The organism is Brevibacterium sp. W7.2, assembly GCF_018137945.1.
Classification (GTDB): domain Bacteria; phylum Actinomycetota; class Actinomycetes; order Actinomycetales; family Brevibacteriaceae; genus Brevibacterium; species Brevibacterium sanguinis.
The window spans coordinates 1-230,686 of the sequence record NZ_CP073089.1 but is presented as its reverse complement, the minus strand read 5'-3'; the positions used below and the strand labels follow the sequence as shown (position 1 = coordinate 230,686).

Genomic DNA, 230,686 nt, shown 5'->3' with positions numbered 1-230,686 from the left:
TGAGAACGTACTTCCGTGCCGCCGGTGCCGATCCCGGGGAGGCGGCACTGGCGGCGGCGTGCACCGAGTTCGGGCTGCCGCCCGAGGCGCTGCGCGGACGCCTCAGCGACCTCGACGCGGGAGCGCGCGCAAAACTCGTCCTCGCCCTCGCCTGGGCGACGGGCGCGAAGTGGCTGACCTTCATCGATCCCTTCGCGGGAGTGCCCGGCCACATCCGCACCGGCCTGCGGGCCCGGCTCGCCGACCTCGCGGCCGCCCAGGGCCGCGGCATCGTCTTCTCCTCCGACACACTCACGGACTTCATCATCGCCGAGGCGGGGGTCGCCGACATCGAGAAGGGCGAACTCGTCGCGTTCGGCTCGCTCGCCTCCGTCGTCAGCGAACCGCGCGGCTCCCTGCCCGCCGAGCTCACCGGGGTCAACATCTGGTCCGGCCTGGCGCGCAAGGGCTGGCTGTCGATCGGCCACTCCGCGGTCCGCGCCCGGACCGAGCTCGACGGGAAGGTCTTCGTCACCCTCCCCTGGCGCAGCGCCCTCGTCTCGCTCGACGAGCACGACCCGGCGTTCACCTCGGCGGCGGTCTTCGAGGCCATCGTCGTGGGACTGCGCGACCGCGGCACCGCGATCCAGGCGAAGCTCTCACCCGTCGACACGGAGATGGGGCTCGCCCTCGACGTCGACCTCGCCGATCTCGCTCGCCTCGGCGGTGGCGGTGCTGATTCGGGCGGTGCCGGCGATTCCGGTGACGGCAGCGGATCTGACTCCGGTGCCGGCTTCGGGATCCTCCATCCGGGCCTCGGGGAGACGCTCGCGCAGCTGCGCGCCGCGGTCAGGGTCGGCACGCACGTCTTCGTCGAGGTCGACACCTCGGCGCTGCGGGCCTATTCCGTGGAGTGACGCGCGCTCGCGGACCCGGGCCGGGGTGAGCCCGCGCACCGGGGTCGTTCCTGCCGTGATCGCGAGCCGCGCTGAACCGCGGTCGAATAGCTCGCGCATCGGTGCCGTTCCTGCCGTGATCGTGACCCGCGCTGAACCGCTGAACCGGGCCGCCGCCTCGGCGATCTGGGTGGGATGGGCCGGGGACAGCGACAGGCCGACTGTCCACTAAACTGGATTCGACGCCGTTGCGGTCACCGGTCGGTCTCCGACACGGTCCGCCCCCATCCCCCAAGCCGACGAGGAGAGGCCATGCGCACACCGCGGACACTCCTCATCTCGGCGCTCGTCGTCATCGTCCTCACAGTCGCCTCGGTGCCGCTGCTCAATCTCGCGTTCTACACGCCCGCGCGCACCGTTGAGGCGTACATGCGCGCGATCGAGCAGGGCAACGCCGAACGCGCCTTCTCCTACCTCTCCTCTCCCACTCCGGAGTCGACGCTCGCGCTCAACGGCGACGTCCTCGCCGCGGCCCCCGACCTGCCCCGTGAGGCGAGTGCGGAGACGATCTCGACCGACGGCGACCGGGCGACGGTCAAGCTCAGCTACGTGCTGTCCTCGCAGACGCGGTCGGTCGACCTCACCCTCGTCAAGCTGCCGGCTGCCGCGGGCCTCTTCGATCGGTGGGCGATCGAGCAGGAGGCGTGGCCCACACTCGACCTCGATGTCTCGGGCTCATCGACGGCGACTGTCAACGGCTACAGCGTCTCCGCCGGCACCGTGCCCGTGCTCTTCCCGGCCACCTACCTCGTCGGCTTCGACGCGACGTACCTGACGTCGAAGTCGGAGCGCGCCGAGGTGACCGCACCCGGCGACACCGCGCAGGTCTCCCTCTCCCCGCAGCCGACCGCGAAGCTCGAGGAGTCCGTGGCACAGCAGGTCAGCGACTATCTCGCCGGCTGCGTGAAGGCGACGACGCTCATGCCCACGGGCTGCGTGTTCGGCTATGAGACGGACAACGAGATCCTCGGCGACGTCACGTGGTCGATCGTGCGCGAGCCGAAGGTCAGTCTGACGGCCTCCGGGGGCGACCTCGAACTCACTCCGGCGACAGCCGAGGTGCGGATCCAGGGCCGCTACCGCGACATCGTCACCGCATCCGAGTACGACCTCGACGAGACCCTGTCCTTCGTCTTCGGCGGCTCCGTCGTCGTCCGGGCCTCGCAGGTCCGCGTCGAACCGCGCCGCCTCGGCGAAGTCTCGATCATGTGAGATTGGCGCGTCTGACCGGCTCGTCGGCGCATCCAGGCGCGTGTGTGGTCACTGAACCGAGTGAATCGCGACGAACGACGCGAGAATCCTCGGCTCTGTGACCGCGTCAGGCTCCGCGGAGGTCGAGGTCGAGGACGGCCGGAGCCGCCTCGCTCAGCTCGATGGGGATGCCCCAGTCCTGCTGGTAGAGGTGGCAGGCGGCGTGAAGCGGGATCTCCCCGCCGGGTTCGCCGTCGCACGCGGCCGCTCGCGCGGTGACGTGGAGGACGCCCGAGGTGAACTCAGGATCGATGACGATGTCGCGGCTCAGCCCCTCCGCTCCCCCGCCGCCGGAGACGATGAGCTCGGGCGGCGTCGACGACACCTGGAGGTACGTCGGGTCGCCCCAGCGGTCGTCGAGCTTCTGACCAGCAGGGACAGTGAAGCTCACGCTGATCGCCACAGGACCGGAGGCGAGTTCGGTCGAGGGCCGCTTGCTCGTCTGCGCTCCCTCATCGACGCGCTGTGCGTCCTTGGGCAGGGTGACGCGGGTGAGCGTGTGGTTCGCCGATTCGACGACGAGGAGTTCGGCGTCGCCGGCAGCGGCGTCGCCGGTGATGGCCGAGTCCGCCTCGGCATCGCCGGCACGCCCGCCGGTCGCCGGGACGACGAGGATGTCCGAGGGCTCCCGCAGCCCGCGGGCGAGCGTCGTCACCTCGTTCGTCGCGAAGTCGTAGCGGCGGATCGCGCCGTTGTACGTATCGGCGATCGCGAGCGACCCGTCGGGCAGGGTGCGCACGCCCAGCGGATGCTGCAGCCGCGCCTCGGGGGCGGGACCGTCGCGGAACCCGAAGTCGAAGAGACCGACGCCGACGATCGTGCTCGCCTCGCCGGTGGCCGGGTCGAGGCGGCGGATCGCCGAGGTCTCCGAGTCGGCGACGATGACGTCGCCGTCGGGGTGGAGGTCGAGGCCCGAGGACTGCGCGAACCAGGCGGTCTCGGCGTCGCCGTCGACGAGACCCTCGTTCATCGTGCCCGAGAGCAGGCGGATGCGGCCGCTGACCGGGTCGAACGCCCAGATCGTGTGGTTGCCGGCCATCGCCACGACCACCTCGGCGGTGGAGGGGACGAAGAGGACGTCCCACGGCGAGGACAGCTTGACGTCGAGCGCGGATCCGTCGTAGCGCCCGAGCGCCCCGTGCGTGCCGCGGACGTTGTCGATCGCGCCGACCATGTGCTGCTCGCCGGTGCCGGCGATCGTCGTCACGGTGCCGGCCTCGAGGTCGATGCCGCGCAGGACGTGGTTGACGGTGTCGGCGACGACGAGCTGGTAGCCGACCTGGGCGGCGATGTCGTCGGGGAGGACGGTGATGCCGCCGGGCTCGCTGAATTCGGCGGTCGCGAGGTCGCCGTCGCTGAGACCGCGGTCTCCCGTGCCGATGCGGCGGACGATGGTGTGGCCGTCGGGGGCGTATTCGACGAGGCTGTGGTGGCCGGAGTCGGCGACGAGGAGGTTGCCCGACGGCAGGACCGTGACCTTGCCCGGGTAGAAGAGCTCGGTCTCCGGTGCCGGCGGGGGGACGTACGGGCCGTCGCCGGAGTGGAGGGTGCCCTTCGCGGAGTGCTCGGCGATGAGGCCCTCGATGATCTCGCCGAGGCCGGCGGCGTGCCCTTCCCCGGAGAGGGTGGCGACGAGGTAGCCCTCGGGGTCGATGACGGCGAGCGTCGGCCACGCGCGGGCCGTGTAGGCCTGCCACGTGATGAGGTCGGGGTCGTCGAGGACGAGGTGTTCGACCTGGTAGCGCTCGACGGCCTGGTCGACAGCCTCAACGGTGCGCTCGAACTCGAACTTCGGCGAGTGGACGCCGATGATGACGAGCTCGCCCTTGTACTTCTCCTCGAGCGGGCGCAGCTCGTCGAGGACGTGGAGGCAGTTGATGCAGCAGAACGTCCAGAAGTCGAGGAGGACGACCTTGCCGCGCAGGTCGGCGAGGCTGAGGTCCTTGTCACCGGAGTTCATCCAGCGGCGGCCGAGGAGTTCGGGAGCGCGCACCTTGGGTTCGCGCGGGCGGGACGGGGCGGTGGCCTCGGCGGTGGCGTCGTCCGCGGCGGTGGCCGCGGAGCTCTGCGGGCTGGAGTTCATGCGTCCATGGTCTCAGATCCCTCGCCGAGGCGGCAGGGCGGCTGTCATCGTGGGACACAGTGACCGCCGGGACGGGCCGGCGCGTGGTCGACTGCCGGCGCGTGGTCGACTGCCGGCGCGGGCGGGCAGTTCACACGGTGGGCCAGCCTAGGCGGTCGGGCGGGCGCCGAAGACGCTCGAGCCGATGCGGACCATCGTTGCGCCCTCGGCGATCGCGAGTTCGAAGTCGTTGCTCATGCCCATCGACAGTTCGGTCGCAGTCTCCGGCAGGGCACCGGAGTCGATGAGGCGAGCGCTGAGTTCGCGGAGGTCTGAGTAGCTCGGGCGGATCTCCTCCGGCGTCTGACCCGGCAGTCCGATCGTCATGAGACCACGCAGGCGCAGGCGCTGCAGCCCGCGCACGGCAGTCACCAGCGCCTCGGCGTCCTCCGGCGCGACACCCGACTTCGAATCCTCACGGGAGGTGTTGACCTGGACGAAGACATCGACCGTCCCCTCGATGACGCCGAGGCGGTTGTCGATCTTCGTCGCAAGATCGAGGGAGTCGATCGACTGGATGCACTGCGCATGCCGGAGGGTGTGGTTGACCTTGTTCTTCTGCAGCGGACCGATGAGGTGGGACTCATGGGGCAGGTCGGCGAGGTCGTCGGCCTTCGCGACGAGCTCCTGAACCTTGTTCTCCCCGATGAGACCGAAACCGTGTTCGAGCGCGACCCGGATCTTCTCCGCCGGCTGGGTCTTGGTCGCGAGCAGGATCCGCACGGCGTCGGCGTCGCGCCCGGAGGCCTGCGCGGCGGCTGCGGTGCGCTCGGCCACCTCGTCGAGGCGGGCGCGGATGTCGGCGGATTCGTCTGCGGTCAGGGTGTCGGTCGAACTCATGCTCCCAGTCTCGCACGAGCGCAGCCGAGCCGCGGCCGTCCAGTCTGTCGGCGGCAGTGCACACGTGGGCTGGTGCGTGTGGACCACCTCAGGCAGCGCGCTGGTCGCTCAGGGCTTCGTCGGCAGGCCGGGGGCCGCGGGGTCGATGTTCTTGATGATCGCCGTTGTGTCGAGCCCCTCGAGGCCTTCGTCGACGAGCTTCTGCAGCTGGGCGTAGACGAGGGAGGCCGCCGGGAGGTCGACGCCCTGGGACTCGGCGCCGGCGAGCGCGAGACCGACGTCCTTGTGCATGAGCGCGGTCGCAAAGCCGGGCTTGAAGTCGTTGTTCGACGCCGCGGTCTCCGTGACGCCCGGCACCGGATACCACGTGCGCAGCGGCCACGAATCGCCCGAGGAGACCTTCGCGATGTCGTAGAACGCCTTCGGGTCGAGGCCGAAGCGCTGCGCGAGGACGGCGCCTTCGACGACGCCCTCGAGGCTGATGGCGAGCATCATGTTGTTGACGATCTTCGCCGCCTGACCTGCGGCTTCACCGCCGGCGTGGAAGATGTTGCCGGCCATCGGCTCGATGAAGGGCCGCGCCGTCTCGACATCGGCGTCGTCGCCGCCGAGCATGAACGTCAGGGTTCCGGCCTGGGCGCCGGTGACCCCACCGGAGACGGGACCGTCGATGAAGCGGAAGCCCGCCTCGGCGGCGTCCTTGTGCAGCTCACGCGCGGAATCGAAGTCGATCGTCGAGGAGTCGACGAGGAGGGTGCTCGTGTCCGCATTCGCGAGCACTCCGTCGTCGCCGAGGTAGACGGCGCGGGCATGCTCGCCCTTCGGCAGCATCGTGAAGACGATGTCGGCACCGGCGACCGCCTCGGCGATGGATCCCACCGGGGTGACCCCGTCGGCCGCGGCCGCGGTCACGGCGTCCGGCACCACATCGAAGCCCTTGACCGTGTGTCCGGCCTTGACCAGGTTCGCCGTCATCGGTCGACCCATGTTCCCCAGGCCGATCCATCCAATCGTCGACATCGCATGCCTCCTCGCATCAACTGTTCATGTGTTCCCCTTCACATTACGCCAGCAGACGGTGCGGGGATCAGCCCGGGAAGGCACCTCTTCCGCACCCGCAATGTGCGCGCACGCAGATAGAATGAAGAGACTATGGCCGCTCACGCACCCACCGGTTCCGGCAGGCAGATCTCACCGGAGGATCTGCTCACCCTGCTCGCCGTCGCGCGGTTGGGGAAGTTCACGGCGGCCGCGCACAGTCTCGGACTCAACCACACGACCGTGTCCCGGCGGATCGCCGCTCTCGAGAAGGCGTACGGCCAGCGCGTCCTCGTCGCCTCGCCCGACGGCTGGGAGCTGAGCACCGCGGGCCGGCAGCTGCTGCCGATCGCCGAGGACATCGAGGCAGCGCTCGGCCGCATCGACGCCCACGAGACCGCCGCGCTGTCGGGGACCATCCGCCTCGCCTGCCCGCAGGCGTTCGCCCTCGAGTTCGCGGTCCCGGCGCTGACATCCCTGCAGCTGCGCCACCCCGGTCTGCAGATCGAGCTCATCACCGCCACACAGCGCGCCCGGCAGTACCGGTCGGGCGTCGACATCGAAGTCGTCGTCGGCCGGCCGGACGCCCCGCGCAGCGCCGCCAAGCGGATCCGCGACTACCGTCTCCAGCTCTACGCCTCGCAGGAGTATCTGCGCACGCATCCGCAGCCGCGCACGCTCGACGACCTCGCCGACCACCGCATCGTCTACTACATCGAGAACTCCCTGCAGGTCGACGACCTCGACGAGGCGGCCGCGGAGCTGCCCGCGGGCAAGGGGTTCTTCCGCTCCACCTCGGTGCAGGCGCACGTGCTCGCCACCGCCGGAGGGGTCGGCATCGGGATCCTCCCGGACTTCACGGCGCGCGGGAACAGCCGACTCGTCCAGGTGCTCCCCGAGCTCTTCTCCAAACGCGTGTCCTATTGGGCGTCGGTGCGCCATGAGGCGCTGCGCAGCGCTGGCGTGCGCGCGGTCCTCGAAGTGCTCTGAACCGCAGTGCTCCTCAGGCGGCGGTCCATCCGCCGTCGACGCTGTGGGCGGCTCCGGTGACGACGCCGGCCGCATCACTGGCGAGGAAGAGGGCGAGAGCGGCGATGTCCTCGGGCTCGGCGAGCCTCGGGACCGCCGCGTGGCCGAGGAACACCTTCTCGAGCACCTCGTCCTCGCTGATCCCGTTCGTCCGCGCCTGCTCGGCGATCTGCCCCTTGACCAGCGGCGTGAGGACGTAGCCGGGGTTGATCGCATTGCACGTCACGCCGTGCGGACCGGCTTCGAGCGCCGTCGTCTTCGTCAGCCCCATGAGCCCGTGCTTGGCGGCGACGTATGCGGACTTGTTCGCCGAGGCGCGCAGCCCGTGGACGGACGAGAGGTTGATGACCCGTCCCCACCCGCGTGCGTACATCGCCGGCAGTGCCGCCTTCGTCAGCACGAACGGCGCCTCGAGCATGAGGGTCATGATGAGCCGCCACTCCTCGAGCGGGAACTCGGTGATCGGGTGGATGCGCTGGATGCCGGCGTTGTTGACGAGGATGTCGACGTCGATGTCGATCCCCTCGAGCGCCGAGGTGTCGGCGAGGTTGACCACCCAGGCCTGCCCGCCGATGGACTCGGCGACGGCGCCGGCTGCATCGGCATCGACGTCGGCGACGGTGACCGCCGCTCCGGCGGCGGCGAACGCCTCGCACATCGCCTTGCCGAGACCGGAGGCCCCGCCCGTGACGAGCGCGCGCTTGCCGGTGAGATCAACAGTCATTCCTCATCCTCTTTCCTCAATCGGGGGTTGCTCGCCGCTGCGCCTCCCGGCCCCGCACGGAGCCGTGCCCGGCCGTGGTCGTCGCCCCGCCTCGGCGAGGGGAGGACGACCGACGTCCTGCCCGCTCAGCCGGCGACGACTCCGCGGCGGACCTTGTCGGCGTGGTCGAGCGAGTGGAGGTCGATGCCCTTCGTCTCGCGCGTGAAGATCAGCGCGACGAGCGAGATGAGCGCCGCCACCGCGAGGTAGATCGCGATCGGGACCGAGGAGTGGAACTCGTCGAGGAGCGCGGTCGCGATGATCGGCGCGAAGGAGCCCGCGACGATCGCCGTGACCTGGTACCCGGTCGAGACGCCGGAGTTGCGCATCCGGGTCGGGAACATCTCGGCCATGATCGCCGGCTGGCCGGCGTACATGAACCCGTGGAAGATGAGGCCCAGCAGCAGGGCGAGGAAGATGAGCCCGGGGTTGCCGGTGTCGTACATCGGGAAGGCGAAGAAGCCCCACGACGCGGTGAGGATGATGCCGATCGCGTACGGCGGTTTGCGGCCGATCCGGTCGCCGAGGGCCCCGATCATCGGCACGAGCAGCGCGTGGATCGCATGCGCGCCGAGGAGGAGGCCGAGGATCTCGCTCGCCTCGATCTGAGCGACGACCGCGAGGTAGGTGATCGAGAAGGTGACGACGAGGTAGTAGTGGATGTTCTCCACCAGCCGCAGACCCATCGCGGTGAAGACCTCACGCGGGTAGCGCTTGAAGACGGCCTTGACGCCGTAGTCGACGCCCTCCTCGATCTCCTCGGCCTGGATCTTCTCGAAGATCGGGGCGTCGGAGACCCGGGTGCGGATGTAGTAGCCGATGAGGACGATGACCGCCGAGAGCCAGAACGCGATGCGCCAGCCCCACGAGAGGAAGGCCTCTTCGCTCAGCGTCGCGGTGAGGACGAAGAGGACGCCGGTGGCGAGCAGGTTGCCCAGCGGCACGCCCGACTGCGGCCATGACGACCAGAAGCCGCGCTCCTTGTCCGGGGAGTGCTCGGCGACGAGGAGCACCGCACCGCCCCATTCGCCGCCGACCGCGAAGCCCTGGACGATGCGCAGCAGGACGAGGAGGATCGGCGCGAGGTAGCCGATCTGCCCGAACGTCGGCAGGCAGCCCATGAGGAACGTCGCGGCGCCGACGAGGATGATCGAGAGCTGCAGGAGCTTCTTGCGTCCGAACTTGTCACCGTAGTGGCCGAAGACGATGCCGCCGATGGGACGGGCGATGAAGCCGACGGCGTAGGTCGCGAAGCCGAGCAGGATCGGCGTGAGCGGGTTGTCCGACGGCGGGAACAGGATGTGGTTGAACACCAGCGTCGCCGCTGACCCGTAGAGGAAGAACTCGTACCATTCGACGACCGTGCCGGCCATCGACGCGGCGACGACCTTGCGCAGCTGCGCGCGCACCGACTTCCTCTCCGTGGGGCTCTGTGCACTCATGACTCTCCTCGATTTCTCCGATCCGCGCCGCGACTCTGCGGGCTGATCGTGCTGACCTGTCACCGTGTCCGGTGCCGCGGCCGTGGCGAGGGTCTCGGCGATGAGAGCTCTCACGGGCCTGCGCGCACCGTCCTCACCGTGATCCGGTGAGGGCGGTTCCCTCTCAGTGTGCGCCACTTCACAGGCGATTGGGATGCGCAGAGGCGCGAAAACGAGAATTTCCTGTGCATATTCGTGCACAGCGGGTGTGCGTCGCGTGCAGATGAACGCGCCCTCGCCGAGGCGGTCGGACGTCCCGTGCGACAGCGGAGTCAGGGTGGCGCGGGGCCAGCCGCGGCGCCGGAGTGCCGACGCGCTCTGAGGTCCCGTCCGTCAGCGGAGGCGCACCGCCGGCGAGGTCATCCGGTCACGAGGACCGGTGCCCCGGCAGGGTCAGCTGCGGCGCTGTTCGGCGCGGGAGTCGCTCTCGGCGATCGTCGCGAGCATGTCGTTGTACGCGCGCAGCTCGGCGTCGTTCGTCCGGGCCTCGCGGCGGTCGACCCGCTTGGCTTCGCGATCCGAGGACTTCGACCACTGGAAGGCGACCATGATCGCGAGGAACAGGGTCGGCAGCTCGCCGATTCCCCACGCGATCGCGCCGCCGCGCTGCTGGTCCTCGATCGCGGTGTATCCCCAGTCGGTGCCCATGTTGCCGAACCAATTGCCCTCGATGAGGACTTCGGAGCTGAGCAGGGAGATGCCGAAGAACGCGTGGAAGGCCATCGTGATGAGCAGCGTGAGCAGCCGCAGCGGGTACGGGAACCGCTTGACCCCGGGGTCGACGCCGATGAGCGACTGCGCGAAGAGATAGCCGGCGCCGAGGAAGTGGAAGATCATCAGCTCGTGCCCGAGGTGGTACTCGAGCGCGTAGCGCATGAGACCCGCGTAGTAGAAGACGACGAGGGAGCCGGCGAAGTTGACGCTCGCGACGACGGGGTTCGCGAGGAACCGCAGGAACGGCGTGTGGACGAGCCAGAGCACCCATTCGCGGATGCCGCGGGAGCCGTCGGTGCGCGGGGTCGTCGCCCGCATGAGCATGGTGATCGGCGCACCGAGGACCATGGGGATCGGCACGACCATGACGAGCAGCATGTGCTGGATCATGTGCGCGGAGAACTGGACCTCGCCGTAGACGACGGGGCCGCCGGAGGTGACGTAGATGAGGAGCACCATGCCGACGAGCCAGCAGACGAGGCGCGCGATCGACCAGGAATCACCTCGGCGCTTGAGATGGATGAACCCGGCGACGTACGCGATGCCCAGGCCCACGGCGATGACGAGCCACAGCGGGTCGACCGACCATTCGGTGAAGTAGCGGGAGAACGTCGGCTGCGGCGGCAGCGGCTCTCCGGAGAGGATCTCCGAGGGTGTGGGGTTGCCGACCGGCTCCTGGGGCACGGGCGGCTGCGACCGGGCCAGCGCGGCGGCCAGGCCCATGGTCGCGCCGAAGATGACGAACTCGGCGATGATGAGGCGCCAGAACTCCACCGTCACCGAGGCGACGGTGCCGAGGCGGGCGATGACGTAGCGGCGGTGCCAGAAGCCGATGAGGCCGAGGAGGACCGTGCCGATGACCTTGCCGATGATGACCTGCCCGTAGGGGGTCATGAGGTCCCCGACGGACTGGACGCGCAGGAGCGAGTTGACGACGCCGGAGAACGCGACGAGGACGAACGCGAAGAGCGCGAACGACGAGTACCGGCTGATGATCGTGCTCAGGTGCGGTGACGTCGCGAGGCGACCGCCGAGGAGGGCGACGACGAGGAGGCCGCCGAGCCAGATCGTGACGCCGAGGAGGTGGAGGCCGATGCTGTTGACGGCCTGGGTGTGGCCCGAGGCCTGCGCGGAGTGGCCCATGAGCGCCATGGGGATCATCACGCCGATGGAGATGAGCCCGGCGAACGCGATGCCCAGGTAGGACCGGGAGCCGAAGCACAGCGTCGAGGCGATGGCGATGAGGACGACGATGAGCGTCCACAGCTGACCGAAGGCGATCTGCGTGACGAAGACGCCGAGCTGGTTGGAGAAGTCGATGTAGGCCTGGGCGCCGACGGTGTCCATGAAGGTGAAGATGAGGACGGCGACCGCGGAGACGGTCCACGCCACCGAGGCGACCTCGGCGATCTTCAGGGACTTCTCCCAGAGCGCGTCGAGCGGCGGCTGGTCGGCCTCACCGGCCTTCTTCCCGCCCTTGTGCCGTGTGCGACCCTGCGTGCGCGGGAGGATGAGGAGGGCGAAGAGGAGGGACCCGATGGTCACCGACATCGCGACGTTGAAGAGGGACTTGGCCGCGGGGAGTCCGAAGCGGACGACACGGCCGGGGTCGTTGAGCAGCGTCGCCTCGGCGGCGCCGGTGTAGAGCATTGCGAGGAATGCGACGATGAGGCCGACGACCACGACGATGGGCACGGCAGCCCGCGTTGTGAAACCGACGAGCGGTGCAATGATCTTGGAGGTCACTGGTGCCTGCCCGCCGCTGAATCCATAGCCTCAAGGATATCGTCCCGGGGTTCGCCCCTGCCAATTCGCACCCGCCGAGGTGGCGCAGATCTCCCTGGGAATCCGCGCTCAGCGGCACCCGGCGTGCACGGACACGGTGCCCCGCCTCGGCGAGGGATGCCTCAGCCCGGACAGCAGAAGACCCGGACCGATGATCGATCCGGGTCTTCGTGCGCGTGAAGCGCGAAGGTCACTTCGGGGCGCCGGCGGCAGCCTTGAGCTTCGAACCAGCGGACAGCTTGACGGAGTAGCCGGCCTTGATCTGGATCTCTTCACCGGTCTGCGGGTTGCGGCCCTTGCGAGCGGCACGCTCGGTGCGCTCGACGGAGAGCCAGCCCGGGATGGTGAGCTTCTCGCCCTTGTCGACGACGTCGGAGAAGACATCGAAGACTCCGTCGAGAACATCCGAGACCTGCTTCTGGGTCAGGCCGGACTTCTCGGCAACTTCTGCAACGAGCTCACTGCGGTTCTTAGCCATAAAAGTGTCCTCCTTAGGACAAGTCGGTCGGTTACCGGTCCGTTTTTCCGATAACGAACTTCCTCGAGATTACCAGCTGGACTTCGTGATGCCCGGCAACTCGCCGTCGTGTGCCATTTCGCGGAAGCGGACACGGGAGAGTCCGAACTTGCGCAGGTAGCCGCGGGGGCGGCCGTCAACCTGGTCACGATTGCGCACGCGCACTGGCGAGGCATCGCGAGGAAGCTTCTGCAGGCCGAGGCGTGCTTCTTCACGCTGCTCGTCGGTGCTGTCGGGGTGGGTGAGCTGACGCTTGAGGGCCGCGCGGCGCTCTGCGTAGCGTTCGACGATGACGCGACGCTGCTTGTCGCGGGCGATCTTGGACTTCTTGGCCATGTGCGCTCAGCGCTCCTCTCGGAAATCGACGTGCTTGCGGACGACGGGATCGTACTTCTTGAGCACGATGCGGTCCGGGTTGTTGCGGCGGTTCTTGCGGGTCACGTAGGTGTACCCGGTGCCGGCGGTCGACTTGAGCTTGATGATCGGACGAACGTCTTGTGCCTTCGCCATCAGAGCTTCACTCCCTTGGCAATGAGTTCGGCGACCACGGAGTCGATGCCGCGCACGTCGATGACCTTGATGCCCTTGGCGGACACGTTGAGGGTGACGTTGCGACGCAGCGACGGAACGTAGTAGCGCTTCGTCTGAATGTTCGGGTTGAAGCGGCGCTTGGTGCGGCGCTTCGAGTGGGACACATTGTGTCCGAAACCGGGAACGGCCCCGGTGACTTGGCAGGTTGCTGCCATGACTCTCCTCCAGTTCACAAGTTACCGACTCTCGAAACAAGCCCGAGCTGAACCGGTCGACGGTCCTTAACTCGCTTGCGCCGATGTCGGAAGACATCAACAAATTCTCGCGATGCTGCTGTGCTCACGCGGGCCCGGGCAGGGACGTCGAGGGACGTTCCGGTGGGTCCGAGTCGCAAGCACGCGGCGTTCGCAATGGAAATTGTGTACGCCGAAACAGGCTTGCCCGTTCGGGCGAGATGTCTCACCAGCGCTGAAGCCGTAGCCTGTGAGAGATGGCCGAAGCTGGAGTGCAGCGGTGGGTGAGCACCATGTCGGTCATAGCAGATCCGTCGAGGACGGGCCCGTTACGACACAACAGACATCTAGTTTAGAGACGATCCGGCCTTCAGAGCAAATTCACACGCTCCCCGGATTCGCGGGGCTCGCGCCGAGGCGGCGGGCAGATCGGATCAACGACCGTTGCCGCATGGTGGCGACCGCTGCGCACCCACGTCGCCCGAGTTCGCGCGGATCCCGCGCTCCCTGCCGTGGTCGCATGGGTGTTCGCCGTCGTCAGGGGGCCGCCGACGGGCGTCTCGGCGCCGTTCTCAGGGTCCGACCGCCTCGGCGAGGAAGGGCATGCCAGAGCGCCGCGACCGTGTTGAAGGTCCACCGAACTCGTGCCAAGGTAAGAAGATGATTGCCACCACATCTGGCACTCTGGAGGACAGATGAGCGACGTTCCACCGAGGCCGCGCATCCGTCCCGCGACCAGTGATGACTGGGATTCGTCCGATCGATCCGGCCGGAGCCCGCAGCCCGGGTCGCAGGGAGCGGATGCCCACTCAGCCGATGCCGAGTTCGACGGTTCGACCTACTACGAATACATCGAACGTCACACCGGCGACCTTCCCCTATCGCGAACCCGTTCGGCCAACGTCTTCGCCCCCGCGGGCAGCTCGCCGTTCCAGGACCATGTCAATGCCGCCGGCAGCGGTACCCGTGCTCGTTCAGCCGGCCATGCCGCCGGCTATGCCCGGCACTCGGGTGCGCCCTCTCAGGGGGCCGGTGTCGGCTCTGACTCGGGCGGGGCAGGGACATTCGGGCCTGGCGTTTCCGGGGCGGGCGGTTCGAGTGCTGCCGGTTCTGGGGCGTCCGGTTCGGGTGCGGCCGGATACGGGCCTGGTGGTTATGGTCCTGGAGGCTACGGTCCCGGGGGTTATAGTTCCGGGGGTTACGGCCCGGGGGGTCCGAATTCGGGCATCGGCCAGGCCGTCTCCGACTCCGGCCCGCGCAAGGGATCGGTTACGAAGGTCGTCATCGTCATCGCCGCGATCCTCGCGGTTCTCGCGCTCCTCGGCTATTTCGGAGCGCGCTGGCTCGCCCCCGAATCCGGCACAGTGCCCGTCGACGTCGGCGGAGAGGAATCGGCCTCGGCAGCGCCGACGCCCTCGGACGAACTCGTCCAGCCCACCGGGACGCCGGAGGAGGAGCTCGACGGCTTCGTGAAGTCGGGCACCGAGGCGGCCGCGGGCCTCGAAGGCCAGTGGGTCACCCAGGTGAGCGCGAAGAAGGTCGGGCTCGAGGCCGACGGCAAGACGTGGTCGGCGCAGGACATCCTCGACGAGTTCAAAGCGAACCAGGTGAAGTATCCCGGGTCGATCCTCATCTACAGCGGCGACTGGAGTGCCTACAAGTCCGGCGACTACTGGGTGACGGTCGTCGACACCGGCTACAGCGATGCGAAGCCGGCGCTCGACAAGTGCCGTTCGTGGGGTCTCGACCGCGACCACTGCCTCGCCAAGCGACTCGTCAAGGACGGCGAGTACTCCGAGGACAACAGCGCCTACCTCGACAGCTGACACCACGGCACGTCTCGTGCACAGCGGCACGGACAACCCGCAGCGGCGCGCCCTCCGCGGAGCGTCACGGCCCGGGGAGAGGGCCACGTCCTTCGTGGAACGGCACGCCCTACGCGGAGCATCACAGACTACCCGCAGCAAGACGTCCTACGCTGCGCGGCAATGACAACCCGTGGCTTCGCACGCCCTCCGCTGAGCGGCAAACACAACCCGTGGCTTCGCTCGCCCTCCGCTGAGCGGCAAACACTACCCGTGGCTTCGCGCGCACTACGCTGAGCTCCGCAACCGTCGCGTCCACGAGGGGTCTGTGGAGCTCAGGGTAGTGGTCGGCAGAGTCCGCCTCCCCCAGGTGCCAGAATCATCAGCCCCCGGCATTCAGCGACGCACCTGCCGCGAAGCCGGCAACCCGGAACGGCTCGCCCTCCGCTGAGCGGCAAACACAACCCGTGGCTTCGCACGCCCTCCGCTGAGCTCCACATCCGTCGCGTCCACGAGGTGTCTGTGGAGCTGAGGGTAGTGGTCGGCGGAGGCCGCCTCCACCAGGCGAGCGAAGCCGCCCATCACCTCGCGCGCGGGGTGATAGGCGGCTCCAGCATCGCCCTCAGGCCAGGAGGACGCTCGGATCCTCAAGGCCGCGGCCGACGTCGGCGAGGAACTTCGAGATGATCTCGCCGTCGACGACACGGTGGTCGGCGCTCACGGACAGAGTCGTGATCTCACGCGGCACGATCTCGTCGTCGACGACCCACGGCTTCTTCCGCACCTGCCCAAAGGCGAGGATCGCGGCTTCGCCGGGGTTGATGATCGGCGTTCCGGCATCGACGCCGAAGACGCCGACGTTCGTGATGGTGATCGTACCTCCTGCCTGGTCAGCAGGCGGAGTCTTGCCCGAGCGAGCCAGGGCCGTGAGCTCCTGCATCTCCTGCGCCAGCTGCGTGAGGCCCATCGTGTGCGCGTTCTTGATGTTCGGCACGATGAGTCCGCGCGGCGTGGCCGCAGCGATCCCGAGGTTGACGTACTTCTTGACGACGATGTCATCGCCGTCGAGTGTCGAGTTGATCCGCGGGTTCCGCGCAACCGCCCAGGCCACCGCCTTCGCGACGATGAGCAGCGGAGACACCCGCACATCCTCCCCGAGGACCTTCGACGCCTTGAGACGACGGACGAACGCCATCGTCTCGGTGACGTCGACGTCGAGGAACTCGGTGACGTGCGGCATCGTGAACGCCGAGTCGACCATCGCCTTGGCCATCATCTTCACAACGCCCTTGAACGGGATCCGCTCCTCGAGGGCGTCCGCGTCGACACTCGCCGAGGCGGTCGGCCCAGCCGCGGTCGCCCCAGTCGCAGCAGGTGCCGCGGTGCCGTCGGCCGCAGCCTGCACATCGGCGCGCGTGACCTCACCGCGGGATCCGGTCGGCGTCACCGATGCGAGGTCGATGCCGAGGTCCTTCGCGAGCTTGCGCACCGGCGGCTTGGCCAGCGGCTTGCCCGCCGAGGCGGTCTCGGCCGACGCAGCCGCACCATCGGACGCGGCCGGCCCGGCTTCAGGCTGCGCGGGCGCAGGCGCGGCGGGAGCGGAAGACTGTGCCGTGCCCGAGGTCTCCGCGGCACTCGACTGCGACGGGGCGACCGACCCGCCCTTGCGCGGACGGCGCTTCGATGAGGCGGCCTTGGCGCCGTACCCGACGAGGGTGGCACCGCCTTCGTCGTCGCTGGTTACAGCACCGTCAGAGTCCGGGGCGGTCGCCTCGGCGTGCGGTGCGCTCATCGTCTCCGCGCCCGCGCCGGCGTCTTCGGCACCTCCGAAGCGGATGATCGGGGTCCCGACCTCGACGGTCTGCCCCTCCTCGACGAGGAGGGCGCCGACGGTCCCGGCCTGCGGGCTCGGGAGTTCGACGAGGGACTTCGCGGTCTCGATCTCGACGAGGATCTGGTTGACCGTCACCTCGTCGCCGGGTGCCACCTTCCAGGACACGATGTCCGCCTCGGTGAGGCCTTCGCCGACGTCGGGAAGAGGGAATTCGAACGCCATTCTTGCTTCCTTTCGTCAGTAGGACAGGGCCCGGTCGACACCGTCGAAGATGCGATCGAGATCGGGCAGGTAGTGCTCTTCCATCCGCGAGCCGGGGTACGGCGTGTGGTAGCCGCCGACGCGGATGACCGGGGCTTCGAGGTTGAAGAAGCAGCGCTCGGAGATGCGGGCGGCGATCTCCGACCCGAGGCCGAGGAACGTCGGCGCCTCGTGGGCGACGACGAGTCGGCCTGTCTTCTGGACGGACTTCTCGATCGTCGTGAAGTCGATCGGGTTGAGGCTGCGGAGGTCGATGAGCTCGACGCTCTTGCCCTCCTCGGCGGCGGCCGCGACGACATCGGCCGCGGTGGGCACGAGCGGCCCGTAGGCCACGAGGGTGACGTCGGTGCCCTCGGACACGACGCGGGCGTCGTGCATGCCGAGGTCCTTCGCCGAGGTGTCGACGTCCCCGCGCTGCCAGTACCGGCGCTTGGGTTCGAAGAACATCACCGGGTCGTCGCTGCGGATCGCCTCCTGGATCATCCAGTACGCGTCGTTGGCGTTCGACGGGCTGATGAGCTTGAGTCCCGCATGGTGGGCGAAGACGGTCTCGGGGCTCTCCGAGTGGTGCTCGGGAGAGCCGATGCCGCCGCCGTAGGGCACGCGGATGACCATCGGGATGCGCTCGCTGCCCAGGGTGCGGTTGTAGAGCTTGGCGACCTGGGTGACGATCTGGTCGTAGGCGGGGAAGATGAACGCGTCGAACTGGATCTCGACGACGGGCCGGTAGCCGCGGATCGCCATGCCGATCGAGGTGCCGACGATGCCGGATTCGGCGAGCGGCGCATCGATGACGCGCTGCGGCCCGAAGTCCTTCTGCAGGCCCTCGGTGACGCGGAAGACACCGCCGAGCTTGCCGATGTCCTCACCAATGAGGACGACCTTCGGGTCGTCCTCCATGGCCTTGCGCAGACCGGCTGTGATCGCCTTGGAAAGCGGAAGTTTCTCCATCAGGCCTCACCTGCATCGGCGAATGAGGACTGGTACGCGAGGTACTCCGCACGTTCCTCATCGACGAGGGGGTGAGGTTCGGAGGTGACGTGAGCGAACATCTCGACACCGTCGGGGTCTTCCATGGTCATGCAGTTGTGGCGGATGCGCGCAGCGAGCGTGTCCGCCTCGGCGTCGACCTCGGCGAAGAACGACTCATCGGTGTCCGAGTGCTTCTCGAGGTAGGCGCGCAGACGGGTGATCGGGTCGCGGTCGGCCCAGATCTCCTCTTCGGCGCGGTCGCGGTACTTCGTCGGGTCGTCGGCGGTGGTGTGCGCACCGCGACGGTACGTGTAGGCCTCGATGAGCATCGGGCCGTTGCCGGAGCGCACCGAGTCGAGGCTCGCGCGGGCCACGGCGTACATCGCGATGATGTCGTTGCCGTCGACGCGGATGCCGGGCACGCCGAATCCCTCGCCGCGCTTGTAGAGCGGGGCCGGGGTCTGAACGTTCGTCGGCTCGGAGATCGCCCACTGGTTGTTCTGGCAGAAGAAGAGCACGGGGGCGTGGAAGGCGCCGGCGAAGGTCAGCGCCTCCGAGACGTCGCCCTGCGAGGTCGCACCGTCGCCGAAGCAGGCGATGGCGACCGTGTCGCCTTCGAGGTCACCGGTGCCGACGTCGCCGTCCATCGACACGCCCATGGCGTAGCCGGCGGCGTGGAGGGTCTGCGAGCCGATGACGATCGTGTACGTGTGGAAGCGGTGCTCCTGCGGGTCCCAGCCACCGTGGTTCTGGCCGCGGAAGATGCCGAGCAGCGTTTCGGGTTCGACGCCGCGGGTGTACGCGAGGCCGTGCTCACGGTAGGTGGGGAAGACGAAGTCCTGGGGGCGGGCGGCGCGGCCCATGCCGATCTGGGCGGCCTCCTGGCCGAACATCGGGGCCCACAGTCCCAGCTGACCCTGGCGCTGCAGGGCTGCGCCCTCCGCGTCGACGCGGCGGACGAGGACCATGTCCCGGTAGAACCCGCGCAGATCCTCATCGGTGAGCTCTGCGGCGAAGGCGTCGTACTCGCCCGAGGCAACGCGGTTGCCGTCCTCGGTGAGCATCTGAATCATGCGAGGCTCCGCTGACTGACTGTGGGCAGTCCCGGATCCCACTGAAATGTTCGAGGTCATTTCAGCTCTCCTTATTCTCAAGGTCCATACAGCACCGGAGGTGACCGGTGGCGGACAGTGTGCTGCGGGCAACGCCTCTGGTGGAAGGAATCGCCCTCGCGTGATCTGATTCACAGGTACCCCTACGATACAGAATCCGGGGTGCCCGTGCCACCGCCAGGGTGCTGTCGGCACCGCTGCGAACCGGTGGTCCGCATCGACGTCGAAATGCATCGGTCGTGGTCAGCCTACGGATGGCACCGATGGCCTGGCGGGCGTCGCCAAAGGCCGGAGGCGGAATTGTCGATCCTCGCCGAGGTGGTTGGGAGTCCGACCACCGCACGTGAAAGAGTCGCATGTCGAAGGGTTGCCTGTCAGACGGTGTCGGCAATCCCGTGCCACTCACCTCCGCTTCCGCTTGCCCTGGTAGTCCCTCGTCTCCGTGATGTCTCCGGAGAAGAACCCGGCGTTGCGGGTGGTGAAGCGCCGCAGAGCCGGGTGTCCGGCGCCGACCATGAGGGCCAGGGAGGCCGAGTACGCCGCGGAGGAATGCGCGGCGCCGGCCGAGGAGAACATCTCGTCGAGTTCGGCGTCGGACTTGTCGGCGAGGTTCGGGGCCTTCCGCAGCTCGTCGGGGTCGTAGTCGACGGTGATCGTCGTCCAGCGGTCCCGGGCGGGGTCTTCGTTCCCGTCGAGGTCGGGCACGAGGTCCTGTTCGTGTTCGATGGCGAGCACGTCGACGCTCTCATCGATGGCGAAGTCGGAGATCGGGGCGCCGACGGTGACGAGTGCCGTGACGTTGACATCGGCGAGGAATGCCGGATCCGCGGCGAGGGAGCCGGCGGTGATGCCGCCCTGGGAGTAGCCGACGAGCATGACCTCGGCGTCGCTGCCGATCCCGGCGTCGGCGATCGCCTGCCGGACCATTTCGCGCATCACGGTGTCGTTGCCGGCCATGCCCTCGACGTTCGTCGTCAGATCGGTCGTGTTCTCCCCCGGCTCCGGCGACCAGTCGGTGGTGGCCGGCACGTAGACGATGTAGCGGGTCGTGCCGTCGGGTGACCTCACCTCCTCGATGCGCACCTGTCCCGAGTCGACGCCGCGGTGCTGCGCGGCCTCCCTGCTGTAGAGCTCGGCGACATCGGCCGGCGGCTGCGCATGGGCGGGGGTGAGACCCTCCGCCTTCCACACCTCGACCTCGGAGGGGGTGAGGAGGCCGACGAGGTTCGCCGCGGCGAGCACCCAAGCGGTCATCGATCCGGAGTCGTGGGGCCACAGGGTGGTGTCGCTGTCGACGGCGAGCAGCTGCGGCGGCAGACCGAGGAAGCCGACGACCATGCCGGGCAGGACGTGTTCGATGACGGCGCCCGTGGCGTCCGAGTTCTCGAACACGAGGCGGGTGAGATCCTCCTTGAGCCGATCCGTCGTCTGCGCGAGGTCGATCCCGAACTGCTGCTCGACGAGGTCGTCGGCACCGACCGCGTCGAGGACCGTGGCCGCGGCGTAGACGGGGATCCCGACGACGAGCGCCGCAGGGATGACGACGGGCAGGCTGATGGCGATGACGCGGCCGGTGACGTAGCCGAGTCCGTCGAGGAGGCCGCCGAAGACCTCGCTCACCCCCTTCTCCGCCTCCCGGTAGGCGAGCGCGGCCGTCCGGATCGCGAGCGTCGTGGCCTCGAGTTCGAGGAGGACGACGGTGAGCTGCTGGTGGTAGACGATCCGTGCGCGGTCGAGGTTGAGGGCGGTCAGCGGCGAGGGCACCTGGGTGAGCAGGGTGGCGAGGTCGAAGTCGGCGACAGCACCGGCGGCATTGAGATCGCCGATGCGCCGGACGATCCGTTCGAGGTCGGTGCCGCTGAGCTCGGCCCGGTCATCGATCGTCATCCGCCCGCCGCCGCGGGTGCGCGTCGCGATCATCGGGCCGCCTCCTCGGTGCGGCAGAGCTCGGCGAGGGTGGCCGCGATGAGCATCCGCACCGCCTCGGCGCCGACGTCCTCCATCTCCGCCACGGTCACCCCGGCCGTGCCGCGCTCGAGGAGCGGACGGTGCCACGAGTCGCCCTGCCGGTGGAGGAACTCCATCCCGGACCGGTTCCGCACCCCGGCATACGTGAGGGTGAGGACGCAGTCACCGGTGATGAGGTCGGTGAGCTCCTCACCGACGACGGCGAGATCGGTGATGTCGAGGCGGCGGAGGAACTCGAACCCGGCGAAGTCGGAGAAGTCCGTGCCGCGCAGGGCGAGCATCGCCAGGGCGGTGTCGGCGCAGACGGCGATCTCGAGGGTGAGGGCGGCGTCAGCGCCGCCGACGACGATGCCGAGCCGGAACCGCGTGAGGTTGAGTTCGCTCGCGAAGCCGGCGAGCCAGGCGGAGAGGACGTCGAGGTCGCGGGGTCGGACGACGTCGGTAGGATGTTCGCGCAGGCCGGCCGCGGTCGGGGTGACGACCATTCCCGCCGAGGCGGTCGCCCGGGATCCGGTGGTGCCGGCACGGTCACCGGTGGGCAGCAGCTGCTTCGGCCACAGACAGCGCAGGCGGTGGGGCAGCCGGCGGATCCGCTCGAGATCGACGGTGATCCACCGGGTGCCGAGCACGCTGTCCTTGGCCGCCGCCCGGTCGTGGTTGAGCACGTGCCGGGATGCGAGCAGCCGCTTGGCGGCGCGGTGTTCCTCGGCATCCCCGTCTGCGGCGTGCCCGTGGCCTGCTTCCGTCACGATCATCCCCTCCCTCTCACAATTGGATCCGTCCGCCGACGGAGACGACCTGCAGATGGAGGTCGTAGGCTTCGGCGAGATCGTCGGCCCGGTCGGCGAGACCCGCGATCGCCTCGGCGCACGAACCGAGCCGGTCGACGAGCATCCGGCCGGCGGGCGAATCCCACCCGTCGATCTGCCGGGCCGCGGTCGCGAGCGAGCGCAGCTCGTTGGCCCGCTGCCGCCACCCGTCGCGGCTGGCCGCGAGTTCGTCGGTGATCATCGCTCCTTCCCCTTCCCCTGTACGAGCCGTGTCCCCGTTGGTCGCGCGAGGCCAGTGCGAGCCGCGCTCCTGTCAGCGGCGCGATCACCATGCCCGTCCCCTGCACGAGAAGACCTGCACGAGCCCAGCGCCCGAACCTGTGCCGGCACCCTAGGAGACCGGAGCGCTCGTGCTGAAGACCCCGCGCCGCCCCTGTGGACAGCGACTGAGCGTCCACAGGCCCCACGCACGCGAGTCCCCGCGCCGTCCACAGGCGCCGACCCGTGAGTGAGCGGTTCCGTGCCCGTGAGCGGACGGCTCCGGGCCCGTGAGAAAATGAGGTCATGCCGACCGTTTCACTCGCTGAAGTCTCGCCCGCCATCGCCCTCGGACCGCTCGACGGCCGTTACCGCAAAGACACCGCTGACCTCGTCGATCACCTCTCCGAGGCCGCCCTCAACCGCAACCGCATCCGGGTCGAGGTCGAATGGTTCATCCACCTCACGCAGAACTCCGTGATTCCCGGCGTGCGCACCCTCACCGAGGCGGAGGTCACGGCCCTGCGGAAGTGGGCCGAGGGGTTCGATGCGGACACGATCGCCACACTGGCCGCCCATGAGGCGGTCACCGTGCACGACGTCAAGGCCGTCGAATACACAATCAAGGACGCGCTAGTGGAGATCGGCGCCGAGGACCTGAGCGAACTCGTCCACTTCTGCTGCACCTCGGAGGACATCAACAACCTCTCGTGGGCGCTCGGCATCAAGGGCGCCACCGAGGAGGTCTGGCTCCCCCGCGCCCGTGCCCTCATCGACACCCTCGCCGAGACCGCCGAGAGCCTCGCCGAGGTCCCGATGCTCGCCCATACGCACGGCCAGCCGGCCACCCCGACGACGATGGGCAAGGAGCTCGCCGTCTTCGTCCACCGCCTGCGCCGCCAGTACGAGCGGATCGCCGCGACGGACTTCCTCGGCAAGATCAACGGCGCCACCGGCACGTACTCCGCCCACCTGGCCGCGGTGCCCGGTGCGGACTGGCCGCAGATCGCCCGCACCTTCGTCGAGGGCAGCCTCGACCTCACGTTCAACCCGCTGACCACGCAGATCGAGTCGCACGACTGGGACGCCGAGCTCTTCGCCGACGTCTCCCGGTTCAACCGGATCGCGCACAACCTCGCGACCGACATGTGGACGTACATCTCGATGAACTACTTCAAGCAGATCCCCGTCGCCGGCGCCACCGGCTCGTCGACGATGCCGCACAAGGTCAACCCGATCCGCTTCGAGAACGCCGAGGCGAATCTCGAGCTCTCCTCGGCACTGCTCGATTCGCTCGCCGCGACCCTCGTCACCTCGCGGATGCAGCGTGACCTCACGGATTCGACCTCGCAGCGCAACATCGGCGTCGCGTACGGCCATTCGGTGCTCGCACTGAACAACCTCGTCAAGGGCCTCGGTCAGCTCGCGATCAACGAAGACGCCCTGGCCGCAGACCTCGATGCGAACTGGGAGGTGCTCGGCGAGGCGATCCAGTCGGTGATGCGCGCCGCCGGCCTCCAGGGCGTGCCCGGCATGGAGAACCCGTACGAGAAGCTCAAGGAGCTCACCCGCGGCAAGCGCATCCACCAGGCCGATCTCCAGGAGTTCGTCGCCGGTCTCGGTCTGCCCGCAGAGGAGACGGCCCGTCTCACCGCGCTCACCCCGGCGACCTATGTCGGGCAGGCTGCTCAGCTCGCCCGCGACGAGGTGGCCGCGTGGAAGGCGACGTCGCCCGCCGTCTGAGGGTTCAGCGCACGTCGCCCCTCACTGAGGAACCGGCAGAAGCGCACATCACCGGCCATAACGGAACCGGCACGAACGCACATCGCCCGCCACGACGGAACCGGTCGTGGCGGGCGATGATGACTGCACTGTCGTCGACGGCGGCTACAGCCACCTCGGCGCCGGCGTGATCTCTCCCGTCGATGCCGTCACTCCGGTGTCACCGCGGCCCGATGCCCAGCGGACGAGGTCCGGCAGTTCCCCGCTGACGATCGCCGGGTCCTCGGACTCGATGTCGCCGAGGCGGTCGTCCCACCCGTCGACCGCGACGACGAGGCCCACATCGGTGCCGCGGGCCCGCCAGGTGCCCGTGATGTCGCGCAGCAGGCGGGCGAGCACGGGTTCGGGGACGTCGGAGAAGCGGGCGCCGTTGGCGAGGTCGATGGCATGGAGCCAGACCTCCCGGGTGCGCATCCACACGGTCTCCCGGGCCGGGACCTCCCGTCCCTGCGCGGTGCGCACCGTCGCCTCCCACGCCGCATCCGGGCTGTCGCGCCATTCGACGTCGAGGCTGATGGCGGCGTGGTCGTTGAGGTGGCGCAGTGCGCGCACGGGCAGGGTCGCGCCGAAGTCGATCTCGGCATCGCGGGCGGCGGGCGAGTCGTACATCGGGGTCTCGACGCCCGTGTTCGCCCACTGGACGAGGCGGGTCAGGGCACGGGCGTTGTACCCGACGTGGGCGAGGAGGTGGCGCCGCGACCAGCCGGGCAGGAGGCTCGGCTCGTCGAAGTCGGCGTCGGAGAGCTCGGTGACCTTCCGGGCGAAGAACGCCGTGCCGCGGCGGACGGTGAGCAGCTCGTCCCGGAGTTCGGGATCAGTCGTGAGATCGTGTCTGGCGACCATGGCTCTTCAGCCTGCGTCGGCCGTGCTGCCTGCGGTGGCGAGACGGGATTCGCCGGCGACGCCCGGGGCATCCGCGTCGACGATCCGGTTGGCGATCTGGCCGATCCCGTCGATCGACACGGCCACCTCGTCGCCGACGGACAGGTAGACCTGCGGGTCACGGGCCCGCCCGACCCCGCCGGGAGTGCCGGTGAGGATGATGTCGCCGGGTTCGAGCGTGATCATCGTCGAGATGTAGGAGACGAGGTGAGCCGGGGAGAACACGAGGTCGCCGATCGCGTGCTCCTGCATGACCTCGCCGTTGACGGTGGTCGTGAGCACCGCCTCGGCGGGGTCGAAGTCGTCAGCGGTGGTCAGCACCGGACCGAGCGGGGTCGAGTCCTCCCACATCTTGCCCTGCAGCCATTCCTTCGTCCGGAACTGCCAGCCGCGCATCGAGATGTCGTTGGCGATCGTGTAGCCGGCGATCGCCGCGGCCGCCGCGGTCTCGTCGACGCGGCGGACCTGCTTGCCGATGACGACGACGAGCTCGCCCTCCCAGTCGAGTTCGGGGTCCTCCGGGGCGAACGGCACATCGGCGTAGGGCCCGGTCAGCGTCTCGGCGAACTTCGCGAACAGCGTCGGGTACGCGGGCAGGTCGCGCCCCATCTCAAGGATGTGGCTGCGGTAGTTGAGCCCCACGCAGATGATCTTGCCCGGGCGCGTGATGAGCTGGAGCACCTCGGCCTCGGCTTCGGGCACGGTCGCGGCGGGGTTCGCGAGCGCCTCGGCGACGGTGGCCTCCCAGTTCTCGGTGGCGAGCAGATCGCCGACGTCGGTGAAGCCGTCGATGACGAGGTAGTCATCGCCGCTGAGCACGGCGGCGGCAGAGGCGGGGTCGGTTCCGCGGGCGGTGGATCCGGTGGCGATGGTGGCAAGTCTCACTGGTGTTCTCCTTCGACGTGGGTGCGAGCGAAATTCAGGGTTTCGATGATGGGGCGGTCGTTGAACGCGAAGAGGTCGAGGCCGGTGTCGGCCTCCACGCTCACGGCCGACCACGAGGGAAGGACGACGAGGTCGCCCTTCTCCACCGCGAACGTCCGATCGTCGACGAGGATGCGTCCCCGTCCTTCGAAGACCTGGACGACTTCGGAGCCGACGCGCCTGGTCACCGGGGTCTTCGTGCCTTCGCGGAGGCGGTGGAATTCGGCGCGGATCGTCGGCATGACGTCCCCGCCGGTCGTCGGGTTGACGTAGCGGATCGCCGCATGGCCCTGGCCGACGGTCGCGGGGAAGCCCTCGTCCTCGAGTCGCAGCTGTTCGGTGAGCGCGCGATCCGTGTGCTCCCAGCGGTAGGCGCCGATCGGCGAGCTCACGGTGTTCGCCAGTCCCGAGAGCGGCCGCAGTCCCGGATGGCCCCACAGCCGCTCGGATCGGGAGATGTCCGGGGTCGATTCGTCGGTGACCCGGTCGATGCCGAACTCGAAGAACGACGTGTCGGCGTAGTGGACGAAGGGAATGTCGAGGCCGTCGATCCACGCCATCGGCTGATCGGTCTCGTTGTGGTGGCCGTGGAAGTTCCAGCCCGGGGTGAGCAGGAAGTCACCGCGCGACATCCGCACGGGATCGCCGTTGACGACCGTCCACACGCCCTCCCCTTCGACGACGAAGCGGAACGCGTTCTGCGAGTGCCGGTGCTCAGGGGCGACCTCATGCCCGCCGAGGTACTGGATCGCCGCCCACAGCGTCGGCGTCGCGAACGGTGCCCCGCCGAGGCCGGGGTTGGCCAGCGCGATCGCGCGGCGCTCCCCTCCGCGGCCGACGGGCACGAGGTCGCCGGCGCGTTCGGCCAGCGGCAGCAGCGTCTTCCACTGCCAGAGGTGCGGCACCGCCGCCGAGGCGGGGGTCGGCGGCATGAGCTCGTCGAGCTGCGTCCACAGCGGGATCATGTTCTCCGCGGCCATCGTCTGGTACATCGCGTCGAGTTCCGCGGCTTCCTCCGCGGTGGGATCGGGGTTCGTCATCGTCGGTGCAGGGCGCGTCATCGGGACCTCCTCGGCCACAGTGCTGATTCTGCGCCGAGGCTATCGATCGTCAGGGGCCGGACGGGAGCAAATTCCGCTGGACGGAATCTGCCGGGAGCGCCGAGGCGGTGGCGACGTGACGCGGGCGTGCCGACGTCACGGCGGCAGGACTTCAGGTCGATCTGGTCCGGTTTTCGGCGCTCAAATCTGACCATTTCGTCCTGGAGTTGATGGGCCTTTCCTGGAACTCTGGAACTCATGCGGCGACGGAGAGACGGCAGGGCGATCACGGCGCGAGCGCGAGGATGCAGGTGCGATCGCGGATTTCGGTCGCGCGACGGACGCCGATTTCCCCCGCGAGGGGGATGTGGACCCATCGGCGTCCTTCCTAGACTCGAAGAGACACCAGGGCCGAAGGAACTGCCGGGCAGAGCGCCACGGGCTCGGCGGAGCTGCGGCTTTCGAGGAACGAGTGGAAGGATTTCCCGATGAGCAAGAAGGGTCACACTGATCAGAGGTCGACAGCCGTCTGGTATTTCGTCGGCGCGACCTTCCTGTTCGTGCTGCCGAACCAGCTGTTCACCGATTCCGACGGATGGGTTCGCACGGTCTTCATCGTCTTCGGAATCGTCGCGATGGCAGCCGGGTTCGCACAGATGCGACGCGAGTTCGCTGGTCGCCGGCGAGCCGCTCGGAGCGGCGACGGCACATCCCGCCCTGCCGCTTAGTCTGGGGCCGACCCTCGCTCTGTCCGGCGCGGAATGCGCTCGCGACCGATGATCGCCACGCGCAACCGCGCGCGAGAGAAGCCGGCGAAACCGGAGAGGGCCCGACCGGAACGCGCCCGCGACCCCGAAGGGAGTCCGGTCTCGCCTCGATCACCGCGGCGAGACCGAGCGCGCGGGTCAGTCGTTCTCTGCTGTGCCCCCCGACTCCGGGGTGTCGATCTCCGCCGCGATGCGGGCAAGATCGGCGCAGGCGCGGCGCACGAGGTCGATCGAGGACTCCGAGATCAGCTGCTTCGTCCGCACCGCGGGCGCGCTGAGCGCCACCGCGCTCTGCGGCGGCAGACCTCCGGCACGGGGCACGGCGATCCCGAGGGCGCTGATGTCGGCCTCGGTCTGGCGGAGGTTGAGGGCATAGCCGACGCGGCGCACGTCCGTCATCTCCGCGAGCAGCTTGACGAGATCATGGGCGGCGAGCCGTTCGGCCGGGGTCCGTCCCCCGGCGTAGAGCGAGCGGATCGATGCATCGTCGAGGGCGGCGAGCAGAGCCTTGCCACCCGAGGTCAGCCGTGCCGGCAGCACGGTCCCGGTCCGCTCCCCCACGCGCAGACGCTGCCGGGATTCGACCGTCGTGAGGAACTCGACGCTCACCCCGCGGCGACGCAGCAGAGAGACGGTCTCCCCGGTGTCAGCACTCAGCTGCGCGAGGACGTCGAGGACGGGACCGGGCACGGATTGGGTGCCCTGCGAATCGGCGACGCCGAGCGCCGGTCCCGCCCGGTACTGGCGGGCGGCGCCTCGAGTGACGAACCCGCGGTAGAGCAGGGTCGAGAGCAGCCGGTGCGCACTCGAGGGCGCGACCCCGAGGTAGTCGGCGACATCGGCGACCCGCACGCCCTCCTGCGGATGACGGCGCAGCAGATCGATGAGCAGCAGAGCGTTGTCGACGGATTCGATGGCATGGTCAGGGCGTTTGACGATGCTGAAGTGCTGCGGCATAGCCCAACCGTAACCGACTCACAGATTCCGCAGAGCAGAATTGTCTCGTGATCGGATTCACACGCTCCTTACGGTGTCACCCATGACCGAGACCACGCTCAAGGCCCCGGTGCGCAGTGAAGCGCACCGCTGGGCAGCTGTCATCATCTGCTGGCTTCTCATCGTCATGGACGGGTACGACCTCATCGTCTACGGCGCCGTGCAGAACTCACTCATCGAAACCACCGATTGGGGGCTGACGCCGGGGTCGGCCGGCACCCTCGGATCGCTGGCGTTCCTCGGCATGATGATCGGCGCCGTCGTCGCCGGTCGTCTCGCCGATGCCCTGGGCAGGCGACAGACGATCCTCGTGTGCGTCATCGTCTTCGCCGTCGCGACCGTGCTGTGCGCCGTCGCCCCGAACCCCGGCGTCTTCGGGGCGCTGCGCCTCATCGCCGGGCTCGGGCTCGGCGGACTCGTGCCGTCGGCCAATGCGCTCACCGCTGAGCTCGTCCCGCCGCGCTGGCGCGGCTCGATGGCGACCCTCATGATGTCGGGAGTGCCGATCGGCGGTGCGATCGCGGCACTGACCGGACTCGCTCTCATCCCGGCCTTCGGATGGCGGTCGATGTTCTGGATCACCATCGTGTCCTTCGTCCTGCTCGCCGTCGCATGGAAGGTGCTGCCGGAGACCTCGACCGTGCGCACGCCGGTGGCGGACCGGGGATCTGCCGGCCGGGAGAAGGCCGGGTTCAGCACCCTGCTCGGTCCGCATTGGCTGACCTTCTCCATCCTCTTCGCCCTCACCACCCTCTTCACGCTCTTCGCGTGGTACGGCCTCGGCACGCAGCTGCCGAAGATCATGCGCGATTCCGGGGCCGACCTCGGTCCGGCCCTCGCCTTCACCCTCGCCCTCAACCTCGGTGCCGTCGTCGGATCCGTGCTCACCGCATGGGCCGGGGACCGGTTCGGCATCCTGCCGACGGCGACCGTCGCCGCGGGTGTCGCCGGGGTCGCGCTCGTCTCCCTGATGAGCGGAACGACGGCGACGGCGGCGATCTACATCGCGCTCGTCCTCGCCGGCATCGGCACCCACGGCACGCAGTCGCTCATCATCGGGGCGATCGCGTCACACTACCCGGAGAATCTGCGCGGCACGGCCCTGGGCTGGGCGCTCGGCGTCGGTCGCATCGGAGCGGTGCTCGCCCCGCAGGTCTCGGGCATCCTCCTCGGGATGCAGGGGGTCGCACCGTCGATGAACTTCCTCCTCTTCGGCGGGTCGGCCCTGGCCTCGGCACTCGTCCTCGGCCTGCTCACGGTGCTCAGCCGCCGGCAGCGGAACCGCGCTCCCGAGGAGGGTGCGCCGGCCACGGCCGCCGCGCAGTGACTCGCCGGCCGCAGGTCGAGGCCCAGGCCCGATTACCGGGGCGCCTCACCTCGGCGGCGAGGCCCCTGACGCCACCTCGACCGGTCCTATGCCGGGACGAGGTGGCGGTCGGCGTCGACCTCGGCGAGCGTCTTGTTCCCCATGCTGCGGGCCAGCAGCAGCGCCGGGACACCGGCGACGATGACGACGACCGTCGCGTAGATCGCCGGGGCCAGCGTGATGCCGGTCGAGCTCATCAGCGCGGTCGCGATGAGCGGGGAGAGCCCGCCGAAGAGCACGGTGGCGACGTTGTAGCCGATCGCCATGCCGGAGAAGCGGCTGGTCCCGGTGAACTGCTCGGGGATCATCGCCGCGGCCACCGCGCTCCAGCCGGCGGCGGGAATCGCGAGGAACGCCGCGCCGCCGATCGCGATGGCCGCCGAGTCGTTGCTCAGCAGCACATAGGCGGGAATCGTCGTGAAGACGAAGACGACCATGAGCCCGGCCAGCGCGATCTTGCGTCCGAACCTGTCGGAGGCGACGCCGAAGAACGGGGTGACGACGATCGCGACGACCGCGGCGACGGTGCCGAGCGCCAGCGATCCCGAGTTCGGCACCTGCGCCACCTCTTCGATGTAGGTGGGGACGTAGGTGATGTTGAGGAAGTAGCTCACCGAGCCGATCGAGGAGATGAGGAACGCGACGAGGATCGCGCGCGGCTGTTCGACGAGCGCGGTGATGAGCGGTGACCGCTGGAGGGCGACGTCCTTCTTCTCCGCCTGCTGGAGGCGCTTGAAGGTGTCCGTCTCGACCATCATCCGGCGCAGCGGCACCATGAGTGCGGCGAGCACCGCGCCGAGGACGAAGAGCACGCGCCAGCCCCACGTCTCCATCGCCTCGGTGGACAGGGTGTTGGCCAGCAGCGCCCCGGATCCGACGGCCAGCAGCGCACCGACCTCGCTGTTCGCCGCCGCCCAGGACGCGGCGACGCCGCGCTTGCCGGGCTTGGCCGATTCCATGAGGAAGACCATGATGCCGGTGTACTCGGCGCCGACGGAGAAGCCGGAGAGGCAGCGGAAGAAGACGAGGCCCACGCCCGCCCAGATGCCGATCGTGTTGTAGTCGGGCATGACGGCGATGCCGAGCATCGAGACGGCCATGAGGACGGCGGAGACGACGAGTGCCTGCTTCCGCCCGACGCGGTCGCCGAGGTGGCCGAAGACCATCGCGCCGAGGGGTCGGAAGAGGAAGCCGGCGGCGCCGACGCCGAGGGTGAGCAGCAGCGAATCGGCCTGCCCGCCGAAGAACTCCGTCGTCAGCGTCGTCGCGACGTAGAAGAAGATCGAGAAGTCGTACCATTCGACGACGGTGCCGAAGGCGGCGACGAGCATCGACCGTCGGCGTCCGCGCTCCTTCTCGGGAGTGCCGGACTCCTGTCCGGTGCCGGGGCGTGACTCAGATTCGAACTCGGACATCGCTGATTCCGTTCGCTCATGGGAAAGGTGCACTCAGGGTGGTTGCTCGCCGGCAAGTTTCCCTTACAGGTGATCCGCGCTTGAGACTATCAGCTGACCCGGACACAGGGGAGGCTTCCGCGCATTTTTTCACTGTCGTCCATGGTCAGCGGCCCAGCACCGAGGCGGTTCTCCTTGTCCGAGAGCGCCTGCAGCACAGTCGCCGGACAGTCCGGCGGTGCCCCTGCCGAGCGAGCGCGCGGTCGTCGCGGTGCCCGCCGACTCACCGGATCGCGTCGACGGCGGCGGCTGCGGCGCGGGCGATGAGACGGTCGTCCGCCTCGGCGTCCTTCTCATCCTTCGACGACAGGACGGAGATGACGATCGGCCCGCCGTCGCCCGGCCAGACGATGCCGAGGTCATTCCGGGACCCGTAGGACCCGGTGCCGGATTTGTCTCCGACGGTCCAGTCCTCGGGCAGGTCGGCGCGGATGAGGGTGTCCCCGGTCTGGGTCGCCTTCATCCAGTCGGTCAGGGTCGTCGCCTCGTCGTCGCTGAGCACTCCCCCGAAGACGTATTCGCGGAGATTGTCCGCCGAGGCGCGTGGGGTCGTCGTGTCGCGCGGATCCCCGGGCTTCGCTTCGTTGAGCCCGGGTTCGGTGCGGGAGACCGTGGTCCCGGTGTCGCCGAGGTCGTCGAGGCGGGAATCCAAGGATGCCGGTCCCCCGAGCTCGGCGAAGATGAGGTTCGCCGCGCCGTTGTCGCTCTGCGTCATCGCGGCCTCGCAGAGCTCGGCGAGCGTCATCGTGCCCCCGACTTTCGTCTCGGTCACCGGCGAATGGCTGACGATGTCGTCGCGTGAGATCGCCACGTCCTTCGACAGGCCGTCCGTCCCCACCTCGTCGAGCAGCGCCGCCGAGGCCATCGCCTTGATCGTCGACGCGTACGCGAACCTCTCATCGCCGCGCCAGGCGACCTCCCGGCCCGTGTCGAGATCGACGGCGTAGACGCCGACCCGGGCATCGAAGTCGTCTTCGAGCTGCGTGAAGGCGGAGTCCGCAGCGTCGTCTCCCGGAGACGTGGTCGCAGTCGATTCGCCCCCTGCGGTCGGTGCCGCTGCCGCCGTCGTGGAGCCGGCCGACGCCTCGTCGGACGCCGAGGTGGTCCCGGATCCGGTGCACCCGGTGAGCAGCGCGAGTCCTGCCGCGCAGGCAACCGCAGCCATCGAGCGACGCCGGACCGGAGGCCGGGGGCGCTCGCGGAGTTCGCGTGGGCTCCATGGTCGCTGCTCCCTGCGGCCGTCTGCCGCGGTCGGCAGCGGCGTGTGTGCGTGAGACATCTCTCTCCTTGTCCTCTGTGGTGCGCCGTCCTCTGTGGTGCGCCGTCTTCTGTGGTGCGGTCTTCTGTGGTGCGCCGTGAGCGCGTCGGGTGTCCTGGAGGCAGTTCTGGTGCGCCTGCGGCGATCCAGAGCGATGGGCTGCCCCGGGTCACGTCCTCATGAGTTGAGCTCCGTGAAGAAGCGGTCGGCGACGGGCACAGCCGCCTCGGCGCCGAATCCGCCGTCCTCGACGAGCACGGCGACCGCCACGTCGCCCTGGAATCCGGCGAACCACGAATGGGTGCGCGGCGGCACGTCGGTGCCGTACTCCGCGGTGCCGGTCTTGCCGTACACGGGCCCGCCGGGGACGTCAGCGAGCGCCGAGGCGGTGCCGCCGGTCACGGTCTGACGCATCATCGCCTTCACCTCGGCGAGTGCCTTCAGGTCAGGGGCGGGGACATCGCCGTCCCTGCGGTCGGGCAGGACGAGGAGGGGTTGGACGGTGCCGCCGGCGGCCACGCTCGCGGCCATCGTCGCCACCGCCAGCGGGGTGGCGAGCACCTTGCCCTGCCCGATCATCGCCGCCGCGTGCTCGACGGTGTCGTCGACCTCGGGAACCGAGGCCATGTACGAGTCCGTGCCGATGTCGACCTCGCCCATGCCCAGCGCCAGCGCTGTCTCGCTCAGCGCCGCCGGGGTGACGTCGGGCGCGGAGTCGACGAAGGCGGTGTTGCACGACTGGGCGAAGCTCTCGGTGAAGTCGACGTCGCCGAGGACGTGGTCTTCGGCGTTCTTGAAGCGCTTGCCCTCGACCGTCGTCGTCTTCGGGCAGCTGAGCGTCGCGTCCGGGGCGATGCCGGTGCCGACCATCGCCGAGGCGGAGACGACCTTGAAGACCGACCCCGGCGGGTACTGTCCGGTCAGCGCCCGATCCCAGGCCGCACCCTTCGGATCGGCGTTGGCGACCGCGAGCACGGAGCCGTCGCTCGGGCGCATCGCGACGATCGCGGTGGGCTTCGTCCCCGTCTTCGCGGCCTCGTCAGCGGCCGTCTGCACGGCGACGTCGATCGTCGTCTCGACATCCGCACCGTCGGTGCCGGCGACCTCATGCACCGGCGCCGAGGTGGTCCCCGCACCGGCGTCGGATGCCTGGCCCGGGGCGGGGCGTGTCAGCACCGTGAGCCCGGGGGTGGGCCGCAGCGTCCGGTCGTAGAGGAGCTGGATGCCGCTCGTGCCGACGTAGGACTCGGGCGTCAGCACTTCGGGTTCGGCGGCGACCTCATCGGGGCCGGCCAGGGTGGTGCTGCCGAGGGTCGCTGCGGCGAAGTCCTTCGTCCGCGACAGCGGCTGCATGCGGGTCCGGAACACCGTGCCCGGCAGGTCGAAGATCGCGCCCTTGACGAGTTCGTAGTCATCCCGACGCAGAGTGATGACGGGGACGAAGGCGTCAGGGTCGGCCGCCTTCACGCGGTCGGCGAGCTCGTCGGGATCGACGTCGAGGGACCTCTTGAGCTGGTCGAGCGTCGCTGTCTCATCGTCGAGTCTGCTCGGCTGGAGTCCGACATCGACGACCTCCCCGTCGGAGACGAGGACCTCGTCGCCCTGCCCGAGGATGCGACCCCGAGTCCCCGGCGTCCGCGTCACTGCGAGGACCTGGCCTGCCTGCAGGTCGGGGTGGACGACGCTCTCGGCGAAGTCGGCAGTCCAGGTCGCACCGCTGCGGCGCAACGGCACCTCGGTGGTGTACGACCAGGGACCATCGGAGCTCCCTGTCGGCACGGCCCACTCCCAGCGCAGCGTCGCCGTCGCCGAGCTCACCCCGCCGTCGACGGAGTCCACGGCGACACGACGGGTGGGCACCGCCTCGGCGAGGTCAGCGACGATCGCGTCGAAGCTCTGCTGCGCATCCGCGGTCGACCAGACCGGGGACTCGAGACTGCCGGAGGTGAGATCGGCGGCGATCTCCTCGGCCGCGCTCGAGGGGAGGACGGGCAGGGTGCGCAGCGCGAGCAGGCCGATGCCGATGAGGACGAGCACGACGGCGGCGCCGATGATCCGACGAGAACGGGTCTTCATGGTGCTATCGTCGGCAGGAGCATCTTCGCATGTCCAATATCACATGGAGTTCGAACTATGCACTTTCTGATATACGTCCAGGTGGAATCGGGTCGATGAACCTCCTCAAGAGCCTCGAAATGTTCCGCGCCGTCGCCGAACATGAGAGCTTCACGCGGGCCGCCGACGAGCTCTCGCTCGCGCAGCCGCCGATCTCCCGCGGTGTCGCCGAGCTCGAGAAGCACCTCGGCGTCCGCCTCTTCGATCGCAGTTCACGGCGGATCCGGCTCACCGCCGCCGGCCGCGCGGTGCTGCCCGACGTCCTCGAGATCCTCCGCCGCATCGACGGGCTCGCCGAGACCGCCGGCCGTCGCGATCGGGGGCTCGTCATCGGGGTGAGCGGGCAGCTCGACCCCGCCGTCCTCATCGCCGCCACCCGCGAGCTGCGCCTTGCCGGCGCTCCCCCGCGCTTCACGCCGGCGGAGGCCGCGGACCTCGATGACCTCATCGGCGCCGGGGAGATCGACGCGGGCCTCGACGTGCGCGGACTCGGGGCACCGGCGACGACGTCACGGCGGCGTCAGGTCAGCGACCTCGTCGTCGACCTCGTCGCCGCCTCGCCGAGGTTCGCCCCGCACTCCGAACCCTCGAGCATCAGCGCCGCGGACCTGCGGGGCATGCCGCCGGGCATGGGCTTCGGCCGGCATGCAGAGCGGGAGTCGGTGACCCTCCTGCCCGAGGACGCCGGGCTCCTCCACGACTCCGGGCTGCTCACCCCGCTCGTCGCCCGCGGCATCCACCTCGGGCAGCTGCGGGTCGCCGACTCCGAGTTCGACGCGGTCACCCACGTCTTCGCCCATGAGTCGGTGCTCCTGTGCACGCCGCAGACGGCCCGCACCCACAGCCTTCCCCACCGGAGTCTCCGGGATGTCGAACTCGCCCGCCGCGTCGAGGTCGTCGGGTCGGAGAGCTGCGATCTCGCCGGACTCATGGAGTCCGCCCCTGCGCTGAGAGCGGCGATCGCGGAGATCCTCGGGGCCCGTCCCCACCGTACGCACGCGGTGGTCCCCGACGGGGACGGCCGCTACGCCGATGAGAGGCTGTTCCGACCGTGAGCGCGACGACCGTCATCGACGAGATCAACGGAGTGTGGACCGGCCTCGGTGCGCAGGGCTTCCTCTTTGCGGAGCACCTCGGCACGCACCGGTCGCTGGGCATCCGGGAATCGGCGCGGATTCCGCTCGCCTCGGTGGGCAAGGTCGCCGTCATCGCCGGTCTCCTCGACGCGGCCGCCGACGGCGCCGTCGACCTCACGCAGCGCCTCCTCGTCGATCCGGCGCACTCGACCCCGGGCGGGACGGGGATCGCGGGACTCCTCGACCCCGTCGAGATGAGCGTCCGCGACCTCGCCGCGATGGCCCTGTCGGTGAGCGACAACGCCGCCGCGGACACGCTCTTCGACCTCGTCGGACCCGACCGGATCATGACCGTGCTCCACCGCGGCGGGATCCGGTCGTTCGAAGTGACCTCACCGATGTCCCACCTCTACGACGTCCTCGCCGAGGTGGCCGCCGGCGATGAGGCGCAGGCCCTGGCCGTCGCGGCCGCCGACGCCCGCTCCGGGCGGGTTCCGCAGCTGCCCGATTCGGCATTCAACACCGGCACCGTGCGCGCCACCGCGAAGCTCTTCGAACTCATCCACACCGGGCGGCTGCTCGGACCCGAGGGGTCGGCGACGCTGCGGCGCCTGCTGCAGAAGCAGATCTTCCGCCATCGCATCGCCGCCGGCTTCCCGATGGATGCCGTCCAGTACTACGGGAAGACGGGCACGTTCCTCAACTTCCGGCACGAGGCCGGGGTCGTCGTCGACAGCGACGGCTCCGCCTACAGCATCGCCGTGTTCACCCGGTCATCGATCGCGACGTTCTCCCAACCGGAGCTCGATGCGTCGATCGGCTACTGCGCGCGGCTCGCGATCGAGCACCTGCGCACCCTGGGGTGAGCCCGCCGCCCAGACGCACGGGCCGCGGACGTCCCGGTTCACTCCTGTTCGACGACGGTGTATTCGAGGACGGGGCGCCCGGCGGAGCCGTAGCGGGGACGGCGCTCGAGCATGCCCGCATCGGCCATCGCCTCGAGGTAGCGACGCGCGGTGACCCGGGAGACGCCGAGGCTCGTGGCCACCTCGGCGGCGGACTGCCCCGGCTTGTCCGTGAGCACTCCCCTGACCTCCCCCTGCACCCCGTCGGGAACCCCCTTCGGGGTCGCGGTCACGGTGTGCGTGCGCAGGGCCGCGATCGCGGTGTCGACCTCGTTCTGCGTCACCTCGCCGTCGGGACAGTCCGCGCCGAGGCGGAAGCGATACGAGGAGTACGCGTCGAGCTTCGACTTGAAGACGGGGAACGTGAAGGGCTTGATGATGTACTGCGCGACCCCGTAGGACAGCGCCTCCTGGACGATCTGCATGTCGCGGGCGGCGGTGACCGCGATGATGTCGACGTCGACGCGCTGCCCGCGGATCGCCCGGCAGACCTGGAGGCCGTGACCGTCGGGGAGGTTCATGTCGAGGAGGACGAGATCGATGCCGTCGGGGTCGAGGCCGAGGATCTTGCCGGTCAGCGCCGCCATCGCCTGCGTCGCGTTCTTCGCGACCCCGGCGACGTGGTAGCCGTCGATGCGCTCGATGTACTTCGCGTGAGCGCGGGCCGCCACGGCCTCGTCCTCGACGACGAGCACACCGATGCTCGAATCAGGCTGAGAACTCTCTGACATGCCGCCAGTCTAGACCGCTGTCCGACGGGCGCTGCGGGGAATGTGTTCCAGGCTCGGCACATCCGCGACGACGGCCGTCGTCGCCCGACGGCGCCGGTCGGCAAGCCTCCCTGTGGCCCGCTCCGGCGCTACTGTTCGGTAGTCCGAGTCCGCTGTGCGGCGGCCATGTCGTCGGGCAGCCAGACGGTGAGCACGGCCCCGCTGAACTCGTCTCCGTCCTCGCCGCGGCCCTGGACGTCGATGGCCCCGCCGAGGCGGCGGACGGCCTGGACGACGAGCGAGAGTCCGACTCCCCTGGTGCCCGTCTGCTGGCGGCCGCGCCCGCTGTCGGTCGTCACCCCGTCGTGCTTCGTCGACCAGCCCCGCTCGAAGATCGCGTCGAGGTCCTCCTCGGCGATGCCGGGTCCGTCGTCGCTGACCTCGATCGTGAACCCGCTCGCACCGCCCGCGCCGCTGAGGTGGACGTGGACGCGCTTGTTCTCCGGCAGCACGTCCTGCCTGCTCAGGGCGTCGAAGGCATTGTCGATGAGGTTGCCGAGGATCGTCGCGAGGTCCCGGTCATCCCCGCCGAGGCTGCCGGTGAGTCCGACCGTGTCGACCGTCATGTCGATGCCGACCTCGCCGGCCTGGGCGATCTTCGAGAGCAGGAGCGCCGAGAGGACGGGATGGTCGAAGCTCATCTGCCCGTCGCCGGTGACCCGGCTGAGGTCGTCGAGGTCCTTCGCGGCGAAGTCGATCGCCTCGTCGACATGACCGGTCTCGAGGAGGGAGATGACCATGTGCAGGCGGTTCGCGTACTCGTGGGTCTGCGCGCGCAGCGAATCGGAGAACGAGCGCACCGAGACGAGCTCACCGGTGAGCTCGGCGAGCTCGGTGTGATCGCGCATCGTCACGACCCACGTGTCGCTGCCCTCATCGGTCGGCTGCTGGTTGACGATGAGCACCCGATCGTCGGTGTAGTGGAACTCGTTGCGGGCCCAGCGGCCCGACGCCAGGAGGTCGATGAGCGCCTCGGGCAGCTCGAGGTCCGACAGCGGGATGCCGCCCTCGGGTGTCGTCGATTCGACGGCGTCGGGAGTGGTCGTGGTGGACTTCGAGCTCGCCGAGGCGGTGGTGGGTGTGGCGCTCGCCGAGGCGGTCGCGGAGGCCCCGGTCACCTCGGTGTCCGCAGTCACCTCGGTGTCCCGCTTCGCCCGGGAATCCGCAGGGGTTCCGTCGGTCGCGGTAGTTCCTGTTCCCGAGGTCGTTGCGGAGTCCGCGGTCGTTCCGGTCTGCCCACGAGTCTCGTCGGATCCCACGCCTGCCGCGTCACCGGGACCCGCGCCCGCATCCTCGGCGGACCCCGTACCATCCGCCGCCGACCCCGCACCCTGCCGCTTCGTGCCGACGCTCGGGAGGCCGAGGAGTTGGCGCGCCTCGGCGTTGATGAGGACGATCCCGAGCGACCGGTCGATGAGCAGCAGACCCTCGGAGACCGCTTTGAGCACGGAGGAGTAGAACTCGATGATGCCCCGCAGCTCGTTGGCGCCGTAGTCGCCGGTGACTCGGCGCAGACCGCGCGAGGTCACCCACGAGGCGCCGATGCCGAGCAGCAGAGTCGCGATCGCGATGCCGATGAGCCATTTGCTCTGGGCGAGGAAGCCGGCCCGGACGGCGTCGGCGGAGTTGCCGACGATGACGGCGCCGACGACGGTGTTCGGTCCCACCTCGTCGATGCCCAGATGCTTCGCGAAGACCGGGGTGACGACGTACATCGTGCCGCCGCCCTCCCCGCCGTCGTCGAGGAACCGGACGACGGAGCGCCCGCTGAGGATGCGGGTGGGGCCGATCGACGCGGCGAGCTGGTCGATCGAGTCATCGGGGATGTCACCCGAGGATGCGGTGACGATGTTGCGCTCCATCGCGACCCGGCGATCGGCGGACCCGAGCGAGGGCGGGGTGCGCAGGTAGTCGATCGGCACGACCGCTGCGGTGTCGAACTGATACTCGTTGACGACGTTGTCGAGCATCGAGCGCACGTCGGCGCGGGAGGACGGCGCGAGGAGGTCATCGCTGAGGTCGGTGTTTCCGGCGTCGACGATGCCGAGGGACAGCGAGATGCTGTCCGCGGCCGAGCGGAGGAGATCCTGCTGCCGGGCGGTGTTGATCTGCGAGAGCTGGAGGTAGAGCAGGCTCGTCGTCAGGACCATGATGCCGACGAGCATGACCGAGTTCGCGAACATGATCCGCCCGGCGACCCCGTAGCGCACCCGGCGGCTGAGCCGCACGACGGGACGCACGAGCGCGCGCGAGAGCGTCGGACGCGTCGTCTCGTCGGCCGGGGTCGTCATGGCCCCATTGTGTCACCCGGCCGTGCTGGGATCGCGTCACCCGGCCTGTCCGGCCCGGGCTGTCCGGTCCGGTCGGATCCGTCAGAGGGCGAGGCTGATCGGACCGGCGGGCACGGCCGAGCACACGAGCACCTCGTCCGCGGCGACCTGGGCAGCCGGTTCGATCGGGTAGGCGACGGAACCGGCGGCGAGCCGCACCGAGCAGGTGCCGCACGATCCGCCCCGGCACGAACTCGCCGCCTGCATGCCGCGCGCCTCGAGCGCCTCGAGGAGGGTGCCCTGGGTCGGCTCCCAGAGGAAGCTCGTCCCCGAATCGGCAAGCGTCACCTCGGCGGGAGGCCATTCGGCGATCGCCTCGGTCATCCCGGACCGCGGGGACGCGAAGGTCTCCTGGTGGACGCCGGGCACCCCGGCTTCATCGGCCGCGGCGAGGACGGCGCGCGTGAAGTCCGCGGGTCCGCACACCATGACGTTGTCGCAGCCGGTCAGCAGCGCGACGAGCTCGGCGTGGTCGGGCCGGCCGGCCACCGCAGTGTCCCGATGCTGCGCCTCGACGGGGAGACCGGTGCCGTGGGCGCGGTCGAGGAGCCGATTCCACAGGCACGCCGTGCGCTGGTCCCGGTCGACGTGGAGGAGCCTGAGCCGCTCGGCTGCGGGCAGAGCGCTGCCGCCGCCGGCGCCACCGGCCCCGACGGCGACCGGCTGACGGGTCGCCTCGCGCAGCAGTCCGAGGCTCGGGGTGATCCCGATGCCTGCGGTGATGAGCGCCGTCGTGCCGCCGAAGACGCGATCTGCCGTCATCGTGCCGTGCGGTCCTGACGCGAGCACCCGTTCCCCGGCCGGCAGGCTCGCAACGGCGCGGGACCCCTTGCCCTGCGTGCGCACGGCGATCGAGACGATGTCATCGGTGACGTCGGTGATCGTATAGGTCCGCCAGAACGGCGCCCCGAGTTCGAGGTGGACGCGCAGATTGGTCCCCGGTTCGTCGAACTCGCGGATCCAGCCGAGTTCGTCGCGCAGGGAGATCTCCACGGTGTCGTGGCAGATCTGCCGGGAGTCGAGCACCGTCATGAAGCGCGGGGTCCGCGCCGTGGGCACATGCTCCCGGGGCGCCTCGCCCTCGATGACGATCTCATCGCCGGCGGTGATCACCCCGGACTCGAGGATGCGCCCATAGACGCCGCAGTGGACGTGGCCGCACGCGGAGGCCAGCAGGCGCGGAACGTTGACGTCAACCTCGGTGGTCACCGGGTTGACGGTCGTCGCCGGGCAGCGTTCGATGGCCTGGCTGATCGCCAGCCGCACCCCGCCGAGGCGGACGATCCGGCCGATGAGACCGAACTCGGCGAACGGCGCGAGCCCGTCGAGGAGGACGTTGCCGCGGAACCGCAGCGGGTCGAGGTCGTCGCCGGCGCCGAGTGCCGCCCGTCCCTCGTCGGTGGCGCCGATGGCTGCGACCGTGGCGGGGTTGATGAGCGAGATCCCGGACTCGCGGGAGTCGAACATGCCCTGTCCGGCGACGACGAGACTGCGCGGAAAACTGCCCTGTGGGGGTATGCGGGCGCCGAGGAACTCCGCCGCCGCGGCCCGGCTCTCGAGGTCGTCGACGCGGAAGGTCGTCGCCTCCCCGTCCGGCGCGGTCAGGGTGAGTGCGGGGACCGCCTCGGCGGGTGCACTGGCCACCTGCCATCTCTGCAGGTCAGGGTCGTTTTTCAGGACCGTGAAGGCGGAGTATCGCTGCCACTGGTCGGCGGGGACGTCGAGGCTTCCGTTCGTGAAGGCGGCGACCCGGTCGCCGAGGATGCCGCGGTTCGCATCGACGACCGCCTCGGCGATCTCCTCTGCCGGGAACCCCTTGACGGGGAAGCGGAACAGTCTGACAGCACGCATGCCTCGATTCTAGGAGCACCGGGGCGACGCGGGCGGGGTGATGAGACGAATCGCACAGAGACCGCCTCGGCGGGGGTTGCGCGATACCCTATGGGGGTATAAAGTCAGGTCATGACTGAGCAACATGGATACACCCCGCAGAAAGACGCTCTGGAACGCCGGATGAAGCGGATCGAAGGACAGGTCCGCGGGATCGCGAAGATGATCGATGAGGACAAGTACTGCATCGACATCCTCACCCAGGTCTCGGCAGCCACAGCCGCACTGCACGCGGTCTCCATCAACCTCCTCGAAGAGCATATCGCTCACTGCGTCGTCGACGCCTCCGCCGCCGGCGAGGACGAAGCGCGCAAGAAGATCGAGGAGGCTTCAGCCGCCATCGCCCGACTCATCAAGAGCTGAGCGCCCCTCCAGGGCTCCGTCCCCCTTCCTCTCGGGACGGTCATCCCGCCGAGGCGGCGCTGACCTGATGAGGCACGGCGTCGATCGCCGGTCGACCGGCCGGCGAGACGTGCGAAGAAAGCAGGAGACATGACCACCACCACGATCACCGTCAGCGGAATGACCTGCGGCCACTGCGTCGCCTCTGTCACTGAGGAGATCGGCGCGCTGACCGGCGTGACCGACGTCGCCGTCGACCTCAACGCCGGCGGGGACTCCCCCGTGACGATCACCTCGACCACCGACCTGGACGACGCGGACATCCGCGCCGCGGTCGACGAAGCGGGCTACGAGGTCAAGTGATGTCGCGCGAGGTTGATCTCGACATCACGGGAATGACCTGCGCATCGTGCTCGGCCCGGATCGAGAAGAGGCTCTCGCGCCTCGACGGGGTGACCGCTGAGGTCAATCTGCCGCTCAACACCGCCCACGTCGTCATCGACTCCGACCTCACCGACGGCGACGTCACCGCCGCCGTCGAGAAGGCCGGGTACGGGGCGAGCGTGCGGAAGGCCGCCTCGGCGGGTCCCGAGATCGTCGACTACGACCCCCGCCACCTCCGGCCGCGGTTCATCGGCTCCCTCATCCTCGCGGTGCCGATCATCGCCGTCTCGATGGTGATGAGCTGGCACTTCCCGGGCTGGCAGTGGGTCGTCGGGCTCCTCGCCCTCCCGGTCGTCACATGGGGTGCGTGGCCGTTCCATTCCGCGGCGTTCAAGGCCGCCCGGGGCGGGTCGACGACGATGGACACCCTCGTCAGCGTCGGCATCATCGTCGCCAGCGGGTACTCGTACGCGACGCTGCTGCGGGCGGTCGTCGACGGGCACGGCTGGGCGATTCCCGGGACCTACCATGTGTGGTTCGAGGCGGCCGCGGCGATCACCGTGTTCCTCCTCATCGGCAAGCTCACCGAGGATCGCGCGAAGAACCGGGCGACCGCCGCCCTGCGCAAGCTGCTCGACCTCGGAGCGAAGTCGGCGACCGTGCTGCGCTCGGTCGATCCCGGTTCTCCCGGCGCCGAGGCGGGGGCAGGCGAGGGCTCATCCGTTTCCGGTCCGGGGTCTCCTCATTCGGGTGACCTGTCCGGTCATTCAGGTGACCTGTCCGGTTCCGGCGAGCGCGTCGAAGTGCAGGTGCCCATCGCGGAGCTGCGCGTCGGTGACGTCTTCCGCGTCCGTCCGGGCGAGAAGATCGCCACCGACGGGGTCATCGTCGCCGGTCACTCGGCCGTCGACGAGGCGATGCTCACCGGTGAATCCGCCCCCGTCGAGGTCGGGGTCGGCGACACCGTCACCGGTGCGACGATCAACACCTCAGGGGTGCTCGAGGTCCGCGCCGAACGCGTCGGCGCGGAGACGACGCTGGCGGCGATGGCCGATCTCGTCAGCCGCGCACAGCTGGGCAAACCGGCCGTGCAGCGCCTCGCCGATCGCATCTCGGCGGTGTTCGTGCCGATCGTCTTCGTCATCAGCGTGCTGACGTTCCTCGCGTGGGGTCTCATCAGCGGCGACTGGGCGATGGGCCTGCATGCGGCGCTCACGGTGCTCATCATCGCGTGTCCCTGTGCGCTCGGGCTGGCGACCCCGACGGCCCTCGCCGTGTCCTCGGGCCGCGGTTCGCAGCTGGGGATCCTCGTCTCGGGCCCCGAGGCGCTCGAGTCGACGCGGTCGATCGACACCGTCGTGCTCGACAAGACCGGCACCCTGACGACGGGCGTGATGACGCTCATCGGCTCGCAGCTGTCCGACGCGGACTTCGCCGTGCTCGCCCGCCTCGAAGAGCAGAGCGAGCACCCGGTGGCCCGCGCGATCGTCGAGGCGTCACGGGCGGAGCGTGTCACTGCCGGGGCGGCGACCGCCTCGGCGAGGGTCGAGGACTTCGCCGCGATCCCCGGCGGAGGGCTCGAGGCGAGGATCGACGGACGCGAGGTCATCGCCGGTCGGCCCGATCTGCTCGGCGAACGCGGGATCACGGTCGACGTCGCCCCCGACGCCGTTCCGGCGGGCGCGACGATCGTCGCACTCGCCGTCGACGGGGACTTCCGCGGGCTGACGTTCGTCGCCGACGAGGTGAGGGACGGGGCCGCCTCGGCGATCTCCGAACTCCATCGCCTCGGTCTGCGCACGGTGCTGCTGACCGGGGACAATGCCTCAGCCGCCGAGGCGGTCGCCGGCAAACTCGGGATCACCGAGGTCTTCGCCGACGTCCGTCCCGAGGGCAAGATCGCCGTCGTCGACGAACTCCAGGCGGACGGGCGCTCGGTCGCGATGGTCGGCGACGGCATCAACGATGCCGCGGCCCTGGCCGGCGCCGACCTCGGCATCGCGATGGGCTCGGGCACGGACGCGGCGATGGCCGCCTCGGACATCACGATGGTGCGGTCGGATCCGCGGCAGATCCCGCAGGCGATCCGCCTGTCGCGGCGGACGCTCGGCCTCATCAAGGGCAACCTGTTCTGGGCCTTCGCCTACAACACGGCGGCGATCCCGATCGCCGCGGCCGGACTGCTCAGCCCGATGATCGCCGGTGCCGCGATGGCGTTCTCCTCGGTGTTCGTCATCCTCAACAGCCTCCGGCTCCTGCGGTTCCGGTAGAGGGGTCCTCCGGCGGGGCGGGCCCCAAGGTTCTGCGCCGCTTCCCTGGTGATTTCAGCTCCGAAATCACCCTGGGGGCGGCGCACAATCGCCTTCACCCTTCCGCAGACCTGAGAGCCGGGCCCAGACCGGGCACTTCTAGGCCCCTTCCGCAGACCTGAGAGCCGGGCCCAGACCGGGCACTTCTAGGCCCCTTCCGGCCCCTCGCTGGTCCCCTGCGGCCCGGCATCCGGCTGCGACGGCACCCCTCCAGGCTCCCCGGACTCGCCGGACCTCCCGGACTCTCCCACCTCCCCGGACTCGCCGGACCTCCCGGACTCTCCCTCCTCCCGGGAACCCTCCCGCGCTGCGCGCGCGAGGTCCTCGGCCGGCCAGAAGAGGCGTCTCGCCCGGTCGGAGTGCGCGAGCTTGCGCAGACTGTCGATGAAGACCGAGCCGAGCACCGTCCCGAGAACGGACTTCTCGACGATCGTCGCGGGGTCGTCAGTGGGGGCGAGGCTGGCAACGTCGGCGTCGGCGATGCGCTCGGCCGCCTCGGCGTAGACATCGAGATGGCCGAGCAGATCCTCATGCCCCGTGTCGATCATCGTCTCCACTGCGGTGATGAGCGGGCCGAGCGCCGGCTCATCGGCTGCGAGATTCCAGTCGCGGTCGGCGATGAGGGCATCGATGAGGGCGGCGGCCTGCTCGCGGGCACTCGGCGTCCCACCGCCGGGATCGGGGTCGCCGGGGCGGGAGTTGACCCCGATGATCGCCTGACCGAGCGCGACGGGCACCTGCGGCTGGGGTGAATCGAGCTCGGCGAGCACCGCCCGCGCCGACGCGATCGACATGCCGCCGATCGTCACCATCGCGCGCACGAGCCGCACCCGGTGGACATGGTCGCTGCCGTACCCCCCGGGATCCTCGGCAGTGACGGTCGCCCGCGGCACGAGGCCCTCGCGGATGTAGTACTTGATCCGCGGGATCGGCACCCCGGTCTGCTCGCTGAGCTGAGAAATCCGCATCGCCCTCCCCATCAGTTCCGTCGGCGAACACTCTTGCACGCCCACTACGGATAGTCTACTATCTGTTTATGGATAGCGGACTATCTGACAATGACGTCGGACGACCCCGGGAGAACGGCGCGACCCCCGCGTCGACGGGCCGCCTCGGCGAGACCACCCTGCGTCCGGCGACGATCGTCTCCGGACTCTCCCGACTCCATCGCCCCCTCATCGCTGCCGCGGTCTTCGCCGCCCTCATCGCCGTCATCGCCATCGTCGGGTACTTCACCGACGACCGCACCCTCGTCGGCGCGCCGATCTGGCACAAGGCCGCGAAGTTCGGCATCTCGATCGCGATCTACACCGTGACGATCGCCTGGATGCTCCAGTTCCTGCCCCGCCGCAGCCGCATCGGCCGGGTGCTCGGAACGATCATCGCGATCGGGATCTCGGTCGAGCTCGCCTTCATCGTCGTGCAGATCATCCGCGGGCAGATGAGCCATTTCAACGTGCGCACACCCCTCGACGCGGGCCTGTACTACGGCATGGGCGGGCTCATCACCGTGGTGTGGCTGGCGAATCTCGTCCTCGGCTTCGTGCTCGCGTTCCGCCGACTGCCCGACCGGGGCATCGCCGCCGGCATCCGCTGGGGCACCGCGATCGGCCTCATCGGCATGGCGATCGCGTTCCTGATGACCGTCGGCGAGCTCAACGTCGTCGACATGGACGCCGCCGAGGCGCAGGGTCTGGCCGGCGCCCACAGCGTCGGGGCCGTCGACGGCGGACCGATGATGCCGATCACCGGCTGGAACACCGAGGCGGGCGACATCCGCGTCCCCCATTTCCTCGGGATCCACGCGCTCCAGATCATCCCGTTCGCCGCCCTCGGACTCGTCCTCCTCGGGCGTCGGTGGCCGCGGCTGCGGCCGGCATCGGTGCGGGTCGGCCTCGTGCGGATCGTCGCGCTGTTCTACCTCGGCGTCGTCGCCCTGGCCACCGTGCAGGCGCTGCGCGGACAGTCCGTCGCCCAGACTGATGGCCCGATGTTCGCGGCCCTCAGCGGCCTGGCCGTCCTCGCCGGTGTCGGTGCCCTTGCCGTCATCCTGCGCCGAGGCGGCTCCCGAGTCGAGCGTGTGAGCTGAGGTGAGGGCGGCGGTCGGGTGGGAACACGAGGCGGTTCGACGATCCTCGTGCCCGCCCGGAAGCTCTACTTCCCGGAAGTCCCTACTTGAGGACGGGGTAGGACTGGTCGTCGTTCTGCGTGTCGTTGCGCATCACCCAGTTGAGCACCGCGGACAGAGCGCTGACGAGGACGAATGCGATCCCGGCGTAGATGAAGGCATAACCGAACGCATCGGAGTCCTGCCACGCACGGGTGACGATGATCGAGAGGATGAGAACGGCGACGCCGCAGACCAGCCCCACTTTGAGCGCATCCTTGTAGGACACGGTGCTGGAGGACTTCTTCGCGGAGTTCGACGTTGCCATACCACCAGGGTACCGACTCGGGCTGAGAGGCGACAGCCGAGCGACCCTCGACCCGACTGCCGAACGGCCCTGAACGCGACAGCCGAGTGACTATGAACCCGATACCCGGCAACCACCGCACCCACCAGCCTCCCGCCCCCGAATCCGGCTCCCGACTATCTCCAGAAACCGACACCCGCACAGACCCCGGAACCCGGACCAAGTGGACGAGTGCGGGGGAACACGCGAAAATGACAGCGTGCCCATCCCCACACCAGTGCGCAGGTCTGCGCACGCGTCGCGCGCTGCCGTCACGGCAGGCGTCCTGACCAGAGGCGGTCTCAGGACGCTGGTCGCGTGTGCCTGCGCTCTTGCGCTGCTCGTCGCGCTCGCGGCCTGCGGGCCGGACAGGGGGCTGCGCGTCGAGCCCGCGGGAAGCACCTCGCCGACGCTCTTCGACGAGTCGAACGAGGACTCCGGGCCCGCGGACAAGCCGTATTCGCTTGCCGACATCCGCACCCTCGTCGAGGACAGCTCGGGGGTCGCGGTGACCGGTCGGGCGTCGGAGACCGCGAAGGTCGTCGCCGACTGCCAGGAGTGCATGAAGTTCGGCACCCCGTTCCTCAGCGGCGACCGGAAGTTCCAGGTCGTCACGGTGCTCAACCCGCAGCAGATGAGCGAGGTCATCGCCGGGGTCGTCGTCAGCGAGTTCGAGGGCGAACCGCGCCTCGAGCTCATCGCCACGGGCAATCAGCTCACGCTCAGTCCCGGCAGGAACGGCACCCTCGTGGTCCAGGAGGCGATGTACGCCGACGGTGATGAGGACTGCTGCCCGTCGGGCTGGTCGGTGCAGGTATTCCGCCTGCATGACGGTAGGTTTGAACCGGGACAACGCTTCACGCGTCTAAATGGAGAGTCGTAATGCATATTGTGCTGGTCGAGGATGACGAGGTCATCCGCGAGACAACCCAGATCGGACTCGAGCAGTTCGATTACACGGTGTCGGCGTTCGCCGACGGCCGTGAGGGCTATGAGTTCGTCGCCGCCCACGGTGCCGACGTCCTCCTCCTCGACCTCATGCTCCCGACGATGAACGGCGCGTCGATCTGCCGGGCGATCCGCGAGCGCTCCTCCATCCCGATCATCATCATCTCCGCCCGCTCGGATGCGATCGACATCGTCCAGGCCCTCGAGGCCGGCGCCGACGACTACCTCACCAAGCCCTTCGACATGCAGGTGCTCAACGCCCGCATCCGCGCCGTCGTCCGCCGTTTCATCACCGCCGGCACCGACCGCCTCGGCCACTCCCCCACCACCGAGGCGATCGACGAACACGAAACCGTCATCGGCCCCGGCGGCGTCATCACCGGCGACGGGATCCCCGAAGTCCTCGGGCCGAGCCCCGGCATGGACACCCGGGAGCGGATCAAGTCCCGTCTCGCGGCCGATGACACCTACCTCGGCGCCGGAGGGAAGTTCACGTCGTCACCGGGCCCCGACACGCACGACGTGGCGATCCCCCCGCGTCCCGCGTCCTCACCGCAGACGACCGCCGAGGCGGCCCCGGAGTCCGGTGAGCTCGGACCGTTCCGCACCCGGCTGGGATCCCTCGTCCTCGACACCGGACGGCTCACCGTCGAAGTCGACGGTGAGGAGGTCCACCTCACCCCGACCGAGCTGCGCGTCCTCCTGCTGCTCACCGAGCAGCCCGAGCACGTGTACTCGCGGGAGAAGATCGCGTTCACGGTGTGGGGCTACGAGTGGGCCGGCGACTCCCGGGTCGTCGACGTCCACATCCAGCGCCTGCGCAAGAAGATCGGGGCGAACATGATCGAGACGGTCCGCGGCTTCGGGTACCGTTTCGCGGGCTGAGCCATGTCGCTGCGCTGGAAGATCTCCCTCCTCATCGTCGCGTCCGTGATCATCGCGGTGCTCTCGTGCAGCATCATCCTGCGCCAGTCCGCGGCCCGGGCCGAGGACGACCGGATGCGCTCGACCGTGACCGACCAGCTGACGAACGCGGTCAACATCTTCTCCGAGACCGGGGTGCTCACGCTCAACGCCCGCATCGACGATCCGCAGCTGCCCGCCGATGCCCGCGCGCAGGCGCTCAGGGGCCAGTCGGTGACGATCCGCTCGGAGGTCGACGGGGAGGAGATCGTGTGGGCGGCGGCCCCGATCGAGGTCGGCACGTACACCGAGGTGATCTCCGTGCGCGCGTCGACAGCCGACAGCCAGGAGCTCATCGGCCGCATCGACCAGGCACTGCTCGTCGGCATGATCGGCTCCGCCCTCGTCGTCGGCGGTGTCGGTTCGCTCGTCGCCGGCCGCATCTCCCGCCGGCTCACCCTCGGCGCGCAGGCGGCACGGAAGATCGCCGCCGGGGACACGTCGATCCGGATCGCCGACGTCGTCGACGAATCGGATCAGGAGGTGTGGGCGTTCGCCTCGGCGGTCGACACCGCGGTGACGCGGCTGAGCGAGCGCATCGACTCCGAACAGCGCTTCACCGCTGACCTCGCACACGAGATGCGCACCCCGCTCACCGGGCTCGTCAACGCCGCGAGCCTGCTCACCGAGGATTCGCGCCCGGCCGAGCTCGTCAAGGATCGGGTGCAGCGGATGCAGGTCCTCGTCGAGGACCTCCTCGAGGTCTCCCGGCTCGACGCGGGACGCGCGAACCCGCAGTTCACCCGCATAGACATCGACCAGGCGATCCGCTCGCTGCTCGGCACGATGTCGGCCTCGGGAGCACTCGCCGGGCATGAGATCGACGCGCAGTACGACGCCCGAGGCGCCCTCCTCGTCACCGACGTCCGCCGGTTCGAGCGCATCATCTCCAACCTGCTCGTCAACGCGATCAAACACGGAGCCGACCCGATCCGTCTGACCACGAGCCCCGAGCACATCGTCGTCACCGACTCCGGCTCCGGCTACCCGGCCGACATCGTCGAGACGGGCCCGACCCGGTTCGTCTCCGCCGGCGGCGGCGGCATGGGCCTCGGACTCGTCATCGCGCAGGGGCAGGCGCGGCTGCTCGGGATCCGGCTGGTCTTCAGCAACGACCCCGACACCGGGGGTGCCCGCACCGAGGTGATCTTCCCCGATGCCGTAGCGCAGGCGATCGCCCTGCGTCAGCAGCTCGGAGTGGAGTAGGGATCCCCCACCGAGGCGGCCGCTGATGGCAGTGGGATGCCCGGACCGGATCGGTCACGGTTTCGTTCGCGGATATGACACGGTGTTATGTAACCGTTACACTCCTGTAACAGTGAGTTTTCCAGCCGTCGGGACCTCTCGACGGCTGAACTATGGGTACGACACAGGTGACTTGGAGCATGATGACGGGTGAGCTGACGGCAGCGGGAACGGTCCGGCGGAGAGACCTCCGCAACCGGCAGTCGACCCCCCAGACCCCGCCCACAGCACCCCTCCCCTCCACTCACTCCACCCCCTCTCACCTCACCCAACACTCGACTCTCTCACCCCGCCGCGCCGCGATGGCCGCGGAGGCGCGCACTGCGTCAGGGTCGCCTCGGCGCGAGGCGATGGCCAAGGAGGCCGGCCACGGAACGGTCGGTGCCGGGTACTCCGGGCACCGCGGTTCCGACGGTGCGCTGCTGCGGTCGGTGCGCCGGAAGCGCGCGACGACGGTCACGGCCCTGTCGGGTCTGTCCGTGACCGGTGCCGCGGTTGCCGCCGTGATGTTCGCCACCGCGGGCGGCGGCAGCGAGGTCAAGGTCGAGGCGACCGCCGAGGCCGGCCCCAAGCAGGTGAGCGCCGAATCCGTCGACGCCGCGATTCCGGCCTCCGACGACACGACGAGCGTCGAGATCGGCGCGCCGAGCGCGAAGCAGGACGGCGCACAGGCCGCGAGCCGCGCGATCGAGAAGAGCGCACTGCCCGGCTGCTCGGCCGATCAGAAGTACAGCGCGGGAGCGAGCAACGGCGAGCTGCCCGAAGAGTGGCTCTGCGACCTCGGCAAGGGCGGGCACCGACTGCGCGCCGATGCCGCGGTGTCATTCGCTGAGATGAACGCCGCGTACAAGAAGGAGACGGGCAAGGAGATCCCGATCACCGACTCCTACCGCGACCTCGCCGGTCAGATCTCCGTGGCCGGCCGCAAGCCCGGCCTCTCCGCCCGCCCGGGCACGTCGATGCACGGCTGGGGCATCGCCCTCGACCTCGGCGGCGGCACCGAATCGAAGACCGGTCCGTGGGACTGGCTGGTCAAGAACGCCGGGAAGTACGGCTGGGAGAACCCGGACTGGGCCAAGTCGTCGAAGTACGAGCCCTGGCATTGGGAGTACGTCCCCGCCCGCGACAGCATCAAGGGCTGACGCGGCACCAAGGACTGACGCGGCTCGATGAGCTGAGTGAGCGAATCGGCGTCAAGGTCCGACGCAGCATCAGGAACTGAGTCGGCCGGCAGCCTTCTGCGCTGCCAGGATCGCTGGGGTCGGAGAGATCCCCGCCCGCAGATCCGGAGTCGCCTCCAACCGGCTGCGCAGCTCCGTGAACCGGATCTTCCCCGCCCACGCGTCACCTGCGACATCGTCGTCGGGGTCCTCGGGCCAGTCATCGGAGATCCGCAGCGACCATTCGTTCATCGGCATCTCGAGCAGCATCGTGGCAGCCAGCTCCTTCTTCGTCGAGGGCCGCACCTCCGCCGTTCGACCGGGGATGAGCCGATCGGTCAGCAGCCTGAGCACCTCCTCCTTCCTCGCCTCCGGCACCTCCGCGAACTGTCCGAGGATGAGTGCGCTGCGGTAGAGCATCGAGGACTCGAAGGCGCTGCGTGCGACGACCACGCCGTCGACCTTCGTCACCGCGACCGCGCACGGCTCGGCGGTGAGCTGACGCATCCACCGTGACCCCGTCGAACCGTGGATGACGATGCCATCGTCGACGCGGGCGATCAGCGTGCCGAAGGTGAACGGTCTGCCGTCGCGGATGACGGACACGTGGGCGATCGCCGTGTCATCGAGGAGAGCGCAGAGGTCGGCGAACTCCGTGCTCATCATCTCGGGTGAACGCTGGGGAATGAGGTGGCTCATGGAGACTCCGGTGTCAGTGGTCACGGGTCGCGCGGCGGGCCCGCGAGACGTGCCCCGAAGGTATCACCGCACGCGGCCTCGACCGCGACGAATCCCGTCGCCGAGGCGGTTCCCCCGGGTGCCGATGCCATGGTCCGATCCGGTGCCACGGACACGGTCCCCGCGAGTTCCCGAGGTGGATCCGGCTCGAGATCGGGCGATTCTTCGAGTCGGATCCACCTCGGGAACGGCCCTGGCACGGAGATCGCCCCAGCCACGCCCGCCGCTCACCGAGCCCGCCGCTCACCGAGCCCGCCGCTCACCGAGCCCGAAGCTCACCAGGCCCGGACCTCACCGTCGTCGCAGGGCGCGGGCATAGCGCCGTCGGTAGAAGACCTGCGCGATCCGCACGAGGGGCTCGCCGAGGCGCCAGATTCCCATTCCGGCCCGTGAGGCCGAGCGGAGGACGAGGAAGACCCGGTCGTCGGGGAGACGGACGAGGAGGAACGACTCCTCGCCGGTGATCGGGTGGCCGGGCTGCGTGCCGTAGGTGAAGCCGCGGACGTCCTCCGCCTCGATGACGGCGAGCACCTGCGAGGGCTCCGGCAGACGGAACGGACCCAGACGCACCCGGATCGTCGGCTCCTGTCCCACCGCCACCCGGATGCCTGCGGGATCGATGTCGAAGCCGCTGCGGGTCTTCACCTCCCAATGGAGCAGCTCCTCGGCGCAGCGCTCAAACGTGGCCCGCCCGTGACCGACGAACGATGCGGCCTCATAGGTGCGGTGGTCTGCGGGACGGTCGAGCCACCTCGGCGAGTGCGGTCGGGTCAGCAGTGCGGAGTCGTCCATGCTCGGCGAAGTCATCTCCCCAACCTATCGAAGGGGTGTGCGGAGCGGCGTTCGGCAGTAGAGTGCGAGGGGACGGCCGTCGACGATCGAATGTCCGATAAGGGACTCGATGGCGGCCGTCGGCCTGACCACGCCATCGGATCGAAGGGGAACCCACATGCGCACACTCACCGGCATCGACGAGGTCGAGGCGGCCGTCGGCACGGAACTCGGGACGTCGGAGTGGCTGACCGTCGACCAGGACATGATCACCGCGTTCGCCGACGCCACCGACGACCACCAGTGGATCCACCTCGATGAGGAGCGCGCGGCCGCCGGGCCGTTCGGCGCGACGATCGCCCACGGCTTCTACACGCTCTCCCTCCTGCCGAAGTTCTCCTCCGAGATCTTCGCGATCGAGGGAGTGTCGATGAAGATCAACTACGGGCTCAACAAGGTCCGCTTCCCGCAGCCGGTCCTCGTCGACTCCCGACTGCGCGACACCGCTACCCTCACCGAGGTGACGCGCAGTCCGAAGGGCACGCAGCTGGTCATCAGGCACGTCATCGAGATCGAGGGCCAGGAGAGGCCGGCCTGCATCGCGGAGATGGTCAGCCTCCTCGTCGAGTGAGGCGACGCGTTCAGTCATGTGACTCGTTCAGCAAGGCAGCACGTCGAGTCCTGTGACGCGCCAAGCGCGGCGCGGGGTGCTCAGCTGGGACGGTACTCGTCGAGCATCTGGGCGACGCGGATGTAGCCGAGATGCGAGTAGGCCTGGGGGTGGTTGCCCAGGTGCATCTCGGCGACGGGATCGTACTCCTCGGGCAGCAGCCCGGTGGGCCCGAGCAGATTGTCGAGCTGCCGGAAGAGATCCCACGCATCGTCGATGCGACCGACCTTGATGAACGCCTCGATGAGCCACGTCGTGCAGATGTGGAACCCGCCCTCGAGACCGGGCAGGCCGTCATCGTAGCGGTAGCGGAAGACCGTGGGCCCGACGCGCAGCTCCCGTTCGATGGCGTCGACGGTCGCGATGAACCGCGGGTCATCGGCCTCGAGCAGACCGCTCAGACCCACGAACAGACCTGCCGCGTCGAGATCCGGCTCCCCGTAGGCGACGGTGAAGGCACCGACCTCCTCGTTGAAGCCATGGGTGAGGATGTCGCTCTTGATCTCCTCGCGCAGCTGACGCCACGCCCCCGGCAGCTGCTTGTCGAAGCGCTCGGCGATGCGCAGGGCGCGGTCGACGGTGACCCAGCACATCACCCGCGTGTAGACGTTGTGCTTGGGCGCACGCCGGGCCTCCCAGATGCCGTGATCGGCTTCGAACCAGCGTCGGCTCACCGCTTCGACCATCTGGGTCGTCAGGGTCCAGTAGGCGTCGGGCAGCTCGCCGAGGCGCTCGGTGAGTTCGTCGAGGAGCTCGGTGACCGGCCCGAAGACGTCGAGCTGCACCTGGTGCTCAGCGGCGTTGCCGACCCGCACCGGGCGCGACCCGGCGTATCCGGGCAGATGCGCGAGCACCGCCTCGGTGGTCAGTGCCGAACCGTCGACGGCGTAGAGCGGGTGGAGCTGTTCGGGGGCGACCGTGTGGGAGAGGATCCCGGTCAGCCACGAGAGGAACCCTTCCGCCTCGGCGGTCGATCCGAGGGCGAGCAGCGCCCGCGCCGTCATCGACCCGTCGCGCAGCCACGTGTAGCGGTAGTCCCAGTTGCGGACGCCGCCGATGCCCTCGGGCAGGGAGGTCGTCGGGGCGGCGAGGATGCCGCCGGTGGGCTCGTGGCAGAGTGCGCGCAGGGTGATCGCCGACCGGATGACCTCCTCGCGGTGATGGCCGGGGATGGCGAGCGTGCTCGCCCAGTTGCGCCAGAAGTTGAGCGCCCGATCTCGGACATGGCCCTCTCCGCCCTCGGCGATGAACCGGGCGTCGCCGGTGCCCGACCCGCACGCGAGGACGAGGACGACCTGGCCGCCGGGGAAGTCCGAGGGCACGACGACCGCCTCGGCGGTCTGGGACTGTCCCGACTCGACGATCTCGAAATCGACGCCGGGGGCGAAGAGCCGGATCGGCTCCGAGGTGCCGAGCACGCGCACCCCGTCACGGATCGGCGCGAGCCTGGTCGGCACGGTGGCGTAGTCGAGTCGCGGGGCGAAGCGGATCCGCGCGGGCGCGTCGCCGGTGAGGACGCGGACGACGATCGTGTCGTCGCTCGCGCCGTCGACGGGCGCGAGGTAGTCGATGCAGCTGAGCCCCGGCCACCGGGTCTCGAGCAGCGTCGAATGCGTGAGGTAGCGCTGGGTGAGCGGGTCGACGCCGGATTCGGCGCCCACGGCGAAGTAGCCGGCGGCCGCGGACCCGAGGATCTCGGAGAACATCGACGAGGAATGCGGCAGCGGGTGGGGCATCCAGCAGATGCTGCCGCCCGGGTCGACGAGGGCCGTCGACTGCCCGTTGCCGAGCATGCTGTGACGCTGGATCGGGATCGCCTCGCGCCCGAACAGCCACGACTTGCGCAGCTCGTAGATCGCGGCGAGGACGACGGAGACGACGTCGGGCGAATCGATGCGGAACTCCGCGTGGGTCTCCGTCCCGTCGTCGCCGACCTTGAGACCGAGGTCGAAGTCGCCGAGGATCTCGAGGGCGAGCTCGTCGGAGCGGTCATCGCCGATGAAGACGACGACCTCGGCACCCGTCTCCGCGCGCAGATTCGCCAGGGCCTCGGCCTTCGACGAGGGCACGACGGAGAGGTCGACGACCTGCTTGCCCCGGGTCGGGAAGATCTCGTGCTTCTCCACGAGCGCGGCGATGCCGTCCTCGACCTTCTGCCGGGCATCGTCGTCGAGGCCGCGCAGGTGGACTGCCGCACCTGCCGTCTTGTGCTCGATCACCTCGGCGGGCAGGGTGTCGACGAGGTCGCGGCGGAAGGCCGCGAGTGCCGTCCGCTGCCGCGGTTCGAGCGCCCGGTGCACCTCGCTGTCGGTCTCGCCGCCGTGGGAGCCGAAGAGGTGGACCTCGCGCGGCAGCCGTGACATCGCCGCGAGATCGCGGAGGCTGCGCCCGGAGATGACGCCCGCCGAGGTGGACGGCAGCAGGGCGAGGGCGCGGAGCGAGTCGACCGAGCTCTCGAGCGGGTACGCCTCGGCGGGATTGGCGACGATCGGCGCGATCGTGCCGTCGTAGTCGGTGGCGATGAGCAGCGACGGTGACCGTGAGACCTGGAAGAGGCGCCGGAACAGCTCATCGGGCAGGGCGCGACTGGCTTCGGCGAGATCGCCGAGGAGGCCCGACGACGACACGGACGCCGAGATCGGAGTCAGGGGGGACACATGGCCGTAGTCGTTCTCGACAGTGCTCATCTCACCTCAGGCTTCGGGTCGGAGGTCGGGTGTCGGTCGGTGGTGCGGATTATTCGGCTGCGGTGTCGTGCGCGTCGTCGGCGGCATCCGCGCTGCGGGCTGCCTGTCTGCCCTTGCTGATGCGCGAGTACCCGCCGATGATGAAGATCACCCCTGCGATGAGCGAAGCGGCTCCCGTGAAGCCGATGATCGCCAGTGCCTGGAAGTCGGTGCCGAACATGAGGATGATGCCGAGCAGGATGTGGACTGCGGCGGAGATGAGGAAGTCCGAGGCCATCGGGTGGTGGACGAGCTTGCGGTAGTTCCACAGTTCGATGAGCCCGTGGAGGACGGCCCAGATGCTCAGGGCGGCGCGCACCTCGGCGGGCTGGTCGGCCATGAAGAGGAAGACGATCGCCGGGATCGTGATGATCGCCTGACCGAAGATCGCGGTGCGCACCGACAGCGGCGAGCGCAGGGCCTGGTAGACGAGGGCGAGCGCGAGCAGCGCGAGGTAGCCGATGCTGAGCAGATCGACGATGTCGACGCCGAGGGACAGCTGCATCGGATTGGCCGCATCCCGCGGCCAGAACACGGTGGCGAAGCCGAAGAGGACACCGAGGATGCCGCGGACGATCATCGGCGCGCCCATCGTCCTGGCCTCGGCGAGCAGCTCCGAGGCGGGGGCGACGGGTTCGGTGCGGGATTCTTCAGTACTCATCACCCGTCCAGTTTAGGTCTCCGACCCCACCGAGTCCCAGCGGCTGAATATTCTGCTCTTTACGTAATTACGTAATTCGCGTATTCTCAAGCTATGAGCACCTCGTCATCCGATTCCGCGCACCTCTCGGCGACAGGGAGCACCGCCCTCGAGGCTCGTCTCGGGGCCCTCGAAGCGCGGGTGGCCGAGCTCGAAAGCACACAGGAGCTCGAAGGCTCCCGGGCGGGGGAACCGGCCACGGCGAGCAACGGTGAGCAGGCGAACGACGGTGAGCGCCCACGATCCGGGGATCGCCCGAGCACTCGTGACCAGGCACGTTCCGGGGATCGCCCGAGCACTCGTGACCAGGCACGTTCCGGGGAGCGCCCGAGCAACGGTGAGCAGGCGAGCACGCGCAGCACCGCGGCGCCCCGCTTCTCTGCGGGCGGACCGGACGACGACACGTTCTGGGTCCTCAACGGACTCGTCGACCGCCTCGGCGAGGACGCCGGCGTCACCTACGCCGGTCACGTCACGCCGCCGGGCACCGATTCCCCGGTCGCATGGCAGATGGGGCTGACCGCGGCAGCCTTCGACGAGATCGATTTCGCACAGGCCGCACCGGCACTGTCGGCGTTCAGTCATCCCGTCCGGCTCGCGCTCCTCCAGGCGATCTACACGGGCACGACGACCGTCGCCGAACTCAGCGCCGACGACCGCTTCGGCACCACCGGCCAGGTCTATCACCACCTCAAGGCGCTGGCCTCCGCCGGCTGGCTCGAGAACTTCCCGCGCGGTCACTGGCGAGTGCCCGCACAGAAGGTCATCCCGCTCCTCACCCTCATCCTCATCGGAACCCAATGACCCCACCGGCGGCGATCATCGCGCCGCCCACATCCTGACGTGCCCTCGGCACCACGACCAGCCGTCTCATCGACCGATCGTCGATCCGGCCAATCGCCGGACCGACCACCCACACCACCGACCACCCACACCACCGACCACCCGACCCACCGGATCAGCACTGCACCGGCCAGGCACCCACTCGACCCGTCTCATCACCTCCGCATCGCATCACTTCAATCACTCGATATCAGGAGTTGCCATGACTGTGACATCCGCCACTGACACGGACACCCGGCGGTCGCCTCGGCGCAGGGAAATCGCCATCACCGCGGCCGCTCTCACGGCGATCGTCGCCGTCCTCCTCACCCCTCTCCCCCGCGGATTCCAGGGTGAGGTCACCGGCGACGAAGCGCTCATGGCGGCCACCGCTACCGCGCTCGGCAGCGGGCACTGGCAGCACGTCGCCGTCGCGAAGGTCGACGGGGACACGGTGACGACGGCGGGAACAGGTGCCGACGCGACCACGGAGTTCGAGATCGGCTCTCTGACGAAGACCTTCACCGCCGCCCTCTTCGCCGATGCGATCGACCGGGGTGAGGTGACCGCGGAGACCCGCCTCGGCGAGATCTGGCCCCAGCTCGAGGGACACGTCGCCGAGGTGACGCTGTCCTCACTCGCGATGCACCGTTCCGGACTGCCGCGGGTCGAGCCGGCGCCGAGCGTCGGTGATGCGGTCGCGTCGGTCTTCGCGACCTACCTCCACCGGGATCCGTACCGCGGCAGCGTCGACGACCTCATCCGCACCCTCGGCGACACCGACGTCAGCGATACGACCCCGGAGTACTCGAACTTCGGGTTCGCGGTCCTCGGGCAATCGCTCGCGAAGGTGACCGGCCTGAGCTACCCCGAACTCGTGGAGCAGCGGATCACGCAGCCGCTGGGGATGACGCGGACCTTCGTGCCCACCTCGGCGACAAGACTCTCGCACGGATACACGGCGTCGGGACTGCCGGCGGCCCCGTGGACCCTCGGCGCGTCCGCTCCGGCGGGGGCGATCCGGTCGACCGCGGGCGACATGGCGATCTGGCTGCGCGCCACGATGGAGGGCACCGCGCCGGGAGCCGCCGCAGCACTGCCGCGGGCCGATTTCGACGCGGCCGACCGCATCGGCTTCGCGTGGATGACGACGACAGGGCGCACCCCGGCCGTCACCTGGCACAACGGCGGCACCGGCGGGTACAGCTCGTTCCTCGGCTTCACTGCGGACGCAGGCACGGGGATCGTCGTCCTCGCCGACTCCGCGATCTCCGTCGACGGCGCCATCGACCTCATCTCCACTGAGTCGGACTCGGCTGCGCCCACGCCCACCGGGACTGCTTCGGCCGGGTCCCACTTCACGGAGTCCGCCGAGGCGGGGGCCGCCTCGGCGCGCTCCGTCCCCGACCCCACCGCCCCTGTCACGGCACCCCGTTCCGCCCGGACCGAAGGAGAACGCTCATGAGCGCAGCCCTCGTCTCAACGATCGTCACGACCCTCGTCCTCGCGTACGCCGCGTGGACCGCGCTGGCCGCCGCCCGACGAGCGCAGTCGCGCCGTCAGCTGCTCGCGGGCCTTCTCCCGGCCGTCGCGTTCGTCCTGCTCACCCGTCTCATCGGGGCGTTCGGGGGATGGACGGACGCCGCCCTCTGGGTGTGGCTGGCCGCGATGGTCGCCTGCGTCTGGGCGGCGTTCCGCGCCGCCTCGGTGTGGCCGGACCTGCCGTGGAGCGCTGCCGATCCGAAGGTCGCACGCGGTGAGATGCCGCGCCTCATCATCGGAGCGGCGTTCGCCGCCGCCATCGCCGGAGCACTCGTCCTCCCGGGCCTGTTCCTGGGGTGAATGCCATCGGTCGCGACGCTGGGCACCGCCAGCCGACGGCCGCCGTTGAGAGCACGACGGCCGCCGTTCAGAGCACCGCCAACCGCCGTTCAGAGAACTCGAGAGAAGACACGCAAGAGAACACCTCAAGGAGAATGCATCATGGTCAATCGACAGCTCCCGCGTCCGAACGCATCATCGTGGACGACCGCCGTCATCGCAGCGATCCTCGGCGGGATCGTGGGATTCCTGCTCTTCGATCCGCTCTTCGCGGTCCCGTTCGCCGTCATGGGCTTCCTCGTCGGCATCGGAGGCGCCTACAGCGTCCAGTCGGCGAAGAAGCCCGACGACCGCCCCGACTCCCCCAGCGACTGAGGACGGCCGCGCCACCGCTCAGCGACGGCGCCGCGGCCGCAGTTGCTGCGCCGAAAGGTTCATCCGCTCGGCTGAGAAGGTGAGCCGCTGCGCCGTGCGGACGAGCTATTGCGCCGTGCGGTTCGGCTACTGCGCCGAGAGGTTGAGGGTCCCGCCGGAGTCGGTGACCTGGTAGGTCGCCAGCGCTTCGGTCGCCGGACCGGAGAGCACTTCGCCGCTCGTCGCCGAGTAGCGCGAGGAGTGGCACGGGCAGACGATCTCGGTCTCGGTCACGGTGCGGACCTGGCATCCCTGATGGGTGCACACGGAGGAGAAGGCATGGAACTCCCCCTCCTTCGGCTGGGTGACGACGTAGGCCTCGTCGACGACGATGCCCGACCCGACGGGCACGTCGCTCGCCGGCACGGTCGCATCCGGCGGCGCAGAGGCCGAGGATCCCGAACCGGATTCCGAATCGTCGGGGCTGCACGCCGAGGTGAGTCCGACGACCGCGGCTGTGCCGACAGCTCCCGCGGAGGTGATCATCGTGCGTCTGTTCGGTTCCATGCAGCTCTCCTCAGCTCGCCGGTGGGTCTCCCCATCCAGCCTATCGCGGCCCCCGCGCCGGCCCTGAACGCTCGCGTCAGGGTCGTCCACTAGGCTGGGCGCATGACCGCCCCAGCCACCACCTCCGCCCTCGACGTCCTCCACGATGTCTTCGGGTACGAGGACTTCCGCTGCCAGCAGGCGGCGATCGTCGACCAGCTCATCGCCGGCGGTGATGCCGTCGTGCTCATGCCCACCGGCGGCGGCAAATCGCTGTGCTATCAGATCCCGGCGCTTGTGCGCGAGGGCACCGGGATCGTCATCTCCCCGCTCATCGCCCTCATGGCCGATCAGGTCGCAGCGCTCGACAACCTCGGCGTGCGGGCCGCCTACCTCAACTCCACCCTCGACATCGACGAAGCGCAGGACGTCGAGCGCCGCCTCCTCGACGGGGAGCTCGACCTCCTCTACCTCGCCCCCGAACGCCTCGTCCTCCCACGGACGATGCAGCTGCTCGAGAGGGCGGACATCTCCCTCTTCGCGATCGACGAAGCGCACTGCGTCTCCCAGTGGGGTCACGACTTCCGCAGCGACTACCTCGGCCTCGGGGTGCTCGCCGACCGCTTCCCCGCAGTCCCCCGCATCGCGCTCACGGCGACGGCAACCCCGGCCACGCACGCCGAGCTCACCGAACGGCTGCAGCTGCGCGACGCCGAGCACTTCGTCGCGAGCTTCGACCGCCCCAACATCACGTACCGCATCGAGCCGAAGGCCTCGGCCCGCTCCCAGCTCATCAGCTTCATCACCACCGAACACCCCGGCGACTCCGGGATCGTCTACTGCCTGTCCCGGCGCGGGGTCGAACAGCTCGCCGAGGCGCTCGTGGCCCGCGGAATCCCCGCCCTCCCGTACCACGCGGGCCTGCCCGCCGAGGTGCGCGCCGAGCACCAGGCCCGCTTCCTCCGCGAGGACGGCCTCGTCATGGTCGCGACGATCGCCTTCGGCATGGGCATCGACAAACCCGACGTCCGCTTCGTCGCCCACCTCGACCTGCCCCGCAGCGTCGAAGGCTACTACCAGGAGACCGGACGAGCCGGACGCGACGGCCTGCCCGCGGATGCGTGGATGGTCTACGGCCTCGGCGACGTCGTCTCCCAGCGCCGCCTCATCGAATCCGGGGAGGGCGACCAGGCCCACAAGCGCCGGGTGATGGCCCACCTCGACTCGATGCTCGCGCTGTGCGAGACCGTCGACTGCCGCCGCGTCCAGCTGCTGCGCTACTTCGACGAGGAGTCCGGTCCGTGCGGCAACTGCGACACGTGCCTGACGCCGCCGGCGACGTGGGACGCGACCGTGGCCGTGCAGAAGCTGCTCTCGACGGTCATCCGCCTCGACCGCGAACGCGGCCAGCGCTTCGGCTCCGGCCAGGTCATCGACGTCCTCCGCGGCAGCGCCAACGACCGCTCGCGGGCCTCTGACCATGAGAGCCTCAGCGTGTGGGGCGTCGGCGCCGACCTGTCCGAGGGCGAATGGAAGGCCGTGATCCGACAGAGCCTGGCCCGCGGACTCCTCGAGTCCCACGGCGACTACGGCGTGCTCGTCCTCGGGCCCGCCGCCGACGCGGTGCTGCGGGGGCAGACCGGGGTGTCGATGCGCGTCGATCCGGTGAAGAAGTCCGGTGCCTCGCGCTCAGGATCGAAGCGCCGAGGCGGTCCCGAGGTCGCGCTCGACCCCGCCGACTCCGCCCTGTTCGAGGCCCTGCGGTCCTGGCGCGCGGGACAGGCGAAGGAGCAGAGCGTGCCCGCCTACGTCATCTTCCCCGACGCGACGATCTACGGCATCGTCGAGGCCAAACCGACATCTTTTGAGAGCCTCGGCCAGGTCAGCGGTGTCGGACTGAAGAAGCTCGAACGCTACGGCGACGCGGTGCTCGAGGTCCTCGGGGCTCACAGAGGCTGATCGGCCGTCGCCTCCGTCTGCGCGAACGCCTCCGGTCCCGCCTCGGCGGCAGCCGGGTCCATCCACATGAATTCGAGGATGTTCCCGTCCGGATCGGTCATGCTGATGCCGTACATGAACCCGTGATCCGTCGGTGGGCGGTTCTCTCCGCCACCTGCTTCGAGGATCGCGGTGCGCATCGCATCGACATCGGCCCGGGAGTCCCGGGAGAGCGCGGTCATCACCTGCGCCACGGAGTGCGGATCGGCGATCGGCTTGTCGGTGAAGGTCTGCAGATACTCCTTGGTGAGGATCATGAAGAAGATCGCGTCGTCCCACTTCACGCACGCGGCGTTGTCGTCGGAGAACTCGGGGACGATCTGCGTGCCGAGCGCCGAGTAGAAGGCCTTCGCCCGTTCGAGGTCGAGGGTGGGCAGGTTGACGAAGATCTGGGACATGACTGCTCCTTCGCAGTGGGGTGATCGCGTGGGTGCGGTGCCGCACCTCATCCTCACCGGTCGCCGACGCCGAGTCAACGGTCACGGCTGCATGCGCCCGCCTCGGCGGGTGCGGGTTGCCCGACCTCACCTCGGCGGGCGAGCTCACCCGCGGTGATGGCCGAAGACGAGGCTCGTCTGCGTGTGCGCGATCGTCGTGTCCGAGAGATGCTCCTCGATGAACGTGTGGAGACCGCGGGGGTGGCTCGCGGCGATGTGGACGAGGAGGTCGCGCTCGCCGGAGACCTGGAAGACCTCGAGGGTCTCGGGCACGTCGAGCAGACGGGCGATGACCGAGGCGATCGCGGCGCGTCCGACCGGTGTCATCCGCACGGAGACCATTCCGAAGACCGTGAGACCGAGCGCCTCCCAGTCGATGTCGGCGTGGAAGCCCCTGATGACCCCGCGCCGGCGCAGAGCGCTCACCCGGCCCGAGCACGTCGAGGGCGCGAGTCCCACCCGCTCGGCGAGCACCTTGTTCGAGATCCGGGCATCGGCGCTGAGCTCGCGGAGGATCGCGAGGTCGGTCGCGGCCAGGGGTGCACCGGGTTCGGCACGGTGATCGGCGATGAGACTCGAATGATTCACCGTTCTCCTTGAGGTTTTCCGTCGATCGTTCACTTCCGCATCGATCTTCTCGCATCTTTGGCACGATGGGAAGGCGACCCGACGAGTCACCGTCGTCGCCGCCCGACTGTGACGGACCTGCGAAGGAAGGACCCTCGATGACCGAGATCGACCGCGCCGCCTGCGAACGCCGCGACGCCGCTGACCCACTGCGCGGCTTCCGCGACGACTTCATCATCGACGAGGGCACGATCTACCTCGACGGCAATTCGCTGGGCGCACGTCCGCGCGGCGCTGCCGAGCGGGCGCAGGAGGTCATCGCCGAGGAATGGGGCACCGGCCTCATCCGCTCGTGGAACACCGCGGGCTGGTTCGAGATGCCGGCCGCACTCGGCGAGAAGGTCTCCGGCCTCGTCGGCGGCGGTGCCGGCAGCACGGTCGTCACGGACACGACGTCGATCAATCTCTTCAAGGCCGCCTCGGCGGCGCTGCGCATCCAGCGCGAGGACGCCCCCGACCGCCGGATCATCCTCACCCAGCGGGAGAACTTCCCCTCCGACATCTACATGCTCCAGGGCCTCGCCGAGCAGCTCGACGACGGGTACGAAGTGCGCCTCGTCGACGACGCCGAGGTGACCGCGGGCTTCCCCCAGTCGATGAGCGACGAGGTGGCCCTCGTCGTCCTCACCCACGTCAACTACCGCACCGGCCGGCTATTCGACATGCGGTCGACGACCGAGGCGATCCATGCCGGCGGCGCCCTGGCGATCTGGGATCTGTGCCATTCGGCCGGCGCCCTGCCCATCGACCTCGCCGGCGACGGCGCCGACATGGCCGTCGGATGCACGTACAAGTTCCTCAACGGCGGCCCCGGGTCCCCGGCCTTCATCTGGGTGTCCGAGGACCTGCAGAACCGGTTCGCCCAGCCGCTGTCGGGGTGGTGGAGTCACGCGAAGCCGTTCGAGATGAGCCCGGACTACGCCCCCGCCGACGGGATCCGCCGTTTCCTCACCGGCACGCAGGGCATCGTGTCGATGTCCGTCGCCGAGGTGGGGCTCGACGTGGCCGCGCGCGCGGACATGAGCGCGGTGCGGGCGAAGTCGCTCGAACTCAGCGACCTCTTCATCGACCTCGTCGAGCAGCGCTTGGCCGCGCACTCGGTCGAGATCGTCACCCCGCGCGACCATGCGCACCGCGGTTCGCAGGTCTCGATCGCCCACGAGGAGGGATTCGCGATCATGAGCGCGCTCATCGACCGCGGCATCATCGGCGACTACCGAGAGCCCTCGATCCTCCGCTTCGGCCTCACCCCGCTCTACCTCGGCTTCACCGACGTGTGGGACACCGTCGAAGCGCTGCGCGACATCCTCGACAACCGCCTGTGGGACACCCCCGAGTATCAGGTTCGCGGCGCGGTCACCTGAGGCCGCGAGCGACGGATCTCAGCAACCCTCAGGGCACTCGGCAATACAGTGCTCGGCCGCTCTGCGCTCGACAACACATCGCTCGGCCGCTCTGCGCCGAGTCCCTCAGCATCCGGAGTGCTGGACCACCTCGGCGTAGACGCCGAAGAAGGGCTCGCCCACACGGTTCGTCGCCCTCGTCGCGGCAAGCGTCCGCAGCAGACGGCCGGTGCGCTCCCCGGTCATCGGATCGAAATCGATGACCGCACAGCGCGGCACCGGTCCCTCGATCCGCACCCGCAGCCCGTCGACCGCCCCGCGCACGGTCATCACCCTCCCCAGCCACGTCTCCTCGACGAACGGCTCGTCGGTCTCGACGAGAAGCGTCGCCCGGAAGCGGTGGAAGAGATCAGCCACTGCGGTATCACCGATCGTCCGAGCCCGTTCACCGTCGGCCACCGCAGCATGCCCGGCTGTCCCGGTGCCGTTCTCCTCCGCACTGTCGGCCACTTCGGCGATTGAGGCTGTGGCGACGATTGTCAGCGGCTGTCCGAAGACGATCGCTCCGCGCGGGGCCTGAGCCAGGTGCACCGCCTGTCCGAGGTGGTCGGAGAGCAGCTCGCTGTGGGCGCCGGTCGTCAGACAGAGTTCGACGGAGCGTCCCCAGTAATCGCAGGTCAGCGTCTCACCGGAGAGTTGAGGCGCTTCGGCGACCGTGGTGCCGTCGGGCAGCGTCACCGAAAGCTGAGAACCCTGCAGGCGTGCGACGACGGAGAGCAGCGACGGATGCTGCACGGTCCGCAGAACCCGCCCGCGGACGGCATCGATGAGGCAGAAGCGACGATCGCCGAGCGGACCGTGCGCATCGAACTCGGCGTCCGGTTGGACGCTGTGCCGAGTTCCCTTGATCGGAGTGAACGCGACAGCGCGGGTCTCGATCACCTCGGCGCTCTCCTCTCTGCCCTATCGCTCCAGTCGGACTGCACCGCCCGATCATGCCAGTCGGACGCGGCCGACTCCACCAGCCGGACAGGCCGACCGTGGGGACAACCCGGCATTCCATCTCGCGAGCGCCCGCGTCCCACACTAGGGGATCGTTCACGTCGCGGAACCACCCCCACTAGGCTGGTCCACGGACGCACATCTGCGCACACAGCGCACCTGACCAAGGAGTCTGCTCATGCCGAAGATCACGATCGGCCTCGGAATCGTCCTCATCGTCCTCGGAGTCATCGCGTGGTTCGCCACCGCCATGGCCAGCGTGACCGCGCTCATCCCCGCGTTCCTCGGTCTCGTCATCGCGATCTGCGGTGTCATCGGCATCCGCCGCCCGAAGATCGGGATCCACATCGCGCTCGTCGTCGCCCTCCTCGGCGTCATCGGCACGTTCATGAACGTCCTGCAGCTCGGCGCCCTCTTCGCCGGCACCGCCGAGCGCCCGGCCGCCGTCATCGTCAGCACGATCACGTTCGTCCTCCTCATCATCTACATCATCCTCGGCATCCGCTCGTTCATCGCGGCCCGCCGCAGTCCCTCCGCCAACCTCGGCTGAGTTCGGGAACCGCCCTTGACCGGCGAGCCGAACTGGCAGATCATCGAAGGGATCGAGGAGGATCACATGATTGCTGACTCAGCATCCACCCCCGCTCCCGCCCGCCCCGCGGACCGGCCGGACTCCGCTCTGATCGTCATCGACGTGCAGAACGGCGTGATGGCCGAATCGTGGAAGGCCCCCGAGGTGATCGACACGATCTCGGGTCTCGTGGACCGGGCGCGCGATGCCGGCACCGAGGTGGTGTGGGTCCGGCACAGCTCGGACGAAATGCCGGTCGACTCCCCGCAGTGGCAGATCGTCGACGCGCTCGCTCCCGCCGACGGTGAGGCGATCGTCGAGAAGACCCACGGCAACACCTTCGAGGAGACCGACTTCGAGGACGTGTTGGCCAGCCGCGACATCGGCCACCTCGTCGTCACCGGCGCACAGTCGGATGCGTGCGTGCGCTCGACGATCCACGGCGGGTTCTCGCGCGGCTACGACGTCACCCTCGTCTCCGACGCGCACACCACCGAGGACCTCACCGCATGGGGCGCGCCAGAGCCGGAGATGGTCGTCTCCCACACGAACCTCTACTGGGGATTCGAATCGGGACCCGGTCGCACCGCCGCGGTGAAGGAATCCGCCGACATCGACTTCGGCACCCGGTGACACGGCGCGACCCCGCCTGACCGGCGGTCGGCGAGGGAGTAGACCGTCGTCTGCCTCTGCCTCTGCCTCTGCCTCTGCCTCTGCCATGATGGGACCATGAGCGAAGACAAGCGCAGCATCGAACTGACCCGCATCGCCCCCAACCACTACCGCGCCACTGCCCCGAACGGCGCGAGCATCGAATTCGGTCGCGGTGACGGGCTCATGACCCCCGTCGAACTGCTGCTGGCGGCGGTGGCCGGATGCTCATCGATCGACGTCGACACCGTGACGAGCCGTCACACCGACGCTGAACGGTTCGACGTCCGGGCGAGCGCCGACAAGATCGTCGAGGACGGCGCCAACCGGCTCGAGAACGTCCACCTCGACTTCGACCTCGCGTTCCCCGATGATGAGGCGGGCCGCCGTGCGGATGCGCAGATCGAGAAGCTCGTCGGACTCTCCCACGACAAGTACTGCACGGTCTCGCGCACTGTCGAGCACGCGACTCCCGTGAGCTACAGCGTCCGCCGCGACTGACCTGCGCGGGGGCGCTCACCCGCCTCAGCTTGCGAGGAGGCGCTTCTTCTCGACCTCGATGTCGAAGTCGGCCGGCGGCCACTGCGGGTCGATGCGCTCGAGGGCATCGAGGATGAGGCGCTGCACGGCCAGGCGGGCGTACCACTTGCGGTTGGCGGGAACGACGTGCCAGGGCGCGACCTCGGTCGAGGTGCGGTCGAAGACATCCTGGTAGGCCTGCATGTACTCGGGCCAGAGGAGTCGTTCGTCGACGTCGCCGGTGTTGTACTTCCAGTACTTGTCGGGCCGGTCGAGGCGCTCGAGGAGGCGGTCGCGCTGCTCGTCGGGTGAGATGTGGAGCATGACCTTGATGACGATGACGCCCGCCGCGGCGAGTTCGGCCTCGAAGTCGTTGATCGCCTGGTAGCGGCGCTCGATCTCCTCGGCATCGGCGAGCTCACGGACCTTGCCGATGAGCACGTCCTCATAGTGCGAGCGGTCGAAGACGCCGATCATCCCCGGCCCCGGCACATGCGGACGGATGCGCCAGAGGAAGTCGTGCTCGAGCTCCTCGTCGGTGGGCTTCTTGAACGCCGCGAGCTCGACGCCCTGCGGGTCGACGGACCCGACGACGTGACGGACGATCCCGCCCTTGCCCGCCGTGTCCATCGCCTGGAGCACGAGGAGCACGGCAGGGCCCGTCTCCGCGTCGTGATGGGCGGCGAACAGGCGTTCCTGCAGGTCATCGAGCTGCGCTGCGGTCGCCGCGAGCTCCTTCTGACCGGTCTTCTTGTCGCCTTCGTAGCCGGGGGTCGCCTCCGGATCGACATCGGCGAGGCGGAAGCCCTCGTCGACGCGCAGAAGGGGCTGGGGATCTTCGGTCCAATGGCTGCTCATGCGATCATCTTCGCAGGTGGGCAACCGGCCGTCCACAATCCTCGGACGCCGTGACCCGCAAGTCACGGACCCAGTGACCCGCAAGTCACGGACCCAGTGACCCGCAAGTCACGGTCCCGGCGACCTGCCGTCCCCGGACCCACAGACTCACGTATCCCCGGCCCCGGCGACCCGACGACCCCTGGGCGAGACCGCATCCCATCGCCTACCCTGGAATCACCGCAGCGGGAGGGGCGCCCCATGGAAGACGAACTGCTCATCGTCGAAGAGCTCATGCTCCTGCTCCTGGCCGATGACGGCAGCGCGATCGCCGGCTCGAAGGTCCTCCACTGCGTCCTGCCCGGCGCCGTCCTCGCCGAACTCGCGCTCACCGGCCGCCTCGAGGTCCATTCGCATCGCCGGGTCGGCGGCACCCTCATCCATGCGAAGCGCACGACCCCCGACCCGCAGATCGATCCGATCCTCGCCGAGGCGCTGCGGGCGATGGGCACGCGCGAGCACTCCGCGTACGGCCTCATCTCGGGTCTCGACCTCGACGTCCGCCAGCCCGTGCTCGACCGCTTGGCCGCGAAGGGCATCATCCTCCGCGAGACGAAGAAGGTCCTCGGCGTGCTCCCGACGACCCGGTGGCCGACGCTCGATGTGCGCGCCGAGGCGGCCCTCCGCGACCGTGTCACCGCCGTCCTCGACGACGGCCGGGCTCCGGATGCGCGCACCGCTGCGATCATCGCGCTCATCTCCGCGGCTCAGGTCTACGTCCAGCTCCAGCCGCGGATGCCGTGGAACGCCGAGGTGGCGACCCGACTCAAGGAGATCGAACGCGGACAGGTCAGCGCCGCCGAGGCGACACCGGAATCCCAGGAGATCATCGAGGAGATCGCCAGGGCCGTGCTCGCCATGACGTCGTCGGCCTCCTCGGCGCCGATCCTCTGACCGCATCAGCGACCGAGTCCGGGACGACCGGCCCAACGACCGCGCAGGTCACCGGCACAGCCCCCGTCCGCAGCGTGTCCACCGCGACCGCGGGCTCAGTCGGGGCGGCGGAACACCGCGGGCAGGCGCTTGCGCCGCGACTGCCCGTCCCTGGCGCGCAGCGACCACTGGCGCATCGGCTGCGGCACCCGCCACTGCAGTCTCCACGCGAGCATCCTGAACCCGAAGGCGAACGCCGCGATGAGCACCGAGGTGACGCCGCCGAGGAGACCGAGCCGATCGGCGAGGATCGTCAGCCCCGAACCGAAGAGGGCGGGAATGAGGTAGAGGTCGGTGCCGCGGAAGATCGCGGGATCCTCGTTCGCGACGACATCGCGCAGGAGTCCGCCACCGCACGCGGTCAGCGCGCCCATGAGGAGCGCGACGGGCGCCTGGGCGCCGGCTTCGAGCGCGATCGCCGTGCCCGTGAGGCTGAAGAGCCCCATGCCGAGCGCGTCGAAGACGATGATCCAGATCCGGGCGCGCAGCGTGCGCTGCCCGATGAGGTAGATGAGCAGGGTCGCGAGCAGCGGCGGGGCGAGGTAGATCGGGTGGGCGAGCGCATTGGGCACGCGGTCGAGGAGGATGTCGCGGATCATGCCGCCGCCGATTCCCGCGAGCAGACCGAGGACGAGGCCGCCGGTGATGTCGTAGCCGCGGCGTGCCGCGAGCAGCACACCGGAGATTGCGAAGACGAATGTGCCGAGGAGGTCGAGCACCAGCAGCACGGTCTCCGTGAATGACATGACCTCTCCTCTGCTCTCCCAATCACTGTCGCCCCCACTGTAATGCGGGCCGGGCGCTCCGCATTCCGCCACCGACGCACTCGGCCTGCGTGAGCCCCCGCCGCGGTGGCGTCAGACCACGTCCCGCCTGCGCACTACCGTGTGCCGCTAGGGTGAGTGCATGTCCGAACCCACTGTCGTCCTCATCCACGGCGCGTTCGCGAACTCGCTGACGTTCGCCCCGCTCCAGGCCGAACTCGCCGCCCACGGGGTCCGCTCGGCCGCGCTCGACCTGCCGGGCCACGGCTTCTCCGCCGTCATCCCCGACGGGTATCAGCCCCCGCAGGATCTTGGGGCGCTGGCCACTGCCCCGAGTGCGATGGCCGGGGTGAGCCTGGCCGACACCGTCGCCCATCTCGCCGAGGCGATCGGCCGCCTCCGCGACACCGGACCCGTCATCGCCCTCGCCCACAGCCGAGGCGGAATCGCCCTGACCGCCCTGGGCAATGCGCACCCCGAGCTGCTCGACCACCTCGTCTACACCTCGGCGTGGGCCCCGGTCGACCTCGAGGCCGCCGCCTACAACGCCGAACCGGAGATGGCCGACGTCGATGCCGGCGTCCTCGCGTCCCTCCTCGTCGGCGATCCGGGGCAGCTCGGTGCCCTGCGCTGCAACTTCCGCGGCGCCACCGGCGAACAGCTCGCCTCGCTCAAGGCCCTCTTCTGCGCCGACGCCACGGCCGACGAGTTCCTCACCTTCGTCGGCACGTTCCAGCCCGACGAGAACCTCGACGCCGGCGGCCCGGACGACCGCGCCCAGGCGGACACCTGGGGCACGATTCCGCGGACGTTCATCCGCCTCGGCGAGGATCGATCGATTCCCCTGCCGATGCAGGACCGCCTCATCCGGGAGGGCGATGCCCTCACCCCGGACAATCCCTACCGGGTGATCACGCTCGACTCCTCGCATCTGCGGTGGCTCATCCGTCCCGCCGAGGCGGCCGAGGCCATCGCCGGCATCGTCGCCGAGGTGCGCGCCCGGTAGCACGCGACCGTGCGCCCCCGCTCATCGCGGAGGCGCACGGTCGATGCGCTCATCTGTCCCGGCTGCGGTGCCTCAGCTGAGCTGGAAGTTGTCGGGGTTCTTGTAGTCCTCGATCTCGACGACCGGGGTGCCCATCCCCTTGAGGAGCTTCGAGATGGGACAGCGGGCGTGGGCGCGGGCGGCGTACTTCTCCGCATCCGCGTCGGAGACTCCCTCGACGGAGATGAAGGCGCGGGGCACGAAGTAGAAGCCGCCGGACTTCTCCTTGTGGAGGTCGACCTCGCAGCGCACCCGTGACAGGGCGTCGACCTCGTTGACGGCGAGGACGACCTTGAGGGTCTCGCCGAGGCAGGTGCTCCACGCCATCGCGAGGAACTGCTCGGGGTTGCTGCCGAGCTCCGTGTGCGAGGTCGGGGCGGTGGCGAGAGTCGGACCGTCTTCGACGCGCACTTCTCCCGACGTGCCGCCGAGGTTCTCCACCCGAGCGGTGTAGATCGGTGCGTTGGGGCCTTTGGGTTCGTCGTCCGAGTCGGCGGGGCGCGCCTGCGGCTCGGCGTATCCGGGATTCTCAGTCATCAATCCATGCTACGACAGCAGGGAGACGCCCGGCTGAACGTTTCGCGAATTGCGGACGCGCGGCCGGACCATCTGCCGGTCCCTCCGCTCCGAATCCCCCACATGAGACTCCGTCTGCGCTCCATCCTCGTCGGCGTCGCCGCGACGCTCCTCCTCTTCGGCCTCGCCGACCTCGTCGCCCGGCTCATCGGACCGACCTCGGCGCCGCTGCTCGTCCTCGGGCAGGCGATCATCCCGCTCACCCCGACGAGCGTCATCAAACCCGTCATCGCGCTCTTCGGCGCCAATGACAAGATCGTCCTCGTCGCCACCGTCGCGCTCGGTGCCCTCATCCTCGGCGCCCTCATCGGCTGGCTCGGCGGGACGCGACCACGGGTGGCGCTGGCCGCGTTCATCGTCGCCGGCCTCGTGCCCGCCGGTGCCGTCCTCACCCGGACGGGTTCGACGCTCATCGACGTCGTTCCCACCCTCGTCGGGCTGGCCGCCGGGGTCGTGGTGCTGTGGGTCGGCCTGCGCTGGGCCGCACAGGCCACGGCAGCACAGGCGCAGGCATCGACCACTGCCGCGCGCACCCCGCTGCTCACCCGGGACTCCCCCGCCGACCGCGCACAGCGGGCCGGTTCACGGCGGCGCTTCCTCGCGCTCACCGGGATCGCGGCGGCCGTCGGCGCCGTCGGGGTGGCGACGGGCCAATCGATTGTCGCCCTGACCAGGGAGGCGGCCGCCTCGGCGGCGAACCTCGTCCTCCCCCGCGCCGCCCGGACGGCGGGACCGATCCCCGCGGGGGCGAGCCTCGACGTCGAGGGCATCCGCCCGTTCGTCACCGCGCAGAAGGACTTCTACCGCATCGACACCGTCCTCGCCCCACCGACGATCGACCCGCAGGACTGGTCGCTGACGATCCGCGGGATGGTCGACCAAGAGGTGACGATCACGATGGACGAGCTCCTCGCGCTGCCCCTGCAGGAGCAGCACACGACGCTGACGTGCGTCTCGAACCCCGTCGGCGGGGACCTCGTCGGCAATGCCACGTGGTTGGGCTACCCCGTCCGGGAGCTGCTGCGCCGTGCGGGGCCGAGCCCGGACGCCGACATGGTGCTCTCCCACTCCCATGACGGCTTCACCGCGTCGACGCCGCTCGAGGCGATGCTCGATGACCGGGACGCGCTGCTCGCCGTCGGAATGAACGGCGAGCCGCTCACCCCCGTGCACGGCTTCCCGGCCCGACTCGTCGTCGCCGGTCTCTACGGCTTCGTGTCGGCGACGAAGTGGGTGACCGAACTCGAGGTCACCCGATTCGACGAGAAGGAGGCGTACTGGACGCAGCGCGGATGGGACGCGAAGGCGCCGATCCTCGTCGCCTCCCGCATCGATGTGCCCCGTCCCCTGGCGAAACTCCCCGCCGGGACCATCACCGTCGGCGGCAGCGCCTGGGCGCAGACCCGCGGCATCGACCGCGTCGAGGTGCGCCTCGACAACGGCGACTGGACGGAGGCCGAACTCGGCGCCGAGGCGACCGTCGACACATGGCGGCAGTGGCGGGCCGAGTTCGACGACGTCCGGTCGGGCCTCCACAGCGTCACGGTGCGCGCCGTCGACAAGGACGGCACCGTCCAGACCGCTGAGCGCCGCGAAGCCATCCCGAACTCCGCGACCGGTCACCACCGCATCCAGTTCACCGTCGAGTGAGCCGGCCGTGCCCGGGATTCGCCCGAACGCGCAGCCCCGCCCCACACCCGCATTCCTCCCCCGTCACCTCGGTGTTCTCTGCCTCCGGCTGCGGGATCCGGCGAAGAAGATCCGGAAAAGAGGAGAAAAACCCGTCCGATCACCCATCCGGAACCTCGGTCGCTGCGAACCCCCAGTAACACAGCAGGACACACCAGGCTGTGTCGACCAGAGCACGACCGTGAAAACGGAGAAACAAGGAGTAGAACGATGAAAACACTGCGCACTCGCACTGCCACCCTCCTCTCGGCCGGTGCAATCGGCATCCTCGCACTGTCGGGCTGCGGAAGCTCCGGCGGCGACACGGAGTCGGGCGGCTCGGAGACCCAGTCGAGCGAATCCTCCGAGAGCTCCGCTCCGGCATCGGATTCGTCGGCCATGGCCGGTGAAGAGCTCGTCGGACCCGGCTGCGCGGCCTACGCCGAGCAGAACCCCGATGGTGCCGGCTCGGTCGAGGGCATGGCCCAGGACCCGGTGGCCACGGCTGCCTCGAACAACCCGATGCTCTCGACCCTGACCTCGGCCGTCTCGGGTGAGCTCAACCCCGATGTCAACCTCGTTGACACTCTCAACGGTGACGAGTTCACGGTGATCGCACCGACGAACGAGGCCTTCGAGAAGATCCCGAAGGAGGACCTCGACGCGGTGGCGGGCAACGCCGATGAGCTGACGAAGGTGCTCACCTACCACGTCATCCCCGGCCAGCTCTCACCGGACGAGGTTGCCGGTGACCAGGAGACCGTCGAGGGCTCGACCGTGACGATCGAAGGCAGCGGCGACGACCTCACGTTCGGCGACGCGAAGCTCGTGTGCGGCGGCGTGAAGACCGCGAACGCGACGGTCTACATGGTCGACAGCGTGCTCATGCCCCCGAAGTGATCGGGGACCGCTGAGGCGGTGTGCTGCCAGGGGCCTGGCTCGAGTGGTCTCGGGCCGGTCCCTGGCAGCATGCTTTCTCGGCAGCACGCGATCCCGGCACTCCCCTCGACGCCCCGCCCCGCTGGCTCAGTCACCGTCGTCCCCGCACAACCCGACCTGAGGTGAGCACCACCTCGGCGAGGATGACATGATGTAATCATGACTTCCCATGATCCCGGGGCATCGCCGCCCGGTCGGACGATGCGGGCAGACGGTGAGGCGCACGCGCAGACGGACCCCTGTGGGCAGCTGCTCATCCAGGTGGCCGCCGGTGACCGTCGCGCCTTCGAAGAGCTCTTCGCCACGCAGTCGACCATCCTCATGGCGGTGATCGTGCGGATCGTGATGAGCCGATCGCTCGCCGAGGAGGTGCTCCAGGAGTGCTTCGCCGAAGTGTGGGCGAGGGCCGGCAGCTTCGATCCGCAGCGCGGCAGCGGGCGGGCATGGCTCGTGACGATGGCACGGCGACGCGGCATCGACTGCGTCCGCAGCGTCCAGTCCTCCCGTGACCGGGATGTCGCCGACGGACTGCGGTCGGCGGCCGAGGTCGGGGAACAGGTCGAGCAGACCGTCATCGACAGGGCGGAGTCCGACCGCACCGTCGCCGCCCTCAAGCTCCTGCCCGACGATCAGGCGAGACCGATCGTCATGGCCTTCTATCAGGGAATGACCCATGCGCAGATCTCCGAGACTCTCAAGGTCCCGTTGGGCACGATCAAATCGAGAATCCGAGACGGCATGAGGAAGATGCGCGAAGAATTGGAGGCGAGCCGATGAGCGCCGATCGTGACTACCTGGCCGTCGGCTTGGCGCTGGGCGGACTGAGCGACGATGAGCTCGTCGAGGCGCAGGCGCTGGCCGACACCGACCCCGAGTTCCAGGCCGAAGTCGCCGCCTACGGTGAGACCGCCGCCTTCATGGCCGCCTCCGACGCTCCGGCAGCCGTGAGCGAGGAGACGAAGAACGCGATCCTCTCCCTGCCCGACCACCTCTCCCAGGAGAGTCTCCCCCAGGGGAGTGCGGCGCCGGACACCGCCGCCCCGGCGGGTCCGGACAGCGACTCAGCCGGAACCGATGCCCCGTCCCGTGACGAGCGGATCCTCGCCGAGGCGGGAGACCGTACCGCTGACACCGGGCCCACCGAGGCAGCTGACCGAACCGCGGCCGCTGACTCCGATTCCTCCCCCAGCACTCGGGCCGGCGGCGCGGCGTCTCGTGCCGAGGAGCCCATCGATCTCGCCGCACGACGGCGGAAGCGGAGCTGGCTGCCCTGGGCGGCCGCAGCGGCCGCTCTCATCGTCGTCTGCGGATTCGGCATCAGCGCCTGGCAGATGCAGCAGCGGCAGAACGAACTCGAGGCGACCCTGGCGGAGACGCAGCAGCGACTCGATGAGACGGCGCGGCTCATGGACGCCCCGGACCTGAGGACGACGACGGCCGATCTCGCCGCGGGCGGTTCGGTCACCGTCGTGTCCTCCGAGACCGAACAGCTCATCCATGTGACCTCGCGCGATGTCACCCCGGCCGAAGGCACATCCCTGCAGATGTGGGTGATCGGCGACGACGGGCCGAAGAGCGTGGGCCTCATGGTCGGCGACGCCGAGAACATCGACGGCAGCGACTTCGCCGCCGGCAATCTCTTCGGCATCACCGTCGAACCCGAAGGCGGCTCCCCGCAGCCGACGACCGATCCCGTCGTCGCCGTCGAGCTCTGAGGGCTGAGGCCGCGGTCGCCCCCAGACAAGATCGTGGTTCAGCTCGCCGTCAGTCGTTCGAGGTCGACCGCGCCCTGCGGGACTTCGCGGAAGGAGCCGCGGACCAGCGCCGCCAGAGCGGTCGCATACGTCGACCGCAGCCGTCCCTCGCTGCGACCGGCGACGATCCTCGCCACGGCGCTGCGCGCGAGCAGCAGAGCCGCCTCGGCGATCGCCGAGGTCCCACCGGCGATGACCGGCGCGAGACCCCACACCTCGGCCACCGACGCATAGACCGCGTGGAGCCGGGCCGCATCCTCGGTGTCGATGCGGTCGAGCAGCTCCTGGATCTCGGGCGTCGGCGCGTCGAGTGCCACCGCCTGGAACCGGACGAAGGCTCGCCACCGATCCGAGCTCAGCAGCAGATCGAGCTCTTCCTCCGCGGCGCGCGCGATGAAGCGCGCGGCGCTGTCGACTCGTGACGCGGTCCCCGTGGGTGCTTCACCGAGCACTTCGCGAGCAAGGGCGAGCGCCCGCTGCTCATCGAGCGTCGCCATCGCATGACCGGCGACGCACTGCTCGAGCGCGAACGTTCCGAAGGCCGATCTGCCCGGCCAGATGCGATAGGCGGAGGCGCGCGAGACGCCGGCGGATTCGAGGATGCGCTCCATCGGAATCTCGGGCCACACCGCGATGCCGTGATGGGCGACGTAGTCGACGATCGCCTCGGCGACCAGTGTGCGAGTCTCCTCGACCGATCGGTGAGCGCGCGGCATGCGATCCTCCTTGACATGAGACATAGTGTCTCTTTAATCTAGCATCACGCGATTGATACATAATGTCTCAATCATGTCTCCCGACCTCGGAGGTCATCATGACTCGGACCCGCACCGTCGCGCTCATCGGTGGATTCGCCAGCGCAGCGGCGATCGCTGCGACGATCGTCTCGGCCGGACAGATCCGCCCCGCACTGCTCAGCTCCTACCAGTACCCCACGTCATCCGGGGTCAGCCTCGAGGAGGCGTCGTCGCTGACACTGACCTACCTCTTCGCGATCGCCGGCACCGGACTGCTCGTCGCACTCGCCTTCCTCGCCGTGCGCCCTCTCGAGCGGTCGCGCTTCGGCTGGTGGTCGGCCGCCGTGCTGACGACCCTCGGGTTCGCTGTCGCCGCCTACAACGTCACCCAGATCGAGATCCCGCCGGCAGTGCGCATCGCGTTCTTCCTCCCACCGCTCGCCGGGGCCGTATGGCTCGTCGTCTCTCGCCGCGACTCACGGGAGTGAGCACTGCCCCTCCCCCGTGCGGCGGAGGCGAATCAGCTCTCCGAGGGATGTCCCCGGCGACCTCCCTCTGATTAAGCTGGAGGAATGGCAGAGCCGATCACCGCCGCGGAGAGGCGACCGCGAGCCCGGGACTGGTACCTCGTGGCCGCACTCGGCATCGGCTCGGCCGTCTTCGCCGCCCTCTACAACGCCGGCGGTTTCTGGCCGTTCAAGGTTCCGCTGTGGGCGTCCTGCCTGGCCTCCCTCATCGTGCCGCTGCCCCTGGTCTTCCGGCGCACGCATCCGAGCCTCGTCGCGTGGGTGGTCTCCGCCCTCTACATCGCCGCCCAGTTCCTGGGGATGATGGAGCCGGGCGTCTCGCAGATCACCCTCTTCCTCGCCGTCTATTCGATCGGGGCCTGGCAGAGCAACCGCCAGGCCGCGTTCATGTCGCGGCTCCTGCTCTGCATCGCGATCTTCGCCTCGCTCATCGGCGCTGCCGTCGTTCAGCTCTCCGGCCTCGGTGAGCTCACCGTCCTGCAGTACGCGGCGAACTCCGGCATCACGTTCCTCATCAACCTCCTCTTCTTCGGCGGGGCATGGATGTTCGGCGACCGCGCCTGGACCCAGCGGCACCTCGTCGGCGAACTCCGCGCCGCCAACGACGAGGTGCGCCGGCAGGAGCAGCAGCTCGCCGACCAGGCGCTCGACCTCGAACGCGTCCGCATCGCCCGCGAACTCCACGACGGCGTCGCCCATCACATCGCGGGAGTCGGCATCCACGCCGCGGCCGCCCGGCGCAGCCTGGAGAGGAACCCCGACCGCGCTCGGGAGTCGCTGCAGACCATCGAGGCGTCGACCCGGGAGACCGTCGACGAGCTCCGCACCCTCGTCTACACCCTGCGCGACACGAGCTCCGCGACCGCTGCGGCGAACCGGACGAGCGGCACCCCCGGACTCGACGACCTGCCCGACCTCTATGCCGACGCGCGCCGCAGCGGGCAGCACCTCGACGTCGCGACGTACGGGACACCGCATCCGCTCACCGCCATCACCGAGCTCTCGGTCTACCGGGTGATCCAGGAATCCCTGACGAACTCCAAGCGCTACGCGGGCCCCGGCGCCGAGGTGGTGGTGCGTCTCCGCTACGGCCCGAGCGACCTCGAGGTCGAGGTCAGCGACACCTCCCCGACCGGCGAGCGCGCCAATCCGTCACTCGGCACGGGGCAGTCACCCGGGCAGTCGCATGGCACCGGACGGTCCGATGGCACCGGCCGGTCGCAGGGCACAGGGCTCGGCATCGTCGGGATGCGCGAGCGGATGAGCGCCCTCGGCGGCACCCTCGACGCGGGCCCGAAGTCACGCGGCGGTTGGCTCGTCCGCGCCCGCATCCCCTACACGCGCCCGGATTCGCCCGCGACAGCGGCGACGGCACCCGAGACCTCTCCATCGACCGCGGCGACCGCGTCATCGACTGCGACGCCAGAGACTTCTCCCTCACCGATGGCAGACCAAATGCCTGCGGCCGAGACCACGGACCGCGCCGCCTCGGCGCACGCCTCCCCGGAATCCACCGCACCGTCAGGGACACCCGCACCTCCGAGCGCAAAGGCACGGCACGCATGATCAGAGTCCTCCTCGTCGACGACCAGTCGATGGTCCGCACCGGCTTCCGCACGATCCTCGAATCCGAGGACGGGATCGCCGTCGTCGGCGAAGCCCAGAACGGGCAGATCGCAATCGACCGCGCCATCGAGCTCACACCCGACGTCATCTGCATGGACGTCCAGATGCCGGTGATGGACGGCCTCGCCGCCACTGCGGAGATCGTCCGGCGCGACACCGGCAGCGCCGTCCTCATGCTCACGACCTTCGATCGCGACGACTTCCTCTTCGAAGCGCTCGCCGCAGGAGCCGGCGGCTTCCTCCTCAAGACCGCCGAAGCCGAACAGCTCATCGACGCTGTCAAGGCCCTGGCCAGCGGGGACGGCCTGCTCTCCCCCGAGGTCACGCGCCGCGTCATCGAACGCTCGGTGAGCTCCCCGGCCGCATCCGCGCAGCCCTCGCCCGCGCTCGATCTCCTCACCGAGCGCGAACAGGAGGTCCTCCGCCTCCTCGCCACGGGCCTGAGCAATGCCGAGATCGCCGGTCAGCTCCACCTCGGCGAGGCCACGGTGAAGACGCACGTGTCGAACCTGCTCGCCAAACTCGGCATCCGCGACCGCACGCACGCTGTCATCTGGGCGTATGAGAACGGTGTCGTCCGCGTCGGGGAGTCCGCGCCGACGACGTGACCACCTCGGCGCCTCATCCCTCGCGGCGCCACCTCCGACGGGGCACCTCACCCCACGGACGGAGCAGGGCGCTGCTGTCCACAGCGCCGCTGCCTCCACGTCCATTGGGGATGGATCACGAGCACTGCTCATGAGGGGTGAGCGGATGGTATGCCACCGCTCGTTACGTAGCGTAACGGAATGATAAAGAACCGGCAACCCCACCCCTCTCCTCTGCTACAGTCAGAGCGAATTCTGCGACCGCACGACCGATGTGAAGGATGATCGACATCAGCACCAATCGATTCTCCGGTCGGCCACGCGACGATTCGATCGACCTCAGCATCCTCGATGCCGCGGCGCAGATCATCATCGAAGAGGGCTACGGCTCCGCGACCATCGCAGCGATCGTCGCCGCCGCCGGGACGAGCAAACCCGCGTTCTATCGCCGCTTCGCCAGCGTCGCCGACCTCATCCCCGCGCTCGTCGATCGGCGGCACCCACTCGACACCCCGGAGCCCACCGGCACTCTCGCCGGCGACCTCCGCGCCTTCCAATCCCAGCAGGCGGCGATCTTCAACGATCCGTTCGTCCGCGCGGCGATGCCCGCGTGGCTCGCCCACATGCACGACGGCCCCGCCGAGGCGGCCGATGCCTTCGTCAAGGGCTTCCTCCCGCAGCGGATGGCGGTGCTCACCGAGATCCTCGACCGTGCAGCCGCGCGCGACGCGATCGTCGTCGACGCCGTCGACCTCGACGCCCTCATGGAGACCTTCGTCGGCGCGTTCCTCATGCGCTCGCTCATCCCCCACTCCCCGCCGTTGGACGACGTCGACATCGACCGCTCCGTCAACCTCGCCTGCCTCCTCATCGAGCAGGCCCAACCCGAACCGCCTGAGCCGCGGGACTGACCGGTTCGCCGCACCGCAGGGCGACCGCTCCCCCGGCAGCAGGAGGCGGATCTCGCCCGTTCGGCTGAGCCGCGGGAACCGTGTCCCCGCATAGCGTGGAGACATGATCACGCTAGAGAACATCGCACGCAGCTTCGGCGACAAGAAGGTCCTCCACGACCTCTCGTTCACCATCGGCGACGGCCGGATGACCGGTTTCGTCGGTGCGAACGGCTCGGGCAAGACGACGACGATGCGGATCCTCCTCGGCGTCCTCGCCGCCGATGCCGGTCGCATCACCGTCGACGGCCGGCCGATCACCGCCGCCGACCGCAGCACCATCGGATACATGCCCGAGGAGCGCGGGCTCTACCCGAAGATGCCGATCATCGATCAGCTCGTCTACCTCGCCCGCTTCCACGGCCTCAGCCGGCATTCGGCGAAGCGCCGCGGCCTCGAACTCCTCGAGCGGCTCGAGCTGGGCGGCAAGCCGACGGACACGCTCGAATCCGTCAGCCTCGGCAACCAGCAGAAGGTGCAGATCGCCGCAGCCCTCATCCACCGCCCCCGCGCGCTCGTCCTCGACGAGCCGTTCTCCGGTCTCGACCCGATCGCCGTCGAACGCACCCTCGACGTGCTCACCGACTTCGCCGACACCGGTGCTCCCGTCCTCTTCTCGAGTCATCAGCTCGACCTCGTCGAACGCCTCGTCGACGATCTCGTCATCATCAACCAGGGCCGCCTCGTCGCGACCGGCACCGCCGACGAGCTGCGCCGTCAGCGCAGCCGCCCGGAGTGGATCCTCGAGGCCGATGCGGATCTCGCATGGGTCCGGGACCTTCCCGACGTCGCCGTCGCCGAGTTCGACGGTACGTGGGTGCGGTTCTCCGCCCCTGACGGGGATGCCGCCGAGGCGGTCCTCCGGCAGGCGATGACCCTGTCGTCCGTGCGCGCGTTCGCCCCCCATTCCGTTCCCCTCAACCGTCTCTTCCAGGAGGTCACGCAGGCATGAGCGCACACCAGCCCATTCCCGGAACCCATCTCTCGACACCGGTGACGACGACCCGGGCGAGCTTCACCACGGCGATCGGTCTCGTCATCGAACGCGAGATCATGGTCCGGCTGAGGTCGAAGGCCTTCGTCGTCTCCACTCTGCTCGGCGTCATCCTCTTCGGCGCGGTCGTCGCCGTCTCCGGGTCGCTGCCCTCACTGTTCGCCTCGACGGACAAGGTGGCGGTCACCTCGGCGGATTCCGTGGCCGGCATCGACGGCATCGAACCGGTCGTCGTCGGCAGCACCGAGGAGGCCGAGGAGCTCGTGCGCAGCGAAGAGGTCACCGCGGCCGTCGTCGACTCCGCCGACTCGCCGACCGGGACGACGATCATCGCCCTGCGGGCGGCGCCCGAGTCGCTGAGCGGCGCGCTCAGCCTCACCCCGACCGTCGACATCCTCGACCCGAATGCCCCGGATCCGGCGCTCACGCGCTTCATCGGGCTCGGCCTCGGGCTGATCTTCCTCTCCTCGGCGATGACGTTCGGGATGACGATCGCCTCATCGGTCGTCGAGGAGAAGCAGTCGCGGATCGTCGAGATCCTGCTCGCCTCCACCTCGGCGCGGGCGATCATGTTCGGCAAGGTCATCGCGTGCTCGGTGCTCGCGTTCGCGCAGGTCGCGCTCACCGCGGTCGCGGTGCTCGTCGGCGCCGCGATCAGCGGCAACGACCTCGTCCTCGGTCGTCTCGCCGACCCGATCGCGTGGTTCATCCCCCTCTTCGTCGTCGGCTTCGTCATGATCGCCGCGCTCTACGCGGCTGCCGCGTCGATGGTCTCCCGGTCGGAGGACCTCGGGTCGACGAGCACGCCGATCATGATGCTCATCCTCCTGCCCTACATGGGCGTCGTCCTCTTCTCCGACAACGAGGCGATCATGGCGGTGCTCAGCTACATTCCGTTCTCCGCGGCCGTCGCGGTTCCGATGCGGGTGTTCATGGGCACGACCGCCTGGTGGGAGCCGCTCGTGTCCCTGGCGATCCTCGTGGTCACGACGCTGCTCGCCCTGCTGCTGGCCACCCGGATCTTCGAGCAGTCGATCCTGAGGTCGGGCCCGAAGGTGTCGTGGAAGCAGGCGCTCGGCCGGTCGTGAGCACGTCGCCGGTCGTCCGCATGGTGGTCATGTGACAGGGCAATTCACGCGCCCTTCATCCCGGATCAATCCAGTCTGCGAGTTCCCTGAGTAGGTTGGAATGGCAGATCCGCGCAATCGCGCACCACGATCCGAAAGGACAACCATGGCCAGGAGAACTCTGCGTCTCGCAGCAGCAACCGGCGCGCTCAGCCTCGCACTCTTCGGCGTCGCCGCCCCCGCCGCGGCGGCCGGCATCGACGAACCCGGCGGTGCCCGCCAGCTCGACGGCGACATGACCGACTCGATCCGGAAATCGATCGAGGACGCCGGGGCGAAGAACGTCATCCTCCTCATCGGAGACGGCATGGGCGATTCGGAGATCACCGTCGCCCGCAACTACGCCGAGGGCGCGAACGGCCGCTTTTCCGGCATCGACGAACTGCCGCTGACCGGCAGCTACACGACGTACGCGGTCGACCAGGAGACCGGCAAGCCCAACTACGTCACCGACTCCGCGGCGAGCGCCACCGGCTGGGCCTCGGGCGTGAAGACGTACAACGGCGCGCTCGGCATCGACCGCAACGGCACCCCGGAGAAGACCCTCGTCGAGATCGCCCGGGCGAACGGCCTGAAGACCGGAAACGTCTCGACCTCTGAGATCCAGGATGCGACTCCGGCCGCGCAGGCCTCGCACATCTCCGCCCGCGGCTGCTACGGCCCCGAGGAGACGAGCCAGGACTGCTCCGAGGCCGCCCTCGAGAACGGCGGGCTCGGGTCGATCAGCGAGCAGATCCTCGACACACGCGCCGATGTCACCCTCGGCGGCGGCTCGGCCTCCTTCGAGCAGACCGCGAAGGCCGGCGACTGGGAGGGCAAGACCCTGCGCCAGCAGGCCGAGGAGCGCGGCTACCAGCTCGTCGACGACGCGTCCTCACTCGATTCGGTGACCGAGGCGAACCAGGACGCCCCCGTCCTCGGCCTCTTCTCCGAGGGCAATTTCCCCGTCCGCTGGGAAGGCCCGCTGGCCACCCGCACCGGCGGCAGCGAACCGGCCGCGCAGTGCACCGACAACCCCGAGCGCACCTCCGCCGTGCCCAGCCTCGAGGCGCTGACGACGAAGGCCGTCGACCTCCTCGACAACGACAAGGGCTTCTTCCTCCAGGTCGAGGGCGCGAGCATCGACAAGCAGAACCACGCGGCGAACCCGTGCGGTCAGATCGGTGAGACCGTCGACCTCAACGAGGCCGTCACCGCGGCCCTCGACTTCGCGAAGCAGGACGGTGAGACGCTCGTCATCACGACCGCCGACCACGCTCACACGAGCCAGATCGTCGAGACGGGATCGACGACGCCGGGCCTGAGCCGCACGCTGGAGACGAAGGACGGCAGCCCGATGACCGTCGCGTACGGCACCGCCGAAGAGGGCAACTCGCAGAGCCACACCGGCTCGCAGGTGCGCATCGCCGCCTACGGCCCCGGAGCCGCGAACGTCGTCGGACTCACCGACCAGACGGACACGCACTTCACGATCCTCGACGGGCTCGGCCTCGACCCCGACGCCGAGGTGCCCGGCGACCCGGGTGACGACCCCGCCGGTTCCGATGACTCGAGCGGCACCTCCGAGGGATCCGCGGACGCCGGTGGGGACGAGTCGAACGGCTCGGCCGATGCCGGCGGTGCGGATGCCGGCGGCGATGAGTCGAACGGGAACTCCGATGAGAACGGCGCCGGTGGCGCCGGTGGTGGCAACAGCGGCTCGGGCGGCGGTGAGGGCAACGGCTCCTCCGGCGGCGACCAGGGCCCCGGACTCGCCGGCAAGGGCGGAGGCACCCTCCCGCGCACCGGTGTCGAGATCGGCGCGGCGATCTTCTTCGGCGTCGCGGCGATCATCGGCGGCACCGCCCTCGTCCGCTACGCCCAGCGCCGCAAGCTCATCAACATCTGAGCAGCGGGCCGCGCTGACGCGAGCAGCACTGACGCCAAGTCCGGCGTGAGCCGATTCGGCTCACGCCTCTCCGAACGGCACGGTCATCGACCAGCGGCACGGGTTCCCCACCGTGCCGAGGGTCGACGACCGTGCCGTTCGCGTTTCCGCCCTGCGGCACCGTCTGTGCGCACCTTGACCCGGGGGTGGCGGCGTGGTTCGGTAGACGACATGACCGACCCTGCGCTCACCGTCCGCACCGCACGGCTGCGCCTGCGCACCTACCGGCCCTCCGACGCCGAGGCGCTGCTGCCGATCTACGCGCGCGAGGACGTCTCGCGGTTCCTTCTCTGCGACCCCTGGACCGCCGAGGTGGCGCGGACCGAGATCGGCAAGCGGATCCCCCGTACGGGGCTGGGCGGGGAGGCGAAGGCACTCGCCCTCGTCATCGAGACCGACGACGATCATGAGGACTTCGCGGGTTCGACCGTCATCGGCGACATCGCGATCTGGCTCGACTCCGCGGACGAGACGAAGGCGGAGGTCGGCTGGGTGCTCAACCCCGCCGCCGGTGGCCACGGCTTCGCCTCCGAGGCGGCGCTCGCCGTGCTCAACCATGCCTTCGACGACGCGCAGCTGCGCCGGGTCGTCGCGCAGATGGATGCCCGGAACACCGCCTCGGCGAAGCTGGCCGAGCGCATCGGCATGACACGCGAAGCCCACCTGCGCAGCGACTGGTGGTCGAAGGGCGAATGGACGGACACTCTCGTCTTCGGGATGCTCGCCTCCGACCGCAAGCGGGCCTGAGCGCACAGCCGCGGAGTCAGCGCCTCCTGAGCACACACCTGCGGAGTTGCGCGCAGTTACGGGGTCCGCCGGCGCAGCGTGAGCGAGCCGACGACGATCGCACCGACGATCCAGCAGCCGATGAAGAGGATCCGCAGCCACACCCAGTCGGCGTCCTCGGATCCCGTGGCGACGGCGGTGAGCGCGTCGATCGCGTGCGACAGCGGCAGCCAGTCGCCGATGGTCTCGAGCACCTCCGGCAGCCGGTCCCGGGCGAGGAAGATCCCGCCGAGGAGGATCTGCGGGAAGACGAGCACGGGCATGAACTGAACGACCTGGAACTCGGTGCGCGCGAAGGCGCTGGCGAGCAGGCCGAGCGCGGTGCCGAGGAGGGCATCGGCGATCGCGACGACGAAGAGCAGGACCATCGACCCCTCGATCTCGAGTCCGCACACCCAGATCGCGTAGGTCCCGGCGATCGCCGTCTGCACGATGGCGAGCAGACCGAACGCGAGCGTGTAGCCGAGGATGAAGTCGCCCTTGCCGAGCGGCATCGACAGCAGCCGCTCCAGCGTGCCGCTGCGGCGCTCGCGCAGGGTGGAGATGCTCGTGACGAGGAACATGACGATGAACGGGAAGAGCGCGAGCATCGCCGGGCCGATGTCGGCGAAGACCTCGGTCTCGTCGAAGATCCACGCGACGAGGCCGATGAGGAGGCTCGGCACGACGAGGAGGAGCGCGATCGTGCGCGGGTCGTGGCCGATCTGGAGGAGGACGCGACCGGCGGTGGCGAACGTGCGCCGGGCCGTCATCGCGTGCCTCCGTCCGGACCTGCGCCGAGGAGGCGGTGGCCTCCCGTGCGATCGCGTTCGATGATCGTGAGGAAGGCGTCCTCGGCGGTCTCGGCTCCCGTCGCGGCGAGGAGCTCGGGTGGGGTGGTGTCGGCGATGATGCGGCCGTCGCGCATGAGGAGGAGCCGATCGCACCGGGTCGCCTCGTCCATGACGTGGCTCGAGACGAGGATCGTCGCCCCGTCGTCGACGAGCCGGCGGAAGATGTCCCAGAGGTCGGCGCGGAGGACGGGGTCGAGGCCGACGGTCGGTTCGTCGAGGATGAGGAGGTCGGGGGTGCCGAGCATCGCCGCGGCAAGGGAGACGCGGTTGGCCTGCCCGCCCGAGAGCGTGCGCGCCAGCTGACGCGTCTGCCCGGTCAGGCCCGTGCGCTCGATGACGCGGGCGGCATCCGCGGCCGGGGCGCCGACGATCCGCGCGAAGTAGCGGAGGTTCTGCTCGACGGTGAGATCGTCGTAGATGCTCGCCTGCTGGGTCATGTAGCCCACCCGATGCCGCAGCGCCCGCGTCCCGGCGGGCCGACCGAGCACGGTTACGGTGCCGCCGCGGGTGATCTGCATGCCGACGATCGCGCGCATGAGGGTCGTCTTTCCGCTGCCGCTGGGCCCGAGCAGTCCGACGATCGCGCCCGACGGCACGTCGAGATCGAGCCGGTCGAGGACCGTCGTGCGTCCGCGCCGGACCGTGAGGCCGCGGGTCTCGATGACATTATTCATCATACGATGAATTAGACGCCTCTTCGTCGGAGGCGTCAAGGGGAATCTGTCCGGAATCGACGCGCTCAGGCGAGCGCGAGCCGCCTTCCGCGACGACGCGCTGTTCGCCGCACGGCCGTAGAAGGGTCAGTCGCTGGGACGGTCGTCGCCCGGGTCCGGGTCGCTGACCTGCGTGTTCCCGTCGATGTGCCGCTGCACGGACAGCGAGGTCCGGGCGATGACCTCCGGCAGCGGCGCCGAGGCGAGCGGTTCGAGCGCGACGACGTGGCGGATGATGAGCACGCCGGCCATCTGACTGAGCACGAGCGAGGACCGCAGCTCCGCCTCGGCGGATTCGATGCCCTCGGCGGTGAGCTTGCCGGTGATCGCCGACCCGAGCTCGCGGACCATGAACTGCCGCAGCAGGCTGCCGGCCGCGGATCCGCCGATGACGGATTTGAGCAGGGTGATGCCGATCGGCCTGATCCTCGGATCCTCCCAGGCGGTGAGCACCGTGCCGGCGATCGATTCGCCGAGGCGGTCGAGCGGGGCGTCGAGCGCGCGCCGGACGATCCGGTCGGGGCGCACGGGCAGCCTCACCGCCTCGGCGAAGAGGGCTGCCTTCGACTCGAAATAATGGTGGACGAGCGCCGGATCGACGCCGGCGCGGCGGGCGATGCCGCGCATCGACGTCGCATCGTACCCACGGTCGGAGAACTCGTCGGCCGCGGCCTTCGCGATCGCCTGGCGGGCGTCGCCGCGCGAGGACTTCGGCGGACGGCCGCGGCGGCGCGGTGCAGGATCGGACACGTTACTCAGCTTAGTCGCCTGCCGGGAGCCGGGACGCGGGGTCCGCTCGGACAGCGCGAGCGGCTGCCCAAAGGTCTGCACTTCGGTCCGTCGGCGCGGACAAAGGTGTTCGAAACGCGCCTCTGTCTGGTCGGAAGCACTCAGGTCCGGGCCCTAGCGTGGAAGTGGCAGAAGTCGCTGGAGAAAGGCACACATGTTCAGGCAGTCGTCGAAGCTGGCCAATGTCCTCTATGACATTCGGGGTCCTGTCCTCGAAGAGGCGGAGGCGATGGAGGCAGCGGGACACACGATCCTCAAGCTCAACATCGGCAACCCTGCACCGTTCGGCTTCGAAGCGCCTGAGACGATCGTCCAGGACATCGTCGGCCACCTGCCCGTCGCGCAGGGCTACTCGGAGTCGCGGGGCATCCTCTCCGGGCGCCGAGCCGTCGTCCAGCACTACGAGTCGAAGGGGATCACGAACCTCGACACGCGGGAGGTCTTCCTCGGCAACGGGGTGAGCGAGCTCATCACGCTCTCGCTGCAGGCCCTGTGCAATCCCGGCGATGAGATCCTCGTGCCCAGTCCCGACTACCCGCTGTGGACCGCCTCGGTGGCGCTGTCCGGGGGCACCCCGAAGCACTACCTCTGCGACGACGAGAACGGCTGGCTGCCCGACCTCGAGGATCTCGAGTCGAAGATCACCGAGCGCACGCGCGGCATCGTCGTCATCAACCCGAACAACCCGACCGGTGCGGTCTACCCGCGGGAGACGCTGGCCGCGATCGCCGACATCGCCCGCCGCCACCACCTCATCGTCTTCGCCGACGAGATCTACGAGAAGATCACCTACAACGGCGTCGAGATGATCAACATGGCGACCCTGACCGGCGACGATGTGCTGTGCCTGACCTACTCGGGGCTGTCGAAGGCCTACCGGATCGCCGGCTACCGGGCGGGGTGGCTCGCGATCACCGGACCGCTGTCCGAGGCGAAGAGCTACATCGAGGGCATCACCCTGCTCGCGAACATGCGGATGTGCGCGAACGTGCCCGCCCAGCACGCGATCCAGGCGGCCCTCGGCGGCAAGCAGTCGATCGAGGATCTCGTCCTGCCGACCGGCCGCCTCGGCGAGCAGATGACCGTCGCCCATGAGGGCCTCAACTCGATCGACGGCGTCAGCGCCGAACGCGCCGACGGGGCGCTCTACCTCTTCGCGAAGCTCGACACGGAGAAGTTCGGGATCACCGACGACGAGCAGTTCGCTCTCGACCTGCTGCGCGAGCAGAAGATCCTCGTCTCGCACGGCACCGCTTTCAACTGGTCGCGGCCCGATCACTTCCGGCTCGTCACACTGCCGTCGGTCGACGTGCTCACCGAATCGATCGACCGCCTCGGCGAGTTCCTCTCCGGGTACCGGCAGCACGCGCCGACGACGTGCGAGCTGCCGATCGTCCGCGAGGTGGAGGGGGCCGCCGGGTAGATTTGGTCGTGTGACCGCACCCCGCCGAGACCGCACCCCGCGCTGGCGCCGTCCGCTTCCCCTCACGGCGACCGCCGTCGTCGTCGCTGTCCTCGCTGTGGCCGTCTGGTGGTTCGCGTGGGTGCCGAACACCCGGCCCGCGCTCGAGCCCGGTGAGGTCCACGCGATCGACGTCTCCAACCACCAGGGCGTCATCGACTGGAGGGCAGTGGCCTCCGACGACATCGCCGCGGCGATGATCAAGGCCACGGAGGGCAACGACTACGTCGACCCCCGATTCGCCGCGAACTGGACGGATTCCGCGACCGCCGGCGTGCGCCGCGGCGCCTATCACTTCTTCACCCTCTGCTCCCCCGGTGCCGAGCAGGCCGAGAACTTCCTCGCTGCCGCCCCGCCCGAACCCGAGGCGCTGGCGCCGGCGATCGACCTCGAACTCATCGGCGCCTGTCAGGAGCGACCGCCGCAGGAGGCGGTGGACGCCGAGCTCGAGGACTTCCGGCGCATCGTCGAGGAGGCGTGGGGCCGCGAGCTCCTCGTCTATGCGCGCGGCTCCTTCACCTCCGACTACTCGATCGGGACGCTGGCCGACCGCCCGCAGTGGGTGACGAACTTCTTCGTCCGGCCCGGCGGCGAGTGGACGATGTGGCAGGTCCACTACTTCGCGAACGTCGCGGGCATCGACGGGCAGGTCGACCTCGACGTCCTCCGCGTGACCGAACAGGCCCACGCCCCGCAGTCCTCGCGGTCCTCGCAGCCCTTCGACTGAGGGGAATCAACCCGTCGCGGCACGGGGCTGCACCCCCAACCACCCCGCCCACCGACGCAGTGTCACGACAGATACGCGGTGAACCGACAGTTACGCGCCGTCCCGACGACTCCTGTGCCCGCGTCGTCGTTCTCCGGACGCAGAGTGTCGATGATCGAGTCCGAAATCGACACTCTGCGTCCGGAAGTCCCTGCCTCGGGTGGCACCGGGGCCGACTTCAGGTCGCATGCGGCGCGGGTCGTTGTCGGCGTCGCAGCGCCGAGTCGCGGCGCCGAGTCGCGGGTCGCGGCGATAGTTGAGCAATGTGCGCCGCGTTCATGGCGATTGCGCGCCGGATTCATGGTGATCTGGACGCGAATTTCACCATGGACCTGGCGCAGAACACGGGGATCGCCATGGATGCGGCGCAGAACCGGCGACTTGTCGTCGCCCGCCTTACGTCCCGTCGAGAGCACGCGCGGTGCGCAGCGCTGTTTCGCCCCGCGGTGCGCACCGCAGTTCGCCCCGTCACACGCATCTGCGACTCACTCACCCGCTTCGTCTGCCGCCTCACCCCGTCACAGAAGTTCATAGTGTAGTAATTCACTCAACTTAATGAGTATTGTGTGGGAGGCACGTGAAACTGCTCAACAATCTCACTCAGCTTCGCACAACGGAGAGGCGGCCACCATGAGGCAGCTCATCGTCTTAGGCATCGTCGGGCTCATCGCCCAGCTCATCGACGGATCCCTCGGCATGGCGTACGGCGTGACGTCGACGACCCTGCTGCTGGCCACCGGCATCGCCCCGGCGACCGCCTCGGCGGCCGTGCACTTCTCCGAGATCGGCACCTCGCTCGTCTCCGGCATCTCCCACCACAAGTTCGGCAACGTCGACTGGCGCACCGTCCTCATCCTCGCGGTCCCCGGCTTCGTCGGCGCCTTCGCGGGTGCGACGTTCCTCGCCGGTCTCAACGGCGACGCCGCCACCCCGTGGATCTCCGGTCTGCTGCTCGCTCTCGGCGTCTACGTCATCTGGCGCTTCCTCGCCCTCGGCGGCGCCCGCCCGACATTCAAGGGCCGCCCCGGCAAGGGTCTGCTCGTTCCCATCGGACTCGTCGGCGGCGCACTCGACGCGATCGGCGGCGGAGGCTGGGGCCCGGTCGGCACGACGACTCTCCTGTCCTCGGGACGCCTCGAGCCCCGCAAGGTCGTCGGCTCGATCGACACGAGCGAATTCGTCGTCGCCGTCGGCGGGTCGCTCGGCTTCCTCTTCGCCCTCGGCTCCCAGGGCATCGAGTGGTCGATCGCAGGCGCTCTGCTCGTCGGCGGCATCATCGCCGCACCCTTCGCGGCGTGGCTCGTGAAGATCCTCCCGGCCAAGGTCCTCGCGATCGCGGCCGGCGGCATCATCATCCTCACGAACGCTCGGACGATCTCCCTCGCCCTCGGTGCGTCGACCCCCGTGGTCTCGACGATCCTCGCGGCGCTGGCACTCGGGTGGATCTCCCTGCTCATCCACGTCGTCCGGCTCGAGCGCAGGACCCGTCGCGCGGAGGCCGCTGCCGAACCCGTCGGCGCCGAGGCCTGAGACCACACCCGCCGACCCCACCCCGAGGTCAGCCGGGCGCGGATCAGTCAGGCTCAGTTCAGCCAGGCTCAGTTCAGCCAGGCATGGGCCAACCAGCCTCGGGCCAGCCAGCCACGGGTCACGGACAGCCTCGCGGGTCAGCACGACCCGCGAGGCTGCAGTGTCCGCGCCAACGTGAGACAGCCCGACACCAGCGCACTGCGCCCGTCGTATTCCGCACCCTCAGACGGCACGACGGGGTGCTACCGAACCGCCGTGCGCGGTAGCATATCGGGATGCGGGTCACGACGAAATCCGACTACGCCCTGCGCGCGCTCATCGAGATCGCGGGCGCTGTTGACGGCGATCCCATCAGCGCCGACGAGCTCGGACGCCGGCAGGACATACCCAAAGGCTTCCTCCAGTCGATCCTCGCCGACCTGCGTCGCGCGGGGATCCTCGTCTCCGTCCGCGGGAAGTCCGGAGGGTGGCGGTTCTCCCGCCCAGCCGCCGAGGTGACCGCCGCCGATGTCATCCGCGCCGTCGACGGCCCTCTCGTCTCCATCTACGGCCAGCGGCCCGAGGCCGTCGAATACGACGACGCCGCCGAATGCCTCCAACAGGTGTGGGTCGCCGCCCGCTTCGCCCTGCGCGATGTCCTCGAGAAGGTGACGATGGCCGACCTCGCGGTCAAGACCCTGCCCCCGGAGATCACGGACAGAGTCGCGATCGAAGACGCCTGGCAGCCGCACTGAGGCCCACCTCGCCGAGGCGCTCCGACCGACCAGCGCCGCGGGCCGCAGACTGCGGTCCACACAGCCCGCCTGCCTACCTCCAGACCGCGGTGACGGTGCGGACGTCGGCGACCACCTCGGCGACTGCAGCGGAATGGGCGGCGACGATCGGATCGTGCCGCGCGGACTTCTGCCGCGGGCCGAGCTGCGGTGCCCGGGAGACGAGGAGGACGTCCCGGCGGCGGCCGACAGGGGCATCGGCACGATCTCGATCTCGGGGTCGGTGGGCAGTGAGGACTCGGGGATCATCGCGATCGCCAGGCCCGCGGCGATCATCCTGTTGATCGCCGCGTAGTCGTCCATCCGCATCCCCACCCGGGGTTCGAAGCCCGCGGCCAGGCAGAACGCGCGGATCACCTCGTCGATGGCGTCACCGGGGTCGATGCTGAACGCCCACGACTGCGTGACGAGCGCCGCGAAGTCGGGCAGCCCGTGCGGATCGATCGGCACGGGCCCCACGGCCTTGGGCACGCAGAGGAAGAGCTGCTCGGAGTAGAGCTTCTTCGCCGTGAGGCTCGGCGGGATCCACACCTTGTCGACGTCGGTGGAGACGAGGAGCGCAAGGTCGAGGTCGCCGGCCTCGAGCCGGGAGACGAGCTTCGCATGCTCGTCCATCGTGACGTCGAGCGCAGCCCCGAGCACCGTGGCCGACGCATCATCGGCGACCTGCCACCGCGGACGCTTCTGCAGCTCGTGGTGAAGCAGCGGGATGACACGCGCGCCGACCGTGGGCACGGCCCCGATCTTCACCGGCACCGCCTGCGAATCCCGCCACAGCGCCACCTCGTCGACGAGGCGGTCGGCGAGACCGAGGATCTCCACCGCCCGAGTGACGACGAGGCTGCCGACGGTCGTCGGATGCGAACCGCGGGGGGTGCGCTCGATGAGGGTCGCCCCGAGCGTGCGTTCGAGATTCGCGAGGTGATGGTTGACGGTCGGCTGGCTCCAGTCGAGCCGCGTCGCCGCTGCCGCGACCGATCCGGCATCGGCGACGGCGCGGAGCGCGACGAGCCCGCGAGTGTCCAGAACTTCCATAGCTCTCCCTCGATGAGTTCAATACTGTCTATAGAGTAGGCGAGGAAACTTGCTATTCTCCCCAAGGCCCTCATTCCCTACCCTGAAGGCATGACCGTGCACCAGGACTCCGCCGTGCCCGCGACCCCCCACGAGGATGGTCGCGCGCGCACTCACGCCCCGTACGCCGACGCTCTCGCGAAGGCCGCCGCCCGCAATCCCCTGCTTCTCCAGACTCCCGGTCACGGCGGCAACGGTGACGGCATCTCCGCAGGTCAGGCCGACTTCTTCGGCGAGAACGTGCTCGCCCTCGACATCCCGCCGCTCTTCGATGGCATCGACCTCGGCGTCGACACCCCGAAGGACGAGGCCCTCGAGCTCGCCGCCGAGGCATGGGAGCCCGCCGCACGTGGTTCCTCACCAACGGCTCCTCACAGGGCAAACCGGATGGCGGCGCTGGCCATCGGCACCCTCGGCTCGGGCGTCGTCACGCAGCGCAGCGCCCATTCGAGCTTCATCGACGGCATCGTCCTCGCCGGACTCAATCCGCGCTTCGTCTCGCCCAACGTCGATGAGGTCAACGGCATCGCCCACGGCGTCACCCCCGATTCGCTGCGCCACGCGATCCGCAGCCACCGGAGACGGTCACGGCCGTCTACCTCGTCACCCCGAGCTACTTCGGTGCGGTCGCGGACGTCGCAGCCCTCGCCGAGGTGGCCCACGAGGCCGGCGCGATCCTCATCGTCGACGCGGCCTGGGGTGCGCACTTCGGCTTCCACCCCGACCTTCCTGCCTCCCCGGTCACGCTCGGCGCCGACGTCGTCATCATGAGCACCCACAGCTCGCCGGCTCGTTCACGCAGTCCGCGCTCCTCCACCTCGGCGACACCGAGTTCGCCGACCGCCTCGAACCGGCACTCGCCCGCGCGTTCATGATGACGGCCTCGACGAGCGAGAACGCGCACCTCATGGCCTCGATCGACATCGCCCGCCGCGATCTCGTCAACTCCCAGGACGCGATCGCGGAGTCGCTCACGAACATCCGGCACGCCCGCGCCCAGATCGAGGGGTCGTGGGCCTACCGCTGCTCTCGCCGACTTCCTCAGCTCCCGGACGTCGTCGACATCGACCCGTTCCGCATCGACATCACCGCGACCGGCTTAGGGCGCTTCGGAGTTCGTCGACGGCCATCCGGATGCCCACGAGGAAGCCCGCGGGCACGGCGGCGGTGACGGCGTCGATGACGCGCAGCGGGAAGCGCATGAGCGCGTCGAGGTCGCCGCCCCACTCGTCGCTGCGCTCGTTGAGCCAGGACGCGAGGAAGGAGTCGAGGAGGTGACCGGCGTGCATGATCTCGAGGCCGTCGAACCCGGCAGCGGCGACCCGGGCGGCCGCGGCCGCGAAGTCGGCGACGATGCGGTCCATGTCGAAGTCCTCGAGGGCCTTCGTGAACGACCGGTGCGCGGCCTCCCTGGTCCGTGACGGCGAGACGAGCGGCAGCCAGTCCCCGGCGAAGTTCGACGAGCGCATCCCCAGATGCGTCGCCTGGATCATCACCGCGGCACCCTCGGCGTGGCAGTCCTCGGCGATCGCGCGCAGCCAGGGGATCACCTCGTCGGTCGTCAGGTCGATGTTGCCGAACGCGGCCGGCGAGTCCTTCGACACGATCGCGGACCCGCCGATCATCGTCAGCCCGACACCGCCGCGCGCCTTCTCCCGGTGGTAGAGGCGGTAGCGGTCCGTCGGCATGCCGTTCTCGGTGTAGGCGGGCTCGTGCGAGGTCGAGACGATGCGGTTGCGCAGGGTGAGTCCGCCGAGGTCGTACGGCTGGAGCAGCGGGTCGTCCATTCCTCCTCCATCGCAGGAACGGGTTCCGGAGCCGGAGCGGGGTTACCGGGCTGGAACGGATTGTCGGGCTGGTATGGGTTGTCGGGGTCGTGGTTCGCGGTGCTGGAGCGGATTGCGGTGCGGGACTGGTTGCGGTGCCGGTACGGCTTGTCGGGCCGGTACTGATTGTCAGGTAATCGATTACCGACTACCTGTCTTCCATCGTGGATTCTCCGGGCTATGCTGTCAATAGTTCTGGCAGGGGAGGTCGAGAGTTCCGGCAGGGGGAGATGGCATGGACCGAGCGAAGCAGCCCTCGCTGCGCGAGCATGCGCTCTCGATCATCCGCGACGCGATCGCCACGGGTGAGCTCGCCGAGGATCGGATCTATTCGGCCGCCGGGCTCGCGAAGCAGCTCGGCATCTCGCTCAGTCCGGTGCGTGAGGCGATGATGGCGCTCGTCACCGAAGGCACCGTCGAGGCGGTGCCCAACCGCGGCTTCCGCCTCGTCCCGATCACCGAGGCCGACCTCGAGGAGATCATCCGCATCCGCGTCCTCCTCGCCGTGCCGGCGGTGCGGCAGCTGTGCGATCGGCTCGCCGAGGCGGGGCCCGGGTCTGCTGTGGGCGCTGGCGAATTGGATGACGACGTCCCCACGGGGACGGGCGGTGCGGGGTCGGCTGCCGGTGCTGGCGGTTCTGCGGCCGTCGACCTCGAGGGCGCCGACAGGAGAAGCGGTGGCGGTGCGGGTGACACCGTTCCCACGGGGATGAGAGACGGAGTCCCCACGGGGACGGGCGATGCGATCCGCGACGAGCTGCGCCGACTGCGCACCCATGCCGAGGCGACGGTGGCCGCGGCCGTTGCCGGCGACCTCGTCGCGTTCTATACCCATGACCGCCGGTTCCACGAGTCGCTCCTCGCGTTCGGCCTCGGACGCCGTGCCGCGGAGATCAGCCTGCGGCTGCGCGACCAGTCCCGGATCGGCCATCTCTCGACCGTCGACGCAGGACCCAGTGATGCGGAAACCGGCAGCGCGGAATCCAGCGGTGCGGGTGGCGGAGCCGAAGCCCAAGCGACTTCGGGAGCGGGATCCACCGGTGCAGGGGCTAAAGCCGACGCCGCGGCGGACAGTACGAGCGCCTCGGTGACCGGATCCGGCAGCTCACGGTCTGTCGGGAACGTCGCGGTCACCTCGGCGAAGGAGCTCATCGACATCGTCGACCTCATCGAAGCGAACCGGCCCGACGCGGTCGCCGACCTCGTCACCCGCAACCTCTACTTCTTCAGACGCACCGAGGCCTCCGTCTCGGATGCCTCGGAGTGAACGGCACCGCTGGACCTCTCAGCAGACGACATCGCCCCTCCCGCGCTCACTGCGCGGAAGGGGCGATGCTCGATGCCGGTTCGTCGTGACTGGTCAGGGCGGCGAAGTCGGTTCAGACGCAGCCGCGTCGCCTCAGGTCAGATCACTTGCTCGGACTGTGTCACTTCCCGGCGCCGATCGGCATGGTCTCGGGGTCGATGTCGGGATTCTCGTCCTGACCCTTGGCGAGCTCGACGGCCTCTTCATGCGAGGACACCGTCGGGAACGACCCGAGCAGCGGCCGGTGCGCGGATTCGCGCATGAAGAACACGGCGACGAGCGCGATGACCGAGAAGAACATGATGTAGAAGGCCGGCATGTACGAGTTCCCGGTGAGGTCGATGAGTGCCTGGCTGAACAGCGGCGTCGTGCCGCCGAACAGCGAGACGCCGAGGTTGAACGTCAGGCCCATCGCGCCGTAGCGCGACGCCGTCGGGAACAGCGCCGGCAGGGTCGAGGCGAGGCACGCGATGTAGAACGCCGCGGGCAGCGCGACCATGAACAGTGCGATCGTCACCGCCCACATCTCGCCGATCTGCATGACGGCGAAGGCGGGAACGATGAGGACGATCGTCATGCCTGCGGCCAGCCCGAAGACGAACCGGCGGCCGAGCTTGTCGGAGAGCCGACCGATGAGCGGCAGGCAGATCGACATGATGACGAGCACCGGGATGGTGACGACGGCGGCCTGGATGTTCGAGACCTTGACCGTCTCCTCGAGGTAGGTCGGCATGAAGCTCGTCAGCGCGTAGCCCACCGTCTGCGAACCCGCGACGATGGCGATGCCGATGAGGATCTCCTTCCAGAAGTGGCGGATGACGCCGATGAGGCCGTGGCGGGCGAACGGGTCGTCCGCGCTCTTCGTCACCAGGCCCTCCTCCTGGGCGGCCTCGAAGCCGGGAGTCTCCGGGATCTTCAAGCGGAACCAGATGGCGACGACGCCGAGCGGGATGGCGACGAGGAACGGGATCCTCCAACCGCCGTCGACCATCGCGGTCTCGCCCCAGATGCTCGTGGTCACCACGCTCGTGATGGCCACCGTGCCGGCACCGGCGGCGAAGCCGAGGTAGGAGCCGACGTCGAGCCAGGCGGCCCAGTAGCCGCGGGACTTGTCGGGGGCGAACTCGGAGACGTAGGTGGTGGCACCGGCGTACTCGCCGCCGGTGGAGAAGCCCTGGATCATCTTGAGGATGTAGAGGGGGATGATCACCCACAGGCCGACCTGTGCGGCTGTGGGCAGCACGCCGATGAGTGCGGTGGCCGTCGCCATCGTCGCCATGGTGAAGAAGAGGACCTTCTGGCGCCCGATCTTGTCACCGAGCGGTCCGAGCACCATGCCGCCGAGCGGGCGGACGAGGAAGGACACGGCGAATCCGAGCAGCGTGACGAGCAGTCCCATCTGCGGATCCATGCCCTCGGTGAAGACGGCGGTCATCGTCACGGCGAGGTAGCCGTAGACGCCGAAGTCGAACCATTCCATGAAGTTGCCGACGGTCGTGCCGCCGATCGCGGTGCGGATGGACTTCGGCTCGACGACGATGCAGTCGTCGGCTTCCAAGCGCTTCTTCTTCGTCGACCGCCGCTTGATGCGGAAGGGCTTTCTGCTCTCCGCGCTCGGTTCGGTGTGGCCGGATGTCATTGCTGATTCCTCACGTTGACTGAGATGAAAACGCCGCGGCAGCGGCCGGCGGCGTCAAGGCAATGGAGTTCATCTTTGCGCTGGGCGCAAGCACTGTCAACAGCAATTGTGAACCAGATCACGCACAGCACCGGCCGCCCGATGCGGATTTCGCACCCGCGCTTCGGTGCTCTCATGCGGCAAGCGGCGCTGTGGCGCCGCGGAGATCGCCGTGATCCTATTCACGTGCAAATCGTGACGGGGGTCACATCGCGAAACGGATGATTCCGTCAGGGAATCCTGCCGCGGTTCCGGCTCCCGAAGAGTGGGAAGGCTCTTCCGCCGAGGTGGTCGCGCGGTCGACGACGACGGCGCGCACTCAGGGACTCCCGCCCCGGCGTGCGCGCCGTCAATGTGGTGGATGCTGTCGGCGTCAGACCTCGTGAATCTGTGGTTGCCGTCAGTTCTCGTGAGTGTGCGAGGGAACGACGACCCGGAAGTTCGCGAGCTCGGGGTCGACGCTGCCGCGCACGTGTCCCGAAGGGCTGGCTGCGACCGCCTGCAGGAAGTCGATCGTCTCCTGGGTGATCTCCTCGCCGGGCAGGACGTTGGGAATGCCGGGAGGATACGCGGCCAGCGAGCTCACGCTGATCCGGCCGGCCGCCTCGGCGGCGGAGACGACCTCGGACTCAGCGAAGAACGCGTCGCGCGGAAGCATGACGAGGTCGCCTGCCGTCGGCAGCGGCGGGATCTCGACCGGAGCGTCGTCGGCGGACGCGGGTGCCGCACCCTGCTCGATCGTCCCGACGACCTCAGCGTCCGCCTCGGCGAGGACGTCTGCCTCGGCGTTCTCCAGGCGCAGCTGCTCGAGGGCGTCGAGGAGACGGCTGATGTCCGGGGACTTGCCGAGTCCGATGAGCGCGACGAGGGTCGTGGCCGTGGCCATCTCGGCGAAGATCCCGAAGTCCTCGGCCAGGCGCTTGCGGACGGTGTGCCCGTCGAAGCCGGTCGCGGTGATGTCGATGGGCAGGCGGAACGGGTCGATGTCGACGACGTCCGGGGAGCTGAGGAAGTCGGCCGAGAGCAGCCGGTAGTGCCCCGACCCCTCGATCTGGGCGCGGGCGTGCCGGATGTTCGTGAGCGACTCCGCGATCGCGTCCTGGGAGTTGACGAGATCGCGGCGGGCGATGTCGATCGAGGCCATGAGGTGCGCGTTCTCGCTCGTCGAGGCCGTCATCATGAACGCGCGGGCGAGTGCCGGTTCGAGGCGGTCGGCGAACTCGGTGTCGCCGAGGTGGAGGAGCGCGGACTGCGTGAACGAGCCGGCGAGCTTGTGGGTGCTCATGATGACGACGTCGGCGCCGAGCGTGACCGGGGAGGCAGGAAGGTCGGGGTGGAAGCCGAAGTGCGCACCCCAGGCCGCGTCGACGATGAGGATCGCGCCGGCCTCGTGGGCCACCTCGGCGAGGGCTGCGACGTCCGCGACCGCACCGAAGTAGCTCGGGGTGACGAGGTAGACGGCCGTGACCGTCTCCGGGTGGCTGCGGATCGCGTGGCGCAGCGAATCGGGGGTGACGCCGTGGGCGATGCCGTTGACCTCATCGACGTTGGGCGAGACGAAGCGCGGATTGAGTCCGGCGAGGACGATGCCGTCGATGAAGCTCGAATGGGCGCTGCGCTGCGTGACGACGCCCGAGCCGAGGGTGCCGATGGCCAGCGCCGCCATCCGGTTGCCCTGTGAGGAGCCGTTGGTGAGGAACCACGTGCGGCGGGCTCCCCATGCCTCGGCGGCGAGCTCGAGGGCCTCGTCCTTCGGGGTGTCGACGCCGAGGTCGATGCCATCGAAGAGCGGCGGGATGTCGAGGGCGAGCACGTTCTCGCCGAAGAAGTCGGCCTGACCTGCGGAGATGCCGTCACCGTTGCCGCCGTGACCGGGAGTCTGGAGAAGCAGGGGATTGCGGGCGGCGGCCTTCGCGAGAGCGTCGGCGTACGGGGCGTGAGTGCGCGCGCGACCATCCTCGGGGGGTCGCGGGCACGGCGGAGTCCTGGTGCACGGTCATGCCTTCAGGGTAGGGAATGAGGGCCTTGGGGAGAATAGCAAGTTTCCTCGCCTACTCTATAGACAGTATTGAACTCATCGAGGGAGAGCTATGGAAGTTCTGGACACTCGCGGGCTCGTCGCGCTCCGCGCCGTCGCCGATGCCGGATCGGTCGCGGCAGCGGCGACGCGGCTCGACTGGAGCCAGCCGACCGTCAACCATCACCTCGCGAATCTCGAACGCACGCTCGGGGCGACCCTCATCGAGCGCACCCCCCGCGGTTCGCATCCGACGACCGTCGGCAGCCTCGTCGTCACTCGGGCGGTGGAGATCCTCGGTCTCGCCGACCGCCTCGTCGACGAGGTGGCGCTGTGGCGGGATTCGCAGGCGGTGCCGGTGAAGATCGGGGCCGTGCCCACGGTCGGCGCGCGTGTCATCCCGCTGCTTCACCACGAGCTGCAGAAGCGTCCGCGGTGGCAGGTCGCCGATGATGCGTCGGCCACGGTGCTCGGGGCTGCGCTCGACGTCACGATGGACGAGCATGCGAAGCTCGTCTCCCGGCTCGAGGCCGGCGACCTCGACCTTGCGCTCCTCGTCTCCACCGACGTCGACAAGGTGTGGATCCCGCCGAGCCTCACGGCGAAGAAGCTACTCCGAGCAGCTCTTCCTCTGCGTGCCCAAGGCCGTGGGGCCCGTGCCGATCGATCCGCACGGGCTGCCCGACTTCGCGGCGCTCGTCACGCAGTCGTGGGCGTTCAGCATCGACCCCGGTGACGCCATCGACGAGGTGATCCGCGCGTTCTGCCTGGCCGCGGGCTTCGAACCCCGGGTGGGGATGCGGATGGACGACTACGCGGCGATCAACAGGATGATCGCCGCGGGCCTGGCGATCGCGATGATCCCCGAGTCCTCACTGCCCACCGACCCCGAGATCGAGATCGTGCCGATGCCCCTGTCGGCCGCCCGCCGGGACGTCCTCCTCGTCTCCCGGGCACCGCAGCTCGGCCCGCGGCAGAAGTCCGCGCGGCACGATCCGATCGTCGCCGCCCATTCCGCTGCAGTCGCCGAGGTGGTCGCCGACGTCCGCACCGTCACCGCGGTCTGGAGGTAGGCAGGCGGGCTGTGTGGACCGCAGTCTGCGGCCCGCGGCGCTGGTCGGTCGGAGCGCCTCGGCGAGGTGGGCCTCAGTGCGGCTGCCAGGCGTCTTCGATCGCGACTCTGTCCGTGATCTCCGGGGGCAGGGTCTTGACCGCGAGGTCGGCCATCGTCACCTTCTCGAGGACATCGCGCAGGGCGAAGCGGGCGGCGACCCACACCTGTTGGAGGCATTCGGCGGCGTCGTCGTATTCGACGGCCTCGGGCCGCTGGCCGTAGATGGAGACGAGAGGGCCGTCGACGGCGCGGATGACATCGGCGGCGGTCACCTCGGCGGCTGGGCGGGAGAACCGCCACCCTCCGGACTTCCCGCGGACGGAGACGAGGATCCCCGCGCGACGCAGGTCGGCGAGGATCGACTGGAGGAAGCCTTTGGGTATGTCCTGCCGGCGTCCGAGCTCGTCGGCGCTGATGGGATCGCCGTCAACAGCGCCCGCGATCTCGATGAGCGCGCGCAGGGCGTAGTCGGATTTCGTCGTGACCCGCATCCCGATATGCTACCGCGCACGGCGGTTCGGTAGCACCCCGTCGTGCCGTCTGAGGGTGCGGAATACGACGGGCGCAGTGCGCTGGTGTCGGGCTGTCTCACGTTGGCGCGGACACTGCAGCCTCGCGGGTCGTGCTGACCCGCGAGGCTGTCCGTGACCCGTGGCTGGCTGGCCCGAGGCTGGTTGGCCCATGCCTGGCTGAACTGAGCCTGGCTGAACTGAGCCTGACTGATCCGCGCCCGGCTGACCTCGGGGTGGGGTCGGCGGGTGTGGTCTCAGGCCTCGGCGCCGACGGGTTCGGCAGCGGCCTCCGCGCGACGGGTCCTGCGCTCGAGCCGGACGACGTGGATGAGCAGGGAGATCCACCCGAGTGCCAGCGCCGCGAGGATCGTCGAGACCACGGGGGTCGACGCACCGAGGGCGAGGGAGATCGTCCGAGCGTTCGTGAGGATGATGATGCCGCCGGCCGCGATCGCGAGGACCTTGGCCGGGAGGATCTTCACGAGCCACGCCGCGAAGGGTGCGGCGATGATGCCGCCGACGAGCAGAGCGCCTGCGATCGACCACTCGATGCCCTGGGAGCCGAGGGCGAAGAGGAAGCCGAGCGACCCGCCGACGGCGACGACGAATTCGCTCGTGTCGATCGAGCCGACGACCTTGCGGGGCTCGAGGCGTCCCGAGGACAGGAGAGTCGTCGTGCCGACCGGGCCCCAGCCTCCGCCGCCGATCGCGTCGAGTGCGCCGCCGACGAGTCCGATGGGAACGAGCAGACCCTTGCCGGGGCGGCCCTTGAATGTCGGGCGGGCGCCGCCGAGGGCGAGGAAGCGCCAGATGACGTAGACGCCGAGAGCGAGCAGCAGACCGGAGATCCACGGGGTGGCGGGCGTCGCCGTTGAGACCGGCGAGGAACGTCGCACCCGCGAAGGCGCCGACGAAGCCGGGGACCGCGAGGATGAGGACGGTGCGCCAGTCGACGTTGCCGAACTTGTGGTGGGAGATGCCGGAGACGAGCGAGGTGCCGATCTCGGAGAAGTGCACGGCCGCCGAGGCGGTCGCCGGGGCGATGCCGGTGGCCAGCAGCAGGGTCGTCGACGTCACGCCGTACGCCATGCCGAGGGATCCGTCGATGAGCTGGGCGATGAGCCCGACGATGCCTAAGACGATGAGCTGCCTCATGGTGGCCGCCTCTCCGTTGTGCGAAGCTGAGTGAGATTGTTGAGCAGTTTCACGTGCCTCCCACACAATACTCATTAAGTTGAGTGAATTACTACACTATGAACTTCTGTGACGGGTGAGGCGGCAGACGAAGCGGGTGAGTGAGTCGCAGATGCGTGTGACGGGGCGAACTGCGGTGCGCACCGCGGGGCGAAACAGCGCTGCGCACCGCGCGTGCTCTCGACGGGACGTAAGGCGGGCGACGACAAGTCGCCGGTTCTGCGCCGCATCCATGGCGATCCCCGTGTTCTGCGCCAGGTCCATGGTGAAATTCGCGTCCAGATCACCATGAATCCGGCGCGCAATCGCCATGAACGCGGCGAATCGCCATGGATGCGGCGCAGAACCGGCGACTTGTCGTCGCCCGCCTTACGTCCCGTCGAGAGCACGCGCGGTGCGCAGCGCTGTTTCGCCCCGCGGTGCGCACCGCAGTTCGCCCCGTCACACGCATCTGCGACTCACTCACCGCTTCGTCTGCCGCCTCACCCGTCACAGAAGTTCATAGTGTAGTAATTCACTCAACTTAATGAGTATTGTGTGGGAGGCACGTGAAACTGCTCAACAATCTCACTCAGCTTCGCACAACGGAGAGGCGGCCACCATGAGGCAGCTCATCGTCTTAGGCATCGTCGGGCTCATCGCCCAGCTCATCGACGGATCCCTCGGCATGGCGTACGGCGTGACGTCGACGACCCTGCTGCTGGCCACCGGCATCGCCCCGGCGACCGCCTCGGCGGCCGTGCACTTCTCCGAGATCGGCACCTCGCTCGTCTCCGGCATCTCCCACCACAAGTTCGGCAACGTCGACTGGCGCACCGTCCTCATCCTCGCGGTCCCCGGCTTCGTCGGCGCCTTCGCGGGTGCGACGTTCCTCGCCGGTCTCAACGGCGACGCCGCCACCCCGTGGATCTCCGGTCTGCTGCTCGCTCTCGGCGTCTACGTCATCTGGCGCTTCCTCGCCCTCGGCGGCGCCCGCCCGACATTCAAGGGCCGCCCCGGCAAGGGTCTGCTCGTTCCCATCGGACTCGTCGGCGGCGCACTCGACGCGATCGGCGGCGGAGGCTGGGGCCCGGTCGGCACGACGACTCTCCTGTCCTCGGGACGCCTCGAGCCCCGCAAGGTCGTCGGCTCGATCGACACGAGCGAATTCGTCGTCGCCGTCGGCGGGTCGCTCGGCTTCCTCTTCGCCCTCGGCTCCCAGGGCATCGAGTGGTCGATCGCAGGCGCTCTGCTCGTCGGCGGCATCATCGCCGCACCCTTCGCGGCGTGGCTCGTGAAGATCCTCCCGGCCAAGGTCCTCGCGATCGCGGCCGGCGGCATCATCATCCTCACGAACGCTCGGACGATCTCCCTCGCCCTCGGTGCGTCGACCCCCGTGGTCTCGACGATCCTCGCGGCGCTGGCACTCGGGTGGATCTCCCTGCTCATCCACGTCGTCCGGCTCGAGCGCAGGACCCGTCGCGCGGAGGCCGCTGCCGAACCCGTCGGCGCCGAGGCCTGAGACCACACCCGCCGACCCCACCCCGAGGTCAGCCGGGCGCGGATCAGTCAGGCTCAGTTCAGCCAGGCTCAGTTCAGCCAGGCATGGGCCAACCAGCCTCGGGCCAGCCAGCCACGGGTCACGGACAGCCTCGCGGGTCAGCACGACCCGCGAGGCTGCAGTGTCCGCGCCAACGTGAGACAGCCCGACACCAGCGCACTGCGCCCGTCGTATTCCGCACCCTCAGACGGCACGACGGGGTGCTACCGAACCGCCGTGCGCGGTAGCATATCGGGATGCGGGTCACGACGAAATCCGACTACGCCCTGCGCGCGCTCATCGAGATCGCGGGCGCTGTTGACGGCGATCCCATCAGCGCCGACGAGCTCGGACGCCGGCAGGACATACCCAAAGGCTTCCTCCAGTCGATCCTCGCCGACCTGCGTCGCGCGGGGATCCTCGTCTCCGTCCGCGGGAAGTCCGGAGGGTGGCGGTTCTCCCGCCCAGCCGCCGAGGTGACCGCCGCCGATGTCATCCGCGCCGTCGACGGCCCTCTCGTCTCCATCTACGGCCAGCGGCCCGAGGCCGTCGAATACGACGACGCCGCCGAATGCCTCCAACAGGTGTGGGTCGCCGCCCGCTTCGCCCTGCGCGATGTCCTCGAGAAGGTGACGATGGCCGACCTCGCGGTCAAGACCCTGCCCCCGGAGATCACGGACAGAGTCGCGATCGAAGACGCCTGGCAGCCGCACTGAGGCCCACCTCGCCGAGGCGCTCCGACCGACCAGCGCCGCGGGCCGCAGACTGCGGTCCACACAGCCCGCCTGCCTACCTCCAGACCGCGGTGACGGTGCGGACGTCGGCGACCACCTCGGCGACTGCAGCGGAATGGGCGGCGACGATCGGATCGTGCCGCGCGGACTTCTGCCGCGGGCCGAGCTGCGGTGCCCGGGAGACGAGGAGGACGTCCCGGCGGGCGGCCGACAGGGGCATCGGCACGATCTCGATCTCGGGGTCGGTGGGCAGTGAGGACTCGGGGATCATCGCGATCGCCAGGCCCGCGGCGATCATCCTGTTGATCGCCGCGTAGTCGTCCATCCGCATCCCCACCCGGGGTTCGAAGCCCGCGGCCAGGCAGAACGCGCGGATCACCTCGTCGATGGCGTCACCGGGGTCGATGCTGAACGCCCACGACTGCGTGACGAGCGCCGCGAAGTCGGGCAGCCCGTGCGGATCGATCGGCACGGGCCCCACGGCCTTGGGCACGCAGAGGAAGAGCTGCTCGGAGTAGAGCTTCTTCGCCGTGAGGCTCGGCGGGATCCACACCTTGTCGACGTCGGTGGAGACGAGGAGCGCAAGGTCGAGGTCGCCGGCCTCGAGCCGGGAGACGAGCTTCGCATGCTCGTCCATCGTGACGTCGAGCGCAGCCCCGAGCACCGTGGCCGACGCATCATCGGCGACCTGCCACCGCGGACGCTTCTGCAGCTCGTGGTGAAGCAGCGGGATGACACGCGCGCCGACCGTGGGCACGGCCCCGATCTTCACCGGCACCGCCTGCGAATCCCGCCACAGCGCCACCTCGTCGACGAGGCGGTCGGCGAGACCGAGGATCTCCACCGCCCGAGTGACGACGAGGCTGCCGACGGTCGTCGGATGCGAACCGCGGGGGGTGCGCTCGATGAGGGTCGCCCCGAGCGTGCGTTCGAGATTCGCGAGGTGATGGTTGACGGTCGGCTGGCTCCAGTCGAGCCGCGTCGCCGCTGCCGCGACCGATCCGGCATCGGCGACGGCGCGGAGCGCGACGAGCCCGCGAGTGTCCAGAACTTCCATAGCTCTCCCTCGATGAGTTCAATACTGTCTATAGAGTAGGCGAGGAAACTTGCTATTCTCCCCAAGGCCCTCATTCCCTACCCTGAAGGCATGACCGTGCACCAGGACTCCGCCGTGCCCGCGACCCCCCACGAGGATGGTCGCGCGCGCACTCACGCCCCGTACGCCGACGCTCTCGCGAAGGCCGCCGCCCGCAATCCCCTGCTTCTCCAGACTCCCGGTCACGGCGGCAACGGTGACGGCATCTCCGCAGGTCAGGCCGACTTCTTCGGCGAGAACGTGCTCGCCCTCGACATCCCGCCGCTCTTCGATGGCATCGACCTCGGCGTCGACACCCCGAAGGACGAGGCCCTCGAGCTCGCCGCCGAGGCATGGGGAGCCCGCCGCACGTGGTTCCTCACCAACGGCTCCTCACAGGGCAACCGGATGGCGGCGCTGGCCATCGGCACCCTCGGCTCGGGCGTCGTCACGCAGCGCAGCGCCCATTCGAGCTTCATCGACGGCATCGTCCTCGCCGGACTCAATCCGCGCTTCGTCTCGCCCAACGTCGATGAGGTCAACGGCATCGCCCACGGCGTCACCCCCGATTCGCTGCGCCACGCGATCCGCAGCCACCCGGAGACGGTCACGGCCGTCTACCTCGTCACCCCGAGCTACTTCGGTGCGGTCGCGGACGTCGCAGCCCTCGCCGAGGTGGCCCACGAGGCCGGCGCGATCCTCATCGTCGACGCGGCCTGGGGTGCGCACTTCGGCTTCCACCCCGACCTTCCTGCCTCCCCGGTCACGCTCGGCGCCGACGTCGTCATCATGAGCACCCACAAGCTCGCCGGCTCGTTCACGCAGTCCGCGCTCCTCCACCTCGGCGACACCGAGTTCGCCGACCGCCTCGAACCGGCACTCGCCCGCGCGTTCATGATGACGGCCTCGACGAGCGAGAACGCGCACCTCATGGCCTCGATCGACATCGCCCGCCGCGATCTCGTCAACTCCCAGGACGCGATCGCGGAGTCGCTCACGAACATCCGGCACGCCCGCGCCCAGATCGAGGGGTCGGGGCACTACCGGCTGCTCTCGGCCGACTTCCTCAGCTCCCCGGACGTCGTCGACATCGACCCGTTCCGCCTGCCCATCGACATCACCGCGACCGGCTTCGACGGGCACACCGTCCGCAAGCGCCTGGCCGAGGACTTCGGGATCTTCGCCGAGATGGCCACGGCCACGACCCTCGTCGCGCTCATCGGACTCGGCAAGTCCCCGGACATCAGCCGTCTCCTCGACGCCCTCGAGCAGCTGCGCCTGGAGAACGCCGAGGCAGACGTCCTCGCCGAGGCGGACGCTGAGGTCGTCGGGACGATCGAGCAGGGTGCGGCACCCGCGTCCGCCGACGACGCTCCGGTCGAGATCCCGCCGCTGCCGACGGCAGGCGACCTCGTCATGCTTCCGCGCGACGCGTTCTTCGCTGAGTCCGAGGTCGTCTCCGCCGCCGAGGCGGCCGGCCGGATCAGCGTGAGCTCGCTGGCCGCGTATCCTCCCGGCATTCCCAACGTCCTGCCCGGCGAGGAGATCACCCAGGAGACGATCGACTTCCTGCAGGCGGTCGCAGCCAGCCCTTCGGGACACGTGCGCGGCAGCGTCGACCCCGAGCTCGCGAACTTCCGGGTCGTCGTTCCCTCGCACACTCACGAGAACTGACGGCAACCACAGATTCACGAGGTCTGACGCCGACAGCATCCACCACATTGACGGCGCGCACGCCGGGGCGGGAGTCCCTGAGTGCGCGCCGTCGTCGTCGACCGCGCGACCACCTCGGCGGAAGAGCCTTCCCACTCTTCGGGAGCCGGAACCGCGGCAGGATTCCCTGACGGAATCATCCGTTTCGCGATGTGACCCCCGTCACGATTTGCACGTGAATAGGATCACGGCGATCTCCGCGGCGCCACAGCGCCGCTTGCCGCATGAGAGCACCGAAGCGCGGGTGCGAAATCCGCATCGGGCGGCCGGTGCTGTGCGTGATCTGGTTCACAATTGCTGTTGACAGTGCTTGCGCCCAGCGCAAAGATGAACTCCATTGCCTTGACGCCGCCGGCCGCTGCCGCGGCGTTTTCATCTCAGTCAACGTGAGGAATCAGCAATGACATCCGGCCACACCGAACCGAGCGCGGAGAGCAGAAAGCCCTTCCGCATCAAGCGGCGGTCGACGAAGAAGAAGCGCTTGGAAGCCGACGACTGCATCGTCGTCGAGCCGAAGTCCATCCGCACCGCGATCGGCGGCACGACCGTCGGCAACTTCATGGAATGGTTCGACTTCGGCGTCTACGGCTACCTCGCCGTGACGATGACCGCCGTCTTCACCGAGGGCATGGATCCGCAGATGGGACTGCTCGTCACGCTGCTCGGATTCGCCGTGTCCTTCCTCGTCCGCCCGCTCGGCGGCATGGTGCTCGGACCGCTCGGTGACAAGATCGGGCGCCAGAAGGTCCTCTTCTTCACCATGGCGACGATGGCGACGGCCACCGCACTCATCGGCGTGCTGCCCACAGCCGCACAGGTCGGCCTGTGGGTGATCATCCCCCTCTACATCCTCAAGATGATCCAGGGCTTCTCCACCGGCGGCGAGTACGCCGGTGCCACCACCTACGTCTCCGAGTTCGCCCCCGACAAGTCCCGCGGCTACTGGGCCGCCTGGCTCGACGTCGGCTCCTACCTCGGCTTCGCCGCCGGTGCCGGCACGGTGGCCATCACGAGCGTGGTGACCACGAGCATCTGGGGCGAGACCGCGATGGTCGACGGCGGTTGGAGGATCCCGTTCCTCGTCGCCATCCCGCTCGGCGTCGTCGCCATCTGGTTCCGCTTGAAGATCCCGGAGACTCCCGGCTTCGAGGCCGCCCAGGAGGAGGGCCTGGTGACGAAGAGCGCGGACGACCCGTTCGCCCGCCACGGCCTCATCGGCGTCATCCGCCACTTCTGGAAGGAGATCCTCATCGGCATCGCCATCGTCGCGGGTTCGCAGACGGTGGGCTACGCGCTGACGAGCTTCATGCCGACCTACCTCGAGGAGACGGTCAAGGTCTCGAACATCCAGGCCGCCGTCGTCACCATCCCGGTGCTCGTCATCATGTCGATCTGCCTGCCGCTCATCGGTCGGCTCTCCGACAAGCTCGGCCGCCGGTTCGTCTTCGGGCTGGCCGCAGGCATGACGATCGTCCTCATCGTTCCCGCCTTCGCCGTCATGCAGATCGGCGAGATGTGGGCGGTGACGATCGCACTGTTCATGGTCGCGCTGCCCGCGGCGTTCTACATCGCGTGCCTCGCCTCGACCCTGCCGGCGCTGTTCCCGACGGCGTCGCGCTACGGCGCGATGGGCCTGACGTTCAACCTCGGCGTCTCGCTGTTCGGCGGCACGACGCCGCTGTTCAGCCAGGCACTCATCGACCTCACCGGGAACTCGTACATGCCGGCCTTCTACATCATGTTCTTCTCGGTCATCGCGCTCGTCGCCGTGTTCTTCATGCGCGAATCCGCGCACCGGCCGCTGCTCGGGTCGTTCCCGACGGTGTCCTCGCATGAAGAGGCCGTCGAGCTCGCCAAGGGTCAGGACGAGAATCCCGACATCGACCCCGAGACCATGCCGATCGGCGCCGGGAAGTGACACAGTCCGAGCAAGTGATCTGACCTGAGGCGACGCGGCTGCGTCTGAACCGACTTCGCCGCCCTGACCAGTCACGACGAACCGGCATCGAGCATCGCCCCTTCCGCGCAGTGAGCGCGGGAGGGGCGATGTCGTCTGCTGAGAGGTCCAGCGGTGCCGTTCACTCCGAGGCATCCGAGACGGAGGCCTCGGTGCGTCTGAAGAAGTAGAGGTTGCGGGTGACGAGGTCGGCGACCGCGTCGGGCCGGTTCGCTTCGATGAGGTCGACGATGTCGATGAGCTCCTTCGCCGAGGTGACCGCGACGTTCCCGACAGACCGTGAGCTGCCGGATCCGGTCACCGAGGCGCTCGTACTGTCCGCCGCGGCGTCGGCTTTAGCCCCTGCACCGGTGGATCCCGCTCCCGAAGTCGCTTGGGCTTCGGCTCCGCCACCCGCACCGCTGGATTCCGCGCTGCCGGTTTCCGCATCACTGGGTCCTGCGTCGACGGTCGAGAGATGGCCGATCCGGGACTGGTCGCGCAGCCGCAGGCTGATCTCCGCGGCACGGCGTCCGAGGCCGAACGCGAGGAGCGACTCGTGGAACCGGCGGTCATGGGTATAGAACGCGACGAGGTCGCCGGCAACGGCCGCGGCCACCGTCGCCTCGGCATGGGTGCGCAGTCGGCGCAGCTCGTCGCGGATCGCATCGCCCGTCCCCGTGGGGACTCCGTCTCTCATCCCCGTGGGAACGGTGTCACCCGCACCGCCACCGCTTCTCCTGTCGGCGCCCTCGAGGTCGACGGCCGCAGAACCGCCAGCACCGGCAGCCGACCCCGCACCGCCCGTCCCCGTGGGGACGTCGTCATCCAATTCGCCAGCGCCCACAGCAGACCCGGGCCCCGCCTCGGCGAGCCGATCGCACAGCTGCCGCACCGCCGGCACGGCGAGGAGGACGCGGATGCGGATGATCTCCTCGAGGTCGGCCTCGGTGATCGGGACGAGGCGGAAGCCGCGGTTGGGCACCGCCTCGACGGTGCCTTCGGTGACGAGCGCCATCATCGCCTCACGCACCGGACTGAGCGAGATGCCGAGCTGCTTCGCGAGCCCGGCGGCCGAATAGATCCGATCCTCGGCGAGCTCACCCGTGGCGATCGCGTCGCGGATGATCGAGAGCGCATGCTCGCGCAGCGAGGGCTGCTTCGCTCGGTCCATGCCATCTCCCCCTGCCGGAACTCTCGACCTCCCCTGCCAGAACTATTGACAGCATAGCCCGGAGAATCCACGATGGAAGACAGGTAGTCGGTAATCGATTACCTGACAATCAGTACCGGCCCGACAAGCCGTACCGGCACCGCAACCAGTCCCGCACCGCAATCCGCTCCAGCACCGCGAACCACGACCCCGACAACCCATACCAGCCCGACAATCCGTTCCAGCCCGGTAACCCCGCTCCGGCTCCGGAACCCGTTCCTGCGATGGAGGAGGAATGGACGACCCGCTGCTCCAGCCGTACGACCTCGGCGGACTCACCCTGCGCAACCGCATCGTCTCGACCTCGCACGAGCCCGCCTACACCGAGAACGGCATGCCGACGGACCGCTACCGCCTCTACCACCGGGAGAAGGCGCGCGGCGGTGTCGGGCTGACGATGATCGGCGGGTCCGCGATCGTGTCGAAGGACTCGCCGGCCGCGTTCGGCAACATCGACCTGACGACCGACGAGGTGATCCCCTGGCTGCGCGCGATCGCCGAGGACTGCCACGCCGAGGGTGCCGCGGTGATGATCCAGGCGACGCATCTGGGGATGCGCTCGTCGAACTTCGCCGGGGACTGGCTGCCGCTCGTCTCGCCGTCACGGACCAGGGAGGCCGCGCACCGGTCGTTCACGAAGGCCCTCGAGGACTTCGACATGGACCGCATCGTCGCCGACTTCGCGGCCGCGGCCGCCCGGGTCGCCGCTGCCGGGTTCGACGGCCTCGAGATCATGCACGCCGGTCACCTCCTCGACTCCTTCCTCGCGTCCTGGCTCAACGAGCGCAGCGACGAGTGGGGCGGCGACCTCGACGCGCTCATGCGCTTCCCGCTGCGCGTCATCGACGCCGTCACCGCCGCCGTGCCCGCGGGCTTCCTCGTGGGCATCCGGATGGCCGTCGACGAACTCCGCGACGACGGCATGCGCGAGGACCGGGCGACCGATGTGCTCGAGACCTACGCCGCCCACGGCCTCGGATTCCTCAATCTCAACGTCGGCACGATCTCCTCCGATCGGGTCCTCGCCGAGGCGATCCCCGGGATGGGCACGCCCTCGGCACCGTGGCTCGAGACGTGCCGCCGGATCCGCAAGGCCATCGACATCCCCGTCCTCCACGCCGCCCGCATTGCCGACGTCCCGACCGCGCGCTACGCGATCGAGGACGGCTGCCTCGACCTCGTCGGGATGACCCGGGCACAGCTGGCCGACCCCTACCTCGTCGCCAAGATCACCGAGCACCGCGAGGACGACATCCGCCCGTGCGTGGGCGCGAACATGTGCCTCGACAGCATCTACACGTCCGGATCGGCGACGTGCATCCACAATCCCGCGACCGGCCGCGAGGCGGATCTGCCGCAGGAGGTGCCCGCGGATTCCGTCGCCGAGGCGAAGCACGTCGTCATCGTCGGCGCCGGTCCCGCCGGCCTCGAGGCCGCCCGCGTCGCCGCGGTCCGCGGGCATCGGGTCACCCTGCTCGAAGCCGATTCCGCGCCCGGCGGTCAGGTCCGCATCGCCGCCCGGTCCGAGCGTCGTCGCGACCTCATCGGGATCGTCGACTGGCGGGTCGAGCAGTGCCGCAAGCACGGCGTCGATCTGCGCCTCAACACCTATGCCGACGCCGAGGCGGTACTGGCGCTCGCCCCCGACGTCGTCATCGTCGCGACCGGCGGCATCCCCGACTCCGGTGACCTCGCCGCGTTCGACGTGTGGGACGTCATGGACGATCACCTCCGCGGTCGACAGCGCGTCATCGTCTTCGACGACCACGGGGCGTACCCGGCCCTCGACGCCGTCGAACGGCTCGCCCGCGCCGGCCAGCACGTCACCTATGTCAGCCCGGAGCGGACGATCGGCATCGACGTCGGGTCGATGAACTCCCCGGCCTACCTGCGGACGTTCTCCGAATGCGGGGTCGAGGTCCGCCTCGGCGAGCGCCTGACGACGACGCAGCCGCACGGCACCGGGGTGCGAGCGGTCCTCACCAGCGAATACTCGGACCTCGAAACGGAGATCGAGACGGATGCCGTCGTCGTCGATCACGGGACGCTGCCCAACGATGAGATCTACCTCGAGCTGCGCGACCGGGCGTCCAATCGCGGGGAGATCGACCTCGATGCGTGGGTGCGCGGGCAGCCGCAGCCGGATCCATCCGCCGAGGCGACCGGCTCGTTCGCGCTCTACCGGATCGGTGACGCGGTCGCCTCCCGCAACGTCCATGCCGCCGTGCTCGAGGGCCTGCGGGTCGGGATGGGGGTGGGTCGATGAGCAGGACGGACGACCACCGGGGAGGGCCGCGCGACATGGGCACCGTGACGACGGTCGACTATCACACGGCCGGTGAGCCGTTCCGGATCGTCCCGGAGCCCCCGGTCGACATCCCCGGGACCACCGTCGCCGACCGGCGGGCATTCGCGACCCGCTCGGCCGAGGTCGACGGGCTGCGGCAGCTCCTCTGCTTCGAACCGCGCGGGCACGCCGATATGTACGGCGGCTTCCTCGTCCCACCCGAAGACGACGGCGCCGACTTCGGCGTGCTCTTCTGGCACAAGGACGGATTCTCCACCGCGTGCGGGCACGGCACGATGGCTCTGGGCGTCTGGGCGGTCGAGTCGGGACTCATTCAGGCCGACGATTCCGGGATCACCGAGGTCGTCATCGACGTCCCCTCGGGCAGGGTCCGGGCGGCGGTGCACACGGACGAGACGGGCGGGGTCACCTCGGTCGACTTCGTCAATGTGCCGAGCCGCCTCGTCGCCACCGGCCTCCCGGTGACGACAGCACGGGGAGAGGCCGCCGTCGATCTCGCATGGGGCGGGGCGCTCTACGCACTCGTCGACGGGGACGCGTTGGGGATCGCGGTCGAGCCGGACCGCCTCGGCGAGCTCATCGCCCTCGGGAGGGAGGTCAAGGCCGCTCTCGCCGGGCATCCGGCCACCGCGCACCCGAGCGATGACCGCCTCAGCGGTGTCTACGGGACGATCATCGTCAACCGGCTCGGCACCAGCGTCGATGGTGAGGTCTGGCAGCGCAATGTCACGGTCTTCGCCGACGGTCAGGTCGACCGCTCGCCCTGCGGGTCGGGCACGGCCGCGCGCATCGCGGCGCTGAGCGCGACGGGCGAACTCGACTCGGGGCAGACGCTGCTCCACGAATCGATCGTCGGCACGCGGTTCCGGGCCAGGGTCCTCGCCGAACTCGAGGGCAGTGACGACCACGGGGACAGAGTGGGCACTGGGGGCGCTGACGGTCTCGGGGACAGTGGAAACGGCTGGGCCTCTGCCGACAGTGTCGTCCCGCTCGTCACGGGCACCGCACACCGGGTCGCGACGTGCACCTTCGAGGTCGACCCGCGGGACGATCTCGTACCGGGATTCGTGCTGCGCTGATCACCGCTCGATGACGAGGTCGCTGAGCGGCGTCGAGCAGCACGGCAGGAACCTGCCGGCGGCGATCTCCTTCGGACGGATCCCCCCGGAGTGGCGCATGTCGACCTCGCCGCTGACGAGTGTCGACTTGCACGTCCCGCACATTCCCGCTCCGCACGACGAAGGGACGGGCAGGCCGGCGGCGGCAGCGGCCTCGAGGACGGTGGTGGCGGCATCGCAGGCGACCCGCGTGCCGTTCGACGCGAAGTCGATCGCGAACGTCGCGCCAGGCACCGGGACGACCGACTGCTCGGCCCGGTGCCTGGCCACCCGGTCTGCGGGCGCGGTGCCGAAGACGAACGACTCCTCGTGCACTCTCCGGGCACCCACCGCGGCGAGAAGCGGGCGAACGGTGTCCATGTACGGAGCCGGGCCGCACACGAAGGTCTCGCGATCGCAGGCATCGGGGGCCGCCTCGGCGAGGATCTCCCGGCCGATCCGCCCGCGCGGGCCCGTCCATCTCTCCTCGGCCGCGTCCCGGGAGCAGTGCGCGACGACGCGGACTCCGGGGACGGTGGCGAGCTGGTCGAGCTCGGTCCGGAAGACGATGTCCTCAGGCGTCGAGGCGCTGTGGATGAGGACGATGTCGACGGGATCCGGCAACTGGTTGGCCAGGAGTGCGCGGATCATCGACATGATCGGGGTGGTCCCCGAGCCCGCACAGACGAAGAGGTGCTTGTCAGCAGGGTGGAAGCTGGTGCTGAAGAGGCCGTAGGGGCCGTCGACGTGGAGGGTGTCGCCGATGCGGAGAACGTCGTGGAGATGCGTCGAGACCGCACCGCCGGGCACGCGCTTGACGGTGAGGGTGAACGTGTTCGTGCCGAACGGCGCCGAGGAGATCGAGTAGCAGCGCTCGAGACCGAGCTCGGGCACGCGCACCGTGAGGTACTGCCCGGGTTCGAAGTCTGCGGAGGCCAGCCACGGTGCGCGGAGTTCGATCGTGATGATGTCGTGGGTGACCCGGGTGATCCCGACGCATTCGGCGAGACCGGTGATCCCCTCGGCCTCACCGGCCATCGTCGCGGACGGCACCGTTGCCGTCAGCACGCCGCTCACTGCGACGGCAGCTGTGGCTGCCGTGGCGGCCGAGGATGCGGGGACCGCCGCACCCGCACCCCGCGCCGGCACGCGGAACGTCGCCTTGCTCGCCGCCGCCCCTGGCCGCGGGCCTGCCTCGATGGGAAACGGTGACCGGATGTATCTCATCGCCCGTCCATCCTCTCCCGGTGTGCCGTGAGCCTCTCGATGTACCACGTGCAGAACTCGTCGAGGTGCGCCTCGGTGGGGGCGTAGGGTCCCGGCAGGTACGCCGGGGACGACACCCCGAGCTGCCCGCGCTCGCAGAACGTCGCGTCCTGTTCGTTCGTCTTCATCCACACCGTCGTGAGGTTCTCCAGGTCGTAGTCGACGCCCTCGACCGCCTCGGCGTCGACGAGCCACGTCGTGCGCACGAGCGTCCGATCCGCGGCGAGGGGGACGAGGCTGAAGGTGACGATGTGATCGCCCATCGCGTGGAACCACATGTTCGGCTGGATGTGGAGGGAGGCGCGTCCGAGGGTGAAGGTGTCGAGGTCGCCGAGCAGCTTCGCCGAGGCGGCCGATCCGTCCATCGTGTACGACTCACCCTTCCCGTCGAGGGCTGCCCGTTCGATGCGGAATCCGGTGGGGCGTCCGCTGAGGTCTTCGACGAGGGCGTAAGGCACGCCGTTGCGGTCGCAGTTGTCGTGGAGTCGGCGCTCGGCATCGAGGAAGCGCTGGTAGGCGGGTTGCAGCCGGGCCGGGATCTCGTCGGCGGCGTATCCGTAGGTGGGGAAGAAGGTGCAGGTGAGCTCCGGGTGGCCGGCTTCGCAGTGGTAGCACTCGCGGTTGTTCTCCATGACGAGCTTCCAGTTCGAGTCCTCGATGAGGTCGACCTGGGCTGCGACCTTCGCCCCGGCGATGTCGTGGGGTGCGATGTAGGGGGCGATGACGTCGGCGACCTCGGCGATGTCGTCCGGGGGCGGTCCGAGGCAGATGAAGATCAGTCCCGCGATGATTCGGACATTGACCGGACGCAGGGAGAAGCACGCGGGGTCGAAGCCCGGTGCCTGCACACCGGCGGAGATGAGCTCGCCGCCGGGGGTGTAGGTCCACTGGTGGTAGCTGCAGACGATGTTGCCCACCGACCCGGACAGGTCGTTGAGCAGCCGGGTGCCGCGGTGGCGGCAGACATTGTGGTGGGCCCGGATCGCGTCATCGTCGTCGCGGATGATGATGACCGAGTACGTGCCCACGTCGATCGTCACGTAGTCGCCGGGTTCGGGCACCTCGGCGACGGTGCCGACGAAGATCCACGTCGAGGCGAAGATCGCTTCGACGTCGCGGGCGAAGAACTCGGGGCTGGTGTAGAACGGGGCCTCGAGGGACCAGCCGGGGCGACGCTCGTCGATGAGCCGGTCGAGCGCGCCCGGTGCGCTGAGGTCGGCGGGCGGTGCGCTGAGGTCGGAGACCGAACTGCTGAATTGGGCAGCCGGCCCTCCGGGGTGGGGGCCTGGCCCACCGGGGTGGGCGGGCGCGGCGACGTGGTCGGTCGGGGCAGCCGTTGCGGACCGGGTCCGCGGAGCCATCGTCATCTCTGCACCTGCCTTTCACCTTCTGCCGCATCGTGCTCGCCTCGGCCAGTCGGGTGATCGCCTCCGCCGACGCTCCACCACACCGGGGATCGGCCGCCTCAGCGGTCGGCGTCCCCTGTACCGCCGGGGATGCGGCCGGCGGCCCCCTGCGGCTGGCGGTGAGGCGTCTGCCGAGCATCCGACATCTCGCTGTGACTCCAGTGTCGAGGCGGCAGAAGACGAAGAAAAGCGAATCATTTCGCGGATGGTCGTGAAAGAATATTGCATGATCGATCGTCGCCTCCACGTCCTCCGCGTCCTCGCCGAGGTCGGCACCGTCACGGCTGCCGCCGAGCGCCTCGGCTTCACTCCCTCGGCGATCTCGCACCAGCTGAGAACCCTGTCGAAGGACCTCGGAGTCACCGTGCTCGAACAGCACGGCCGCACCCTCGTGCTCACGCCGGCCGGTCACCTGCTCCTCGAGCGCACGCAGGAGCTGTTCACCCGGTGGGAGGAGATCCGCGGGGAGCTCTCTGAGGCAGGGCACGCCGTCAGCCAGCGGGTCCTGCGGCTGTGCGGCTTCTCGACGGCCGCGGCGAGCCTGCTGCCGCTCACCGCCGAGCGCATCATGGCGTCGCATCCCGGTGCCGGGGCGCGGATCATCGAAGCCGATCCGCAGGAGTGCTTCGACCTGCTCCTCGCCGACCAGGCCGACATCGCCGTCGTCGTCGCGACCGATCCGCTGCCGCCGCGCAGCGATGCCCGGTTCGAGCAGTCCGCGCTCTTCACCGACCGTCTCGATCTCCTCGTCCCCGGCCATCATCGCCTCGCCGGACGCGAGTCGGTGGCTCTCGGCGAGGCGGCCGAGGAGAAGTGGATCCTCGATCGGCCCGGCACGCCCTACCACCGCCTCGTGCGCACCGCCTGCGCCGCCGCGGGCTTCGTCCCCGAGGTCGCCCATGAGTCCCATGAATGGGAGACGGGCGCCGCGCTCGTCTCGGCCTCGCTCGGCGTCGCGCTCGTCCCCCGCCTCGCTCACCTGCCCGAGGGCTATGACGCCGTGCGCGTGCCGCTGCGCGGGGATCCCGTCCCGGCCCGGAAGATCCTCACCGGGATCCGCAGCGGGTCGGCGGGGCAGCCGCTCATCGCCGCAGCGCTCACTGTCCTCACCGAGGCGGCTGACGCCGTCGCCCGACGCACGACGTGAGGATCCATCGCTCAATGCTCACGCGCGGCACCCGGGGTGCGACTCTGCGATGGCGGCCGGCACGACAGTGCGGCCCGACTCACGGACAGTGCTTCGCCCTGTGGTCGGCATCACCTAGCCTGGTGGTGACCGCCCCTGCCACCCGGTGCTCCGCTCCGTCGGATGTCCGCACACCCGATGGCCCGCAGCACCGTCGCAGCGCGAGGGGTCCGCAGTGAGGAAGGACGTGACGATGAACGATGTGACCTACCTCGACGCCGACGCGGTGGTCGCGGCCCTCACCCCCGCCGAGGCGGTCGCCGCCCTCCGCGAGGCACTGGCCGGGGATTTCGATCCGGCCGATGACATTCCGCGCACGATCGCCGACATCAGCGCCGGCAACATGATCTTCATGCCCTCCGAGCTCGGCGCATGGGTCGGGGTCAAGCTCGTCGGCGTCTCGGTCGACAATCCCGACCACGGCCTGCCGCGCATCCAGGGGCAGTACCTCATGTATGCGGCCGAAACGCTGCAGCTGCGCACGGTCATCGACGGTGCGGCGCTGACGACCCTGCGCACGCCGGCGGTGTCGGTGGCGGCGGTCGAACCGGCGCTGTCCCGGTTCACCGGTCCCGTGCGCGTCGTCGTCTTCGGGGCGGGCCCGCAGGGCGTCGGACACGTCGACACCCTGCGCGAGGTCCTCGACGTCGATCTCGCCGATGTCGCGTTCGTCGTCCGGCATCCCGACCGTGTCACCGCCGGGGTCCGTGAGCGCGGGCGTGTCATCGCAGCGACCACCGCCGAGGCGAACGCCGCCCTGCGGGAGGCCGACATCGTCGTCACGGCGACGACGGCGAGCAGCCCGCTCTTCGACGGTGACCTCGTCCGTGAGGGTGCGATCGTCATGGCGTGCGGTTCGCACGACCCGCACGCCAGGGAGCTGCCGGCGTCGCTGTTCTCCCGCTCGGCGGTCGTCGTCGAGGATGTCGGCACCGCGCTGCGCGAATGCGGGGACGTCGTGCTCGCGATCACCGACGGCGCACTCGACGCGGAGACTCTCATCACGATGAAGCAGCTGAGCACCGGCGAGGTCGTCGTCGACGACGATCGGACGCTGATCTTCAAGGGGTCGGGGATGTCGTGGGAGGATCTCGCGGTGGCCGCGAGGCTCACCGAGGAGGCATCAGCCGCCTCGGCGGGGTGAACCGCCTCGGCGGGGTGAACCGCCTCGGCGGGGTGAGCCCGAACTCAGGCCCAGTCCTGCATGGGACGCGGTGACCAGTCGTCGAACCACGGGCGCGCCCGGTGCTTCGCGGGTTTGTGCGCGGCGTCGCCGGAGAGCTCTCCGGCCGCGTCGAACGAGGTGCGGTAGCCGGAGTACTGTCCGCCGGACTGCGCCTCGACGGAGCCGTCGACGATCGAGAAGATGAGGCTGTCGAGCTGCTGGAGGAGGACGTCGGAGCCGTAGTCGCAGAAGTCGCAGCCGCAGTCGGGCACGCGGGCCAGGGACACCGCGGGATCGCCGAGGGCGATGACGACGTTCGCGACGAGGTCGACGCCGTGGTCATCGGGGACGTAGTCGTTGAAGCCGATGACGAGTTCGGGGTTGTCGGGGACTCCGCTGGTGAGCACCTCGGCGTGATCGGCGGATGCGAGGAACGGATCATCGGTCGCCCAGTCGACGTCGGCGGTCTCCCGTGCGCTGCCTCCCCGCCGGCGCAGGACGTTGATCCATGCGCGGGCCCGGGCGTGGACGATGTCGAACTTCGCGTGGTCGGTGACGTCGGCCTGATCGTCGGGGCCGTTGACCCTGCCCCATTCGAAGTCGGGATTGCGGTGAGGGTCGTCCCACCTCGGCGTGTCGGCTCCGGTGATGAGGAATTCGTCCTCGACCTCGCGGAACATCTCAGCGGCCCGATCGGACACCGGCATCGTCGCGATCGCATGGTTCCACCGCTGGTCAGAGCGGTCATCGAAGGATCGGGCAAGGTTGGTTCTCAGCTCTTGCCACCAGAAAGTCATGGTCCGATTTTAGTCCGGGTTCCGCGTCGGACCGGCGGGGCCTCGGCCGAGGTGGTTCCTCAGTCCTGCAGACGCGTCGTGCCCTCATACCCTCCTGAGGTATTCAGCTGCTTCGCGTAGCAGTTGTCGGGACCGAGACCGTTGGACGAACACCACGACAGCGCGTCCTCGGGATCGTCATAGCCGATGCCGACGATCGTCACCCAGAAATCATCTTCTTTGAAACTCGCGAAATCCCCCGACCACACCAGTTGTACGCGCGGATATTCCTTTCGCATCTGCTCGTGCTCGGCGAGAATGTCCTTCGGCTCCCACGTCTTCCCCTCCGCTTCGAGTCCGACTTTCTTCGAGCTCAGCTGGGGCACCCATTTGCCGTCGAGGTCGGCGATGACGGTCTTCCGATCCGTGGTGACGATCTGGTCGAGCGCCTGCTTCGGGTCGGCGGGAAGCGTGGGGGACGACTCCGGATCGTCGCTCGGTGCAGCGTCCTCGCTCGGCCCGGCGCTCGGAGCCGTCGAGGCGTCCTCGCCGGCCGGTGCCGTCGTCGCTGCGACAGTGGAGTCCTCGTCACCGTCCCGGTTGAGGAACATCATGGCGCCGAATCCGATCGCGGCCGCGGCGATGACCGCGAGCACGACGACGGCGGCGATGAGTCCCTTGCTGCGCCGAGGCGGCTGACCGGCGGGTGCGGCGCCGGCGGGGATGTTTCCGGGCGGCGGCTGGTTCGGGCCCGGTGGACTCGGCGGTGGCTGCGGGAATGTTGCGCCGGGTGGAGTTCCGGGCCAGGCCGCAGCGTTGGACGGCGGCGTTGCCGCGTTCGCGGGCGGGGCTCCTGGTGTTCCGGTCGCCGCGGACTGCGAGCGCGGGGGCCGCGCGGGGTTCTGCTCGGCGATGTAGGGCGTGTTCGGTTCCCCGCCGCCGCGGCCCCAGCCCGTATCGGCGCTCTGGCCCCAACCGATGTCGGTGCGTCCGGCGTCAGCGCTTCCGGTGTTGGCGCCGTGACCCCAGCCGGTGTCGGACTGCCGACCCCATCCCGAGTCGCCGTTCTGGTTCCACGCATTGTCGGCACGAGGATTCTCCGCTCGAGCGCTGCCCGCCGAATCATCGCGCGGCCATTCGTCGCCGTTGCCCTGGGGCGGTTTCGTGCTCATCGGCAGCTCCAGATCACTTGTCGGTCGAAAAGTTCTCTTCTCGGAAACTTCAATCGCCATTCTCAGCCTAATATAAGGGCATCACTACAACTGAATGGATCGGTGGAAACATCGATCTGCAGGGAAACCGCAGTCAGACCAGCGGCCACGTCAAGCGCACTGCAGCGACCGGTGTGCGAGAGCAGTCGGAGGACTCCCCATGAGCAGAACGCCCACATCTCCCCCATCCGGGCACGACGACGAGTCCGACCGTCGCCCGACCCCCGAGGACTCGAACAGCAAGCCCGGCTCCGCCTCTGCCGCCAAGGGCACCGGGAGGGCCAAGGGAACCGGCGAGGTCAAGGGCACCGGGGAGAAGAAGACTGCCGACGGCACCAAGGACACAGAACCGGCGAAGTCGACCAAAGGTGCCAAGGGAACCGGCGCGGCAAAATGGGCCGACAAGGTCAGTGCCGACAGGGCAGCGAAGCCGACCGACGGGGTCAAGGGCACTGCTGACACGACGGCGGCCAGCCAGGTCAATGGCACGGGCACAGCGAAGTCGACCAACGAAGCCCCGGCCGCCCAGTCACCAGAGGGCGGCAGGGCGAGCGCCTCTGCCACGCCTGATGCAACTGCCAGGCCTGCCGCTGACTCGCCGAATGCCGCGGACACTGACACGGCCTCCGGAACCGATGACCTCGGCGGCGAGGCGGACGTCCCTGTGAAGCCGGGAGCTCCACCGACCAATTCCGCTCCTGACTCCACCGAGGCGACGGCGCAGTATCCGCGCTTCTCTCCGGAGGCCGCAGCGGCGGCCTCCGCAGCCGGAGCCGATTCCGGCGCTGCAACGAAGCAGGCCGCCGATCCCTATGCGTCACCGGACACGCCGTCGACGACGCCAGGAGTGCAAGCTCCCACACCGGGCACACAGCCTCAGCGACCCGGAACACAGCCTCCGGTGTCGGGTGCAGCCGACGGCGCCTCAACTGCGGCGGACTCAGCAAGCTCACCGGCTGGATCGCCCTACCCGGGCCAGCCCTCTCCGCAACCGGGCCAGCCGTACGCCCAGCAGAACCAGCCCGCTGCCCAGCAGGGCTCGCCGTACCCAAACCAGGGCTCGCCCTACCCGGGCCAGCCCTCTCCGCAGCCGGGCCTGCCGTACGCCCAGCAGGGCTCGCCCTATCCCGGTCAGAGCCACCTCGGTGCTCCGAGACCGTCATCGCGCTACACCGCTCCGCTCTCCCAGGGTGCGACGTGGCGGGCGATCCTCCTCCCGCCGGGAATCGCCCTCGCCGCGGGCATCGTCGTTGCGATCATCCTTGCCGCGATCGCCGGTTCGATGTCCGACCTCGACTCATTCACCGAGTACACGGGCATGAGCACCGACAAGATCGGCTACGCGCTCCCCTTCGTCCTCCTCGCCCTGGCACTGTTCGGCTCGGCGGCCGTGCGGTTCGAGTTCCAATCCGACGGATTCGCCGCGGCCAGTGGAGACATCATCCTCTCCGGCGCCCCGCTCATCATCACCGCAGTCGTCCTCGGCACGCTGTGGTGGTTCACCCGGTGGAGCGAGCTGCGTTCCCCCTCCCCCAATCGGGGGTCGACCTGGATCCGCATCGGCATCTCGGCCCTCGCCTTCACCGCCGTGCTCTTCGTCCTCCAGCTCATCTTCGCCGCCCGCTACTCGCTCATGGAAGGCAGTCAGGGCGCCACCCTCGAGTTCTCCGCGGTCACCCCGCGATCGTTCTTCCTTCCACTCCTCGTCGTCATCGCCGTGAGCATGTGGGGTCGCATCGCCGGTCATTTCAAGGGCACCGAGGCGGTCGGAGCGCGATTCCTCCGCTGGGTCGTCCCCGCCGCGCTCGTCGCCTGGATCCACCTCATCGTCATGGTCGCGATCATGTCCGTCGTCGCCCTCTTCGTCCTGCCTCTCGGGCTCGACCTTCCCGGGCAGCTCGTCCCCCTGACCTTCGTCAACATGGGCCTCGTCCTCACACTGCTCGTCCACCTCGGCGGCCTCACCGCCTCGATGACCGGCGTGTTCGGCATGGAGTCCGGAGGCTTCTCGGAGACGCTGACGATCTTCAGCGACGATGTGCCGGGGCAGCTGTGGCTGGGGCTGATCGCGGTCGTCCTCGCGGTGCTCGCGGCCTCCCTCGTCGCCACGGTCACGCGGCGTCCGTACTGGACCGCGCAGGGCCCCGATCCCCGGCAGTGGAGCACCGCATGGCGGATCCCCCTCGCATTCGCCGTGGTGTGGGGGCTGCTCTCGGTTCTCGCGCTGCCTCTGCGCGCGGCTGTGCAGGGCTCGGCACAGGCGACGGAGGTGTTCGGCGGCATGGGCGCGGCTGAGGCCGGCATCGGCGTGCTGGCCTGGTCGTTCCTCATCTTCGCTCTCTGGGGCGGTCTCATCGAGGTGGTCTCGCGCACCCTCGGGCCGAGGCTGGCGCTGACGATGCCCGGAGTCGCGAAGTTCCTCGCCGGGCGCGCGATTCATCCGCACTGGGGACACGCCCTCGGGATGAGCGAACCGCGCTATCCGCTCATCCACCCCGATGCCGTCGCCGGCGGATCGACTCCGCCCCCGCCGCCACCGGTGGCACCCGGGTACGCGGCGCCGGGCGGTGACGCGGGTGCGCCCGGACAGTCGGGCGCGGCTTCCCCGGGAACTGCCGGCACGTCCAGCCCAGCCGGTCATTCCGGTTCTGTCGCCCCGTCCGATTCCGCCGGATCTGCTGGCCCGGTCGCATCGGCTGGATACGTCGGATCCGCGGGCGGCCCGGGGTCCGGTGGCAGCAATCCCGGAGATGCGCAGTCCGCCGCGCCGACCACCTCGGCGTCGGGATCACAACCGGCAGGGGAGTCCCCTGCCCACCCCATCGCAGGGTCCTCCCCCGGCCGTCCCACCGTGGGACAGGAGGCGTCTGCGCCCTACTCGTCTGCGCCCTACACGGCAGCGGCGGGCCCCTATACGACAGGGAACGCTGCGTCGGCATCGAGTCAGCAGCCGACCGCCCAGCAGTGGAACAGCAGTGCGGCCCCGCCGTCCGTTCCTCCGGCCGGATATCCCGCGGCCCCGCCGGCCAAGCCCTTCAACCGCAGGAAGGCGACGCTCGTCGGAGTGATCAGCGGCGCGGCGGTCCTCGTCCTCGTGGCGGGTCTGATCGTCGTCACGCAGGTCAACGGCGGAATGTTCGGCCCGGAGGCCACCGTCGAGAAGTATCTGCAGCGCCTCGCCGACGGTGACGCTGAAGGTGCTCTCGAGATCGCCGATGTCGACGTGCCCGCCGAGCAGCGGCAGCTGCTGACGAACGACATCCTCGGCGGCGCCAAGGCACTGCCGACCGACATCTCGGTCGCCGATGCCGATGTCGCCGATGATCAGGCGCTCGTGTCGGCGACGTTCGACCTCGGCGGGAGCAAGAGCACGACCGAGTTCTCGCTGGTGAAGTCGGGCAAGACCGCGGTCTTCTTCGACGAGTGGACGCTGCAGTCGCCGGAGCTCGCGCCCCTGACGGTGGACACGCCGGGGCTGAGCACGGTCAAGGTCAACGGGATCGACGTCGACACGACCGACTCGGCGCTCTCCCTGCCGGCGTTCCCCGCCCTCTACACCGTCGGGTTGGCGGAGAAGAGCGATCTCGTCTCTGCGGATCCGATCGAGGCCCGCACCTTCTTCGGCGGCAGCGTCGAGGACCAGGACCTCGATGGGGGCGATCCCGCGCTGCTCGCACCGGAGCCGACGGACGCGTTCCGCAGCGAGGTCGACAAGCAGGTCAAGACGCTCGTCGACAGCTGCGCGAAGAAGACCGTGGCTCAGCCCGACGGCTGCCCGTTCGGCTCGTACAGCGCCGAGAGCTTCGATGCCACGGATCTCAAGTGGTCGATCTCGTCGTATCCGACCGTCACGGTGTCCGACCCGTCGTCCGATCCGTACTACTACGACGGCGGAATGGGGGCCGGACCCAACGGCGGCCCGTCGTGGGCGATCACGACGGTCTCCGAGGGTGAGGCGCTGGTGACGGGCAGCTACGACTCGTTCTTCGACGACGGCGGGGCATTCGATGACACGGTGATCTTCTCCGTCGACGGCGTCGCTGAGATCGTCGACGGAAAGGTCGTCATCACCATCAGCGACGGCTACGACTTCTAGGACGACTCGTTGCTGCCGGAATGCTCGACACTCATCATGGTCGGTCGCTGCGGGAGGGAGCGCATCGATGACACCGGTCGGGATCGCTTCCGGTCGGGATCACATCCGATTCTCATCGTTCTCGGCCCCGGCCAGCTCCGGTCCTGAGCTCAGCCGGATCAGTTCTTGTCGATGTCCTCGGCTCGGTCGAGCACCTCGGCGAGATCGTTGAGCCATGCCGCATACCCGTCGTAGGTGAAGGCGCGCTTGTCATCCCAGGTGCCGGTCTGCCCGGCCTTGACCGTCGGCAGGCTGAGGTAGATCGGATTCGTCTCGAAGTCGGCCGAGGCGTCGTGGACGAGGAGGACATCGGCGGAGTAATCGCTGATCTTCTCCCACGAGACCTCGGCCCACGAGCTGTCGGCGCCGGGGTCGGGTCCCACGAGGGTCACGCCGTCGTCGGCGAGCATCCGGGCGATGCCGAGGTCCTTCGCGGTGTAGATGATGTCGGCATTGAAGTTCGCGAGGAGCACCGTGAGCCAGTCCTTGTCGGCGGTGACGTCGCGGATGCGCTGCCGTGCCGCATCGAAGTCGCGGCGCTGTGCGGTGATCTCCGCGGAGTCGGTGTCTGCACCGATCGCCTGGGCGACGGCGGCGTACTGGCCGAACATGTCGTCGGGCGTCTGGTCCTGGAGCTTGATCGGGACGAATGGGACGAGCGAGGTGACCTGCTCCCTGAGCTTGTCATCCCACCAGGTCCAGCCGTCGCCGGTCTCGTTGCCGTAGGCGACGACGATGTCGGGCCTTGTCGCGGCCAGCGCCTCGGTGTCGAGCTCCATGTCGGTGCCGACGATCTCGACGCCTGTGGTGTCGAACGACTTCCCCGGGGACTCGTTCTGCCCGAATCCGAAGACCGCGACGGGTGTGATGCCGTACGGCGCGAGCGCGGCCGCGGAGTAGAAGTCCATCGCGATGCGCTCAGCTGGTCTGTCGAGTGAGACGGTGACGCCGTCGTAGCCGGCGGGCGAGTACGAGAAGTTCTTGGCGGACGATTGAGCGGTCCCGGACTCGGATGCCTCGGTGGAGCAGGCGACGAGGGCGAGCGGAGCGAGAGCGGTGAGAGCCAGGAGCTGACGTCGGCGCATGACGACCTTTCGAGAGGGAACGGGAACGAGATCACCGTAGCATCATTGTGGAGAGGCTAACCTAACAAAGATGTTATGCTCGTCGAGTACCAGCCGGATCGCTCCTGCCTGTGCAGGAGGCAGAGGAGAACACGTGTCACGAGCATCCATCGGCGCTTTCGAGGCCACCGTCATCGGCATCGAGGACCTGAGCCCCTCATTCCGCCGCATCACCTTCGGCGGCGACGACTTGGCGGATTTCGGCACCGACGGGCACCCGCGTGATCTGCGGTTCAAGCTCATCATCCCGCCGGGCGGACTGAGCGCTCCGGAGTTCGACCTCCTCGGTTTCTTCGCCGAGCAGGTCGAGGCCGGGAACCCGTGGTACCAGGCGTGGCTGCAGGTCGATGAGGATGTCCGCGGAGCGATGCGCACGTACACCGTCCGCGAGTGGCGCAGCGATGCCCGAGAACTCGTCGTCGACATGGTGCTCCACATCGATGACGACGGCCATTCGGGTCCGGCGGCGACCTGGGCCAAGAACGCTGAGATCGGCCACCGACTGCACATCATCGGGCCGTCCCGTCACCACCAGGGCGCGTACGGCGGCATCGAGTTCGACTGCGGCGACGCCGATCAGATCCTGCTCGCCGGTGACGAGACCGCTGTCCCGGCCATCGCCTCGATCCTCGATTCCCTCAAGGACGCGACCGTCAGCGGCAGGGCTGTCATCGAGGTTCCGAGCGCTGACGACATTCTCGATCTCACGGCGCCCGAGGGCTTCGAGGTCGAATGGCTGCCGCGCGGCGACGCGGACTTCGGCGCGCTTCTCGAGCCGGCAGTGCGGGAGGCCGTGCGTGCAGAGAACAAGGCCCTCGCCGAGGTGGGGGCGTCGGTGTCCGCAGGAGGCGGAGTCGAACTCGAGGATGTCGACATCGACGAGGAGATCCTCTGGGACACGCCTACCCGGCTCACACAGGCTGCGCAGAGCAGTTCGAGTGACACCGAGCGCGGCTCCCGCCCGTTCTATGCGTGGATCGCCGGCGAGGCCGGACCGGTCAAACGACTGCGCCGCTACCTTGTGCAGGAGGTCGGCGTCGACCGCAAACAGGTCGCGTTCATGGGCTACTGGCGACAGGGCAAGGCCGAGGGCTGAGCACCCGGCGACCGGACCGACTGCACCGATCTGAGAATCTGCGGACCGATAGCGCAGCCGGCGCCGACCAGGCAGAGGACGCCGCCGACTGCTGCCAGGGGCGGCGGAACCTCGGCGAGAACAATCCAGGCAAGGACGACGACGATCGCCGGCACGAGCAGACTCGACGAACTCAGCAGGCCGGCAGGGAGCACGCGGATCGCATAACCCCACAGGTTGAACGCGATGGCCGTGGGCACAATGCCCAGGTAGATCACTTGGAGAGTGATGTCGATGGGGGCTGCGGCGACCTCGGTGAGGAGGCTCGGGGTGAAGATCAGGCAGGCGAGGGTGCCGGCGAGAATGCCCAACCACGTCACGGTCACCGAATCCTCGCCGGAGAGGAAGTGCTTCTGCAGGAGCACGCACGCGGCGTAGAGGAGCGCCGCTGAAAGGCTCAGCACAAGACCGCCGATGGTGAAGACTCCGGTGAAGCTCGCGACCGTGATGAGCACGATTCCCGCCAGGGAGACGAAGATGCCGACGAGCAGACGCCACGGCAGCCCCTCACCGAGGACGATGCCGGCGAAAACCTCGATGATGAGCGGGGCGATGTTGACGATCATCGAGGCGGTCCCAGCATCGATCGAATGCTCAGCGGCATTGAGGACGACGACGTAGGCGGCGAACCACGCCACTCCCCAGAGTGCGACGATGAACCATACTCTCGGCGACGAGGGGATGCGGGGCCTGCGGAAGACCATCCAGAGTGAGAGGACCACGGCTGCCGCGATGCAGCGCAGCAGCGCCATCGCGCCCGGGCTGAAATGAGCAGCGGCATCGCGGATGACGACGAATGACGACGCCCAGAACACCATGGTGAGCAATGCGGCGATCCACGGCAACGCAGGAATCCTGTCACTCAGGGACGGTCGCCGTTCAATTCGATTCATTCGCTCTGTTGGACGGTCGGCGTCAGGATTGTGTCTCATAACCTCGATCATTCCGTCTGCGACTGTCCATGAAAAGCGCACACTATTGCACAACTGTGCGCGCTCTCAATACGATCCGAGAATGCACTCGGTGTCGCATCTCCAGTCATTCAAGTCCGTCGCGGTCACGGGTTCAGTGCGGTCGGCCGCTCAGCACCTCGGCCTGTCGCCGTCTGCCGTCAGCCATCATCTCAAGCTTCTCGAGAAGCAGACCGGCCTCACTCTCTTCACGAGACGTGGGCGCAGACTGGGCTTGACGGATACCGGTTCGGCCATCCTCGCTGACATTGACGCCGTGCTCGAATCGACGAGCCGTTTGCAGCAGCGAATCTCTGAGCTGCAGGAGAGCCGCGTCGATCGGCTCTCGATCGCATACTTCGCTTCGGCAGGCACTCGTTGGCTTCCCGAGCTTGTCGCCTACCTCGAGCACCGTTATCCCCATACTGCCGTTCAGCTCAACCTCGCCGAAGGACCATGGACCGAACTCGAATCCGACATCCAGGTCATGATCGCCGAATCCCCGGAGCTCAGCCTTCCCTCCGGGGTCGACAGCAGCTTCCTCATCGAAGATCCGTACGTTGCAGCAGTACCCGAAGACCACCCAATGGCCGCAGCAGACTCGATTTCCCTCAGCGACCTCGCCCAGCTGCCATGGATCGACAACGACACCGGGGGCGGCCCATGCCGGACGATCCTCTTCGACGCATGCGCGCGAGCAGGGGTCCCGGTCCACTTCAAGCACGAGGCCCACAGTTTCCCCACGGCTCTGCATATGGTCAGCCGCGGACTGGGTGTGACGGTTCTTCCCCGCCTCGGAATTGATCCGCTGCCCGCCGGGGTGGCGGTCGTTCCCTTGGCCGATCCCGTTCCGACTCGTTATATCCATGCCATCAGCGATCCCGGGCATCCTCAGCAGGCCCTTCTCGCCGATGCCATCGCGGCTCTGCGCGATCTGGCCAGCGACGACGCAGAACTGGTGCCGGAAAGCCGCAGATGAATAGTCACAGATGAATGAATGTTCACAGATGAATGGTCTGATCGAGGCCGGTTCAATCATCCGAAACGCCGGTACCCGGACTGATCTGAGTCGCTCGGCCCCTCGAGTTGCGATTCCACCGCAATCGACTGTGTGAAGGCAGAGTGGTCCCCTGGCCCGGTCAGCACGGTGGTCGACTCGACCCGTTCGCACCCGACCCGCCCCCACCGGCATCATCAAGGCCGCCCGTGTCGGCGAGGTCGTCGAAGAGAGTGCTCATGATGTCCTCGGCAAGGAACCGGGGATGGAAGATCGGTTCCCGGGCAGGATCGACCGATGCCGGTGGCACCCACGCCGGGCGCCCATTGGTCATCATCCGCATCTCCCACTCCGACCGGTCCATCAGATGATGATGAGCACTGCACGCCAGTGCCAGATTATTGATCTCCGTGCGCCCTCCCCGGGCATGCGGGATCACATGATTGGCATCACACCACCCCGGAGGGGCATCACAGCCCGGGAACGTACACCCCTTGTCACGGGCCGTGACCACTGCGATCTGCTGCTTGTTGGCAAACCTCTTCTCCGTGAGTACCTGCACCGTCTTCGCCTTCTGTGACACCAGATGGAAGAACACCTGCCCGTTCAACCCGCGGGTCTGCAGTTCACTGATCGGGATCGGCGTCTCAACACCGGTGGTGCCCTCCCCGGTGCCGTGGGCCAGGTCCTCAGCCGTCGCAGTTACGACGAGCGCGTAGGGGGTCCCGGCCCCGGCCTGGTCCATGCTGATCCGCGAGACCAGAGTCGCGAACCGTTCATAGATCCACGCCCTCGCCGTGGGCTGCTCAGCAGTCAGATCGACCCGGGACCCGTCAGCACGCACCCCGACACCCACAAGGAACTCACTGTCCTCCGGCGTACCCGGAATCTCACCGGGACTAGTGTTGCTAGTGCCGGCTGCGCCGGTAGAAGTGGTGGTGCTGCCGTCGAAGTTAGTGTTCTGCGGACCGCCAGCGCCGTTGGCATCAGATGAGCCGTCAGGGTTCGTCATTCCGTTGACGCGCGAACCGTTGGGGTCGGCAGTGCCGTTGGGGCCCGAACCGTGCCCGGCGGCTACCTGGCCAACCGTCGGTAGCGGTGCGTCGAACCGGTCACCACGCAACACGGAATCGACAACGTCGAACAGAGACTCCTGACCGTCAATCACGGTGTCATTCCCAGCGTGAACTCCACCGCCATCGGCGGCCGCATCGAAGACACCATCACCAGGATTCCCGCAGGCATCCGAACCATCGGCGTCGGCGCCGGTGGGTACTCCGAAGGCATTACTGTCACTGACGGTGGGGCTGGTGTCCTGGTCTGGGGTGGATTCGGTCGCGGATTTGATCCGTGAGGTCAGCAACCCGTTCAACGCCGCCCCCGCCACGGGGTCGAGGAGACCATTGAGCACCCAGTCACCATTGCGTTTGGGTCGCATCGTCACCGCATAGTCACTGCGCGGTGTCTCCTCGACCGGTTTCTTCCCATCCGGGTCGATATACCCCAGCATCCGGTTAAAGATCGCACGAATATCAGTGACTCGAACCGTCGGAGCATAGCCGACGAGACGTTTTTCCACATCCGCCCGCTGCTCCGGGCTCACCCAGTCGGGGAGGGCGGCCAGGCAGTCATCAATGGTCTTCGCCTGCCCTGCCGACAACGCACCCGCGTGGAGGGCTTCGGAGACTTCGGGACACAAGGGTTTCAGCGCCTGCCCGGCCAGATCCACCCGCCCACCGAGGTTCTTGGCCATCTCGGCCCGCCGATGGGCTTCTGTCCGGGTGAGGTTGAGTCGGTCCTGGATGAGGGACTTCGTGTCCTTCGCCCCCGTCTCCGCCGGTGTCCCCACCCGGTCATAGACGGACAGGGCGAGAATCGACAGAGCTTCCGAGACCCGAGAAAGGGCTTCGGCACCGTCGACGAGGAGGAGTGCCTCGTCGGGGCCCATGGGTTTGTCGAAGGACCGCAGTTGGGCATCGAGAGCCATGAGCGTGGTGATGCCGGTGGTGACTTCCGGGGCGAACGCGGACAGGTCCGCCCACGCGGTGCCGGTGAAGAGAGGGTGCCTGCTCACCCAGGCGGGCACGTCGGTGTCCCCGTCCAACGCGGCAGCGGCCGCAGCGATCTCAGCGATCTCGTCGTCGACGGAATCGTGTTCCTCACCCGAGGGTGTCGATGGATCACTGGCGGCATCAGTGGTGTGGGGGCTGGCTGACTCGTGTGCGGCATCGTCGTCGACGGTGTCGAAGTAGGTGCTCTCCGGCTCGGGGCTGTGGTCTTCGGCGGGTGGGGTGGGGGTGAGGGCGGTGAAGGTGTCGGCGAGGGGGTTTCCGGTGAGGTCGATGCCGGCGTTGGTGAGCTGATCGAACAGGGATTCGGTATCCGGGGTGTCACCAGTGGATGGGGAGGATTCCGGCGTCGAGGACTCGCCCGTGTGCGCACCTGCGGCGTCGTTGCCGGGGGTGGGGTGCTTGCGGTTCGGGGTGAGAGTCATGGTGTCCAGGGGTCCATTCGCCATTGTCCATGTCGTGTGACCTATTATACACCGTTGCGGTGCGTGTCAAGATGTTTCTTTGTTTTTTGTTCGACTATTTTCCAAGTGTTCTAGGTTCTTCGATTCATAGCGCAAGTTGTGTTGTCTACGTGCCGATGCGTGTCCCGACATCGGTGTCGGGTTGGGTTCGTATGTGTTCCAGGGTGGGTCAACGCTACAGGCCGCTGCTGACACGACCCGAGTACTCGCGCACATACCGTAGACGACCCTGCAGTGCCCAAAGCCGAAGTACGTGTGCATCACAGGCTCATCTTCTGCATCCGGCACGCAGACCTCCACGCGGGCACCCAACCCACCAGTCCCCCGCCTCCGCTCAGAGACCGCCGAGCATCTTCCCCGGATTGAGGATCCCGAGCGGATCGAGCGCGTTCTTCACCGCGAGCTGCATCCTCTGCGCCCCAGCGTCGAGCTCCTCGCCCAGCCAGTCCCTCTTCAGGTATCCGACGCCGTGCTCGCCGGTGATCGTCCCACCGAGCTCGAGGCCGATGCGCATGATCTCCCCGAAGACCTCGAGCGCCTTCGCGGTCTCCGCCTCGTCGGCGGCATCGAAGAACACCGACGGGTGCGTGTTCCCGTCTCCCGCATGCGCGACGAGCGAGATCGTCAGCCCCGACGACTCCCGCAGCGCGTCGAGTCGGTCGCAGAACTCCGGCATCGCCGCCCGCGGCAGACACACGTCGTCGAGCAGCTGGCCCCCGCCATGCGCACCGGCGAACTTCTCGTACGCCGGCTGGATCATCCGCCGTGCGGCGATGAGGTCGGCGGAATCGGCGGGATCATCGGAGTACGCAACGTCGAGGGCACCGCACGCGTGGGCCACCTCGGCGAAATTCGCCATCATCGCCTCCGACTCAGCCGCCGCGAGATCGACCTGCATGATGAGCATCGACCCGGCCTCCCCGTCGAGGCCGAAGTCGCCGTATGCATTGAGCATGGTCAGGCTCGAACCGTCGAGGAACTCGAACAGGCTCGGCACTCCGCCGCCGGCCATGAAGTCGGCGACCGTCTGCAGGCCGCTGCGCTCATCGGGGAACGTCGCGACCGCGGTGAACGGGTCGGGCAGGGCGGGCACGAGCCGCAGGGTCGCCTCGACGATGACGCCGAGCGTGCCCTCGGACCCGATGAAGAGCTGCCGCATATCGAGCCCCGCGACGCCCTTCGCGGTCTGCGGACCGAGCACGCTCAGCGTCCCATCGGCGAGGACCACCGTGAGACTGCGGACATAATCCCTGGTCACGCCGTACTTCACGCAGCACAGGCCACCCGCGTTCGTCGCGATGTTCCCGCCGATCGACGAGATCCCCACCGACCCCGGATCCGGCGGGTACGACAGCCCGAACGGCGCGAGGTGGTCCTTGAGGTCCTGGTTGATGATCCCCGGCTGCACGGTGACCGTCCGCTCCGCCTCGCTGACGGCGACGACGTCATTCATCCGCGCCACGCTGAGCAGGATCGCCCCCGGTGAGGCGTTCGCGCCGCCCGAGATCCCCGAGCGCGCCCCCTGCGGGACGACCGGAATCCGATGTTCGGTGGCGAACCGCATGACCTCTTGGACGTCGCTCGCCGAGGTGGCCCTGACCAGGGCGATCGCGCCCTCGGCCGGGCAGAACAGGGCTTCGTCCCGGGCGTGGGCGGCGATGATGTCGGGGTCCGTCGTGAGCACCCCTTCGCCGAGGCGGGACGCGAGCTCGGCCAGGGGCGGGACAGCGACCCTGCGGGAATCACCCGCCGAGGCATTCCCGTCGGCATCCCCGACCGCAGCGCCTGCCGTTCCCATCGTGGGCTCCCCCGCACCCGTGCTTCCGGCCACTGGCGTCGCTGAATTCTGCTCGGTCATCGTCTCGGTCCCTTCACGCGGATGGCGGCCGGCGCCGCCCGTCTTCCCCGTCATCGTCGCATCATCGGCCGTCATCTCGCCGAGGTGGTCCGACGGCAAGTACGGCTCTGTCGTCACCGGAGGGCATCGCGCCATAACCACGAGCCATTCCATTGTCAGAGGCGACCCCGTCCCACCCACCTCGTCACCGGAGGGCATCGCGTCGTCACCGCAGGCAGACCTCGTCGTCACAGAGGCTACCCCGCCACCACCACAGGTCGCCTCCGTCGCCACCGGAAGTCACCGGGGTTCTGAGGAGCCGCCTCGGCGAGCTATGGTCCGCTCACCCTATCGGGCACCGGTGCTGCCCTGAGGACGAGGGTGACGATTCCGGCGGCGACCATCGCCGCGCCGACGACCCACATTCCGGCGTTCTGGGCGCCGGTGAGCTCGGCGAGCCAGCCGGTGATGTACGGGGCGAAGAATCCGGCCGAATTGCCGAGCGAATTGATGAGCGCGAGCCCGGCGGCCGCTCCCGCGCCCGCGAGGAACGTCTGCGGCAGCGGCCAGAACGTCGGCAGCGCCGCGCAGATCGACATCGCCGTGACGGTGACCGCGATCATCGTCGTGAACGGGGAGCTGAGGTAGAGGGCGATGGGGATCGAGATGCCGCCGATGAAGAGCGGGATCGCGACGTGCCACACCCGCTCGCCCGTGCGATCGCCGTGCCGGGACCAGAAGAACATCGACAGCGCCCCGAAGACGTAGGGGATGGCGGTGATGAAGCCGATCTCGACGATCGAGTACTCGGTGCCGAAGGTCTCCTGGAAGCCGGCGATGATCGTCGGAAGGAAGAAGCTGAGCGCGTAGAGACCGTAGACCATGCCGAAGTAGACGAATGACAGCGCCCACACGCGCGGCTGGAGCAGCGAGCGGCGGACCGGGTAGTGGAAGGTCTCGGCCTTGCTGTTCTCCTCGGAGTCCATCCGCGCCTGCAGCCATTCCCGCTCCTCCGGTTCGAGCCACTGCGCATCCCGCGGTCGGTCGGTGAGGTAGAAGAGGCACACGATGCCGAGGATGATCGCGGGCACCCCCTCGATGATGAACATGAACCGCCACCCGGCGAAGTCCTCGAACAGCGCATTGCCGCTCGAGATCAGCCACGACGAGAGCGGGGAGCCGACGACCGAGGAGAGCGGGATCGCGAGCATGAACAGTGCCGTCGCCCGCGCCCGCATCGTCGTCGGGAACCAGTACGTGAGGTAGAGGATGATGCCGGGGAAGAATCCCGCCTCGGCGACGCCGAGGAGGAACCGCAGCGCGTAGAGCCAGAACGCATTGGGTACGAACGCCATGAGCGCGGCGACGAGACCCCAGCTGATGAGGATGCGCGCGAGCCATCGCCGGGCCCCGAAGCGGTGGAGCGCGAGATTCGAGGGCACCTCGAGCAGGAGGTAGCCGAAGAAGAAGATGCCCGCGGCGAATCCGAACTGCGTGGCGCTGAGGGCGAGGTCCTCGGTCATGCCGCCGGGGCCGGCGATGCCGATGTTCGTACGGTCGAGGTAGTTGATGAAGTACATCGCGATGATGAACGGGATGAGTCGGACGATGACCTTGCGCATCGTCCGCTTCTCCAGCGCGGCCTCGGCGGTGGTGGGGGAAGCGTTCGCCGAGGTGGGGCCCGGGTTTCTCCGGTGACCAGGATCGTTCGCCGAGGTGGGGCCCGGGTGCGCGGCCGCACCGTCCCCGGTTCCGGGCTGGTTCGCATCGGTTGCCATGTGATCTCCTCTGATCAGGCGTTGCCGGCTGGTGCGCGGTGTTCACGAGCCGGAGAGTCCCATCGCCCGCGCGGTTGCGCACGTCATCGTCGCCGGCGACACCCACATTGGAGACATCGATCCGTGACGCACTCCGGAATGTGGGATCACATTACGCCCGGACCGGTCTCGCGCCTAGGGTTTCGCCGATGTGGTGCCGATTACCGGGACACGGCCGGCTACAGAGGGCAGGCGGCCGTGAGTCCTCACACCGCCACCCGGAGGTGAGTCGTCACCCGACTGCCCGACGGTGAATCCCACCCTGCTGCCCGATTCCAAGTCGCCGCCGCCTACGATGAACCCAACGACCACCGCCGGAGAAGAAGCAGGTGAGATGGCATGCGACCGATGACTGACCTCGACACCGAGACATTGCGCGAGTACTACCGCAACTTCTCCCGCATCGAGGCGGCCGGGACCTCACCGATCTACACGGCGTGGGCGGCAGGGGTCGCCGACGATGACCGGATTCTCGCCCTCCTCCTTGATCTCCCGCGGCCGAAACGTCAGGCGAATCTGCTCTTCGGCGCGGCCAGGCATCTCGGCTCCGGCGAGGGCGACTATGCCGAGCTGCGGCGGTGGCTGCTCGACCACTGGGACGAGACCCGCGCGCTCATGCTCGCCCGCTCGACCCAGACGAACGAGGCCGGGCGCTGTGCCGTGCTGCTGCCGGCGCTCGCGCAGATCAGCGGCCCGCTCTCGCTCATCGAAGTCGGTGCTTCGGCCGGGCTGTGCCTCTACCCGGACCGCTACAGCTACACCTACCGCACGGGTGCCAGTCCGCGCCCGGACGAGCGCGAACCCTCCGGCGCCGACTCCGACGCCGCGCAGAACGCGCGCGAGCCTTCTGGCGCCGCGCAGGACGATCCCAGGGACGGCGAGGCCCGGACAGTCGCCGCTGGGGAATCCACGGCCGCGGAACCCGCTGTCACCCACCTCGATCCCGTCGACGGGCCGAGCACCGTCGACCTGACCTGTGACATCGCGGGGGTTCTGCCGCCGACCCGGCTTCCCGAGGTCATCTGGCGCGCGGGCATCGATCTCAATCCGCTCGACATCACCGACCTCGATGAGCGGGCCTGGCTGCGTTCCCTCATCTGGCCCGAGCACACCGTGCGGCGCGACCGGCTCGAGGCCGCTGCGGCCATCGCCGCCGCGGACCCGCCGAGACTCGTCACCGGCGACCTCACGACGACCGTCGCGGGACTCATCGCCGAGGCACCCGCGGAATCACAGGTCGTCGTGTTCCACAGCGCAGTCCTCGCCTACGTCGACCCGGAGAGCCGGGACGAGTTCGTCGCGATCATGCGGGCCCACCCCGACGTCGTGTGGCTGAGCAACGAGGGCGAGCACGTGCTGCCGGACATCGGCGCACAGCTGGCCGACCACGGCGTCGACGGTGCGGACGGACGCTTCGTCCTCGCCGTCGACGGCGTCGCCACAGCCCTCACCGGCCCTCACGGTCAGAGCTACGAGGCGCTGCCGTCTCCCTGACTCGTGTCGACCATCCACGGGACACCGAACTGGTCGACGCAGGCGCCGAAACCCGGGGACCAGAACGTCGGCCCGAGCGGCATCTGCACCTGCCCGCCCGCCGAGAGCGCCTCGAAGACCTCCGTCGCCGCGTCGACATCGGGCGCGACGAAATTGAGCGCGACTCCGGTCATCGCGCCGCCGTCACCGGTCGGATCGTCGGCGCCCATGATGCGCGAGTCGCCGAAGGACAGTTCGGCGTGCATGACCGAATCCTCGCTCGCGCCGGGCATGCGCGCCTCCGGCGGCGCATCCTTCGACCGTGTGAGCGTCAGCTCACCGCCGAAGATGTCGCGGTACCGCTCGAACGCGGCAGCGCACTGACCGCCGCTGATGAAGACATGGGGAATGACTGGCATTGCTATCCACCTCGCATGATGAGTGATCGAACCTGCCGTGCCACCGCGTGGGCGACACTGCCCTGCGCGATGCCTCCAGTATGCGCTCGACCACTGACACAGTCACTCGATGCGCGCGACCCGGCGCACCGAACCCGGCACCGCCGACCCGGCACACCGAACCCGGCACCCTCGACCCCTCACGCCCACGCGACGACGAGGCGCGCCGCCTGCACCGGGATCGTCGGGTCGACGCCGGTCACCTCGGCGAAGCGGCGCAGACGGTTGGCCACGGTGTTGCGGTGACAGTAGAGGACGTCTGCGGTCCGACCGATGCTTCCGGAGTCCAGGTAGGCGCGCACGGCCTCGACGAGACGTTCGCGTTCGGCGATGCCGCACCCGGCGAGCGCGTCGTCGACGTCGGCGACGACCGACTTGCCGGTGGCGTTGAGGGCCCGGCCGGCCAGCCGGGCCCAGCCTCTGCTCCAGGTCATCGCCCCGGTCTCGCCCGGCTCGAAGACCTGGGCGAGGTCACGCGCGGTCAGCGCCGACCGGCGCAGCGACCCGAGTCCCGCTGCCGCGACCACCCCGACGCGCGCCTCGGCGAGGCGGTCCTCGATCTCGTCCGCCCGCAGGCCGCTCCCACCCGTCCGCGACTCATCGCCGCCACCGGTCCGACCGCTCTCAGCCCGACCGCTCTCCACCCGGCTCTCGCCCCGCCCGGCCGCCCCGCCGGGTCGCACTCCCTGGGCCCGGGTGAACGCGATGAGCACATCGCCGAGGTGGTGGGTGAACATCGTCCCCCCGGCGCGTTCGTGCGCGGAGACGATGACGCGCAGGGCGGGGGTGTCCTCGGCACCGGCGGCAGCGACGATGAGCGCGTCGTCGACCTCGAGGCCCAGCGCCGAGGCGATCGTTGCGAGCCGTTCGGCGGTCGGGTCGGCGTCCTGGAAGAGTCCCGCGATGACGCCCTGGCGGACCGAGGACTCCTCGGCGCGCATCCGCGCCTGCTCCGCCGTGTACGCCTGCTGGACTTGGACGATGTAGTCATCGACGGTGCTGAGGACGTCCCCGGTGTGGCGGATGACGAGTTCGGCGTCACTCGGTGCGGCGACCCTGGTGAGAGCCTCCCAGAGCACGGTGAAGTCGAGTCGGATCGCGGTCATCAGCGCTTCGAGCGGGATCCCGGCCCGGGCGCGGGAGACGCCGACATCGGTCGAGACGGCCACGGCACCGGTGAATCCGCCGGCGCGCAGTCCGTCGATGAGCGTGGCGAACGAATTCCGCCCGGTCCGCCGCAGCTCGGACAGCGGCAGCGGAGCCGGATCGTAGCCCGGCACGGCGGCGACCCTGGCGACGAAGGATTCGGTGAGCTCGTCGAGGTCGAGGGCGTCGAGAAGTTCGCCCCACCGGGCCTCATCCCCGGGCAGCGGGCGATCGTGAAGGGTGTGCGTCGCACTCATCGCCCCAGTTTAGACACGCGAGACTGTGCAGATGCACAATCCGCGGCGGTGAAACGGCGGCATTTCCTCGTGGAAACTCAGCGTTCTCCCTCGGTAGTGTCGTGAGTCACAGGAACGTCATCGCGGCGCCACCCGCGATAGCCGCGACCCACCGGTCGCACCCGACCGGCGCACCCGACGGAGATCACGCATGAGCAGCAAGCCCACCACCTCGGCGATCGAATACGACGCGACCCAGGAACTCAGCGTCAAGGACGCCAACAAGGTCGCCGTCGGCGCGCTCATCGGCACGGCGCTCGAATGGTATGACTTCTTCCTCTTCAGCGCCGCCGCCGCGCTGATCTTCAACGTCCAGTACTTCACCTCCGAGAACGCCACGGCCGCCGCGCTCGCGTCGTTCGCCACCTTCGGTGTGGGCCTTGCCGCGCGTCCGATCGGCGGAATCATCTTCGGTCGGATGGGCGACAGGATCGGGCGGCGGCGGGTGCTGATGATCACGATCGTCGGCATCGGCATCGTCACCGGACTCATCGGCATGCTGCCGACCTACGCGGCGATCGGGTTCGCCGCCCCGGTCCTCCTCGTCCTCCTGCGCATCGCCCAGGGTCTCTTCGTCGGCGGTGAATGGTCGGGGGCGATGACGCTCGTCGTCGAGAACGCCCCGCTCCACCTGCGCGCCCGCTACGCCGCGATCCCGCAGATCGGTTCGCCGATCGGCACGATCCTCTCCTCCGGCGGGTTCTTCGTCATGACGCTGCTGCTCTCGCAGGAGAACTTCAACTCGTGGGGCTGGCGCATCCCGTTCCTCGTCGCGATCCCGCTCCTCCTCGTCGCCGTCTACATCCGCAGCCGCCTCGAGGAGTCCCCGGTCTTCCGCCAGCTCGAGGAGACCGGTGAGGTCGAGAAGAGCCCGATCAGCACGACGCTGAAGAACAGCTGGAAGCAGATCATCGTCGGCATGGCCGCCGCGCTCCTCGGCGTCGGCGGGTTCTACCTCGTCACCGCGTTCTGCGTGTACTACGGCGTCACCATCCTCGGCTACGACGATTCGCTTCTCCTGCTCGGCAGCATGGTCGCCGCGTTCGTCGAGATCTTCATCCTCATCTGGGGCGGAATGCTCGGGGCGAAGTTCGGCGCCAGCCGCGTCATCCTCTGGGGCGGCATCCTCTCCGCGGTCGTCGCGGTGCCCGCGTTCCTCATGTTCTCCTCCGGCCAGCCGGTGCTCATCGTCATCGCGATGACCGTCGCCGTCGGCGCGCTCTCGTTCCCTTACGCCGCCTCGGGCACCGTGCTCACCGGCCTCTTCCCCGCGACCACCCGCTACACGGGAGTGGGCATGGCGCAGAATGCGGCGGGCATGCTCTCGGGCTTCATCCCGCTGCTCGCCACCGGCTTCGTCGCCTCGGCCGGCGACCACTGGTGGCCGGCGGCGGCGATGCTCGTCTTCCTCTCCCTCTTCACCGCGTTCGCCGGAGCCATCGCGCCGCGGCTGAGCGTCGCCCTCCCCGGCTTCAAGCACTGACCACACCCCACGCGCACAGAAGGACCCCTCGATGAACGACACGACCACCTCGGCGCCGGAGAACCTGCCTGACCGGGCCGACCGCGACGCCGACTTCCTCGCCGACTGGGCCGTCCACTCCCGCTTCGGAGCCGTGCCAGGCACGAACGGTGTCGACCGGCAGGCGGCGAGCCCCGCCGACGGCGAGCAGCGCGCATGGTTCGCGCGGCTGCTTCAGGAACACGGGTTCGTCGTCGAGCGGGACGCGATCGGCAATCAGTTCGGGCTGCTCGAACTCGTGCCCGGCGCCCCCTACGTCCTCACCGGCTCCCACCTCGATTCGCAGCCGACAGCCGGGCGCTTCGACGGGGCGTACGGGGTGATGGCGAGCGCGCACGCCGCCTTCGCCGTCGCCGAGGAGCTGCGCGCCGACCCGAGCCGGGCGCGGTTCAACCTCGCCGTCGTCAACTGGTTCAACGAGGAGGGCTCCCGCTTCAAACCGTCGATGATGGGCAGCAACGTCTTCACCGGCAAGGCCGACCTCGAGGCGGCGCTGACGACGACCGACCCGCAGGGCATCACCGTCGCCGAGGCGCTCGATGCCCTCGGCGAACGCGGCGGCTTCACGGCCCCGCCGATCGCGTCCTATGCCGAGATCCACGTCCAACAGGGCCGCAGCATGGAGGAGGACGGCGTGACGATCGGGCTCGTGGGCGCGACGTGGGCCGCCCACAAGTTCGAATTCCGGGTCCACGGCGCGCAGGCGCACAGCGGCTCGACGCTCATGGCCGATCGCCGGGATGCCCTGCTCGGTGCGGCCCGGCTCGTCGTCGCCGCCCGCGACCTCGTCGACGAGTTCGAGCCCGGTGCGCTGCACACCGCGTGCGGCGAGCTCACCGTCTACCCGAACTCCCCGGTCGTCGTCGCGAGCGACGTCGAGCTGCTCATCGACCTGCGCTCCCCCAGCGCCGAGGTGATCGCCGCCGCCCATGCCTCGCTCATGTCCACTGTCGCGACGGTCGCCGAGGAGGTCGGCGTCGACATCGAGATCACCGCGGAGCACAGCTGGGATCAGAACCCGTACCCGGCCGAGGGCGTCGAGCTCGCCCGCGCGGTCGCCGATGACCTCGGGCTCACCTCGGCGCCGGTGATGACGGTGGCCGGCCACGACTCGACGAATATGAAAGACACCGTGCCCACCGTCATGCTCTTCGTCCCCAGCGTCGGCGGGGTCTCCCACAGCCTCGAGGAATTCACGAAGGACGAGGACCTTCTCTCCGGCCTCCATCACCTCACCGAGGTGGTCCGGCGGTTGGCGTCGGGGGCGCTCGCGGGGTAAGGGGCCGTGCATTCGTCTGCAAAAAGTCGATATGTCCTCGACTAGTTGAGCGCATGTCGACTTTCGGCAGACACGACGGCGCGTGTCGCCTCGCCGAGCGTTCATCTTCCCCTCAGCTTCCGGTTCACTCGACCGATTAGCCTGAGGCCATGACCGACCGCCCGCAGACCGGCCTTCCGCACACCCGCCTCGGCGCGCTCGACGTCCCTCGGATGGGGCTCGGCTGCATGGGCATGACGATGGTCTACGGCCGCGGCGATCCCGCCGGCGGGGTCGCGACGATCCGGCATGCCCTCGACCGGGGCGTCACCCTGCTCGACACCGCCGACATGTACGCGAACGGCGCGAACGAAGAGCTCGTGGCCCGCGCGATCGCCGGGCGTCGCGATGAGGCGATCATCGCGACGAAGTGCGGGATCACGACGCTGCCGGTCGTCGGCCTGCCTCGCGGGGTCAAGGGCGACCCGGCCTACATCCGCACCAGCGCCGAGGCGTCTCTGCGTCGTCTCGGCACCGACGTCATCGACCTCTACTATCTCCACCGCATCGATCCGACCGTCCCCATCGCGGAGTCGGTGGGGGCGATGGCCGAGCTCGTCGACCGCGGTCTCGTGCGCGAGATCGGGCTCTCGGAGGTCGGGGCGGCCGATCTGCGCACAGCGCATGCCACGCATCCGATCGCCGCGATCGAGATGGAGTGGTCGATCGTCTCCCGCGAACTCGAGGACGATGTCGTGCCGGTGGCGAGGGAGCTCGGCATCGGGATCGTCGCGTACTCGCCGATCAGCCGGGGCATGCTCTCCGGCGACGCGGCCGCGCTCAAACCGGGGCTGCTCGACTTCCGCCGCTTCCTGCCGCGGTGGTCGCGAAGGAACCGCGAGCACAACGCGCAGCTCGTCGACACGATCCGGGGAATCGCCGCCCGCAACCGCGCGACCCCGGCCCAGGTCGCACTCGCCTGGCTCCTGCGCCGCGGCGACGACGTCGTGCCGATCCCGGGAACGAGCAAGCCGCATCGACTCGATGAGAACCTCGGAGCGTTCGCGCTCGATCTCCCACCGGGGGACCTCACCATCCTCGACGGGCTCACCGCCGCCGGCGCGCGCTACCGAGACGGGGGCGCAGGAGTGTGAGCGGCCGCAGGGGCCTTCCCTACCGCACGACCTCACGATGCGAGCCGTCGAGGCGCCTCGTCCAGCCGCGGCCATCGAGGTGCTCGAGGAGCGGGATGACGACCCGCCGCGTCGTGCCGAGCGCCTGCCTAGCCTGACTCGTCGTGAACGGCTGAGCGAGACCGGCGAGCAGACGCATCGCCTGCGCCGGGGTGCGCGGTGAGACGACGACACCATCGCCGAGGCGGAGCACCCTCCCCGCCTTCTCTGCGACCGCGAGCTCCCGCGCTCCCAGGCGCAGCGCCCGCAGATCGTCCGCCTCCGGCGCATCGAACGGATCGGCCGCGAGGCGACGTTCGAGTGCGGCGACCCCGGCCTCGGCGGGACCGAGATCGGCTGTGTGACCCGGTGGGCGCACCATACCGTCAGCGGTCTCGAGACCGGCCCGCCCGATGGTCGTCGCCACGAGCGCTCCACCGCCGTCCGGCAGCGGCGGATCCGTGCGTCGCAGCGCCTCGATGACGACCTTGACCGGCACGCCCGCCGCCATCGGCTGCGCGGCCAGCTGTCTCGACACAGTCTCGCGTGCCGCCGTCACCCACGCCTCGAGTGTTGGAGTGTGGACGAGCCACCCGTCCAGGGCCTCGACACCGGCCGGCAGGGTCGCACCGGCGCCACCGCCCGCGTCGGCCGCACCGGCCACACCGCTCGCATCGATGGACGAGGCCGACCCCGCACCCACCACCCCGAACCGTGCGAGCACCGCGCGCTCGACGGCTCCCCGGCGGGCCACCTCGGCGAGGACATCCCCGGTCACCGGCCGGTCGGCGAGCTCAGCGGCCCGACGCACCCCGTCGCCGCGTCGTCCCAGCTCAGGCGGATCGACGTCGAGGACGACGACGCCGGCGAAGACGTTGCGGCTGCCGGGATTGCGCAGCACGACCCGGTCGCCGAGCTCGAGCGGCAGGGGCCGGTCGAGGGTGAGCCGGGCGTGGTCGGCGTCGAAGGGCCGCAGGCGCACGGGCACGGCCGCGGTGCCGATGTGGAGCATGAGCTCATGGACGCCGTCGTCGAGGGGCTCACCCATCGTGCGGCGGACGTCGACGACCGTGACGATCGGCCACGCATCGGGCGTGATGAGGGCGTCACCGCGGTGGATGTCGTCGGCGGAGACGTCTCGGAGGTTGACGGCGACGCGGGCGGCCGGGGTGACGACCTCGGCGGAGGACTCCCGGCTCTGCATCCCGCGGATCCCCGTGCGGGCCGACGTCGACGCCCCGACGAGCTCCATGCGCTGCCCCACCCGCAGGGTTCCCGCGGTCAGCGTGCCGGTGACGACGGTGCCCGCCCCGGTGATCGAGAACGCGCGGTCGAGCCACAGCCGCACGCGCGCAGCGGGGTCGGGGGCCGGGGCCGCTGCGGTCACCTCGTCGAGGCGGGCGACGAGGTCGTCCATCCCCTCCCCCGTCGTCGCCGAGACCGTGACGATCGGCGCCTCGGCGAGCGGTGTGCCCTGCAGCTGGGTCCTCACCTGGGCTTCCGTCGCAGCTATGGTGTCAGGCGCGAGGTCCGCGCGGGTGATGACGACGAGGCCGCGGTCGATCCCGAGCGCCGTGATCGCATCCCGGTGATCGCTCGACTGGGCCTGCCACCCCTTGTCCGCGGCGATGACGAAGCAGACGATCGGCGCGGGCCCGACCCCGGCGAGCATGTTGGACAGGAACCGCTCATGCCCGGGAACGTCGACGAACGCGACCTCCCGGCCCGAGGGCAGCGTCGTCCACGCGAACCCGAGATCGATCGTCAGCCCGCGCCTGCGCTCTTCTTCCCACCGGTCCGGTTCCATCCCGGTCAGCGCTTTGACCAGGGTCGACTTTCCGTGATCGACGTGCCCGGCGGTGGCGACGACGAACATCAGGAACCCTCGCCGAGGCGGTCCGACGCAGTCCTGATCGCCGCGGCGACTGCGTCGTCGGCGGCTTCCGGCACGCACCGCAGGTCGATGAGGCACACGCCCTGGTGGACCCGGGCGACGACGGCGGGATCGCCTGCGCGCAGGGGGGCGGCGAGTGCCTCGGGCATCTCGAGCGCCCATCCGGGCAGGGGCACCCCGGGGGCTCCCCCGCCGCCGACGCGACCGTCGTGGGCGACGACGGATCCGCCGACCGCCTCGGCGAGGGTCTCCGTGCGCTCCCGCAGCCGGTCGAGGTCGATGTGGAGGGCATCGTGGACGGGGTTGCCGCGCCCGGCGATCGTCGCCTCGAGCGCGGCGAGCGTGAGCTTGTCGGTGCGCATCGCGCGGGCCAGCGGGTGGGTGGCGATGCGCTCGATGGCCGCGGTGGACCCGAGGAGGATCCCGGCCTGCGGCCCGCCGAGGAGCTTGTCGCCGGAGACGATGACGACGTCGGCGCCGGCGCGCAGGGCCGTGTCGATGTCGGGTTCGTCGGGCAGTGCCGGATCGGGGGTGAGCAGCCCGCTGCCGAGGTCAGCGATGAGCGGGAGGTCGTGCTCGTCGGCGAGCGTGCGCAGCTGCGGCAGGGTCGCCTCGGCGGTGAATCCGGTGAGACGGAAGTTGCTCGTATGGACCTTGAGCAGGCTCGCCGTCGCCGGGGTGAGCGCGGCAGCGTAGTCGGCGAGGTGGGTGCGGTTCGTCGTGCCGACCTCGCGCAGCCGCATGCCGGTGGTGACCATGAGGTCGGGGAGGCGGAAGCCGGCACCGATCTCGACGAGCTCGCCGCGGCTGACGACGATCTCATCAGGCGTGACGGGTCGGGCGGCCGCGGCCGTGCCGCTCCGCCGTTCAGTCGAATGGCTTCCCGGTTCGGCCGAGTCGCTTCCCCGCAGGGCCGTGACGGCGAGGAGGAGGGCGGCGGCGCCGTTGTTGACGACGAGGGCGTCCTCGGCGGCCGGGCAGGCCCGCAGCAGGGCCTGCTTCGCGCCGACGCCGCGTTTGCTCCGCTTGCCGGACTCGAGGTCGAGTTCGACGTCGACATAGCCTGCGGCATCGGCGATCGCCTGTTGCGCTCCTGGTGAGAGCGGTGCGCGGCCGAGGTTCGTGTGGACGATGATGCCCGTGGCGTTGAGCACCGGGGTGAGCGAGGAGGCACCCTGGTCGGTCACGGCCGCGATGACGGTGGGGGTCACCTCGGCGACGGGGAGCTCCCCGCTGCGCGCGCGGGACTGGGCATCGGCGATGACCGCGCGGATGACCGATTCGCCGAGGCGGTCGCGGGCGGCCTCGACCTCGGGAAGGGCGAGGAGACGGTCGGTGCGCGGAATGCTCCGGCGGGGGTCGGGCTCGACCATGGCTGCCTCCTCCTCGGTGCGTGCACGACCGTGCTCGGGCCGGTGCGGGCGTGTGGCGGAGGCGGACGGGAATCGAACCCGCCAGACCGAGATGCTCGGTCTCACCGGTTTTGAAGACCGGGGGGCCCACCAGGACGCCAGACGCCTCCGGATCGAACTCTACCCTGTGCTCCGGACACCGCTGACCGCGCCCTCGCACCCCTGCGGCGGTGACCTCGGAGGCACCCCGCACGGCGGTCGGACTACCACGTGCCTTGCCGTTGACGCACGGGACGACCCCGCATAGCGTGGTCACCACGGATGACGCCGCTGACGCGGCGGTGTCCCGGAACCGACAACCGCTGCTGAAGGCAGGTCCCATGCGCGCCGAACTGTTCGTCCCGCCCATCGCCTTTCATGCCGAGGGACCCGTGTGGTGGCCCGACGACGGGTCCCAGGCGGCGAATTCCCTGCGCTACGTCGATATGCTCGCCGGGCGGGTCCTCACCGCGCACGGCGCACCCGGCACCCGCAGCCAGACCGGCAGCGGCAGCCCGAGCGGTACCGCGGGCAGCAGCGCGTCCGCCGGCGCCCCGAACGGCGGGACGACGAGTGACGAGGTGACCGTCCTCGATGTGCCCGGACCCGTCGCCGCATGCCTGCGCCCCCGAATGTCCGGCGGCATCGCGGTGCTCACCGAGCACGGACTCAGCGTCTCCGACGACCCGACCGGCGGCGACTGGACGACGGTCGCCGAACTCGTCTCCGACCCCGAGGTCCGCCTCAACGAAGGCGGCTGCGACCCGACGGGACGGTTCCTCGCCGGCACGATGCGCTACGACCAAGGAGACGGCGGGGCGACCCTCTTCCAGATCAGCGGCGACGGCGCCGTGTCCACCGTCTTCGACGACGTGACGATCTCCAACGGCATCGCCTGGGCCTCATCCGGTGACCGCGCCTACTACAACGACACCCCCACCCGCAGCACGTGGGTCCTCGACTGGGATGAGGAGTCGGGGCTGACGAACCCCCGCCGCCTCTTCACCCTCGACTCCGACGACCCGGCGGGCGGTCCCGACGGACTCTGCCTCGACGCCGAGGACAATGTGTGGACGGCGATCTACGGCGGTTCCCGCGTCGAATGCCGCGACGCGACCGGCACACTCCTCGAGGTCATCGAGCTGCCCGTCACCAACGTCACGGCGTGCACCTTCGGCGGTCCCGACCTGCGCACCCTCTTCATCACGACGAGCCAGGAGGGGCTGACCCCGGGCGCCCAGCCCGAGGCCGGAGCCGTCTTCGCCGCGACCCCCGGGGCCACGGGAGTGCCGGTGGCACCCTTCGACGGCTGAGCCCACCGCCCCCGGCGCGAGCCCACGGACGGGAACAGCACCCCACCACCTCGGCGCCCCCATCCCACCGAACTGACCAGCACGGACACCCACCTGAGAGGACCATGATGAGAGCACTGAGCGTCGAACCGGGCACGGCCGATTCCCTCGCCGTCACCGAGGCGGCTCTTCCGGAGCCTGCGGCCGACGAACTCCTCGTCACCGGCCTGGCGATCGGGGTCTGCGGCACCGACCGGGAGCTCAACGGCGGGCAGTACGGGTGGGCGCCGCCCGGTCAGGAGCGGCTCATCATCGGCCATGAGTCCCTCGGCCGGGTCGAGGCCGTGCCCGACGGCTCCGACTTCGCCGTCGGCGACCTCATCGCCGGGGTCGTCCGCCGTCCCGATCCGGTGCCGTGCCCGGCGTGCGCGCACGGCGAGTTCGACATGTGCCGCAACGGCGAGTACACCGAACGCGGCATCAAGGAGCTCAACGGCTTCGGGTCCGAGCAGTGGGTCGTCAAAGAGGACTTCGCGATCCGCCTCGACCCCGCGCTCGGACAGACCGGTGTCCTCATGGAGCCGACCTCGGTCGTCGCGAAGGCCTGGGACGAGGTCTACGAGGTCGGCGGGCGCGCGTTCTTCGATCCGCAGACCGCGGTCATCATCGGCGGGGGCACGATCGGTCTCCTGACCGCCCTCCTCGGGCGTCAGCGCGGGCTCGAGGTCCATGTCGTCAACTCCTCGCAGAAGCCGAACAAGGAGAAGCTCGTGCGGGAGCTCGGCGGGCACTTCCACGTCGGCGACTTGCCGCAGATCCTCGCCGAGGTGCAGCCCGACATCGTCCTCGACACCACGGGCGACTCCCGGACGCTCGCCGACATCCTCGATGCCGTCACCCCCTACCAGGTCATCTGCCTGCTCGGGATGCACGATCCGCAGGGCGCGACCGAGCTCGACCTCGCGACGATCGGCAAGCAGATCGTCCTCGACAATGTCGCGATCGTCGGGTCCGTCAACGCCAACGTCGAGCACTGGCGGCAGGCCGCCGAGGCGCTGGCGGCGGCCGATCCGCAGTGGCTGTCCGCGCTCATCACCCGGACCGTGCCGCTGACCCGCGCCCTCGACGCCTTCGACCACGAACCCGGGGACATCAAGGTCGTCATCGACCTGCAGAGCTGAACCGAACGCGCCCCACCCCACCGGCGCACCGCCTTACCACCGGCGCACCAGCAGCCATCCCCTCACCCGCACCTTGGGAGATCAGCCCATGAACACCTCGGCGTCGTCGGATGCGACGAAGAACTGGTCGCTGCGCTGTCGAGTCATCCGGGCGCTCTACGCGCTCATCGGCGTCGTCCTCATCGGTCTCGGGGCCGCGATCCTGCAGACCGGCGGGGTCGGCGTCGACCCCTACACCGCCCTCAACATCGGGATCAGCGAGAGGATCGGGTGGAGCCTCGGGGCGTACCAGCTGCTGAGCAACGCGATCCTCTTCATCCCCGTCCTCATCTTCGCGCGCAGGTACATCGGCGTCGGCACGCTCATCAACATGACGCTCACCGGGTTCTTCATCCAGGTGTTCGCGAGCCTGCTCGACCCGCTCGCCGTCGCCCCCGACGATCACGCGATGGCCGCCCTGTTCTTCGCGATCGGGATCATCGTCTTCGCGTTCGGGGCCAGCGGGTACATCTCCGCAGGGGTCGGCACCGCACCCTACGATGCGATAGCGCCGATCATCGTCGACCGCACCGGCTGGAAGTACCAGCGCGTGCGCGTCCCCCAGGACCTCATCGTCCTCGTCGGTGCCCTTCTCGTCTCCGGGCCCGTGGGCGTGGGGACGATCATGACGGCGTTCTTCGTCGGCCCGCTCATCGCGTTCTTCTCCGCCCACGTCAACGAACCCCTCGTCGACCGGCTGACGCGGGGGCTCGGGCGCACCGACTCCCACCCCGAGGCCGGGGCTCCGGGAGACCCGACGAAACTGCTGTGACCTCGCCGAGGCGGGGCCTGGTCCCCGCCGGGTCCGGCAGTCACGGACGGGTGAGTCCCCGTTGCGAGGCCGGGGTGGCCCTCACTCGATGCCGAGGCAGCCCCTATTCGATGCCGAGGCGGGCGAAGGCGTTGCGGAAGATCGTGAGATCGCCGAGGCCCGGCAGCTTCTGCACGCGCTTGTCGAGCTTGTCGACCTCTTCGCTCTGGCCGCGGAAGAGATAGGACATCACGTGCTTGACCTCGGCGTCGTCCATCATGCCCGAGCCCACCGGCTTCCACAGCTTCCCCAGCGCAAGCTGCACGATCCGCTGCGCCCGCGGGTTGTCCTCGAGGCGCTCCCGGGCCTGGGTCGAGTAGAAGGCGACGTGCCGCGTCTCCTGCTTGGCGATGCGCTCGAGCAGCGGTGAGAGCACGGGGTGGTCCTGCATCGCCGCCATCCGCCGGTAGCCGGCTGTCGCCGACAGCTCATTGGCCGCGCCCCACGCCATGTGGACGGCGATGAAGTCGGAGCCGACCATGTTCGCCAGCAGCGACTGCTTCGCCGGGCCGAGCGCGAGCTTCCAGCCGAGTCCTGCGCGCTTGGCCTTGATCTCGTCGTAGTCGACGTGGATGCCGTGCTTCTCGAGCACGGCGGCGAGCGCCTCACCGTGCCAGAACTCCTCCCGGTTCCACATCGTCATGAACGCCGCCGGTGCGTCCTCCCGATGGGAGGGAGTGACGAGCAGCTCCCGGACGAAGCACGTCGTGTGGTACTCGACATCGCACATGTAGCGCACCGACCGCAGCGTGTCGCGGTCCAGCGGCATCTCGTCGAACACATCGAGATCGAGGTCGGACCACTTGACCGCCTCGGACGTCTCGGCGTAGTTGTCGAAGTCAAACGCCATGCTCACTCCTCACTCGAGATATCGGCGCCGAGGCGCTCGGACCGTCCGCTCGCCGCGCGGTGCGCAGGGCCGCCCGCACCTGGGTCACCGACGGCTGCGGGTCCCCGGGCAGCAGCCGGCCGATGACGGCATCGGAATCGCTGAGCTCCTGCCGGGCTAAGCTGCCGGTGAACAGACTCGACAGGGCGACCGCCTCGTCGGGGTCGGGCACGCCGACGATCCGCAGCGGCGCCCACGGCCTGGCGACGTGGAGACGCGCGGTGAGCGCTTCGGCACGGGACCGGGTGATGCGGGCGATCGCCTCGGTGCGGAAGAACCGCACGATCTCATCCCGCCGGTCGACCACCTCGGCGAGGACCCGGGCGGCCTCCCCCGTCAGGCGCGGCAGCAGTGCCCGCTCCGCGGCCTGCAGCGCACCCTCCTGGATGGCCAGCCGGGCCATGTGACCGGCGGTGATGGGCTCCTTGACGGCTCCGCCGAGGACGGGCGCGACGATCGGCAGGGCACGTTCGACCCAGATGCCGCGCAGCGTCGACGACAGGGAGCGCGGGGTGCGCGGCGAACGGCGAGCGTCTGCGGCGTCGAGGATCTCGCGCAGCGCCCGGGCCAGCCAGTACCGCTCGTAGCCCCACGCGGTGACGAAGGCGGTGATCCGCGCCTCGTTGGCCGTCCACGAGGCGAGCATCGCCCGCGTCTCGGCCAGCGCGGAGTTCTCCAGGCGCCAGAGGAACCCGAGGTCACGGGCCGCCTCGGCGGGCAGGTCGAGATGCGCGGCATCGACCGCGATCCGACCACGAGCCGCCGCGAGGTAGCCCGGGACGTCGAAGTCGGTGACGAGGACCGTCGGATGCGCGGCGTCGGAGAACAGCCGACCGTTGACGTGGCCCGGCGGATGGTCGCTGGTCACCATTCGAGCACCTTCCATCGCTTCTTCAGGGCCAGTCCGTAGAGGCCCAGGTCAGGGGTGACGGCGATCGGTTCGCCGACGAGTTCGAGCCACGCCGCATCGGCGAGCGAGTCCCCGTAGCCGGTCGACTTCCCGAGGTCGGCGCCGATCCCGCTCGCGTACTTGCGCAGCCAGTTCGCGCGGGCCTCGTCGACGAGCGGCGGCGTCGCGAGGTAGCCGGAGAGGACCCCGGCGTCGGTGACGTCCATGCGGGTGGCGACGACCTCGTCGAAGAGATCGGCCAGCGGTTCGACGAGGACCTCGAGGGCCCCGGTGACGAGCACGGTGCGGTGCCCGGCCGCGCGATGCTCATCGATGAGGGTGCGCGCCTGCGGACGGATCGAGCTGCGGATGCGCTCCCCGAGACCGCCGGCGATGACCTCGCGCAGCTGCTCGATGCGGAACCCCTTGTAGCGGCGGTTGACCATGCGGATGAGCTCCGAGCGGTCGCGGGACTCCGCCCGCAGCAGGCCCGGAACGATCCCCGCGATGCCGGCGAGCGCGGCCGGCCAGCGGTGGGGCGGCTGGGTCGCGCGGACCACGGCCGCGTACTGCCGGACGATGTTCGTCGAGATCACCGTGCCGTCGAGGTCGAAGACGGCGAGGGCGTCCGAGGCCGGGGCGATCGGGGCCGGACTCGCCTGCCGGGCGGTGGTGCGCCCGCGCTTGCGGGCATAGCTGCGGGTGAGCTCCGTGACCGCGGGCAGGTGGATGTCCTTGAAGTACCGGTCCCAGTCGATCTCGGTGACGTCGAAGCTCCTGGCGTGACCGGGCGGCAGCGCCGCCTGCAGGGCACGGGTCGCGGCGTCGTCGAAGACCATCTCCGTCTTCGTGTACTGGCGGTAGAGGTCGGCGAACTGGCGCAGCGAGCGCAGCCCGGAGTCGATGCGGCTCAGTCGCGCCGCCCACTGCCGGGTCCGGCGGGATGACGGGAGGCGGTCGACGATGCTGCGACCCGCCCGGGAGCTCAGTTCCTTCAGGCGGATCCGCTGCTCGATGAGCTCGGAGTTCGGGAAGCTCCACTCCGGCACCGGGGTGGGCTCGCCGTCGGGATCGGGCAGCGGACGGTCGAGGAAGTACTCGCGCACCGTGCGCACCATCTGGTGGAACGGGAGCGGATTGCTCGTCCCGGACACGACGTGGAAGTACTCCGGTTCCCGTGCGAGTCCGTCACCGTGAGCGGCATCCGCGTCACCGGGGTCACCATCCCGGTCGACGAGAGCGAGGATGACGTTGACGACGAAGTCGACGGGGATGATGTCGAGCACGGAGTCCGCGTGACCGGGGAACTCGGAGAGACTGCCGTTCGCGTAGGCCATGATGAGCGGGTCGGCGACCTTGAAGCCGTCGATCCACCCGGGATGCGGGTGCCGCAGCGCCGATTCGATGATCGAGGGTCGGACGAAGGAGACGCGATGGCCGGTGTCGGCCCACTCCTCCTCGGCGACCCGTTCGGCCATCGCCTTCGTGAACGTGTAGACGTCGGTCCACCCCAGCGACTCGGCGCGGGTGCGGCCGAAGTCGACGAGGCGGCTGGCGACGTGGGCCTCGCGCGCGGCCTCCGCGGCGGCGGCGACGGCCTTCGGTCCCATCCGCGAGCTCTGTGCGCGGGCCTGCCGGAGGAATCCGCGCAGGCTCTCCGGGGTCCGCGATTCGGCATCGACGCGCTCGCGCGCGAGCTCGGCGGCCGCGGACTCGGCGCGGTGGTCGACGGCGTGGCTGAGTCGGCGCTCCTGGGCCACGCCCTTCGAGATCCCGCCGACGTACGCGGTGGAGACGTGGATGACGTGCGGGTCCTGACCGGAGTCGAGCAGCGCCCGGTAGAGGTTCTCGACCCCGCCGACGTTCGTCCGGAACGCCTCGTCGATGGGCGCGTCGAAGGACACGCTCGAGGCGGAGTGGATGACGATGTCGATCGGCTCCGGCAGCGACGGCAGGTCGGTGAGGTCACCCTCGAGGACCTCGACTCTCGTCCGCACCGCCTCGGCGACGACATCGTCCCCGACCCTGGCGCTCCACTCGGCGAAGACGGGCTTGGTCAGCAGCCTCTCCACCCGGTCCCGGCCCGTCTGCGTCCCGCGGGGACGGACGAGGACGGTGACGGTGTCCTCCGGTCGGCTCTCGAGGAGAGCCTGGAGGACCGCCTGACCGAGGAATCCGGTCGCACCGGTGAGGAGAATGCGGCTCGGTGTCATGTGCTGCCTATCGGGGTGTGAGGAAACGGTATCGGAGTCTGATTCGGAGTCGCGGCCGAATCGGATGGGACCACGGGCGAAGTCATCGCGCAGTCACCAGCGAGTATGACCCGCGTCACTGTATCGTGACAAGTATGCATGTTGCTCTCATCACCGGAGGCACCGCCGGCATCGGCGCCGCGTTCGCGCGCGCATTCGCCGCTCGCGGGGTCGACCTCGTGCTCGTCGCCCGGAATCGCGACCGGCTCGAGGAGTTCGCCGCGGATCTGCGCGCCGGCACCGGGGTCGCCGTCGAGACCATCGTCGCCGACCTCTCCGACCGGGAGGCGCAGGCCGAGGTCGCCGCGCGCATCGAGGCCCCGGGGTCGCGGCCGCCGATCGACATCCTCGTCAGCAATGCCGGGTTCTCCGTCCGCTCGAGCCTGCTCGACCCCGACCTGCGGCAGCATGATCGGGGCTTCGAGGTCATGCAGCGGGCGGTGCTCGTCCTCGGCGGTGCGGCCGCCCGGGCGATGGCGCTGCGCGGGCGCGGCTGGATCATCAACGTGTGCTCGGTGAGCGCCGGGCTCACCCAGAACAACTACACCGCGATCAAGGCGTGGACGCAGAACTACTCCGAGTCGCTGTCGGTGCAGACGGCCGGGACGGGAGTGACCGTCACCGCTCTCGTGCCCGGATGGGTGCGCACCGAATTCCATGCGCGCGCCGGCATCGCCGGCACCTCGATCCCCGATCTCCTCTGGCTCGATGCCGACGACCTCGTCGAGGAGTGTCTGCGCGATGTCGCCCGCGGCCGCACCGTGAGCGTCCCCCAGCTGCGGTGGAAGGTCATCGTCGCAGCGCTGCGCGCGGCTCCTCGTCCCGTCATACACCGGCTCTCCGCCCTGCTCACCTCGCGGCGGAATGAGGAGGAATGAGGGCATGAGCCGGCGGGATCCGTCGGGTCAGGAGCCGCAGTCGGGTCCGGGACCGCAGTCGCCGGGGCCGCCGTCGGGGGACCGGAGGAATTCTCCCGCCGAGGCGGCATCCAGAACCGCGGTCGGCTCCGAACAGCGGGTGATGACCTCCGAAACGTCACCACCTCGCACGCCGGTGTCGACGGCGAAGCACCGCTCCCGACTCCGTGCGCTGCTGCGCGCTCTCCTCCAGCGCGTCCTCTTCCGCGCCCTCGTCGTCTCGACGATCTCTCCGACGGTGCGGATCGAGCCGCGGGTCCGGGGGCTGACCGAGGGCTTCCTCGTCATCGCGAACCACACCTCGCATCTCGACGCTCCGCTCATCGCCCAGAGCCTGCCCCACCGGCAGGCGCGCTTCCTCTCCACCGGCGTCGCCTACGACTACTTCTTCACCGCCTGGCACAAGCGGCTCTTCGTCCGCAGCCTCTTCAACGCCTTCCCGGTCTACCGGGAGGGCTCGCGCGGCAGCTCCGAGGTGCCGCGGGCGCTGCTGCGCGCCGGCGTCCCCGTCCTCCTCTTCCCCGAGGGCGGTCGGCAGCAGGGCCGCGTCATCGCCGATTTCAAGGTCGGTGCCGTCAAGCTCGCCGTCGATGCCGGTGTCCCGATCGTTCCGGCCGCCGTCGTCGGCGGGTTCGAGGCGATGCCCAAGGGAGCGAACTGGCCGGTGCCGGGCAGGCCGCCGGTGCGCATCGTCTTCGGCGAGCCCGTCATCCCCCGGCCCGGGGAATCCCTGCCGGCGCTCACCGCCCGCGTCCAGAGCCTCGTCGAGGAGCTCTTCGACTCCGGAGCCGACGCGATCGGGGTGCCCCGCCTCGCGCACCGGCATGAGAAGCTCGCCCCCGGTGAGGAGCCGCGCACTCCCACCCATGCCCCGGAGCCGGACAAGCAGACCACGCAGCACCATTGGACGACCGCCCCGAGCCCCCGCCGTCATCGGCCACAGGCTCGGGGCCGCCTCGGCGAAAGCACGGATGAGAGGATGAGGAATTGAGCACACCGGTCAGAGCGGAGGACGTCAGGCGGCATCGCTGGTGGGGCTGGGGCGCCGACGGCGTCGAGTTCCGCTGGGAGACGAAGCCGGCGTTCGCGGCGATCGCGAAGGAGAAGGTCGGGCTCGACCTGTGGAACGCCCCGCGCCCGCGCACTCCGGACCTCGCCGACGTCGACGCGCCCGCGTCCCGGATGCCCGCTGACCTCCTCGCCTCCCTCGCCAAGGCGGTCGGAGCCGACAACGTCAGCACCGATGACGGGCTGCGCATCGTCCACTCGTTCGGTCGCTCCCTGCCCGACCTCTACCGGGTGCGGAACGGGATCATGCCGCGGCTCACCGATGTCGTCGTCCACCCCGGCAGCGAGGACGAGGTCACAGCCGTCCTCGACATCGTCCTCGCTCACGACCTCGTCCTCATCCCCTACGGCGGCGGGTCGTGCATCTCCGGATCGGTCACCCCGGATCCGGCGGAGACCCGCCCCATCGTCTCGCTCAACCTCGGACGGATGCGCCGGGTCCTCGACGTCGACGAGTACTCGGGGCTGGCCCGGGTCGAGGCCGGCGCCTACGGTCCCGACCTCGAAGAGCAGCTCAACCTCCGCGGTTGGACGATGGGGCACTTCCCCGACTCGTTCAGCTATTCGACCCTCGGCGGCTGGGCGGCGACCCGGTCGTCGGGGATGCAGTCGGACAGGTACGGCGACATCGAGGACATCGTGCGGGGGATGCGCGTCGTCCATCCCCGCGGAGTCGTCGTGAGCAAGCCGATCCCCGGTCGGGACTCCGGCCCGTCGGTCCACGAGATGATCCTCGGCAGTGAGGGCCGCCTCGGCGTCATCACCGAATGCACGGTCCAGATCCACCGCCGGCCCGAGGTCAGGGAGGTCGTCGCGTACCTCTACCCGGATTGGGCGTCAGGCGTCGAGGCGATGCACGACATCGCGCGCTCCGAGGTCAGCCCCACTTTCACCCGGCTCTCCGACGGGCCCGAGACGCGCTTCAGCCTCGCCATGGTCTCGCAGCCGACCTCGGTGAAGTCCAAGGTCAGCGCCCGTGGTCAGGATGCCCTGTTCGCGTATCTGCGCGCCCGCGGCTGGGACACGACGGAGGGGATGTGCCTGTCCTACGTCTGCTTCGAGGGGTCGAAGGAGCACGTCGCGCGTGAGCGGGCCGAGGTCAAGCGGATCGTCTCGGGTCGCGGCGGGATCAGCCTCGGCACCGGACCGGGAGCGATCTACGACCAGAAGAAGTTCGACACCCCCTACCTGCGCGATTTCCTCCTCAACTACAGGGTCTTCGGCGATGTCTGCGAGACCGGGGTGAGCTGGGCGAACCTCAAGACGATGCACGCCCGCGTCCACGAGCGCTTCGAACAGGTGCGCCGGGCGCAGGGCGGGCCGGGCTTCATGTTCTGCCACATGTCCCACAGCTACCACGGCGGGGCGTGCCTCTACTTCACGTTCGCCGTCCCCTACACCCGCGAGGACACCGCGCTGACGGAGTACCAGTTCGTCAAGGACGCCGTGCAGCAGGAGTTCATCGACTCCGGCGGCGGGCTCTCCCACCATCACGGGGTCGGCACCGAGCACCGGCCGTGGATCGTCGACGACATCACCCCCGCCGGGGCGTTCATCGTCGACTCCCTCTTCCGCGCGACCGATCCCGGTCGGAATCTCAACCCCGGCAAGATCGTCGCCGAGGCGGACGTCGAGTCCCCGGCCGGTGTTTCGTCCCCGGTGGATGACGGCGCGGTTCCCGCTGTCCAGCGTGACCGGAGCACCGATCCGACGCCGTGAGGCCAGTGCTAGGCTCGCGCACATGGACACCTCGGAGACGCTCGAGACCGCACAGTACCGCCTCACCGGGTTCGCCCACGGCGGCGGCTGTGCGTGCAAGATCCCGCCCGGTGAGCTCGAGGACGCGGTCCGCGGACTGACCGGGCAGACGCACCCCGAGGTCATCGTCGGTCTCGATGACGGCGACGACGCCTCGGCGGTGCGCATCCGCGAGGATCTCGCGGTCCTCTCCACCGCGGACTTCTTCACCCCCGTCGTCGACGACGCCTACGACTGGGGGCGGATCGCGGCGGCCAACGCGCTCTCCGACATCTACGCGATGGGCGGGACCCCGGTCACGGCGATCAACCTCGTCGGGTGGCCGCGGGAGACGCTGCCCATGGAGCTGCTCACCGAGGTGCTGCGCGGCGGTCTCGACGTCGCCGGGCAGGCGAACTGCCCCGTCGCCGGCGGTCATTCGATCGACGATCCCGAACCGAAGTACGGGATGGCCGTGACCGGCATCGCCCATCCCGATGCGATCATGCGCAACGACGCCGCCGAGGCGGGACTGCCGATCACTCTGACCAAGCCGATCGGGGTGGGGGTTCTCAACAATCGTCACAAGCAGACCGGGGAGGTCTTCGACGAGGCGATCGCGACGATGACGCAGCTCAATGCGGACGCCTCGCGGGCGGCCGTGGCCGCCGGCATCCGTGCGGCCACCGACGTCACCGGCTTCGGACTGCTCGGCCACCTGTTCAAGATGGGCCGGGCCTCCGGGGTCGGTGCGGTCATCGACGCGGCTGCGGTGCCCCGCCTCGGCGGGGTCGACGAGTCGATCGCCGCAGGATTCGTCTCCGGCGGCACCCGGCGCAACCTCGACTGGGTGCGGCCGCACCTGACCACTGATGACACCGTCACCGAGGCGGACCTCCTCCTGCTCGCGGATGCGCAGACCTCCGGCGGCCTCCTCGTCGTCGGGGAGCTGCCGGGTCACCCGGTGATCGGGGAGACCGTCGCCGGGTCCGGCATCCGCATCCGCTGAACCTGTTCAGCTCACCCGCGCCTCGATGCCCGCGATGAGGAGATCGAGCCCGCGATCGTAGACGAGTCGGTTGCGCTCCGTGCCGGTCGGATGGCGGGCGGCGAGTGCGGCGAGCGGGGAATCCGGGTCTCCGGGCGCGAAGATCTGATTCGGGGACAGGGCGTCGAGGGCGACCCCGAACGCGAACGCATCGAGGACTTCGAGCGTGGTGAGCAGCTCGTCCTCGGGCAGGCCGGCGCGGCGGAGGATCTCAAGGAGCGCCTCATAGAGTCGCAGGGTCTCGGGTTCGTCGATCGTCACGCCGAGGAGATGGATCATCACGCGCGGATGGTCGGCGTAGAGGCGCCAGAGGGATCCGACGCCGGCTCGCAGCGAGTCCTGCCACCCCGCATCGGCGAGGGTGACGAGGTCGTAGTCGCCGTTGAGGACCTCGCGCATCGCATGGACGATCCCGTCGCGTCCGTCGACGTGGTGGTAGAGCGAGGAGAGGGAGACGCCGAGGCGCTTCGCGAGCGGCTGGATCCTCAGCTCCTCACCGGCATCGAGCATCTCGATGGCGGCGAGCGCGATCTTCTCCCGGCTCAGCAGCGGGGACGTCGGTCGGGCCATGACGCACGCTCCTCCTTCTCGCGACTCTGCGACTTCTCACCTCGGGGACTTCTATGTCCTGCCGCGATGCGATTGACAAGCTCTCGAACCGGCAGGCACCATTCTAGGTAACCGAAAACTTTTCGTTTAGTCAATGAGTGCCGTTCCCCGCACTCCGACTCCGGCAAAGGGGCCACCACATGAGCACTGCACCCGCACCCGCTGACGATCCCCGCGTCCCGCTCGGACTGCGCAACGGCGCGGCGGTCTTCCTCGTCGCCCTCGCCGGACTCATGCTCGCCAACCTCGCCCCGCTCGTCATGGCTGTGCTCGAAGATGTGGGCTTCGACGTCATCGCCTCCGGCAACATCCTCACGTGGGCACTGCTCGCCTCGGCGCTCGTCGGCCTGGGCACCTCGCGCCCGGCGGCCGGACGCCACCGCCGCACGATCGCCGTGGTCGGACTCGTCATCGCCATCATCGGGTTCCTCGCCGCGGCGTTCATCGGCAGTCCCACGATCATCGTCGCCGGACTCATCGCCGGTGGCGCCGGAGTGGGCGCGGCGATCTCGACCTCGGGGGCTGCGATCGCGGCGATCGAGAACCCCAACCGGGTGAGCGCGACGAGCGGCGTCGTCAATCGCCTCCTCGTCATGGTCGTCCTCGGGGTCATCCCCGCGATCGGCCTCGCCCAGATCACGGTGTTCGGGGCGCTCGCGCTGCTGTCGGCCCTCAGCCTCGCCGTGACGATCTGGCTGCCGGCCACCCCCGACTACTCCTCGGCGGTCATCGCCGCCGAGTCCCCCGCCGGCACCCGTGCGCCCCGCAAGGTCGTGCTCGCCGGCATCGGCATCCTCATCGTCTTCCCCCTCTGGGGCACGAGCGAGGACTCCGTGTGGACGCTCGCTCCGGTCCTCGGCGACTCCGTCGGGCTGAGCGAGCAGTCTCTCGGCTTCGCCCTCAGCGCCGCCGCCGGGTGCGGGGCCGCGGCGATGCTCATCGTCATGCTCCTCGGCACCCGGATCGGACGGGCGGTGCCGCTGGCCGTCGCGCTCATCCTCGGCGGGGTGGCGAAGATCTGGATCGGCATGACGACCGATCCGCAGACCCTGGCCGTGCTCATCGTCGTCGTCAACACGATCTACGCGTTCGCGTTCGTCCTCTTCATCGCCACCGCCGCCGGTCTCGACGCCCGCGGCTACTGGTCGGGTCCCCTCGTCGGGGCCTACATCGTCGGGTCGAGCTTCGCTCCCCTCCTGGGCGCATGGGTCATCGACACTGTCGGCATCCCCGCCTTCGGGCTCATCATGGGCATCGTCAGCTTCGTCGTCGTCATCCCCACGGTGCTCATCGCCCGCGTCTCGACGAGCGTCGAACGCACCCTGACCCACCTCGGCGAGGATTCACCGACACCGCCCGCGGATCCGTCGACCTCGGGCACCCCCACCGAGGCGACCGCCACCACGACCGACTCCTCTACCGCCGCTGACGCCTCCGACACCGCGACGGACTCCCTTGCCGGTTCCACTGGCGGACGGGACTCCGTCACCGACGACTCCCCTACCGACTCCACCGAAAGGACATCATGACCACCGTCCTCACCAACGCCACAGTCTTCACCGGCATCGCGGACGCCCCGCTCCACGAGGCCGTCGCCTTTGAGGCGGGACGGATCCTCGCCGTCGGTGACGCGGACACCGTCCGTGCGATCGCCGGTGAGGGCGCCGAGGTGGTCGACCTCGACGGTGCGCTCGTGTCCCCGGGGTTCGTCGAGGCGCATACGCATCTGGCGATGCTCGGGCAGACCCTGGACAAGGTGCAGCTGCGCGACGCCGGGAGTCTGAGTGAGATCCAGGAGCGGCTGCGTGCGGCCCGCAGCGCGCAGCCGGAGGCGGCGTACCTCCTCGGCGCGAGTTGGATGTTCGACGCCGTTCCCGGTGGTCAGCCGACGGCGGCGATGATCGACGAGGTCATCGCCGACATTCCCGTCATCCTCGACTCGAACGACGTCCATTCCTCCTGGGTCAACACTGCGGCGCTCGAGGCGATGGGCATCACGGCGGAGACGCCGAATCCGCCCGGTGGGGAGATCGTCCGCGACGCCGACGGGCAGGCGACGGGGTTCATGCTCGAGACCGCGGCGATCGAGTACGTGTGGTCCTACCTCGATGAGATCACGACGGCCGCGGATCGTGATCGGTTCCTCGACACGGCGTTCGCGGCGTACCTGGCCAACGGGGTGACCGCGGCGACCGACATGGCGCTCGGCGAGCCTGAGCTCGCCGCCGTCGTCCGCCTGCTCGAGCGCGACGGCCGCCTGCCGTTCCCCGTCACTGCCCATTGGCTCCTCCGCCCCACTGGCGATCCCGAGCGGGATCTCGCCCAGGTCGCGCGAGCGGTCGAGGTGCGCGACCAGGTGGCGTCGCTGGACGGCTCCGAGTGGTTCCGCCTGGCCGGGGTGAAGTTCATCCTCGACGGCGTCATCGATGCGTGCACCGCGGCGATGCGGGCACCGTATGCGAACGGGACGAACGCCGAGGCGATCTGGTCGTTTCAGACCGCCGCACCGGTGGCCGTGGCCGCCGATGCCGCCGGCCTGCAGCTGGCGATGCACGCGATCGGCGACCATGCGAGCGAGATCGCGCTCGACCTCGTCGAGGAATGCGTGCGGGCGAACGGTCCGCGACTGCGCAGTCCGCGCATCGAGCATCTCGAGTCCGTCACGGATGACACGATCCGCCGCATGGCCGCGCTCGGCGTCGTCGCGTCGCTCCAGCCGGTCCATTGCGACCCGGCGATCATGGACAACTGGATGACGATGCTCGGCGACGACCGCGCGGAGTCGGGCTTCCCCTGGCAGAAGTTCCGCGACGCGGGGGTGCGGATCGCGCTCGGCACCGATGCGCCCACCGCTCCCCTCGAGGCGGCGCACAATCTCTTCATCGCGCTGACGACACGGTCGGCGCTCAGCCCGGGACCTGCCGCCTATCACCCTGAGCGGGCGTTCACCCCAGGTCAGGCCCTTGAGGGGCTGACCTTCGCGGGAGCGCTGGCGGGCGAGTTCGGTGACGGGATCGGGCGGATCGTGTCCGGTGGGCGCGCGAATCTCGTCGTCCTCGACGTCAACCCGTTCACCGGCGACCCGGACGACCTCCTCGGGGCGACGGTCCTGCGGACCTACGTCGACGGAGAACTCGTCGCCGGCAGCGCGGCGTCGACGCGCGAGTAGCTCTCGAAGGGCGCGCAGCCTCCGCAGCACGCCCGGCGTCGCAGGCACAGAGGCACCCGGCGGCAACCCCGCACCCGGAGCTGCACACACACCGCGTGCATGGGTGGTGTGTGGAGCCGAGGGTTGTGCGTACGCAGCTCCGCGGAGGAACTCACGCCCCGAGGTGGGAGTCGCCTTCCACGTAGGAACAGCGGCTGCGGGTAGTGTTCGCGCCCAGAGACTGCGCGCCCGACGGGCAACCCCGCACGCGGAGCTTCACGCACACCGCGTGCACGAGTGGTGTGTGAAGCCGAGGGTTGTGCGTGCGCAGCTGCGCGGAGGAAATCGCGCGCCGAGGTGGGTGTCGCCCTCCGCGTTGTAGCTACGGCTGCGGGTAGTGTTCGCGCCCAGAGACTGCGCGCCCGACGGCAACCCCGCACGCGGAGCTTCACACACACCGCGTGCACGGGTGGTGTGTGGAGCCGAGGGTTGTGCGTACGCAGCCGCGTGGAGGAAATCGCGCGCCGAGGTGGGTGTCGCCCTCCGCGTAGCAGCTGCGGCTGCGGGTAGTGTTCGCGGCAAGGGACGGCGCGCCCAGCGGTCTCGGATGCGGCGCACCTGAGCAGGACAGAAAGTTGACGCAGACACCGGGCACGCGGCCTGGAGACCTTCAAGTCGGCTGCACGCACCGACACCCTGCGGGGCGGCGCACCGCCCCGCGGCCGGCTACCAGCCGGTGGTGATCGAGTCGTCGGTGATGCCCTGGGCGCGGCGCTCCTCGAGGCGGGCGCGCTGCGGTTCGATGACGTAGCGCGGGTCCTTCGTCGAATCGATGCCGGCTTCGAGCATCCCGAAGCGGGTGTACGCCGAGGCTGCCGCCAGTGCCGTGCCGCTGACCACGGACAATGTCCGCAGCAGCGCGCGGGTCTTCCAGCTGCGTCCCGCCTTGTTCGCCGCGACGGTGGCAGCGCCGGAGGCGACCGCACGTCCGGCGACGCCCTTGGCCACGGCCTGCGCGGCACCCGATGCCGTGAGACCGGCGACGCCGGTGGCCGCCGTCTTCGCGACGCCCTTGACCCCGCGCAGCGCCTTGTCGCCGGTGCGGGAGCCGAGCTTCTTCGCGAAGATCCGCGCCCCCACCTCGACGACGGCCGCGCCGATCGCTCCGGCGATGAGGAGCTTCTCGGCACGGTGGAGCTTGTGGCCGGGTTCGCCCTCCTCCATCGGCTCGACCTCGACGGGGTGCATGCCCTTCTTCATCCGCGACATCGCATAGAGGTCGCCGGCCGAGCCCATGAGCGCGAGCAGACGCGCCGGTTCGGCTTCGCGCACGGGTGAGAGCGCCATCGCGGCACCGCCGGCGGCCAGCGACGCCGAGGACACGAAGACGAACGGCAGCCCGTTGCGGCCCGCGGCATTCCACGTCGGCACCGCCGTGTCGCCGAGGAGGACCGCCGTGTACGCGGCCAGCGGAGTCGCGAAGAGAGCGGACTCGAGGGCCGCGGGCAGCTCGAGTGCGTGGAGGACCTTGCGCAGCGGTCCCAGCGGCAGGATCTCCTTCGTCAGCCGGTCGACCTCGATGACCGAGGTGACGCCGGCACCGACGCCGAAGCCCGAGAGGATCCACGTGCCGAGGCTCATCGGGGAGGACACCTTGACCACGCGCATCATGTTGATGAAGCGCTCGGGGCGACCGAGGTCCTTGACGAGCGCCGCGCCGCCGAGGGCCGTCGCGCCGATCGCGGTGAGACGGGTGGCCGTGCGCATGCCGGGCCGGTCGCTCAGCTGAGCGCCGAGGCCGAGCAGCGTCGACCCGCCGGCGAGCCCGCCGAGGAAGAGGTAGAGCGAGATCTCATGACCCCATGGCGGCGGCTTGACGATCGGGCGACCGTAGTACGAGGTGAACTCGACGTCCTCGACCATCGGCATCTCGCGTCCGCCGTCGGCACCGCGGTTCTGCCAGCCCCCGCCGGAGCCACCGGAGCCCCGACCTCCGGAGCCACCGGAGCCGGACCCGGATCCCCCGCGACCGCCTCGGCGACGCTTCTTCCGCCCGCCTTCTGGCTCGGGGGGACGGTACGAATCGTAAACGGATGAGCTCATGAACGCTTGCTCCCGAGGAAGGACAGGCCGGCCGCGGCGATCATGCCGAGGGCGGCGATGCCGGCGGTGGCGAACATCGCGGGCAGGTCCTTCGTCGCGACCCGGGGATCCGGCGGCAGGCCGTAGACCTCGGGTTCGTCGAGGAGGAGGAAGACCGAGCCGGTGCCGCCGACCCCGTCGTTCGGGTTCGCCCCGTAGAGGCGCGCCTCGGTGAGTCCCTTCGCGTGGAGATCGGCGACCCGCTCATGGGCCTGGGCGACCATGTCCTCGCGGTCGCCGAACTTGATCGACGTCGTCGGGCACGTCTGCGCGCAGGCCGGGGTCTGGCCCTCGACGAGGCGGTCGTAGCAGAGCGTGCACTTGTTCGCCGTGTGCATGTTCGGGATGTCCGCGGTGTCGAGCGGGTACTCCTCTCCGCCGCGATCCGTGGGCGGTCGGATCGTGCCGTCGTCACGGCGTTCGATGACGCCGAACGGGCAGCCGGCCACGCACGTGCCGCAGCCGTTGCAGACATCGGCCTGGACGACGACGGTGTCGAACTCGGTGCGGAAGAGCGCACCGGTCGGGCACACGTCGAGGCAGCCGGCGTGCGTGCAGTGCTTGCACACGTCGGAGGACATCAGCCAGCGGAAGTCCGCGGTGTCCGGCGGGGTCGTGTCGACACCGTCGAAGTCGACGGGGTCGAGCGCGCCGGGGGCGAGGAGGTCGACGTCGAGCTGCGGTGACGACGGCAGTCCGCCGCCCACCGGCTGCGGACCCGCGGTCTCGTCGGTGCGCGGCCGGATCGAGGGCATGCCGAGGTTGACGAGCTTGCGCCCGGACTCCCTGGCCGCTTCGATCTGCTCCTTGCCCTGTTCGACGAACGCTACGTGGCGCCACGTGTTCGCGCCGAGCTCACCGGTGTTGTCATACGACATCCCGAGGATCTCGAAGTTCCCGTCCTGCGGGTTGTGGTTCCACTCCTTGCACGCGACCTCGCAGGCCTTGCAGCCGATGCAGATCGAGGTATCGGTGAAGAATCCCTTGCGATTCTGCGTCGTGTCATGCCAATGGCCGTCCGCGACGGTGCCGGAATCCAGCGTCGGTGCCGACATCAGTTCTCCTCCTCTTCCTCTTCTGCTCTCCTGCGCGCGTTCTTCTCGTACTCCCACGCGTTCGCGGGCTGTTCGGGATCGACCGGCTGGTACGGCTTGCCGTCGGCGTCGTAGCCGAAGTGCGGGTCGCCGTCGGTCGGGTCCCCGTCGACGGCGTAGTTCGCGTCGACCCGCTTGTCCGGCTGCTCGCCGCCGGACTCGCGATCGCCGGCATCCTCGGGCGCGCCGCTGTCGCCGGCTCCGCTGCCTGCGGAGTCCCCGGAATCCGTGGGTGCGCTGTAGCCCTTCGCCGAGGCGGTTCCGGAGTCCTGGGATTCGTCGGCTCCGTACGTGCGACCGGGGGTGACACCGACCGCGGAGTCGCCTCCGCGCTCGTTGTGCCCGCCCGTGTGCGCCGGGGAGCTCGCCTCGGCGGCGCGGTCGACGACCTCGGGCGGGACCGTGACGAGTTCGTTGCCCGACTCGGGGGTGAGACCGGCCTCGCGCTGGTACTTCTCGACGAAGTCGACGAGCTCGGGCCCGCGCGGCCGCCTGCCCGGCAGGGCGGTGCCGGCGACGTACTTGCCGTTCTGGATGAAGACGTTGGGGTCCATCGTCACGCCGAGGAGGTCGTTGGCCGAATCGCCGTCGACCCACGCGCCCTTGCCGCCGACGCCCCAGTGGTAGGGCAGGCCGATCTGGTGGACCCACTTGCCGCCGATCTTCAAAGGCGTCATCCGCTCGGTGATGAGGACGCGGGCCTCGATCGCCGCCCGGGGGGAGACGAGGGTCGCCCAGCCGTAGGGTTCGAGTCCGACCTCTTCGGCGAGCTCCGGTGAGACCTCGCAGAACATCTCGGGTTGGAGCTCCGAGAGGTAGGACAGCCAGCGGGACATGCCGCCGGCCGTGTGGTGCTCGGTGAGCCGGTAGGTCGTGAACACGTACGGGTAGACCTCGGAACCGGGGAACCCGGCACCCGGGGCCGACAGGTTGTCCTCCCGGCGCATGATCTTGCGCAGCGGATTGTTCTGCTGCGTGTAGAGCGGGTTGCCGATCGTCGATTCCTGCGGTTCGTAGTGCGTGGGCAGGGGTCCGTCGACCATGCCGCCGGGGGCGAAGAGCCAGCCCTTGCCGTCGGCCTGCATGATGAACGGGTCGTCGCCGTCGAGTTGGCTCGGACCGCCGAAGGGCACATCGGAGTGTGCTTCGGGGTTGAGCTCGACGGGGAAGTCGGGTTCGTCGGCGCCGACCCAGCGGGCCTTGTCCGTGTCCCACCACACGAGCTTCTTCCGCTCCGACCACGGCTTGCCCTCGGGGTCGGCCGAGGCGCGGTTGTAGAGGATCCGGCGGTTCGCCGGCCACGCCCATGCCCATTCGGAGGCGATCTCGTCCTGCTCGGTGCGCGGTTTGCGCCGGGCGGCCAGGTTGACGCCGCCGGAGTAGATGCCGGTGTAGATCCAGCAGCCGCCGGCGGTCGTGCCGTCATCGCGCATCTGGGTGTAGACGTCGAGCGGCTGCCCGTCCTTCTCCCCGCCGACGTAGTAGCCGTTGACTTCGGCGAGGACCGCTTCGGGATCGACCTCGCCGTCCTCGTCGAGCGGGTAGTCCCACGTCAGGTCGAGGAGCGGGCGATCGCGCGGATCGTCGGAGTCGGCGAGCTTCGCGCGGATGCGCTTGCCGAGCTCGTAGAAGAACTCGAGTTCGCTCTGCGCCTCACCCGGCGGGTTGACCGCCTTGTGCCGCCACTGGACGAGGCGCTGCGTCTGGGTGAACGTGCCCGCCTTCTCCGTGTGGTTGGCCGCGGGCATGAAGAAGACCTCGGTGTCGATGTCCTCGGTGCGCAGCTCACCGGTCTCGATCTCCGGGCCGTCCTTCCACCAGGTGGCGGATTCGATGAGGCTGAAGTCGCGGACGACGAGCCATTTGAGGTGGCTCATCGCCATCCGCTGCATGCGCCCGTTCGCCGACCCCACGGCCGGGTTCTGGCCGAGGAGGAAGTACCCGTCGACGCCGTCGTTGAGCATCCGCACCTGCGTCTGGTAGGTGCCGTGGGCGCCGTTGATCCGCGGCAGGTAGTCGAACGCGAAGTCGTTCTCCCGCGTCGCCGCGTCACCCCACCAGGCCTTGAGCAGGTTCGTCGCGTAGCTGCGGCCGTTGGCCCAGTAGCCCTTGTGGGTCTCGGGCGTGCCGACGGCGGCGACGTAGTCGTCGAACGTGTCGTGGACGCCGGCGCTCGGCATCGGCAGGTACCCGGGCAGGAGGTTGAACAGCGTCGGGATGTCCGTCGATCCCTGGATCGTCGCGTGTCCGCGCAGCGCCATGATGCCGCCGCCGGGGCGACCCATGTTGCCGAGCAGGAGCTGGAGGATCGAGGCGGTGCGGATGAATTGCGCGCCGAGGCTGTGCTGCGTCCACCCGACCGCGTAGGCGAAGCACGTGGTCCGTTCGCGACCGGAGTTCGTCGTGATCGATTCGAGGAGGTATTCGAAGTCCGACTCCGAGATCCCGCACGATTCGGCGACCATCTCCGCGGTGTAGCGCGAGTAGTGGCGCTTGAGTATCTGGAAGACGCTGCGCGGGTCGGTGAGGTTGGGGTCGCGCAGGGCGACGCCGGCCTCATCGGTCTGGTACGACCACGTCGAGTTGTCATACGAGTTCGTCGCCGGATCGTAGCCGGAGAACAGTCCGTCGAGGTCCTCGGGGTCGAGGTAGTTGTCGCTGATGAGGTTCGTCGCGTTCGTGTACGACCGGACGTACTCCTCGAAGTAGAGGCCGTCGGTCAGCACCCGGTTGATGAGCGCGCCGAGGAGGACGATGTCCGAGCCCGCCCGGATCGGGACGTGCTTGTCGGCCACCGCCGTGGTCCGGGTGAACCGCGGATCGACGTGGATGATCCGGGCACCGCGGGCCTTGGCCTCAGTCACCCATTGGAAGCCCACCGGGTGGCATTCGGCCATGTTCGACCCCTGGATGACGATGCAGTCGGCATTCGCCATGTCCTGGACGGGTTGTGTGGCGCCGCCGCGCCCGAACGAGGTTCCCAGACTGGGAACCGTGGCGGAGTGTCATATGCGGGCCTGGTTCTCGATCTGTATCGCGCCGGCGGCGGTGAAGAGCTTCTTCGCGAAGTAGTTCTCCTCGTTGTCGATGGTCGCCCCGCCGAGGCTGGCGATGCCCATCGTGCGCCGCAGGGGGTGGCCTTGGTCGTCGAAGTCCTCCCAGTGGTTGCGGCGGGCTTCGAGGAACCGGTCGGCGACCATGTCGATCGCCGTGTTCAGGTCGAGCTTCTGCCAGTCCTTGGCCTTCGGGGCGCGGTAGAGGACCTCGGTCTGCCGGGAGGGGTTGTTGACGAGCTGTTCGCTCGCCGCGCCCTTCGGGCAGAGGCGCCCGCGTGAGATCGGCGAGTCGGGGTCTCCCTCGATGCCGACGACCTTGTCGTCCTTGACGAAGATCCGCTGTCCGCAGCCGACGGCGCAGTACGGGCAGACGGACTGGACGACCTTGTCGGACGTCGTCGTCCGCGGGACCATGTTGCGCGTGTGCTCTGACACCACGGACTCGCCGCGTCCGGTCGGATCGGACGAACGGAACTGCCGCAGCACCGGCCACTCGAGAAAGCTGAACCGTGCCATGGCGTCATCATACCCCCGCACTCTCTACGGCGTGTAGTGAAGAATGCCTAAACTTTCCTTGCCACGAGAATGCCGTCGTCGAGCTCGGTTTCCGTGCCATCAGGCCCGGTCACAGGCCGATTCCGCGTCTCGGCGAGAACACACTCCCATGGTCGACTTCCGCCGGCGGTCAGCAGTGTGAAGTCCTCCTCGGGGAGTGCTGAAGTCGCCGTCGAGCCCGTGCTCGTGCCCTGCTTCCCCATGCTCTGAATCCTCGCGGGCTGCCCAGGGCGGAACCGTGGCGTGGGAGATGAGGATGAGCGTCTCGCCGGGACTGACCAGCTCGCCGAGGTGGCGCATGAGGTCCGCACGGGTGTCGGGCAGGCGGGTGTGGAGGAAGCACCCGGTGACGAGGTCGTAGGCGCCGCGGTGGTCGTCTGCGGCGGCCCAGTCGACGAGGTTGGCGACGGCGAAGTCCGCGTCCGCTCCTGCCGTCTCCGCGGCGACCCGGGAGCGGGTGATCGCGGTCGGGGAGAGGTCGATGCCGGCGGCCTGCCAGCCTCGACCGGCGAGCCAGATGGCGTCGGCGCCCTCACCGGAGCCGACGTCGAGACTGCGACCTGGGGTGAGGTCGAGGTCGGTGACGACGTCGACGAGGGCGACGTTGGGACGGCCCGACCAGACCGCCTCGGCGCCGGAGTAGCGGTTCTCCCACTCCTCGACGGAACCGGGCACCTGACCGGACTCGGATGCCTGCCCGGTCTCAGGTGCATGCCCGGACTCGGGTGCCGTGTCGGGGGCGGACACGGACGCGGCCCGGGCATCTGGCCCGGGCCGGTCGGTGCGGCTGTGGTGCTCGGTCACTGTCCCTGACCGGGCGCGCCCTCGGCGGTGGAGTCGGCACCGTCGCCGGCTTCGCGCTTGGCGATCTCGGCGCGGACCTCGTCCATGTCGAGGTCGTTGACGGCGGTGATGACCTGCTCGAGCTGCGGGGCGGCGAGCGCACCGGGCTGAGCGAAGACGACGATGCCGTCGCGGAACGCGACGAGGGTGGGAATCGAGGTGACGTTGAAGAGGCCGGCGAGCTGCTGCTGGTCCTCGGTGTCGATCTTGCCGAAGGCGATGTCGGGATACTGGGTCGAGGCCTGCTCGAAGACCGGGGCGAACTGGCGGCACGGGCCGCACCATTCTGCCCAGAAGTCCAGCAGGACGACGGAGTTGTCGGTGATGGTCTGCTCGAAGTTGTCCTGGGTGATCTCGATCGTAGACATTCGGGCAGTCTAACGACGATTCCTCCACTTTGCCTGCATGTTTCCCTGTCGTCCCGCGCAGCGGGACCCAGGGTCCTCCGCGGCGCAGCGCTGCCGCCTATCCGGCGGGGTCGACGGGTCTGAGGGCCGTGCCCGAGGCGATCTGCGTGGCGAGGACGGCGGTGAGCGCGCCGGCGAGCATGAGGGAGGCGAGGACGACGATCTGGAACTGGGCGGCCTCGAGCGGGGAGGCGCCGCCGAAGAGCGCGCCGACGAAGGCGCCGGGCAGGGTGACGAGGCCGGTGTTCTTCGTCTGGTCGAGGTTGGGCAGGAGGGCCTCGCGGACCGCGATCTGCCGCAGGCGCTTCGTCGCCCGGCGCGGATGCGCTCCCACGGCCAGCCACGCTTCGACCTCACCCCAGCCGCCGCGCAGTTCGCCGTCGTAGCGGCGCATCGCGAGCGTGGCCGCCGTCATCGCATTGCCGGAGACGATGCCGGCGATCGCGATGACCCGCTCGAACTGGAGATCGACGAGACCGAGGGCGAGGACGAGTCCGAGCGTGACGAGGGTGCCGACGACGACGCCGACGACGGCTCCGAGCGGCCCGCGCGGAACTTCGCGGGCCCGGCGCAGCGAGGTCAGCGAGGCGGTCGTGAGCATGAGGCCGATGAACGCCGCGACCGCCCACCACGCGGTGAGCGCACCGGAGAGGAGGAGGGCGACGAGGGCGAGCTGGACGACGGCGCGCACGATCGCGACGACGGGCAGCCAGCCGAGCCCCACCTCGGCGATGCGGAGGATCGTGACCGTGAGGACGACGAGAACGGCGATGCCGGCCAGGAAGGGGAGAACCTCGGGGAGCGTCACCGTCTCAGTGTAGGGCTGAGGCGAGACCCCACGGCCGAATTCGGGCAGGGATCATTGCATCCGATTCGACGCCGGACCGGGACGAATCTCTGATAGACTGGCACCATCGCTTCAACTCCCTCCCTCTTCATTTCGTTCGCGTCCTGTGTCGACGCGTCCCCCAGGTTTTCGTCGGTTCCGCAGCGCACTCGCCTGTGCTCCGACGGGAAGATCACACCTTTGGGCCACCGAGCGATCGGCCCCCGCCGTTCGCAGAGCGGCCGACTGTGTGTGACAAGCCGGATCCACGTCGGATCCGACCATCAAGACCGCTCCGGCGGTCGCAGCTGAATAAGGAAACAAGGAATATGACCACAGGTACCGTGAAATGGTTCAACGCGGAAAAGGGCTACGGATTCATCCAGCCTGACGACGGTTCGGCCGATGTGTTCACGCACTTCTCCGCCATCGAATCGACCGGTTACCGCGAGCTCACCGAGGGCCAGAACGTCGAATTCGAGTCCGAGATGGGACAGAAGGGCCTCCAGGCCACGAGCGTTCGCCCCCTCTGAGCTCAGAGCCCAGAGACTTCTCACCGCGACTGACGCCGCACTGGCGTCGACGGCGGTGAACTGATCGGCAGCGGCCGGTGACAGTGATGACCACTGTCACCGGCCGCTTCGCATTCATCCGGGTACGTGAGCCGCCGCGCTTCTCACAAAGTGGAAACATCCTATTGCCAGGCGGAAAAACTGTGATCTAAGATTCTTCGTACTTGCCTATGGCGAGTTCAAGGTCGAACTTGGGCTATCTACCGGGCGCTGCAGAAAGGACTGGTAGCCCCGTGTTGGATCGCCTCAACGCCTATTCGTCGACCGTGGAATCTCCCGACCGGTGGGCCGTTGCCACCGTCATCGCCGTCTCCGGGTCCGTCCCCCGCCCCATCGGCACGTCGATGGCCGTCCGCGACGACACCCTGACCATCGGATCGATCTCCGGCGGCTGCGTCGAATCGGCGATCGTCGACGCCGCCCTCACCGCGATCACCGGCCAGCGGTCGCTGGTCTGCGAGTTCGGCTTCAGCGACGAGTCCGGACTCTCCGTCGGCCTCATGTGCGGCGGCGACATCAGCGTCCTCATCGAACCGCTCACCTCCCTCGCCGAGGCGGTCACCAGTCTCATCGACTCCGACCGCGACGACGCCGGTGCCCTCATCCGCGAGATCCCCCTCGACGTCGCGATGCGCGGCGGCGAACTCGTCGCACCCGAGCCGCGGGCGGTCCGCGCGCCGCTGCCACCCGTGACGCTCGGCCCCGGCGATCCCCTGCCCCAGGCCTTCGCCGAGGCGGTCGGCACCGCCGCTGCCCCCGTCGCGGAGATCGTGCGCCGCGGCGGCTGCGGGATCGTCGCGGTCCGCGACGAGACCCGACCCGACTGCCCGACCGTGCGCCGGCTCTTCGTCGAATCCCGCCGCCCCCGCGCCCGCGTCCTCATCTACGGCGCCAACGACTTCTCGACCGCGATCGCCCAGGCCGCCTCCTTCCTCGGCCTCCACGTCACGGTCTGCGACGCCCGTCCCGTCTTCGCGACCCGGGCCCGCCACCCCGGCGCGCACGAGGTCGTCGTCGACCGTCCCGGCGAGCACTTCGCCCGCGAGTGCGCGGCCGGCCGCGTCGACTCGCGCACCGCGGTCATCGTGCTCACCCACGACCCGCGCTTCGACCTGCCGGTCCTCGACCGCGCCCTGCGGATGGATCTCGCCTACGTCGGGGCGATGGGGTCGCGGACGACCCACGAGAGGCGAGCGCAGGAACTCGTCCACGGGGGCCTGCCGCAGACCGCGTTCGACGCGCTCCACTCCCCGATCGGCCTCGACATCGGCGCCCGCACCCCGCAGGAGGTCGCCGTCGCCGTCCTCGCCGAACTCATCGCCGTGACGACGGGCCGGGCCACCTCGGCGGGCATCCCCGAACTGCGCCACACGAGCGGACCGATCCACGGGTCCCGCGGCAGCGACAGTGCTGCACCCAACTCCGACCACGGGGCACCCAGCGCCGGCCCACCAGCACCCGGCCCCGACCCCACGACACCCCCACGGGAGGAACCCGCGGCACCCCCGCATCCCCTGCACCGCCTCGGCACTGCGCTCACCCGAGGGGAGGCGATGATCTCATGGATATGAGCTGCGTCGACGAGGTGCTCACCTGCGCCGATCCCGAACGGTGGCAGCCCGGTGACAGCTGGCTGGCCGGGGGCACCGTGCTCTTCTCCTACGGCACCGACATCACCCAGGGCCCGCCGCGGCGCCTGCTCGACATCACCGAGTCCGGCTGGACGCCGACGCTGTGGCGCTGCGACGCCGCCGGTGAGCCCGTCGAGCTCGAGATCGCCGCGACCTGCCTGATCAAGGACATCTTCGAGTTCCGCACGAGCGGTCCGCGCGTGCCCGGCCACGGCGATCGGGCGCTGCCCGGCCTCGATCTCTTCGCCCCGGCGTGCGACTCCTTCGTCGCATCGTGGAAGATCTGGAACGCCTCGACGATCGGCGGCAACGTCGCCACGGGACTGCCCGCCGGCCCGATGATCTCCCTCCTCTCCGGCCTCGACGCCGTCGCCCTCCTGTGGGGTCCGCGCGGGTCGCTGCGGGCCCTGCCCGTGGCCGAACTCGTCGTCGGGGAGGCGCAGACGACGCTCGAGCCCGGGGAGCTCATCCGCAGCTTCCACATCCCGATCGCGGCGCTCACGCAGCCGTGCGCGTTCCGCCGCATCTCCCTGACCGAACGCGGACGCACCGCGGCACTGATCATCGGCCGCCGCCTCGGCGCGGGAGCCCTGCGCTTGGCGATCACCGGGTCGACCCGTCGCCCGCACATCATCGACCTCGGCCCGGACGCCGCGCATGCGGCGACGCATGAGGGACTGCAAGCGGCGATCGACGAGGCGGTCGCCGGGGTCTGGCACGACGACATCCACGGCACCCCGCAGTGGCGGGAGGCGATGACGCACCGCCTCGGCGCGGAGATCCTCACCGAACTGCTCGACCCTGCCGAACCGCACCCGCGCTTCGCCGCGCGCACGACCGGAGACATCACGATGACGAGGAGCACGCGATGACGACGACCGCACACACCCCACCCGCCACCGCGCCAAAGAGGCCGTCGGCCACCGTCGACGGACGCACCGTCGCCGTCTCACCCGAACCCGGCCAGTGCCTGCGCACATGGCTGCGGGAGCAGGGGTCGACCGGGGTGAAGAAGGGCTGCGACGGCGGCGACTGCGGAGCGTGCACCGTCATCGTCGACGACGAGGCGATCCACTCGTGCCTCTATCCCGCCCACCGGATCGCCGGGAAGTCGGTGACGACGATCCAGGGACTCGGCACCCCGGAGGACCTGCACCCGGTGCAGGAGAACTTCCTCGCCGCCGGCGGCTTCCAGTGCGGGTTCTGCACCGCGGGAATGATCTGCACCGTCGCCGCGATGACCGAGGCCGACAAGAAGGACCTGCCGCGCAGTCTCAAGGGCAACGTGTGCCGGTGCACCGGCTACCGGACGATCGAGGATGCCGTGGCCGGCCACCGCAACGTCGACCCCGGATTCCGCGGCATCGGGGCGAACACCGGGGCGCTCGCCGGCCCCGGCGTCGTCACCGGCACCGTCCGGTACACGATGGACATGCAGCCCGACGAGCTGCCCGCACCCCTGCTCCACGGCGCGCTCGTCCACGCGACCCGGGCGCACGCGCGGATCCTCGCCATCGACACGGCGCGGGCGCTCGCCGAACCGGGCGTCATCGCCGTCCTCACCCACGAGGATGCCCCGGCCAAACGGTTCTCGACCGCACAGCACGAGATCGTCGAGGACGACCCCAAGGACACCCGCGTCTTCGACGACGTCGTCCGGTACTACGGACAGCGCGTCGCCGTCGTCGTCGCCGAGACCCAACGGGCGGCCGAACGCGGGGTCCGCCTCGTCGACATCGAATACGAGGACCTGCCGGCGGTCTTCGACGTCGAACTCGCCGACGCCCCCGACGCCCCGGCGATCCACCCCGACGCCGGACCGGACGCGGGCATCGCCCGCCCCGGTGACAACGTCCTCGCCGAGGTCCACCACGAGATCGGCGACGTCGAGGCCGCACTCGCCGCCTCGGCGGTCACCCACGAGGCGACGTACCGCACCCAGCGCCTCTCGCACATGGCGCTCGAGACCCACGGGGCGATCGCGTGGACCGACGACGAAGGCCGATTCGTCGTCCGCAGCAGCACGCAGGTGCCGTTCCTCGTCCGCCGGGCGCTGAGCGAGATCTTCGACCTCGACCCGGATCGGGTGCGGGTCTACTGCGAGCGCGTGGGCGGCGGATTCGGCGGGAAGCAGGAGGTGCTCTGCGAGGACGTCGCCCTGCTCGCATCGATGGCCACCGGTCGGCCCGTGCGCCTCGAGCTCTCCCGCAAGGAGGTCTTCACCGCCACCACCGTCCGCCATCCCTTCCGGATGCGGATGCGCGCCGGCGCCGACGAGACCGGGACGCTGACAGCACTCGCCGTCGACGTCCGGTCGAACACCGGCGCCTACGGCAATCACGGTCCCGGCGTCCTCTTCCACGGGGTCGGGGAGTCGGTGGCCGTCTACAACGCACCGCACAAGAAGGTCGACGCGATGGTCCTCTACACGAACACGATGCCCTCGGGAGCGTTCCGCGGCTACGGGCTGAGCCAGATGATCTTCGCCGTCGAGTCGACGATCACCGCCTTGGCCGACAAGCTCGGCATCGACGAACTCGAGATGCGCCGGAAGAACATCATCGGACCCGCCGACCCCATGCTCAGCGCCCACGACGAACCCGAGGAGGACCTCCTCATCGGCAGCTACGGTCTCGACCAGTGCATCGACCTCGTCAGCTCCGCCCTCGACCGGGGCCGCACCCGCTGGGCCGAGCACGTCGCCGCCGGGCACGGGGAGGACCTCGGCGAGGAGTGGAACATCGGCGAAGGGCACGCGATCGCGATGATCGCCACCGCCCCACCGCGCGGCCACATCGCCCACGCTCACATCACCCTCGGTGAGGGCGGAACGTACGAGCTGCGGGTGGGCACCGCGGAGTTCGGCAACGGCACCTCGACCGTCCACGCGCAGCTCGCCTCGACCCTGCTCGGCACGACGACGGACCGGATCACGCTCCGGCAGTCCGACTCCGATGTCGTCGAACACGACACGGGGGCCTTCGGGTCGACGGGCACGACGATCGCCGGGAAGGCCAACGATCTCGCGACGAAGGACCTCATCGCGCGCCTGCAGGCACTGGCGGCGCCCCACCTCGGCGCCCGGCCCGAGGAGGTCGAGATCGCCGGTGACTTTGCGTGCGTGCGCGTCCCGGCCGACCTCAATGCCCGCTTCGCCCAGGTCGTCGGACCCGCCGGCGGCAGGCGCGCGGTCCACCTCGATGAGCTCCTGCGCGAGTCGCTTGCGACCACCGGGGAGGCCCCGACGGGGTCGGGCTACTGGGGCGGGGAGCCGCGGTCGGTGGCGTTCAACGTCCACGGGTTCCGGGTCGCGGTGAACATGAGCACCGGTGAGGTCCGGATCCTCCAGTCCGTCCACGCCGCCGACGCGGGCGTCGTGATGAACCCCCACCAGTGCCGCGGACAGGTCGAGGGCGGGGTCGCCCAGGCGATCGGGGCCGCCCTCTACGAGCGCATCATCGTCGACGAGGAGACCGGCAGGCCCGTCACCGACATCCTCCGCCAGTACAAGGCCCCGAACTTCGCCGACATCCCCCGCACCGAGGTCCACTTCGCCGACACCCATGACGCCGTCGGACCGCAGGGGGCGAAGTCGATGAGCGAGTCCCCGTTCAATCCGGTCGCTCCCGCACTCGCCAACGCGATCCGCCATGCCACCGGCGTCCACTTCACGACGACCCCTCTGACGAGGGATGCCATCTATGCGGGACTCGCCGAGGCGGGGGTGCTGCAGCGATGAGCGCGACCGTGCCGCACGCGCGCAGGCCCACGACGTCGGGTTCCGGGAGGTCGGCGATGACGGGCCGGGGTGTGGCCCTCATCCTCGCCGCCGGGTCCGGGCACCGGCTCGGGCTCGGCCCGAAGGCGCTGCTGCCGTGGGAGGACTCGGTCCTCGTCGTCCGGGCCGTGAAGGTGGCCGTCGCCGCCGGGCTGAGGCCCGTCGTCACCGCCGGTCCCGGTCGCGGAGAGATCGAAGCCCACCTCGCCGAGGCGGGGCTCGGGGACGTCGCCGTCATCGACGTGCCCGACGCCGAGGTGGGGATGTCCGCATCGTGGCGGGCCGGGATCGCGGCGATCGGTCGGGAGCCGGGGACCACCTCGGCGACCCCGGTCCTCGTCATGCTCGTCGACCAGCCCGGGATCGGTCGGGCGGTCCTCGACCGACTGATCGGCGCGTTCGATCCCGGGCGCATCGCCCGCGCGGCCTGGTTGGGGTTCCCCGGCCACCCCGTGCTCCTGCCGCTCGACCATGCGCGGGCCGCCGTCCGGCGAGCGTGCGGCGACGAAGCGGGACGGGCGTGGCTGCGGGGGCACGCCCACCTCGTCGACCTCGTCGAGTGCTCGGACCTCGGGGACGCCTCCGACATCGACACCCCCGACGATCTGCGGGCATGGCGGGAACGGGAGCCGACGAACCGGTAGCGTGGGAGACCAGACCATCCACCCACCAACGCCGAGGCGGTGCGCCGATGACCGAAGCTTCCCACGACCCGATCCCCGCCGGTGACAGCGGGACCGGGGTCGCCGTTCCCACGACCGTCGTCTTCGACCTCGGTCAGGTCCTCGTCGGATGGGACCAGTCCGGGCCGCTGGCCGACCGGATGAGCCGGGCCGAATGGGACGCCTTCGCCGCCGAAGCCGACTTCGCCGCCCTCAACGTCTCCGCCGACAACGGGGCGACGATCGCCGAGGTGGTGGAGCGGGCGAGCGCGACCGATCCCCGCCACGGGGAGATCGTCGCGACGTACTACGAGCGGTTCGACCGGTCGCTGACCGGTCCGATCCCCGGCATGGCCGAGATCGTCGCCGACCTGGGAGCCGAAGGCGTGCGGCTCCTCGGCCTGTCGAACTGGTCGGCCGAGACCGTCCACTTCGCGCCCGTCGCGGCACCGGCGATCAGCGAGCTCGAGGACATCGTCGTCTCCGGGCGGGAGAAGCTCATCAAACCCGACCCCGCGATCTTCCGCCTCCTCCTCGACCGCTTCGACCTCGATCCTGCGCGCACGGTGTTCGTCGACGACCTCGCGGCCAATGTCGAGGCGGCGCGCGGCCTCGGGCTCATCGGCATCGTCTTCACCGGTGCTCAGGACCTGCGGGCCGACCTCGAGCGGCTCGGCCTCCTCGGCGCCCGCAGCAGCACGTGAGTCGACCGGCTATCCAAGGTCGACGCCCTTCGCCGTCGCGAGCGCCTGGAGCTTCTCGCGGTCGTCGGTCTGCACGCACACCGTCGCCCGCAGCCCTTCGCTCTCGCGTCGCAGCAGGTAGTGCGCGACACTGTCGGTGAGCGGCTCCCCCGCGTCGTCGACGAAGTCCCAGCGCACCTGGACCATGACGAGGTCAGGGGTGAGATGATCCTCGCCGAGGAGGTCGTACCCGACCGAGGCGAGCCCGAGCTGCCGGTAGAGCGGGTAGGACTGCTCGAGCCCCGCGGCCATCGCCTCCCGCGATTCGAGCACCCCGGAGAACGCATCGTCGACGATCATTCCCGGCATCGACCACAGACGGCTCGCCGCCTCGGCGTCGAATTCGCTCAGCGAGCGCGCGTACTCATCGAGGTAGGCGGTGATCTCGGTCGTCTCGATCGTCATGTCCCCACCGTACCTGCGGTGAACAGGTTCACTCCAGTGCCTTCCGGGCGGCCTTGAGCGCGATCCTCCGGGGCAGCAGACCGGCACCGGCGGCGAGCACCTTGTTGCCGAACCCCGAGATGACGCTGCGCGGCTGACGGTGCTCGAGTGCGGCGAAGGCGACCGCGACGACCTGTTCGGGGGTGTCGAAGCGTCCCGTGCCGGCGAAGTCGCTGCCGGCCACGGCGAAGAACTCCGTGTTCGTCGGACCGGGGCTGAGCGCCAGCACCCTCAGCGGAACCGACCGCGTCTCCTCGGCGATCGCCTCGGTGAGGGAGAGGACGTAGGCCTTCGTCGCACCGTACGCGGCCATCCCGGGCGTGGGCTGGTAGGCCGCGGTGCTCGCGATGTTGACGAGCACCCCGGTCAGCTGCGGCAGCAGCGCGCGGGTCAGCCGGGTCAGTGCCACGACGTTGACGGCGAGCATCTCATCGATCCGCTCGGGGGCGGTGTCGGCGAAGGGTTCGGCGATGCCGAACCCGGCGTTGTTGACGAGCGAGTCGACCGCGATGCCCCCGGTGGTGAGATCCGAGAGGAGCCCGTCGACCCCTGCCGCCTCGGCGAGATCATGGACGAGAACATGGGCGGTGATGCGGTGGGCGGTCTCGAGCTCTCGGGCGAGCTCCTCGAGCCGGTCACGGCGGCGGGCGACGAGGACGAGATCGGCACCGCGGGCGGCGAACTGTCGGGCGAACTCCGCCCCGAGGCCCGAGCTCGCGCCGGTGATGAGGACGGTGGTGCCGCGGACGTCGAGTGCGTGCCGACTCACGCCGTCGGCCCCGGTGCCGCGCGTCGGCCGTCGACGTCGGCGATGATCCGGGAGGCGAGCGCCTCGGCGGACGCGGGATTCTGCCCCGAGTAGAGGCTGCCGTCGACGACGATGTGGGGACGCAGCGGAACCACGCCCTTCTCGTAGTGGATCCCGGCGTCCTTGACGGCGTCCTCGAGGAGCCACTTGGCCTTCCACGCGAAGGCGTTGAGACGTTCCTCGACGTTGGACAGTCCCGTCATCGTCCGTCCGGCGAAGGCGTTCGACCCGTCCTCGTTCTTCGCCGCGAGCACGGCGACCGGCGCATGGCAGAGGAGGGCGAGCGGCCTGCCGGAGTCGAGGCGCCGCTTAAGGAGTGCGCCGGAGACCGGATCGACCGCGAGGTCCTCCATCGGGCCGTGCCCTCCGGGGTAGAAGACGACGTCGTAGTCGGCCTCGTCGACGGTGTCGAGGGCGACGGGATGGTCGAGGGCGTCCTTGATCGAGTCGAGGTAGGCGCGGATCTCCCGGCGCTTCTTCGGTCGACCCCCGGCGATGCCGAGGCTGAGCTCGTCGAGCGTCGGAGGCACTCCCCCGGGCGTGGCCACGGTGATGTCCCACCCGGCCTCGGAGAAGAGACGGTAGGGTTCGGCGACCTCCTCGGCCCAGTAGCCGGTGGGATGGACGGTACCGTCCTCAAGCGTCCATCCGGTGGCGGCGGTGATGACGAAGAGAACCGATGTCATGAGGGGACCTTTCCTAGAACGACGAGGACGCTGTGGGGAGGACGCTTCGATTGCTAAAGTTAACAGTGTCCACACTGAAAAAGTACGGGGGAGGATCGACTGTGTCAACAGCGTCCGCGGAGAAGCCGCGGCATCATCATGGCAACCTGCGCCACGCGCTCATCACCGCCGGCGTCGAGATGCTCGAGACGGGCGAGGCCTTCTCCCTGCGCGCCGTGGCCCGCCGGGTCGGCGTCTCCCAGGCCGCGCCGTATCGCCACTTCGAAAGCAAGCAGGACCTCGAAGCCGCGATGGCCGCCGACGGCTTCGCCGAGCTCCAGACCTCACTCGAAGCCGTCGTCGGCGAGCACGGGGAGGGCGACACCCCGCTCGTCGAGCTCGCGCTCACCTACATCCACTTCGCCGAGGCGCATCCCGCCCTCTACGCACTGATGTTCGGCCAGGAGCTCAGCACCGTCGACGAGGTCAGGGTCGCCTGCGCGGCCGTCTTCGCCCGCATCCAGGAGGTCGCGATCGCCACCCACCCGCAGCGGGACCCGCACGGACTCGCCACCGCCGGCTGGGCACTCGCCCACGGACTGGCGACCCTCCACATCGACGGCACCCTCGGGGCCAACGACGACGTCGACTTCGACACCCGCGTCCGCGCCGCCTTCGCCGCCCTGCTCACCGACTGAGACCCACGCAGCGCCGCTGAGACCGGGAACACACCCGGAGGTCGGGAATGAATCCCCGCATCGCCATGTTGACACTGTTAACTTCGTCAGCCTACTCTCAGTTCGAGAGTCCGGAATCAGATGTGGAGTGAGAAACATGACCGAGACGAACACCGCCCCGACCACCGAAGTCACCTTGGGCTCGCGCACCCTCCAGGTGCCCGCGGGCGGTCTCTTCGACCGCTATCGCATGCAGCCCGACCTCGACGAGGTCGCCCGCGACCCCCGCGTGACCAGCGTCGACTTCTTCCGCAATCAGCCCAAGGTCGAGGTGGAGTCGCGCATCGGGCGCACGTTCACCCCGAACTTCTACTACGCGATGTCGAGCGCGCGCCTGACGATGCTCGCGCCGATGAGCGCGCTGCGCGACCGGCTGCCCGCACCGCTCGATCCGCTCGAAGCCGTTCCCGGCTTCGGTCTCGCCTCGGTGCTGCTGTTCCGCTACGACGTCGCCGACATCGACTTCTACACCGAGGCGGCCGTCGGCATCGCGGTCAAACCGCCCCACCACGGTCCGCTGGGGGCGATCGACCTGCTCGCGGCGCTGAAGAACAACCACCTCGACTCCTATGTGCTCTCCCTGCCCGTCAACACCGAGATCGCCCAGGTCCGCGGGCACGACGGCTACGGTTTCCCCAAGTGGGTGACCGACATCGATGTCGACATCACCGCGCAGTCCGTGACCGGACGGGTGCTCAACGACTCCGGCGGCACCGATTTCGAACTCCGGGCCCTGACTCCCCGGCAGAAGCGGCACCGGTCGGGCACCGCGGTGTCCTCCCTGACGTCGTATACGCATTTCGACGGAGGATGGCATGCGACGTTCAACCAGACGAACGCCCTCGTCTCGGGAACCGCGCTGTTCCCGCGCCATGTCGAGACCCGCCTCGGCGAGGGACGGATCTCCGATGACATCCGCTCGCTGCGTCCGACGCGGACCCTGATGTTCGATGTCATGACCCACGGTCAGGCGGCTCTCCACATGCCGCGCGTCATCTCGCTCGACTGACGACGTTCATGTCACTGACCTACACTCCCAGCCAATCGCTCCATTCCCGACACACGACCACAGAAGGGCAGACCATCGTGTCCACATTGACCGCGGATGCGCGGATCACTCCGAGGATCACCGCCGACCGACTCGCGGCGCTGAGCCGCCGCGTGCGGGTCGCCGACCCCGACGCCACGCAGGACGTCACCAATGCGATGACCGGTGAGGTGCTCGGCACTGTTCCGCACGCCACCCCGGCCGATGTCGTCGCCGCGGCCGCACGGGCCCGCAGCGTCCAGAAGGAGTGGGCCGCCCGTCCGATTCGGGAACGGGCGGAGGTGCTCATGCGCTTCCACGACCTCGTGCTGCGCCACCAGGACGAAGTCCTCGACCTCATCCAGCTGGAGAACGGCAAGGCCCGCCGGCATGCGTTCGAGGAGATCATGGATGTCGCGTTGAACGCCCGCTACTACGCGCACACGGCGGAGAGGTACCTGCGACCCAAGCGCCGTCAGGGTGCGCAGCTGGCGCTGACGAAGGTGTGGGAGCTCCATCATCCGAAGGGCGTCGTCGGCATCATCTCGCCGTGGAACTATCCGCTGACGCTCGGCATCAGCGATGCCCTGCCGGCGATCATCGCCGGCAATGCGGTGGTCACGAAGCCGGATGCGCAGACGCCGTTCGCTGCACTGTGGGCCGTGGAGATGCTCGAGCGGGCGGGCATGCAGCCCGGTCTCGTCGAGGTCGTCACCGGGTCTGGCGCCGAACTCGGTCTGCCGATCATCGAGAACTCCGACTTCCTCATGTTCACCGGGTCGACCGCTGTGGGACGGACGGTGGCCGCCCAGGCCGGGGAGAACCTCATCGATGCGTCGATGGAGCTCGGCGGGAAGAACGCCCTGCTCGTCCTCGACGATGCCGACGTCGACAAGGCCGTGTCCGGGGCGATCCGGGCGAGCTTCTCCAACACCGGGCAGCTGTGCATCTCGATGGAGCGCATCTATGTCCCCGACGTCCTCTGGGACGACTTCACTGCGAAGTTCGCCGCCGCTGCCCGGGCGATGACGCTGACCGCCGGGATCGACTACTCCGCGGACATGGGCTCGCTCGTCTCGCAGAAGCAGCTCGAGACGGTGATGCGCCATGTCGATGATGCGCGGGACAAGGGCGCCACGGTGCTCGCCGGCGGTCGGCGCCGTCCCGAGCTCGGCCCCTACTTCTACGAGCCGACGATCCTCACCGATGTCGACGAGTCGATGGAGGTCTACGCGCACGAGACCTTCGGTCCGGTCGTCAGCCTCTACCGGGTCGCCGACGAGGAGGAGGCGATCGCGAGAGCCAATGACAGCGACTACGGCCTCAACTTCAGCGTGTGGACCTCCGACGAGGACCGCGGAGTCCGCGTCGCCTCCCGGCTCGAGGCCGGCACCGTCAACGTCAACGACGCGTACGCCGCGGCGTGGGGGTCGATGGATGCCCCGATGGGCGGCATGAAGGCCTCCGGCCTCGGCCGGCGGCACGGGGAGCACGGCATCCTCAAGTACACCGAGTCGCAGACGATCGCCGCCTCGCGGCTGTTGCCCGTCGGTGTGCCGGACAACGTCGATCCTGCGCGTTACGCGCGCATCGTCACCGGCGCGCTGCGCGTGCTCAAGCGGATACCGGGTGTGAAGTGAACCCGACCAGCGAACGCAGAGACGGAATGCAGACCATTCTCGGTGCAGGTGGGCCGATCGCCGACGAACTCGCCCGCGCCCTCCATCGCGACTTCACTCAGGACATCCGGCTCGTCAGCCGGCACCCGAAGCAGGTCAACGGCACGGATGAGCTGGTCGCCGCCGACCTCATGGACCCGGCGTCGACCGAGCGTGCTGTCGCGGGCAGCGCGATCGCCTATCTCACGGTGGGTCTGCCGATGGATTCGGCCCTGTGGGAGGAGAAGTTCCCGACGATGATGCGCAATGTCATCGATGCGTGCATGGCCCATGGGACGAAGCTCGTCTTCTTCGACAACACGTACATGTATCCGGGCACCCCGACCCCGCAGATCGAGTCGACGGGATTCGCCCCCGGTGGCCGCAAGGGGCGGGTGCGGGCGGAGATCGTCACGATGCTCCTCGATGCGATGGCCGCCGGTCAGATCGACGCGCTCATCGGTCGGGCCCCGGAGTTCTACGGGCCGGGGAAGACGAAGAGCTGGTCGAACATGCTCGTATTCGACCGGATCAGGGCGGGCAAGCGTCCGCTCGTGCCGGTGAGTGCGACGACGAAGCGATCGCTGATCTGGACGCCGGATGCCAGTCGGGCGCTGGCGCTGCTCGGCAACACCCCCGACGCGTACGGGCAGACCTGGCATCTGCCGATCGACGAGCATCGCCGCACGTACCGTGAGCTCATCGCGATCGCCTCCGAGATCACCGGGCGGAAGATCGGCTACACCGTGCTCCCGCTGTGGGTGTTCAAGTTGGGCAGCCGGTTCAATCCGATGCTCGCCGAGGCGGCCGAACTCCTTCCCCGGTACCGCGGGGACAACATCTTCGACACGTCGAAGTTCGCCTCCCGCTTCCCTGACTTCGCTGTGACGACCTACCGGCAGGGCATCGCCGACATCCTCGGCCAGTGAGTCCCGCGGCGCCCGCACCGTACGCGGTGCGGGCGCCGTACGTCGATCAGACCCTCTCTTCCTTCCCCATGAGGGCGTCGTAGCACGCCGCCGTCTGGTGCTTGAGCGCTCTGGCGACCGCGGCGACGGCGGGACGGCGCATGGAGTCGGGCCGCAGCACCATCCAGTACGGGAGGTGTTCGGTGAGGTCGTCCGGGAGAAGTCTGACGAGGTCGGCATGCCGGTCGGCCATGAAACAGGGCAGGAACCCGATGCCGGCGCCGGCACGCGTGGCTTCGACATGGACGAAGACATTCGTCGAGGTCACACCGTCTTTCATCGACGGGACGAGGCGCCGGGGTGCGTCAAGGTCGTCGACCTGGAGCATCGAGTCGACGAAGTACACGAGCTGGTGCTCCATGAGCGCGTCAACCGTCGTCGGGGTGCCGTGGTCGGCGAGGTAGTCCCGCGCGGCGTACATTCCCAGCGCATAGTCGCCGAGGTGGACCGCCTCGGCGCGATGGACCTGCGGTTTGCCGACGACGACTTCGATGTCGAGGCCGGACCGCTGCTGCAGGGCCTGCCGTGTCACCGTGATGATCTCGACGCTCAGACCTGGATGGGTCCGCCGCAGCGCCGCGACGGCCGGTGAGGCCACATAGGCGCTGAATCCGTCCGTCGCCGACATCCGCACGACACCGCTGACGGGATCGGGAGTCTCGCCCGACTCACCGAGGCTGCCGACCGCGAGCTCGACCTGCTCGGCGACGCGCACCGCCTCGGCGCCGAGCTCCGTGAGCTCCCATCCGCTGCCGGACCGGGCGAGCACCCGGCCGCCGAGTGCCTTCTCCAAGGCCGCGATCCGTCGTGAGATCGTCGTGTGGTTGACCCCGAGCGCATGGGCCGCCGTCGCGAACTTCGCCGAGCGGGAGACCGCGAGCAGCACGAGCAGATCGTTCGGGGTCGTGTCCATGCCTGCCATCGTACAAAGCGACGTGAGGGCACCGATCCGGGCAGGCTCGCTCCTGTGGCGGGAAACCTACTGCGGCATGTTGACGAACCGGGACTTCGCGCCCTGGAAGGCCACGGCGATGTCACCGGTCGGTCCGGCTCGGTGCTTGGCGACGATGATGTCGGCCTCGCCGGCGCGTTCGTGCTCCTTGTCGTACATGTCCTCACGGTGGATGAGGAGGACCATGTCGGCGTCCTGCTCGATCGATCCGGATTCGCGGAGATCGGAGATCATCGGTCGCTTGTCGGTGCGCTGCTCGCTGCCGCGGTTGAGCTGGGAGAGCGCGATGACGGGCACCTCGAGCTCTTTGGCCAGCAGCTTGAGCGAGCGGGAGAACTCCGAGACCTCCTGCTGGCGGGATTCGACGCGCTTGCCCGAGCTCATGAGCTGGAGGTAGTCGACGCAGACCATCTTGAGGTCGTGCTGCTGTTTGAGCCGGCGGCACTTCGCGCGGATCTCCGTGAGCGCCATGTTCGGCGAATCGTCGACGAAGAGCGGCGAGTCGTTGATGCGCGCCTCGGTGGCGGCGAGGTTCGTCCAGTCGTGGGGGCTGAGCTCACCGCGGCGCAGGTTCTGCAGCGGGATCTCCGACTCTGCGGAGAGGAGCCTCATGACGAGCTCGTTCTTGCCCATCTCGAGGGAGAAGAAGACCGCGGCCTGCTTGTGATGGATCGCTGCCGAGCGGATGAAGTCGAGGGCGAGCGTCGACTTGCCGACACCGGGTCGGGCGGCGATGACGATCATCTGCCCCGGGTGGAGGCCGTTGGTCAGCTGATCGAACTCCGTGAACCCGGTCGGCACCCCGGCGGTCTGCCCGTCGGTGTCGCCGTTGCGCTCGATCTCGGCTGCCACCTCGCCGAGGATGTCGGCGAGGATGACGTAATCCTCCGTCGTGTGCTTCTCCGTGACCTGATAGATCTCGGCCTGCGCGTTGTTGACGACGGCGTCGGTGTCGCCCTCGGCGTCGTAGCCCATCTGCACGATCCGGGTGCCGGCCTCGACGAGGCGGCGCAGCACCGCGCGCTCGCGGACGATCGTCGCATAGTATCCGGCGTTCGCGGCGGTGGGGACCGAGGAGATGAGCGTGTGGAGGTAGGCAGGTCCGCCGATCCGGGAGAGATCGCCGGACTTCGTCAGGTAGTTCGCGACCGTGACCGAGTCGGCGGGTTCGCCGCGGGAGTAGAGGTCTAGGATCGCCTCGTAGATCGTCTCGTGCGCGGGCTTGTAGAAGTCATCACGCGACATCGATTCGACGCAGTCGGCGATGGCGTCCTTCGACAGGAGCATGGCACCCAGGACGCTCTCCTCGGCTTCGATATCCTGCGGAGGAGTTCTGAGTCCGTCGTACCCCAGATCGCTGCTCACTCCCACGTCTCCTCCTCTGTGCCTACGCCTGCCCGGCCCGGGTGCAGTGCCATCCCACTTTACCCGTGCCGCGCGCGGACCCGACAGCGATTCACGTCACCGCCGGTGCCGCCCCGATCTCGCCGAGGCGGCGCAGCGGCCCAGCGTCACAGCCGTGCCCGGCCGGCGGTGGCGACCGCGGCGAGAATCGGCTTCGCCACCTGGAGTCCCTGCCTGATGACGACGATACCGACGACCACTGACACGAGGATCGTGAGGAACGTGACGGGCTTCATCACCAGGGCCGCCCCGGCCAGCGGGAGCACGAGGACGAGTCCCAGACCGCCGGCGAGCAGCGACACCCAGATGACGGGACCGAGGACCGCGCGCACCATCCCCGCGTGCATCGTGTCGACGTCCATGCCTGCGGCATAGAGGTCGGAGAAGGTGTCGGCCCGGTCGTAGACGTCGGCGACCTGGTTGATGAGCGCGGAGACCGCGATGAGGACGATCGAGATCCCCATGACGAGCAGCACGCCGGTGAACAGGTCCTGGTAGAGGGTGAGGTGCTCCTGCGGCATGTCGACGCTCGGGTCGTCGGAGATGTCCGTGGCGAACTGCATGAGCGCGATGCCCGTGCCGCCGACGGCCGCGACGAACGCCGTCATCGCGACCCCGGAGACGCGGCGCCAGAACCGCTTCGGCTCATCGGAGACGAGCCGGGCGGCGATGAGCCGGGCCGGCGTCAGCGCGCGCTTGCCCGCCAGGTGGGCGAACCAGCGGACGAAGAGCCCGCCGAGGAGGTCGACGACGATGAGGCCGATGACGAAGACCGCGAGCATCGCCGAGATCATCACCCCCATCCCCAGGCTCGCCGACTTCGACAGGCTGACGACGACCGGGAGGACGAGGATCGCGACGATGACCGCGATGACCCGGGCGACGGGGAACTTCCGCTCGAGCGACTTCGTCCGGACTCCCAGCGGGGAGATCGCGACCTTCCGCAGCCCCAGCAGCGCCGAGACGACGCAGACGAGGATGAGGAAGACGACGACCGCGGCGAGCAGGAGCGGGGGCATGAGCATGTTCGCGTACCCGATCGGCTGCCCGAGGAAGTGGATGTGACTCACCGGCCACGCGAGCCCCAGGTAGCCGAGGACGCCTGCGACGATGCCGATGACGGCGGGCACGAGCGGTTCGGCCACGGCGATCGCGATGATCGACGAGCGCTGGGCGCCGAGCAGGGACATCGTCGAGAGCCGCTCGTCCTGCCGCCTGGCCGACAGCGTCGCCGAGGCGGAGGCCAGGGTGCTCGCGGGGATGACGAGGAGGATCGTGGCAAGTCCCGCGAAGAACTTGTAGGCGACATCGAGTCCTTGGGTGTTCGGATCGGTGCTCGGCGGGATCTGGAAGAACATCCAAGCCCCGGCGGCGACGGTGAGGAACAGCGTCGCGCAGGCGAAGAACGAGCTCATGACGAGCAGCGAGCTCGGTGCCGTCACGGTCTTGCGACCGAGGACGAGGGGGACGATGCTGGCGGGTGCGGACATCACTGACTCCTGATCGAGGCGGGGCCTCAGGCGGTCACCGCGGTGACGCGCCGGACGAGCGGACGGGTGAACTGCAGTCCCAGCCACACCATCGCGATGCCGCCGAGGAGGACGGAGGCGACGACGGCGATGGTCATCGGATCACCGAGGTCGTTCGCCGAGGCCATGGCGATCGCGAGAAGTCCGCCGAGGACGAGCGAGACGAGGGTGACAAGCACGATCGGGGACATCACGGCGCGCACGGTGACCCCGTGCATCATCGCCGGTGACATGCCGGCGGCGTGGAGCTCCCGGTAGGTCGAGGCGCGGTCGAGGATGTCCGCGGCCTGATTGATCGTCGCGGACACGACGATGAGGACGAAGGCGATCGCCAGGGTGAGGATGAGGCCGGTGAAGACGTCGTCGCCGGTGTACTGCAGCGGTCCCATGAGCTCGCGTTCGGCCGCGCTCATCTCGTCGCCGCTGCCGCGCATCATCGCCGCCCCGGTGCCGCCGACGACGGCGATGAACGTGATGAGGGCGAGCCCGGCGACCCTCCGCCAGTACTGTGCGGGGGCGTCGGCGATCATCGCCGCGGAGAGCATGCCGGCCGGGCGCCGCGCCGTCTTGCCGCTCATCCAGGCGTGGACCCGCATGACGAGGACGCCGAGGACGTTGATGAGGAGGAGGGCGACGCCGATCGTGAGGATGCTCGCGATGATCGCGGTGCGCTGCGACTGTCCGTCCTGGAGGGAGAAGACGAGGGCGGCGACCATGCCGATGGCGAGGACGACGACGGCGATGATGCGCAGGAGGGGGAACTTCCGCCCGAGCGACCGCGTCCGCACGCCGAGGGGCGAGACGATGACCTTCCGCAGACCGACCAGTGCGGCGAGGAGGCAGATGAGGAGGAGAGCGGCGACGACCCCGGCGAGCAGCCAGAGGGGCATGAGGAGGGCGGAGTAGCCCAGCGGCACGCCGGTGAAGACGATGAGGCTCAGCGGGTAGGCGAGAGCGAGGTATCCGACGATGCCGGCGAGGATCCCGGCGGCAGCGGGGATGAAGGGTTCGGCGACCGCGACGAGCCGGACGGTGCCCTTCGAGGCGCCGAGGAGGGAGAGCGTGGAGAGGCGCTCATCCTGGCGTCGGGCGCTGAGCTTCGCCGAGGCGACGCCGAGGCTGATCGCCGGCACGACGAGGAAGACCGTGGCGAGGATCGCGAGCATCCGGTAGAGGTCGACCACCTCGGCGTAGCGGGGCACATCGGGGCGGTCGTTGAACGCCCACGCACCGGCGGCGACGGTGAGGAAGAGGGTGGAGCAGGCGAAGAACGCGATCGCGACGAGGCGCGCGGTCGGGGACGTGAACGTCTGCTTCGACAGGACGAGTGGGAGGACCTTCATGATCGGCCTCACCCGTTGTTCGCCGCATACTGCGCGGCGGAGTCGGAGACGATGCGGCCGTCGGCGAGGCGGACGACGCGGGAGCAGCGGGCGGCGACGTTCTCGTCGTGGGTGACGACGACGAGCGTCGAACCGCGCCCGGTCGTCGAGGCGAGCAGTTCGGAGAGGACCTCGGTCGAGGTGCGGGAGTCGAGCGCGCCGGTCGGCTCGTCGGCGAAGGTGACGACGGGCTGGGTGACCTGCGAGCGGGCGATGGCCACGCGCTGGGCCTGTCCGCCGGAGAGCTGGCCGATGCGCTTGGTGAGGTGCTCGGCGAGGCCGAGGCGCTGGAGCCACGCACGAGCGTGCCTCGTCGCCTCGGCGCGGTTCATTCCGGCGAGCATCGCGGCGAGCGCGACGTTGTCCTCGGCGGAGAGCTCGGGCAGGAGCAGACCCTGTTGGAAGACGAACCCGAAGACCTCCCGGCGCAGCGCGGTGCGGCCGGCCTCCTTGAGCGAGGTGATGTCCGCGGCGGCGCTGCGGTCGGTGGGCAGGAGACGGATGTGGCCCTCGTCGGGACGGAGGATGCCGGCGAGGCAGTGGAGCAGGGTCGTCTTGCCGGAACCGGAGGGTCCCATGATCGCCAGGGACTCGCCGAGGCCGATCGTGAGGTCGACGCCGGCAAGGGCGTAGGTCTGGTTGTAGTGCTTGGTGACAGAGGAGGCCGTGATGATCGCAGGCATGTGTGTTGTGGTCATGACTCAATGCTTTCGCAGGCCGCTGCCAGCGGCCATGCAGTCCTCCCACGACTGGCGCGAGGAAAACCCGAGAGTCGCGGAGGGAAATCGCGACCGAATGTGACCTGCGTCCATTGACATGCAAGTCAGTACTTGCCTATGGTGTCGGTGTGGCCGACCTCTTCAAGGCGATCGCCGACCCGACCAGGCGGACGATCCTCGACGAACTCGCCGAACGCGATGATCAGACTCTCTTCGAGATCTGCTCGCGTCTGGCCAATCGGCATGGTCTCGGGCTCTCACGCCAAGCGGTGTCCCAACACCTCGAGGTGCTCGAATCCGCCGGTCTCGTCGTCACCCGCCGCGAGGGGCGCTACAAGTACCACACACTCGATCCCGCGCCGCTGCGCACAGCGTTCGATCGCTGGACCGGCGGGACGCGAGACGCCCGACCACCGGACACCGACCCACCCGCATCACCCCAGGCACCGCCTGAGTAAGGAGACACCGTCATGAAGGCCCAGTGGATCAGCATTCCCGTTGACGACCAGGCGCGCGCGCTCGACTTCTACACCGACAAGCTCGGATTCCGGCTGAAGTTCGACGTTCCCGTCGGAGACGCGCGGTGGCTCACCGTCGTCTCGCCCGAGGATCCGGAGGGAGTGGAGATCGTCCTCGAACCGAAGGGTCATCCGGCGGCCGGGGACTACACGGCAGCGCTCATGGCCGACGGGATCCCGATCAACCAGTTCGCCGTCGACGACGTCGAGGCCGAATACCAGCGCCTCAGCGCCCTCGGAGTAGAGTTCACACAGAAGCCCTTGTCGATGGGACCGATCACCACCGCGGTTCTCAACGACACGGTGGGCAATCTCGTTCAGCTCATTCACCAGGAGGACTGACCGCGGTTCCGCGTGCCCGGCGCCGGCCCGACGACCCGGGCAGGCGCGGTGGTCGCGCCGACCGCTGCACGGCCATGAAGAGGATCGCCGAGTACATCCGCGGGACCCTGCGTCTCGAACCCACCGACGACGATCGGCGGGCACCGCTCAGGGTCGGTCTCGGCGTGGCGATTCCCTCCCTCGTCCTCCTTCTCCTCGGGTACGAGCAGTTCATCATCTACGCGGTCTTCGGGGCGTTCTGCGGGATGTACGGTCGCGGTGAGGCGCACCAGCTGCGCCTCATCCACCAGCTGCAGGCCGCAGTGCTGCTGCTCTCGGGTGTCGTCATCGGCGTCATGCTCGCGATGCTCGACACCCCGGTCTTCGCCCTCATCGCGATCGAGGCGTTCTTCGCCGCCGTCGGGTCGATCATCGCCGACCGCGCGCGGATGCGTCCGGGGGGACCGTTCTTCGGCATCTTCGCCCTCGGGGCGTGCGCCTCGGTCGAACCGCTCGCACCGCCGTGGATCCCCATCGGGATCAGCGTCCTCGCGGCGGCCTTCGCGATCACCCTGGGCTTCCTCGGATGGTTCCGCACGCGGACGTGGCGGGCGGGGTCCCGACGGATGATCACCCCGTTCCGCGGTCCCCACGCTCTCGCCATGCTCAGGCATGCGGCCACGTATGCGGTGGCGGTCGCCTCGGCGGGTCTCATCGGGGTGCTCATCGGTCTCGACCATGCGTACTGGGCGATGGCGTCGGCAGCGGTGCCCCTGGCCGCCGCGGAGCTGCCGGGCCGCATCGCCCGCGGCGTGCACCGGGTGCTCGGGACGTTCTCCGGGCTCATCGTCACCGCGCTCATCCTCTGGCCGGACCCGTCACCGCTGTGGCTGGCGATCCCGGTCATCCTCCTGCAGTTCCCCACCGAGTACCTGATGATGCGCAACTACGGGTTCGCGCTGACGTTCTTCACACCGATGATCCTACTCATGACGCAGCTCGCGCATCCGATCCCGCGGTCGACGCTCATCATCGACCGCGGGGTCGAGACGCTGCTCGGGGCCGTCGTCGGCATCGCCGTCGTCCTCGTCGTCGGGTACGTCGGCAGGCGCCGGGCGCGGACGCGCGGTGACACGGGCGGCCGCGCCGAGGCGTGAGGTGACCCCTCACCCGGGTATGAGGACGATGACCGTGTGGAGGAGGATGCCGACGAGGGCGCCGATGACGGTGCCGTTGATGCGGATGTACTGGAGGTCGCGGCCGACGTAGAGCTCGATGCGGTCGGCGGCCTCCTTCGCGTCCCAGCGTTCGATGGTGTCGGAGATGACGCTGGCGATCTCGGGTCCGAAGCTCTCGGCGAGGTCGCCGGCGGTCGTGGCCACGCGGTCGTCGATCGTCTCAGCGAACTCCGTGTCCGTCTGGAGGCGCTGGGCGAATTCTCCGATGAGGTCGGCGATGCGGCCGCGCACTTCACCGTCGGGTTCGATGATCGCCTCGCGCAGGAGCTGCTTGAGCGAGGTCCAGATCTCGAGGACGGAGTCGACGACGCCGTCCTGGGTGAGGAGGTCGTTGATGATGTCCTCGGCCTTGTCGGCCAGCGGGGTGTCGGTCGACAGGTCGGTGGAGAGGTCGACGAGCCACGCGTCGAGGGCCTGGCGGGCCTTGTGGTAAGGGTTGTCGCGGACGTCGACGAGCCAGCCGAGGATCTCGCGCTGCAGGCGGTTCGCGAGCTGTTCGTTGACGAAGTCGGGCACCCACGACGGGGCGCGGTTGTGGACGATCTCGTCGATGACCTGCGGGTTGTCGCTCAGCCATGTGTACGCCTCGGCGACGACGAGGTCGACGAGCTTGTGGTGGGCGCCGTCGAGGACGATCTGGCGCAGCAGCTTGCCGAGCACCGGAGACTTCCGGGTGGCGATGAGGCGCGGGAGGATGACGTTCTTCGTCAGGGCGACGATCGACTTGTCGTCGATGCGGGAGAGGACGTATTCGAGACCGGCGGCGGCCCGGTCGACGACGAGGTCGCGGTTGGCGGCCTTGCTCAGCCACTCGCCGGCGCGCTGTGCGACGTGGGCGGAGCGGATCTTCGTCGACACCGCCTCGGCGTGGAGGAAGTTCGCTGCGACGAAGGCGGAGAGGCTCGCTCCCAGAGCGTCCTTCTTCCGGGGGATGATCGCGGTGTGCGGGATCGGCAGGCCCAGGGGATGCCGGAAGAGGGCGGTGACGGCGAACCAGTCGGCGATCGCGCCGATCATCGCGGCCTCGGCGCCGCGGGCGACGAATCCCCAGACGCCGGACAGATCGGTGAAGAGGTTCGTGGCGAGGAAGATGAGGGTCGCGAGGATGAGCAGTGAGAGCGCCAGCGTGCGCATCTTCCGCAGGCCCCTGGCCCGTTCCCGGTCCTCGGGTGTGAGTTCGTTCGGGCCGTCGAAGCGCGGCACCGGCTCGGTTCTCTCGATCGTCATTGTTACCCCCTGGGCACTGACTTTAGCGAACCTCGGCGCAGGTTCGATGCCGACCGGCTGGACTGCGCCTGGGAACGCGCCCTGCCGCGTGCAGCCCCTGTGAGTGCTGCGGCCGGCCGGAGTACCGTGGAGGCATGATCCGAGCACTGACCGACCTCGAGAGGGACACAGCGCTCCTCCTCGTCTTCGACGAGGGCGTTCCGAGTTGCCTCGAGCCGGCCCCGCTCAACGAAAGCGTCGTCTGCACCCGGTTCCCCCCGGCTGAGCGCATCGGCTTCTGAAGGAGATCGACATGGCACACGAATTCTCCGTCGGCGATCACGTCGGGTGGAACTCCGAGGCCGGCGAGGTCTCCGGCCACATCATCAGGGTCCACACCTCGGACTTCGACTACAAGGGCCACACCCACCGCGCCTCGGAGGCCGACCCGCAGTACGAGATCAGGAGCGACAGGACCGATCACATCGCCGCGCACAAGGGCAGCGCGCTCCGCCTCATCGACGACGAATGACCGCCGACGAGCCGGACCGGGAGATCGCCCACCAGCCCGCCCGCGGCGGGCCCGCCTCGGTGCCGGACTTCCTCACGATCGGCCATTCGAACCGCTCCCTGAAGGAGTTCATCGACCTGCTCCGCGACTCCGGCGCCGAGGTGGTCGTCGACGTCCGCAAGCTGCCCGGGTCGAACGCGAATCCGCAGTTCAACGAGGATGTGCTCGGCGATGCGCTGGCCGCGGTCGGCATCGAGCTGCGCCGGCTCGACGGTCTCACCGGGCGGCGACCCGTCAGCCGGGACGTGCCGTTTGAGGTCAACGCGTGGTGGGAGAACCGCAGCTTCCACAACTATGCCGATCACGCCCTCGGCGCGGAGTTCGCCGCCGACATCGCCGTGCTGCTGGACTGGGGCGATGAGCGGCGGTGCGCGGTGATGTGCTCGGAAGCCGTGTGGTGGCGCTGTCATCGGCGCATCATCGCCGACTATCTGCTCGCGCATGACCGTGAGGTTCTCCATGTCCTCGGTCCCGGTCAGACCGCCGAGGCGGAGCTCAGTTCCGGTGCCGTCATCGAGGGCGAGCCCGGTGGCAGCGCCGGATCCATGCCCGCGGATGATCGCGGGGACTCCGCCGACGTCCGCATCACCTACCCGGAGCAGTGAGACACCCCCGCACCTCCGCACACAACCCTTGACCCCGCTTGCGAGGTGGATCCCGCTCGAGATCGTGCCGGAAATCGAGCGGGATCCACCTCCGGAAATCCGTCCGCACTCAAAACGCGGCGGCTGTCCGAACCGGCATTGCGGGTTGATCGCGCGGCTAAGATGCGCAGATGGAGCCTTTCGAGAACCGTGCACGGGCCGAATCCTTCGGTTCGGTCGCCGAGACCTATGATCGCGTCCGTCCGCGGTATCCGGGCGCTCTCCTCACTGAGGTGCTCGGCGAATTCCCTGCTGACGTCCGGCCGACGCGTGTGCTCGATGTCGGAGCAGGCACTGGAATATTCTCAGCACAGCTCACAGCTTCGGGTTGTGAGGTGACTGCGGTCGAACCCGACCCCGAGATGGCGGAGGTCGCCCGAAGCAAAGGGTGCCAGGTCGAAGTCTCCACATTCGAGTCCTGGGACGCTGGCGACAGGACGTTCGATCTTGTCACGTTCGGGCAATCGTTCCATTGGGTGGATCCGGCAACCGCGTTGCCGAAAATCCGACAGATTCTCCGTCCGGAAGGTCGACTCGCCCTGATGTGGAATCGAATCGAGCCCGTTGACGGCCGCGCAGCGGAGATTGCCGGCGTCTACGAACAATTCCTTCCCCGTGCCGTTCCGGAACCAGAACCAGACGATGCCTCTCATCCAGATGTCGCCCGGCTCGAGGCTCACGACTTCGAGGTCCGCGAGATCACTTGCGACGAACCGCGGTGGTATGCGGCTCACGAGTGGCTCTCGATGGTCTCCACACACTCTGACCAGCTGACCATGTCGCAGGAAAGTCGATGTGAAATGCGGCGCGCGCTGGCCGAGGCCGTCGGAACCGCCGATCTGCAGACGCGCAATCGCGCGCTGCTTTTGCTGGCTTCCCCTAGCCCTCGGTGACCGCGACTTCCACTGACAACCGCATCACCTACCCGGAGCGATGAGACACCCCTGGGCGGCACACACAACCCTTGGCCCTGCTTGCCAGGTGGATCCCGCTCGAGATCGAGCCGGAAATCGAGCGGGATCCACCTCCGGAAGCCCAGCCACAGTCAGCGCGCGCAGTCTGAACCGACGACCCCGTGGCTCCGGCCGTGCGCACCCCGGCCATGCGTCCGCACCGCAGCCCTGCCGACCGCGGTCGCGCTCTCAGTTCGAGAAGACCCCGACGACGAGGTTGATCGCCGTGGCGAGGATGACGGCGTTGAAGACGTAGGACAGGAGGCTGTGGCGCAGGACGACGGCGCGGATCTGCGTATCGGAGACCGAGGTGTCGGTGACGCCGAAGGTCATGCCCACCGCGTAGCCGAAGTAGAGGAAGTCCTTGTAGTTGGGCACGCGGTCGGAGTTGAAGTCGATGCCGCCGGGAGTGCCGTCCCCGAAGTACATGTAGGCGTAGCGGGCGCTGTAGAGGATCTGCAGGCCGGCCCACGACATGAAGACGCCGAGGAGGGCGATCGCGGCTTCCCAGTTGCCGGCCTGCGATCCGCCGACGACCTGGAGAAGGACGATGCCGCCGAGGCCGCAGAGCTGGGCGATCGTGATGACCACCTCGTCGAGGACGGGGTTGAAGTCCTCGCGGCTCGCGTTCGACTTCGTCTCCTCCGACGACATCGGCCACAGGGCGGCGGTCCCGACGAGCACGAAGAACGTCGTCGCCGTGGAGATGCCGACGAGGAAGCCGTCGCCCGTGGTGGTGAAGGCGCCGACGATCCAGCCCACGACGACGCCGATGACGATGGACGCGATGAGACGACCCGTCGCGCTGATGAGGAACTGCTTCATCGGTGGGTGCTCCGTTCGAGTGAGGTCGCAGAGGGACGGTCCGATAATGCCGGTTGAGGCAATGCGGCTTACGAGAACACTCTGCCACAACACAGCCGGATCTCACCCGTCTCACAGCCAGCCAATTCGTCGGGCCGACGGCAGTGACGGCCCCGGACTCAGCCGCGCACCGGCCCGGAATCGACGATCGGCCGCCTTGGTATTCTGGTCGCATGGCTGATGTGCTGGGTACCGACCTCTGCACCTCGACCGACCGTGCGTGGAGGGTGCTGGGAAAGCGCTGGAGCGGGCTCATCATCGACCTGCTCCTCCAGGGTCCCGCCCGCTTCAGCGAGTTGGAGCGCGGCGTCGAGGGCCTGTCGAACAAGGTCCTCGGCGAACGGCTGCGCGAGCTCGAAGCCCTCGGACTCGTCGAACGCCAAGTCGACACCGGCCCCCCGATCACCGTGACCTACGCGCTCACGCCGCGCGGACTCCGTTTGCGCCCGGCCTTCGATGCCCTCCGCACCTGGGCGCAGGAGATGGACGCCGATCCCGACGAGCCCTGAGGGCTCAGCGCCCTCAGCGCCAGTCCACGGTCGAGACCTCACGACGGTCCAGACCTCACGACGACGGAGCACCCCGAAGATGACGGAGCGGCTGGTCATCCGACCGGCCGCTCCCTCACGTCAGCGAGCCAACCCTTGCTTCAGGGCGACAGATCGCACCTTCCTCACTTCATGGAGTCAGCAGTCTCCTGCGTGCGCTCGACCTCCTGGGCCTTCGCGTAGCTTTCGATGAGCAGCTGGTACTCGGGGAAGATCTGCGTGTAGGCCTGTGCCCATTCGCCGCTGTCCTCACGATTCCACGTGTGCTGCAGCTCGGACGCCACGGCCGCGACATCGATCGGCACGACGCCGGCCTGGACGATGCGCGCCAGGGTGATCTCCTCCGCCATCTTCGAGTAGGTGCCCGAGGTGTCGACGACCGCGAAGACCTGGAAGCCGTCGGCGACGGCGCTGATCGCCGGGAAGGCCATGCACACACTGGTGATGGTGCCGGCGATGATGAGCTGCTTCCTGCCCGTGGCCTTGACGGCCGCGACGAAGTCCGGGTTCTCCCACGCGTTGATCTCGCCCTTGCGCCCGACGTACTGCGCATGGGGTGCGTTCTCGTGGATCTCCGGGATCAGCGGACCGTTGGGGCCCTGCGGCACCGAGGCGGTCGTGATGACCGGGATGTCAGCGAGCGAGGCGATCTTCGCCAGCGCGGCCGCATGACGGCGCAAGGTAGTCATGGGCATGTCCTTGACCGTCTGGAAGAGTCCGCTCTGATGGTCGATCATGAGCAGGACGGCATTCTCGGGATCGATGACGGGACGAGCGCCGTTGAAGTTCGCGGGACCGATGTCGGTCATGGTGTTCCTTTCTCCTGGGGTTACTTTTTGTCACCCCGTTATAGATTGAAACCATGATCGCCCGAGAATATTCCCTGCCCGTGAATGCGCGAACGCCGGGTGCCCCCTTACGGGAGCACCCGGCGCTCGTCGTGTCAGGACTCAGCTGACCCGGAGCAGAATCACCCGACACCAGCGGTCCGACCCGCACACAGCGAGCGCGGACCGCCGGCAGCGGACTCAGCCGCGGTCGGTCAGGCCTTGCCGATGACGTCGAACTTGGCGTTCGCGGTGATGTCGTCGTTGACGCGCACGACAGCGGTGTAGCTGCCGGGCGTCTTGACATGACCGGTGAGCGCGACCTGACGACGATCGAAGTCGTGTCCGGTTGCGGTCTGGAGCGCCTCGGCGACCAGGGCGGGGGTGACGGCGCCGAAGAGGCGACCGTTCTTTCCGGCCTTGAGCTCGATGCGGGCGCTCGTCGTCTCGAGCTGCTCCTTGACGCGGACAGCTTCGTCGTGATCGGCGATCTGCTTGGCCTGGCGGGCCTTGCGGAGGGCGACGATCTGCTTCTCCGCACCCTGGGTCCACGGGGTGGCCCAGCCGCGGGGAACGAGCAGGTTGCGCGCGTAACCGGCGCGCACGTCGACGATGTCGCCGGCGGCACCGAGGCCGTCGACTTCCTGGGTGAGAATCACTTTGCGGTTAGGCATGTCTGTTCTCCTCCGATCAGCGAGCAGAGCTCGAGTAGGGCAGGAGTGCCATCTCGCGGGCGTTCTTCACGGCCTTCGCGATGACGCGCTGTTCCTGCACGGTCACGCCGGTGACGCGACGTGCACGGATCTTGCCACGGTCAGAAATGAACTTGCGGAGCGTTGCGGTGTCCTTGTAGTTGATGTTCGCCGCTTCGCCCTTTTTGAGCGGATTCGCCTTCTTCTTGATAGGCTTCCGGATCTCTGGCTTTGCCATGAGTATCTCCTGTGTGAGAAATGTCTGTGCGTGGATCAGAACGGCGGTTCGTCGGCGCCGGGGTTGCCCCAGCCGCCGTTGTCGTTCTGCGGACTCGATGATGCCCACGGGTCGTTGCCCGGACCGTTGTTCCCCTGGTTGTAGCCGCCCTGGCGCTGGCCACCCTGCTGCTGGTTGCCCTGCTGCGGGTTGTTGCCCCAGCCCGACGACTGCTGCTGGTAGCCGCCCTGCTGGCCGCCACCCTGCTGGTTGCCGCCGTAGCCGCCACCACCGGAGAATCCGCCTCCGCCGCGTTCGTTCTTCGAGACCTGGGCGGTGGCACGGCGCAGGCTGGGGCCGACTTCGTCGACGTCCAGCTCCATGACCGTGCGCTTCTCGCCTTCCTTGGTCTCGAACGAGCGCGACTTCAGTCGGCCCTGCACGATGACCCGTGTGCCCCGCTGCAGCGATTCGGCGACGTTCTCTCCCATTTCACGCCAGACCGAGCAGCGCAGGAACAGGGTCTCCCCGTCCTTGAACTCGTTGGACTGACGATCGAAGATGCGCGGCGTCGAGGCCACGGTGAAGTTCGCGACTGCAGCACCGTTGGGTGTGAAGCGCAGTTCGGGATCGCTTGTCAGGTTCCCGACGACCGTGATGACTGTTTCGCCTGCCATTGAATGCTCCTGTCAGCGAGGTCGCGTGACGCTTACTTGGCGTCCGGGCGGAGGATCTTGGTGCGCAGAACGGACTCGTTGAGTCCGAGCTGGCGATCGAGTTCCTTGGTCGTGGCCGGCTCCGCGTGGAAATCAACCACGACGTAGTAGCCCTCGGACTTCTTCTGGATCTCGTAGGCGAAGCGCCGACGTCCCCAGATGTCCACGTTGTCGACGGTTCCCTTCTCGGCCGGGACAACCTTGATCAGGTTGTTCACGGTGTCAGCCAACGTCCGCTCTTCGAGGTCGTTGTCGAGAATGAGCATGAGCTCGTAATGACGCATGTGTCACCCACCTCCTCTGGTCTCAGCGGCCATGGTCGGTCCATGGCAGGAGGGTAAATGCGTTGCCGTTCCGCCTTCGCACCGGTGTGCGAAATGAGAACAGACCTTACTATTCTACGGGACGTCCCCGCAGGCTGTCATGTCGATGGTCCGTGCCCTGGCTTACGCTCTGCCGGTTGATCTCCGCGCCGAGGCGGCTCCCCGTTCCCGGCGACCGCGGGCTCCGGCCGGGGATCGTTCGCGTCGCTGCGCCGAGGCGGCTGAGGGTCGCGCAGCCGCCCGCGGATGCGCCGCCGGTGGAGGTTCTCCCCGGCGAAGACGATGACCATGATGAGGACGAAGAGCCGGAGCAGGGCGAAGAGCGCGATGAACGAGGGTTCGAGGGCTTTGTCCGGCTCGCTCGCGGCGATGTCGCCGAGCTGGATCGCGACGGCGAAGACCGCCTCGACGAGCGCCCAGGCGATGAGCACCCACCAGCGGGAGACGGCGAGGGCGAGGAACGGCAGGATCCACAGCGAATCCCACGGCATGAGCCCGGGGGCGAACACGAGCGCCGAACCGATGAGCAGGCACGCGGCCACCGCGGGATCGATGCCGCGCCGGGCGACGACGACCATCGCCGCGCCGACGGCGAGGACCGCGAGTCCGCTGACGACGATCCACACCATCGCCCACGTCTCCGCGTTCCCGATGCGGGCCATGAGCAGGATCGAGGCGAACGAGCCGCCGTCGATCGCGTCGGTCGTCCAGTGGACGATCCGGCTGAGCGCGGTGCCGTCGGCGATGAGGAGGAGCGCCGAGGTGATCGTCGCGGTTGCGATCATCATCAGCGGGCTGCGCGGGGCGAGCCGCCCGGCCGGGTGGAGCCCGGAGAGGGTGAGGGCGGCGAGGACGAGGAGGGCGAGCGGGTTGATGAACGTGGCGATGCCGAGCAGGATCCCCGCCAGCCACGGCTGCGGTGTCACCGGTGCGGGGGCGACGACGAGGACGACCGCCCAGAGGCTGAGCGCCAGGGCGAGCGGGTCGAGCGTCGAGCCGAGGGTGAAGAGGATCGCCGGTGAGGCGAAGACCGCGACGAGCCAGGCCCGCTGCCGGGCGAGGATGAGGAGGGCGACACCGCTCGCTGCGACGGCGAACACGTTGATGAGGAGGACGAACGTCATGAACACGGAGACGTCGTCGGTGACGAGCCGGAAGAGACCGACGAGGCGGGCGTCGATGACGGAGAGGTCGGCGAGTCCGCCGTCGGCCCGGCCCACCGCCTGCGGGTTGAGCTGACCGAGGAACGATGCGGAGAGGGGACCGGCGCACATCCTCGCCGCGGCGCTCGGCTGCTGGTAGCCCGAGCTCAGGCACGGCGCCTGGAGGGCGAGCGCGAGGAACGTCGTCACCCCGAGGACGCCGGCGAGGACATAGGCCTGAGTGCGCCGGTACACCGCCGAGGCGACACCGCGGTGAATGCCGTCCGGACCGCCGAGCAGGGGCTCGGCGATCCGGGTGGCGTGGTTCGAAGGCATATTCAGAGGTTACCGGTCACGGCTTCCCCGAGCGGAATCATCCGCCCGGTGCGACCGGCGCGCGAGTGGAGCCGCCGTTTCCGCTCCCGCCGCTGGAGCCGTTGCCGCCGCCGGTGTCGCCACCGGAACCGCCGCCTCCGCCGTCACCGGAGCCTCCACCGCCACCGGAGCCTCCGCCGTCGCGGGAGCCGCCTCCGCCGGTGCTCGTGCCACCGCCGTCTTCGTTGCCCTGGTTACCGCCGCCGGTCGACGACCCGGTGTCGTTTCCGGTGTCTCCGGTGTCCTTCGAGCCTTCGCTGTCCTTCGACCCGTCGGCGGACTCGTTGGAGTCGGACGACGAATCGGCGTCCTTCTCCTTGTCCTTCTCCGAGTCCTTGTTCTCGTCGTCGGCAGGCTTCTTCGTCGGTTCGTCGACCGGCGCCTTCTTCTTCGTGTCCTCACCGTCGTCCTTCGGCTGCGGACGCGGGGCCGGAGGAGCGTTCGTGTTGACGGGCTTCTTCACCTCGGGCAGGGTTCCGCGCTTCGGGAACTTCTCGACCTCGGTGCCCTCGAGGGCGGCCTTCATGTAGTCGGTCCACACCTGGATCGGGAACGATCCGCCCGTGACCTCGCCGCGACCGCCGTAGGGTCCGATCGGAACCGACTTGCCGTCGACCTCACGGTAGAGGACGACCGAGGTCGCCAGCTGCGGGGTGTAGCCGGAGAACCAGGCGGACTTGTTCGACGTCGACGTACCGGTCTTGCCGGCGGCGGGACGGCCGAGGTTCTGCGCGTAGCTGCCCGAACCGCCGTTGACGACCTGGCTGAGCGCGTAGGTGGTCTCCGCGGCGACGGCCTTGTCGAAGACCCGCTCGCCCTCGGTGTCGGCCTTGTAGACCTCTTCGCCGTCCTTCGAGATCGACTCGATCGAGTGGGTCTCGTGGCGGACGCCGTTCGACGCGAACGTCGCGTATGCCGTCGCCATGTCGACGACCTTGACGCTCGGGGTGCCGAGCACGTTCGCGGCGTTCGGCGTGAGGTCGATCGTGCAGCTGGCTGTATCGCCTGAAGCCATCTGCTCCTTCGTGCAGTTGGGGCTCAGACCCGCCCGCTGCGCGACGTCGACGGTCTTGTCGGGACCGACCTGGACGTTGAGCGCGGCGTACGCGGTGTTGATCGAGGACTGTGTGGCCTTGAGCAGCGTCACCGGACCGTAGCTCGAGTTGCCGAAGTTGCTGACCTCCCACGGCGTGCCGTCGTTGTTCAGCGTCGTCGGGCTGCCGGGATAGCGGTCGGACAGGCGCACGCCGTTCTCGAAGCCGGCCACGAGAGCGAACGGCTTGAACGTCGAGCCCGCCTGCGCGTGACCCTGGGTCGAGGTGTTGAACGCCTGGTCGAGGTAGTTCTTGCCGCCGTAGAACGCCTCGATGCCACCGGTCTTCGGGTCGATCGAGACGAGTCCGGCCTGGAGTCCCTTCGGCTGGTTGCTCGGCAGCGACTCGATGGCCTTCTCGGCTTCCTTCATCCGGTCTTCGTCGAAGGTCGTGACGATGTTGTAGCCGCCGCGGTCGAGCTGCGACTCATCGATGTTGAGCTTGGCCATCGCCTCCTTGCGGACGTACTCCCACATGTAGCCCTTCTGGCCGCTCAGGGAGTCCTCCTTGCTCGGAGGCTGGACCTCGGGCATCTCGACCTGGTCGGCCTGCTCCTGGGTGATGAAGCCCTCGTCGACCATCGACTTGATGACGTAGTTGAAGCGGTCCTCGTAGGCACCCGGATCCTCTGCGGGGTCCGCGGCGCCGGGGCGCTGGATCATCGCGGCGAGCAGCGCTGACTCGCTGACGTCGAGGTCCTTCGCCGACTTGCCGAAGTAGTTCTGGCTGGCGACCTCGATGCCGTACGAGCGGCGGCCGAGGTAGATCGTGTTGAGGTAGTTCGCGAGGATCTCGTCCTTGCTCTGCTGCTGGTCGATCTTGAGCGCGATGAACATCTCCTTGACCTTGCGGTCGAGGGAGTGCTCGTTCGTGAGGTAGAAGTTCTTCACGTACTGCTGGGTGATCGTCGACCCGCCGCCCGCGTACTGGTTCGTCGCGACGCCGACGACGGCGCGGGAGAGACCCTTGACCGAGATGCCGCGGTTCTCATAGAAGGAGGTGTCCTCCGCGGCGATCGCCGCCTTCTGCATCGGCTCGGAGATCTCGTCGATCGGCACCGACTTGCGGTCCTCGATCTTGTAGTGGCCGATCGGCGTCTCGCCGTCGGCGTAGTAGATCGTCGACGTCTGCCCGGTGGCCTCGAGGTTCGGCTCGGGGATGTCGGTCGTCGCATAGCCGATGGCGAACGCGATGCATCCGAGGATGACGGCGCTGAGGCCGCCGACGACGAGGATGCGAAGACTCGGCAGGAAGCGCGTCCAGCCGCTCACGCCCGCACGCGGGTAGTTGAGCAGATTCTTCGCCGTCCTGCCTTTGGTGTTCGTGGGATTCTCAGCCTTGGCCATCCACAGTCCTCCAGGTCTTCTCCGTGCGCCGCAGCGGAGTCGCGACGGGGGTGGAAAAAGGGTCACAAATGGGTTTCAGTTTCGCACGCGTTCATTGGAACACCGTGAAAAATGCGGGATTACGCGCGCATTCAACTACTCTGCGGTAGAGCAGACAGCGTACCGCACCCCTGTTCACCTGGGGTTATACCTGCGTTTGCGTAAAGCAAACACTCAGACTGCGTGATTCCTCACATTCAGGCAGAGCGGCACCTCGGTGCCCATCCTATGGGGTCGTCCCCGGTGCCGCCGAATCCGCGATCCGCTCACCCCTTGAGGTCGAAGTCCGTGTCGGCGTATTCGGTCCCCTCGACGACCGGTTCGCCGCTGAAGGGGTGGAGCTGATCCTCCCGTGCCCGCAGCTCGACGCGGCGGATCTTGCCGGAGATCGTCTTGGGCAGCTCGGCGAACTCGAGGCGGCGGATCCGCTTGTACGGGGCGAGGTTGGCGCGGCAGTACGCGAGGATGTCCCGCGCGGTCTCCGCGTTCGCCTCGTATCCGCCGGTGAGCACCACGTAGGCCTTCGGCACGTTGAGCCGCACCGGATCCGGGGAGGGGACGACGGCCGCCTCGGCGACGGCGTCGTGCTCGATGAGCACGCTCTCGAGTTCGAACGGGGAGAGCCGGTAGTCGCTGGCCTTGAACACGTCGTCGGCGCGCCCGACGTAGGTGATGTAGCCGTCCTCGTCCCGCTCCGCGACGTCACCGGTGTGGTAGACGCCGCCGGCGAACGCCTCGGCGGTCTTCTCCGGATTGTTCCAGTATCCGGCCGTCAGCCCCAGGGGCGGAGGATCGAGGAGCAGGCAGATCTCGCCCTCGCTGCCCTCCTCGCCGGTCGCGGGATCGATGAGGACGACGTCGTACCCGGGCAGGACCTTGCCCATCGACCCGGACTTGAGCGGCTGGTCCGGCGAGTTGCCGATCTGCAGGGTCGTCTCGGTCTGTCCGTAGCCGTCGCGGATGAGCACGCCCCAGTCGCTCTTCACCCGGTCGATGACCTCGGGATTGAGGGGTTCGCCGGCCCCGAGCGCCTTCGTCGGCGGGGTCTTCAGCTGGGTGAGGTCGGCCTGGATGAGCATCCGCCACACGGTCGGCGGGGCGCAGAAGCTCGTCACGCCCACCCGGTCCATGGTCTCCATGAGGGCGTTGGCGTCGAAGCGGGAGTAGTTGTAGAGGAACACGCACGATTCGGCGATCCACGGGGTGAAGATGTTCGACCACGCGTGCTTGGCCCAGCCGGGCGAGGCGACGTTGAGATGGACGTCGCCGGGGGTCAGGCCCATCCAGTACATCGTCGAGAGGTGGCCGACGGGGTAGGAGACGTGGGTGTGGGCGACCATCTTCGCCTTCGACGTCGTCCCCGAGGTGAAGTAGAGGAGGAGCAGGTCGTCGGCCCGGGAGCGGCCGTGCGGGTCGAACTCGGTGCTCTCCTCATCGGCGTCGGCGTAGTCGTAGTCCTGCTGCCTGGTCGGCTCGCCGCCGACGACGATGCGGATGACCTCGGCGTCGACGTCGTCGAACTTCGCCGCGTCCTCGGGGCCGGCGACGACGAACTCCGCCTGCCCGCGCTCGACCCGGTCGTCGAGGTCGATCGGTCCGAGCTGCGTGGTCGTCGGCATGAGCACGGCGCCGAGCTTGATGCCGGCGAGCATCGTCTCCCAGAGCTCGACCTGATTGCCGAGCATGACCATGACGTGGTCGCCGCGCTTGACGCCTGCCCGCCGGAGGAAGTTCGCCACCTGGTTCGAGCGGGCCGCGAGCTCGGCGAAGCTCCACTTGCCCTCCGTGCCGTCCTGTTCGACGATCCACAGCGCGGGGTTGTCGTTGTCGACGGCGATCTGGTCGAACCAGTCGATGCCGAAGTTGAAGTGCGTGAACTGCGGCCACGCGAAGTCGGCCCGCGCGGCCTCGTAGTCGGTGCGCAGGTCGATCAGCCGGTCCCTGGCGCTGCGGAACTCGTCGGTCACGGTCATCACGGTCTCCTCGCGTGCTCGCTCACCGTCGCCTGTGACGACGGACACATGGTCTCGAGACCGAAGTTACCAGGTGCCCTCCCGCTGCGACACCGGCAGGGGTGGGGTGACCTGCGCTCTCATTCCGCGGGAGCGTTCTCCGCCCACCAGGCCCGCAGCTCCGCCTCGGCGCGCTCAGTCCCCAACGGCCCGTGCTCGAGACGCAGCTCGAGGAGGTGCTTGTACGCCTTCCCGACGAGCGGGGAGGGTTCGATGCCGAGGATCTCCATGATCTGCCGCCCGTCGAGGTCGGGGCGGATCGCAGCGAGCTCCTCCTGTGCGGCGAGCGCGGAGATCCGGTGCTCGAGATCGTCGTAGGCGAAGGCGAGCCGGTCGGCCTTCTTCCGGTTCCGCGTCGTGACGTCGGCGCGGGTGAGGATGTGGAGGCGGGTGAGCAGGGACCCGGCATCGGTGACGTAGCGGCGCACCGCGGCATCGGTCCAGCCGGCGTCGCCGTAGCCGTAGAAGCGCAGGTGGAGTTCGACGAGGCGGGCCACGGCCTTCGTCGTGTCCTTGTCGAAGCGCAGGGCCTTCATCCGCTTCGCGGTGAGCTTCGCGCCGACGACATCGTGATGGTAGAAGGTCACGGCCCCGCCGTTGACGAAGTTGCGCGTCGCGGGTTTGCCGACATCGTGCATGAGCGCGGCGAACCGGACGACGAAGTCGGGTTCGGGCAGGTGCTGCGGGTCGTCGGCGCTCATGTCCGCGCGTCGCTGCCGCGCCGCGTACTCTGCTTCGAGGTCGACGGCCTGCCGGAGCACGGTGAGGCTGTGCTGGTAGACGTCCTTGTGCCGGTGGTGCTCGTCGGTCTCGAGCCGCAGGCCGGAGACCTCGGGGAGCACATGGTCGGCGAGCCCGGTGCGCACGAGGAGATCGATGCCGGCGGCCGGGTCCGTGCCGGTGATGAGCTTGACGAGTTCGACCTGGATGCGCTCGGCGGAGATGATCGCGATCCGTCCCGCCATCGCCTCCATCGCCGCTTCGACCTCGGGGTCCGGGTCGAGGCCGAGCTGGGAGGTGAACCGGGCCGCCCGCATCATCCGCAGCGGGTCGTCGGAGAACGAGTCCTCGGCCGCCCCGGGGGTGCGGATGCGCCCGGCGAGGAGGTCGTCGAAGCCCTGGTGGGGGTCGACGAAGGTCTTCTCGGGCAGGCGGACGGCCATCGCCCCGATCGTGAAGTCGCGGCGGACGAGGTCGTCGTCGAGGCTGTCGCCGAACCGGACGACGGGTTTGCGCGATTCGGGCTCGTACGCCTCGGCTCGGTAGGTGGTGATCTCGATCTGGACGCCGGACTTCATCGCTCCGATCGTGCCGAAGTCGCGACCGATGTCCCAGTGGGCGTCGGCCCAGTCGGAGATGAGGGCGAGGATGTCGTCGGGCCGGGCGTCGGTGGTGAAGTCGAGATCGGGCATCGGCCGACCGAGAAGTGCGTCACGCACGGACCCGCCGACGAGGGCGAGTTCGAAGCCGGCGTCAGCGAAGCGGCGGCCGAGGGGCTCGAGGATGTCATCGAGGTCGTCGAGCCTGTCGTACAGCCGGACGTGCGCGCTCTGCGGATCCACCGAACTCCTTCTTCTCGATCGTCAGGTTCCCTGCCGGAGGCAACCTCCAGCCTACCGGGAGCGCGTCGGACGAAACTTCCAAGAATCGACCATTAAGGTAGGAGAATGACCACACCGATGCCCAAACCTGGACCCCGGGCATCCCGCCGCACGACGGTCGAGGAGACTTCCGCCGGGGGCATCGTCGTCGACTTCGCCAGCGATGATCTCAGTGTGGCCGTCATCGCCCGGCTCAATCGGGCGGGCAGACTCGAATGGTGCCTGCCCAAGGGCCATCTCGAGGGAGCGGAGACCGCCGCCGAGGCGGCCCGCCGTGAGGTCGAGGAGGAGACCGGGATCTCCGGCCAGGTCATCTGCCCGCTCGGCACCGTCGACTACTGGTTCACCGTCACCGGCATCCGGATCCACAAGCTCGTCCACCATTTCCTCCTGCGCGCAAGGTCGGGCACGCTCACCGTCGACAACGATCCCGATCAGGAGGCCGTCGACGCCGCCTGGGTGCCGTTCGACGACCTGCGATCGAAGCTGTCGTTCGCCAACGAGCGCCGCATCGTCGCCGCTGCTCGTCCCATGGTGCGCAGGTGGGAGCTGTGAGAGCGGTGTCCCGGTGGACCGCCGGATGAAGTCAGAGGACCTGTGATCACGCGCTTTCTCTTCGCGCTGCTGAGTGCGACCCTGCTGCTGGCAGGGTCGGTCTTCGCCTACCCGCTGACCGCCTCGGCGAGCCAGTCGGGCACCGCCTCACCGACGCGCTCGAGCGGCAGCGGGGCCGCCGACGGCGGTGACACCGACGGCGGGGAATCGGGAACCGGCGTCTCGATCGCCCTCACCGAGGTGACCCCCTGGCTCAACGGCAGCGGCACGCTCACGGTCCGCGGGACGGTGACGAACTCGACGGATGCCGCGATCTCCGACCCCACTCTGCGGTTGGGCATGTCGACGCGCAACCTCGACGCCGAATACCGCATCGAGGCGTGGAAGACCGACCCGTCGATGCACCGGGTCATCGCCGATCTCGACGACAACGGACCCGATGCGCGGAACCGCAGCTCCGCCGACAGCGACCCGGTCACCGCCGTCGATGCGACGTTCGCCGACCGGCTCAGCCCGGGCGCCACCGGCGAATTCACGATGACCGTGCCCGCCGACCAGCTCGGCCTGCCCCGGTCCTCGCCGAACACCTCGTGGGGCCCGCGCGGTCTCAGCGTCCAGCTCAGCGACACCTCGGGGGCGCTGGCGACCGGCGTCGCATTCACGACGTGGTACCCGGATCCGAAGTTCGATCAGACCCGGATCAGCTTCCTCGCCCCGGTGACGCTGCCCGGCTACACCGGCGACGGACTCATCAGCGCCGAGGAGCTCGATCGGGCCATCGCCGCCGACGGCCCGCTCACCGCGGTCAACGGAGTCCTCCAGACCCCCGGCGTCGCGATCGCCCTCGACCCGCGGATCATCGCCTCGTTCGAGGCTGCCGTCGCCGAACCGCCGCCGCCCGGCGACGACGGAGACCCCGCTGCCACCGAGGAGCCCTCGGCTCCGGCGACGGACGCCGGCACCGCGCCGCCCGAGGACGATCCGGGCGCGCAGAGCCCGGAAGAGGAGAGGGCGGCAGAAGAGCGTCGACAGCGGCTCGACACGTGGTACCGGGACTTCCTCGCAACCGCCGGCTCCCACACCGTCATCGCGCTGCCCTTCGGCGATCCCGATCAGGCCTCGCTGGCCGGCAGGGAGCTCGACGACCTCGGCCGGTTCGCGCAGGAGGAGAAGCGGCTCGTCAAGGACGTCCTGCCGAAGGCGCGGACCGACATCGGATGGCCGATCGCCGGGACGGCGACCCGCGCCGATCTCGCCGCGCTCTCGGCGGCCGGCAACAAGACGATCATCCTCGACGACGTCCAGCAGCCGCCGCTGTCGGGCATCCGGGAGAGCGCGCACTCGCAGACGCGGACGAACTCCGACGGCAGCGCGATGGTCGAAACGCTCATCAGCGACTCCGCTCTCACTGCCGCCAGTGCCGACGTCATCGCCGCCGACCGGCCGGCCGCGGCGATGAGCGAGCTCGTCGCGACGACCGCGGCGATCCAGTCCGAGGCCCCCAACCGGTCCCGCCACCTCCTCGTCCCGTTGCCGCGGACGACCGCCTCGGCGCAGTGGGAGCAGGTCGTCTCCACGGTCGCCGGCTCCCCGTGGGTCGACGCCGCCAACCTCGACAGCCTGCTCAGCAGCGACATCGAGCCGCGCGGACTGCTCCAGAAGGCGCAGGATCCCGAGCGGATCGCCACGAGCACGCTCGAAGGGCTCGCCGACATCCGTGCCCGGCAGACGCAGTTCAACAGCGTCTTCACCGATCCTGACGCCGCGAATCGCCGCACCGATCGTGCGCTGCTCGGCTGCACCTCGGTGGCGTGGACGCTCGGCGGGGACTCCGCGACGTGCCTCGACCAGGCGCAGCAGACGAGCCAGGCCCAGCTCGACAGCCTCTACCTCGAGAAGGGATCGTCGGTGCTCCTCGTCACCGGGGAGAAGACGACGATCCCCGTGACGATCGTCAACGACTCCGGCGCCGAGGCGACGCTCAAGCTCTCGATGAAACCGCAGACTCCGCAGCTGCGGGCGCAGACGACGGAGACCGTCGTCGTGCCCCCGGCGGAGACGATGCGCGTCGACGTGCCCGTCGAGGGGCTCGCCAATGCCGACGTGCCCACGCGCATCGAGATGATCTCCGAATCCGGGGTCGTCCTCCCGCAGAGCACCTCCCTGCTCGTGCGGGTGCGCGCGGACTGGGAGAACATCGGCACCGCGGTCGTCGGATTGGCGCTCGCGGCGGTGTTCGTGATCGGCTTGGTCAAGTCCGTGCGCCGCGGACGCAGGAAGATCCCGGAGCAGCAGCTGGCCGCAGCGGTCGCCCGGGCGAAGAACGACAACCCCGAGAGGAAGGGACAGTAAGTGGCGTCATTCTCCTCGCTCGCCCGCTCGTCGGCGATCATGACGGCAGGCACCCTGACCTCGCGGATCCTCGGCCTCGTCAAGGCCTCCCTGCTCGCGACCGCGATCGGCATCACCGCAGTGCAGGCCGACGCCTTCGACGTCGCGAACAAGGTCCCGAACACGCTCTACATGCTGCTCGCCGGCGGTGTCGTCAACGCCGTCCTCGTCCCGCAGCTCGTCCGTGCGGCCAAGCGCGACGACGGCGGCCAGGACTACACGAACCGCCTCCTCACCCTCTCGTTCCTCCTGCTGACGATCGTCACCGTCATCGCGACGCTCGCCGCGCCGATCCTCGTGTGGCTCTACTCCTCGGGATGGAGCCCCGAACAGCTGGCACTGGCCACGGCCTTCGCCTACTGGTGTCTGCCGCAGGTCTTCTTCTACGGGCTCTACACGCTGCTCGGCCAGGTGCTCAACTCGAAGTCGTCGTTCGGTCCCTACATGTGGGCCCCGGTGCTCAACAACGTCGTCGCGATCATCGGCCTGCTCATCTTCATCGTCGTCTTCGGCACGAACACCGCCTCCCCGCACACCCTCGACACGTGGACGCCGGACAAGATCGCCCTCCTCGGCGGGTCGGCAACGCTCGGCGTCGCGGCGCAGGCGCTCATCCTCATCTGGCCGCTCAAGCGCATCGGGTTCTCATACCGGCCGACCTTCGGATTCCGCGGAGTCGGCCTCGGCACCGCCGGCAAGGTCGCGTTCTGGACGTTCGCGGCGATGCTCGTCGGACAGCTCGGATTCCTCATCATCTCCCGGGTCGCCGCCGGCGCCTCGGTGCCGGGGGAAGGGAACGCGTCGAACGCGGCGTACACCAATGCCTACCTCGTCTTCATGCTTCCGCACTCGCTCATCGCGGTCTCCCTGGCCACCGCCCTCTTCACGTCGCTGAGCAGGAACGCCGCCGACCACGACACGGCAGCGGTGAAGTCGGACTTCTCAATGGGCGTGCGCACCGTCGGGCTCATCAACTCCTTCGCCGTCGCCGCCCTCGTCGTCCTCGCCTCGCCCGTGGCGATGATCATCGCCGGCTCCGGCCGGGAACAGGCGACGGCGGTCGGACTCGTCATCATCACGATGGTCTTCGGACTCATCCCGTTCAGTGCGAACTATCTCGCCCAGCGCGTCTTCTACGCCTACGAGGACGCGCGCACCCCGTTCTTCATCCAGCTGCCCCAGATCATCTTCCAGTCCCTTGCGGTGCTCTCGGCGTCGATCTTCCCGAAGTCCGTGACGGTGGCGATCATCGGCCTCGTCATGAGCCTCGGGTACCTGTTCGCGATGATCCTCTCGTTCGCGATCCTGCGCCGCCGCCTCGGCGACATCGACATCAGAGCGATCGCGAAGGCGCATGTGAAGTTCCTCATCGCGGCGCTCGCGGCCGGCCTCGCCGGATTCGGAATGCTCCTGCTCTTCCCCGACTTCGCCCTGGCCGGCCGATGGCAGGCCTTCGTCACCACGGCTGTCGTCGGATCGGTCATGCTCCTTGTCTACATCGGCGCCTGTTTTCTGCTCCGTGTCAGAGAGTTGCATTCGATTATTGGGCTCGCAGCTGGAAAACTGAAGAGATAGCCTGCCCAATCCCCGCCCCCGGAGGTGATCCCCCTGATCGATATCGAACCCGGCATGGTCGTAGCCGGTCGCTATGTCGTATCAACGGTCGACCGCCCCTGGCTCGAGGACAAGCCCGCTGTCGGCACGGTGTGCACGGCTCTCGATGCGATCCTCGATGAACCCGTCCTCATCCACGTCGCCGACGCCGAGGCCTCCTCCGACGTCCTCGAAGCCGCCCAGCGCGTCTCGATCCTCGGCGACCCCCGCATCGCCCCGACCCTCGACGTCGGGCATTCGAACGGCCTCGACTACGTCGTCTCCCAGCGCATCGCCGTCACCGCGCTCGGACAGATCCTGCCGAAGACCCCGTTGCCCGTCGACGCGGCGAAGGCGCTCATCGGGGAGATCGGCACGGTTCTCGTCACCTCGGCGCGGCGGGGACTCTTCCACATGTTCCTCCGGCCGAGCGTCGTCGGGATCACCTCGTCGGGCGGCATCCTCGTCTCCGGCATCGGCATCGACGCGGCCCTGGCGCTGGGCACCGGGGTCATCGACCCGGACGACTACACGCCGACGAAGGCCTCCCGGCAGGACGCCCTCGACCTCATCCGGCTCTTCTATGCGGCGGTGACCGGCTACTGGCCCGCCGAGGAGGGCATGAGCGGAGTGCCCGCGGCACCGCGGGAGAACTCGCGGATCGCCCGTGCGAAAGCGCTCAACCCCGAGGTGCCCGCAGAGCTCGACGACTTCATCAGCGGCGTGCTCACCGGGCAGGACCCCGGTCCGGGATCCGTCGCCGAGGTGCTCGGCTTCATCGACGAGTGGGACGCCGAGCTGCTCCGCTACGTCAACCGCACCCCGGCGGCCGAGAACGACAAGCTCTTCGACGCCTCACCGGCGAGCTTCGAGGAGGCCACGAGCCTGCCGACGGCGGGGACCCCGACGATCGGCGGAGCGACGACACCGGCGAGCGAGGACCAGGTCAAGGCCGCGCTCGTGCGCATCGGCATCACCCGGCCGGGGACGAGGGGACTCGCTGCCGGAGTCTCCGGTCGCACCACCGGACGATACGCCGATCGGATGCAGATGCGGAAGGCATCGAGCTTCCCGATCGGGGCCGAGCAGATCGACAATGCCGCGAAGGACTGGGACGAGTGGCAGCCGGAGCAGACCTACTCGGAGTACTCGGGCTACTCGGCCCACGAGTACGACGAGAACCTCACCTCGCCGATCCTCAACCGCGACGAGCCCGAACCGGACACTCAGGCCCTCGACATCGTCGCGATCGACGAGGAGGAGGACGAGAACGACACCCGCGTCATCATCGACGACGAGGACGACGGCTCGTGGTTCCTCGGGGGGATGTTCGAGACCTCGGAGCAGCAGCGCGAGCATCAGCTGCGCGAATACGAGCGTGAGCGCCGGATCTCGAAGGCCAAGGAGGAAGAGGCTCGCCGGCGTCTGGCAGCGCTCGAGGCGTCCTCGGCGGCCCGCCAGGAGGAGGCCAATGCCGCGACTCCGCCGAAGCAGATGCGCCGGCTCTCGCCGGAGACCGTCGACGAGCGCCCCACGGCAGCCGGCCTCGGGGCCGGTTCCGGCTCGGGCGGCGGCGGCTCCGGGTCCGGCGGCGGTTCGGGTGCCGCAGCGGCCGCAGGTGCGGGAGCCTCCGGCGCGGGCGGTTCACCTTCGAACAGTCGCACTGCCGTCGCCGGAGCGGCTGCGGGTGCCGGAGTGGCCGGTGCAGGTGCTGCCGCTGCAGGTGCCGGCGGCGCCGGTGCCCAGCCACCCGGAGGCACGGGCGCACAGTCACGTGCGGCCGGGGGGCGGGGCGGCAACGGCGGAGGCGCCGCGGCGAGCTCCCGGGCGGTCGCCGCTGATGAGGATCCGCAGGCGGCGAAGACGCGCACCCGCAAGCCCTTCGCACTGCTCGTCCTCGGTCTCCTCGTCATCGCCGCCGTCATCATCGGCATCATCGTCGTCAACCTCAACTCGGGCGGGGACGAGCCGACCGCCACACCCGCCTCGACGGCTCCGAGTCAGCCGGCCGAAGAGCAGCCCACGGAGGAGCCTCAGGCTGAGCCCCCGGTGATCGACAAGGTCACGGCGCTCGACCCGCAGGGCGATGACACGGAGAACGACGATCAGGCCAAGGACGTCATCAAGGGCGAGAAGGGGTCGTGGCGCACCGACCGGTACAACTCGGCGGAGTTCGGCAACCTCAAGGACGGCGTCGGCCTGCTCTTCGAGTTCGAGAAGACGGCACCCGTCAGTGAGGTCACCGTCGTCTCGTCGACGTCGGGCGGAGCGTTCGAGATCCTCAGCGGCGCAGACCCCGAGTCGGCGAAGAAGGTCGGCGAAGGGGAGTTCGACGATGCGAAGGGCGGCGTCACCGTCACCCTCGATGAGGGCGTCGACACCGACAGCCTCATCCTCTGGGTCACCGAGCTGCCCCGCGACGACGGCGGATACCGGGCCGTCATCAGCACCGTCGACATCGCCTAGCCACTCCGTCGGAGGACAACCGAACCCCGTCGGGCGGTCAGCACCGATCGACCGCCTCGGCGAGGAATAGTCACCGAGTATGCTCGGTTACCTAGAGAGCACCCAATCAGCGCCGCTGCGGCGCGACATGACAGAACACACAACAGGGACAGGGAACGCACATGACTGACACTCAACTCGTGATCATCGGGTCGGGACCGGCCGGGTACACGGCCGCGATCTACGCCGCCAGGGCCAACCTGTCTCCTGTGGTCATCGCGGGCTCGGTGACGGCCGGCGGCGAGCTCATGAACACCACGGACGTCGAGAACTACCCCGGCTTCCCGGCCGGCATCCAGGGCCCCGAGCTCATGGAGAACATGCGCGAGCAGGCGGAGCGGTTCGGGGCGCAGGTCGTCTACGACGATGTCGAGACGCTCAAGCTGCACCCCGGTGCCCATCAGATCGAGACCGCTCTCGGGTCCCGCTACACCGCGAAGGCCGTCATCCTCGCCACGGGATCGGCCTACCGCGAGCTGGGGCTGCCGAACGAGAAGAAGCTGTCGGGCCACGGTGTGAGCTGGTGCGCGACCTGCGACGGCTTCTTCTTCCGTGACCAGCACATCGCCGTCGTCGGCGGCGGCGACTCGGCGTTGGAAGAGGCGACGTTCCTCACCCGCTTCGCCTCGAAGGTCACGCTCATCCACCGCCGTCAGGAGCTGCGTGCGTCCCAGGCGATGCAGGATCGGGCGAAGGCCGACGAGAAGCTCGAGTACATGCTCGACACCGAGGTCGAGGCGATCCACGGCGAGGACGCGCTGACCGGGATCACCGTGCGCAACACGGAGACGGGAGAGACCTCCGAGCTGCCGGTGACCGGTCTGTTCGTCGCGATCGGCTCGGATCCGCGCACGAGCCTGTTCGCCGAGCAGCTGCCGCTGCGTCCCGATGGCTACCTCGAGGTCGAGGGCCGCTCGTCGAAGACCGCTGTCGAAGGCGTCTTCGCCGCCGGCGACGTCATCGACTCCGTCTACCGTCAGGCGATCACCGCTGCCGGGTCCGGCTGCGCCGCGGCCCTCGACGCGGAGAACTATCTCGCGGATCTCGACGCCTCCGATGTCCTCGAGGCCGAGGGTGACCACGAGGCCGCCGTCGAGGTGATGAACGCCTGAGCCGGTTTCCCTGAGGAGCCGACTTGCCTGAAGGACGGAAATCCCTAAGGGACCGAATTCCCTGAGGATCCGAGAATCCTCGGTCCAGCGGGCCGCGGCCTCGGGGAATGAAACCCGCGTGCACGCTGTTGCCGCTTATGACACTCACCAGCAGAAAGGGAGATCATGTCGACCGACGTCACTGACGCTACATTCGAAGACACCGTCCTCAAGTCGGACAAGCCCGTGCTTGTCGACTTCTGGGCACCCTGGTGCGGGCCCTGCCGCATGGTCAGCCCCATCGTTGATCAGATCGCCGACGAGAACGCTGACAAGCTCACCGTCGTCAAGGTCAACACCGACGAGAACCTCGAGACCGCGAGCAAGTACGGAATCACCTCGATTCCCGCTCTCTACGTCTTCAAGGACGGTGAGGTCGCGAAGACCATCATCGGCGCCCGCCCGAAGCCTGCCCTCGAAGACGAGCTCAAAGACTTCATCTGATCAAGTTCCAAGGCGCCTGTTGTAATATCAACAGGCGCCTTCGGCGTACATCCCCGCAGTTTCACATCCTCAGCACAGCAGATTGGCACGACATTGAATCACCAGGAACGACCGCAGTTCAGAAGCGGAGACGCTTCAGAGGTCCTGCCGGCGATCAAATCGCAGATGGCGCGTCTGGGTCTCAATGTCGGAGATCCCCGCGGCGAGGACTTCGATCGGCCGTTCGAACTCGCCGTTCGGCAGTTCCAGCAGACCCGGGGGATCCTCTGCGACGGTGTGCTCGGCTCTGAGACGTTCACAGAGCTTGATCGTGCCCGTTTCCAGCTCGGTGACCGTGTACTCCGTTTCGACCCCGTCAAGGTCCTCACAGGCGATGATGTGCTCACCCTCCAGCGCAGTCTCTCGGGTCTCGGTTTCTATGCCGGCCGAATCGACGCCGAGTACGGCGCTGCCACCGAGGCGGCCGTCAAGGAGCTGCAGATGGGTCTGGGAGCGAAGGTCGACGGCATCGCCGGCCCGCAGACTCTCCGTGGACTCGACGCCGTCGACCGCAAGCACACGACGGGGAACCTCTACGCGCTCGAGGAGACGGCACGCGTCGCAGCATCCGGGACCTCGTTGGCCGGTCGGACCTTCGTCATCGAAGCGGCCACCACGACCACCGATTTCGTCACGCTGCCGATGAACGAGTGGCAGAAGAAGCTCGAACGCGATGTCACTACAGATGTAGCCGGACGTTTGGCCGGCCGTCTCGAAGCGGTCGGGGCCGGAGCCATCGTGCTCGACGGCGACGCGGCAGAGATCAACGCCGCAGATCAGCTCGGTGCCTCAGCGGTCATCACCGTCACCGCCGACGTCAGCCGCTCGCCCGGGGCGAACGGTCTGGCGACGTTCTACTTCGGGCATGAGGAGCACCCGGATCTCAACTCGCCTGTCGGGAAGCGACTGGCCTCTCTCATCCAGAGCGAGATCACCGCGCGCACGGGTATGCTCGACTGCCGCTCGCACGGACGCACGTGGTCGTCACTCAAGCGACTCCGGACACCCAAAGTCCATGTCGTCACGGGGTACCTCACCAACGCCGACGATCGCCGCAACCTCGAGGACCCCGCGGTGCGCGACGCCATCGCCGACGGCATCGCGGCGGCATTGCAGCGCCTTTACGTGAAAGAGGATGCCGACCCGGCAACCGGCACGCTCAGTCTCGCCGAGATCAAAGCCTACGGCTGACGCCGAGGCGCACACTCAATCAAAGCCTACGGCCGACGCCGATGCGTACACACGCTGGCGCATGCATTCACTCGCTGGCACAACCGCTACCGAGACGGGTCCTGAGAGCTCTCATCGATTCTTCGCCAGAAAAAGTTAGGACCGGCGAGGATCTTCATCAGACCGACCGGCCTTTTGAGTTGGAATTCTCGTGGGACGGACCCAAGTTATCCAATTGCCAAACCGGCCGCGAAACATACTGCGCTCAGTCCTTACGGTTTACGGTCCGCTCGCCGACGAGGTCGTCCACTGAGTGCGGATACACAACCGTCCAGCGCTGACACCAATGACTGTACGGCGATCGCTGCGATGGACCGGCATAACGACGTTGGCTGAGGTTTCACGTGAAACAATGACGAACCCTCGATTGCGCGGTTAGCAGAAGGGAACTAGCACGCTCGCCCGTCACTCATTCGCGGAAAAGCCGTTCCCCGTGAAACACACCGACCGCTTCACTCGGAACATGTCGAGACGCCTTCGGGCGGGGACTTCCGAGATTGAGAGACGCGACTTGAATCGGCTCGCTATTGAACGCTTTTCCAGCGCCGCGGCCACCATGCAAAGTGCCCAGTTTCAGGCGACTGACGGATGAATTCGCCTCGGCGACGACGGCCTACGCGTTTTACAGAAAGGCCGAAACCTCAATACGATGCAATGACCGAGCCTTCATGAGGCGGCGCGGAGAAGTTTGATAGTTCAGGCGCCGATCCACTGTAGTCACGGTAGCAAACGCCCGATCCGTTCCACGTGAAACAACCGACTCACCGTTCCACGTGAACCACCCACGTCTGTGTTCCACGTGAAACACCCGATGCAGAGGGAAGGCAAGAAGATTTGACGCCCGGCAGCTAAACAGACGGACAAGCGCCCCGAATAGCTGTATCCGCAATGCACTATCGACCATTCTGCGACGACGCGAGGCAGAAGGTCATGCTCTACGGTCCTTTGGGGAGGCTAGTACGACTGTCGACAACAGCGCCTGCAACACTGCATCTTGAACCTTGAAGGACCGGGCAGGCCGTTTCACGTGAAACACCTACGCATTCTCAACCATGCTGGCAATGCCTCACACGGGACTCGGCTGCGTCGGCAATAATGGTCTCCGAGTGGCCCTGTTTCACGTGAAACGCCGAGCTCTATCGAACTGCGGGGTAATATTCTGTGAATCAGGCGCACCCTGGCATCTCTCTCCCGGATTCGACTTCATCGATCCAGTGCTGTCGGAGATAGCAGATCAAGCGCTACGATCGATTCTGCTCCAGACGCTCGGCAACACGAAGACACAGACGCGCCATCTGATTCGTCCACATAGCCACGAACCCCAGGAAGTGAACAGAACCCAACCATTATGGACGATCGCGAGGGGGGCACAGGAGGAGGGCAGCCCCGGGACATCAGACAGAAGCACATGCTCAACCACTGTCTACGCTATACGGACCACGACGAACCGCAGCTGTGCCGGTTGAGGGTAATCTAATCGTTTCGCTAAAACGTCTGTTTCACGTGAAACAATACCCGCCAACCGGCTCGTAGCTTGTAAAACCACGACGAACGACGAGCTTGCAGGTGGGAACTACGAGAATCCCTACGCCACCGCGTCCGTTTCACGTGAAACCGTACTTAGCAGCCAGCGTGTGGCTGGCTGTAACCACGACGAACCACGAACCTCCACGTTAGAATCACGAGAATCCCAACGCCACCGCGTCCGTTTCATGTGAAACCATCCTCGCGGACCAGATTGTGGCTGCAGGGCGAGGTCAAATCTGACGCTCCGACTACGATTCTCAGCACCGATTGGCTGAATCTGATGATGGTGTTTCACATGAAACCACAGGCATTTCGTTCCAACGAATTCTCACCGGATGGTCATTCTCAGAACGCACGTCATCGCAACAGTAGGTGTCCGTCGCTAACTACCGTGCGAAAGTTCCAGAATTTCCTGGTTTCGCGTGAAACATACTCATCCCCTGAAGTGCGATTGGCCGGTCTGCGAATGGACAAGAGACGGCGCCGCGCCGAACTTGGCTCGAGCCGGTCTGTGCTTGCGTAGGGGCCAGCCGATAGTCGTTCTGCGAGCGATCTGTGATCGGCATTGCGGGGAGCCCTAGTTGTCCATTCCTTCAACGGTCATGCAACTTGGCGAATCACGCGACGGCAGCGACAACGAAACGGCGCTGTCACGGGGAAATGATGCTGGAGCACCGTCGAATCGCAGACTGCACAACCGTTCACCTAACGATTGTTGGCCTGACGCTATCTGAACTGTCCGGCAGCGCGGCCGCTGAACAACGGGTGCAACGGGGACGCGGTACTCAGAAGGCGCGATAGAGGTGACTGTCCCCCGGGTGCGGCAAAGACACCTGCCGAGAAGCCGGGTGCCGTTCCGTTTCACGTGAAACCCATCAAATAAGGGCCGATCACCCACGGAGATCAGCCGTTCCATGGAGTTCAGCCATTCCACCGAGCCTGCAGACCGCAGCCACGACGAACGGAATCGTCTGGGGACGTCGTACCAGCAACGGTTCAGACACATTCGACGAACGGGCGAAGGAGAGCTTCTGGATATACCCGACGACGACTTCAACCCCGAACTGACGGCAACCGAACACGAACTCATTGATTGAACAGTATCGTTTCACTCACGAATCGCACCAAGGCCCCGCTAGCTGTACTGCCCAGCGACGTTGGTTAAGCGGCTGATGGGTGGCTGGTTCCCGATGGCGGTGTGGGGCCGATGATGATTGTACTCATGGATCCATGCCGGTAGGGCCTCGCGGCGCGCGGTCTCGCTGCCATAGAGCCTGGCGTAGGCCCATCCGTCGTTCAAGGTCCGGTGGAAGCGCTCGATTATGCCGTTGGTCTGGGGCCGGTAGGGCCGGGTCCGCTTGTGCTTGATGCCCAGGTCGGTGCAGGCATCACGCCAGGCGTGCGAGCGATAGGCGGAGCCGTTATCGCTCAAAACGCGCTCCACCTCCACGTCCCGGGCCGCGAACCAGGCCACGGCCCGCTCGAGCACGGCGATGGCCGTGAGGGCCTTCTCGTCGTTGTGGATCTCCGCGTAGGCGATCCTTGAGTGGTCATCGATCACGGTGTGCACGAACGCGGTACCCAGCCTCGGATGCCCGCTGGAAGTGCGCTGGCCGGTGCGGTTCGCCGTCGCCCGTGAGTTCTGTTCCCCGGCCTGCCGGCCCAGGAACCGATGTCCGCCGCCATCGGGGACATTGCCGAACTTGGTGACGTCCACGTGGATCATCGCCCCGGGATACGAGTGTTCATAGCGGCGGATCGGCTCGCCGGTGATCCTGTCGATGTAGCGCAGCCGGTTGATCCGGCACCGCACCAGCACCGCATGCACCGTCGAGGCGGCCAGGCCCAGGTGGAAGGCGATCTGGACCGGGCCCATGCGCTTGCGCCAGCGCAAGGCCACGATCTTCTTCACCATGGCCTGCGGGGTGCGGTTCGGGCTCGAGCGTGGCCGGCTGGGCTTGTCGGCCATGCCGTCCTCACCGTGGGCGCGGTAACGGTCCGCCCATCGTTTGGCCGTGGGCCAGGAGACCATGTACTGCTTCGCCGCGGTGGAGACACTCCAGCCCTCGTCGACGATGAGACGGGCAATCTTCAGACGTGCTTTTGGGGTCAATGCTGCATTAGCGTGGGACACGAAGGCCTCCTGTTTGTGAAGCGGTTTCTTAGACAGCTCCACTCCACATCAGGGGGCCTTCGTCATACCATCAATTCAGATCGTGTCGTCGCAAGAATTCAACCAACCTGCCTGGGCAGTACAGCTAGCGGGCCAATCGACCTCTGCTTGCTGATGTTTCACGTGAAACCAGCGGGAATGGCGCCATTCAAACCGTCCAGCTTGCGAAGGATTCGCCTATCCACACGGGGAAATCAGCTCAACTCAGTCAGCTCTGGGTGCTCCGACTGATGTGACTCGTTCACAACAGGGCGGATGCACGATCGCATGCCCACAACCAGCGGAGGGGGCAACGAGAAGGTCAGCGGAGAAGAGAACGGGCGACTACTCGGTGGACTTCACGCCAAGCAGCGACAGGATTCGATCGAGATCCTCCTGGTTGGCGAACTCGACGCTCAGCTTGCCCTTGCGCTTGCCGACCGTGATGTTGACCTTCGTGTCGAGACGGTCGCCGAGTCGTTCGGCGACCTCGATGAACTCAGGCGCGACTCGTGACGTTGCACGTGAAACATTCACGGAGTCCCCACGATTGAGGAGGACGACGGCTTCCTCGGACGCCCGAACGGACAGTCCCTCTGCGACGATGCGCTGCGCGAGGACTTCCATCTGCTCGGGATCCTTGAGCCCGAGAATCGCCCGAGCGTGGCCGGCGGAGATCACGCCGGCCGCCACGCGACGCTGAACGAGCGGGGGCAGACGAAGCAGACGCAGGGTGTTGGAGATCTGCGGACGCGACCGACCGATACGCTCCGACAGCTCCTCCTGGGTGCAGTTGAAGTCCTCGAGCAGCTGTCCATAAGCTGCAGCCTCTTCAAGCGGATTGAGTTCAGCGCGATGGAGGTTCTCAAGCAGGGCATCACGGAGCAGATCGGTGTCATCGACGAAACGGACGATCGCGGGAATCGTGGCGAGGCCGGCTTCCTTCGTCGCTCGCAGGCGACGCTCACCCATGATGAGCTCGTAACGCTCGTCAGCGCCCGGCTTGCGTCGGACGACAACCGGCTGGAGAACGCCGATCTCACGGATGCTGTGAACGAGTTCAGCGAGTTGATCCTCATCGAAGACCGTCCTCGGCTGACGAGGGTTCGGGTCGATGAGTTCAACCTCGATCTCGCCGAACGCGGTGTCGGGGATCGAATCCATACCGGGTCCGTCGTCGAACTCGGGGCCGTCGTTCGAGGAGCCACCCGTGGAGTTCACTACTTCAGTAGTGTCAGTGGCTTCGACCTGCTTCTCACTCTGGTCAATGGTCTCATCCACCGGTTCGGTGGCGTCCACATCGGCGTCGTCATCGTCGAGCGAACCGCCCTTCGAGGTGTAGACCCCGGGGTGCTGCTCACGGACATCATCAGCCGTCTCAACGTCGTCGATCGACCGAGAATCGCCGATGGACGCAGAGCTCTCAACCGACGCAGAACTCGCGCTCGAACCGGCAACATCGTCAGGCGCGACCGACGGTACAGTCGTCTGCTCGTCGACTACAGCCGATTCATCGTTTGCGGAGTCGGAGACAGGAGCAGGCTTGACCGCGGTCCGCTTGTCCGCGGACGCCGGCACCTTGCTGGTCGCGGTCTTCGGAGTGGCAGTCTTCGCAGTGCCGGTCTTGGCGCCCGATGATTTCGCTGTCGACGCCTTTCGGGTCGACGACTTGGCCGAAGAGGACTTCGCCGTCGACTCGGTCTTCGCTCCGCCCGTCTTCGCACCGCTCGACTTCGACGCCGACTTCGCTGCACCTGATTTCGCAGAGGTGCCGACCGTGGCGCCCGTGCCCGATTCGGCCGCAGTCCCAGCTTTCGCAGCGCCCTTCGCCGCGCTCGTTGTGGCCGCAGACGCCTTGGTGCCGCCCTTCCGGGATCCACCCGCGGAAGAGGTCTCCGTGGCGTCCGCCTTCGGCTTGCGACGACGTGACGACTGCATCGACGCCGCAGGGTCGGTCCGCCGGGTCCGGGTCGACTTCGAGTCCTCGGCCGGGGCTGAACCGCGCGACTGCTCCTCGGCACTGCCGCCGGAGAAGAAGACATCGACGGGACGATCACTCGTCGCAGCGTCGGGGATGAGCGCGCCGAGACCCCGTCCCAACCCGCGCTTCTTGCGTTCAGCCACGTTCCACTCCTCGGTTCGCGATCTCTTCAGCAGCTTCCAGGTAGGACAGAGCGCCGCTGGAATGGGGATCATAGGTGATGACAGTCTGACCGTAGCTCGGTGCCTCAGAGATCCGCACAGACCGCGGAATCGCCGTGCCGAGCACCTGCTCCGGGAAGTGGGTCCGCACATCCTCGGCCACCTGGGCGCTGAGGTTCGTGCGACCGTCGTACATCGTCAACAGGATCGTCGAGACCGACAGCTGCGGATTGAGATGCTTCTGGATGAGCTGGATGTTCTTGAGCAGCTGGCTCAGCCCCTCGAGCGCGTAGTACTCGCACTGGATGGGGATGAGAACCTCACGGGCCGAGACGAAGGCATTGACGGTGAGCAGTCCGAGGCTCGGCGGGCAGTCGATGATGACGTAGTCGACCCGATCACCGGCAGCCGCCCGCTCCTCGAGGTAGAGACCGAGCGAACGCTGCAGACGCTGCTCACGGGCGACGAGGGACACGAGTTCGATCTCCGCGCCGGCGAGATCGATCGTCGCCGGCACACAGACGAGAGTGTCGAAGTCCGGCGCCTGCGCGACGGCGTCGCGCATCGGCACATCATCGATGAGCACATCGTAGATGCTCGTGACATCGGAGTAGTGATCGATGCCGAGCGCCGTGCTCGCGTTGCCCTGCGGATCGATGTCGATGACGAGGACGTTGAGGTTCTGCTTCGCGAGCGCTCCGGCGATATTCACCGCCGTCGTCGTCTTCCCCACACCGCCCTTCTGATTGGCGATCGTGAAGATGCGAGTGGAATCCGGCTTGGGAAAACTGACCTGCGCAAGGCGGTCGGCACGACGATTGTCGCGAGCGATCGCGGCACCTATCGGAGACGACTCGTCCATGATCGGCATTCGGCGCACTCCATCATCCATCGGGTTCACAAAGCTACTGACAGCCTAGACCACATTTGGTTCGTTCTATTTCTTCGCTATTTCCACGACACGACTGGGAACCTCGAGGATTCCGCCGTCCACGACGTGGATCGTCGGCTGCCCGAAGCGGTAGCGCTTGAGCAGCTTCTTCGCTTTGACGAGCTCACCCTCGACCGACTCACCCTTAAGCGCGAGGATCCGGCCCTCGGGCCCGATGACGTCGTGCGTCCACTCGACGAGTGTCGTCATCGCCTTGACGGCCCGCGCAGTGACGACGCTGAACATCTCCTCGTCGACGAGGTCCTCGACTCGGGCCCTGACGATCCGGACGTTGCTCAGACCGAGATCGTCGACGACCATCTTCAGCCACTCGACTCGGCGCTCCATGGGCTCGATGAGCACGACCTTCGCCTCCGGGCGCATGAGCGCGATCGGAATCCCGGGCAGTCCGGCTCCGCTGCCCACATCCCCGACGACGTCGTCGGAGGACACGAATTCAGCGACGACCGCACAGTTGAGGATGTGCCGCGTCCACAGTCGGTCGATCTCCCGCGGTCCGATGAGACCCCACTCGATGCCCGTGGTCGCCAGATGCTCCGCGTAGCGCTGGGCCAGCGGGAACGCCTCACCGAAGTACTCCTCGGTTCCCGCCGGGGGAACCTCGAGCGCGGAGAGATCAGTCATCTGCGGGGCGGACGACGACGTGGCGGCCCTCGCCTTCGCCTTCGGATTCCGACACCAGACCGGCCTTGGCGACCTGGTCGTGGATGATCTTGCGCTCGAAGCTGTTCATCGCCTTGAACGCGAACTCCTCGCCGGACTCCTTGACCTGTTCGATCGCGGCCTCGGCCTTGTCGATGAGCTCATCACGGCGGTTCGACCGGTAGCCGTCGATGTCGAGCATGAGCCATGAACGCTGACCCGTGCTCGTCTGCACAGCGAGTCGGCAGAGCTCCTGCAGAGCGCCGAGCGTCTTGCCGTCGCGACCCACGAGAGTGCGCAGGTTCGAGTCGTCCTCGTCCTCGCACACGATGGACAGCTGCGCACGCCCGTCGGCGACATCGATGTCGATGTCACCGTCGATGTCGGCGATGTCCATGAGCTCTTCGAGATAATCCGCCGCGATCTCGCCCTCTTCCTCGAGGAGCTCGGCACGGGTGGGCTTCGCAGCCTTGTCGTCGATGACTTCTTCTGACATGTCCTACCTCAGCGCTTCTTGTTCTTCTTGCGGTTCTTACTCACAGGCTGCTGACGCTGCCCGGACGACTTCGGAGCCTCCTCGGCAGGGACAGCGGCGCCTTTGACCTCTGCCTGCGGAACGGTCTTGCCCTTGCGCGCCTTGCGCTCGAGCATCTCCTTCTCCGCCTTCGACCCCGGTGCGGGCATGTTCCTGATGACCATGTGCTGCTGGACCATCGTCCACGTGTTCGACACGAGCCAGTAGAAGAGCACACCGAGCGGGAAGTAGATGCCGCCGATGCCGAAGACCACCGGCATGATGTAGAGGAGCATCTTCTGCGACTGCATCATCGGGTTGGCCATCGCGGCCTCCGACATGTTCTTCGCCATCATCTGCTTCTGCGTGATGAACATCGTCGCAGCCATGATGATGATGAGGACCGCGGTGAGCACCTTGACGGTGATGCCCGGATCCATGAAGGTCGCCGACAGCGAGACGCCGAAGACGGAGGACTCCTCGGCCTGCTGTGCGAGCTCCTGGGTGAGACCGCCGATCGCGTCGATGCGGCCTTCGGCCACGGCCTGCATGTTGTGGATGACGCGGAAGAGCGAGAAGAAGATCGGCATCTGCACGAGCAGCGGCAGACACGACGCCCACGGGCTCGTCTTGTTGTCGCGGAAGAGGCTCATCTGCTCTTCGGCCATGGCCTGGCGGGAGTACTGGTCCTTCTTGCCCTTGTACTTCGCCTGCAGCCGCTGGATCTCGGGCTGGAGGAGCTGCATCTTGCGCTGGGCGCGGATCTGGTAGACGAAGAGCGGAATGAGGAGAGCACGGATGACGACGGTGAGGCCGGCGATCGAGAGGACCCACGTCCAGCCGTTCGCGGCGGGGAGTCCGAGTGCGGTGAAGATGTCGTGGAAGATCGCGAGGATCCATGCCACTACCCACTGCAGGGGGTAGAGCAAGCTGTCGATCCAGTCCATTCAGTTCTCCTCGTTACAACGACTCGTGCGCGTCGTTCATTGTGCCATTGTTGTCAGTCGGTCGCGACATGGGCGCGGACCGGTGCGTCCCGCGCGGGACGGGCGATCACGAGCGCTCCTGCCCGTGTCCGGAGCCGGTGGTCCTCATCGCCGCAGACCGAGCTTCGCGAGCGGAGCCGGGAACGTGATCGACCCCGCCGTGGGAGAACGGATTGCACCGCAGTATCCGCCATCCAGTTAACACCATTCCCTTGAGAACTCCGTGTATCTCGAAGGCCTCGAGCCCGTACATCGAGCAGCTCGGATAGTACCGGCAGACTTGTCCGTAGAGCGGGGAGACGACGATCCGATACGCCCGGATGAACCAGACGAAGGGCATCCGGGGCGCGATGCGCAGGAACCACCACACCCCCGGCCAGAATCCGGCCGGGCGGCGCGGCACCTCCGACTCATGTCTGAGGTCGTGTTCGGCGTCCACGATTCTGCTGCTTCTTCCGGGCCTTCTCGATGAGCACGCCCACTTCGGTCTCGAGGTCGGCGAAGGCCGCCTCGGTGGCATTGGGCAGTGCTCGGATGACGAACAGGCTGCCGGTCTCCATCTCCGCCAGCCTCGGGTGCATGATCTCCCGCAGCCGGCGCTTCACCTTGTTGCGCTTGACCGCGTTGCCGACGGCCTTGGATACGATGAAACCCACGCGCGGGGCGTGGGAATCATCTGCCTCTGACAGGCTGTGCGCCATGAGGTGGTCCGAGCGCACCCGAACGCCGGCTCTGAAGACTCGTCTGAAGTCCTCGCCGCGCCGGAGCCGGTGCGCATCCGGGATCAAAGGTCAGGCCGAGACTTCGGAACGTCCCTTGCGACGACGCGAAGCCAGGATGGCGCGACCGGCACGGGTCCGCATGCGCAGGCGGAAGCCGTGCTTCTTGGCACGCTTGCGGTTGTTCGGCTGGAAAGTACGCTTGCTCACTTGAGGTCTCCGATTTCTGGGTTGCGGGTGAACGCCTGACGCGTTCTCACAAAAAACGGCGGTGCGAGTCTCGACCGCCGAGCACTCCTGTGCATAAGAGCTAGAACAGAATCGGATGCAGCCCGGTACACAGGACACTCCATCTTAGCCAAGGCCGGAGAGGCCGGTCAAACCGGCCGATCATGTTTCACGTCACCGTCTCGGCCCATTCACTCACGTTCATCTCCGCGTCGACTGCCGTCTTCCACAAGTCACAATCATGTAGTTTTCCACACGCTTATCCACCCGTGTGGAGGATTGCCCGGTCGACTCGTCAGTCCTCCACAAACTGTGGAAAACTGTGTGGAAGTCATGCACAGGTGTGGACTGTGGGACGACCGCGAACGACAACAGAGAGGATCGACGGTGTCGAATTCCAAGAACGAGCTCATCAGCCAATGGCGAACGGTGGTCTCCAACCTGGATCAGGACGCCGACCTCACGAAGCATCAGAAGAGCTTCCTCTACCTCGCGCTGCCCAAGGCGATCGTCGACAATGCCCTCGTCCTCCTCGCCGTCCGCGACGAGCATTCCCGACGCACCATCGAGACCCGCCTCCGAGAACCTCTGACCAGGGAATTCTCTCGGGTCATCGGCTTCGACGTGACCTTCGGGTTCGTCGTCGATCCCGAACTCGACGTCCCGATCCGCTTCGAGGAGCTCATCGACGAGACCGACTACGTCGCCTCCGCGCCGACCACCGGCACGACGCCGGCCGGCCAGGGATCGACGACCGCCTCGGCACCCGCCGGCCAGACCGCCACGGCTCCTGCTCACGAGCACTCCGCCCCGGCCCCGGTGGAGACTCCGGTGGCCGAGCCCGCCCCGACCCCGGCGGACCGACCCGAGACCGCCACCCCCCGCCCGGAGACCGCGGCCCCTCTCCCCGAGGCGGCGCCGGGCGTGACGGGGATGCGGGAAGCGGAGATCGCCGAGGCGACCGCTGCCCCGGCTCCGCCCGTCGACGTTCCCGGCGTCGCCCAGCTCAACCCGAAGTACACGTTCGACACCTTCGTCATCGGCGCCTCGAACCGCTTCGCCCACGCCGCCGCCTTCGCCGTCGCCGAGGCACCGGCGAAGGCGTACAACCCGCTCTTCATCTACGGGGACTCGGGACTCGGCAAGACCCATCTCCTCCACGCGATCGGGTTCTACGCGACGCAGCTCTTCCCCGAGATCCGCGTCAAGTACGTGTCGAGCGAAGAGTTCGTCAACGACTTCATCAACACGATCGGCTCATCACGGACGTCGAACGCGCTCCGTCCCGCCTTCCAGCGGCGGTACCGCGAGGTCGACATCCTCATGATCGACGACATCCAGTTCCTCCAGGGCAAGGACGCCACCGTCGAGGAGTTCTTCCACACCTTCAACGCCCTGCACAACGAGGCCAAGCAGGTCGTCATCACCTCCGACCAGCCGCCGAAGATGCTCAAGGGCTTCGAGGAGCGGCTGCGCTCTCGCTTCGAATGGGGCCTGCTCACCGACGTCCAGCCCCCGGACATGGAGACCCGCTTCGCGATCCTGCGGCGCAAGGCCGCCGGCGAGCAGCTCGACGTCCCCGACGAGGTGCTCGAGTACATCGCCTCCCGGGTCTCGTCGAACATCCGCGAACTCGAGGGCGCCCTCATCCGCGTCACCGCCTTCGCCAACCTCAATGATCAGCAGGTCGACGTCTCGCTCGCCGAAACGGTGCTCAAGGACTTCATCACCCAGGACGACACCCCGGCGATCACCGCTGCCGACATCATGGGCCAGACGGCCGCCTACTTCAGCCTCACCCTCGACGACCTCTGCGGCACCTCGCGCTCCCGGACGCTGACGACGGCGCGGCAGATCGCGATGTACCTGTGCCGGGAGCTCACGGATCTGTCGCTGCCGAAGATCGGCCAGGCCTTCGGCGGCCGCGACCACACGACGGTCATGCATGCGAACAAGAAGATTCGAACGCAGATGGCCGAGCGACGGGCCGTCTACACCCAGGTCACCGAACTCACAAACCGCATCAAACAACAGCACCGCCTATAGAAGACGCTATGCACACCTGTGGATAAGTCTGGGGACAATCCGATCACAATGGGGATAACCCTGGGGACGAAGGCCGTCGAGCACGTGGACCGCTGTGAAC

At 68.7% G+C, this 230,686-nt stretch carries 199 protein-coding genes, 1 tRNA gene and 3 pseudogenes (1 of these 203 cut by a window edge); 99 read left to right on the top strand and 104 right to left on the bottom strand.

The window, feature by feature from the left end; genetic code table 11:
• Positions 1–896: the 3' portion of an ABC transporter gene (locus tag J9315_RS01015; RefSeq protein ID WP_211978599.1), read on the top strand. The gene continues 211 nt to the left of window position 1, outside the view; only the last 896 of its 1,107 coding nucleotides appear in the window; the start codon falls outside the window, past its left edge; its stop codon occupies positions 894–896.
• A 291-nt stretch (positions 897–1,187) separates the two neighbouring features.
• Positions 1,188–2,147: a hypothetical protein gene (locus J9315_RS01010; RefSeq protein ID WP_211978598.1), complete on the top strand. Its 960-nt coding sequence runs from the start codon at positions 1,188–1,190 to the stop codon at positions 2,145–2,147.
• A 106-nt stretch (positions 2,148–2,253) separates the two neighbouring features.
• Here J9315_RS01010 and J9315_RS01005 read toward each other — a convergent pair whose 3' ends face one another.
• The 3 genes from J9315_RS01005 to mmsB all read right to left on the bottom strand — a co-directional run bounded on the left by J9315_RS01005 (position 2,254) and on the right by mmsB (position 6,168).
• Positions 2,254–4,269 carry an NHL domain-containing thioredoxin family protein gene (locus J9315_RS01005; protein WP_211978597.1) on the bottom strand — a complete coding sequence of 672 codons (2,016 nt, stop codon included), beginning with the start codon at positions 4,267–4,269 and terminating at the stop codon, positions 2,254–2,256.
• Positions 4,270–4,416: 147 nt separating this feature from the next.
• A complete protein-coding gene (locus J9315_RS01000; protein WP_211978596.1) occupies positions 4,417–5,148 on the bottom strand; it encodes a YggS family pyridoxal phosphate-dependent enzyme in 732 nt (243 codons plus the stop codon).
• A gap of 108 nt (positions 5,149–5,256) precedes the next feature.
• Entirely contained in the window at positions 5,257–6,168 is a 912-nt protein-coding gene (mmsB, locus tag J9315_RS00995) for a 3-hydroxyisobutyrate dehydrogenase (RefSeq protein ID WP_137824962.1), read from the bottom strand.
• Between the two features lie 132 nt (positions 6,169–6,300).
• Here mmsB and J9315_RS00990 point away from each other — a divergent pair, with 132 nt between their 5' ends.
• Positions 6,301–7,176 (top strand): LysR family transcriptional regulator, encoded by an 876-nt coding sequence (locus J9315_RS00990; RefSeq protein WP_140954877.1) that lies wholly within the window; start codon positions 6,301–6,303, stop codon positions 7,174–7,176.
• Positions 7,177–7,189: 13 nt separating this feature from the next.
• Here the strand turns inward: J9315_RS00990 and J9315_RS00985 are convergent, their stop codons facing one another.
• The 7 genes from J9315_RS00985 to rpmB form a co-directional block, all read right to left on the bottom strand.
• Positions 7,190–7,939, bottom strand: coding sequence for a 3-hydroxybutyrate dehydrogenase (locus tag J9315_RS00985; RefSeq protein WP_198499946.1), 750 nt, complete (start codon positions 7,937–7,939; stop codon positions 7,190–7,192).
• Between the two features lie 125 nt (positions 7,940–8,064).
• Positions 8,065–9,420 carry an MFS transporter gene (locus tag J9315_RS00980; RefSeq protein ID WP_269780026.1) on the bottom strand — a complete coding sequence of 452 codons (1,356 nt, stop codon included), beginning with the start codon at positions 9,418–9,420 and terminating at the stop codon, positions 8,065–8,067.
• Positions 9,421–9,852: 432 nt separating this feature from the next.
• Positions 9,853–11,868 carry a cytochrome c oxidase assembly protein gene (locus J9315_RS00975; protein WP_232623758.1) on the bottom strand — a complete coding sequence of 672 codons (2,016 nt, stop codon included), beginning with the start codon at positions 11,866–11,868 and terminating at the stop codon, positions 9,853–9,855.
• A 280-nt stretch (positions 11,869–12,148) separates the two neighbouring features.
• Positions 12,149–12,436, bottom strand: a complete 288-nt coding sequence (locus J9315_RS00970) for an HU family DNA-binding protein (protein WP_137824957.1) — start codon at positions 12,434–12,436, stop codon at positions 12,149–12,151.
• Positions 12,437–12,505: 69 nt separating this feature from the next.
• Positions 12,506–12,811 carry a 30S ribosomal protein S14 gene (gene rpsN / locus J9315_RS00965; protein WP_009376593.1) on the bottom strand — a complete coding sequence of 102 codons (306 nt, stop codon included), beginning with the start codon at positions 12,809–12,811 and terminating at the stop codon, positions 12,506–12,508.
• A gap of 6 nt (positions 12,812–12,817) precedes the next feature.
• Positions 12,818–12,988 carry a 50S ribosomal protein L33 gene (gene rpmG / locus J9315_RS00960; RefSeq protein ID WP_198020651.1) on the bottom strand — a complete coding sequence of 57 codons (171 nt, stop codon included), beginning with the start codon at positions 12,986–12,988 and terminating at the stop codon, positions 12,818–12,820.
• Positions 12,985–13,221: a 50S ribosomal protein L28 gene (rpmB, locus tag J9315_RS00955; protein ID WP_137824956.1), complete on the bottom strand. Its 237-nt coding sequence runs from the start codon at positions 13,219–13,221 to the stop codon at positions 12,985–12,987. Before rpmB ends, rpmG begins: the two co-directional genes overlap by 4 nt.
• A gap of 713 nt (positions 13,222–13,934) precedes the next feature.
• Here rpmB and J9315_RS00950 point away from each other — a divergent pair.
• Positions 13,935–15,065: a protein kinase gene (locus tag J9315_RS00950; RefSeq protein WP_211978595.1), complete on the top strand. Its 1,131-nt coding sequence runs from the start codon at positions 13,935–13,937 to the stop codon at positions 15,063–15,065.
• A gap of 601 nt (positions 15,066–15,666) precedes the next feature.
• Here the strand turns inward: J9315_RS00950 and J9315_RS00945 are convergent.
• The 6 genes from J9315_RS00945 to J9315_RS00920 all read right to left on the bottom strand — a co-directional run bounded on the left by J9315_RS00945 (position 15,667) and on the right by J9315_RS00920 (position 22,202).
• Positions 15,667–17,100 (bottom strand): dihydrolipoamide acetyltransferase family protein, encoded by a 1,434-nt coding sequence (locus tag J9315_RS00945; RefSeq protein WP_211978594.1) that lies wholly within the window; start codon positions 17,098–17,100, stop codon positions 15,667–15,669.
• A gap of 15 nt (positions 17,101–17,115) precedes the next feature.
• Positions 17,116–18,090: an alpha-ketoacid dehydrogenase subunit beta gene (locus J9315_RS00940; protein WP_198499950.1), complete on the bottom strand. Its 975-nt coding sequence runs from the start codon at positions 18,088–18,090 to the stop codon at positions 17,116–17,118.
• Positions 18,090–19,184 (bottom strand): pyruvate dehydrogenase (acetyl-transferring) E1 component subunit alpha, encoded by a 1,095-nt coding sequence (gene pdhA, locus J9315_RS00935; RefSeq protein ID WP_232623759.1) that lies wholly within the window; start codon positions 19,182–19,184, stop codon positions 18,090–18,092. Before pdhA ends, J9315_RS00940 begins: the two co-directional genes overlap by 1 nt.
• 441 nt (positions 19,185–19,625) lie before the next feature.
• Positions 19,626–21,143, bottom strand: a complete 1,518-nt coding sequence (locus tag J9315_RS00930) for a hypothetical protein (protein ID WP_198499952.1) — start codon at positions 21,141–21,143, stop codon at positions 19,626–19,628.
• Positions 21,140–21,946 (bottom strand): hypothetical protein, encoded by an 807-nt coding sequence (locus tag J9315_RS00925; protein WP_198499953.1) that lies wholly within the window; start codon positions 21,944–21,946, stop codon positions 21,140–21,142. The genes J9315_RS00930 and J9315_RS00925 overlap by 4 nt, the downstream gene beginning before the upstream one ends.
• Before the next feature lie 10 nt (positions 21,947–21,956).
• A complete protein-coding gene (locus J9315_RS00920) occupies positions 21,957–22,202 on the bottom strand; it encodes a hypothetical protein (RefSeq protein WP_137824949.1) in 246 nt (81 codons plus the stop codon).
• A 323-nt stretch (positions 22,203–22,525) separates the two neighbouring features.
• Here J9315_RS00920 and purB point away from each other — a divergent pair, with 323 nt between their 5' ends.
• Positions 22,526–23,962, top strand: coding sequence for an adenylosuccinate lyase (gene purB, locus J9315_RS00915; RefSeq protein WP_198499954.1), 1,437 nt, complete (start codon positions 22,526–22,528; stop codon positions 23,960–23,962).
• Between the two features lie 144 nt (positions 23,963–24,106).
• On the opposite strand, the gene J9315_RS00910 is transcribed toward purB, so the two are convergent.
• From J9315_RS00910 to J9315_RS00900, 3 genes are read right to left on the bottom strand one after another with little or no spacing between them, the layout of a single operon-like run.
• On the bottom strand, positions 24,107–24,844 hold the full coding sequence (locus J9315_RS00910) for a maleylpyruvate isomerase family mycothiol-dependent enzyme (RefSeq protein WP_198499955.1): 738 nt from the start codon (positions 24,842–24,844) through the stop codon (positions 24,107–24,109).
• A 6-nt stretch (positions 24,845–24,850) separates the two neighbouring features.
• On the bottom strand, positions 24,851–25,768 hold the full coding sequence (locus J9315_RS00905) for a fumarylacetoacetate hydrolase family protein (protein ID WP_198499956.1): 918 nt from the start codon (positions 25,766–25,768) through the stop codon (positions 24,851–24,853).
• Positions 25,765–26,868: a cupin domain-containing protein gene (locus J9315_RS00900; RefSeq protein WP_198499957.1), complete on the bottom strand. Its 1,104-nt coding sequence runs from the start codon at positions 26,866–26,868 to the stop codon at positions 25,765–25,767. Before J9315_RS00900 ends, J9315_RS00905 begins: the two co-directional genes overlap by 4 nt.
• A 467-nt stretch (positions 26,869–27,335) precedes the next feature.
• On the opposite strand from J9315_RS00900, the gene J9315_RS00895 reads away from it, so the two are divergent.
• Positions 27,336–27,575, top strand: coding sequence for a hypothetical protein (locus tag J9315_RS00895; RefSeq protein ID WP_198499958.1), 240 nt, complete (start codon positions 27,336–27,338; stop codon positions 27,573–27,575).
• A gap of 177 nt (positions 27,576–27,752) precedes the next feature.
• Here J9315_RS00895 and J9315_RS00890 read toward each other — a convergent pair whose 3' ends face one another.
• Positions 27,753–28,571 (bottom strand): helix-turn-helix domain-containing protein, encoded by an 819-nt coding sequence (locus tag J9315_RS00890; protein ID WP_198499959.1) that lies wholly within the window; start codon positions 28,569–28,571, stop codon positions 27,753–27,755.
• A gap of 82 nt (positions 28,572–28,653) precedes the next feature.
• On the opposite strand from J9315_RS00890, the gene J9315_RS00885 reads away from it, so the two are divergent.
• The gene (locus J9315_RS00885) at positions 28,654–29,937 is read left to right on the top strand and encodes an aromatic acid/H+ symport family MFS transporter (RefSeq protein WP_198499960.1); all 1,284 of its coding nucleotides are present in this window, start codon (positions 28,654–28,656) and stop codon (positions 29,935–29,937) included.
• Positions 29,938–30,023: 86 nt separating this feature from the next.
• Here the strand turns inward: J9315_RS00885 and J9315_RS00880 are convergent, their stop codons facing one another.
• The 3 genes from J9315_RS00880 to J9315_RS00870 form a co-directional block, all read right to left on the bottom strand.
• Positions 30,024–31,391, bottom strand: coding sequence for an MFS transporter (locus J9315_RS00880; protein WP_198499961.1), 1,368 nt, complete (start codon positions 31,389–31,391; stop codon positions 30,024–30,026).
• A 262-nt stretch (positions 31,392–31,653) separates the two neighbouring features.
• Positions 31,654–32,595, bottom strand: coding sequence for a class A beta-lactamase (bla, locus tag J9315_RS00875; RefSeq protein WP_198499962.1), 942 nt, complete (start codon positions 32,593–32,595; stop codon positions 31,654–31,656).
• A gap of 270 nt (positions 32,596–32,865) precedes the next feature.
• On the bottom strand, positions 32,866–34,764 hold the full coding sequence (locus J9315_RS00870) for a penicillin-binding transpeptidase domain-containing protein (RefSeq protein ID WP_198499963.1): 1,899 nt from the start codon (positions 34,762–34,764) through the stop codon (positions 32,866–32,868).
• A gap of 95 nt (positions 34,765–34,859) precedes the next feature.
• Between J9315_RS00870 and J9315_RS00865 the strand changes: the two genes are divergently transcribed.
• Entirely contained in the window at positions 34,860–35,858 is a 999-nt protein-coding gene (locus J9315_RS00865; protein ID WP_198499964.1) for a LysR family transcriptional regulator, read from the top strand.
• Entirely contained in the window at positions 35,855–36,745 is an 891-nt protein-coding gene (locus J9315_RS00860) for a serine hydrolase (protein WP_198499965.1), read from the top strand. The genes J9315_RS00865 and J9315_RS00860 overlap by 4 nt, the downstream gene beginning before the upstream one ends.
• A 38-nt stretch (positions 36,746–36,783) precedes the next feature.
• Here J9315_RS00860 and J9315_RS00855 read toward each other — a convergent pair whose 3' ends face one another.
• The 3 genes from J9315_RS00855 to J9315_RS00845 form a co-directional block, all read right to left on the bottom strand.
• Positions 36,784–37,515, bottom strand: a complete 732-nt coding sequence (locus tag J9315_RS00855) for a response regulator (protein WP_198499966.1) — start codon at positions 37,513–37,515, stop codon at positions 36,784–36,786.
• Between the two features lie 128 nt (positions 37,516–37,643).
• Entirely contained in the window at positions 37,644–39,845 is a 2,202-nt protein-coding gene (locus J9315_RS00850; protein ID WP_198499967.1) for an ATP-binding protein, read from the bottom strand.
• Between the two features lie 81 nt (positions 39,846–39,926).
• Entirely contained in the window at positions 39,927–41,735 is a 1,809-nt protein-coding gene (locus J9315_RS00845; RefSeq protein WP_198499968.1) for a 2Fe-2S iron-sulfur cluster-binding protein, read from the bottom strand.
• A 111-nt stretch (positions 41,736–41,846) separates the two neighbouring features.
• Between J9315_RS00845 and J9315_RS00840 the strand changes: the two genes are divergently transcribed.
• The 3 genes from J9315_RS00840 to J9315_RS00830 all read left to right on the top strand — a co-directional run bounded on the left by J9315_RS00840 (position 41,847) and on the right by J9315_RS00830 (position 44,770).
• A complete protein-coding gene (locus J9315_RS00840; protein ID WP_137824935.1) occupies positions 41,847–42,137 on the top strand; it encodes a metal-sensitive transcriptional regulator in 291 nt (96 codons plus the stop codon).
• 129 nt (positions 42,138–42,266) lie between these two features.
• Positions 42,267–42,479, top strand: a complete 213-nt coding sequence (locus tag J9315_RS00835) for a cation transporter (protein WP_198499969.1) — start codon at positions 42,267–42,269, stop codon at positions 42,477–42,479.
• Positions 42,479–44,770, top strand: coding sequence for a cation-translocating P-type ATPase (locus J9315_RS00830; protein WP_198499970.1), 2,292 nt, complete (start codon positions 42,479–42,481; stop codon positions 44,768–44,770). The genes J9315_RS00835 and J9315_RS00830 overlap by 1 nt, the downstream gene beginning before the upstream one ends.
• A gap of 185 nt (positions 44,771–44,955) precedes the next feature.
• Here J9315_RS00830 and J9315_RS00825 read toward each other — a convergent pair whose 3' ends face one another.
• Positions 44,956–45,777 carry a MerR family transcriptional regulator gene (locus J9315_RS00825; RefSeq protein ID WP_198499971.1) on the bottom strand — a complete coding sequence of 274 codons (822 nt, stop codon included), beginning with the start codon at positions 45,775–45,777 and terminating at the stop codon, positions 44,956–44,958.
• Positions 45,778–45,845: 68 nt separating this feature from the next.
• Here J9315_RS00825 and J9315_RS00820 point away from each other — a divergent pair, with 68 nt between their 5' ends.
• Positions 45,846–46,898, top strand: coding sequence for a hypothetical protein (locus J9315_RS00820; RefSeq protein ID WP_198499972.1), 1,053 nt, complete (start codon positions 45,846–45,848; stop codon positions 46,896–46,898).
• Between the two features lie 82 nt (positions 46,899–46,980).
• On the opposite strand, the gene J9315_RS00815 is transcribed toward J9315_RS00820, so the two are convergent.
• Positions 46,981–47,244 (bottom strand): hypothetical protein, encoded by a 264-nt coding sequence (locus tag J9315_RS00815; RefSeq protein WP_137824930.1) that lies wholly within the window; start codon positions 47,242–47,244, stop codon positions 46,981–46,983.
• Between the two features lie 238 nt (positions 47,245–47,482).
• Between J9315_RS00815 and J9315_RS00810 the strand changes: the two genes are divergently transcribed.
• From J9315_RS00810 to J9315_RS00795, 4 genes are all read left to right on the top strand, one after another.
• Entirely contained in the window at positions 47,483–48,145 is a 663-nt protein-coding gene (locus J9315_RS00810) for a hypothetical protein (protein ID WP_232623760.1), read from the top strand.
• Positions 48,145–49,095, top strand: a complete 951-nt coding sequence (locus J9315_RS00805) for a response regulator transcription factor (protein ID WP_198499973.1) — start codon at positions 48,145–48,147, stop codon at positions 49,093–49,095. The genes J9315_RS00810 and J9315_RS00805 overlap by 1 nt, the downstream gene beginning before the upstream one ends.
• A gap of 3 nt (positions 49,096–49,098) precedes the next feature.
• Positions 49,099–50,379, top strand: a complete 1,281-nt coding sequence (locus J9315_RS00800; RefSeq protein WP_198499974.1) for a HAMP domain-containing sensor histidine kinase — start codon at positions 49,099–49,101, stop codon at positions 50,377–50,379.
• Between the two features lie 389 nt (positions 50,380–50,768).
• A complete protein-coding gene (locus J9315_RS00795; protein ID WP_232623761.1) occupies positions 50,769–51,560 on the top strand; it encodes a M15 family metallopeptidase in 792 nt (263 codons plus the stop codon).
• 69 nt (positions 51,561–51,629) lie between these two features.
• Here J9315_RS00795 and J9315_RS00790 read toward each other — a convergent pair whose 3' ends face one another.
• Together J9315_RS00790 and J9315_RS00785 are read right to left on the bottom strand one after the other, a co-directional pair.
• Positions 51,630–52,277: a pyridoxamine 5'-phosphate oxidase family protein gene (locus J9315_RS00790; RefSeq protein WP_211978593.1), complete on the bottom strand. Its 648-nt coding sequence runs from the start codon at positions 52,275–52,277 to the stop codon at positions 51,630–51,632.
• A gap of 330 nt (positions 52,278–52,607) precedes the next feature.
• Positions 52,608–53,123: a DUF1990 domain-containing protein gene (locus J9315_RS00785; protein WP_249120979.1), complete on the bottom strand. Its 516-nt coding sequence runs from the start codon at positions 53,121–53,123 to the stop codon at positions 52,608–52,610.
• A gap of 142 nt (positions 53,124–53,265) precedes the next feature.
• Here J9315_RS00785 and J9315_RS00780 point away from each other — a divergent pair, with 142 nt between their 5' ends.
• Positions 53,266–53,718: a MaoC family dehydratase gene (locus tag J9315_RS00780; protein ID WP_211978592.1), complete on the top strand. Its 453-nt coding sequence runs from the start codon at positions 53,266–53,268 to the stop codon at positions 53,716–53,718.
• A gap of 80 nt (positions 53,719–53,798) precedes the next feature.
• Here the strand turns inward: J9315_RS00780 and otsB are convergent, their stop codons facing one another.
• Together otsB and J9315_RS00770 are read right to left on the bottom strand one after the other, a co-directional pair.
• Positions 53,799–56,444, bottom strand: coding sequence for a trehalose-phosphatase (gene otsB, locus J9315_RS00775; protein ID WP_198499976.1), 2,646 nt, complete (start codon positions 56,442–56,444; stop codon positions 53,799–53,801).
• 49 nt (positions 56,445–56,493) lie between these two features.
• Complete coding sequence (locus J9315_RS00770; protein WP_211978591.1) at positions 56,494–57,144, bottom strand: hypothetical protein; 651 nt, start codon at positions 57,142–57,144, stop codon at positions 56,494–56,496.
• A gap of 93 nt (positions 57,145–57,237) precedes the next feature.
• Here J9315_RS00770 and J9315_RS17380 point away from each other — a divergent pair, with 93 nt between their 5' ends.
• The 4 genes from J9315_RS17380 (at position 57,238) to J9315_RS00750 (ending at position 60,201) form a co-directional block, all read left to right on the top strand.
• A complete protein-coding gene (locus tag J9315_RS17380; protein WP_249120978.1) occupies positions 57,238–57,987 on the top strand; it encodes a winged helix-turn-helix domain-containing protein in 750 nt (249 codons plus the stop codon).
• Positions 57,988–58,228: 241 nt separating this feature from the next.
• Complete coding sequence (locus tag J9315_RS00760) at positions 58,229–59,470, top strand: serine hydrolase domain-containing protein (RefSeq protein WP_211978590.1); 1,242 nt, start codon at positions 58,229–58,231, stop codon at positions 59,468–59,470.
• Complete coding sequence (locus J9315_RS00755; protein WP_211978589.1) at positions 59,467–59,847, top strand: hypothetical protein; 381 nt, start codon at positions 59,467–59,469, stop codon at positions 59,845–59,847. Before J9315_RS00760 ends, J9315_RS00755 begins: the two co-directional genes overlap by 4 nt.
• A 141-nt stretch (positions 59,848–59,988) precedes the next feature.
• Positions 59,989–60,201 carry a hypothetical protein gene (locus tag J9315_RS00750; protein ID WP_211978588.1) on the top strand — a complete coding sequence of 71 codons (213 nt, stop codon included), beginning with the start codon at positions 59,989–59,991 and terminating at the stop codon, positions 60,199–60,201.
• Between the two features lie 126 nt (positions 60,202–60,327).
• Here the strand turns inward: J9315_RS00750 and J9315_RS00745 are convergent, their stop codons facing one another.
• Positions 60,328–60,747, bottom strand: a complete 420-nt coding sequence (locus J9315_RS00745) for a Rieske (2Fe-2S) protein (protein WP_198499982.1) — start codon at positions 60,745–60,747, stop codon at positions 60,328–60,330.
• 102 nt (positions 60,748–60,849) lie between these two features.
• On the opposite strand from J9315_RS00745, the gene recQ reads away from it, so the two are divergent.
• Positions 60,850–62,685, top strand: a complete 1,836-nt coding sequence (gene recQ / locus J9315_RS00740; RefSeq protein WP_211978587.1) for a DNA helicase RecQ — start codon at positions 60,850–60,852, stop codon at positions 62,683–62,685.
• On the opposite strand, the gene J9315_RS00735 is transcribed toward recQ, so the two are convergent.
• Together J9315_RS00735 and J9315_RS00730 are read right to left on the bottom strand one after the other, a co-directional pair.
• Positions 62,673–63,122, bottom strand: a complete 450-nt coding sequence (locus tag J9315_RS00735; protein WP_211978586.1) for a VOC family protein — start codon at positions 63,120–63,122, stop codon at positions 62,673–62,675. The genes recQ and J9315_RS00735 overlap by 13 nt on opposite strands.
• Before the next feature lie 144 nt (positions 63,123–63,266).
• Complete coding sequence (locus J9315_RS00730; RefSeq protein WP_211978585.1) at positions 63,267–63,749, bottom strand: Lrp/AsnC family transcriptional regulator; 483 nt, start codon at positions 63,747–63,749, stop codon at positions 63,267–63,269.
• A 137-nt stretch (positions 63,750–63,886) separates the two neighbouring features.
• On the opposite strand from J9315_RS00730, the gene kynU reads away from it, so the two are divergent.
• Positions 63,887–65,152, top strand: coding sequence for a kynureninase (gene kynU / locus J9315_RS00725; RefSeq protein ID WP_211978584.1), 1,266 nt, complete (start codon positions 63,887–63,889; stop codon positions 65,150–65,152).
• 105 nt (positions 65,153–65,257) lie between these two features.
• Here the strand turns inward: kynU and J9315_RS00720 are convergent, their stop codons facing one another.
• On the bottom strand, positions 65,258–66,073 hold the full coding sequence (locus J9315_RS00720; protein ID WP_211978583.1) for an MOSC N-terminal beta barrel domain-containing protein: 816 nt from the start codon (positions 66,071–66,073) through the stop codon (positions 65,258–65,260).
• A 238-nt stretch (positions 66,074–66,311) separates the two neighbouring features.
• Here J9315_RS00720 and J9315_RS00715 point away from each other — a divergent pair, with 238 nt between their 5' ends.
• The 3 genes from J9315_RS00715 (at position 66,312) to J9315_RS00705 (ending at position 67,856) form a co-directional block, all read left to right on the top strand.
• A complete protein-coding gene (locus J9315_RS00715) occupies positions 66,312–66,683 on the top strand; it encodes a hypothetical protein (RefSeq protein WP_137824913.1) in 372 nt (123 codons plus the stop codon).
• 66 nt (positions 66,684–66,749) lie between these two features.
• Complete coding sequence (locus J9315_RS00710; RefSeq protein WP_211978582.1) at positions 66,750–67,337, top strand: cysteine hydrolase family protein; 588 nt, start codon at positions 66,750–66,752, stop codon at positions 67,335–67,337.
• Between the two features lie 96 nt (positions 67,338–67,433).
• Positions 67,434–67,856: an OsmC family protein gene (locus J9315_RS00705; protein ID WP_211978581.1), complete on the top strand. Its 423-nt coding sequence runs from the start codon at positions 67,434–67,436 to the stop codon at positions 67,854–67,856.
• 24 nt (positions 67,857–67,880) lie between these two features.
• Here the strand turns inward: J9315_RS00705 and J9315_RS00700 are convergent, their stop codons facing one another.
• Positions 67,881–68,732, bottom strand: coding sequence for a polyphosphate kinase 2 family protein (locus J9315_RS00700; RefSeq protein WP_211978580.1), 852 nt, complete (start codon positions 68,730–68,732; stop codon positions 67,881–67,883).
• A 240-nt stretch (positions 68,733–68,972) separates the two neighbouring features.
• Here J9315_RS00700 and J9315_RS00695 point away from each other — a divergent pair, with 240 nt between their 5' ends.
• Complete coding sequence (locus J9315_RS00695) at positions 68,973–69,665, top strand: GPP34 family phosphoprotein (protein ID WP_211978579.1); 693 nt, start codon at positions 68,973–68,975, stop codon at positions 69,663–69,665.
• A gap of 95 nt (positions 69,666–69,760) precedes the next feature.
• Here J9315_RS00695 and J9315_RS00690 read toward each other — a convergent pair whose 3' ends face one another.
• Positions 69,761–70,450 carry a TRIC cation channel family protein gene (locus J9315_RS00690; protein WP_211978578.1) on the bottom strand — a complete coding sequence of 230 codons (690 nt, stop codon included), beginning with the start codon at positions 70,448–70,450 and terminating at the stop codon, positions 69,761–69,763.
• Positions 70,451–70,610: 160 nt separating this feature from the next.
• Between J9315_RS00690 and J9315_RS00685 the strand changes: the two genes are divergently transcribed.
• The gene (locus J9315_RS00685) at positions 70,611–71,474 is read left to right on the top strand and encodes an alpha/beta fold hydrolase (protein WP_211978577.1); all 864 of its coding nucleotides are present in this window, start codon (positions 70,611–70,613) and stop codon (positions 71,472–71,474) included.
• 72 nt (positions 71,475–71,546) lie between these two features.
• Here the strand turns inward: J9315_RS00685 and J9315_RS00680 are convergent, their stop codons facing one another.
• Positions 71,547–72,050, bottom strand: coding sequence for an OsmC family protein (locus J9315_RS00680; protein ID WP_198499994.1), 504 nt, complete (start codon positions 72,048–72,050; stop codon positions 71,547–71,549).
• 102 nt (positions 72,051–72,152) lie between these two features.
• On the opposite strand from J9315_RS00680, the gene J9315_RS00675 reads away from it, so the two are divergent.
• From J9315_RS00675 to J9315_RS00660, 4 genes are all read left to right on the top strand, one after another.
• Positions 72,153–73,739, top strand: coding sequence for a molybdopterin-dependent oxidoreductase (locus tag J9315_RS00675; RefSeq protein WP_211978576.1), 1,587 nt, complete (start codon positions 72,153–72,155; stop codon positions 73,737–73,739).
• A gap of 249 nt (positions 73,740–73,988) precedes the next feature.
• On the top strand, positions 73,989–74,657 hold the full coding sequence (locus J9315_RS00670) for a fasciclin domain-containing protein (RefSeq protein WP_211978575.1): 669 nt from the start codon (positions 73,989–73,991) through the stop codon (positions 74,655–74,657).
• A 198-nt stretch (positions 74,658–74,855) separates the two neighbouring features.
• Positions 74,856–75,473 (top strand): sigma-70 family RNA polymerase sigma factor, encoded by a 618-nt coding sequence (locus tag J9315_RS00665; protein WP_211978574.1) that lies wholly within the window; start codon positions 74,856–74,858, stop codon positions 75,471–75,473.
• Positions 75,470–76,411, top strand: coding sequence for an anti-sigma factor (locus J9315_RS00660; RefSeq protein WP_211978573.1), 942 nt, complete (start codon positions 75,470–75,472; stop codon positions 76,409–76,411). Before J9315_RS00665 ends, J9315_RS00660 begins: the two co-directional genes overlap by 4 nt.
• Positions 76,412–76,449: 38 nt before the next feature.
• On the opposite strand, the gene J9315_RS00655 is transcribed toward J9315_RS00660, so the two are convergent.
• Positions 76,450–77,166, bottom strand: a complete 717-nt coding sequence (locus tag J9315_RS00655; RefSeq protein WP_211978572.1) for a hypothetical protein — start codon at positions 77,164–77,166, stop codon at positions 76,450–76,452.
• Between the two features lie 98 nt (positions 77,167–77,264).
• Here J9315_RS00655 and J9315_RS00650 point away from each other — a divergent pair, with 98 nt between their 5' ends.
• The 8 genes from J9315_RS00650 to J9315_RS00615 all read left to right on the top strand — a co-directional run bounded on the left by J9315_RS00650 (position 77,265) and on the right by J9315_RS00615 (position 85,672).
• On the top strand, positions 77,265–77,675 hold the full coding sequence (locus J9315_RS00650) for a hypothetical protein (RefSeq protein ID WP_211978571.1): 411 nt from the start codon (positions 77,265–77,267) through the stop codon (positions 77,673–77,675).
• A gap of 84 nt (positions 77,676–77,759) precedes the next feature.
• On the top strand, positions 77,760–79,280 hold the full coding sequence (locus tag J9315_RS00645; RefSeq protein WP_211978570.1) for a sensor histidine kinase: 1,521 nt from the start codon (positions 77,760–77,762) through the stop codon (positions 79,278–79,280).
• On the top strand, positions 79,277–79,948 hold the full coding sequence (locus tag J9315_RS00640; RefSeq protein ID WP_211978569.1) for a response regulator transcription factor: 672 nt from the start codon (positions 79,277–79,279) through the stop codon (positions 79,946–79,948). Before J9315_RS00645 ends, J9315_RS00640 begins: the two co-directional genes overlap by 4 nt.
• 260 nt (positions 79,949–80,208) lie before the next feature.
• Positions 80,209–80,838, top strand: coding sequence for a TetR/AcrR family transcriptional regulator (locus J9315_RS00635; protein ID WP_211978568.1), 630 nt, complete (start codon positions 80,209–80,211; stop codon positions 80,836–80,838).
• 103 nt (positions 80,839–80,941) lie between these two features.
• Positions 80,942–81,829, top strand: coding sequence for an ATP-binding cassette domain-containing protein (locus J9315_RS00630; protein ID WP_211978567.1), 888 nt, complete (start codon positions 80,942–80,944; stop codon positions 81,827–81,829).
• Positions 81,826–82,959 (top strand): ABC transporter permease, encoded by a 1,134-nt coding sequence (locus J9315_RS00625; RefSeq protein ID WP_211978566.1) that lies wholly within the window; start codon positions 81,826–81,828, stop codon positions 82,957–82,959. The genes J9315_RS00630 and J9315_RS00625 overlap by 4 nt, the downstream gene beginning before the upstream one ends.
• Positions 82,960–83,104: 145 nt before the next feature.
• Positions 83,105–84,886, top strand: coding sequence for an alkaline phosphatase (gene phoA, locus J9315_RS00620; protein ID WP_211978565.1), 1,782 nt, complete (start codon positions 83,105–83,107; stop codon positions 84,884–84,886).
• A gap of 210 nt (positions 84,887–85,096) precedes the next feature.
• Positions 85,097–85,672 (top strand): GNAT family N-acetyltransferase, encoded by a 576-nt coding sequence (locus J9315_RS00615; protein ID WP_211978564.1) that lies wholly within the window; start codon positions 85,097–85,099, stop codon positions 85,670–85,672.
• A 56-nt stretch (positions 85,673–85,728) separates the two neighbouring features.
• On the opposite strand, the gene J9315_RS00610 is transcribed toward J9315_RS00615, so the two are convergent.
• The 3 genes from J9315_RS00610 to J9315_RS00600 form a co-directional block, all read right to left on the bottom strand.
• Entirely contained in the window at positions 85,729–86,463 is a 735-nt protein-coding gene (locus tag J9315_RS00610) for an ABC transporter permease (RefSeq protein ID WP_211978563.1), read from the bottom strand.
• A complete protein-coding gene (locus J9315_RS00605) occupies positions 86,460–87,221 on the bottom strand; it encodes an ABC transporter ATP-binding protein (protein WP_211978562.1) in 762 nt (253 codons plus the stop codon). Before J9315_RS00605 ends, J9315_RS00610 begins: the two co-directional genes overlap by 4 nt.
• Positions 87,222–87,344: 123 nt before the next feature.
• The gene (locus tag J9315_RS00600) at positions 87,345–88,007 is read right to left on the bottom strand and encodes a TetR family transcriptional regulator (RefSeq protein ID WP_211978561.1); all 663 of its coding nucleotides are present in this window, start codon (positions 88,005–88,007) and stop codon (positions 87,345–87,347) included.
• A 193-nt stretch (positions 88,008–88,200) separates the two neighbouring features.
• Here J9315_RS00600 and J9315_RS00595 point away from each other — a divergent pair, with 193 nt between their 5' ends.
• Positions 88,201–89,469: a pyridoxal phosphate-dependent aminotransferase gene (locus J9315_RS00595; protein ID WP_211978560.1), complete on the top strand. Its 1,269-nt coding sequence runs from the start codon at positions 88,201–88,203 to the stop codon at positions 89,467–89,469.
• Between the two features lie 10 nt (positions 89,470–89,479).
• Complete coding sequence (locus J9315_RS00590) at positions 89,480–90,235, top strand: GH25 family lysozyme (protein ID WP_211978559.1); 756 nt, start codon at positions 89,480–89,482, stop codon at positions 90,233–90,235.
• Between the two features lie 62 nt (positions 90,236–90,297).
• Here the strand turns inward: J9315_RS00590 and J9315_RS00585 are convergent, their stop codons facing one another.
• Positions 90,298–90,690, bottom strand: coding sequence for a hypothetical protein (locus J9315_RS00585; protein ID WP_211978558.1), 393 nt, complete (start codon positions 90,688–90,690; stop codon positions 90,298–90,300).
• A 214-nt stretch (positions 90,691–90,904) separates the two neighbouring features.
• On the opposite strand from J9315_RS00585, the gene J9315_RS00580 reads away from it, so the two are divergent.
• Both J9315_RS00580 and J9315_RS00575 read left to right on the top strand, forming a co-directional pair.
• Complete coding sequence (locus J9315_RS00580; RefSeq protein WP_198500013.1) at positions 90,905–91,804, top strand: sulfite exporter TauE/SafE family protein; 900 nt, start codon at positions 90,905–90,907, stop codon at positions 91,802–91,804.
• Positions 91,805–92,079: 275 nt separating this feature from the next.
• Positions 92,080–92,538: an Rrf2 family transcriptional regulator gene (locus J9315_RS00575; protein WP_137826875.1), complete on the top strand. Its 459-nt coding sequence runs from the start codon at positions 92,080–92,082 to the stop codon at positions 92,536–92,538.
• Between the two features lie 291 nt (positions 92,539–92,829).
• Here J9315_RS00575 and J9315_RS00570 read toward each other — a convergent pair.
• Positions 92,830–93,612: pseudogene (locus J9315_RS00570) on the bottom strand (LysR family transcriptional regulator); the annotation flags it as partial.
• 90 nt (positions 93,613–93,702) lie between these two features.
• Between J9315_RS00570 and J9315_RS17600 the strand changes: the two are divergent.
• Positions 93,703–94,422, top strand: a complete 720-nt coding sequence (locus tag J9315_RS17600) for a hypothetical protein (protein ID WP_349251972.1) — start codon at positions 93,703–93,705, stop codon at positions 94,420–94,422.
• 314 nt (positions 94,423–94,736) lie between these two features.
• Here the strand turns inward: J9315_RS17600 and J9315_RS00560 are convergent, their stop codons facing one another.
• Positions 94,737–95,438, bottom strand: coding sequence for a hypothetical protein (locus J9315_RS00560; protein WP_249120977.1), 702 nt, complete (start codon positions 95,436–95,438; stop codon positions 94,737–94,739).
• Positions 95,439–95,712: 274 nt separating this feature from the next.
• On the opposite strand from J9315_RS00560, the gene J9315_RS17370 reads away from it, so the two are divergent.
• Positions 95,713–96,744: a GntR family transcriptional regulator gene (locus tag J9315_RS17370; RefSeq protein WP_232623763.1), complete on the top strand. Its 1,032-nt coding sequence runs from the start codon at positions 95,713–95,715 to the stop codon at positions 96,742–96,744.
• 160 nt (positions 96,745–96,904) lie between these two features.
• Here the strand turns inward: J9315_RS17370 and J9315_RS00550 are convergent, their stop codons facing one another.
• Positions 96,905–98,422, bottom strand: a complete 1,518-nt coding sequence (locus J9315_RS00550) for an MFS transporter (protein ID WP_232623762.1) — start codon at positions 98,420–98,422, stop codon at positions 96,905–96,907.
• 439 nt (positions 98,423–98,861) lie between these two features.
• A complete protein-coding gene (locus J9315_RS00545; RefSeq protein ID WP_211979225.1) occupies positions 98,862–100,352 on the bottom strand; it encodes an aminotransferase class V-fold PLP-dependent enzyme in 1,491 nt (496 codons plus the stop codon).
• A gap of 199 nt (positions 100,353–100,551) precedes the next feature.
• Here J9315_RS00545 and J9315_RS00540 point away from each other — a divergent pair, with 199 nt between their 5' ends.
• Both J9315_RS00540 and J9315_RS17365 read left to right on the top strand, forming a co-directional pair.
• A complete protein-coding gene (locus tag J9315_RS00540) occupies positions 100,552–101,214 on the top strand; it encodes a LysR family transcriptional regulator (RefSeq protein ID WP_249120976.1) in 663 nt (220 codons plus the stop codon).
• Positions 101,135–101,551: a LysR substrate-binding domain-containing protein gene (locus tag J9315_RS17365; RefSeq protein ID WP_349251971.1), complete on the top strand. Its 417-nt coding sequence runs from the start codon at positions 101,135–101,137 to the stop codon at positions 101,549–101,551. Before J9315_RS00540 ends, J9315_RS17365 begins: the two co-directional genes overlap by 80 nt.
• Positions 101,552–101,624: 73 nt before the next feature.
• On the opposite strand, the gene J9315_RS00535 is transcribed toward J9315_RS17365, so the two are convergent.
• On the bottom strand, positions 101,625–102,083 hold the full coding sequence (locus J9315_RS00535; protein WP_137826875.1) for an Rrf2 family transcriptional regulator: 459 nt from the start codon (positions 102,081–102,083) through the stop codon (positions 101,625–101,627).
• Between the two features lie 275 nt (positions 102,084–102,358).
• Positions 102,359–103,259 (bottom strand): annotated as a pseudogene (locus J9315_RS00530) (sulfite exporter TauE/SafE family protein).
• 640 nt (positions 103,260–103,899) lie between these two features.
• On the opposite strand from J9315_RS00530, the gene J9315_RS00525 reads away from it, so the two are divergent.
• Positions 103,900–104,799, top strand: coding sequence for a sulfite exporter TauE/SafE family protein (locus J9315_RS00525; protein ID WP_198500013.1), 900 nt, complete (start codon positions 103,900–103,902; stop codon positions 104,797–104,799).
• A 275-nt stretch (positions 104,800–105,074) separates the two neighbouring features.
• Positions 105,075–105,533 (top strand): Rrf2 family transcriptional regulator, encoded by a 459-nt coding sequence (locus J9315_RS00520; protein WP_137826875.1) that lies wholly within the window; start codon positions 105,075–105,077, stop codon positions 105,531–105,533.
• Between the two features lie 73 nt (positions 105,534–105,606).
• Here the strand turns inward: J9315_RS00520 and J9315_RS00515 are convergent, their stop codons facing one another.
• On the bottom strand, positions 105,607–106,608 hold the full coding sequence (locus J9315_RS00515; protein WP_211978557.1) for a LysR family transcriptional regulator: 1,002 nt from the start codon (positions 106,606–106,608) through the stop codon (positions 105,607–105,609).
• Between the two features lie 90 nt (positions 106,609–106,698).
• Here J9315_RS00515 and J9315_RS00510 point away from each other — a divergent pair, with 90 nt between their 5' ends.
• A complete protein-coding gene (locus tag J9315_RS00510) occupies positions 106,699–108,300 on the top strand; it encodes an aminotransferase class V-fold PLP-dependent enzyme (RefSeq protein WP_211978556.1) in 1,602 nt (533 codons plus the stop codon).
• A 439-nt stretch (positions 108,301–108,739) separates the two neighbouring features.
• Positions 108,740–110,257, top strand: a complete 1,518-nt coding sequence (locus J9315_RS00505; RefSeq protein WP_232623762.1) for an MFS transporter — start codon at positions 108,740–108,742, stop codon at positions 110,255–110,257.
• A gap of 160 nt (positions 110,258–110,417) precedes the next feature.
• Here J9315_RS00505 and J9315_RS17360 read toward each other — a convergent pair whose 3' ends face one another.
• Entirely contained in the window at positions 110,418–111,449 is a 1,032-nt protein-coding gene (locus tag J9315_RS17360; RefSeq protein WP_232623763.1) for a GntR family transcriptional regulator, read from the bottom strand.
• Positions 111,450–111,723: 274 nt separating this feature from the next.
• On the opposite strand from J9315_RS17360, the gene J9315_RS00495 reads away from it, so the two are divergent.
• Together J9315_RS00495 and J9315_RS00490 are read left to right on the top strand one after the other, a co-directional pair.
• Positions 111,724–113,754 (top strand): FAD-dependent oxidoreductase, encoded by a 2,031-nt coding sequence (locus J9315_RS00495; RefSeq protein ID WP_198500016.1) that lies wholly within the window; start codon positions 111,724–111,726, stop codon positions 113,752–113,754.
• Complete coding sequence (locus J9315_RS00490; protein ID WP_232623764.1) at positions 113,751–114,875, top strand: proline racemase family protein; 1,125 nt, start codon at positions 113,751–113,753, stop codon at positions 114,873–114,875. The genes J9315_RS00495 and J9315_RS00490 overlap by 4 nt, the downstream gene beginning before the upstream one ends.
• On the opposite strand, the gene J9315_RS00485 is transcribed toward J9315_RS00490, so the two are convergent.
• Both J9315_RS00485 and J9315_RS00480 read right to left on the bottom strand, forming a co-directional pair.
• Positions 114,876–116,120 (bottom strand): hybrid-cluster NAD(P)-dependent oxidoreductase, encoded by a 1,245-nt coding sequence (locus J9315_RS00485; RefSeq protein WP_232623765.1) that lies wholly within the window; start codon positions 116,118–116,120, stop codon positions 114,876–114,878. It abuts the gene before it with no gap.
• A complete protein-coding gene (locus J9315_RS00480) occupies positions 116,117–117,526 on the bottom strand; it encodes an aromatic ring-hydroxylating dioxygenase subunit alpha (RefSeq protein WP_232623766.1) in 1,410 nt (469 codons plus the stop codon). The genes J9315_RS00485 and J9315_RS00480 overlap by 4 nt, the downstream gene beginning before the upstream one ends.
• Before the next feature lie 265 nt (positions 117,527–117,791).
• Between J9315_RS00480 and J9315_RS00475 the strand changes: the two genes are divergently transcribed.
• Positions 117,792–118,712, top strand: coding sequence for a LysR family transcriptional regulator (locus tag J9315_RS00475; protein ID WP_198500017.1), 921 nt, complete (start codon positions 117,792–117,794; stop codon positions 118,710–118,712).
• Between the two features lie 232 nt (positions 118,713–118,944).
• Positions 118,945–119,895, top strand: a complete 951-nt coding sequence (locus J9315_RS00470; protein ID WP_198500018.1) for an ornithine cyclodeaminase family protein — start codon at positions 118,945–118,947, stop codon at positions 119,893–119,895.
• A 44-nt stretch (positions 119,896–119,939) separates the two neighbouring features.
• Here J9315_RS00470 and J9315_RS00465 read toward each other — a convergent pair whose 3' ends face one another.
• Together J9315_RS00465 and J9315_RS17355 are read right to left on the bottom strand one after the other, a co-directional pair.
• Positions 119,940–120,713: a DUF6226 family protein gene (locus tag J9315_RS00465; protein ID WP_198500019.1), complete on the bottom strand. Its 774-nt coding sequence runs from the start codon at positions 120,711–120,713 to the stop codon at positions 119,940–119,942.
• A 59-nt stretch (positions 120,714–120,772) separates the two neighbouring features.
• On the bottom strand, positions 120,773–121,864 hold the full coding sequence (locus J9315_RS17355) for a hypothetical protein (RefSeq protein ID WP_232623767.1): 1,092 nt from the start codon (positions 121,862–121,864) through the stop codon (positions 120,773–120,775).
• Positions 121,865–122,063: 199 nt separating this feature from the next.
• On the opposite strand from J9315_RS17355, the gene J9315_RS00455 reads away from it, so the two are divergent.
• On the top strand, positions 122,064–125,999 hold the full coding sequence (locus J9315_RS00455) for a hypothetical protein (RefSeq protein WP_249120974.1): 3,936 nt from the start codon (positions 122,064–122,066) through the stop codon (positions 125,997–125,999).
• A gap of 158 nt (positions 126,000–126,157) precedes the next feature.
• On the opposite strand, the gene J9315_RS00450 is transcribed toward J9315_RS00455, so the two are convergent.
• Positions 126,158–127,123: an ABC transporter substrate-binding protein gene (locus J9315_RS00450; protein ID WP_198500020.1), complete on the bottom strand. Its 966-nt coding sequence runs from the start codon at positions 127,121–127,123 to the stop codon at positions 126,158–126,160.
• A gap of 133 nt (positions 127,124–127,256) precedes the next feature.
• On the opposite strand from J9315_RS00450, the gene J9315_RS00445 reads away from it, so the two are divergent.
• The gene (locus J9315_RS00445; protein WP_232623769.1) at positions 127,257–128,258 is read left to right on the top strand and encodes a siderophore-interacting protein; all 1,002 of its coding nucleotides are present in this window, start codon (positions 127,257–127,259) and stop codon (positions 128,256–128,258) included.
• On the opposite strand, the gene J9315_RS00440 is transcribed toward J9315_RS00445, so the two are convergent.
• Entirely contained in the window at positions 128,228–129,124 is an 897-nt protein-coding gene (locus J9315_RS00440) for a DMT family transporter (RefSeq protein ID WP_344259005.1), read from the bottom strand. The two genes, J9315_RS00445 and J9315_RS00440, sit on opposite strands and share 31 nt — an antisense overlap.
• Before the next feature lie 187 nt (positions 129,125–129,311).
• Between J9315_RS00440 and J9315_RS00435 the strand changes: the two genes are divergently transcribed.
• Positions 129,312–130,226 carry a LysR family transcriptional regulator gene (locus J9315_RS00435; RefSeq protein ID WP_198500023.1) on the top strand — a complete coding sequence of 305 codons (915 nt, stop codon included), beginning with the start codon at positions 129,312–129,314 and terminating at the stop codon, positions 130,224–130,226.
• A gap of 160 nt (positions 130,227–130,386) precedes the next feature.
• Here the strand turns inward: J9315_RS00435 and J9315_RS00430 are convergent, their stop codons facing one another.
• From J9315_RS00430 to J9315_RS00420, 3 genes are all read right to left on the bottom strand, one after another.
• Positions 130,387–132,738 (bottom strand): HNH endonuclease signature motif containing protein, encoded by a 2,352-nt coding sequence (locus J9315_RS00430; RefSeq protein ID WP_198500024.1) that lies wholly within the window; start codon positions 132,736–132,738, stop codon positions 130,387–130,389.
• A 373-nt stretch (positions 132,739–133,111) separates the two neighbouring features.
• Positions 133,112–134,575 carry an FAD-binding oxidoreductase gene (locus J9315_RS00425; protein WP_198500832.1) on the bottom strand — a complete coding sequence of 488 codons (1,464 nt, stop codon included), beginning with the start codon at positions 134,573–134,575 and terminating at the stop codon, positions 133,112–133,114.
• A 371-nt stretch (positions 134,576–134,946) separates the two neighbouring features.
• A complete protein-coding gene (locus J9315_RS00420; protein ID WP_232623772.1) occupies positions 134,947–136,392 on the bottom strand; it encodes an MFS transporter in 1,446 nt (481 codons plus the stop codon).
• 387 nt (positions 136,393–136,779) lie between these two features.
• Here J9315_RS00420 and J9315_RS00415 point away from each other — a divergent pair, with 387 nt between their 5' ends.
• Positions 136,780–137,925, top strand: a complete 1,146-nt coding sequence (locus J9315_RS00415; protein ID WP_232623773.1) for a DUF2332 domain-containing protein — start codon at positions 136,780–136,782, stop codon at positions 137,923–137,925.
• Here J9315_RS00415 and J9315_RS00410 read toward each other — a convergent pair.
• Both J9315_RS00410 and J9315_RS00405 read right to left on the bottom strand, forming a co-directional pair.
• A complete protein-coding gene (locus tag J9315_RS00410; protein ID WP_198500026.1) occupies positions 137,901–138,323 on the bottom strand; it encodes a VOC family protein in 423 nt (140 codons plus the stop codon). The genes J9315_RS00415 and J9315_RS00410 overlap by 25 nt on opposite strands.
• A 179-nt stretch (positions 138,324–138,502) precedes the next feature.
• Positions 138,503–139,765, bottom strand: a complete 1,263-nt coding sequence (locus J9315_RS00405; protein WP_198500027.1) for a helix-turn-helix domain-containing protein — start codon at positions 139,763–139,765, stop codon at positions 138,503–138,505.
• Between the two features lie 190 nt (positions 139,766–139,955).
• Between J9315_RS00405 and J9315_RS00400 the strand changes: the two genes are divergently transcribed.
• From J9315_RS00400 to J9315_RS00390, 3 genes are all read left to right on the top strand, one after another.
• Entirely contained in the window at positions 139,956–141,287 is a 1,332-nt protein-coding gene (locus J9315_RS00400) for an MFS transporter (protein ID WP_211978555.1), read from the top strand.
• A gap of 31 nt (positions 141,288–141,318) precedes the next feature.
• Positions 141,319–142,605, top strand: coding sequence for a M20 family metallo-hydrolase (locus J9315_RS00395; RefSeq protein WP_198500029.1), 1,287 nt, complete (start codon positions 141,319–141,321; stop codon positions 142,603–142,605).
• 149 nt (positions 142,606–142,754) lie between these two features.
• Positions 142,755–143,738, top strand: coding sequence for an aldo/keto reductase (locus J9315_RS00390; protein ID WP_198500030.1), 984 nt, complete (start codon positions 142,755–142,757; stop codon positions 143,736–143,738).
• A 19-nt stretch (positions 143,739–143,757) separates the two neighbouring features.
• Here the strand turns inward: J9315_RS00390 and selB are convergent, their stop codons facing one another.
• From selB to J9315_RS00375, 3 genes are all read right to left on the bottom strand, one after another.
• Positions 143,758–145,632 (bottom strand): selenocysteine-specific translation elongation factor, encoded by a 1,875-nt coding sequence (gene selB, locus J9315_RS00385; protein WP_211978554.1) that lies wholly within the window; start codon positions 145,630–145,632, stop codon positions 143,758–143,760.
• Positions 145,632–147,023, bottom strand: a complete 1,392-nt coding sequence (gene selA / locus J9315_RS00380; protein WP_211978553.1) for an L-seryl-tRNA(Sec) selenium transferase — start codon at positions 147,021–147,023, stop codon at positions 145,632–145,634. The genes selB and selA overlap by 1 nt, the downstream gene beginning before the upstream one ends.
• Before the next feature lie 53 nt (positions 147,024–147,076).
• Positions 147,077–147,172 (bottom strand) — tRNA-Sec (locus J9315_RS00375).
• 210 nt (positions 147,173–147,382) lie between these two features.
• Here J9315_RS00375 and J9315_RS00370 point away from each other — a divergent pair.
• The 3 genes from J9315_RS00370 to J9315_RS00360 all read left to right on the top strand — a co-directional run bounded on the left by J9315_RS00370 (position 147,383) and on the right by J9315_RS00360 (position 150,325).
• Positions 147,383–148,354 (top strand): SMP-30/gluconolactonase/LRE family protein, encoded by a 972-nt coding sequence (locus J9315_RS00370; protein ID WP_211978552.1) that lies wholly within the window; start codon positions 147,383–147,385, stop codon positions 148,352–148,354.
• A gap of 107 nt (positions 148,355–148,461) precedes the next feature.
• Positions 148,462–149,514 carry a glucose 1-dehydrogenase gene (locus J9315_RS00365; protein WP_211978551.1) on the top strand — a complete coding sequence of 351 codons (1,053 nt, stop codon included), beginning with the start codon at positions 148,462–148,464 and terminating at the stop codon, positions 149,512–149,514.
• Between the two features lie 88 nt (positions 149,515–149,602).
• On the top strand, positions 149,603–150,325 hold the full coding sequence (locus J9315_RS00360) for a YitT family protein (RefSeq protein ID WP_211978550.1): 723 nt from the start codon (positions 149,603–149,605) through the stop codon (positions 150,323–150,325).
• Positions 150,326–150,428: 103 nt separating this feature from the next.
• Here the strand turns inward: J9315_RS00360 and J9315_RS00355 are convergent, their stop codons facing one another.
• Genes J9315_RS00355 through J9315_RS00345 form a run of 3 tightly spaced genes read right to left on the bottom strand, consistent with a single transcriptional unit; the run spans position 150,429 to position 154,355 of the window.
• Positions 150,429–151,214, bottom strand: a complete 786-nt coding sequence (locus J9315_RS00355) for a ferritin-like domain-containing protein (RefSeq protein ID WP_137825888.1) — start codon at positions 151,212–151,214, stop codon at positions 150,429–150,431.
• Positions 151,204–152,124 carry a hypothetical protein gene (locus J9315_RS00350; protein WP_211978549.1) on the bottom strand — a complete coding sequence of 307 codons (921 nt, stop codon included), beginning with the start codon at positions 152,122–152,124 and terminating at the stop codon, positions 151,204–151,206. Before J9315_RS00350 ends, J9315_RS00355 begins: the two co-directional genes overlap by 11 nt.
• Positions 152,118–154,355: an HAD-IB family hydrolase gene (locus J9315_RS00345; RefSeq protein ID WP_211978548.1), complete on the bottom strand. Its 2,238-nt coding sequence runs from the start codon at positions 154,353–154,355 to the stop codon at positions 152,118–152,120. Before J9315_RS00345 ends, J9315_RS00350 begins: the two co-directional genes overlap by 7 nt.
• A gap of 134 nt (positions 154,356–154,489) precedes the next feature.
• Here J9315_RS00345 and J9315_RS00340 point away from each other — a divergent pair, with 134 nt between their 5' ends.
• The 4 genes from J9315_RS00340 to selD all read left to right on the top strand — a co-directional run bounded on the left by J9315_RS00340 (position 154,490) and on the right by selD (position 159,125).
• The gene (locus J9315_RS00340; protein WP_211978547.1) at positions 154,490–155,272 is read left to right on the top strand and encodes an SDR family NAD(P)-dependent oxidoreductase; all 783 of its coding nucleotides are present in this window, start codon (positions 154,490–154,492) and stop codon (positions 155,270–155,272) included.
• Positions 155,273–155,414: 142 nt separating this feature from the next.
• Positions 155,415–156,302, top strand: coding sequence for a lysophospholipid acyltransferase family protein (locus tag J9315_RS00335; RefSeq protein WP_249120973.1), 888 nt, complete (start codon positions 155,415–155,417; stop codon positions 156,300–156,302).
• The gene (locus J9315_RS00330; RefSeq protein ID WP_211978545.1) at positions 156,299–158,098 is read left to right on the top strand and encodes an FAD-binding oxidoreductase; all 1,800 of its coding nucleotides are present in this window, start codon (positions 156,299–156,301) and stop codon (positions 158,096–158,098) included. Before J9315_RS00335 ends, J9315_RS00330 begins: the two co-directional genes overlap by 4 nt.
• Before the next feature lie 22 nt (positions 158,099–158,120).
• Positions 158,121–159,125: a selenide, water dikinase SelD gene (selD, locus tag J9315_RS00325; RefSeq protein ID WP_211978544.1), complete on the top strand. Its 1,005-nt coding sequence runs from the start codon at positions 158,121–158,123 to the stop codon at positions 159,123–159,125.
• A gap of 6 nt (positions 159,126–159,131) precedes the next feature.
• On the opposite strand, the gene J9315_RS00320 is transcribed toward selD, so the two are convergent.
• Entirely contained in the window at positions 159,132–159,734 is a 603-nt protein-coding gene (locus J9315_RS00320; protein WP_211978543.1) for a TetR/AcrR family transcriptional regulator C-terminal domain-containing protein, read from the bottom strand.
• 179 nt (positions 159,735–159,913) lie between these two features.
• Here J9315_RS00320 and J9315_RS00315 point away from each other — a divergent pair, with 179 nt between their 5' ends.
• Positions 159,914–161,302 (top strand): MFS transporter, encoded by a 1,389-nt coding sequence (locus J9315_RS00315; RefSeq protein ID WP_249120972.1) that lies wholly within the window; start codon positions 159,914–159,916, stop codon positions 161,300–161,302.
• Positions 161,299–162,942 (top strand): amidohydrolase, encoded by a 1,644-nt coding sequence (locus J9315_RS00310; RefSeq protein ID WP_211978542.1) that lies wholly within the window; start codon positions 161,299–161,301, stop codon positions 162,940–162,942. Before J9315_RS00315 ends, J9315_RS00310 begins: the two co-directional genes overlap by 4 nt.
• A 705-nt stretch (positions 162,943–163,647) precedes the next feature.
• Here the strand turns inward: J9315_RS00310 and nrfD are convergent.
• The 6 genes and pseudogenes from nrfD to J9315_RS00275 form a co-directional block, all read right to left on the bottom strand.
• Complete coding sequence (nrfD, locus tag J9315_RS00305; protein ID WP_211978541.1) at positions 163,648–165,024, bottom strand: NrfD/PsrC family molybdoenzyme membrane anchor subunit; 1,377 nt, start codon at positions 165,022–165,024, stop codon at positions 163,648–163,650.
• A complete protein-coding gene (locus J9315_RS00300; RefSeq protein ID WP_198500044.1) occupies positions 165,021–166,118 on the bottom strand; it encodes a 4Fe-4S dicluster domain-containing protein in 1,098 nt (365 codons plus the stop codon). The genes nrfD and J9315_RS00300 overlap by 4 nt, the downstream gene beginning before the upstream one ends.
• Before the next feature lie 440 nt (positions 166,119–166,558).
• Positions 166,559–169,729 (bottom strand): annotated as a pseudogene (fdnG, locus tag J9315_RS00295) (formate dehydrogenase-N subunit alpha); the annotation flags it as partial.
• Positions 169,730–169,828: 99 nt separating this feature from the next.
• On the bottom strand, positions 169,829–170,572 hold the full coding sequence (locus tag J9315_RS00285) for a class I SAM-dependent methyltransferase (RefSeq protein WP_249120971.1): 744 nt from the start codon (positions 170,570–170,572) through the stop codon (positions 169,829–169,831).
• Positions 170,569–170,979 carry a thioredoxin gene (gene trxA, locus J9315_RS00280; protein WP_198500046.1) on the bottom strand — a complete coding sequence of 137 codons (411 nt, stop codon included), beginning with the start codon at positions 170,977–170,979 and terminating at the stop codon, positions 170,569–170,571. The genes J9315_RS00285 and trxA (J9315_RS00280) overlap by 4 nt, the downstream gene beginning before the upstream one ends.
• A gap of 97 nt (positions 170,980–171,076) precedes the next feature.
• Positions 171,077–171,826 (bottom strand): ABC transporter permease, encoded by a 750-nt coding sequence (locus J9315_RS00275; protein WP_198500047.1) that lies wholly within the window; start codon positions 171,824–171,826, stop codon positions 171,077–171,079.
• Between the two features lie 347 nt (positions 171,827–172,173).
• Here J9315_RS00275 and J9315_RS00270 point away from each other — a divergent pair, with 347 nt between their 5' ends.
• The 6 genes from J9315_RS00270 to J9315_RS00245 all read left to right on the top strand — a co-directional run bounded on the left by J9315_RS00270 (position 172,174) and on the right by J9315_RS00245 (position 179,191).
• Entirely contained in the window at positions 172,174–172,377 is a 204-nt protein-coding gene (locus J9315_RS00270; protein ID WP_137825906.1) for a cold-shock protein, read from the top strand.
• A gap of 272 nt (positions 172,378–172,649) precedes the next feature.
• Positions 172,650–173,987 (top strand): XdhC/CoxI family protein, encoded by a 1,338-nt coding sequence (locus J9315_RS00265; RefSeq protein ID WP_249120970.1) that lies wholly within the window; start codon positions 172,650–172,652, stop codon positions 173,985–173,987.
• A complete protein-coding gene (locus J9315_RS00260) occupies positions 173,978–174,919 on the top strand; it encodes an FAD binding domain-containing protein (RefSeq protein ID WP_211978539.1) in 942 nt (313 codons plus the stop codon). Before J9315_RS00265 ends, J9315_RS00260 begins: the two co-directional genes overlap by 10 nt.
• The gene (locus J9315_RS00255; RefSeq protein ID WP_198500050.1) at positions 174,916–177,786 is read left to right on the top strand and encodes a molybdopterin cofactor-binding domain-containing protein; all 2,871 of its coding nucleotides are present in this window, start codon (positions 174,916–174,918) and stop codon (positions 177,784–177,786) included. The genes J9315_RS00260 and J9315_RS00255 overlap by 4 nt, the downstream gene beginning before the upstream one ends.
• Positions 177,783–178,469, top strand: a complete 687-nt coding sequence (locus J9315_RS00250) for a nucleotidyltransferase family protein (protein WP_198500051.1) — start codon at positions 177,783–177,785, stop codon at positions 178,467–178,469. Before J9315_RS00255 ends, J9315_RS00250 begins: the two co-directional genes overlap by 4 nt.
• Positions 178,470–178,516: 47 nt before the next feature.
• Entirely contained in the window at positions 178,517–179,191 is a 675-nt protein-coding gene (locus tag J9315_RS00245) for an HAD family phosphatase (protein WP_198500052.1), read from the top strand.
• A 9-nt stretch (positions 179,192–179,200) separates the two neighbouring features.
• Here J9315_RS00245 and J9315_RS00240 read toward each other — a convergent pair whose 3' ends face one another.
• The 3 genes from J9315_RS00240 to J9315_RS00230 are packed head-to-tail and all read right to left on the bottom strand — an operon-like array spanning position 179,201 to position 181,168.
• Complete coding sequence (locus J9315_RS00240) at positions 179,201–179,635, bottom strand: hypothetical protein (RefSeq protein WP_198500053.1); 435 nt, start codon at positions 179,633–179,635, stop codon at positions 179,201–179,203.
• A 28-nt stretch (positions 179,636–179,663) separates the two neighbouring features.
• Positions 179,664–180,443, bottom strand: a complete 780-nt coding sequence (locus tag J9315_RS00235; RefSeq protein ID WP_198500054.1) for an SDR family oxidoreductase — start codon at positions 180,441–180,443, stop codon at positions 179,664–179,666.
• Entirely contained in the window at positions 180,440–181,168 is a 729-nt protein-coding gene (locus J9315_RS00230) for a type 1 glutamine amidotransferase domain-containing protein (protein WP_198500055.1), read from the bottom strand. The genes J9315_RS00235 and J9315_RS00230 overlap by 4 nt, the downstream gene beginning before the upstream one ends.
• A 101-nt stretch (positions 181,169–181,269) precedes the next feature.
• On the opposite strand from J9315_RS00230, the gene J9315_RS00225 reads away from it, so the two are divergent.
• From J9315_RS00225 to J9315_RS00210, 4 genes are all read left to right on the top strand, one after another.
• A complete protein-coding gene (locus J9315_RS00225) occupies positions 181,270–181,845 on the top strand; it encodes a TetR-like C-terminal domain-containing protein (protein WP_232623778.1) in 576 nt (191 codons plus the stop codon).
• A 136-nt stretch (positions 181,846–181,981) separates the two neighbouring features.
• Complete coding sequence (locus tag J9315_RS00220; protein WP_198500056.1) at positions 181,982–182,893, top strand: acetoacetate decarboxylase family protein; 912 nt, start codon at positions 181,982–181,984, stop codon at positions 182,891–182,893.
• A 77-nt stretch (positions 182,894–182,970) separates the two neighbouring features.
• The gene (locus J9315_RS00215; protein ID WP_198500057.1) at positions 182,971–184,551 is read left to right on the top strand and encodes a succinic semialdehyde dehydrogenase; all 1,581 of its coding nucleotides are present in this window, start codon (positions 182,971–182,973) and stop codon (positions 184,549–184,551) included.
• Positions 184,552–184,577: 26 nt separating this feature from the next.
• Positions 184,578–185,498: an NAD-dependent epimerase/dehydratase family protein gene (locus tag J9315_RS00210; RefSeq protein WP_198500058.1), complete on the top strand. Its 921-nt coding sequence runs from the start codon at positions 184,578–184,580 to the stop codon at positions 185,496–185,498.
• Positions 185,499–185,544: 46 nt separating this feature from the next.
• Here J9315_RS00210 and J9315_RS00205 read toward each other — a convergent pair whose 3' ends face one another.
• The 5 genes from J9315_RS00205 to J9315_RS00185 all read right to left on the bottom strand — a co-directional run bounded on the left by J9315_RS00205 (position 185,545) and on the right by J9315_RS00185 (position 191,502).
• Positions 185,545–186,450 (bottom strand): LysR family transcriptional regulator, encoded by a 906-nt coding sequence (locus J9315_RS00205; protein ID WP_198500059.1) that lies wholly within the window; start codon positions 186,448–186,450, stop codon positions 185,545–185,547.
• A 66-nt stretch (positions 186,451–186,516) separates the two neighbouring features.
• Positions 186,517–187,854, bottom strand: coding sequence for a replicative DNA helicase (dnaB, locus tag J9315_RS00200; RefSeq protein ID WP_198500060.1), 1,338 nt, complete (start codon positions 187,852–187,854; stop codon positions 186,517–186,519).
• Between the two features lie 146 nt (positions 187,855–188,000).
• On the bottom strand, positions 188,001–189,383 hold the full coding sequence (locus tag J9315_RS00195; protein WP_211978538.1) for an FtsX-like permease family protein: 1,383 nt from the start codon (positions 189,381–189,383) through the stop codon (positions 188,001–188,003).
• A gap of 26 nt (positions 189,384–189,409) precedes the next feature.
• Positions 189,410–190,765 (bottom strand): FtsX-like permease family protein, encoded by a 1,356-nt coding sequence (locus tag J9315_RS00190; RefSeq protein ID WP_249120969.1) that lies wholly within the window; start codon positions 190,763–190,765, stop codon positions 189,410–189,412.
• An 8-nt stretch (positions 190,766–190,773) separates the two neighbouring features.
• Positions 190,774–191,502, bottom strand: a complete 729-nt coding sequence (locus J9315_RS00185) for an ABC transporter ATP-binding protein (protein WP_211978536.1) — start codon at positions 191,500–191,502, stop codon at positions 190,774–190,776.
• Positions 191,503–191,651: 149 nt separating this feature from the next.
• Between J9315_RS00185 and J9315_RS00180 the strand changes: the two genes are divergently transcribed.
• The 3 genes from J9315_RS00180 (at position 191,652) to J9315_RS00170 (ending at position 193,519) form a co-directional block, all read left to right on the top strand.
• Positions 191,652–191,981, top strand: coding sequence for a metalloregulator ArsR/SmtB family transcription factor (locus J9315_RS00180; protein WP_211978535.1), 330 nt, complete (start codon positions 191,652–191,654; stop codon positions 191,979–191,981).
• A 12-nt stretch (positions 191,982–191,993) separates the two neighbouring features.
• Positions 191,994–192,383 (top strand): VOC family protein, encoded by a 390-nt coding sequence (locus J9315_RS00175; RefSeq protein ID WP_211978534.1) that lies wholly within the window; start codon positions 191,994–191,996, stop codon positions 192,381–192,383.
• A 74-nt stretch (positions 192,384–192,457) separates the two neighbouring features.
• The gene (locus tag J9315_RS00170) at positions 192,458–193,519 is read left to right on the top strand and encodes an FUSC family protein (protein ID WP_211978533.1); all 1,062 of its coding nucleotides are present in this window, start codon (positions 192,458–192,460) and stop codon (positions 193,517–193,519) included.
• Positions 193,520–193,528: 9 nt separating this feature from the next.
• Here J9315_RS00170 and J9315_RS00165 read toward each other — a convergent pair whose 3' ends face one another.
• Entirely contained in the window at positions 193,529–194,827 is a 1,299-nt protein-coding gene (locus J9315_RS00165) for a DUF445 domain-containing protein (protein ID WP_211978532.1), read from the bottom strand.
• Between the two features lie 134 nt (positions 194,828–194,961).
• Between J9315_RS00165 and J9315_RS00160 the strand changes: the two genes are divergently transcribed.
• The 4 genes from J9315_RS00160 to J9315_RS00145 all read left to right on the top strand — a co-directional run bounded on the left by J9315_RS00160 (position 194,962) and on the right by J9315_RS00145 (position 196,914).
• Entirely contained in the window at positions 194,962–195,108 is a 147-nt protein-coding gene (locus J9315_RS00160) for a hypothetical protein (protein ID WP_211978531.1), read from the top strand.
• Positions 195,109–195,119: 11 nt separating this feature from the next.
• Positions 195,120–195,338: a DUF2945 domain-containing protein gene (locus J9315_RS00155; RefSeq protein WP_211978530.1), complete on the top strand. Its 219-nt coding sequence runs from the start codon at positions 195,120–195,122 to the stop codon at positions 195,336–195,338.
• Entirely contained in the window at positions 195,335–195,982 is a 648-nt protein-coding gene (locus J9315_RS00150) for a DUF488 domain-containing protein (RefSeq protein ID WP_211978529.1), read from the top strand. The genes J9315_RS00155 and J9315_RS00150 overlap by 4 nt, the downstream gene beginning before the upstream one ends.
• A 170-nt stretch (positions 195,983–196,152) precedes the next feature.
• Complete coding sequence (locus tag J9315_RS00145) at positions 196,153–196,914, top strand: class I SAM-dependent methyltransferase (protein ID WP_211978528.1); 762 nt, start codon at positions 196,153–196,155, stop codon at positions 196,912–196,914.
• Positions 196,915–197,163: 249 nt separating this feature from the next.
• Here J9315_RS00145 and J9315_RS00140 read toward each other — a convergent pair whose 3' ends face one another.
• Positions 197,164–197,799 (bottom strand): DUF1345 domain-containing protein, encoded by a 636-nt coding sequence (locus J9315_RS00140; RefSeq protein WP_211978527.1) that lies wholly within the window; start codon positions 197,797–197,799, stop codon positions 197,164–197,166.
• Between the two features lie 212 nt (positions 197,800–198,011).
• On the opposite strand from J9315_RS00140, the gene J9315_RS00135 reads away from it, so the two are divergent.
• Positions 198,012–198,347, top strand: a complete 336-nt coding sequence (locus J9315_RS00135) for a helix-turn-helix domain-containing protein (protein WP_198500072.1) — start codon at positions 198,012–198,014, stop codon at positions 198,345–198,347.
• A 164-nt stretch (positions 198,348–198,511) separates the two neighbouring features.
• On the opposite strand, the gene J9315_RS00130 is transcribed toward J9315_RS00135, so the two are convergent.
• The 9 genes from J9315_RS00130 to J9315_RS00090 all read right to left on the bottom strand — a co-directional run bounded on the left by J9315_RS00130 (position 198,512) and on the right by J9315_RS00090 (position 208,731).
• Positions 198,512–199,195 carry a hydrolase gene (locus J9315_RS00130; RefSeq protein ID WP_211978526.1) on the bottom strand — a complete coding sequence of 228 codons (684 nt, stop codon included), beginning with the start codon at positions 199,193–199,195 and terminating at the stop codon, positions 198,512–198,514.
• Positions 199,196–199,428: 233 nt separating this feature from the next.
• Positions 199,429–199,887 carry a 50S ribosomal protein L9 gene (rplI, locus tag J9315_RS00125; RefSeq protein WP_137825553.1) on the bottom strand — a complete coding sequence of 153 codons (459 nt, stop codon included), beginning with the start codon at positions 199,885–199,887 and terminating at the stop codon, positions 199,429–199,431.
• 16 nt (positions 199,888–199,903) lie between these two features.
• Positions 199,904–200,143: a 30S ribosomal protein S18 gene (rpsR, locus tag J9315_RS00120; RefSeq protein WP_009376853.1), complete on the bottom strand. Its 240-nt coding sequence runs from the start codon at positions 200,141–200,143 to the stop codon at positions 199,904–199,906.
• A 35-nt stretch (positions 200,144–200,178) separates the two neighbouring features.
• A complete protein-coding gene (locus J9315_RS00115; RefSeq protein ID WP_137825554.1) occupies positions 200,179–200,799 on the bottom strand; it encodes a single-stranded DNA-binding protein in 621 nt (206 codons plus the stop codon).
• 32 nt (positions 200,800–200,831) lie between these two features.
• A complete protein-coding gene (gene rpsF / locus J9315_RS00110; RefSeq protein WP_137825555.1) occupies positions 200,832–201,122 on the bottom strand; it encodes a 30S ribosomal protein S6 in 291 nt (96 codons plus the stop codon).
• A 137-nt stretch (positions 201,123–201,259) separates the two neighbouring features.
• The gene (locus J9315_RS00105; protein WP_211978525.1) at positions 201,260–202,639 is read right to left on the bottom strand and encodes a hypothetical protein; all 1,380 of its coding nucleotides are present in this window, start codon (positions 202,637–202,639) and stop codon (positions 201,260–201,262) included.
• A gap of 37 nt (positions 202,640–202,676) precedes the next feature.
• Positions 202,677–205,118 carry a transglycosylase domain-containing protein gene (locus tag J9315_RS00100; RefSeq protein ID WP_249120968.1) on the bottom strand — a complete coding sequence of 814 codons (2,442 nt, stop codon included), beginning with the start codon at positions 205,116–205,118 and terminating at the stop codon, positions 202,677–202,679.
• A gap of 305 nt (positions 205,119–205,423) precedes the next feature.
• The gene (locus J9315_RS00095) at positions 205,424–207,130 is read right to left on the bottom strand and encodes an AMP-binding protein (RefSeq protein WP_282959866.1); all 1,707 of its coding nucleotides are present in this window, start codon (positions 207,128–207,130) and stop codon (positions 205,424–205,426) included.
• Between the two features lie 119 nt (positions 207,131–207,249).
• The gene (locus tag J9315_RS00090) at positions 207,250–208,731 is read right to left on the bottom strand and encodes a CCA tRNA nucleotidyltransferase (RefSeq protein WP_211978523.1); all 1,482 of its coding nucleotides are present in this window, start codon (positions 208,729–208,731) and stop codon (positions 207,250–207,252) included.
• A gap of 105 nt (positions 208,732–208,836) precedes the next feature.
• Here J9315_RS00090 and J9315_RS00085 point away from each other — a divergent pair, with 105 nt between their 5' ends.
• The 7 genes from J9315_RS00085 (at position 208,837) to J9315_RS00055 (ending at position 218,639) form a co-directional block, all read left to right on the top strand.
• A complete protein-coding gene (locus tag J9315_RS00085) occupies positions 208,837–209,325 on the top strand; it encodes an NUDIX hydrolase (protein WP_198500078.1) in 489 nt (162 codons plus the stop codon).
• A gap of 42 nt (positions 209,326–209,367) precedes the next feature.
• A complete protein-coding gene (locus J9315_RS00080; RefSeq protein WP_211978522.1) occupies positions 209,368–211,677 on the top strand; it encodes a DUF6049 family protein in 2,310 nt (769 codons plus the stop codon).
• A complete protein-coding gene (murJ, locus tag J9315_RS00075; protein WP_211978521.1) occupies positions 211,678–213,291 on the top strand; it encodes a murein biosynthesis integral membrane protein MurJ in 1,614 nt (537 codons plus the stop codon).
• Between the two features lie 54 nt (positions 213,292–213,345).
• The gene (locus J9315_RS00070) at positions 213,346–215,775 is read left to right on the top strand and encodes a virulence factor MviN (protein ID WP_249120967.1); all 2,430 of its coding nucleotides are present in this window, start codon (positions 213,346–213,348) and stop codon (positions 215,773–215,775) included.
• 161 nt (positions 215,776–215,936) lie between these two features.
• On the top strand, positions 215,937–216,926 hold the full coding sequence (trxB, locus tag J9315_RS00065) for a thioredoxin-disulfide reductase (RefSeq protein WP_211978520.1): 990 nt from the start codon (positions 215,937–215,939) through the stop codon (positions 216,924–216,926).
• Between the two features lie 165 nt (positions 216,927–217,091).
• On the top strand, positions 217,092–217,409 hold the full coding sequence (trxA, locus tag J9315_RS00060; protein ID WP_198500082.1) for a thioredoxin: 318 nt from the start codon (positions 217,092–217,094) through the stop codon (positions 217,407–217,409).
• Between the two features lie 93 nt (positions 217,410–217,502).
• Complete coding sequence (locus J9315_RS00055) at positions 217,503–218,639, top strand: peptidoglycan-binding protein (protein ID WP_211978519.1); 1,137 nt, start codon at positions 217,503–217,505, stop codon at positions 218,637–218,639.
• A 2,701-nt stretch (positions 218,640–221,340) separates the two neighbouring features.
• On the opposite strand, the gene J9315_RS00050 is transcribed toward J9315_RS00055, so the two are convergent.
• The 9 genes from J9315_RS00050 to rpmH all read right to left on the bottom strand — a co-directional run bounded on the left by J9315_RS00050 (position 221,341) and on the right by rpmH (position 228,522).
• Complete coding sequence (locus J9315_RS00050) at positions 221,341–222,339, bottom strand: IS481 family transposase (RefSeq protein WP_211979220.1); 999 nt, start codon at positions 222,337–222,339, stop codon at positions 221,341–221,343.
• A 363-nt stretch (positions 222,340–222,702) separates the two neighbouring features.
• Entirely contained in the window at positions 222,703–224,481 is a 1,779-nt protein-coding gene (locus J9315_RS00045) for a ParB/RepB/Spo0J family partition protein (protein WP_332839535.1), read from the bottom strand.
• On the bottom strand, positions 224,474–225,370 hold the full coding sequence (locus tag J9315_RS00040) for a ParA family protein (protein ID WP_140955427.1): 897 nt from the start codon (positions 225,368–225,370) through the stop codon (positions 224,474–224,476). The genes J9315_RS00045 and J9315_RS00040 overlap by 8 nt, the downstream gene beginning before the upstream one ends.
• Before the next feature lie 66 nt (positions 225,371–225,436).
• A complete protein-coding gene (rsmG, locus tag J9315_RS00035; protein ID WP_198500085.1) occupies positions 225,437–226,075 on the bottom strand; it encodes a 16S rRNA (guanine(527)-N(7))-methyltransferase RsmG in 639 nt (212 codons plus the stop codon).
• A complete protein-coding gene (locus tag J9315_RS00030; protein WP_198500086.1) occupies positions 226,068–226,589 on the bottom strand; it encodes a R3H domain-containing nucleic acid-binding protein in 522 nt (173 codons plus the stop codon). The genes rsmG and J9315_RS00030 overlap by 8 nt, the downstream gene beginning before the upstream one ends.
• A gap of 8 nt (positions 226,590–226,597) precedes the next feature.
• Positions 226,598–227,554 (bottom strand): membrane protein insertase YidC, encoded by a 957-nt coding sequence (yidC, locus tag J9315_RS00025; protein WP_198500087.1) that lies wholly within the window; start codon positions 227,552–227,554, stop codon positions 226,598–226,600.
• 106 nt (positions 227,555–227,660) lie between these two features.
• Positions 227,661–228,032 (bottom strand): membrane protein insertion efficiency factor YidD, encoded by a 372-nt coding sequence (gene yidD / locus J9315_RS00020; RefSeq protein WP_332839536.1) that lies wholly within the window; start codon positions 228,030–228,032, stop codon positions 227,661–227,663.
• Complete coding sequence (rnpA, locus tag J9315_RS00015) at positions 228,004–228,381, bottom strand: ribonuclease P protein component (protein ID WP_198500088.1); 378 nt, start codon at positions 228,379–228,381, stop codon at positions 228,004–228,006. Before rnpA ends, yidD begins: the two co-directional genes overlap by 29 nt.
• Positions 228,382–228,384: 3 nt before the next feature.
• Positions 228,385–228,522 carry a 50S ribosomal protein L34 gene (gene rpmH, locus J9315_RS00010; RefSeq protein WP_009376895.1) on the bottom strand — a complete coding sequence of 46 codons (138 nt, stop codon included), beginning with the start codon at positions 228,520–228,522 and terminating at the stop codon, positions 228,385–228,387.
• A gap of 405 nt (positions 228,523–228,927) precedes the next feature.
• Here rpmH and dnaA point away from each other — a divergent pair, with 405 nt between their 5' ends.
• On the top strand, positions 228,928–230,586 hold the full coding sequence (gene dnaA / locus J9315_RS00005; protein WP_198500089.1) for a chromosomal replication initiator protein DnaA: 1,659 nt from the start codon (positions 228,928–228,930) through the stop codon (positions 230,584–230,586).
• Positions 230,587–230,686: the final 100 nt, after the last annotated feature.

Excerpts from the sequence above, each read along its gene's own strand:
- J9315_RS00815 (WP_137824930.1), bottom strand. The coding sequence starts at position 47,244 with ATGGCAACGTCGAACTCCGCGAAGAAGTCCTCCAGCACCGTGTCCTAC.
- yidC (WP_198500087.1), bottom strand. The coding sequence starts at position 227,554 with ATGGACTGGATCGACAGCTTGCTCTACCCCCTGCAGTGGGTAGTGGCA.
- J9315_RS00165 (WP_211978532.1), bottom strand. The coding sequence starts at position 194,827 with ATGACGATCGAGAGAACCGAGCCGGTGCCGCGCTTCGACGGCCCGAAC.
- J9315_RS01010 (WP_211978598.1), top strand. The coding sequence starts at position 1,188 with ATGCGCACACCGCGGACACTCCTCATCTCGGCGCTCGTCGTCATCGTC.
- J9315_RS00145 (WP_211978528.1), top strand. The coding sequence starts at position 196,153 with ATGGAGCCTTTCGAGAACCGTGCACGGGCCGAATCCTTCGGTTCGGTC.
- selD (WP_211978544.1), top strand. The coding sequence starts at position 158,121 with ATGGACACCTCGGAGACGCTCGAGACCGCACAGTACCGCCTCACCGGG.
- J9315_RS00780 (WP_211978592.1), top strand. The coding sequence starts at position 53,266 with ATGCGCACACTCACCGGCATCGACGAGGTCGAGGCGGCCGTCGGCACG.
- J9315_RS00495 (WP_198500016.1), top strand. The coding sequence starts at position 111,724 with ATGGACGACCCGCTGCTCCAGCCGTACGACCTCGGCGGACTCACCCTG.
- J9315_RS00365 (WP_211978551.1), top strand. The coding sequence starts at position 148,462 with ATGAGAGCACTGAGCGTCGAACCGGGCACGGCCGATTCCCTCGCCGTC.
- J9315_RS00300 (WP_198500044.1), bottom strand. The coding sequence starts at position 166,118 with ATGTCGGCACCGACGCTGGATTCCGGCACCGTCGCGGACGGCCATTGG.
- J9315_RS00390 (WP_198500030.1), top strand. The coding sequence starts at position 142,755 with ATGACCGACCGCCCGCAGACCGGCCTTCCGCACACCCGCCTCGGCGCG.
- J9315_RS00885 (WP_198499960.1), top strand. The coding sequence starts at position 28,654 with ATGACCGAGACCACGCTCAAGGCCCCGGTGCGCAGTGAAGCGCACCGC.
- J9315_RS00970 (WP_137824957.1), bottom strand. The coding sequence starts at position 12,436 with ATGGCTAAGAACCGCAGTGAGCTCGTTGCAGAAGTTGCCGAGAAGTCC.
- J9315_RS00785 (WP_249120979.1), bottom strand. The coding sequence starts at position 53,123 with ATGACTTCGCCGAGCATGGACGACTCCGCACTGCTGACCCGACCGCAC.
- J9315_RS00900 (WP_198499957.1), bottom strand. The coding sequence starts at position 26,868 with ATGACGCGCCCTGCACCGACGATGACGAACCCCGATCCCACCGCGGAG.
- J9315_RS00520 (WP_137826875.1), top strand. The coding sequence starts at position 105,075 with ATGCGGGTCACGACGAAATCCGACTACGCCCTGCGCGCGCTCATCGAG.
- J9315_RS00395 (WP_198500029.1), top strand. The coding sequence starts at position 141,319 with ATGAACGACACGACCACCTCGGCGCCGGAGAACCTGCCTGACCGGGCC.
- J9315_RS00945 (WP_211978594.1), bottom strand. The coding sequence starts at position 17,100 with ATGGCGTTCGAATTCCCTCTTCCCGACGTCGGCGAAGGCCTCACCGAG.
- J9315_RS00115 (WP_137825554.1), bottom strand. The coding sequence starts at position 200,799 with ATGGCAGGCGAAACAGTCATCACGGTCGTCGGGAACCTGACAAGCGAT.
- J9315_RS00490 (WP_232623764.1), top strand. The coding sequence starts at position 113,751 with ATGAGCAGGACGGACGACCACCGGGGAGGGCCGCGCGACATGGGCACC.
- J9315_RS00185 (WP_211978536.1), bottom strand. The coding sequence starts at position 191,502 with ATGACCACAACACACATGCCTGCGATCATCACGGCCTCCTCTGTCACC.
- J9315_RS00820 (WP_198499972.1), top strand. The coding sequence starts at position 45,846 with ATGGATAGCGGACTATCTGACAATGACGTCGGACGACCCCGGGAGAAC.
- J9315_RS00870 (WP_198499963.1), bottom strand. The coding sequence starts at position 34,764 with ATGAAGACCCGTTCTCGTCGGATCATCGGCGCCGCCGTCGTGCTCGTC.
- J9315_RS00835 (WP_198499969.1), top strand. The coding sequence starts at position 42,267 with ATGACCACCACCACGATCACCGTCAGCGGAATGACCTGCGGCCACTGC.
- J9315_RS00640 (WP_211978569.1), top strand. The coding sequence starts at position 79,277 with ATGATCAGAGTCCTCCTCGTCGACGACCAGTCGATGGTCCGCACCGGC.
- J9315_RS00700 (WP_211978580.1), bottom strand. The coding sequence starts at position 68,732 with ATGAGCAGCCATTGGACCGAAGATCCCCAGCCCCTTCTGCGCGTCGAC.
- J9315_RS00670 (WP_211978575.1), top strand. The coding sequence starts at position 73,989 with ATGAAAACACTGCGCACTCGCACTGCCACCCTCCTCTCGGCCGGTGCA.
- J9315_RS00715 (WP_137824913.1), top strand. The coding sequence starts at position 66,312 with ATGCCGAAGATCACGATCGGCCTCGGAATCGTCCTCATCGTCCTCGGA.
- J9315_RS00760 (WP_211978590.1), top strand. The coding sequence starts at position 58,229 with ATGACTGTGACATCCGCCACTGACACGGACACCCGGCGGTCGCCTCGG.
- J9315_RS00210 (WP_198500058.1), top strand. The coding sequence starts at position 184,578 with ATGCAGACCATTCTCGGTGCAGGTGGGCCGATCGCCGACGAACTCGCC.
- J9315_RS00085 (WP_198500078.1), top strand. The coding sequence starts at position 208,837 with ATGACCACACCGATGCCCAAACCTGGACCCCGGGCATCCCGCCGCACG.
- J9315_RS00655 (WP_211978572.1), bottom strand. The coding sequence starts at position 77,166 with ATGCCGCGCGCTCACCGATCGGTCGAGGAGACTCGCACACTGGTCGCC.
- mmsB (WP_137824962.1), bottom strand. The coding sequence starts at position 6,168 with ATGTCGACGATTGGATGGATCGGCCTGGGGAACATGGGTCGACCGATG.
- J9315_RS00790 (WP_211978593.1), bottom strand. The coding sequence starts at position 52,277 with ATGAGCCACCTCATTCCCCAGCGTTCACCCGAGATGATGAGCACGGAG.
- J9315_RS00315 (WP_249120972.1), top strand. The coding sequence starts at position 159,914 with ATGAGCACTGCACCCGCACCCGCTGACGATCCCCGCGTCCCGCTCGGA.
- J9315_RS00310 (WP_211978542.1), top strand. The coding sequence starts at position 161,299 with ATGACCACCGTCCTCACCAACGCCACAGTCTTCACCGGCATCGCGGAC.
- J9315_RS00220 (WP_198500056.1), top strand. The coding sequence starts at position 181,982 with ATGACCGAGACGAACACCGCCCCGACCACCGAAGTCACCTTGGGCTCG.
- J9315_RS00895 (WP_198499958.1), top strand. The coding sequence starts at position 27,336 with ATGAGCAAGAAGGGTCACACTGATCAGAGGTCGACAGCCGTCTGGTAT.
- J9315_RS00260 (WP_211978539.1), top strand. The coding sequence starts at position 173,978 with ATGGATATGAGCTGCGTCGACGAGGTGCTCACCTGCGCCGATCCCGAA.
- J9315_RS00800 (WP_198499974.1), top strand. The coding sequence starts at position 49,099 with ATGTCGCTGCGCTGGAAGATCTCCCTCCTCATCGTCGCGTCCGTGATC.
- rpsF (WP_137825555.1), bottom strand. The coding sequence starts at position 201,122 with ATGCGTCATTACGAGCTCATGCTCATTCTCGACAACGACCTCGAAGAG.
- J9315_RS00340 (WP_211978547.1), top strand. The coding sequence starts at position 154,490 with ATGCATGTTGCTCTCATCACCGGAGGCACCGCCGGCATCGGCGCCGCG.
- J9315_RS00175 (WP_211978534.1), top strand. The coding sequence starts at position 191,994 with ATGAAGGCCCAGTGGATCAGCATTCCCGTTGACGACCAGGCGCGCGCG.
- J9315_RS00475 (WP_198500017.1), top strand. The coding sequence starts at position 117,792 with ATGATCGATCGTCGCCTCCACGTCCTCCGCGTCCTCGCCGAGGTCGGC.
- J9315_RS00205 (WP_198500059.1), bottom strand. The coding sequence starts at position 186,450 with ATGGACACGACCCCGAACGATCTGCTCGTGCTGCTCGCGGTCTCCCGC.
- J9315_RS00100 (WP_249120968.1), bottom strand. The coding sequence starts at position 205,118 with ATGGCCAAGGCTGAGAATCCCACGAACACCAAAGGCAGGACGGCGAAG.
- J9315_RS00230 (WP_198500055.1), bottom strand. The coding sequence starts at position 181,168 with ATGACATCGGTTCTCTTCGTCATCACCGCCGCCACCGGATGGACGCTT.
- selA (WP_211978553.1), bottom strand. The coding sequence starts at position 147,023 with ATGGTCGAGCCCGACCCCCGCCGGAGCATTCCGCGCACCGACCGTCTC.
- nrfD (WP_211978541.1), bottom strand. The coding sequence starts at position 165,024 with ATGAGCTCATCCGTTTACGATTCGTACCGTCCCCCCGAGCCAGAAGGC.
- J9315_RS00320 (WP_211978543.1), bottom strand. The coding sequence starts at position 159,734 with ATGGCCCGACCGACGTCCCCGCTGCTGAGCCGGGAGAAGATCGCGCTC.
- rplI (WP_137825553.1), bottom strand. The coding sequence starts at position 199,887 with ATGCCTAACCGCAAAGTGATTCTCACCCAGGAAGTCGACGGCCTCGGT.
- rsmG (WP_198500085.1), bottom strand. The coding sequence starts at position 226,075 with ATGACTGATCTCTCCGCGCTCGAGGTTCCCCCGGCGGGAACCGAGGAG.
- J9315_RS00405 (WP_198500027.1), bottom strand. The coding sequence starts at position 139,765 with ATGAGTGCGACGCACACCCTTCACGATCGCCCGCTGCCCGGGGATGAG.
- J9315_RS00865 (WP_198499964.1), top strand. The coding sequence starts at position 34,860 with ATGAACCTCCTCAAGAGCCTCGAAATGTTCCGCGCCGTCGCCGAACAT.
- J9315_RS00465 (WP_198500019.1), bottom strand. The coding sequence starts at position 120,713 with ATGACTTTCTGGTGGCAAGAGCTGAGAACCAACCTTGCCCGATCCTTC.
- J9315_RS00950 (WP_211978595.1), top strand. The coding sequence starts at position 13,935 with ATGAGCGACGTTCCACCGAGGCCGCGCATCCGTCCCGCGACCAGTGAT.
- J9315_RS00685 (WP_211978577.1), top strand. The coding sequence starts at position 70,611 with ATGTCCGAACCCACTGTCGTCCTCATCCACGGCGCGTTCGCGAACTCG.
- J9315_RS00525 (WP_198500013.1), top strand. The coding sequence starts at position 103,900 with ATGAGGCAGCTCATCGTCTTAGGCATCGTCGGGCTCATCGCCCAGCTC.
- J9315_RS00705 (WP_211978581.1), top strand. The coding sequence starts at position 67,434 with ATGAGCGAAGACAAGCGCAGCATCGAACTGACCCGCATCGCCCCCAAC.
- recQ (WP_211978587.1), top strand. The coding sequence starts at position 60,850 with ATGACCGCCCCAGCCACCACCTCCGCCCTCGACGTCCTCCACGATGTC.
- J9315_RS00650 (WP_211978571.1), top strand. The coding sequence starts at position 77,265 with ATGACTCGGACCCGCACCGTCGCGCTCATCGGTGGATTCGCCAGCGCA.
- J9315_RS17380 (WP_249120978.1), top strand. The coding sequence starts at position 57,238 with ATGAGCACCTCGTCATCCGATTCCGCGCACCTCTCGGCGACAGGGAGC.
- J9315_RS01005 (WP_211978597.1), bottom strand. The coding sequence starts at position 4,269 with ATGAACTCCAGCCCGCAGAGCTCCGCGGCCACCGCCGCGGACGACGCC.
- J9315_RS00710 (WP_211978582.1), top strand. The coding sequence starts at position 66,750 with ATGATTGCTGACTCAGCATCCACCCCCGCTCCCGCCCGCCCCGCGGAC.
- J9315_RS00805 (WP_198499973.1), top strand. The coding sequence starts at position 48,145 with ATGCATATTGTGCTGGTCGAGGATGACGAGGTCATCCGCGAGACAACC.
- J9315_RS00745 (WP_198499982.1), bottom strand. The coding sequence starts at position 60,747 with ATGGAACCGAACAGACGCACGATGATCACCTCCGCGGGAGCTGTCGGC.
- J9315_RS00840 (WP_137824935.1), top strand. The coding sequence starts at position 41,847 with ATGACTGAGCAACATGGATACACCCCGCAGAAAGACGCTCTGGAACGC.
- J9315_RS00920 (WP_137824949.1), bottom strand. The coding sequence starts at position 22,202 with ATGATCACCGACGAACTCGCGGCCAGCCGCGACGGGTGGCGGCAGCGG.
- J9315_RS00990 (WP_140954877.1), top strand. The coding sequence starts at position 6,301 with ATGGCCGCTCACGCACCCACCGGTTCCGGCAGGCAGATCTCACCGGAG.
- purB (WP_198499954.1), top strand. The coding sequence starts at position 22,526 with ATGCCGACCGTTTCACTCGCTGAAGTCTCGCCCGCCATCGCCCTCGGA.
- trxA (WP_198500046.1), bottom strand. The coding sequence starts at position 170,979 with ATGTCTACGATCGAGATCACCCAGGACAACTTCGAGCAGACCATCACC.
- J9315_RS00615 (WP_211978564.1), top strand. The coding sequence starts at position 85,097 with ATGACCGACCCTGCGCTCACCGTCCGCACCGCACGGCTGCGCCTGCGC.
- J9315_RS17600 (WP_349251972.1), top strand. The coding sequence starts at position 93,703 with ATGACCGTGCACCAGGACTCCGCCGTGCCCGCGACCCCCCACGAGGAT.
- J9315_RS00850 (WP_198499967.1), bottom strand. The coding sequence starts at position 39,845 with ATGACGACCCCGGCCGACGAGACGACGCGTCCGACGCTCTCGCGCGCG.
- J9315_RS00735 (WP_211978586.1), bottom strand. The coding sequence starts at position 63,122 with ATGTCCCAGATCTTCGTCAACCTGCCCACCCTCGACCTCGAACGGGCG.
- J9315_RS00635 (WP_211978568.1), top strand. The coding sequence starts at position 80,209 with ATGATCGACATCAGCACCAATCGATTCTCCGGTCGGCCACGCGACGAT.
- J9315_RS00485 (WP_232623765.1), bottom strand. The coding sequence starts at position 116,120 with ATGAGATACATCCGGTCACCGTTTCCCATCGAGGCAGGCCCGCGGCCA.
- J9315_RS00400 (WP_211978555.1), top strand. The coding sequence starts at position 139,956 with ATGAGCAGCAAGCCCACCACCTCGGCGATCGAATACGACGCGACCCAG.
- J9315_RS00550 (WP_232623762.1), bottom strand. The coding sequence starts at position 98,422 with ATGACATCCGGCCACACCGAACCGAGCGCGGAGAGCAGAAAGCCCTTC.
- J9315_RS00680 (WP_198499994.1), bottom strand. The coding sequence starts at position 72,050 with ATGACTGAGAATCCCGGATACGCCGAGCCGCAGGCGCGCCCCGCCGAC.
- J9315_RS00755 (WP_211978589.1), top strand. The coding sequence starts at position 59,467 with ATGAGCGCAGCCCTCGTCTCAACGATCGTCACGACCCTCGTCCTCGCG.
- J9315_RS00480 (WP_232623766.1), bottom strand. The coding sequence starts at position 117,526 with ATGACGATGGCTCCGCGGACCCGGTCCGCAACGGCTGCCCCGACCGAC.
- J9315_RS00575 (WP_137826875.1), top strand. The coding sequence starts at position 92,080 with ATGCGGGTCACGACGAAATCCGACTACGCCCTGCGCGCGCTCATCGAG.
- J9315_RS00925 (WP_198499953.1), bottom strand. The coding sequence starts at position 21,946 with ATGATCGTGACGGAAGCAGGCCACGGGCACGCCGCAGACGGGGATGCC.
- J9315_RS00515 (WP_211978557.1), bottom strand. The coding sequence starts at position 106,608 with ATGGAAGTTCTGGACACTCGCGGGCTCGTCGCGCTCCGCGCCGTCGCC.
- J9315_RS00695 (WP_211978579.1), top strand. The coding sequence starts at position 68,973 with ATGGAAGACGAACTGCTCATCGTCGAAGAGCTCATGCTCCTGCTCCTG.
- J9315_RS00255 (WP_198500050.1), top strand. The coding sequence starts at position 174,916 with ATGACGACGACCGCACACACCCCACCCGCCACCGCGCCAAAGAGGCCG.
- J9315_RS00360 (WP_211978550.1), top strand. The coding sequence starts at position 149,603 with ATGAACACCTCGGCGTCGTCGGATGCGACGAAGAACTGGTCGCTGCGC.
- J9315_RS00540 (WP_249120976.1), top strand. The coding sequence starts at position 100,552 with ATGGAAGTTCTGGACACTCGCGGGCTCGTCGCGCTCCGCGCCGTCGCC.
- J9315_RS00170 (WP_211978533.1), top strand. The coding sequence starts at position 192,458 with ATGAAGAGGATCGCCGAGTACATCCGCGGGACCCTGCGTCTCGAACCC.
- J9315_RS00155 (WP_211978530.1), top strand. The coding sequence starts at position 195,120 with ATGGCACACGAATTCTCCGTCGGCGATCACGTCGGGTGGAACTCCGAG.
- J9315_RS00825 (WP_198499971.1), bottom strand. The coding sequence starts at position 45,777 with ATGCGGATTTCTCAGCTCAGCGAGCAGACCGGGGTGCCGATCCCGCGG.
- J9315_RS00415 (WP_232623773.1), top strand. The coding sequence starts at position 136,780 with ATGACTGACCTCGACACCGAGACATTGCGCGAGTACTACCGCAACTTC.
- J9315_RS00845 (WP_198499968.1), bottom strand. The coding sequence starts at position 41,735 with ATGCGTGCTGTCAGACTGTTCCGCTTCCCCGTCAAGGGGTTCCCGGCA.
- J9315_RS00455 (WP_249120974.1), top strand. The coding sequence starts at position 122,064 with ATGAGCAGAACGCCCACATCTCCCCCATCCGGGCACGACGACGAGTCC.
- J9315_RS00880 (WP_198499961.1), bottom strand. The coding sequence starts at position 31,391 with ATGTCCGAGTTCGAATCTGAGTCACGCCCCGGCACCGGACAGGAGTCC.
- J9315_RS00040 (WP_140955427.1), bottom strand. The coding sequence starts at position 225,370 with ATGCCGATCATGGACGAGTCGTCTCCGATAGGTGCCGCGATCGCTCGC.
- J9315_RS00770 (WP_211978591.1), bottom strand. The coding sequence starts at position 57,144 with ATGAGTACTGAAGAATCCCGCACCGAACCCGTCGCCCCCGCCTCGGAG.
- J9315_RS00250 (WP_198500051.1), top strand. The coding sequence starts at position 177,783 with ATGAGCGCGACCGTGCCGCACGCGCGCAGGCCCACGACGTCGGGTTCC.
- J9315_RS00195 (WP_211978538.1), bottom strand. The coding sequence starts at position 189,383 with ATGTCCGCACCCGCCAGCATCGTCCCCCTCGTCCTCGGTCGCAAGACC.
- trxB (WP_211978520.1), top strand. The coding sequence starts at position 215,937 with ATGACTGACACTCAACTCGTGATCATCGGGTCGGGACCGGCCGGGTAC.
- J9315_RS00190 (WP_249120969.1), bottom strand. The coding sequence starts at position 190,765 with ATGAAGGTCCTCCCACTCGTCCTGTCGAAGCAGACGTTCACGTCCCCG.
- J9315_RS00420 (WP_232623772.1), bottom strand. The coding sequence starts at position 136,392 with ATGGCAACCGATGCGAACCAGCCCGGAACCGGGGACGGTGCGGCCGCG.
- J9315_RS00665 (WP_211978574.1), top strand. The coding sequence starts at position 74,856 with ATGACTTCCCATGATCCCGGGGCATCGCCGCCCGGTCGGACGATGCGG.
- J9315_RS00625 (WP_211978566.1), top strand. The coding sequence starts at position 81,826 with ATGAGCGCACACCAGCCCATTCCCGGAACCCATCTCTCGACACCGGTG.
- J9315_RS00425 (WP_198500832.1), bottom strand. The coding sequence starts at position 134,575 with ATGGGAACGGCAGGCGCTGCGGTCGGGGATGCCGACGGGAATGCCTCG.
- J9315_RS00630 (WP_211978567.1), top strand. The coding sequence starts at position 80,942 with ATGATCACGCTAGAGAACATCGCACGCAGCTTCGGCGACAAGAAGGTC.
- J9315_RS00130 (WP_211978526.1), bottom strand. The coding sequence starts at position 199,195 with ATGACCGACATCGGTCCCGCGAACTTCAACGGCGCTCGTCCCGTCATC.
- otsB (WP_198499976.1), bottom strand. The coding sequence starts at position 56,444 with ATGAGCACTGTCGAGAACGACTACGGCCATGTGTCCCCCCTGACTCCG.
- J9315_RS00610 (WP_211978563.1), bottom strand. The coding sequence starts at position 86,463 with ATGACGGCCCGGCGCACGTTCGCCACCGCCGGTCGCGTCCTCCTCCAG.
- J9315_RS00345 (WP_211978548.1), bottom strand. The coding sequence starts at position 154,355 with ATGACACCGAGCCGCATTCTCCTCACCGGTGCGACCGGATTCCTCGGT.
- kynU (WP_211978584.1), top strand. The coding sequence starts at position 63,887 with ATGACCGAGATCGACCGCGCCGCCTGCGAACGCCGCGACGCCGCTGAC.
- rpsN (WP_009376593.1), bottom strand. The coding sequence starts at position 12,811 with ATGGCCAAGAAGTCCAAGATCGCCCGCGACAAGCAGCGTCGCGTCATC.
- J9315_RS00135 (WP_198500072.1), top strand. The coding sequence starts at position 198,012 with ATGGCTGATGTGCTGGGTACCGACCTCTGCACCTCGACCGACCGTGCG.
- J9315_RS00675 (WP_211978576.1), top strand. The coding sequence starts at position 72,153 with ATGAGACTCCGTCTGCGCTCCATCCTCGTCGGCGTCGCCGCGACGCTC.
- J9315_RS00105 (WP_211978525.1), bottom strand. The coding sequence starts at position 202,639 with ATGCCTTCGAACCACGCCACCCGGATCGCCGAGCCCCTGCTCGGCGGT.
- J9315_RS00930 (WP_198499952.1), bottom strand. The coding sequence starts at position 21,143 with ATGATCGCGACGCGCACCCGCGGCGGCGGGCGGATGACGATCGATGAC.
- rpmB (WP_137824956.1), bottom strand. The coding sequence starts at position 13,221 with ATGGCAGCAACCTGCCAAGTCACCGGGGCCGTTCCCGGTTTCGGACAC.
- J9315_RS00660 (WP_211978573.1), top strand. The coding sequence starts at position 75,470 with ATGAGCGCCGATCGTGACTACCTGGCCGTCGGCTTGGCGCTGGGCGGA.
- J9315_RS00335 (WP_249120973.1), top strand. The coding sequence starts at position 155,415 with ATGACCTCCGAAACGTCACCACCTCGCACGCCGGTGTCGACGGCGAAG.
- J9315_RS00830 (WP_198499970.1), top strand. The coding sequence starts at position 42,479 with ATGTCGCGCGAGGTTGATCTCGACATCACGGGAATGACCTGCGCATCG.
- J9315_RS00750 (WP_211978588.1), top strand. The coding sequence starts at position 59,989 with ATGGTCAATCGACAGCTCCCGCGTCCGAACGCATCATCGTGGACGACC.
- J9315_RS00980 (WP_269780026.1), bottom strand. The coding sequence starts at position 9,420 with ATGAGTGCACAGAGCCCCACGGAGAGGAAGTCGGTGCGCGCGCAGCTG.
- phoA (WP_211978565.1), top strand. The coding sequence starts at position 83,105 with ATGGCCAGGAGAACTCTGCGTCTCGCAGCAGCAACCGGCGCGCTCAGC.
- J9315_RS17360 (WP_232623763.1), bottom strand. The coding sequence starts at position 111,449 with ATGGACCGAGCGAAGCAGCCCTCGCTGCGCGAGCATGCGCTCTCGATC.
- J9315_RS00030 (WP_198500086.1), bottom strand. The coding sequence starts at position 226,589 with ATGTCAGAAGAAGTCATCGACGACAAGGCTGCGAAGCCCACCCGTGCC.
- J9315_RS00095 (WP_282959866.1), bottom strand. The coding sequence starts at position 207,130 with ATGACCGTGACCGACGAGTTCCGCAGCGCCAGGGACCGGCTGATCGAC.
- J9315_RS17355 (WP_232623767.1), bottom strand. The coding sequence starts at position 121,864 with ATGAGCACGAAACCGCCCCAGGGCAACGGCGACGAATGGCCGCGCGAT.
- J9315_RS00435 (WP_198500023.1), top strand. The coding sequence starts at position 129,312 with ATGCACTCGGTGTCGCATCTCCAGTCATTCAAGTCCGTCGCGGTCACG.
- J9315_RS00940 (WP_198499950.1), bottom strand. The coding sequence starts at position 18,090 with ATGGAGAAACTTCCGCTTTCCAAGGCGATCACAGCCGGTCTGCGCAAG.
- J9315_RS00140 (WP_211978527.1), bottom strand. The coding sequence starts at position 197,799 with ATGAAGCAGTTCCTCATCAGCGCGACGGGTCGTCTCATCGCGTCCATC.
- J9315_RS00890 (WP_198499959.1), bottom strand. The coding sequence starts at position 28,571 with ATGCCGCAGCACTTCAGCATCGTCAAACGCCCTGACCATGCCATCGAA.
- J9315_RS00245 (WP_198500052.1), top strand. The coding sequence starts at position 178,517 with ATGACCGAAGCTTCCCACGACCCGATCCCCGCCGGTGACAGCGGGACC.
- J9315_RS00605 (WP_211978562.1), bottom strand. The coding sequence starts at position 87,221 with ATGATGAATAATGTCATCGAGACCCGCGGCCTCACGGTCCGGCGCGGA.
- J9315_RS00355 (WP_137825888.1), bottom strand. The coding sequence starts at position 151,214 with ATGGCGTTTGACTTCGACAACTACGCCGAGACGTCCGAGGCGGTCAAG.
- J9315_RS00370 (WP_211978552.1), top strand. The coding sequence starts at position 147,383 with ATGCGCGCCGAACTGTTCGTCCCGCCCATCGCCTTTCATGCCGAGGGA.
- rpsR (WP_009376853.1), bottom strand. The coding sequence starts at position 200,143 with ATGGCAAAGCCAGAGATCCGGAAGCCTATCAAGAAGAAGGCGAATCCG.
- J9315_RS00505 (WP_232623762.1), top strand. The coding sequence starts at position 108,740 with ATGACATCCGGCCACACCGAACCGAGCGCGGAGAGCAGAAAGCCCTTC.
- J9315_RS00560 (WP_249120977.1), bottom strand. The coding sequence starts at position 95,438 with ATGGACGACCCGCTGCTCCAGCCGTACGACCTCGGCGGACTCACCCTG.
- J9315_RS00430 (WP_198500024.1), bottom strand. The coding sequence starts at position 132,738 with ATGACTCTCACCCCGAACCGCAAGCACCCCACCCCCGGCAACGACGCC.
- J9315_RS00910 (WP_198499955.1), bottom strand. The coding sequence starts at position 24,844 with ATGGTCGCCAGACACGATCTCACGACTGATCCCGAACTCCGGGACGAG.
- J9315_RS00690 (WP_211978578.1), bottom strand. The coding sequence starts at position 70,450 with ATGTCATTCACGGAGACCGTGCTGCTGGTGCTCGACCTCCTCGGCACA.
- J9315_RS00510 (WP_211978556.1), top strand. The coding sequence starts at position 106,699 with ATGACCGTGCACCAGGACTCCGCCGTGCCCGCGACCCCCCACGAGGAT.
- J9315_RS00270 (WP_137825906.1), top strand. The coding sequence starts at position 172,174 with ATGACCACAGGTACCGTGAAATGGTTCAACGCGGAAAAGGGCTACGGA.
- J9315_RS00070 (WP_249120967.1), top strand. The coding sequence starts at position 213,346 with ATGGTCGTAGCCGGTCGCTATGTCGTATCAACGGTCGACCGCCCCTGG.
- selB (WP_211978554.1), bottom strand. The coding sequence starts at position 145,632 with ATGTTCGTCGTCGCCACCGCCGGGCACGTCGATCACGGAAAGTCGACC.
- J9315_RS00160 (WP_211978531.1), top strand. The coding sequence starts at position 194,962 with ATGATCCGAGCACTGACCGACCTCGAGAGGGACACAGCGCTCCTCCTC.
- J9315_RS00645 (WP_211978570.1), top strand. The coding sequence starts at position 77,760 with ATGGCAGAGCCGATCACCGCCGCGGAGAGGCGACCGCGAGCCCGGGAC.
- J9315_RS00795 (WP_232623761.1), top strand. The coding sequence starts at position 50,769 with ATGGCCAAGGAGGCCGGCCACGGAACGGTCGGTGCCGGGTACTCCGGG.
- J9315_RS00595 (WP_211978560.1), top strand. The coding sequence starts at position 88,201 with ATGTTCAGGCAGTCGTCGAAGCTGGCCAATGTCCTCTATGACATTCGG.
- J9315_RS00240 (WP_198500053.1), bottom strand. The coding sequence starts at position 179,635 with ATGACGATCGAGACGACCGAGATCACCGCCTACCTCGATGAGTACGCG.
- J9315_RS00150 (WP_211978529.1), top strand. The coding sequence starts at position 195,335 with ATGACCGCCGACGAGCCGGACCGGGAGATCGCCCACCAGCCCGCCCGC.
- J9315_RS01000 (WP_211978596.1), bottom strand. The coding sequence starts at position 5,148 with ATGAGTTCGACCGACACCCTGACCGCAGACGAATCCGCCGACATCCGC.
- J9315_RS17370 (WP_232623763.1), top strand. The coding sequence starts at position 95,713 with ATGGACCGAGCGAAGCAGCCCTCGCTGCGCGAGCATGCGCTCTCGATC.
- bla (WP_198499962.1), bottom strand. The coding sequence starts at position 32,595 with ATGGCTGCGGTTGCCTGCGCGGCAGGACTCGCGCTGCTCACCGGGTGC.
- J9315_RS00580 (WP_198500013.1), top strand. The coding sequence starts at position 90,905 with ATGAGGCAGCTCATCGTCTTAGGCATCGTCGGGCTCATCGCCCAGCTC.
- J9315_RS00450 (WP_198500020.1), bottom strand. The coding sequence starts at position 127,123 with ATGCGCCGACGTCAGCTCCTGGCTCTCACCGCTCTCGCTCCGCTCGCC.
- J9315_RS00470 (WP_198500018.1), top strand. The coding sequence starts at position 118,945 with ATGAACGATGTGACCTACCTCGACGCCGACGCGGTGGTCGCGGCCCTC.
- J9315_RS00535 (WP_137826875.1), bottom strand. The coding sequence starts at position 102,083 with ATGCGGGTCACGACGAAATCCGACTACGCCCTGCGCGCGCTCATCGAG.
- trxA (WP_198500082.1), top strand. The coding sequence starts at position 217,092 with ATGTCGACCGACGTCACTGACGCTACATTCGAAGACACCGTCCTCAAG.
- pdhA (WP_232623759.1), bottom strand. The coding sequence starts at position 19,184 with ATGATTCAGATGCTCACCGAGGACGGCAACCGCGTTGCCTCGGGCGAG.
- J9315_RS00350 (WP_211978549.1), bottom strand. The coding sequence starts at position 152,124 with ATGGTGACCAGCGACCATCCGCCGGGCCACGTCAACGGTCGGCTGTTC.
- J9315_RS00985 (WP_198499946.1), bottom strand. The coding sequence starts at position 7,939 with ATGACTGTTGATCTCACCGGCAAGCGCGCGCTCGTCACGGGCGGGGCC.
- J9315_RS00410 (WP_198500026.1), bottom strand. The coding sequence starts at position 138,323 with ATGCCAGTCATTCCCCATGTCTTCATCAGCGGCGGTCAGTGCGCTGCC.
- J9315_RS00855 (WP_198499966.1), bottom strand. The coding sequence starts at position 37,515 with ATGTCAGAGAGTTCTCAGCCTGATTCGAGCATCGGTGTGCTCGTCGTC.